This window comes from Aeromicrobium endophyticum (genome assembly GCF_003586285.1).
GTDB classification, from domain to species: Bacteria; Actinomycetota; Actinomycetes; order Propionibacteriales; family Nocardioidaceae; genus Aeromicrobium; species Aeromicrobium endophyticum.
In genome coordinates this window covers 955,325-1,181,015 of the sequence record NZ_QUBR01000002.1, presented here as the reverse complement: position 1 = coordinate 1,181,015, position 225,691 = coordinate 955,325, and the positions used below count along the sequence as shown (strand labels likewise).

Below are 225,691 nucleotides of genomic sequence, written 5' to 3'. Positions count from 1 at the left end.
GTGCTCGGCGTAGTACACCAGCGCCGTCGCCATCAGCAGCGGGTAGACCAGCAGGAGCCAGCGCCACGCGCCGCGCAGGCGGGTGATGCCGTAAAGGGCGATCAGCATCGCCAGGCCGGCGTGCAGGGACGGCATCGCGGCCACCGGGTTGCCGACCTTCGCGAGCGCGACGTGGAAGCCGCCGAGGCCGAGGTCGTCCCATCCGCGCCCCGTCAGGCGGGGGAGCGGCCGGCCGACGTAGCCCTCCTTGGACGCCAGCCACGGCGGCGCCATCGGGTAGAGCACGTAGACGACCAGCGCGGCGAAGTTGATCACGATGTAGCGGCGCATCCACGGCAGCCAGGTGACCCGGTCGCGCAGCCACAGCACCACGGCGAGAGTCAGCCCGGCGACGAAGTGCGTGAAGTACACCGTCGTGAAGACCTCGTCGTACCAGCGGGGCGGGCTGGAGGCCGAGCACGGCGAGGCGCACAGGGCGTCCTGCAGACGGGCCGTCGGCAGCTCGCCGCCGCCGATCCACTCGTCGAAGCGGATCGGCATCGTCCAGTGGATCGGCATCGAGACGATCTCGTCGGACAGCCCGCGGCTGTACAGGTACAGCACCAGCAGCGCGAACGCCGGCCACCAGTCCCGCGGGAACCGCAGGTGCGAGCGCAGCGGCGCCTTGACGTCGTACGCGATCGTCGCGAGCCAGAGCCAGAAGAACAGCTGGAACGGATCGGTCGGCACGCCGATCAGCACGACGCCGGCGGCGAAGGCGATCGCGAACACCGCCAGCGCGGGCCCGCGCCAGCTCCACGGGGTCGACCGCTCGCGGTCGGCGGACGTCGTCACGAGCAGCTCCTCGCGGGTGCCAGCGATCGCGGGTGCGAGCGGTCGAGCCACACCGTGCGGCCGCACACCTCGGCCACGACGCGATAGCGCTTGGCGAGCACGGGCCGCAGCGCGGTGGGGTCGATGCCCCACGAGTCGATGCCCGACCAGTCGACGAACCACACGGGTCTCGACGGGCCCGACATGACGGCGGTGAGCTCGGCGAGATCGGGGTCGAGGGTGCGCACGGGCAGGCTCCACAGGTACGGGTACGGACTGGACATGCGCGCCGCGGCGAGGACGTTCGGCTGGCCGTAGGCGACCACGGCGGTGTCGCCGGTGATGCTCGACGCCTTGAGCCAGCGCCCCACCTCCTGCGCCTCGACGCCGTCGGTGGACGGGGATACCAGCGACCACATCAGGTTGCCCGCGGTGACCGCGACCACGAACACCACGAGCGCGCGCAGCAGCCTCGGCCCGATGCGCTCGGCCAGCAGGCCGACCGCGAGCGCCGAGGCCGGCACGAGCTGCAGCAGGTAGTGGCTCCAGTAGCTGCCGCCGAGAACGGCAGCCGCGGAGACGACGAGGATGACGGCCCACGTGGCCAGCAGCACCGGCTCGCGCCGGCGCAGCGCGTGGCCGGTCGTGAGCACCGCGACGAACGCCAGCCCGCTGACGGCCCACGTGGCCACGAGCACCACCAGGCGATCGGTCGTCGCCGAGGACGCCGACGTGCGGATGACCTCGCCGGCATCGGCCCGGAAGGTCACCAGGGCGTCGAACAGCTCGCTCGGCGAGGTGCCCCGCGCCTGGGCGGCGACCAGGCCGACGACGATCGTGAGGGCGAAGCCCGCCGCACCGGCCAGCAGCACCCGGACGGCCGTGCTGCGACGGCGCTTGTCCGAGCCGACCAGCACGGCCAGCACCACGGCGAACACGAGGCCGTCGACGATGGTCTGCTTGACCAGCATCGCCGCGGCCGCCAGGGCGCCAGCCCCGGCTGCGTAGCACCACGACCGGCGCGACGGCCGCAGCAGCGCCTGGGCCGTGAGGGCGAAGCCCCACGCGGCGAACGCCCCCGCGAGCATCTCGCCGTTGGTGCGCGGGACGCCGAACCAGTGCGCAGCGCTGAACAGGGCGGCCGCGCCGGTCGCCCACCGGGCGGCCCGGTCGCCGGCCGCGACCTGGGCGGCTCGGCCGACGCCGAGCACCATGAGCACCGATGCCGCGAGCCCGATGAGGCGCAGACCGGTGAGCGAGCCGGCCAGCTGCATGATCCAGATCAGCAGGGGCGGACGATCGACCCAGTACGAGCCGTAGAGCGAGCTGCCGTGGTCCCAGCCGGCCCCCACGAGGAGGAAGCCGGCCTCGTCGCGACCGGCGGCCTCGCCGAGGAACAGCAGCCGGACGACGACCAGAGCCACCAGGACGCCCGCGACGTAGGCCGGCAGAGGTGTGCGCGGCTCGCGGGCGCGGGGCCGGCGAGTGCGAGGTGCCGCCATCAAGGACCCGTGGCGCCGGTGGCGCGTCGTGCGGCCCACTCGCGGTCGCGCAGCAGCATGGCGTCGCGGCAGGCCTCGATGAACCGGCGGGTCGCCACGCCCGGCGCCGGATCGCCCAGGTAGTGCTCGACGAGCGCCGCGCGTGCCGCCGCGGTGGGATCGCTCGACAGGTGCGTGGCCACGATCTCGGCGAACGGGTCGCCGGGGGCGAGCTGCGGGACGACGTCCATCAGCGTGCTCGGGGGGTAGGGGACGGCCGGGGTCGTCACGAGCAGCGGCTTGCCGGTCGGCAGCCAGGTGAGGGCGACCGCCGAGACGTCGGTGACCAGCAGGTCGGCGTCGGCGAACGACTGCTCGAGGGGGACGTCGGTGTCGACCCGGTCGGCCAGCCGGCGGACGGCGTCGTCGGCGACGGCGTACGACGGACGGATGACGCCGTTGAGCGGGTGGGGACGGTAGACGACGCGGTAGCGCCCCGACAGCGCCCGTACGAGCGCGGCGCCGTGGGTCTCGAGCGAGCCGTACGACACCGAGGGCTGCGACGCCTCCCAGGTCGGGGCGTACAGCACCGTGGGGCGGGTGGCGTCGGGGTGCGCCTCGACCGGCGGGGCGCCGTCGAGCTGGGGCTGGCCGATCAGGACGCTGCGCGCCGCGGCGTCGTAGAGCATGACGGCCGAGGCCGTGCGGTCGACGGCCGCCTGCCCGGCCAGGAAGCACAGGTCGTACGCCTTGACCTGGTTCGACACCGAGACGCCCTTGTCGCTGTCGCCGTGTCCGAGGTAGACGTGCACCATCGACGTGAACCGCAGGCTCTCGAAGTTGATGGGGTCGTGGTTGACGTACAGGGCGAGCTTGACGTCGGACAGCGACAGGATCTCGTCGAGCTGGCCGTAGCGGGCCAGGGTCACGCAGTCGAGACCGGTCTCGGCGCGGACGACGCGGGCGGTGCGGGAGTCCTTGAAGACGCACACGACGGGGTGCTCGACGTCGAGCGCCGTGAGGGCGTGGAACCACGGCCGGAGCTGGTAGAGGCTGTCGAGGGTCGTCGGGAAGTACAGCATCACCGGCTGCTCGAACCGCTGCCCCAGACGCGACTCGTCGGTCTGCTTGTCGGGCATGCCGGTGGGCAGCAGGCGCGAGCGCCGGAGGCGGCCGATCGCCCACACGCGGAGCCGGTGGACCAGACCGACGCGTGCCTCAGCCGCCATGGCCGTCGTGGCGGACGCCGGCCAGCGGCGTGCCGCTGGTGAAGTGCGGCGCGACCAGGTTGTCGAACATGCTGAGTGCCGAGCCGATCGCCATGTGCATGTCGAGGTACTGGTACGTGCCGAGACGCCCGCCGAACAGCACGTCGGTCTCGCCCTTGGCCAGCTCGCGGTAGGCCAGCAGCCGCTCGCGGTCCTGCGGCGTGTTGACGGGGTAGTACGGCTCGTCGTCGGCCTCCGCGAAGCGGCTGAACTCTCGCATGACGACGGTGCGGTCGGCGGGGTAGTCGCGCTCGGGGTGGAAGTGCCGGAACTCGTGCACCCGCGTGTGCGGCACGTCGGTGTCGGCGTAGTTCATGACGGTGGTGCCCTGGAAGTCCCCGGTGGGCAGCACCTCGGTCTCGAAGTCGAGGGTGCGCCACGACAGGTCGCCGTGGGCGCCGTCGAAGTAGCGGTCGACGGGGCCGGTGTAGACGACGGGGGTCACCCCCACGCATGCCTTCTTGTTGAACGGCTGGGTCTCGTCGAAGAAGTCGGTGTCGAGGGTGACGGTGATGTTGGGGTGGTCAGCCATCCGCTCGATCCAGGCCGTGTACCCGTCGACGGGGAGTCCCTCGTAGGTGTCGGAGAAGTAGCGGTTGTCGTAGGTGTAGCGCACGGGCAGGCGGCTGATGATGTCGGCGCCGAGCTCGCGGGGGTCGGTCTGCCACTGCTTGGCGGTGTAGCCCTTGATGAAGGCCTCGTAGAGGGGTTCGCCGATCAGCGAGATCGCCTTCTCCTCGAGGTTGGCCGGCTCGTGCGTGAGTCGTGAGGCCTGCTCGGCGACCCAGGCGCGGGCCTCGTCGGGGCTGTACGCGGCGCGCTGGAACTGGTTGATCGTGCCGAGGTTGATCGGCAGGGGGTACACCTCGCCGCGGTACGTCGTGTAGACCCGGTGCTGGTAGGGGGTGAAGTCGGTGAAGCGGTTGACGTAGTCCCACACCCGCTGGTTGGACGTGTGGAACAGGTGGGCGCCGTACCGGTGCACCTCGATGCCGGTCTCGGGGTCGGCCTCGCTGTAGGCGTTGCCGCCGATGTGGGGGCGGCGGTCGATGACCTGCACCGTCAGGTCGAGCTCGGTGGCGCAGCGCTCGGCGATCGTCAGGCCGAAGAAGCCGGACCCGACGACGAGCAGATCGGCCGTCACGACGGTCCGCCGGAGGAGTGGCCCAGTGCCGGCACGTCGGCGGGGTCCATCGGGCGCCACGAGTCGTCGCGCCAGAGCGCGCGGTTGGCGCGGAAGCCGCGCGCGAGGTCGCCGAGGCCCTTGAGGGTGTGCTGCACGACCACGAGGCGGAAGACCTCCTTGGCCAGCGTCAGCGCCGTCCCGAGCCCGAAGCCGACACGGTTCAGCTTGCCGTACTCGGCGAAGTACTTGCCGACGTACGCACGGTTGCGGATGACGTGGAAGCGGAACAGCGGGCTGCCGTCGTTGAGGTGACGGATGCCGAGGTTGACCTGCTTCTGCTCTCGCTTGCGCTTGAGCACGAAGGCGTCGACGTAGACCACCTCGGTGTGCTGGGCGGCCAGCCAGGCGTAGGCGGCGTCGTCCCACGAGATGAAGAAGCGCGGATCGGGCAGGCCGATCGTGCGGACGACGTCGGCGTGGATCAGCATGCCCTCGAAGGTGCCGGAGTTGGTGACCGCGTAGCCCTCGCGACCGAACTGCTTGCCGCTGTAGGGCAGGGGGACGCCGAGGAACTCGTTGAACTTGGCCTGCCAGTAGAACGGGGTGCCGTCGAAGTCGTAGCGGCGTCCGTGGATGACCTTGAACCGCTGCATCCACGGCGTGAAGCTGGCGATCGCGTCGGGCAGGATCTCGACGTCGTCGTCCATCAGCCAGACCCAGTCGGCGCCCAGCTCGAGCGCGACGCGGGTGCCCTCGCTGAAGCCGCCGGACCCGCCGGTGTTGGTCGTCAAGCGGTGGTTGACCAGGACGCCGTCGGGGAAGTCGGCGGTCGCGGCGGCGATGACGTCCTGCGTGTCGTCGGTGCTGGCGTTGTCGACCACGACGATGCGGAACGGCTGCGTGTCCATCGCGGCGGCGCTGGCGAGCAGCTCCTTGAGGAAGGTCGACCGGTTGTACGTCACGATCGCGATGGCGATGTTGCCGGCAGCCCAAGTCACCGGATCACCTTATCTGGTCGTCATCGGCGGCCCGGCCATGCGCGCCGCAGCGCGCTAGAGCAGGTCGCTCTCGTCGGTCACGGGCATCTCGCTGGTCGACGTGCCGTCGCGGTAGGCCGCCCGATCGGTCTCCGAGCGCGCGATCATCGCGTCGATCGCGGCCTGGAACGACTCGAGCGACCGGTGCTGCGGCGGCCCGAGCAGGTACGTAGCCAGCTCGGCGCGGCGCTCGGCGTGCAGGTCGGGGGCGGCGCGGGTGACGACGTCGATGAACTCGGCGATGCCGTGGCCGTCGCGCCCGATCGTCGTGCCGGCCCCGGTCGACGGGAACTCGGCCCGGAACGCCTCGTCGTCGAGATCGGTGTGGTTGAACACCGCGTACGGCTTCTCGCTGGCCAGGAAGTCGCTGACGACGCTCGAGATGTCCGTCACCAGCGCGGTGGCGCGGTTGAACCACTCGTTGATCGAGCCGCCCTTGACCACGCGGTGGTCGATGCCGGTGCGGGCCGCCGCGTCGTCGATCAGCCCGGCGATGCGCGCCAGGACGAAGCGGTACTTGGCATCGCGCTGGCCCGTGAACGGGTGCGACTTGAAGACGACCCGCACGGGCGGGTCGGCGGCCAGCAGGGCCTCGACGACCCGCACGCCGATGGCCGAGACCGACGAGTACTCCTGCTCGAGGTTGACCCCCTCCCAGGTGGGGGCGTAGAGCACCGTCGGGACCTCGTCGACGCCCAGGGCCGGCTCGCGCGAGATGGCGTGCACCTGCGGACGTCCGACGTAGCGGTACTGGCCCTCGTGGGTGCCGAGCCCCGACCGGCGGTAGCGGTCGGCGCCGGCCTCGCCGGCGACCCACAGCTCGTCGTACGCCCGTGAGAACGGGTTGTTCGAGGCGCTCTTGTCGCTGTCGCCGTGACCGATGAACGCGCTCATGAGGGTGGGCAGGCGCAGCAGGTGGATGTTGTTGCCGGTGTTGGACGGGTAGAGCGCGATGCGGGCGGCGCTGAAGTCGAGCATCAGGAGCTCGCCGGGATCGCGAAGCTCGAGCGTCGGGATCGACGTGGCACCCATGCGGCCGAACAGGGGAGGGTCGCGCAGCACGATGAAGACCCGCCGGTCGAGCGACTCGAGGGCCTCGAGCCAGGTGTTGATCTGGTAGGCCGCCGTGTCGGGACCGCTGAGGTGCACGACCACCTCGGGGCGGTACTCGTCGAGGAAGTCCTGCACCTGACGCAGTGGTCCGGTGAAGCCGGTGGCGCGCTTCTGCTGCCGCATGCGCCACGATGCCAGCATGTCGGGCACGGACGTCCGCACCAGCACGGCGACGCCGGCGGCGGCGAGCGGCAGCACGAGCCACCAGGCCGCGCCGAGCAGCGCGGGCGCCAGCACCAGCACCTGGCTGGCGACGACCTCGACGACGCGGGCCGGGGGAGTCTCGTGGATGCGCGTCTCGCCGGGGATGTTGCGGGTGCGCATGGGCTTGAGCGGCCCGATCTCGCGGTAGGTGCCGTGCAGCGCCCGGGCGCACAGCACCAGGGTCTCGACGACGCCGACGGCCGCCAGCGTCCGCCACGCGCCGATCGAGTCGATGTGCTCGGTGGCCACGAGCCCGACGACGAGCCTCAGCACGAAGCGCATCGGGACGCCGAACGCGGCGTGCCGCAGCAGCAGCCCGGCCGCGGTGGGCCTCTTCTCGAAGAACAGCTCGCCGGCGACGGACACGAGCAGCAGCACCAGCGTCGCGATCTCGAGGCCGGCGACGGCGCACACCACGGCGAGCGCGAGACCTCCCACGGTGGCGGCGAAGGCCGGCAGCTCGTTCGATCTGCCCAGTCGGGAGGCGGCCACCTGGGCGGCGCGGACGGGCGAGAGCATATCGACGAAATTATCACGGCGGTCTCGGCCCGCCCCTGGGGTAACGTCGTGCCGTGCTCCGACCTCGGAGGCTCTCGCTCCCGGCCTCGATCGCCCACCCGGTGCGTCTGCTGCCGCTGACGTTCTTCGCGTTGATCGTCGTCGGCACCCTGCTCCTGCTGCTGCCGTGGGCCCGGTCGGGCGAGTACTCGCCGGGGTTCATGCCGGCGTTCTTCACGTCCACCTCGGCCGTCACGGTGACGGGGCTCGCGACCGTCGACACGTCGACGTACTGGTCGCCGGCCGGCCAGGGCATCATCCTGGTCCTGGTCGAGATCGGTGGCCTCGGCATCATCGCGCTCGCCACGGTGCTGGGCCTGTTCATCGGCGGGCGGCTGGGCCTGCGCACGCGACTGGTCGCCCAGGCCGACATGCACGTCGTCAACATCGGCGAGGTCCGGCCGCTGTTCAAGCGCGTCGCCCTGACAATGATCTTCTTCCAGACCGTCACCGCGCTCGTGCTGACGGCCCGCTACCGCGCCTCGTACTTCGACGACCTGCCGACGGCCCTGTGGCACGGCGTGTTCGACGCCGTGATGGCCTTCAACAACGCCGGGTTCTCGCTCAACGGCGACAGCATCGTGCGCTACGCGGGCGACGGGCTGATCATCATCCCGATCTCGATGGCGGTGTTCTTCGGGGCCGTGGGGTTCCCGGTGCTGGCCGAGCTGTTCAGCGGCTGGCGCACCCCTGCGCGGTGGACGATCCACACGCGGCTGACGGTGTGGGGCTCGATCGGCCTGCTCGTGTTCGGCGCGGTGACGTTCCTGCTGCTCGAGTGGAACAACCCGGCGACGCTCGGCGGCAACGGGTTCGGGCACAAGCTGGTCACGGGCATCGAGGGCGGCATCATGCCCCGGTCCGGCGGGCTCAACAGCTTCGACTGGGGCCAGGTGCGACCCGAGACCCTCAACATCGGCGTCATCTTGATGTTCATCGGCGGCGGCAGCGCCAGCACGGCCGGCGGCATCAAGATCACCACCTTCCTGCTGCTCGCCTACGTCATCTGGGCCGAGCTGCGGGGCGACCCGGACGTCACGATCGGGGCCCGCCGCGTCGGCCCGCGGGTCGTCCGCACGGCCATCGCGATCGCGCTGCTGGCCGTGATGCTCGTGACGGTCACGACCTTCCTCGTGATGCTCATGACCGACTTCGACTTCGACGAGGTGCTGTTCGAGTGCACCTCTGCCTTCGCAACGGTCGGCCTCAGCACGGGCATCACGCCGAAGCTGCCGGTGGACGCCCAGTGCGTCATCATCGTGCTGATGTTCCTCGGACGCGTCGGCACGATCGCCGCGGCGGGGGCCCTGGTCCTGCGGCGTAGGATGCCGCGGTACCACCTTCCCGAGGAGCAACCGATCATTGGCTAAGGACCGCAACACCTCTCCGACCGCCCCGGTCATCGTGCTCGGGCTGGGTCGCTTCGGCACGGCGGTCGCCCGCTCGCTCGTGCAGCTGGGCCACGACGTCCTGGCGGTCGACGAGCGTGCCGACATCGTGCAGAAGTACGCCAGCGACTTCACCCACGTCGTCGCCGCCGACACCACCGACACCGAGGCGCTGCGCCAGATCGGCGCCGAGCAGTTCCAGGTCGCCGTCGTGGGCATCGGCACCGACATCGAGGCCAGCGTCCTGACGGTGCTGGGGCTGCTCGACCTGGGCGTCAAGGAGGTCTGGGCCAAGGCCATCAGCGGCAAGCACGCCGCGATCCTCGAGCGGGTCGGCGCCACCCACGTCATCCGGCCCGAGTCGCAGATGGGCAAGCGCGTCGCGCACATGGTCACCGGCACGATGACCGACTTCATCGAGTTCGACGAGAGCTTCGCGATCGCGCGCACGCGCTCTCCCTCGCGCGCCTGCGGCAAGACGCTGCAGGAGGCTCGCCTGCGCGCCGACTACGGCGTGACGATCGTGGCGGTCAAGTCGCGCGGCCACGACTTCACGTACGCCCAGGCCGACACCCAGGTCTTCGACGGCGACGAGCTGGTGGTCTCCGGTCCGACCAGCAAGGTCGAGGCCTTCTGCGCGCTGTCGTGACGGCGCCGGCACCAAGGACAGGCTGTGCTGCCAAGCCTTAGGTCAGCCTGCTCTTCGTTGAAACGGCAACCGATTGTGGGCAGGGTGGAGGCATGACCTCCACACACATCCAGGCCCCGTCCGAGCTCGCCACGACGTCCGAGATCGCTGCCGGCGTCGCCCAGTTCCTCAGCCCCGTCGTCCGCGACCTCGAGGCGCTCGTCGTCAACGGCAAGCAGGCCCACTGGCACGTGCGCGGCGGCAGCTTCGTCGGCGTCCACGAGACCCTCGACCAGGTCGTCGAGCACGCGCAGGACTACGCCGACACCGCCGCCGAGCGCGTCGTCGCCCTCGGCCTGCCGCTGGACTCCCGCATCCAGACCGTCGCCGCCCAGTCGACGCTGCCCACCCTGCCCGACGGCTTCCAGTCGTGGCAGGACACCTGCGCCACCGTCGTCGGCCAGATCGACGCAGCGCTCGTGACGGTGCGCGCCGCGGTCAACGGCCTCGACGACATCGACCTCAGCAGCCAGGACGTCGCGATCGAGATCGAGCGCGGCCTGACCAAGGACCGCTGGTTCCTCCAGGCGCACCTCGCCTCCTGATCCGGGTGCGAGATGGGTCACCCTGCTTGAAGTGAGGTTAGGCATACCTCTACTCTGAGCAGGTGAGATCCCACCGACGCCGCATGCCGACCGAGCACGTGCTCCTGGCCGGCGACATCGGTGACCTTCCTGGCATCGTGGCCGCCCTCGCGTGGCTCCCGGCCGACGCGTACGGCCAGGTGCTGGTCGAGGTCGGTATCGACGACGAGCTGCCGCTGCTCGCGGCGCCGCTGCGCGTGACGGTGCATCGCGTCGAGCGCTCGCCGTTGGGTGAGGGCATCGCCGCGGGTCGCGCCGTCGCCGCGTGGGTCGAGGAGTGGATCCCCGACGAGATCGACGAGCGGCGCACCGTCAGCATCTGGGTCGGCCAGCGGGTCGCCCCGGCGTGCCCCCAGATCAGCGGCCTGGTCGAGCTGCTCTGACCCGGGCCCCGCGGCGGCCTCAGTCGTCGTCGGCGGTGCTGCGGACGGCGTCGACCAGCTCGCGCCACGGTCCGTCGAGCTCGCGCTCGGCCACGACCGCCGTGTGGTCGGCGACGCGCAGGTCGTAGACGAAGCCGTCGGGCGTCGCCGAGGTGTCGTCCGTCGCGTCCCACGGGCACGCCTCGACGATGGGTCGCCATCGCTCGGCGTCCTGCGGCGCGGACACCTCGACCGTCCACTCGCGGCGCATCCCCGCGAAGCCACCCGTCCGGGCGACCGTGATGACGAAGGGAAGCTCGTCCATCTCGACCTCCAGCCCGACGGCCGCGGGTCAGCCGTCGCTGCCAGTGTCGCCGATCGGCAGGCCGACCGTCGACCACGCGTCGACCACGGCCCGCTGCTCGCGCGACTGGCGTCCGAAGCGTGCGGCAGCCGCGGCCGACGTCGCCGCGGCGAAGTCGGAGAACGTCGCGGCCGGTGGCAGGTCGCCGGTGATGGTGTCGTACCAGATCGGGCCGGCGGCGTCCCAGGCGTTGCCGCCGAGCGCCGTGGCCACGAGGTGGAACGCGCGGTTGGGGATGCCGGAGTTGAGGTGGACGCCGCCGTTGTCGTCGGTGGTGTCGACGTAGTCGGCCATCGTGGCGGGCTGCGGGTCCTTGCCGAGCACGTCGTCGTCGTAGGCCGTGCCGGGTGCGCTCATCGACCTGAGCGCACGGCCCTCGACCTGGTCGGTGAACAGTCCCTCGCCGATGAGCCAGCTGGCCTCGGCGGCCGACTGCCCGCGCGAGTACTGCTCGACGAGCGCGCCGAAGACGTCCGAGACCGACTCGTTGAGCGCGCCCGACTGGCCGGCGTAGACGAGGTCGGCGGTGTACTGGGTGACGCCGTGCGACAGCTCGTGCCCGATGACGGACAGCGAGGCCGTGAAGCGCCCGAAGACCTGCCCGTCGCCGTCGCCGAACACCATCTGGGTGCCGTCCCAGAACGCGTTGTCGTACTGGCGCCCGTAGTGGACGGTCGCGCGCAGGGGGAGGCCGGCGCCGTCGATCGAGGCGCGGCCGAAGACGTCGGCGAACAGCGCGTACGTCGCGCCGAGCCCGTCGTAGGCCTCGTCGGCCGCGACGTCGCCGGTGCTGTCGTCGCCCTCGCGACGGACCACGTCGCCGGGCAGCGTCTCGGCCCCCGCGGCGTCGCTGATGGTGCGATCGGGCCCGCTCGGTGGCACGGGCGCCGGCACCCGCTCGGCCAGGACGCCCGGACCCGCCGGCCGGGGACGCAGGTCTGACCGCAGGGAGCGCTGCGCGGCCTCAGCGGCGGGCCGCAGGTCGTCGCGGTCGAGCTGGGCGAGGTGGCTCAGCAGGTAGGGCGGGACGATGCCGTGGCGCATCCCTCCACGGTAGGCGTCCGGTGCGACAGGCGCGAGACCCTTCGGCGTCTCACGGCCGCCAGGGCGGCAGGCTGCCCAGCCAGCACTCCGCCGAGCACGAGCGTCACGCCCAGCGCCTGGGTCGGACCGAAGGCCTCGTGCATCACGAGGACGCCGAGCAGCGTGCCGACCACGGGATTGACGAGGCCGACGAGGGCCGTGGCGCCGGCGGTCATCCGCGTGAGTCCGTGGAACCAGCAGACGTAGGCCAGACCGGTGCCGACCACGCCGATCCACGCGTAGCCGACGACGTTCCTCGTTCCGAGGGCCGGAGGTGCGCCCTCGACCACCAGCGCCACGGGTGCCAGGACGAGGCCGGCGGCCGTGAGCTGCCAGCCGGTCAGCGTCAGCAGGTCGGTGGGCGGGTCCCAGCGCTTCAGCAGGACGAAGCCGAGCGCCGACGTGCCGACCGCGCCGGCCGCCGCCAGCACTCCGACGAGGTCGACCGCGGCGTCGGACCTCAGGACGAGCAGAGCCACGCCCAGAACGCCGACGACCGCCCCGACGACGCCCGCGCGGGTGGGGGGCTCGCCGGCCAGCACCGCGGCGAGCGCCATGACCACCAGCGGAGACATCGCGGTCATGGTGGAGGCGAGCCCGCCCGGCAACCGGTAGGCGGCGAGGAACAGCAGGCAGAAGAACAGCCCCATCGTGCACGTCCCGAGCACGAGCGACCTCCACCACCACACGCCGCGGGGGAGTCGCCGACGCAGCGCGACGATCGCGAGGCCGACCGGGAGGGCGCGGACGGCTGCCGAGAACAGCGGCCTGTCGTCGGGCAGGAGACCCTCGGTCGTGACGTACGTCGTGCCCCAGGCCACGGGGGCGACGAGCGTGATCACGACGGTGCGCCAGGTCCACGTATCTTCCATGGAAGACATCATACCTTCCGTGGAAGATATGATGTGGCGATGGACGACATCGGGACCGATCATGTCGACGAGATCGTCGAGCAGTGGGCCGTCGAGCGGCCCGAGCTCGACAGCACGCCGCTGCACGTCATCGGACGCATCTCGCGCCTGTCGGACGTCATCGACGAGCAGCTTCGCCCCGTGTTCGCGGCCTTCGGGCTGGGTGACGGCGACTTCGACGTGCTGGCGACGCTGCGACGCAACGGCCCGCCGTTCGAGCTCACGCCCACCGAGCTCGCCGCCCGCACGATGGTCACGTCCGGAGCGGTCTCCAAGCGGGTCGACCGCCTGGTCGGGGCAGGTCTCGTCGATCGGCGGGTCAGCGACGCGGACGGACGGGGCCGGCACGTCCGGCTGACCGGACGCGGGCAGGCCCTCATCGACGAGGCCTACCCGGTGCACCTGCGCAACGAGGCGCGCCTGCTGGCCGGTCTGAGCGCTGTGGAGCGCGACCAGCTCGCCGCTCTCCTGCGCAAGGCCGGGGCCTCCGTCGACGAGGCCCGGGTGCCTGACATGCGCACATGACCCGGCGGGAGTAACGTCCGTCGATGGGTCCGGCCGGGGGGTCGTGACCTGGACAGACGGGAGTCCCGATGCTTCGGGCAGCAGACGACACGTTCAGGCTCAACGCCGACTTCTTCGACTACACGATCATCGCGCTGTACTTCGCCGTCGTGATCGGCATCGGGGTGCTGGCCCGCAGGCAGGTGTCGTCCAGCCTCGACTTCTTCCTGTCGGGACGCTCGCTGCCCGCATGGGTCACGGGGCTCGCCTTCATCTCGGCCAACCTCGGCGCCGTCGAGATCATGGGCATGTCGGCCAACGGCGCCGAGTTCGGCGTCGCGACGTTCCACTACTTCTGGATCGGCGCCGTCCCGGCGATGCTGTTCCTCGGCATCGTGATGATGCCCTTCTACTACGGGTCGGGCGTGCGCAGCGTCCCGGAGTTCATGCGGCGACGCTTCGGCACCGGCGCCCACCTGGTCAACGCGCTGAGCTTCTCGATCGCCCAGCTGCTGATCGCCGGCATCAACCTCTACCTGCTGGCCACGATCGTCAACCGGCTGCTGGGCTGGCCGCTGTGGGTCTCGCTGATCGTCGCGGCGCTGGTCGTGCTCAGCTACATCACCCTCGGCGGACTGTCGGCCGCGATCTACAACGAGGTGCTGCAGTTCTTCGTGATCGTGGCCGCGCTGACCCCGCTGACGATCATCGCCCTGCACAAGGTCGGCGGCTGGCAGGGCATCAAGGACAAGGTGCAGCCCGGGCCCGAGCAGCTGTCGTCGTGGCCCGGCACCGACCTGACCGGCATCGACAACCCCCTGCTGTCGACGATCGGCATCGTCTTCGGCCTCGGCTTCGTGCTGTCGTTCGGCTACTGGACGACCAACTTCGTCGAGGTGCAGCGCGCGATGGCCTCCGACTCGCTGTCGTCGGCCCGTCGCGCCCCCATCATCGGCGCGTTCCCGAAGATGTTCATCCCGTTCATCGTGATCATCCCGGGCATGGCGGCGGCGATCATCATCCCCGAGATCTCCAACCTCAAGTCGGGCCAGGGCGACTCGGGGGGAGCCACGTACAACGACGCCATCTTGCTGCTGATGCGCGACCTGCTGCCCAACGGCATGCTCGGCATCGCGATCGCCGGCCTGCTGGCGTCGTTCATGGCCGGCATGGCCGCCAACATCTCGGCCTTCAACACGGTGTTCTCGTACGACCTGTGGCAGCAGTACGTGCAGAAGGACAAGCCCGACGGCTACTACACGGGCGTCGGACGCATCGCGACCGTCGCAGCGACGGTCATCGCGATCGGCACGGCCTACTTCGCGTCCAACTACGACAACCTGATGAACTACCTGCAGACGCTGTTCGGCTTCTTCAACGCACCGCTGTTCGCGACGTTCATCCTCGGCATGTTCTGGAAGCGGATGACCGCCACCGCCGGCTGGACGGGCCTGGTCTCGGGCACCGCGGCCGCCGTCGCGGTCGCCTTCCTCAGCGAGGACGCCTTCGGCGGCGCCAGCACGGGCGTCCTGTCGCTGTCGGGCCAGGGCGCGAGCTTCGCCGCGGCGGGCGCCGCCTTCGTGGTCGACATCGTGGTCAGCGTGGTCGTGACCTCGATGACCAAGCCGCGCGACCCCAAGGAGCTCGAGGGCCTCGTGTACTCGCTGACGCCCAAGGAGTCGCTGGTCGACCCCGACGAGGGCTCCCTGCCCTGGTACCAGTCACCGACCAAGCTCGCGGGCATCGGTCTGGTGCTGGTGATCATCCTCAACCTGCTGTTCCGATAGGGGAGTGCCATGAGTGAGAAGAAGCAGAAAGCCGGCATCTTCGACATCCGCTTCGTCATCGGCGGTCTGCTGGGTGTCTACGGCGTCATCCTGATCCTGCTGGGCCTGTTCAACGCGACCGACGAGGAGCTGGCCCGCGGCGACGGGCTCAACATCAACCTGTGGGGCGGCCTCGGCATGCTCGCCGTGGCGATCGCCTTCGGCGTGTGGGCCAGGCTGCGGCCCGTCGTGGTGCCGGTCGAGCAGGAGCCCGTCGATCAGGAGTAGGTGCTCACACCGGTAGCATTGGGCGGTGACCACGCATGACGAGACGCCCGCCTCCTACCGCTACACCAGTGAGCTGGCCGGTGACATCGAGCGCCGCTGGCAGGACCGGTGGGACGCCGAGGGCACGTTCGAAGCCCCCAACCCCACGGGCGACCTGGCGGTCGACGGGGCGGACGGTCAGCCGCTCGGCGACAAGTACTTCATCATGGACATGTTCCCGTACCCCTCCGGGGCGGGGCTCCACGTCGGGCACCCCCTGGGCTACATCGCCACCGACGTCGTCGGGCGCTACCGCCGCATGCAGGGCGACAACGTGCTGCACTCGCTCGGGTACGACGCCTTCGGGCTGCCGGCCGAGATCCACGCCGTGCAAACCGGTGAGCACCCGCGCACCAACACCTTGGCCAACATCGCCAACATGCGCCGTCAGCTGCGCCGTCTGGGCCTCGCGCACGACCCACGCCGCAGCTTCGCCACGATCGACCCCGACTTCGTCCGCTGGACGCAGTGGATCTTCATCCAGATCTTCGAGTCCTGGTACGACGACGAGCAGCAGCGCGCCCGGCCCATCAGCGAGCTGCGGGCCGAGTACGAGTCGGGTGCGCGCACGGCGCCCGACGGTGCCGGCTGGGCCGATCTCGAGCCGCTCGAGCGTCGCCTGCTGATCGACTCGCGACGTCTCGCGTACGTCGACGAGTCGCCGGTCAACTGGTGCCCCGGCCTGGGCACGGTGCTGGCCAACGAGGAGGTCACCGCCGACGGACGCAGCGAGCGCGGCAACTTCCCGGTGTTCACGCGCAACCTGCGCCAGTGGAAGATGCGCATCACGGCCTACTCCGACCGCCTGATCGACGACCTCGAGCGGGTCGACTGGCCCGAGTCGGTCAAGAACATGCAGCGCAACTGGATCGGACGCTCGCACGGCGCGAGGGTCCGGTTCCAGGTCGAGGCCGCCTCGACGTCGTTCGACGTGTTCACGACCCGCCCCGACACCCTGTTCGGTGCCACCTACGCCGTGCTGGCGCCCGAGCACGAGCTGGTCCCAGCACTCGTGACCGACGCGTGGCCCGCCGGCACCCCCCGCAGCTGGACCAACGGACTCGAGACCCCGGCCGAGGCGGTCGCGGCCTACCGCGCCGTCGCCGCCGCCAAGACCGACCTCGAACGCCAGGAGAACAAGGACAAGACGGGCGTCTTCACCGGCTCGTACGCGACCAACCCCGTCAACGGCGAGCAGGTCCCCGTCTTCATCGCCGACTACGTGCTGACGGGCTACGGCACCGGCGCGATCATGGCCGTCCCCGGCGGCGACCAGCGCGACTTCGAGTTCGCCGAGGCGTACGGGCTGCCGATCGTGCACACGGTCCAGCCGCCCGAGGGGCACGAGGGTGCCTACGTGGGCGACGGGCCGGCGGTCAACTCCGCCCAGACGGGCGAAGGCGCGACGCTCGACGTCAACGGCCTGAACATCGCCGAGGCCAAGGAGGCCGTCGTCGCGTGGCTCGAGGCGCACGGCGCGGGCGAGGGCACCACGACGTACCGCCTGCGCGACTGGCTGTTCAGCCGCCAGCGCTACTGGGGCGAGCCGTTCCCGATCGTCTACGACGAGTCCGACCAGCCGATCGCCGTGCCCGACCACCTGCTGCCGGTCGAGCTGCCCGAGGTGCCCGACTACTCGCCCAAGACCTACGAGCCCGACGACGCCGACAGCACGCCCGAGCCGCCGCTGGCGCGCGCCGACGACTGGGTGCACGTGACGCTCGACCTGGGCGACGGCCCCCGGCCCTACCGCCGCGAGACCAACACGATGCCCAACTGGGCCGGTTCGTCCTGGTACGAGCTGCGCTACACCGACCCGCACAACCCCGACGCGGTCACCGATCCCGCCAACGAGCGCTACTGGCTGGGCCCCAAGACGCCCGGCGGCACCGGCGGCGTCGACCTGTACGTCGGCGGCGTCGAGCACGCCGTGCTGCACCTGCTCTACGCCCGCTTCTGGCACAAGGTGCTGTTCGACCTCGGCCACGTGTCGAGCGAGGAGCCCTTCCACCGCCTGTTCAACCAGGGCTACATCCAGGCCTACGCCTTCGTCGACGAGCGGGGCGTCTACGTCGAGGCCTCGCAGGTCGAGGAACGCGACGGCGGGTTCTGGTACGACGGCCGCCCCGTCACCCGCGAGTACGGGAAGATGGGCAAGAGCCTCAAGAACGTCGTCACCCCCGACGAGATGTACGAGGCCTACGGCGCCGACACCTTCCGCGTCTACGAGATGTCGATGGGCCCGCTCGACGTCTCCCGTCCGTGGGAGACCCGTGCCGTCGTCGGCGCACAGCGGTTCCTGCAGCGGGTGTGGCGCCTGCTGGTCGACGAGCACACGGGCGAGTCGCTGATCGACGACGCCGAGCTCGACGTCGCGACCCTCCACGCGCTGCACACCACGATCGACGGCGTCCGCGGCGACATGGAGAACCTGCGCTTCAACACCGCCGTCGCCAAGCTGATCGAGCTGACCAACCACCTGACCAAGGTCGGCGTCAGCAGCCGCGCCGCCGTCGAGCCCCTGGTGCTCATGCTGGCACCGCTCGCGCCGCACCTGGCCGAAGAGCTGTGGTCGCGCCTCGGGCACGACGACTCGCTGACGCACGCGCCGTTCCCCGTCGCCGATCCCGCGCACCTGACATCGGCGTCCGTGACGTGCGTCGTGCAGGTGCTCGGCAAGGTGCGCGGCAAGATCGAGGTCTCGCCCGACATCTCCGACGACGACCTGACGGCGCTCGCGCTGGCCGAGCCCAACGTGGTCAAGACGATCGACGGCCGCGAGGTGCGCAAGGTCATCGTCAAGGCGCCCAAGCTGGTCAGCATCGTCGTCTGAACCGCCGGGCTCGCTCGGCCTGTGGTCGCGACGTGACGTGGCGCACACAGCGATAGGCTTCGGGCATGCAGATCGGCATCGTCACGGACTCGACGTCCTCCCTCGACCCGGACGACGCGCTCCGCGAGCACATCGAGGTCGTGCCGTTGCAGGTCATCATCGGCGCCGAGACGTACACCGAGGGCGATGACGTCACGGCCGACATGATCGCCGAGGCGCTCGCCGCCTTCGTGCCGGTCAGCACGTCACGACCGACCCCCGACGACTTCCTGGCCGTGTACGAGCGGCTCGCGGCCGACGGTGCCGAGGCGATCGTCTCGGTCCACCTCAGTGCGCGCATGTCGGGCACGCTCGAGTCGGCGCAGCTGGCGTCCAAGCAGGCGTCGGTGCCCGTCACGTGCATCGACTCGGCCCAGGTCGGCCTCGCCACGGGATTCGCGGCCGGCCGGGCCGCGCTCGCCAGGGACGCGGGCGAGGACGCCGCCGGGGTGGCCGATGCCGCTCGTCAGGCGGGCGAGAGCTCGTCGGTGCTGATCTACGTCGACACGCTCGAGTACCTGCGCCGGGGCGGACGGGTCGGTGCGGCCGCCGCCCTGATCGGCTCGGCTCTCGCCGTCAAGCCCATCCTCACGATCGAGGACGGTGCGGTCGTCCCGCTCGAGCGCGTCCGCACCAAGGCCAAGGCCCTGGCACGGCTCGAGGCGCTCGCGGTCGAGAAGGCCGAGGCGTGCGACGACGGGTTCGACATCGGCGTGCAGCACCTGGCCAGCCTCGACACCGCGACGGCCGTGGCCGGCCGCCTGGCGACGGCGCTGGGCCGCGAGGAGGTCTCGGTCGACGAGGTGGGTGCCGCGATCGGCGCCCACGTCGGTCCCGGCATGATCTCGGTGACGATCACCCCCCGCTGACCGAGGCGGTGCACCAGCGTCCACCTGGCGTCCGGTCTTGGACGCCAGCGCACCGCTCACGCGCGGCCATCCACGGGTCGGTCGACGGGTGCGGTTGTCCACAGGCCGTGACCCGCTGCCTGTCGGACGCCGACCCGCGTGCCTAGGTTCGGCGTGTGAAGCCGCTGCACCGAGACGATCCGCTCGACGAGACCCGCGCCGACATCGCGCGACGTCGTCTCGCGCGGCTGGCGGCGTCGTTCGACGCCGAGCTGCCGCCGGCCGACGAGCCCGAGCCGGCAGCTGCGCGACGCCGGCTCGACATCCCGCATGCCCGGGCGCTGGCCGCGGTCGCCGTCGCGGCGTCGGTGCTGCTCGTGTGGTGGCTGCTGGCCGGCCGGCCCCAGACCAGCGAGCCGGTGGAGCCGCTCGCCCTCGCGTCGACGTCCTCGCCGTCGGTGCCGGGAGCCCCCGCGTCCGCGGCGCCCCTGATCGTCGACGTGGTGGGCAAGGTGCGTCAGCCCGGCATCGTCACCCTGCCGAAGGGATCGCGGGTCTACGAGGCGATCCAGGCCGCCGGCGGGCTCAAGGGGCGGGTCGACACGACGAGCCTCAACATGGCGCGCGAGCTCACCGACGGCGAGCAGGTCCTGGTGGGGCTGGAGCCGGCAGACCCTGCCGTGTCGCCGGGGGCCGCGCCCGGAGCCGCGGCGCCAGCAGGCACGAAGGTCAACCTCAACACCGCGACGCTCGAGCAGCTCGACACCCTGCCCGGCGTCGGACCGGTCACGGCGCAGGCGATCGTCACCTGGCGCGAGTCGCACGGCCGGTTCGGCTCCGTCGACGACCTGCTCGACGTCAAGGGCATCGGCGACGCGACCCTCGCCGAGCTGCGCGACCTCGTGGTGGTGTGAACCACGACGCCAGGATGGTGCCGGCCGCGGCCGCCACCTGGGTCGTGGGCGCCTGGCTGGTGACGGCCGGCTCGACCACGGCGGCGGTCGTCGCCGCCGTCGCCGTGGTCGTGGCCGGGGCCCTGTGGCGCCGGGGCCGGGTCGTCCCGGTGCTGCTGGCCACCGTGTGCGTCGCCGCGGTGGCCACGTCGTGCGCCTGGCGGCTGGCGACGGTCGAGCGATCGCCGCTGCTCGACGTGGCGCAGAGCGGTCGTCGGGTCACGCTCGACGTGCAGGTCAGCCGCGACGCCCGGATCTTCGAGCGGCGCGGCACCGAGTCGACCCTCGTCCAGGTGATCGTCCGCCGAGCCGTCACGAGCCGCGTCGACATCCGTCTGCGCGACCACGCGACGGCCTTCTTCGACGGCCGGGTCGACGACCTGGTGGTCGGTCGCCGTCTCGTGCTCCAGGGGCGGCTCGCGCCGTCCGAGACGTCCGACGAGAGCGTCACGATCAGTGTCGACCGCCATTCCCCCTTGGCCGGCGCGGCGTGGTGGTGGGCCGCCTCCGAGCGCGTCCGCGAAGGAGTGCGCCGCTCGGTCGCCCATCTGGGCGACGAGCCCCGTGGTCTGGTGCCGGCCCTCGTCGACGGCGACGAGACGGGCATCACCGATGACATCGACGACGACTTCCGGCGCAGCGGCCTCACGCACCTCATGGCCGTCTCGGGTACCAACCTGACGATCGTGCTGGCGGTGACGATGGCCGTCGCACGCTCCGCCGGCGTCCGCCGCCGCGGCCTGTGGGCGGTGGGTGTCGTGTCGATCCTCGCCTTCGTCCTGCTGGCGCGGCCCGAGCCCAGCGTCGTCCGGGCGGCCGCCATGGGAGCCGTGGGCGTCGCGGCGCTCGGATTCGGATCGCGAGGCGGGCTGCGCGCCCTCTGCTGGGCGGTCGTCGTGCTGCTGTTCCTCGACCCGTGGCTGGCCCGCTCGCCGGGATTCGTCCTGTCGGCCAGTGCCACCGGCGGCATCCTGCTGCTGGCTCCGCCGTTCGCGCGGCGGCTCGAGACCTGGATGCCACGGTGGTGCGCGCTCGCGGTCGCGGTGCCCCTCGCGGCCCAGCTGGTGTGCACGCCGGCGCTCGCCGCGCTGTCGGGCGAGGTCTCGCTCGTCGCGGTGTTCGCCAACCTGCTGGCGGCGCCCGCCGTCGCGCCGGCGACGGTCGCCGGCCTCGTCGGCGGTGTGCTCGCGATGGTGTGGGCGCCGCTCGGCCAGGTGCTCGGCACGCTCGCGGGGGCGTGCGCGAGCTGGATCCTGACGGTCGGCCACACCGCGGCGGGGCTCGACGCCGCGTCGTTCGAGTGGCGAGCGCCGTGGCAGGTGCTCGTGGTGCTGGTGCCCGTCGTGACCTGGACGATGCTTCGTCTGTCGGCCCGACCCGCGGTGTTCGTCGGCCTGGTGCTCGGGGTGGCCGTGGCGGTCTGGCGTCCACCCCAGACCGGATGGCCGCCGCCCGGCTGGGTGATGGTCAGCTGCGACGTGGGCCAGGGCGACGCCTCGGTGCTGCCCGTCGCCGACGGCGAGGCGATCGTGGTCGACGTGGGCGAGGAGGACGCGCCGGTCGACCGGTGCCTCACCTCGCTGGGCGTCGACGTCATCCGGGTGCTGGTGCTGACCCACGGCGACGCCGACCACGTCGACGGCTGGCGCGGTGCCACCGAGGGTCGTCGCGTCGACCAGGTCGTGGTCGGCACGTCGGGCGGCCCCGAGGTGCCGGGCGTGCCGCGTCACGTGGCCGAGGCGGGCGAGTCGTTCTCGGTCGGCGACACGTCGGCCGACGTGCTGTGGCCGCCTGCCGACGAGGCACCTGCCGGCGACCGCAACGCGGTGAGCGTCGTGCTGAGGGCATCGGTCCGCGGGGTGCGCGTCCTGCTCACCGGTGACGTCGGGGCCGAGGCCCAGCAGCGCATCCTGCGCTCGGACGTCGACGTGTCCGCGGACGTCCTGAAGGTGCCCCACCACGGGAGCGCCGACCAGGACCCGCGCTTCGTCGAGCAGGTCGGTGCCCGCGTCGCGACGGTCAGCGCCGGCGAGGACAACGACTACGGCCACCCCACGGCATCGCTGCTCTCGCTGCTGCGCGAGCGCGGCACGAAGTGGTGGCGCACCGACCTCGACGGTGACATCGCGGTCGTGCTGCGCGACGGACGTCTCCACGTCGTGAGTCGCGGCTAGGATCGTCGCGTGGCCTCGGCATTCGGCAAGATCCTGCTCATCACCGGCAACGCCGAGTTCCTCGCCGAGCGCACCCGTGCCAAGGCCGTCAAGGTCGTCACGTCCGAGCAGCCCGACTGCGAGGTCGCCACGACCACGGCGTCAGGCCTCCAGCCGGGCGAGCTCGCCGGCCTGACCAGCCCGTCGCTGTTCAGCGACGCGAGCGCGCTGGTGCTCACCGAGCTGCAGGACCTGCCCGACGTGGCCCAGGCCGAGCTGCTGGCCTACGTCGCCGCGCCGTCGCCCGACATCGCGGTCGTCCTCGTGCACAGCGGGGGCCAGAAGGGCAAGGGCCTGCTCGACAAGCTGCGCAAGGCGGCGGTCGTCAGCGAGGTCAAGGTCGAGCAGCCCAAGTACGAGCGCGACTACGCCCGGTGGGTGTTCACCGAGGTGCGCGAGCTGGGAGCCCGCATCGACGAGCAGGCCGCCGCCTACCTGGTCGCCGCGGTCGGCCAGGACCTGCGGGCCTTGGCAGGAGCCGCCGACCAGCTGGTCGCCAACCTCGAGCAGGGCGCCCACATCAGCACGTCGCTGGTGCAGCAGTACTTCGGCGGGCGCGCCGACGTCCGCGGCTACGAGATCGCCGACGCGACGATCGACGGACGCATCGACGTCGCCCTCGAGCAGGCCCGATGGGCCGAGTCGGCCAAGGTGGCACCGGTGCTCATCACGACGGCGCTGGCCACGGGCCTGCGCTCGCTGGCCAAGCTGTCGGGTGCTCCCGACGGGTTGCGCGACAACGAGCTCGCGGCGCACATCGGGGCGCCTCCGTTCAAGATCCGGGCCATGCGCCAGCAGCTGCGCAGCTGGGACGCCGCGGGGCTCGCAGCGGCCATCTCGGCGGTCGCCCAGGCCGATCTCGACGTCAAGGGGGGCGCGGCCGATCCGGCGTTCGCCGTCGAGCGGATGGTGCTGGCCGTCGCCGCCCGACGTCGCCGCTAGATGAGCCGCCCGACGTTCAGCCGGGTCGATGCGATCGACCTGGCGCGGGGCATCGCCCTCGTCGGGATGATGTTCGTGCACCTGGGCCCGCAGTGGGTCGGCGCCAGCCCACCGGTCGGCCAGATGATCGCCAGCGGTCGAGCGGCACCGCTGTTCGCGATGCTCGCCGGTGTGGCCCTGTCGCTGGTGCACCGCCGCGATCCTGGCGGCGCCGGCTCGGTGCGTGCCACCGGGATCCGGGCCGTCGTGCTGATCGCGCTGGGGTTGGCGCTGGGCTCGCTCGACCGGGTGCCGGTCTACGTCATCCTCGCGTTCTACGGGGTGCTGATCGTCATGGCGCTGCCGTTCCGCGCCCTGTCGGCCCGCACGCTCGTGGTGCTCGGCCTGGTCTGGGCGGTGCTCGCCCCGGTGCTGCTGCTGTGGCTGGAGATCGAGCACGGCCCCGTGATCTCCGACCAGGCCGAGTGGTCCGACCTCGCGCCGCCGTGGTCGCTGGCGACGGAGCTGCTGGTGTGGGGCGCGTACCCGGCTGGGGTGTGGTTCGCGTACGTGCTCGTCGGGCTCGGCGTGGGACGTCTCGACCTCGGACGCGTACGGGTGGCGCTGTCGCTGCTGGGCGGGGGAGTCGTGCTGCTCGGCATCTCGTTCGGTGCGGGAGCCGTCGCGATCTCGCGCGGGGTGTTCGACGACTGGTCGGTGCAGGGGTGGCAGCAGCTGTTCGTGCGCGCCTCGTACCCGTACGAGCCGGCCACCTGGCGCGAGCTGTGGCTGGTCGGCGAGCACACGTCGCGACCGCTCAACGTCATCGGGGCGATCGGCTCGGCCCTGGTCGTCATCGCGCTGTGCGCGCTGGTGATGCACGTCCCGTGGTCTCGGGTCGTCCTGCGACCGCTCAGCGCGGCCGGGGCGATGACGCTGTCGCTCTACACGGTGCACGTGCTCTGGAGCTGGCGCCTGACGCTGCGGGCGGCCGAGAGCGCCGATCCGGCCGCGCAGCTCGACAGCTACGGCGACTGGGCGCTGCAGGCCGTCGTGCTGTGCGCCGCCGCGACGGTGTGGCTCGGCTTCGCGCGCCGCGGGCCGCTCGAGTCGGTCGTCCGTCTGGTGTCGACCACCCGGTTGCCCCGCAGACGCGACGACGCCCCGGCGTGATGCCGGGGCGTCGGGGTGCTGTCGTCGACAGCGGAGCCTGCGTCAGGCGGACGTCGTCAGAGCGACGCGGCCTTCTTGGCGATGGCCGACTTGCGGTTGGCCGCCTGGTTCTTGTGGATGACCTTCTTCGAGGCCGCCTTGTCGAGCTTCTGCGTCGCGACGTTGGCGAGCTTCTTGGCGTCGTCGGTGTTGCCGGAGGCGATGGCCTCCTCGAAGCGGCGGACAGCCGTCTTCAGCGCGGAGCGCACGGACTTGTTGCGCTCGCGAGCCAGCTCGTTCTGGCGGTTGCGCTTGATCTGCGACTTGATGTTCGCCACGGGGGAGACCTACTTCTCTTGGTGTGATGTTCCGACGATCGGGCGGCACGCAGACCGTGCCCAAAAGGTGTGTGGACGTGCCGGAGCACGCGACCGCCAACTCTAGCAGTCAGCGGCCCGCCGCCTCAAATCGACGACAGTGGTCGTTCCGTGGACGGCGACCACCGGGTGCCCTATGGTGAGGCTTGCCTTACTTAGGCGATCCTCAGTTTCGAGAAAGAAGCCACCGTGAAGCGGTCATCCTTGCTGCTGTCCTTGACCCTCGCGCTCGGGGTGCTGAGCGCCCCTGCGCAGGCCGAGCCGACGTCCCCGCAGGGCCGTCCTGCCGAGCTGCTGCGGTACGTGGGAGATCCGGGCAGCGCGCTCGGCAGCGCGATCAGCAACGGCCCGTGCGACGTCGACGGCGACGGTCACGACGACGCGGTCGTCGGAGCCTGGTTCTGGACCAAGGGCGACGTGGCGCGCGCGGGGGCGGCCTACGTCCTGCTTGGAGGGGACCACGTCTCCGGAGGCGCGCTCGCCGACCCGTCCGAGGCCGGGGCCGTCCGCATCGACGGCCCGGTCGAGAACCCCAAGGTCGGCTCCACCGGGACGAAGTCGGGCTACGCGGTCGCCTTCTCGGTGGGCTGCGTCGGCGACGTCAACGGCGACGGGCTCGACGACATCGCGATCGGCGACTACCAGCAGCAGCGCGCGTACGTGATCTTCGGCGCGAAGAAGTTCACGGGCCTGTCGCTCGACGCGATCGGCGACCGCGGGTTCGTCGTGAAGGGCGACGCCTCGAGCGGCAACCTGTCGTTCTCGCTCGCGGGCGTCGGTGACCTCGACGGCGACGGCCTGGACGAGCTCGCCGTCGCCGAGGTCGGGGCGAGCACGCGCGGACGCTCGACGAACGGGCGCGTGTGGGTCGTCGCAGGGCGCGACGACATCACCGACGTCGATGTGACGGCACCGCAGCCCGGTCAGATCCTCCAGACCGTCGATGGCGAGCTCTCCGGCGCACGCCTCGGCGTCATGGCCCGGGCGGGCGACGTGAACGGCGACGGCAAGGACGACTTCGTGCTGGGCTCGTACACGTCCACGCCGTGGGGCAGCGGCGTCGCGGCCCCCGGTGCCGCCTATGTCGTCTTCGGCGGCACGACCGGCGATGTCGACCTCGCCGCCCTGGGTGCGAGGGGGTTCAAGATCTACGGGCCGCAGCGCGCTCGCGACCGCCTCGGCTACGCCGTCTCTCCGGCCGGCGACGTCGACGGTGACGGCCTCGACGACGTGCTGATCGGCGCCGACGGCGTCACCAACGCGGCGACGGGGCCGCGCAACGGAGGCGCGGCCGTCGTGTTCGGCTCGACGTCGACCGCGACGGTCTACACGGACCCGTCGGCGACCGGGGGTCAGTCGGTGTTCACCTGCCCCGTGGCCGGTGAGTCGGTCCCGTCGTGCGTGACCCCCTCGCGTCGCGGCTACTGGCTCAACGGCGTCGCGAGCGGCGATGCGACGGGCTTCTCGGTCGCCGGGATCGGCGACGTCACCGGCGACGACGTCCCCGACCTCGCGCTGGGCGCCTACGGCCACGACCCGGTCGACCCGGCGGCGCCGACCACCACGATGAACGGCGCCGGCGCGGTGTTCGTCGTCGCGGGCGACCCGACGCAGACGGTCCAGCAGCTGTCGGGCCTGGCCGCGACGGCCGGCTACCGCATCGACGGCACCCGGGCCGGCGACCGACTCGGTCGTCAGGTGGGCCTGGCAGGTGACCTCGACGGCAACGGTGTCAGGGACCTCGTCGCGGGTGCCGACTTCGCCAGCAGGGTCACGAGCGGATCGGACGGCGAGCTCGTCGTCGCGCTCATGGGCCTCCTGCGGACGGGCGTGGGCCTGGACGCGCCCGCGACGATCGAACCGTCGCGGACCGCGACGTTCACGGCGTCGGTCACCAAGCCGGCGGGCAGCAGGACGGCCGTGGCCGGGGGCACCGTCACCTTCGCCAGCGACGGCGTCCCCGTCGCAGGATGCGCGGAGGTCGCCGTCTCGTCGGGCAGCGTCGTCTGCACGACGTCCTGGCAGGGCCGCGGCACGCACGAGATCACGGCGGTCTTCAGCGGCACGGATGCGCTGGCGACCTCGACATCCGACGCCCGGTCCGTCTCGGTCGGCTCCGACGCGGTGCTCGAACCCTCGGCGGCCCCGTCGATGACTTACGGCACGTCCTCGGCGGCGCTCACCGGGTCCGTGCGCGGCGGTGACGGTCCGGCGACCGGCACGGTCGAGGTGCGCGAGGGAGGTTCGGTGCTGGGCCGTGGCGCGGTGCAGGACGGGACGTTCGCGGTCGGCCTCGGCGCGACGGCGCTCACCCCCGGCCGGCACACGCTCACCCTCGCGTACGGCGGCGACGAGCGCGTCCGTCCGGTCGAGCGCACCGTCTCGGTCGACGTGGCCAAGGCGTCGCCCCGCATCGCCTTCGCCCGGTCGCGCGGCACGTTGAAGGGCAAGCGGCGACTGACCGTCACGGTCGACGCCACCGCGCGCGGCGTCACGCCGACGGGCAGGGTGCAGGTGCGTGTCGGCTCGAAGGTCGTCAGGACCGTCACCCTGAAGAACGGACGGGTCCGCACCACGTTGCCGAGGCTCGGCCGGAAGGGTCTGCGCAAGATCTCGGTGACGTACGTCGGGTCACCGCTGGTCGGGCCGGGCGCGTCGCGCGTCAAGACCGTGAGGCAGAAGTGAGGCGCCTCCTCGCCGTCGCCCTGCTGACGGGAGTGCTCTCGGTCCCGGTGGCGGCGCAGGCCGACCACGATCACGTGGCCACAGCGAAGAAGGCGTCCCCGGTGCTGACCGTGACCACCAGGAGCGTCACGGCCTCGGAGGCGCGCACCGCCTCCGTGACGGTCCGGTGCCGATCGTCCAAGACGTGCCGGGGTGCCCTGCGCGTGCGCGTCGGCGGCATGGACGGCACGCCACGGTCCTACCGGGTGAAGGCGCGCGCGTCCGCGAGGTACACGCTGCGGCTGACGTCCGCCCAGCTCGCGACGGTGCCGCAGGGCGGTGCGGCCAGGGCCGCGGTCCGCGTGCGCGAGACCGGGCCGAAGAAGGTCTCGACCCGGTCGGTGACGATCACGCTGCGGCGTGCCGCGCCGGCCACGCCCCCCGGGCCGTCCGCACCGGCCCCCACGGTCCCGGTGCCGAGCGAGCCGCCGGTCGTGGAGTCGCGGGCGTACCGCGAGAAGAACTGGACGCCGACGTCCGTCGACACGTGCCCGGCCTCGCTTCACGCGTCGTACTCCGTCGTGGGCGCCGACGGCAAGCTGTACCCGACGTGGCACCCGCCGACCGACGTCGACCCGGCGACCGGGAAGGCCTGCACCTACGGGCACGAGCACGGCGACGACCCGTCGACGTCCGACATCTACGGCTGGACGACCGACTTCCTCGACGCCGACGGCACGAGCCGTCGCGGGGTGCCGTTCGGCTATGTCAGCGAGGCGCTCGACACGTACGCCGCCGGGCACGACCACGTGACCCGGCACGAGGACAACGTGGGGCACAAGATCATCGTCGCGAACGACGTGAAGATGGTCGCGGCGTCACCGCGGGAGTACGTCCGCGACGAGGCCGGCGCACCGATCGCCTGCGACTTCCTGATCAAGGTGCACCAGGGATCGCACAGCGGCGACGGACTGATCAACAACGCCCACGAGCTGCTGTACTCGGCCCGCTGCTCGGACGGCACCGAGATCATCTCGTCGACGCTCACGCGGTTCGGCGACGCCAACCAGTTCTCCCGCTCGTGCGACGCCCAGAAGGTGCTGACCAGCGGGAGCGACCTGCCGGACGGTTTCGGCGGGCGCCGCGTCATCCCCGACCGGTTCTGCGTCGACCGGGACGTCCTGGTGCCCGACGGGCGGACGAGCTCGATCTGGGCGCTGTACGAGGTGTGGGAGTCGGCCAACCGCATCCGGACGCCCGACGGCACGGTGCTCGCGAGCTTCGATCCGTGGTTCGGGGTCCGCAACCCGTCCCGTGCGCACGCCGGCGGCTTCGTCAGCTCGATCATCGCGATGGTCGACACGCTGTGGATGGTCGACACGGCCGATGGCGGGACGGCCCACGGCTACCCGTGGGACGAGCATGCCGGCCAGCACCTCGCGAAGGGCGACCCGGAGTCGCCGTTCGACGGTGCGCAACGCGACTACTACCTGCACTCCACGACGGTCGACAACCCGACCGCGACCCGCATCTGGTGGACCGATCCCTACGGCGACGGTGCCGTCACGGAGCCGGCCCCCGGCATGATGCGGCAGTGGGTCTCGACGGGCGGCAACACCGACTGGCCCGAGCTGGAGCGACGCACGTTCAACCTGCAGACCGACTATGGCAACGGCAACGGGGTGCACGCCCCGAACTGAGCGTGACGCCGGTGGGCGACCCGGGAGCCGGGGGATGGGATGATGGGAGCACTATGACTTCCCGCCCCGTTCCCCAGCCGGGGGCCACCGACCCGAAGTTCCTGCGCAACTTCTGCATCATCGCGCACATCGACCACGGCAAGTCGACCCTGGCCGACCGCATGCTGCAGCACACCGGTGTCGTTGACGGCCGCGACATGAAGGCGCAGTACCTCGACCGCATGGACATCGAGCGCGAGCGCGGCATCACGATCAAGAGCCAGGCCGTGCGCATGCCGTTCGTCAAGAGCAGCGGCGACGATGCCGGCGAGGTCTACGTGCTCAACATGATCGACACGCCGGGTCACGTCGACTTCACCTACGAGGTCAGCCGCAGCCTCGAGGCGTGCGAGGGAGCGGTGCTGCTGGTCGACGCCGCGCAGGGCATCGAGGCGCAGACGCTGGCCAACCTGTACCTGGCGATCGACGCCGACCTCGACATCATCCCCGTGCTCAACAAGATCGACCTGCCGGGCGCCCAACCCGAGAAGTACGCCGAGGAGATCGCCGGCATCATCGGCGGCAACCCCGACGACGTCCTGCGCGTCTCGGCCAAGACCGGCCAGGGCGTCGAGGAGCTGCTCAACCTGATCGTCGACGAGGTGCCGCCGCCCAAGGGCGACCCCGACGCGCCGCCGCGCGCCCTGATCTTCGACTCGGTCTACGACACGTACCGCGGCGTCGTCACCTACGTCCGCGTCGTCGACGGCAAGCTCAGCCACCGCGACAAGATCAAGATGATGTCGACCGGTGCGGTGCACGAGATGCTCGAGGTCGGCGTCATCTCGCCCGAGCCCGTCAAGGCACCCGACCTCGGGGTCGGCGAGGTCGGCTACCTCATCACGGGCGTCAAGGAGGTGCGCCAGTCGCGCGTCGGCGACACCGTGACGTCCAACATCCGGGGCGCCACCGAGCCGCTCGGCGGCTACAAGACCCCCAACCCGATGGTTTACTCGGGCCTCTACCCGCTCGACGGCGACGACTACCCGACGCTGCGCGACGCCCTCGAGAAGCTGCAGCTCAACGACGCGGCCCTCGTGTACGAGCCCGAGTCGTCCGGCGCGCTGGGGTTCGGCTTCCGCATCGGCTTCCTCGGTCTGCTGCACCTCGAGATCGTGCGAGAGCGCCTCGAGCGCGAGTTCAACCTCGAGCTCATCTCGACGGCCCCCAACGTCGTCTACCGGGTCGAGATGGAGGACGGCAAGGAGATCGTCGTCACCAACCCGTCCGAGTACCCGTCCGACGGCAAGATCGACAAGGTCCTCGAGCCCGTCGTGCGGGCCACGGTGCTCAGCCCGTCCGACTACATCGGCGTCATCATGGAGCTGTGCCAGGCGCGGCGCGGTGTGCTGATCGGCATGGACTACCTGTCCGAGGACCGCGTCGAGATCAAGTACACGCTGCCCATGGGCGAGATCATGTTCGACTTCTTCGACGCGCTCAAGAGCCGCACCAAGGGCTACGCCTCGCTCGACTACGAGCCTACCGGCGAGCAGGCGGCCGACCTGGTCAAGGTCGACGTGCTGCTGCAGGGCGAGGTCGTCGACGCGTTCAGCGCGATCGTCCACCGCGACAACGCCTACGGCTACGGCGTCTCCCTGGCGGGCAAGCTCAAGGAGCTCATCCCGCGGCAGCAGTTCGAGGTGCCGATCCAGGCCGCGATCGGCGCCCGCGTCATCGCCCGCGAGAACATCCGCGCGATCCGCAAGGACGTGCTCGCCAAGTGCTACGGCGGCGACATCAGTCGCAAGCGCAAGCTGCTCGAGAAGCAGAAGGAGGGCAAGAAGCGCATGAAGATGGTCGGCCGCGTCGAGGTCCCCCAAGAGGCGTTCATCGCCGCGCTCTCGACCGGCGACGTCGACAAGAAGTAGGGCCGTGGTCGACGCACAGGTGCCGGTGGTCGTGCGGGGTGCATCGACTCACGAGCTGGCGCAGGTGCTGGCCGGGCTCGGCCTGGTCGGGTCGGTCGTCGACGGGGCGGCGCTGGGACTCGACGGCATGACCGTGGCACGGGTCGTCGGTGACGACGACGTCGCGCTGGTCGTCGCCGAGGACGGGACGTCCGACGATGTCGAGGCCGAGGCGGTGCTCGAGCGTCTCGAGGCGCAGTGGCCGGGCGCGCTGTGGGGCACTGCGGCGGCCGAGGCCCACGACCTGCAGTGGCCCGTCATGGGCGCCCGGCCCGCGCGGACGGTCGCCGTCACCCCGCCGGCCGACCTGATGCTCGGGGTCGTGGCGCGCGACGACGCCTTCGTCCTGCACGAGGCCCGGGTCGGCGACCGCTTGCTGGTGGGGATCGCTCACGACCACGACCTGGCCGCTGACGTGCTGGTCCACGTGCTGGTCAACGCGAGGGGACGGTCGGTCGTGCTCTGGCGGTCCGGTGGACACGTGGGTCTCGAGGTGCTGAAGCGGGGCAGCCGCCGAGCCTCGCACGTGTGGGAGCCGGGCTGGACGCCGTTCGGCGTGGCCGACGACGGGCTGCGCGACCCCGGCGTGACGGGAGACGCGGCCGCCATCGGCTCGCTGCTGGGCCTGGCCGATGACGACGTGGTGTCCTTGAGGGCTCTGATGCGGCGCGAACCCGATCTCGACGCGCTGGCCGGGCTTCTCGGCCTCCCGCCGGCGGCGGTGGCGGTGCTCGAGGGACGCACGACCGTGGCCAAGCTGCCGGGTGGGAGGGTCGTCGAGCCCGCGACCGGCCGCGATCTCGTGCGGCAGGCCGTCAGACCATCGGAGCACGACCCGGCGTGGATGCGGTGGTTCGACCGCGGTGCTCGCGAGCTGCGACCCTGGTACGTCCTGTCGAGTCTCGTGTCGGTGGCGATCGGCGTCTTCTTCGTGGCCAGCTGGGCGGCGGATGGGTCCGCCTTCTTCGGTGTCGTCGGCCTGGTCATGGCAGCGGGCACGGTGGTCGACCTGGCAGTGCGCTGGTGGCGTCGGAGAGCGCGCCGGGTCTCGTGACCGCACGGCCGCGCTGTCAGCGAGCTCCGAGCGCACAAGCCACGTCGGCGGCCGCACGCTGACCTGAGCTCAGCGCGCCCTGGATCGACGGTGTGCCGCGGTGGTCGCCGCAGACGAAGACCCCACCGCCGACGTCGGACGGGCGACGCAGGTCGAGGGGTGGGACGGCTCGCGGCAGCGCCCGGACGACGTCGTGGCGCACCAAGAGGTCCCAGCTGGCGGTGTCGGTGCGCCAGAGACGGCCCGCCTCGGCCAGTGCCGCGGCGTCGGAGAGGCCTGCGCCGGCGAGCGTCGTCACCTGCACGAGGTCGCGTCCGGGCGGGGCGTAGCTGGGTGCCGCGGCCGAGACGACCGCCGTGTTGACGACCGGCCCACGGTCGCCGTCCACGACGAGCAGGCGGTCCTGCGGCATGCCGGCCGGCGTGCTGAACCACCACGTCACCAGCCCGCCGGTGGGCGGGGCACCGGGCACCACGCCCAGCCTCGTCGCATCGTCGGCGTCGGTGGCGACGACGACGGCGCGTGCGTCGATCGCCCCTGCCGCGGTGCGCACCGTGACGCCCTCCGGCGTCCGGTCGACCCCCGTCACCCGCACACCGGTCTCGGCCGGTCGCGTCAGCGACGTGGCGAGCTGGGCCGGCAGGGCCTGCATGCCGTCGCGGGGGAGCGCCGGTGTGCCGAGCAGGAACCACCGGATCAGCAGGCGCGCGTAACGCGCCGAGGTGGCTCCGGTGTCATCGGCCAGGACGCCGGCGAGGAACGGCTCCAGCACCTGCTCGCGCAGGGGACCCCGGACGCCGGCCCGGTCGAGCGACACCGCCAGCGTGGCGTCGTCTCGCCGCGAGATGGCTCGGTCGCCGCCGACGATCGGTGCTGCCCAGCGCGCCAGGCCCGCGAGCTCCTTCGGTCGCAGCAGGCCGCTGCGCAGCGTCGACGCCAGCAGCCTCGGCTCGCGACGTGGGTCACCGAGCGTCACCGCGCCCTCGCCTCGTCGCACCCTGACCCCGGCGGCGAACGGCTGGAGCTGCAGGGCGTCGACGTCCACCATCTCCTGCACCGCCGGGTACGCGGGGTTGAGCAGCTGGAAGCCGACGTCGCACAGGTGCCCGTCGACGGCGTCGGTGCGGACCCGGCCGCCGACGACCTCGGAGGCCTCCAGCAGCCGTGTGTCGATGCCGCGCTGCTGGAGGAGCGCGGTGCAGGCAAGCCCGGCGAGTCCGGCGCCGACCACGACCACGTCTACGTCCGCACGATTCGTCATGCGTCCACGATGACACCTTCGCGAGAACCCGCCTCTCGATAACCTCGTCCCCGTGAGCGCGCGCGTGGAGTCCGTCAACGTCGGTCGGACGGTCGACGTCCCGTGGGGCATGCTCAGGCGCAGCGCGATCGACAAGCGTCCGGTCGACGGGCCCGTGCACGTCCGCACGCTCGGCCTGGACGGCGACGAGATCGCCGACCAGGTCAACCACGCCGGCCCCGACCAGGCCGTCTACGCCTACGCCGCCGAGGACCTGCAGGCGTGGAGCGACGTGCTCGGACGTCCTTTGTCGCCGGGCCAGTTCGGCGAGAACCTGACGACCACCGGCATCGACCTGAACGATGCCCGCGCGGGCGACCGGTGGCGGGTCGGGGGAGCGCTGCTCGAGATCGCCGGCGTCCGCATCCCGTGCTCGGTCTTCCAGGGCTTCCTCGACGAGCCGCGCTGGGTCAAGCGGTTCACGCAGGGCCGCATGCCCGGGCCGTACCTGCGGGTGCTCGAGCAGGGAACCGTCCAGGCGGGCGACGTGATCGAGGTCGTCGAGCGCCGCGACCACGACGTCACCGTCGAGCTGCTGTTCCGCGCGCTGACGACCGAGCGCGAGCTGATCCCGCTGCTGGCCGCCGAGCCGCGCATCGACTCGTTCGTCGCGCGCCGACTGGGTGAACGACGCAACGATCCGGCCAGGTGACCGGCGGGTAGGTTAGGGTGATCGGCACCACATTCCCTCAGTACGCACCTGTGAAGGATCACCGAATGCCTGCTCCTGTCGTCACCCCCGAACAGCTCGCAGTGATCGAAGGTCGCCCGACCAGCGTGTCCGCGATGTTCTTCGACCGAGTGAAGAGCAGCGGCTCCCGCGAGGCCTATCGGTACCCCGACGCCGACGAGACGTGGCAGTCGCTGACGTGGGCCCAGACCGGTGATCGCGTCACCCGTCTGGCGGCCGGACTCGTGTCGCTCGGCATCCAGTCCGAGGAGCGCGTCGCGATCGCCTCGGGCACCCGCATCGAGTGGATCCTGTCAGACCTCGCGATCAACGCCGCGGGCGCCGCGACGACCACGGTGTACCCCACGACGATGGCCGACGACGTCGCCTACATCCTGGCCGACTCCGACAGCAAGGTCGTGTTCGCCGAGGACGACGAGCAGGTCGCCAAGCTGCGCGCCAAGCACTCCGAGCTCCCGTCCGTCGGCAAGGTCGTCGTCTTCGACGGCGCGACCGACGGCGACTGGGTCATCAGCTTCGACGACCTCGAGGCCCTCGGCGAGAAGTACCTGGCCGAGCACCCGACCGTCATCGACGACCGGGTCGCGGCCCTGACCGGCGACTCGCTCGCGACGCTGATCTACACCTCCGGCACGACGGGACGACCCAAGGGTGTCCGTCTCGCGCACGACGGCTGGGTCTACGAGGGCTACGTCATGGTCGCCGCCGGCATCCTCAGCGAGGACGACCTGCAGTTCCTGTGGCTGCCGATGGCCCACTCGTTCGGCAAGGTGCTGCTGTCGACCCAGCTCGCGATCGGCTTCCCGACGGCGATCGACGGTCGCGTCCCGCGCATCGTCGACAACCTGGCGGTCGTCCGGCCCACGTTCATGGGCGCCGCGCCCCGCATCTTCGAGAAGGCCTACGGCCGCATCATCGGCATGACCGAGGCCGAGGGCGGCGCCAAGCTCAAGATCTTCCGCTGGGCCGAGAAGGTCGGCCTGGCGCACTCGCGCGCCGTCCGCTCGGGCCAGCCCGTCTCGCCGGTGCTCAAGGCGCAGTTCGCGGTCGCCGACAAGCTGGTGTTCTCCAAGGTGCGAGCCCGCTTCGGCGGACGCGTGCGGTTCTTCATCTCCGGCGCGGCAGCGCTCTCGCCCGACATCGCCGAGTGGTTCCACGCCTCGGGCGTCCTGATCCTCGAGGGCTACGGCCTCACCGAGAACTCGGCCGGAGCCTTCGTCAACCAGCCCGACAACTTCAAGATCGGCTCGGTCGGCATGGCGTTCCCCGGCAGCGAGGCCAAGATCGCCGAGGACGGCGAGATCCTCATCAAGGGTCCGCACGTCATGCGTGGCTACCACAACCTCGACACCGAGAGCGCGTCGACGCTGACCGACGAGGGCTGGCTGCACACCGGCGACGAGGGGCGCATCGACGAGGACGGCTTCTTGTTCATCACCGGGCGCAAGAAGGAGCTGTTCAAGACCTCCGGCGGCAAGTACGTGGCCCCGCCGCACATCGAGGGCATGTTCAAGGGCATCAGCGCCCTCACGAGCCAGATCCTGTTGCACGGCAACGAGCGCAACTTCTGCTCGGCGCTCATCACGCTCGATCCCGACGCCGTCGCCGAGTGGGCCGGCACGCACGGCATGGCGGGCAAGTCGTACACCGAGGTCGTCAGCTCGCCGCAGATGCGTGAGGTCATCCAGGGCCAGATCGACGAGCTCAACGCCAAGGTCAACCGCTGGGAGACCATCAAGAAGTTCGCGATCCTCGACCACGACCTGTCGATCGAGTCCGGTGAGATCACGCCCAGCATGAAGGTCAAGCGCAACGTCGTCGAAGCCAACAACAAGGCGATCCTCGACGGCTTCTACGCTTAGCGGGTGCCAGACGCCGAGAGCCCGACCCCGATGACGCGGGGCCGGGCTCTCGGCGTCTACGTGCACGTGCCGTTCTGCTCGGTGCGCTGCGGCTACTGCGACTTCAACACCTACACCGCCGACGAGCTCGGCGAGGGTGCGACGAGGGCCTCGTACGCCGACACCGCGATCGCCGAGATCGTCCGATCGGCCCCGGCGGCGGGCGGGCGCACCGTCGAGACGGTGTTCTTCGGCGGCGGGACGCCTACCCAGCTGCCGGCCGACGACCTGGTGAGGATGCTCGGTGCCGTCGACGACGTGCTCGGCCTGGCGGCCGGCGCGGAGGTCACGACCGAGGCGAATCCAGACTCGGTCACGCCGGAGTCGCTCGCCACCTTGCGCCGCGGCGGCTTCAACCGCATCTCGTTCGGCGTCCAGTCGGCCGTCCCGCACGTGCTGGCGACCCTCGAGCGCACGCACGATCCCGCCCGTGTCCCGCAGGCCGTGCGGTGGGCCCGTGAGGCCGGCTTCGAGCAGGTCAGCGTCGACCTGATCTACGGCACCCCGGGCGAGTCGATGGACGACTGGCGCGCCAGCCTCGACCAGGCTGTCGCCCTCGAGCCCGATCACGTCAGCGCGTACGCGCTGATCGTCGAGCAGGGCACAGCCTTCGCCCGCAAGGTCCGCCGCGGAGAGGTCGTGATGCCCGACGACGACCAGACCGCCGACAAGTACCTGCTGGCCGACGAGCTGCTGACGTCCGCGGGCCTGGGCTGGTACGAGCTGTCCAACTGGGCACGGGACGAGGGCGCCCAGTGCCGCCACAACGTCCTGTACTGGCACAGCGACGACTGGTTCGGCTTCGGCCCTGGAGCGCACTCGCACCTGGCCGGCGAGCGCTGGTGGAACGTCAAGCACCCCGCCGCCTATGCGCAACGGCTGGCAGCGGACGAGAGCCCACGCCACGACGGCGAGACGATCGACGCCGCCACCGCGGAGATCGAGCGCATCATGCTGCAGACCCGTCTGCGGACGGGCCTCGAGCTGGCCTCGCTCTCGCCGGACGCACGAGCGCAGGTCGCCGACCTGGCCGCTCGCGACCTCGTCACGGTCTTCGACGACCGGCTCGTGCTCACCCTGACAGGACGTCTCCTCGCCGACGCCGTGGTCCGACAGCTCGTCGACTGACAGCTCGCTCCGAGATCCGCCGGCGTCACTGCGGGTTACACCTTATGGTCTGTCCTGGGAGCGGGTCCGTGGGAGTGGACCCGGCACGTGAAGGACGTACCAGGGGAGCGGGGAGCGATGTGCAGCGCGCATCGGCTGGCTCGAGCGGCGGGAGCGCTCGTGCTGGCCATCATCATCATGGTGGCGGGGGTCGTCGCGGCGCCCGCTGAGGCGGCGTCCAGCTCGACGACGCTGTGCAAGGGGTTCGCGCAGTGTGCCGCGAAGGGCCGTGGCGACGCCGGCTACGCGCCGGTGTACCGCGGCTCGTACTGGAACATGCGCCCGGGACACAACTGCACCAACTACGTGGCGTACCGCCTGACGAACGGCCGCACCGTGCCGCGTCCGCCGGGCGCCGACGGCTCGGGCACGTGGGGCGCCGCCGCGCGCAAGGCCGGCACGCCGGTCTCCCGCACGCCGAGGGTCGGCTCGGTCGCGTGGTGGAAGCCGCGCTACCACGGCGCGTCGGCCGGCGGGCACGTCGCGTACGTCGAGGCGGTCCGCAAGGACGGCTCGATCGTCATCTCCGAGGACCACCTCGGCGGGACGTTCATGTGGCGCGTCCTCAAGCGCAAGGGCGGCGCCTGGCCGTCCGGCTTCATCCACTTCAAGGACTCGGACGGGTCGCCGTCCGGGAAGGTCCTGTGGGCGCGCGGCGAGGGACGCGGAGCCGTGCGGCTGTCGGCGACGGCCAACGAGCCGGACGTCCCGGCAGGCCAGCGTGACTACCTCGTGACCGTCGGCGGACCCCGTGAGACCCCGGGTGTCGAGTCGTTCCGGTTCAGCACCGAGTTCTTCCGCTTCGAACGTCTTGCGACGCTCCGCTCCCGCGGCGCGACCGTCCTGTACGTCTACGCCCTCAACACCCCAGGCACCCGAGGATCCGACACGCTGCTGGGCAGCATGGCGGTGTCGGTCGGCGGGTAGGGCCTCACTCGGTCGGGGCGGTCACGAAGTCGATGAGCTCCTCGACCCGGCCGAGGAACTCCGGCTCGAGGTCGGCGTAGGAGTCGACCCGGCTCAGGATGTGCTTCCAGGCTCGGGCGATGTCGGCCTGGTCGGTGTGCGGCCAGCCGAGCTCGCGGCAGATGCCGTGCTTCCAGTCCTGCCCGCGCGGGATGACCGGCCACTGCTCGATGCCGAGGCGCGCCGGCTTGACCGACTGCCAGACGTCGACGTACGGGTGGCCCACCACGAGCACGTGCGGACGGCCGGAGACCTGCTCGGCGATGCGCGTCTCCTTGGAGCCCGGCACGAGATGGTCGACCAGCACGCCGAGGCGACGCTGATCGGTCGGCGCGAACTCGTCGACGACGGCGGAGAGGTCGTCGATGCCGCCGAGGTACTCGACCGCGACGCCCTCGATGCGCAGGTCGTCGCCCCACACGCGCTCGACCAGCTCGGCGTCGTGGCGCCCCTCGACGAAGATGCGGCTGGGCAGGGCCACGCGGGCCTTGGCGCCGTGGACCGCACGCGAGCCGGACGCGGTGCGCGTCGCGGTGTGCTTGGTCGCGGCCGACGGCGGACGCAGGACGACCGGCTTGCCGTCGAGCAGGTAGCCGGGTCCGAGCGGGAACGAGCGTCGCTTCAGGCGACGGTCCTCGAGGATCATCATGCCGAGGTCCTTCTCGACGGCCATCACCTCGCCGCAGAAGCCGCTGGTGGCGTCCTCGATTACCATGCCGCGCTCGACGACGACCTCCTCGGAGCGTCCTCGTGGGGGCTTCTTCCAGTCGCCCGACAGCACGTCGGAGCCGTAGCGGTCAACCATGGATCACTCCGAGCAGTCGTTGGTGCAGGTCCTCGACGTCGGCCTTGGTCAGCGGGCCGTGGTCGGTCGTGGTGCCGACGAGGCGGACGTCGCCGTCGAGCAGGCCCAGCGCCAGGTCGACGGCGACCGGCCAGCTGGGCGACACCTGGGCGGGCAGGTCGGCGGCCCACAGGTCGCCCAGCGCCACGAATCTCAGGGTCTCGTCGACGCCGATGTGCGAGACGGTCATGACGAGCTCGCCGCCGACGGGTCCGTCGCCGAGGTAGGCCACCTCGACGAAGACCGGACCGCCAAGATCGGCGGCCCACACCGACGACATCTCGCCGCCCTGCGACTCGTGGGCGACGACGGTGCCGTCGTCGAGGACGATCCTGCGGGGTGAGTATGTGAGGGATCGCTCATCGCCGGTCACGACGACGAGGCCGTCAGGGGTCTCGCTGATTCCCTCCACGTCGTTAGACTGGCACTTGACCGGTGAGAGTGCCAAAGCGACGCGCTGGGCGCCGCGCGACCAAGACGATCGAACCGTCCCGACCCCGGTCGGCGGCGGCCGGGCCAGACGAGAGGGACACGATGTCAGACGACCGCCGACTCGACGTGCTGCGTGCCATCGTCGAGGACTACGTCGCGACCCAGGAGCCGGTCGGCTCCAAGTCGTTGCTCGACCGGCACCAGCTGGGCGTCTCGCCCGCGACGGTCCGCAACGACATGGCCGTCCTCGAGGACGAGGGCTACATCACCCAGCCGCACACCAGCGCCGGACGCATCCCCACCGACAAGGGGTACCGGTTGTTCGTCGACCGGTTGTCGACCGTCAAGGCGCTGTCGCCGGCCGAGCGTCGCGCCATCGAGACCTTCCTGACCGGTGCCGTCGACGTCGACGACGTCGTGCAGCGCAGCGTCAAGGTGCTGGCGCAGCTGACCAACCAGGTCGCGATCGTGCAGTACCCGTCACTGACCCGCTCGACGGTCCGCCACATCGAGCTCGTGGCCCTCGAGGGGTCGCGGGTGCTGCTCGTGGTCATCACGAGCAGCGGCCGGGTCGAGCAGCGCATCATCGAGCTGGTCGAGACGCTCGGCGACGACCTCGTGGCCGACCTGCGCACGCGCATCACCCGCGCCACGGTGGGCGAGCGGCTGCCCGAGGCGTCCCTCAAGCTCGCCGAGATGATCGAGACGTTCTCGCCCAACGACCGTCCGGTCGTCACCTCGATCGTCACGACGCTCACGCAGACGTTCACCAACGAGCGCTCGGACGAGCGCATCGCCGTGGGCGGCACCGCCAACCTGGCGCGGTTCGGCAGCGACTTCGACACCGCCATCAAGCCCGTGCTCGAGGCGATGGAGGAGCAGGTCGTGCTGCTGCGCCTGCTCGGCGAGGCCACCCAGGGCCTGTCGGTGCGCATCGGCACCGAGACGGGGCACGAGGGGCTGTCGAGCACGGCGATCGTCTCGTCCGCCTACGGCACCGACGACCTCGCGCTCGCGACGCTCGGCACCGTCGGACCCACCCGCATGGACTATCCCGCGACGATGGCCGCCGTTGGCGCCGTCGCCCGCTACGTCGGCCGCACGCTGGCCGACAACTGACCCACCCCACGACTGACCCACCACACGTAAGGGCACTTCGGTACTCATGGCACAGGACTACTACGCAACGCTCGGCGTCGGTCGCGAGGCGACCCCCGAGGAGATCAAGAAGGCGTACCGCAAGCTCGCGCGCCAGCTGCACCCCGACGTCAACGACGCGCCCGACGCCTCCGACCGCTTCAAGGAGGTGACGGTCGCCTACGAGGTGCTGTCCGACCCGCAGAAGCGGTCGATCCTCGACCGCGGCGGCGACCCCATGGGCGGCGGACGCGGCGGCGGCTTCGGCGGCGGCGCGCAGGGCTTCAACTTCGACGACATCATGGACGCGTTCTTCGGCCAGAACGGGCAGCGCGGTCCGCGTCCGCGTCAGCAGCGGGGTCAGGACGCCCTGCTGCGTCTCGACGTCGACCTGGCCGAGGCGGCCTTCGGCGTCACGCACGAGATCAAGGTCGACACCGCGGTCACCTGCACCACGTGCGACGGCAGCGGCGCCGCCAACGGCTCGCAGCCCGAGACGTGCCGCACGTGCCACGGGCACGGCGACGTCCAGCACGTGCAGCGCTCCCTGCTCGGCGACATCCGCACGTCGCGGCCGTGCCCGACGTGCCACGGCTTCGGCACCGTCATCCCCGACCCGTGCCCCGAGTGCGCCGGCGAGGGCCGCGTGCGGTCGCGCCGCTCGATCTCGGTCACGATCCCGGCCGGGGTCGACCAGGGCACGCGCATCCAGCTCGGCGGCGAGGGCGAGGTCGGCCCCGGTGGGGGACCGGCTGGCGACCTCTACCTCGAGATCAACGTGGCCCGTCACCCGGTCTTCCAGCGCAAGGGCGACCAGCTGTTCTGCCAGGTCAGCGTGCCCATGACAGCCGCCGCGCTCGGCACGCACCTCGACCTGCCGACGCTCGAGGCCGACGTGGCCGGCACGGCCGAGGGCGAGCGCACCGTCGGGCTCGACGTGCCCTCGGGCACCCAGTCGGGCGAGACCATGACGATCAAGGGCTTCGGCGTGCCCCGCCTGCGCGGCTCGGGTCGCGGAGACCTGAAGGTGCAGGTCGTCGTCGAGACGCCGTCGCGCATCGACGACGAGCAGCGTGCCCTGCTCGAGCAGCTCGCGAAGCTGCGCGAGGAGGAGCGTCCCGAGGCGCTCATGGGCACCCACCACAAGGGCGTCTTCCACAAGATCAAGGACGCCTTCAAGTGAGCGGCACCGACAGCACCAACGGCCTCGAGGCCGTGCCCGACTGCCTGTTCTGCAAGATCGTGGCCGGTGACGTCCCGGCCGAGATCGTCTCGACGACCGACCACACCGTGGCGTTCCGCGACATCAACCCGCAGGCGCCCACGCACGTCCTGGTGATCCCGCGCCTGCACGCGCCCGACGCCGCCAGCCTGGCGCTGGCCTCGCCCGAGGCCGCCGTCGCGCTGCTGGTCGAGACCCGGCGCATCGCGATGGCCGAGGGGCACGACTCCTATCGACTGGTCTTCAACACCGGCGAGGGTGCCGGGCAGACGGTCTTCCACGCGCACGGGCACGTCCTCGCCGGCCGCGACCTCACCTGGCCCCCGGGCTGAGGCGACCCGACGATTCGCACGGTGTCGCAGGGGTTGCGTACGATTGGCATCACATGACTGACGACATCCAACCCGCGCACACGTTCACGATCCCGTCGAGCGTCCCGGCCGTCGCCCTGCTGGGGCCGGCCGACGAGTTCCTCCGCCTGATCGAGGACTCCTTCGCCTCGACCATCCACGCCCGCGGCAACACCATCACGGTCACCGGGCCGCCGTCCGAGGCCGCTCTCGTCGAGCGGCTCCTCGACGAGCTCGTGACGATCCTGCGCACGGGCCAGAACCTGACGCGCGAGACCGTCGAGCGCAGCCTCTCGATGCTGCGCACCGAGACGCGCGAGAAGCCGGCCGAGGTGCTGAGCCTCAACATCCTGTCCAACCGCGGACGCACCATCCGGCCCAAGACGGTCAACCAGAAGCGCTACGTCGACGCCATCGACAAGCACACGATCGTGTTCGGCATCGGCCCGGCCGGCACCGGCAAGACCTACCTGGCCGTGGCCAAGGCCGTCCAGGCGCTGCAGGCCAAGCAGGTCAACCGCATCATCTTGACCCGTCCCGCGGTCGAGGCGGGCGAGCGCCTGGGCTTCCTGCCCGGTTCGCTCAGCGAGAAGATCGACCCGTACCTGCGTCCGCTGTACGACGCGCTGCACGACATGGTCGACCCCGAGACCATCCCCAAGCTGCTCACGGGCGGCGTCATCGAGGTCGCCCCGCTGGCCTACATGCGCGGCCGCTCGCTCAACGACGCGTTCATCATCCTCGACGAGGCGCAGAACACCACGCCCGAGCAGATGAAGATGTTCCTGACCCGGCTGGGCTTCGGCTCCAAGATGGTCGTGACCGGCGACGTCACCCAGGTCGACCTGCCGAGCGGCAACAAGAGCGGCCTGCGCGTCGTCCAGGACATCCTCGACGACGTCAGCGACATCCACTTCGCCCACCTGAGCGCCACCGACGTGGTCCGCCACAAGCTGGTCGGCCAGATCGTCGCCGCCTACGGCGAGTTCGAGTCCGAGACGCACGAGGCAGGTGCTGACTCCCGTGAACGTCGACGTTCTCAATGAGTCCGGTGCCGACGTCGACGTCGTCGGTCTCACCAGGCTCTGCCGCTTCGCCATGCGCCGCATGCGGCTGCACCCCGCCACCGAGCTGACGGTGCGGCTCGTCGAGCCCGACACCATCGCGGTGCTCAACGAGCAGTGGATGGGCAAGAAGGGACCGACCGACGTCCTGTCGTTCCCCATGGACGAGCTCACGCCGGGCAAGGACGACGAGGAGAGCCCCGAGGGCTACCTCGGCGACATCGCGCTGTGCCCCCAGGTCGCCGAGCAGCAGGCGCCCGCCGCGGGCCACTCGACGCAGGACGAGGTCGAGCTGCTCACGGTGCACGGCATCTTGCACCTGCTCGGCTACGACCACGCCGAGCCCGACGAGCATCGCGAGATGTTCGGCATCCAGGGCCGCCTGCTGCTCGAGTGGCAGCAGTCCGCCGCGGGCGTCGACCCCGAGGACGCATGAGGTCGTCGCGATGACGTGGTTGCCCATCGTGCTGTCCGTCGTCCTGGCGGTCGTGGCCGGCATGCTCGCCAGCGTCGACGCCGCGATCTCGGCGTTCTCGAAGGCTCGCGCCGAAGAGCTCGAGACCGAGGGACGCTCGGGTGCTGCCGGCCTCGTGCGGATCCTCGACGACCCGGCGGCCTTCCTCAACTCGGTGCTGCTGATGCGCGTGCTCACCGAGACCGCCAGCATCGTGCTGGTCGCGCTGGTGGTGGCCGACCACCTCGACGGTCTCTGGCCGCGCTTCGGCGTCGCCGTGGCGATCATGGTCGTCGTGAGCTTCGTGCTCATCGGCGTCGGGCCGCGCACGCTCGGCCGCCAGCACGCCGAGTCGATCGCCCTGGCCTCGACCGTGCCGGTCATCGTCCTGACCCGTCTGCTCGGGCCGCTGCCGCAGCTGCTGATCCTGCTGGGCAACGCCGTCACGCCCGGCAAGGGCTTCCGCGAGGGTCCGTTCGCGTCCGAGGTCGAGGTGCGCGAGCTCGTCGACCTCGCGGCCGCCAGCTCGATCATCGAGACCGACGAGGGCCGCATGCTGCAGTCGGTGTTCGAGCTCGGCGACACCATCGTCCGCGAGGTCATGGTGCCGCGCACCGACCTGGTGTTCGTCGAACGTCACAAGACCCTCCGCCAGGCGATGTCGTTGGCCCTGCGCAGCGGCTACTCGCGCATGCCGGTGGTCGGCGAGAACCTCGACGACGTCGTCGGCATGGCCTACCTCAAGGACGTCACCAAGCGGGTCTTCGACAACCACACCGCCGAGACGACCGAGCGCATCGAGTCGATCATGCGTCCGTGCCTGTTCGTGCCCGACACCAAGCCGGCCGACGACCTCCTCAAGGAGATGCAGGCGCAGCGCATGCACGTCGCGATCGTCGTCGACGAGTTCGGCGGCACGGCCGGCATGATCACGATCGAGGACATCCTCGAGGAGATCGTCGGCGAGATCACCGACGAGTACGACACCGAGCCCGACGCCAGCCAGAAGCTGTCCGACGGCTCGTGGCGGGTCAGCTCGCGCTTCGAGGTCGACGACCTCGAGGACCTGTTCGACATCCCGATCGAGGACGAGGACGTCGACTCCGTCGGCGGCCTGATGGCCAAGCACCTGGGCAAGGTGCCGATCCGCGGCAGCGTCGTCGAGGTCGAGGGGCTTCGCTTCGAGGCCGAGGGCCCGTCCGGGCGACGCAACCGCATCGGGCACGTCGTCGTGAGCCGGCTGACGCCCGACGAAGACACCGACCTTCTGGAACGACGACCGAAAGGGTCCGATCATGGATCTCAGTCCTGAGGACTCCAAGCTGGTGACGCTGGCCCGCAGCTCGCGCGCCCGCACGCAGGCCGAGCACGGCGCGGCGGTGCGCGACCAGGACGGTCGCACCTACGTCGCCTCCACGGTGCACCTGCCGTCGCTGCACGTCGACGCGCTCGACCTGGCCGTCGCGATGGCGGTCTCGTCCGGCGCCACGGGCGTCGAGGCGGCTGCGCTGGTCGGTGAGATGGTGCCCGAGCCGGTCGTCGACGGCACGGCCGTGCGCGACGTCTCGGGGCACGGTGTCGCGGTGTACCTGGCCGATCCGCAGGGCACGGTCGTGAAGGTGCGCACCACATGAGCGCCGAGGGCTCGCCGGCGCACCGGTCCGGCTTCGCGTGCTTCGTCGGACGTCCCAACGCCGGCAAGTCGACCCTGACCAACGCCCTGGTCGGCGGCAAGATCGCGATCACTTCGTCCAAGCCGCAGACCACGCGGCACGCGATCCGCGGGCTGGTCAACCGCGACGACGCCCAGCTGATCCTGATCGACACCCCCGGCCTGCACAAGCCGCACACGCTGCTGGGTGAGCGGCTCAACGCCCTGGTGCGCTCGACGTGGTCGGAGGTCGACACGATCGGCATGTGCCTGCCAGCGAACGAGAGCGTCGGCGAGGGCGACAAGTTCCTGATGCGCGAGCTCGCCGAGCTGCAGAAGACGGGCCAGGGTCGCAAGAAGCCGATCTTCGCCATCTCGACGAAGATCGACCTCGTCAAGCCCGACCGCCTTCGCGACCACCTCCTGTCGATCCAGCAGGCGAGCGCCGACCTGGGGCTGCAGTTCCAGGAGATCATCCCCGTCTCGGCCGTCGCCGACGACCAGGTCGAACTGCTGGCCGACCTGCTGATCGCCACCCTGCCCGAGGGCCCCGCGCTGTACCCCGAGGGCCAGCTCACCGACGAGCCCGAGGAGACGCTGATCGCCGAGATCATCCGCGAGGCGGCCCTCGAGGGCGTCCGCGACGAGCTGCCTCACTCGATCGCCGTCGTGGTCGACGAGATGGTGCCGCGCCCCGACCGTCCCGAGCACAAGCCGCTGATCGACGTCCGCGTCAACGTGTACGTCGAGCGCGACAGCCAGAAGGGCATCATCATCGGCAAGCAGGGTGCCCGCCTGCGTCAGATCGGCAGCGACTCGCGCTCGCAGATCGAGAAGATCCTCGGCACGCCGGTCTACCTCGACCTGCACGTCAAGGTGGCCAAGGAGTGGCAGCGCGATCCCAAGCAGCTGCGCAAGCTCGGCTTCTGAGGCTCGCGCGCTACTTCCAGATGCCGCGGTGGGCCTTCTTGGCGGATCGCTCGGCGCGCAGGTACGACTGCTTCGTGGTGAGCGGTGCGCAGGTCCGCGCGTCGTAGAAGCGCGCCCATCCCTTCGCCAGCTGCAGCTTGTTGGCGTCCTTCGAGCCACGCTTCACGAAGCGCAGCAGGCGGCCGTACTGGTCGGTGTACGGCTGGGTCGGGTCGCTCGTCAGCGTGACGGTCCTCTTCGGCGGTGTGAGCTTCTTGAGCGCCTTGGTGGCTTCTCCGTAGCCCTTCTTCCTGCGCTCGGGCGAGTTGATGCCGAGCAGCCGGACTTTCGTGCGCCGGCCGTCGACACGGACCCGCAGGGTGTCGCCGTCGATCACCGACTCCACGACGGCTCGCTGCGTGACCTTCGGGTTCGCGGCGCACCGCGCCACGAGAGGTGCCGGCGGCGCCGGTTGCGGCGACGAGTAGCTGCACGGGCACGGGAGCGTCTCGCAGGCCAGACCGTCATGCTCACGGTCGAGGGCGTGAGGGTCGAGGGCCGGGCCACCGTTCTCGATGAAGAAGGCCTGTGCCTCGGCCTGGGTGGCGAAGTCTCCGCAGTCCTTGTCGATGAACGCCCGCGCCGGTGTCGCAGCGAGCAGCGAGGCGCCGACGAGGACGATGCCGAGGATGGTCGCAAGAGTGCCGCGCACACGAGTCATCGCCAGAACGTAACAGCCGTGCGTCCGATTCGCGGTGGAATCGGAGGGAAAATCAGACCTCCGGCGGCGGCGCGGAGCGCGGTGAAGCTATCCGGCTCGTGGTTGTTGTCGTGTGAAGCGGGAGTGGCGTTGTGGTGTTCGGGTGGGGTCGATGTCGGGCGGGGGGATGATCTCGACGATGCCGTCGGGGGCCATCCGTGCGGTCCATCGGCCTTCGTGGACGAGGTGGTGGTGGGGCGCACGGTTCGTTCCTCGCCGCACCAGCGGCTCGTGCCTCGCCGCTGCGGGCTTCGCCCGTGCGCCTGCCTCCCTTCGGTCGGTCATGGTGAGGACGCGGGGGAAGACGCAGCCGCCGTCGCGGGTGGCCAGGATGAGGCGTTGGTGACGGTCGTAGAGGCGTTTGGTGGTGCCGTGGTCGATGACCTTCGAGTCGCCGTCGAGCAGCAGGGCCACGAGGTGGGCGTTGCAGGCCATCCGTTGGGCGCGGGCGGACATGGTGGTGCCTGAGGTGTTGGTGGCGGTGCCTGCCTCGGTGCGCAGGTCGTCGACGTCGATCACCACCCCCGCAGACCGTGACTAGAACACCTGTTCGACTAGTTCCAGACCAAAGCCTGCCACCGACACGAACCAGAGACCGTCCACACGCGGTAAGCGCACCTCGAAACCACTCTCGCCCTGCGGCATTTCGACCGTCACCTCGACATCCGTCACGACAGCTCGCGGGGGACCGGAGCGGCACCACTGCACCAGGTGCTCCACGACGTCGTCCGAGCCCTCGAACACCGCCTCGACCGATCCGTCGGGACGGTTCGCGACCCACCCGGCAGCCCCGACGCGGACCGCCTCCTGCTGGCAGGAGGCGCGGAAGAACACGCCTTGGACGGTTCCGCGGACGATGACGTGGCGCCGGCTCATGCGCACCACCGTAATAGGGTCACCGGGTGGATCGACTCGCGCTCGTCGCCGACTGCGGCAGCTGCTTCGGCCTGTGCTGCGTGGCCCTGGCCTTCGAGCGGTCGGCCGACTTCCCGGTCGACAAGGACGCTGGCGACCCGTGCCAGCACCTCGACAGCGGCTTCGGCTGCTCGATCCACGCCGACCTGCGCAGCGAGGGCTACCGCGGCTGCACGGTCTACGACTGCTTCGGCGCCGGGCAGCACGTGTCGCAGGTGACCTTCGGCGGTGTCAGTTGGCGTGACGACCCGACGACGTCCGGCGCGATGTTCGCTGCCCTGCCGGTGATGCGGCAGCTCCACGAGATGCTCTGGTACCTCGTCGAGGCGGCCGAGCGGCCCGAGGCGACCGTGCTGCACGACGAGTTGTCCCGAGTCCGGCAGATGACCCTCGAGCTGACGCGGACCGATGCCGCACGGCTCGATGACATCGACCTGCCGGCGCACCGCGATCTCGTGTCGCCGCTCCTGCAGCAGGTCAGCGCCCTCGTGCGGGCGCCGTTCGCCGGCCCCGACCACCGCGGCGCAGCGCTGCTCGGCGCGAAGCTGCGACGCGCCCGCCTCCGCGGTGCCGACCTCCGCGGCTCGCTGCTGATCGCCGCCGACCTGCGCGGGGCGGATCTGCGCTCCTGCGACCTGCTCGGTGCCGACCTGCGCGACGCGCGGCTCGACGGCGCCGACCTGACGGACTGCCTCTTCCTGACCCAGACGCAGGTGGCGTCCGCCCGCGGCGACGCGAGCACACGGCTGCCGGTAGCACTGGCCGCGCTGCGGCGTCCGGCGCACTGGGTCGGTGCGCCGTAGCATCGGTGGGGTGGAGCAGGTCGGAGCCGTCGAGGCGCTGAAGGAGATCGCGTTCTGGCTCGAGCGGGCGCGGGCGACGTCGTACCGCGTCGAGGCCTTCCGTCACGCCGCCGCCGCGATCGAGCACCTTTCACCCGACGACATCGCCGACCGCACCCGCACCGGACAGCTCAAGCGGGTCAAGGGCATCGGCGACCGGACGTTCGGCGTGATCCGCCAGGCCGTCGACGGTGACGTCCCCGGCTACCTGGCCGAGCTGCGCGCGGACGGCGGGGCTCCGCTGGCGTCGGGTGGCACCCGGCTGCGCGCGCAGCTGCGGGGCGACCTGCACAGCCACTCCGACTGGTCGGACGGTGGTACGTCGATCGACGAGATGGCGCGGGTCGCCCGGTGGCGTGGCCGCGAGTACCAGGTGCTGACCGACCACTCGCCACGGCTGACGATCGCCAACGGGCTCACGTCCGAGCGCCTCGCCGAGCAGCTCGACGTCGTCGCCGAGGTCGATGCGACCTACGACGACTTCCGGCTGCTGAGCGGCATCGAGGTCGACATCCACGACGACGGCAGCCTCGACCAGACCGACGAGATGCTCGAGCGGCTCGACGTCGTGGTGGCCAGCGTCCACTCCAAGCTGAAGATGGAGCGGCGTGCCATGACGCGCCGGATGATGACGGCCGTCGCCGACCCGCACACCAACGTCCTCGGCCACTGCACCGGACGCCTGGTCGAGGGTGGACGCGGTCAGCGTCCGCAGTCGGACTTCAACGCCAAGGCTGTGTTCGCGGCGTGCGCCGAGTTCGACGTCGCGGTCGAGATCAACTCGCGCCCCGAGCGCCAGGACCCGCCCGATCCGCTCATCCAGCTGGCCCTCGACGCGGGCTGCCTGTTCGCGATCGACACCGACGCCCACGCGCCGGGCCAGCTGGACTTCCTCGACCTCGGGGCCGAGCGCGCGGACGCGGCAGGCGTGCCCGCCGACCGCATCGTCACGACGTGGCCCGTCGAGCGGCTGCTGGAGTGGTCGCACGCCAAGCGCTGAGCTCGCCCGTGCCGGACGGTCAGGTGGGCGCGCCGCCCGGCCGTACCATCCATCGCTCGGGGCTGGGCAGCACCTCGAACCCCACGGCGGCGTAGAGGCCGTGGGCGTCGCCGGTGGTGAGGACCATGCGCTTCAGGCCGAAGGTGTCGAGATCGGCCGTGAGCCCCTCGACGAGCATCCGGCCCACGCCTCGGCCCCGCTCGGACGCATCGACGAACACGTCGCATACCCACGCGAAGGTCACGCAGTCGGTGACCGCGCGGGCGTAGGCGACCTGGCGCCCTGACCGGTACACGCCGTAGTTGCGTGAGCCGTCGATCGCGGCGTCCTGCGTGGCCCGGCTGCGACCGATCGCCCAGTACGCCTCGCGGCTCAGCCAGGCATGCACCTGGGCTCGGTCGAGGCGGTCGGCGTCGGCCGAGAACTCGGCACCCGGGACGAGGTGGGGCACGCTCAGACGGGGGCCGCGGACGGCTGCGCGTCGGCCAGCTCGCTCCACACGTCGGCGGTGAGGTCGGTCGCCGTGCGGCCCGTCACCTGGTCGTAGACGTCGATGAGGCCGCCGAGGTCCTTGACCATCCGGCGGGCGCGTGCCGGCCCGTTGGCGCAGTCGGCGCGGCACTCGCCGGCGGCCACCCGGTGGGCGACGACGAGGGCAGCCAGGCCGTAGGCCTCGGCCGCCTCGAGCTCGGGCGACAGCGCGAACGGGAACATCCGCGACATGCCGGCGTGGAAGTCGACGTGCTCGGGGTCGAGGTCGCCGGTGGACAGGGGAGCGGTCATCGCCGACGAGAAGGCGTCGCGGACGTCGTCGTCGGTGCCGTCGCGCCCGATCCACGACTCGGCCAGCTCGATCGCGACCAAGGCCCGCGACCGGGCGGACGGCTCGACCAGGGCGACGACCTGCCGGGCCTGGGCGATCCGGAGTCGTGCCCGCAACCCGGGGGAGTCGTCGGTGGTGCCGAACAGGCGTCCGATCAGCGGCACGAGGCGGGGGCGGTCCCCGTCGCGCAGCAGGTCGTTGGTGGTGCGCGCCTCGTGCGCGAGCAGCGGGTGCGTGCACTCGGGGCGGTCGCTCCACTCCTCGCCGGCGAGCATCGAGACGTACTCCATCACGCAGGCCTCGCCCTGCTCGGCGTCGTGCGAGCCGGAGGAGAGCGTGGGCAGGAAGTCGGGCGTGGTCATGACTCCATTGTCCCGTGCCGGGTCAACCGTTGCTCGCGACGAAGACGTTCGCCGCGCGACATGCCTCGGGCACCTTGTCGTAGAAGGGGCTGGACGGCTCGAGCGGCCCGACCTCACCGCCGCCGATCCGGATGGTGTCGCCGATGCCGTACGTCGTGCCGTCGACGGTGACCCGGAGCGGGTCCGGCGTCTTGATCGTCGTGCCGTGGGGCCAGATCACGACCGTGCCCGGACCGCCGTCAGGATCTCCGAGACCGAGGCATCCTCCGACGTCGGCGAGCGGGGCGCGCGCCAGCGCCTGCATGCCGTCGCCCGTCTGCCGGTCGACCAGGACCAACGTGTCGCCGTTCTCGTTGAGGACCTTCTCGCCGGCGCTGCGCACCACGACGATCGCGATCAGCACGGCGGCGAACGCGACGACCAGCCCACCGACGACGAGCCGGCGGCGGCGTGCGGACCGGTCGAGATCGCGATCAGCCATGACGCCGGAACAGTCGCGAGAAGAGCGTGGGACGCCCGACCGGCATAGGGTCGGCCAGGTCGTCGAGATCGATGCCCTCGGCATCGGCACGATCGAGCAGGCTCGCCATGCGCTCCGGCTCCAGCACATATGGCTCGAGCAGCACGCGGGCGCGATCCAGCGACGAGATCTCGCCGTACGCGCAGAACATGTCGGCCTCCGAGTCGAGCTCGAGGCTGTCCGCGAGCAGGGGGTCGAGCAAAGTCAGCACGCCTTCCCAGAAGTAGCCGTTGGGCTCGGTCTGGCGGCTGAGCACGAGGTCGTCCACCGGCGTGCCGCCGCAGTCCAGCACGAGCGACGGTGCGTCGTCGCCGGTCCATAGTCGGAAGGGGGCGGCGTCAGTCATGGCACCAGTGTCTCAAGGTGCTCGGGGGCTCAGCGCATCAGCGTGGCGGCGACCGTCGCACCCAGCTCGGTCGCCGCGGCGAGGTGGGCGTCGTCGGGGTCGCCGAGGAAGCAGAGGGGGTCGGCGACCCGGCGCCAGCCGATGCCCGTCGTGATCGACTCCATCGCCCGCTCGGCACCGCTGGTGTCGCTGCGGCCGTGCACGTAGTAGCCGAACGGACGTCTGCCGGTCTGCTCGCTGGCGGCGTCGAACGTGACGTCGAAGAAGTGCTTGACGGCCCCGGACAGGTAGCCGATGTTGGCGCTCGTGCCGATGACGTAGCCGTCGGCGGCCAGCACGTCGTCGACCGAAGCAGACAGCGCCTCCTGCACCTCGACGTCGACGTCCTCGATCTCGTCGTGGCGCGCGCCCGCCACGACCGCCTCGAGGACGGCCTGCAGGTTGGGGGTGGGGGAGTGGTGGACGATCAGCAGGCGTGCCATGGCCTCACCGTAGCGATGGCCGTCGCACCTGGGCCCGCGGACGGGCGTCCGAGTTCACCGGAACGAGCCTGCGCGTTTGCGCCGATGTGTCTAACATCGCGTATGGAGTTCGAGACCGTAGCGCGCGCCATCCTCGGCAACATCGAGCGGGTCATCGACGGCAAGCCCGAGGCGGCCGAGGCCGCGCTGGTCGTCTTCCTCGCCGAGGGGCACCTGCTCATCGAGGACGTGCCGGGCGTCGGCAAGACCGTGCTCGCCAAGGCGCTCGCCCGCTCCGTCAGCTGCTCGGTCCGCCGCATCCAGTTCACGCCCGACCTGCTGCCGTCCGACATCACGGGCGTCTCGGTCTACAACCAGGTCGACCGCGAGTTCGAGTTCAAGCCCGGCGCGGTGTTCGCCAACATCGTCATCGGCGACGAGATCAACCGTGCCTCGCCCAAGACCCAGTCGGCGCTGCTCGAGGCGATGGAGGAGCGACAGGTCACCGTCGACGGCACGACCTACGCGCTCGCGACCCCGTTCACGGTCGTCGCGACGCAGAACCCCTTCGAGATGGAGGGCACGTACGCCCTGCCCGAGGCGCAGCGGGACCGCTTCATGGCGCGCATCTCGATGGGCTACCCCGACGCCGCCGCCGAGCTCGCCATGGTGCAGCAGCGCGACGCCTACAACCCCTTCGACGGTCTCTCGCCGGTCGCGACGGTCGACGACATCTCGGCGATGATCGCGACGGCCCGGGCCATCCACGTGTCGTCGGCGGTCGAGCAGTACGTCGTCGACCTCGTGCAGGCCACCCGCACCGACACCGAGCTGCGCCTCGGCGCGAGCCCACGGGCCACGCTCCAGCTCATCCGGGCAGCCAAGGCGCGGGCGGCCGTCCACGGGCGCGACTTCGTGCTGCCCGACGACATCGACGTGCTGGCGGGGGTGGTGCTGCCCCACCGCCTGATCGCGATGCGCGGGGTGTCGTCGGTCGAGGAGGTCGTCGCACGCATCGTGGCCGAGACGCCGGTCCCGGCCGGCGCGGTCCAGCAGCGCTGACATGGCCCCGCTCCGCGTCCGTGCCCTGCGTCGGGCGGTGACGTCCGTCGTCGTGACACGTCGCGGCATCGGCTTCGCCGCGGCAGCCGTGGCCACCTTCGCGGCAGCTCCCTTGCTGTCGCTGCCCGCGCTGCTGTACGTCACCGGCCTGCTCGTCGCGATGATCGTCCTGTCCGCGGGCTTCGTGCTCGTGGGCCACTCCCGGGTGCGGGTCGAGCGGACGTTCGCGCCGCGGGTCGTGCCGCTCGGGGCGCCGTCGCGGGTCACGGTCCGGCTCGTCAACCAGTCGCCCCTGCCGTGCCTCGAGGCCGACTGGGACGATCACCTCCCGCACGGCCTGTCCGGCACCAGCAGCGGGGCCCTTCCCGCGCTCGGAGGCAGCCGCAGCGCCGACGCGACGACCACGGTCACGTACGACCTGCACGGCATGCGGCGCGGGCAGCACGACGTCGGGCCGCTGCACGTCGACGTGCACGACCCCTTCGGCCTGGTGAGCCGGCGACACTCCTTCGGAGGGGTGCAGCCGTTGATGGTGCTGCCGGGCCGCGTCGACCTGCCGCCCATCACGCCTCGCGGTGCCAGCGACCAGGGCGCCACCCGGCCCGCCCCGCAGAACGTCGGTGTCGGCGACGACGACATCATCGCCCGCGCCTACCTGCCGGGGGACGCGCTCAAGCGCATCCACTGGAAGGCCACGGCGCGCCGGGCCGAGCTCATGGTGCGGCAGGAGGAGCAGCAGGTCACCCCGCGCGCCGCGGTCATCGTCGACGCCGACCCGCGCAGCCAGGGCACGGCGCTCGACCGCAAGGACGCGTGGGAGTTCTCGCCGGCGCTGGAGTGGTCGGTCGTGGCAGCCGCCTCGATCACGGCCCACCTCGTGCGGGCCGGGTACGTCGTGGGGCTCCAGTCCAACGGCACGCAGGTCGACCGCGTCGTCGCCGAGGGGCACGACACGCTCGAGGACGCGATGGTCGACCTGGCCCTCCTGCAGCCCGAGCCCGTCGACCGTCCGGGCCGCCACGACGCCGAGGGCGCGGTCTTCGTCGTCCTCGGACGTCTGACGGTCGAGCGCGCCCGGCACTGGGTCGCGTCGCTGTCGACCGCGCGGACGATCTTGGCTCTCGTGGCGCACGGCACGCCGGCACCGGCGCTCGACGTGCTCGACGGTGCCCGCTGGAACGTGGTCACCTGGTCGCCGCAGGACGATCTCGCCGAGACGTGGGCGTCCTTCGACGCCGAGCCCGCAGGGGCTGCCGGAGGGGGACGCGGTGCGGGACGCTGAGACGGTGACCAGGTCGCCGGTGCGCACGGCCCGCGAGACCTGGTTCGACCACGGCGTCATCGCCCTCGCGCTGGTGCTGCTGCTGTCGGGGTTCGGCACGATCGTCGAGGGACGCGACTGGTGGGTCACCACGATCCTGGTGGCCACCATGACCGGCCTGACGTGCGCGGTGCTGCGCGGACTCGGCACCCGGTTCGTAGCGCCCGTCGCGATCCTGGTCGAGCTGCTCGTCATCGTGTGGATCTTCGTGCCCGAGACGTTGCTGGCGATCGTCCCGACGCCACAGACCGTCACCGCCCTGGCCGACATGGCCTCGGTCGCCCAGCAGACGATCGTGCAGGAGAAGGCGCCGGTCGCGGCGTCCCGGCCCATCGTGCTGGTCGTCGCGAGCGCGTTCGGCCTGATCGTGGTGGTGGCCGACCTGATGCTGCAGCGGCGCCGCGCCGCGCCGCTGATCGGGGTGCTCCTGCTCGCCGTCTTCGCGACGCCGGCGCTGGTCTCGGGGGAGACGCCACCGGCCTGGCTGTTCCTGGCGGTCGCCGCGCTGTGGCTCGTGCTGCTGCGCTCGCGCACCGCCACGGCCACGCGCGGTGGCACGTCGCGCCTCGGCGCCGTCCCGGCACTGGCGCTCGGTGTCACGGCCCTCGCCGGAGCCGTCGCCTTCCCGTCGGTCGCTCCGGACGTCGGCGCCGCTGCGGCGTCGTGGGGCAAGCCGCCGCCCCAGGTCTTCGGGCGCGGCATCAACCCCATGATCGAGCTGGGCCAGAACCTGCGGCGCAACAGCACCGCGACGGCCCTGACCTACACGACGACCTTCGACGAGCCGCAGTACCTGAAGGTCGCGACGTTGCGCGACTTCACGGGTCGCACCTGGAAGCCCACCGAGACGGTGCGCGCCGACCTGTTCGAGGGCGAGCGGTTGATCGACAGCGACATCGAGGTCGAGCCCGGCCGGACTCGCATCCGCATCGACCAGCTGCGCAGCACCATGCTGCCCGTGCCGTACCCGTCGACGGGCACCGTGACGGGGCTCGACGGCGAGTGGACCTTCCGCCGGGCCGGCCAGACCCTGACCTCGCGCACCGACGACTCACGGGGCAAGACCTACACCGTGTCGAGCCTCGACGTCCGGCCCACCGCCGAGCAGATGCGACAGCTGCGCACCTCGATCGGCCCCGGCCTGGAGTCGTACGTCGAGCTGCCTCCCACGATGCCCTCGATCATCGAGCGCACGGCCCGCGAGGTCACCGCCGATGCCGACAACGACTACGACCGTGCCCTGGCACTGCAGAAGTTCTTCCGCGACGGCGACTTCCGCTACTCCGAGACGGCCCCGGTCGCCGGCGACTACGACGGCAACGGCGTCGAGGTCATCGCCGAGTTCCTGCGCAAGAAGGCGGGCTACTGCGTGCACTTCTCGTCCGCCATGGCGGTCATGGCGCGCACGCTCGACATGCCGTCCCGCATCGCGGTCGGCTACGCGCCCGGCACCTCGAACATCCGTGACGGCGAGTCGGTGTTCACCAACACGTCCGACGACCTGCACGCCTGGACCGAGATCTACTTCCAAGGCGCCGGCTGGGTGCGCTTCGACCCCACGACGAGCGTGGGCGACGCCACCTCGTTCGTCGAGCCGGCGGTCGACACCCCGGACGCCGAGCCGGCCCCGACGCCCGAGCCCACGCAGGCGGCTCCGCAGCGCGGTGCCGACACCCCCGAACAGCCGGTCGCCGCCCCGTCCGAGCAGGGCTCGACCGCTCCGCGCAGCGCGATCGTCACGCTGGCCGCCCTCCTCGTCGTCGGTGCCGTGCCGTGGGTGGTGCGGTCGGTGCGACGGCGCTGGCGGACGTCTCGGGGTCGCACCGACGTCGAGCCGCTGTGGCGCGAGCTCGAGGACGTCGCCCGCGACCTGCGCATCCCGGCGTCCGCCGCCGACACGCCTCGCGGCTTCGCGGCACGCCTCACGGCGCAGCCCGGTGTCGACGACGACGCGCTGCAAGCGCTCCTGAGGCGCGTCGAGCACGCCCGCTTCTCCCGAGGCGAGCAACCACCGGGCGACGGCGTCGCCGACCTGCAGGCCGTCACGGCGTCGCTGCGGGCCGGTGCGTCCACACGTCGCCGCCTCCTGGCCACGCTCCTGCCGCAGTCGCTGGCCGGGCGGACCCCCGTGGCCAGGGTCGCCGCATCCGGCAGACTGGCGACATGAGTGCGTCACCCGATCCGCTCGACGGCGTCCTGATCGGCGGCCGCGAGAAGCGCGACATCGTCATCGTCGACCACGACCCCCGCTGGGCCGAGCGGTACGAGCACGAGCGCTCGCGCATCGTCGCCGCCCTGGGCGACCGGGTGCTGGGCCTCGAGCACATCGGCTCGACCAGCGTCCCGGGGCTCGCGGCCAAGCCCATCATCGACATCGACCTCAGCGTCGTCGACGTCGAGGACGAGGACGCGTTCGTCCCCGACCTGGTCGCGGCCGGCTACGTGCTGCGCGTGCGCGAGCCCGAGCACCGCATGCTGCGCACTCCGGAGCGCGACGTCAACCTGCACGTGTGCACGGTCGGCAGCGACTGGGAGCGCCGCCACCTCGTGTTCCGCGACTGGCTGCGCACGCACCCCGACGACCGTGACCGCTACAAGGCGGTCAAGCGCGAGCTGTCGCTGCGCGACTGGGACGACACGAACGACTATGCCGACGCCAAGAGCGACGTCGTCGCCGACATCATGTCGCGCGCCACGGCCCCACCCCGCGACGTGTGACGCCCACGGCGTCACCCGAACGGAATGAGGCCGTAGGCGTCACACTTCGGGGTCGGGCGGGGTGCCGTCGCCGAAGGGGCGTCCGCCGAGCGACTCGCGACCGTGCGGCGTCAGCCACGCCTCGGGATCGGGGCCCTTCGGCACGATCTTCGTCGGATTGATGTCGGTCTGGACGATGTAGTAGTGCTTCTTGATCTGGTCGAAGTCGATCGTCTCGCCGAAGCCGGGCGTCTGGAACAGGTCGCGGGCGTACGCCCACAGCACCGGCATCTCCGTCAGCTTCTGACGGTTGCACTTGAAGTGCCCGTGGTAGACGGCGTCGAAGCGGGCCAGTGTCGTGAACAGCCGGACGTCGGCCTCGGTGATGCTGTCGCCCATCAGGAAGCGGCGCGTCGCGAGACGCTCCTCGAGCCAGTCCATCGCGGTCCACAGCCGGTCGTAGGCGGCCTCGTACGTCTCCTGCGACCCGGCGAAGCCGCAGCGGTACACACCGTTGTTGACCTCGGTGAAGATCCGCTTCATGACGGTCTCCATCTCGTCGCGGACGTCGGCCGGCCACAGGTCGGGCGCGCCCTCGCGGTGGTGCTCGGTCCACTCGGCCGCGAAGTCGTGCGTGATCCACGGGAAGTCGTTGGTGACGACCTGGCCCGACGACACCTCGACCATCGCCGGCACCGTGATGCCGCGCGGGTAGTCGGGGTAGCGCTTGAGGTACGCCTCCTGGATGCGCTCGATGCCGAGCACGGGGTCGACGCCACCCGGGTCGAGGTCGAACGTCCAGCTGCGCTTGTCGTGCGTGGGGCCGCAGTAGCCGATCGAGATCGCGTCCTCGAGGCCCAGCAGGCGACGGACGATGATCGCGCGGTTGGCCCACGGGCACGCCCGCGCGACGATCAGTCGGTAGCGTCCGGCCTCGACGGGCCAGGCGGGACGGCCCTCGGCGTCGGTGCCCTCGCGGACGATGCGGTCGGGGATGTAGTTCATGTCGCGGTCGAACTCCTGGCCGGCGTGCACGTACGCGCCGGAGGTCGAGTGGTCGGAGTCCGCAGAGTCGTGGGAAGGCATGCTGCTAGCCTATTCGGGTGCTGCAGATCCGCTCGCTTCTTCTCTGCCGCGTCGAGGTCCTCTAGGTCGGACCCCTCGGCGCGGAGTTTGTCACGTCCCGGCCACCAGCAGCCCCGACAAACACCCCGGAGAGTTCGATGACCAGCTACGCCAACAGCCCCCAGCGTCCGAGCGGCATGCCGTTCCAGCGCTACCAGCCCTTCACGCCGATCGACTTGCCCGATCGCACCTGGCCCGCGAAGACGATCACGCAGGCCCCGCGCTGGTGCGCGGTCGACCTGCGCGACGGCAACCAGGCCCTGATCGACCCCATGACCGCGCCCCGCAAGCTGGCGATGTTCCAGCTGCTCGTGCGCATGGGCTACAAGGAGATCGAGGTCGGCTTCCCGAGCGCCAGCCAGACCGACTTCGACTTCGTCCGCCAGCTCATCGAGGGCGGGCACATCCCCGACGACGTCGTCATCCAGGTGCTGACGCAGTGCCGAGAGCCCCTGATCGACCGCACCTTCGAGTCGCTGGTGGGCGCCAAGCAGGCGATCGTCCACTTCTACAACTCCACCTCGACGCTGCAGCGCCGCGTGGTGTTCGGCCTCGACAAGGACGGCATCACCGACATTGCGACCCAGGGCGCCCGGCTGTGCATGAAGTACGCCGAGATCCACACCCCTGACACCAAGATCTTCTACGAGTACTCGCCCGAGTCGTACACGGGCACCGAGCTCGACTACGCGCTCGAGGTGTGCAGCCGCGTCATCGACGTCATCGACCCGACGCCCGACTGGCCGCTGATCATCAACCTGCCGGCGACCGTCGAGATGGCGGTGCCCAACGTCTACGCCGACTCGATCGAGTGGATGCACCGCAACCTGCCGCGCCGCGACAGCATCGTGCTGTCGCTGCACCCTCACAACGACCGCGGCACGGGCGTGGCGGCGGCCGAGCTGGGCTACATGGCCGGGGCCGACCGCATCGAGGGCTGCCTGTTCGGCAACGGCGAGCGCACCGGCAACGTGTGCCTGGTGACGCTGGGCCTCAACATGTTCAGCCAGGGCATCGACCCGCAGATCGACTTCCACGACATCGACGAGATCCGCCGCACGGTCGAGTACTGCAACGAGCTGCCGGTGCCCGAGCGTCACCCCTACGGCGGCGACCTGGTCTACACCGCGTTCAGCGGCTCGCACCAGGACGCCATCAAGAAGGGCTTCGAGCACATGGCGATCGACGCTGCCGCCGCCGGCGTCGAGGTCGACGACGCCCCGTGGGCGGTGCCGTACCTGCCGATCGACCCCAAGGACGTCGGCCGGTCGTACGAGGCGGTCATCCGCGTCAACAGCCAGTCGGGCAAGGGCGGGGTCGCCTACATCCTCAAGAACGACCACCAGCTCGACCTGCCGCGTCGCCTGCAGATCGAGTTCAGCCAGATCGTGCAGCAGCTCACCGAGGGCGAGGCCGGCGAGATCGAGCCGGCGTCGATCTGGGCCGCGTTCCGGAGCGAGTACCTCGAGCGCGAGGAGCCCTACCGTCTCGAGAGCTTCAGCTCGGTCACCGCGAACGACGGCAGCGACCAGCAGGTCGTCGAGCTGCGGGTGCGCGGTGAGGTGCAGGAGTTCAAGGGCGAGGGCAACGGTCCCGTCGCGGCGTTCATCGACGGCATGCGCCAGGCCGGTGCCGACATCCGCCTGCTCGACTACTCCGAGCACGCGCTGTCGTCGGGCGGTGACGCCTTCGCCGCCTCGTACATCGAGTGCGAGGTCGCGGGCGAGACCGTGTGGGGCGTCGGCATCCACGAGAACATCGTGACGGCGTCGCTGCGGGCCGTCGTGTCGGCGGCCAACCGGGCCGTCGCCCAGACCATCCCCGCCTGACCGACCCTGCGCCCCTCCGGACGTCATCACGGATGTGCTGTCGTAGGTACTGATGTGATGACGTCCGCGGAGGTGGCTCGCGGGAGCCGGGTCAGGCGGTGGGCGTCCGGCGCTGGTCGATCACGAGCGTGACCAGCGCCAGGGCGGCCAGGGCAGCGGCGGCCAGCGAGAACGCGATGCCCGCCGGGTCGAGCCCCCAGTGGTCGGAGGCGATGCCGCTGCCGATGACCGGCACGGAGATCGCGACGTAGGCCACGACGAAGAACGCCGACGTCGTGCCGGCGCGCTCGTGGGCGCCGACGCGCTGCAGCACCGCCGACAGCCCCTTGCTGAACGAGATGCCCTGGCCGGCGCCCGCGACGACCGCGGCGGCGAGCATCAGCCACAGCCACTCCTGTGACAGCGAGACCGTGAACATCAGCATGCCGGCCGTCAGCAGCACGCAGCCGAGGTCGACGCCCGTGTCGGTCGGCAGCCGGTGCCACACCACCTGGGCCAGCACCGAGGCGGCGAACAGGGCGAACACCACCGACACCGACACGAGGGGGTGCGGGTCGTCGACGGCCTCGCCGACGAAGCGGGGTGACACCGCCGTGAACAGGCCGCAGACGGCGAAGCCCGCGAACCCGGCGATGCCGGCCCCCACGAAGGTCGTCCGGGCCGAGGCGGGGACGCTCGGTCGCTGCAGCTGCGGACGGGCCCCGGGCGTCACGTCGACGGTCTCGGGCACCTGGCTCAGCAGCACCAGGACGAGCAGAGCCGCCACGGCGTGCACCACGAACGTCAGGTGCACCGGCCACGGGAAGGCGGCGACGAGCGCAGCGGCGATGACGGGGCCGAGACCCAGTCCGCCGATGTTGGCGGCGGTGGCCACCAGGGGTGCGCGCGAGCGCCACCGCTCGGGCGCGGCCTCGATGACCGCGGCGGTGGCCGTCCCGACGTAGATGCCGGCCGACACGCCCGAGACGACGCGCGCCACCAGCAGCACCCACGTGGCGTCGGCCAGCAGGAAGACCACGTCGCTGGCCAGCGACGTGGCCAGCCCGGCGAGCAGCAGGGGTCGCCGGCCCAGGGCGTCGGACCAGCGGCCGAACACGAGCAGGGCCGCCAGCACGCCGAACGCGTACATCGCGAAGACCACCGTGATCGTCGTCAGCGAGAAGCCGAGACGCTGCTGGTAGACGCCGTACATGGGCGTCGGCAGCGTCGTGCCGATCATCGTGACGAGGAAGGCGAGGACCACGACGACGAAGGCGCGCGTTCCGGTAAGACGGGTCATGCGAGCCTCAACCCCGTCCTCGGCCGGACGCATCCCGCAACCCCTGTGAGCCCTGACACGGGGCTACGGGACCGCGGGCTGCGCCGGGTGGCTCACCCAGCCCAGCGCGTGCTCGACGGCCCGGTTCCACTGCGACGACTCATGGGCCCGCACGGCGGGGTCCATCCTCGGTCGCCACACCGCCGCCCGGTGCCGGTGGTGGGCCAGCGTGCTGAGATCGGCCCAGTAGCCGACCGTCAGGCCGGCGACGTACGCCGCGCCCAGGCACACGGTCTCCGACACCAGCGGACGCTCGACCGGCACGTCGAGCACGTCGGCGACGTGCTGCATCAGCAGGTGGTTGGACGTCATGCCGCCGTCGACGCGCAGGGACTGCAGGTCGAGCCCGACGTCGTGGCGGATGGCCTCGACGACCTCCCACGTCTGCCACGCCGTCGCCTCGAGGGCCGCCCGGGCGATGTGCCCCTTGCGGATGTACGACGTCAGGCCGACGATGGTGCCGCGGGCGTCAGGGTCCCACCTCGGTGCGAACAGGCCCGAGAACGCCGGCACGATGTAGCAGCCTCCGTTGTCGTCGACGGATCGGGCGAGGGTCTCGACCTGCGGCGCCGTCTCGATGATCTCGAGCGAGTCGCGCAGCCACTGCACGAGCGAGCCGGTCATCGCGATCGAGCCCTCGACGGCGTACACCGGCGCGTCGTCGCCGAGCGCGAAGGCGACGGTGGGCAGGACGGTGCGCTCCGGCCGCGGCCGCTCGGTGCCGGCGTTGACGAGCAGGAAGGCGCCCGTGCCGTAGGTGCACTTGGCGTCGCCGGGGGTGAAGCAGGTCTGGCCGAAGAGGGCGGCCTGCTGGTCGCCGATCGCGCCCGCGATCGGCACGCCTGCGAGGTCGCCGACGCACGTGCCGTAGACCTCGCCGCTGGGCCGGATCGTGGGCAGCACGGCGCGCGGGACGTCGAGCAGGTCGAGCATCGTCTCGCTCCACGTGCACGTCGTCAGGTCCATGAGCATGGTGCGGCTCGCGTTGGTGACGTCGGTGACGTGCACGCCGCCGTCGACCCCTCCGGTGAGGTTCCAGATCAGCCAGGACTCCATCGTCCCGAACAGCACCTCGCCGTCGGCCGCCCGCTCGCGCAGGCCGGGTCGTCGGTCGAGCAGCCAGCGCAGCCGCGGCCCGGCGAAGTACGTGTGCGGGGGCAGGCCGGTGATCTCGACGATGCGCTCGTCCTCGCCACGTGCCACCAGCTCGGCGACGATGTCGGCCGTGCGCGTGTCCTGCCAGGTGATCGCGGGGCCGAGCGAGCGACCGCTCGTGCGGTCCCAGACGACGGTGGTCTCGCGCTGGTTGGCGATGCCGAGGGCCGCGACGTCGCGGACCCCCACCCCGGCCTGGTCGAGGGCCTCGGGGACGAGGCGGCGCACGTGACGCCAGATCTCGTCGGCGTCGTGCTGCACCCAGCCCGGACGTGGGAAGGTCTGCTGGTGCTCGCGCTGCGCGAGCGACAGCGTGCGCCCCTGCCGGTCGAACAGCATGCACCGCGACGACGTCGTGCCCTGGTCGATCGCCGCGATGACGGTGCTCATGCGTGCACGCCCAACGACCGGGAGATCGCCGCGGCGGTCGAGGCGGTGGCGGCCACGATGCCGTCCCGCGGCGCCCCGACGGTGTGGAAGACCCGCTCGAGCGGCCCCGACACGGCGACGGCGCCCACGCCGAGCCCGCCGAAGCCGCGCAGCGGCACCGAGACGGCGCCCACCCCGGGGGTGAGCTCGCCGTGCTCGTCGGCCCAGCCACGTTCGCGGACGCGGCTCATCTCGACGTCGAACGCCGCACGCTGGGTCAGCGTGCGGCGGGTGTAGCGCTCGAGGTCGGGGCTGGGCGAGGCGATACCGGCCGAGAACGCCAGCACGACCTTGCCCAGCGCCGTGGCGTGGAACGGCAGCACCTCGTCGATGCGCAGCTCCTGCTCGGAGTCGTCGGGACGGAACACGTGGTGGACGATCCGGGCACCGTCGCGCTCGGGCACCGCGATGAGCACCTCGAGCCGCGTGCGCGAGGCCAGCGCGTCGGCCCAGTTCGTGGCCAGCGACCGCAGGTCGTGCGGGTCGATGCCAGAGCGGTGGAGGTGCCGCACCCCGTCGCCGAGCGAGTAGTCGGACGTCAGCTGGTCCTGGTGGACGAAGCCGGCGTCGCGCAGGGTGCGGATGATGCCGAACGCCGTCGGCTTCGCCAGGCCCAAGGTGCCGGCGACCTCCGACAGCCGCAAGGGGCCCGCCGCACCGGCCAGCAGGCGCAGGATCGCCGTCGCGCGCTCGACCGACTGGATGGATCGCGTCATGGCTCAACCGTACCCGCGTTCGACGATGCCGAACGGTGGGGCTTGGCGTGGGTCACACCCGTGCCTAACGTGCGATGAGGCGGCAACGACGCCGCCGACGCACCAGGAGGCATGCATGAAGAAGTCGACGTTGTGGGGTGAGCTGACGGCCGAGATGTTCGGCACGATGATCATCATCCTGTTCGGGGCGGGCGTGGTGGCCCAGGTCGTGACCGGCGACGGAGCGGCAGGCGACCACGACTCGATCGCCTGGGCGTGGGGCATCGGCGTGACGCTGGGCGTTTACGTCGCGGCCCGTCTGTCGGGGGCGCACCTCAACCCCGCCGTCACGATCGCGCTCGCGGCGTTCAAGGGATTCGAGTGGCGCAAGGTCGCGCCCTACATCGGCGCCCAGGTCGTCGGCGCCTTCGTCGGCGCGCTGATCATCCGCGCCACCTACGCCGACCTCATCGCCAAGATCGACCCCGGTCACACGTACGACACCCAGGGCATCTTCTCGACCTCGCCGACGGCCGGCGTCTCGATCCCGACCGCGTTCCTCGACCAGGTGGTCGGCACCGCGATCCTCGTCTTCGTGATCTTCGCCCTGACGACGGCGACCAACAACCCGCCGATGGCCAACATCGGCCCTGTCGTGGTGGGCCTGCTGGTCGTCGGCATCGGCATGGCACTGGGCGGCAACGCCGGCTACGCGATCAACCCGGCCCGCGACTTCGGTCCCCGCCTGGCCTCGTGGATCACGGGCTACGGAGATGCGTGGTTCAGCACGTCGGGCGACCACCCGCTGTACTTCTGGCTCCCGATCGTCGCGCCGATCGTCGGCGGCCTGATCGGCGGCGGCCTGTTCAGGTACCTCATCGAGGCCCACCTGCCGGACGAGCCCGAGGAGATCACCGTCTCCGAGCCGGCCACGCAGAGCTAGACCACATCCACCCTTCACGAGAACGTCACGAGAGGCAGCACCATGGCTGAGTACATCGGATCGATCGACCAAGGCACCACCAGCACGCGCTTCATGATCTTCGACCACGGCGGCAACGAGATCGCCCGCCACCAGCTCGAGCACGAGCAGGTGCTCCCGCAGGCCGGCTGGGTCGAGCACGACCCGACCGAGATCTGGGAGCGCACGTCGTCGGTCATCCAGTCGACGCTCAACAAGGCCGGGCTCGACGCCAGCGACCTCGCGGCGCTGGGCATCACCAACCAGCGCGAGACCACCGTCGTGTGGAACAAGAACACCGGCCGGCCGTACTACAACGCGATCGTCTGGCAGGACACCCGCACCGACCGCATCGCCAGCGCCCTCGATCGCGACGAGCGCGGCGACATCATCCGCCGCAAGGCCGGTCTGCCGCCCGCGACCTACTTCTCCGGCGGCAAGATCCAGTGGATCCTGGAGAACGTCGACGGCGTCCGCGAAGCGGCCGAGAAGGGCGACGCGATCTTCGGCAACACCGACAGCTGGATCATCTGGAACCTCACCGGCGGTCGCAACGGCGGCGTGCACGTCACCGATCCCACCAATGCCAGCCGCACGATGCTGATGGACCTCGAGACGCTGCAGTGGGACGACGAGCTGCTCGGCTTCTTCGACATCCCGCGCTCGATGCTGCCCGAGATCAAGCCGTCCTCGACGAGCGAGCCGTACGGCGTCACGCTGGCCGACGGTCCGTTCAGCGGCGAGGTGCCGATCACCGGCATCCTCGGCGACCAGCAGGCCGCCACGGTGGGCCAGGTCTGCTTCGCACCCGGCGAGGCCAAGAACACCTACGGCACCGGCAACTTCATGCTGCTCAACACCGGCACCGAGCTGGTCCGCAGCAACGCCGGCCTGCTGTCGACCGTCTGCTACCAGTTCGGCGACGACGCCCCGGTCTACGCGCTCGAGGGCTCGATCGCGGTCACCGGTTCGGCCGTGCAGTGGCTGCGCGACCAGCTGGGCATCATCTCGGGCGCCTCGCAGTCGGAGTCGCTGGCCCGCCAGGTCGACGACAACGGCGGCGTGTACTTCGTCCCGGCCTTCTCGGGGCTCTTCGCGCCGTACTGGCGCTCGGACGCGCGCGGGGCGATCGTCGGCCTGTCGCGCTTCAACAACAACGCGCACCTGGCCCGCGCCACGCTCGAGTCGATCTGCTACCAGTCGCGCGACGTCGCCGAGGCGATGGAGAAGGACTCCGGCGTCGTCCTCGAGGTGCTCAAGGTCGACGGGGGAGTGACGGCGAACGAGCTGTGCATGCAGATCCAGTCCGACATCCTCGGCGTGCCGGTCAGCCGTCCGGTCGTGGCCGAGACGACCGCGCTGGGCGCGGCCTACGCGGCCGGTCTCGCGGTGGGCTTCTGGGCCAACACCGACGAGCTGCGCGAGAACTGGAACGAGTCGAAGCGCTGGGAGCCGCAGTGGGACGACGAGCAGCGTGAGGTCGGGTACGCGCAGTGGAAGAAGGCCGTCACCCGCACGCTCGACTGGGTCGACGTCGACTGATGAGCACCTCAGCAGTCCTCTCGCCCGACACGCGCCAGGCGGCGCTCGACGCGATGAGCACCACGACCCTCGACGTGCTCGTGATCGGTGGTGGCGTCGTGGGTGCGGGCTCGGCCCTCGACGCCGCCACCCGCGGGCTGACGGTCGGCCTGGTCGAAGCGCGTGACTTCGCCTCGGGCACGTCGAGCCGCTCCAGCAAGCTGATGCACGGCGGCCTGCGCTACCTCGAGATGCTCGACTTCCGCCTGGTCGCCGAGGCGCTCAAGGAGCGCGGGCTCAACCTCAACCGGCTGGCGCCGCACCTGGTGAAGGAGGTGTCGTTCGTCTACCCGCTCAAGCACCGGGTGTGGGAGCGGTTCTACGCCGGCTCCGGGGTGGCCCTGTACGACGCGATGAGCAAGGCGTCCGGCTACGGCCAGAACGTCCCCCTGCACCAGCACCTCACCCGTCGCGGGGCCCGTCGTCTCGTGCCGGCGCTGCGCAAGGACGCCCTCGTGGGCGCGCTGCGCTACTACGACGCGCAGGTCGACGACGCCCGTCACACGATGTTCCTGTCGCGCACGGCCGCGGCCTACGGCGCCCACGTCGCGTCACGGGCGCGCGTGACGTCGCTGGTCAAGGAGGGGGAGCGGGTCGTCGGCGCCGAGGTGCACGACCTCGAGTCGGGCCGGACCCTGCGCGTCATGGCGCGGCAGGTCGTCAACGCGACCGGCGTGTGGACCGACGAGACCCAGGCCTTCGCCGGTGAGCGGGGCAAGTTCCACGTCCGCTCGAGCAAGGGCGTGCACCTCGTGGTGCCGCGCGACCGCATCCGCAGCGAGTCGGGCCTGATCCTGCGCACCGAGAAGTCGGTGCTGTTCGTGATCCCCTGGGGACGGCACTGGATCATCGGCACGACCGACACCGACTGGTCGCTGTCGAAGGACCACCCGGCCGCCAGCCGCAGCGACATCGACTACCTGCTCGACCACGTCAACGCCGTGCTCGAGCAGCCCTTGACGCACGAGGACGTCGAGGGCGTCTACGCCGGGCTGCGTCCGCTGCTGCACGGCGAGGACGAGGCCACCAGCAAGCTCTCGCGCGAGCACGCCGTGGCCCACGCCGCGCCGGGCCTCGTGGTGGTGGCCGGCGGCAAGTACACGACCTACCGGGTCATGGCCAAGGACGTCGTCGACGAGGCGGTGCACGCGCTCGAGACCCAGCTCGACCGTCGGGTGGCGCCGTGCGTCACCGAGAACGTCCCGCTGCTGGGCGCCGAGGGATATCACGCGCGCTGGAACCAGCGGCACCAGCTGGCCGCCGACCACGGGCTGCACGTCGTGCGCATCGAGCACCTGCTCGGGCGGTACGGCTCGCTCGTCGACGAGGTGCTCGAGCTGGTGACGGGACGCCCCGACCTGGGCGAGCCGCTCGGCGGCGCGCCGGACTACCTGCGCGCCGAGATCGTCTACGCGGTGTCGCACGAGGGGGCCCGGCACGTCGACGACGTGCTCACCCGTCGCACCCGGGTCTCGTTCGAGGAGTTCGACCGCGGCGTCGGCGCGGTGCACGAGGTCGCCGAGCTCATGGCCGGCGTGCTCGGGTGGGACGACGAGCAGCGGGCCAACGAGGTCGACCACTACCTCAAGCGCGTCGAGGCCGAGCGCGAGAGCCAGACCATGCCCGACGACGAGACGGCCGACGCAGCCCGCATGGGCGCGGCCGACGTCGTCCCGGTCACGACGGGCTGACGGTCGCGAACCGCCTCGGGTGTGTACCGGCCAGCCGGTACACACCCGACGGTCGGGGGACGCTATCCTCCTCGTGACACCGGTCACACGCCGGTGCACCGAGGTGCCGTGGCGCGATCCGCCCGGCAGGAGGAGGAACCATGGCACGCATCATCAACCAGGTCGCCGTGTTCGGGCTGGGCAAGGTCGGCGAGCTCGTGGCCGACCTGCTGGGCGAGTCCGGCTTCAAGGTCGTGGGCTACGACGCGGCCGCTCGTCCCGATCTCCGCTTCGAGACCAAGCTGCTCGACGTGCAGGACGCCGAGGGTCTGCGCGAGTCGCTGCGCGGCGTCGACGCCGTCGTGTCGTGCCTGCCGTTCCACCTGAACATCGCGGTCGCCGAGGCCGCGTACGACGCCCACGTGCACTACTTCGACCTCACCGAGGACGTGCCCACGACCAACCGCGTCATCGAGCTGGCCGCCGACCGTCCGGGCGCCGCGTTCGCACCCCAGTGCGGCCTCGCGCCCGGCCTCATCGGCATCATCGGGGCCTCGATCGCCAAGACCTTCGACGACATCCGATCCATCGAGCTCAAGGTCGGCGCCCTGCCCCAGAACCCGACGGGCCTGCTCGGCTACGCGATCAACTGGTCGCCCGAGGGCGTCGTCAACGAGTACCTCAACGACTGCGAGGTGCTGCGCCAGGGCCACCGCCAGATGGTGCCCGCGATGACCGAGAAGGAGCGCGTCTTCATCGGCGGCATCGAGCTCGAGGCCGCGCTGACGTCCGGCGGGCTCGGCACGATGTGCGAGACGTACGAGGGCTCGGTGCACCGCCTCGACTACAAGACGCTGCGCTACCCCGGGCACTTCGACCAGATGCACTTCTTGTTCGACGAGCTCAACCTGCGCGACGAGCGCGAGCTGGTGGGCCGGATGCTGGTCGACTCCAAGCCGCCCGTCAACGACGACGTCGTGTACATCCACGCCGCGGTGGAGGGTCGCAAGAACGGGCACCCGTTCCGCGAGAACCACGTCCGCGCCTACAAGCCGCTCGACATCTCCGGACGCACGTGGCGCGCCATCTCGTGGACGACGGCGGCCTCGGCCGTCAGCGTCGTCGAGCTCGTCGCCGACGGCGTGCTGCCGTCGACGGGCTTCATCAAGCAGGAGGACATCACCCTCGAGGCGCTGTTCTCGACCCAGGCCGGCCGCCACTTCGCAGAGCAGGGCCAGGTCTGACCCGCCCCCTTGAGCGCGAGTGGTGCGGACTGGACGTTCTGGGACGGCGTGTCTGTCCAGGACGCACCACTCGGGCACGGGAACGCACCACTCGGCAACGTCCGTCTCAGGTCCAGATGGCCGGATGCGGCCGGTCGCGGGGCTCGGGCGGCAGCCGCTCGGCGATGCCTTCGGCCACGCGTCGCGCGGTCCACGCCGTCGCGGCGGCGTCGAGCACGTCGTCGACCGCGACCCCTCGACGCCGCTCGGCCACGACGTCGAGCCCGTGCGCGGCCAGCAGCGACCGGCGCAGGCTCTCGCCGGGCGCCGTCGTCTTGCCGTCGACGAGCACCCCGCCGTTCATGGCGGCGAAGCACACCTCCGGGTGCGCCTCGACGACCGGCACCGACGGCGACGTCGTGAGCCAGTCGTGCACGTCGCGGATCTTGGGCACCAGGTACCACGTCTGCTTGCTCAGGCCCAGGCCGAGGGCGGCCCGGTTGGCGGCGTTGGCGGCCGGGTAGTCGACCGCCTCGAGCACCGCAGCGGCCGGCGCGTTGAAGACCGTCGAGGCTCTGCCGGGCAGTCGACCTCGAGCCAGCCGCTCGGCCACGCGCGGCACGTCGGCGGGCAGGTCGATCGGGATGTCGATGGCGACGGCGTCGACCGGCCCGGCGGCCGCGACCAGCTCGGCGATCGTCGGTGCGACGAGCACGTCGGTGTCTCCGTCCCACCGGACACCGACCCAGCCGAGCCTGCACCCGTCGACCCCCAGAACGGCTCCCATCCCTCGATCCTGCCACCCGCGCGATGGGCTGACACGTGTCGGTGGCTCGCGGCATGATCGCGCCATGGCCAAGGACATCCAGATCACGTTCGACTGCTCTGATCCCGCCGCGCTCGCGGCCTTCTGGGCCGAGGCGCTCGACTACGAGGTGCAGCCCCCGCCGCAGGGCTTCGACACGTGGGACGACGCCCTGCGCGCCTTCGGCGTGCCCGAGAGCGAGTGGAGCTCGCGGTCGGCGATCGTCGCCGACGGCGCCCCACGTGTCTTCTTCCAACGGGTTCCCGAGGGCAAGCAGGTCAAGAACTGTGTGCACCTCGACGTCCGCGTCGCTCCTGGCCTGACGGGTGACGAGCGCATGCAGGCGCTCGAGGCCGAGGCCGCCCGGCTGGAGGCGCTGGGAGCCACGCGGGCGTACCGCGTCGAGCCCCGGCCGCCGATGGAGCACGGGTTCATCACGATGCTCGACCCCGAGGGCAACGAGCTCTGCCTCGACTGACCAGCGCGCCGTGATCGTCGAACGTCCCCGCCGCACGGCACAATGGACGGGTGAGTCTCTACCGCGACACCGGCATCGTGCTGCGGGTCCACAAGCTGGGTGAAGCCGATCGCATCATCACGCTGCTGACCCGTCAGCGCGGCATCGTGCGTGCCGTCGGCAAGGGCGTGCGCAAGACGACGTCGCGCTTCGGCGGCCGGCTCGAGCCGTTCATGCACGTCGACGTGCAGCTCGCCGAGGGTCGCTCGCTCGACATCATCACGCAGGTCGAGACCGTCAACGCCTTCGCGAAGGACCTCGGGCTCGACTACGAGGCCTACACGGCCGGCACCGCGATGCTCGAGACCGCCGAGCGGCTCGTGCAGGAGGACGGCGAGCCGGCCATCGCGCAGTTCCAGCTGCTGGTCGGCGCGCTGCGGGCGCTCCGCGAACGACGCATGACGCCGAGCCTGATCCTCGACTCCTACCAGCTGAGGGCCCTGTCGATCGCCGGCTACGCCCCGACGTTCGACGGCTGCGCGCGCTGCGGCGAGGAGGGGCCGCACCGCAACTTCCACGCCGCCTCGGGAGGCATGCTGTGCGACGACTGCCGCGTGGCCGGCTCGGCCGCCCCGTCGCCGTTCACCGTCACGCTGCTCGCGGGTCTGCTCAGCGGCGACTGGCCCACGGTCGGCGCGTCCGACGAGCGCTCGCGTCGCGAGGCCAGCGGCATCGTCAGCGCCTACCTGTCGTGGCACCTCGAGCGGGGGCTGCGCTCGCTCAGCCACGTGGACCGATGACGGCGAGCGACCGATGAAGCGTCAGGTCAGGCGCCCGGTGCCGCACCCGTCCGGCGCGACGCCGCCCGCGATCCCGCGCGAGCAGGTGCCGCGGCACGTCGCGATCGTCATGGACGGCAACGGTCGCTGGGCCAAGCAGCGCGGGCTGCCGCGCACGGCCGGTCACGAGATGGGCGAGGCGGCGCTGTTCGACGTCGTCGAGGGGGCGATCGAGATCGGCGTCAAGGCCGTGTCGGCCTACGCCTTCTCCACCGAGAACTGGAAGCGGTCGCCCGACGAGGTGCGCTTCCTGATGGGCTTCAACCGCGACGTCATCCGTCGCCGGCGCGACGAGATGCACGAGCTGGGCGTGCGGGTGCGCTGGGCCGGACGCCGTCCGCGCCTGTGGCGCAGCGTCATCAACGAGCTCGAGACCGCCGAGCAGCTCACCCGCGACAACGACGTGCTGACGCTGACGATGTGCGTCAACTACGGCGGGCGCGCCGAGATCGCCGACGCCGCGGCGGCCCTGGCCCGCGACGTCGCCGCCGGCCGGGTCAACCCCGACAAGGTCACCGAGAAGACCTTCGCCCGCTACCTCGACGAGCCCGACATGCAGGACGTCGACCTGTTCTGGCGCACGTCGGGCGAGCAGCGCACCAGCAACTTCCTGCTGTGGCAGTCGGCCTACGCCGAGATGGTGTTCAGCGACATCGCCTGGCCCGACGTCGACCGGCGGGCGCTGTGGGCGGCCGTCGAGGAGTACGCGGCGCGCAACCGTCGCTACGGCAGCGCCTGAGTCCCCGGCCACGCGGCCGTCCCGTCGAGGACGTCCTGGATGGTCGACCGGAAGCCCGGGCAGCGGGTCACGTCGTGCGCCTCGCACTCGAAGGCGTGCACCGTCATCGCGCGTGACAGCTGCATCTCGGCCATGCGGCGGTCGAGCTCGGCGATGTGCTCCTGCAGCACGGCATGGCGTCTCGGACCGTGGTCGTCGTCGAGCAGCACGGCGATCTGGTCGAGCGTCATGCCGGCGGCCTTGCTGCGCAGGATGACGGCGATCCGCACGAGGTCGTCGTCGCCGTAGCGGCGGCGGTCGGCGCCGTCGCGCTCCGGCTGCAGCAGACCCTTGTCCTCCCAGTGGCGCAGCACGTGGGTGTCGAGGCCGAACCGGGTCGCGGTGTCGCCGATGGACCGAAGACTTGACTTCATGTCGACATGAACTCACATGCTGGTGCTTCAGCGCAACCACCACGAACCCCCAGGAGATCACCATGTACGACGCCATCGTCATCGGCGGAGGTCCCGCCGGCCTGCAGGCCGCCCTCACCCTCGGACGCATGCACCGCTCGGTGCTGCTGCTCGACTCCGGCGAGTACCGCAACGGCACCGTCGAGCACGCCCACAACTACGTGACCCACGACGGCATCGCGCCGGCGGAGTTCCGACGCCAGGCCCGCGCCGACCTCGCGGCGTACGACACCGTCGAGGTGCGCAAGGCGTCGGCCGACCGGGTCGAGCAGGACGGCGACGAGCTCGTCGTCCACCTGGCCGGCAGCACCGAGCGGGCAGCGGCCCTCGTCCTGGCGACCGGCGTCCGCGACGCCCTCCCGGACGTGCCGGGACTGGCCGAGGCGTGGGGCAAGGAGATCGCGGCCTGCCCGTTCTGCCACGGGCACGAGCTGGCCGGACGGACCGTCGCGCTGGATGTCGAGGGGCCGCACTTCGAGCGGCTCTCAGCCATGCTGGGCCGTCTCGACTCCGAGCTGGTCGACGTCCACGGACGCGTCCGGACCATCGTCCGTGCAGACGGCGGCCTCGACCTGGCGATGGACGACGGCTCGATCGTGCACGTCGACGGGATGTTCATCGCGCCGACGTTCAGCCAGTCGGCCCCCTTCGCCGAGCAGCTGGGGCTCGAGCTGAACGAGTCGGGCTGCGTCCGCGTCAACGCCTTCCAGGCGACGTCGGTGCCAGGGGTGTTCGCGGCGGGCGACGCGGCGCACCACCCCGAGCTGCCGATGCCGATGTCGTCGATCGTCACGTCCCAGGCCGCAGGCATGGTCGCGGGCGCGACGGCCGTCCACCACCTGCTCGTCCGCGAGTCGACCCCGGTCGGCTAGGCGTCGAGGGGCCCCGGTCATGACCGATAGGCTGGGGTCCTATGCGTATCGCCAGGTTTGCCGGGGACGACGATCCTCGTTTCGGAGTCATCGGGGACGACAACGGCGTCCCCACCATCGCCGTGCTGAACGGGGACCCGCTCTACGCGGGTCTCAACCTCAGCGGCCAGAAGATCCCGCTCGCGGACGTGCGTCTGCTGGCGCCGGTCATCCCGCGCAGCAAGGTCGTGTGCGTCGGCAAGAACTACGCCAAGCACGCGGCCGAGATGGGTGGTGAGGTGCCGAAGGAGCCGCTGATCTTCCTCAAGCCCAACACCAGCGTCATCGGGCCGGGCGAGCCGATCTTCTACCCCGAGCAGAGCAGCGACGTGCACTTCGAAGGCGAGCTCGCGGTCGTCATCGGACGCATCTGCCGCGACGTCCCGGCCGAGGACGCCAAGAAGGTCATCTTCGGCTACACCGTCGCCAACGACGTCACGGCACGCGACCTGCAGGCGACGGACGGCCAGTGGGCGCGGGCCAAGGGCTTCGACACGTTCTGCCCGCTCGGGCCGTGGATCGAGACCGACTTCGACCCGTCCGCGGTCCAGGTCACGACGCGGCTCGGTGACGACGTCAAGCAGGACGGCAACACGTCCGACATGGTCTTCACGGTGCCCGACGTCATCGCCTACGTCTCGTCCTTCATGACGCTGCTGCCCGGCGACGTCATCCTCACCGGAACGCCCGACGGCGTCGGCCCCATGCAGGTCGGCGACTCCGTCAGCGTGACGGTCGAGGGCATCGGCACCCTCACGAACCAGGTGGTCTCTCGCAATGACTGACGTCTCCAACGCTCCCGTCCGACCCGTCGTCGCCCGCTTCTGCCCGTCCCCGACCGGCAACCCGCACGTCGGCATGGCGCGCACGGCCCTGTTCAGCTGGGCCTTCGCCCGCCACCACGGCGGAAAGTTCGTCTTCCGCATCGAGGACACCGACACGTCGCGCGACAACGAGGAGTCGTACGCGCTGCTCGTCGAGGTCATGCACTGGCTCGGGCTCGACTGGGACGAGGGCCCCGAGGTCGGCGGCCCGCACGGCCCCTACCGCCAGTCCGAGCGCATGGACATCTACGCCGACGTCGCGCAGCGACTGCTCGACGCGGGCTTCGCCTACAAGGCCTACGACACCGCCGACGAGCTCGAGGCCCGTCGCAACGCCGCTCGCGCCGCCGGCAAGCCCAGCGGCTACGACGGTCTGCACCGCGACCTCACCGACGAGCAGCGCGCGGCCTACGAGGCCGAGGGACGTCAGCCCGTCATCCGCTTCAAGATGCCCGAGCGCACCTACACGTTCAACGACCTCGTCCGCGGCGAGATCACCTTCGACTCGGCCAACGTGCAGGACTACGTGCTGGTCCGCGCCAACGGCCAGCCGCTCTACACGCTGACCAACCCCACCGACGACGCCATGATGGGCGTCACCCACGTGCTGCGCGGCGAGGACCTGCTGAGCTCGACGCCCCGGCAGATCGCGCTGTACGAGGCGTTCGCCGAGATCGGCATCGGCGGAGGCTTCACGCCCGAGTTCGGCCACCTGCCGTTCGTGATGGGCGAGGGCAACCGCAAGCTGTCCAAGCGCGACCCCGAGTCGAACCTCCTCGACTACAAGCCCAAGGGCTTCCTGCCCGAGGGCCTGCTCAACTACATGGCGCTGCTGGGCTGGTCGATCGCCGACGACCGCGACGTCTTCAGCATCCCCGAGATGGTCGAGGCCTTCGAGATCGGCCGGGTCAACCCCAACCCCGCCCGGTTCGACATCAAGAAGGCCGAGGCCATCAACGGCTCGCACGTGCGGCTGCTGCCCGAGGCCGAGCTGCGCGACCGGCTGGTGCCCTACTTCCAGGACGCCGGCCTGATCGACGCGGCGCCCACCGAGACGCAGCTCGGCACGCTGGCAGCCGCGACGCCGCTGGTGCACGAGCGCATGACCCTGCTCACCGAGGCCGTCGACATGCTGCGGTTCCTGTTCGTCTCCGACGAGGCGTTCACGGTCGACGAGGCCGATGCGGCCAAGAACCTCGACGAGAAGGGCCTCGAGGTCGTGCGCGCCGCCCGCGACGCGCTCGACGCGATCCCGGGCACCGCGGAGTGGACCACGGGCACGATCGAGGGCGCCCTGCGCGTCACCCTGATCGACGGCATGGGCCTCAAGCCGCGACTGGCGTTCGGACCCGTCCGCGTCGCGGTGACGGGCAGCCGCATCTCCCCGCCGTTGTTCGAGTCGCTCGAGCTGCTGGGCCACCGCAAGACCATCGCGCGCCTCGACGCCGCCCTGGGATCGGACGCCCAGGGGTAACCCGGTTTGGGTTGCGGACGCACCGTCGGGTAAAGTTTGACCTCGGTTCGGACAGCGTCCGCAGCCATTGGGATATGGTGTAATTGGCAACACAGCGGTTTCTGGTACCGCCATTCTAGGTTCGAGTCCTAGTATCCCAGCGAAACCCGCTGAACGGCCTGCGAAGGTCCTTTGGTAGGGTTCTCGAGGTCGCAAGACCACCCATGGCCCCGTTGTGTAGCGGCCTAGCACGTCGCCCTCTCAAGGCGGTAGCGCGGGTTCGAATCCCGTCGGGGCTACCATGGACAAGACCCCTGACCTGCGGAAACGCAAGGTCAGGGGTCTTCTTGCGTCCGGGCTCGGGCCGCAGGCACGGATGTCGCTGGCGGCAACGCCGACGTAACATCCGGTGACCTCTGGATCGCTATGGTCGGCGGACCCGTTCGTCCGCGGGCGGGGGCCGGGACGGCATGACATCCAGGAGGGGCGCATGGCGCTCGCAGCACGACACCACCTCGCACGGCTCGCATCGCTGGCTCTGGTCAGCGGGATGCTCGTCGTCACCACCGGCACCGGCCCGGCCCAGGCCGCCGAGCCCGTCGCAGGTGGCCTCAGCGCCGGCGACAGCCTCTTCCCGAACCAGGGCAACAGCGGCTACGACGCGCTGCACTACGACATCGACCTGACGGTCGACGTCGCGGTGTCGAGCACGAACAACGCCGTGGCAAACACGACCTTCTCCGCAGCGAGGACGGCGGTGACGGCCAAGACCACCGGTGCGCCTCTCTCGTCGTTCGCCTTCGACTTCCAGGGCACGACCAGCACGCTGGAGGCGACCTCGCTGGTCGTTGACGCCGTGACCGTCGATGGTGCTCCCGCAGCCTTCGAGCGCATCGAGACCACCACGGTCTCCGACGCAACGACCGATGTCCACAAAATCGTCGTGACGCCCGCGACCCCAGTCGACGGCGAGTTCACGACCGTCGTGACCTACCACGGCAAGCCCGTCCGGCACACCGACACCGACACCTCGTGGGAGGGATGGAACAACACGCGCGACGGGGCCACGTTCCTCAACCAGCCGGTCGGCTCGATGACGGTCTTCCCGAACAACAACACCCCGCGCGACAAGGCGACCTACTCGATCAGCGTCGACGCGCCCAGCAAGCTCACGACGTCGTCGACCTCGTTATCGGCCAACCCCGGCCTGCGCGAAGCCGCCGTGGTGAGCAACGGCGAGCTGATGTCGAAGACGCCCAGCGAGGACGGCACGCGCACCACGTGGGTCTGGAACCAGAAGAAGCAGATGGCCAGCGAGCTGACGCTCATATCGATCGGTCGCTACGACATGTACGAGTCCGACATCACCCTCGCGAGCGGGCGCACGCTCCACGAGTGGTCGTTCATCGACCCTTCGATCCCCACCGACGCCCAGGCGACGACGCAGGCGAGCCGCGGCCAGCTGAAGTCGATCGTCGATTTTCTCGAGAAGCGCTACGGCCCTTACCCGGGCAACAGCATCGGTCTCGTGACCGACGTCGTGCCCGGAAAGATCAGCTACGCGCTCGAGACGCAGGACCGCTCGTTCTTCCCGGGCGCCGCCGATCTCGACACCACGATCCACGAGGTCATGCACCAGTGGTTCGGCGACAACGTCTCGCCCGTCGACTGGAACGACATCTGGCTCAACGAAGGTCCCGCGACCTACGCCGAGTACCAGGTGCCGTTCGAGGGACTCGGCACGGCGTCGACCAGCACCGAGCAGGCGATCTTCAGCACCTGGGACGGAACACCGGCCGATGACGAGCTGTGGACCGTCCCGACCGCCAAGATGTCCGAGGCGTCCGAGCTCTTCGGCGCCCAGGTCTACGACCGCGGAGCCATGACGCTCGAAGCCCTCCGCACCTCGATCGGCGCGGCGCCCTTCGCCGAGCTGATGAAGCAGTGGCAGGCGCGCCACGGCGGCACCAGCCAGCGGACGAGCGACTTCATCGCCCTGGCCGAGGAGGTGGCGGGGCGAGACCTCGACGCCTTCTTCGAGACGTGGATCTACACGACCGGCAAGCCGGCCTGGCCGGCGAAGTTCGACCTCGCCCTGAAGGGACCCGAGGGGTCGCTGCTGCCCGGCGCGTCCTCGGCGTTCACGCTGTCGAGCACCAACACCGGCAAGGTCCAGCAGACGGGCAGCGTCGTGACGCTCGACCTGTCGGCGATCCTGCCCGCCGTGGCGCTGGGAGACCTGCCGGCCGGCGTCGACATCGACGGCACGACCCTGACGTGGACCGTGCCGTCCACCGCGGTGGGGACGTCGTCGGACGTCTCGATCCCCTTCACGGTCCGCTCCGGCACCGCCGGCACGAGCGGCCGGGTCGTGGCCCGGGCCAGCACGCTGGGCTCGACGTGCGCCGAGTGCACCACGGACGTCGTCGTGAAGGCCCAGCAGATCGGCTCGTCGCCGGTGCCCACGATCAGCGGCACGCCTCGCGTGGGCGAGACCCTGACGGCAGTCCCCGGCGCGTGGGACGGCGGCACGACCCTGTCGTACCAGTGGCTGAGGGACGGATCACCGATCGCCGGCGCGACCGCACCGAGCTACGCCCTGGTCGCCACCGACTGGCGCACCCGCATCTCGGTCGCGGTGACGGGCTCGAAGCCCGACCACGAGTCGCTCCGCCGCACCAGCACGACGACGAGCGTCCGTCCGGGGGTGCAGGTGCGCCGGCCGACGCCGGCCGTCAAGGGCACGCCCAAGGTCGGTCGCCGCCTCACGGTCAAGCGGGCGGCGTACGACCCGGGCGTCTCGCTGACGTACACCTGGTACGTCGGCGGCCACCGGGTCGGCAGCAGCACGCCGAGGCTCAGGGTCGCGAAGTCGTACCGGGGCCACCGCATCTCGGTGCGGGTGTCCGCGCGCAAGCCCGGCTACACGACGTGGACGAGCCGGAGCAGCACGACCGGCAAGGCGCGCTAGCGGCTGCGCGACGGGTCAGTCGTCGACACGGCTCAGTCGTCGATACGGCTCAGTCGTAGATGACGTCCGTCCCCTGGCGGCGCAGCTCGGCCAGCCCGTCGCGCATCGCCTGCACCTGCTCGGGCGTGTGCCCGACCCAGTCGTCGAGCTCGCCGACGATCCTGATCGCCTCGCGCGAGCGGAACGACCGGGTCGGGTTGCCGGGCATCTTCTTGTCGGTGACGTTGGGATCGTCCTCGATCTCGCCCAGCGGCACGACCACGTAGATGCGGGGACGGCCGTCGCCGGGTGCCATCTCTGCGCCCCAGGCCGCGGCGTCCAGCGTCTCGGTCATGTAGACGTGGTTCATGATCCGGCCCTCCTCGTAGTTGGAGGGCCGGCCGGGGACGAGGAGATCGCCGATCTCGAGCTGGGCCTTGGTGCCGTGGAGCATGGCTCCGGACTCGTGGATCTCGAACGGGACGGGTGGGTGGGCGGCGCTCATGCAGGTGCTCCTTCGTCGGTGTCTGCGGGGTCGGGACCTGCGGTCCGGCGGACGATTCTGGTGCCTGCCGGGGGGCTTGTGGCAAGCCCCCCGCTGGGCTATACCTTGGAGAGGGACGAGGCGACCGCGGCGCGCGGACGGGTCTTCGTTCACCGGTCGTTCACCGGCCTGGTGCATGCTGACGGCGTGCCCGTCGAGACCTCGTCGCTGCTGCAGTCGCAGCGTGCCCCGGCCGTCCGCACCCTGGTCGACATCGTGCGTCAGAGCGCCCTCGAGGCGCCCGATGCGCCGGCACTCGACAACGGCTCGGCGGTGCTGACGTACGTCGAGTTCTGCGAGGCGGCCGACGCCTTCGCCGCCGAGCTGCACGAGCGCGGGGTCGGTCGCGGCGACCGCGTGGGCGTGCGCATCGACTCCGGGACGATCGACCTGTACGTCGCGATCATGGGCGTCATGGTCGCCGGCGCCGCCTACGTGCCGGTCGACGTCGACGACCCCGACTCCCGCGCGCGCACCGTGTTCGAGGAGGCCGACGTCGCCGCCGTGGTCGGCAACCAGCTGGTCGTCACCACGCGCCGGACGTCCGCCCCGATCACCGACGACGGTGCCCCGTCGCCCGCCGACGACGCGTGGATCATCTTCACGTCGGGCTCGACCGGCAAGCCCAAGGGCGTCGCGGTGACGCACCGGTCCGCCGCGGCCTTCGTCGACGCCGAGGCAGCGCTGTTCCTGCGCGAGCGACCGCTGGCCCCCGGGGACCGGGTCATGGCGGGGCTGTCGGTCGCCTTCGACGCCTCCTGCGAGGAGATGTGGCTCGCCTGGCGCCACGGTGCCTGCCTGGTGCCGGCGCCGCGGTCGCTGGTCAAGAGCGGGGGAGACCTCGGCCCGTGGATGATCGCCAACGGCATCACGGTGGTGTCGACCGTCCCGACCCTCGTCTCGCTGTGGCCCGCGGGCGTGCTCGACGACGTCCGGCTGCTGATCGTCGGGGGCGAGGCGTGCCCGCCCGAGATCGGCGAGCGCCTGGCCGGCCCCGACCGCGAGGTCTGGAACACGTACGGCCCCACCGAGGCGACCGTCGTGGCCTGCGCGGCGCAGCTGAGCCCCGGCGAGCCGGTGCGCATCGGGCTGCCGCTCGCCGGCTGGGACCTCGCCGTCGTCGACGCCCACGGTGCGCACGTGGCGCCGGGGGAGACCGGCGAGCTCATCATCGGCGGCGTCGGCCTCGCGCGCTACCTCGACCCGGCCAAGGACGCCGAGAAGTACGCGCCGATGCCGAGCCTGGGGTGGGACCGCGCCTACCGCAGCGGCGACCTCGTCGTCCTCGACCCCGACGGGCTGGTGTTCGCGGGCCGCGCCGACGAGCAGATCAAGCTCGGCGGCCGCCGCATCGAGCTGGGCGAGATCGACAGCGCCCTGCTCGGGCTGCCCGGTGTGGTGTCGGCCGCAGCGGCGATCCGCACGACCGAGGCGGGCAACAAGATCCTCGTCGGCTACGTCACCACCGACGAGACCTTCGACCAGCGGGCGTCCCTTGACATCCTGCGCCGCCAGATGCCCGAGGCGCTGGTGCCCCGCCTCGGACGCCTCGAGTCGATGCCCACGCGCACGTCGGGCAAGGTCGACCGCGACGCGCTGCCGTGGCCGCTGCCGAGCATCGGCTCGTCCGGCCAGGCCGCCGAGCTGACGGGCACCAGCGCCTGGCTCAAGGACATCTGGCTCGACCTGCTCGGCGCCGTCGTCACGAGCCGCGCCGACGACTTCTTCGTCCTGGGCGGCGGCAGCCTCAGCGCGGCCCAGCTGGTCGGTCGCCTGCGCGAGCAGTTCCCCGAGGTGACGGTCGCCGACGTCTACGAGCATCCGAGCATCGCCGAGCTGTCGGCGACGCTCGACGCGATGTCGACCGACCAGGCGCCCCGCAACGACTCCGTGCGTCCGGTGGCGCTCCGCACGCAGGCGGCGCAGGTGCTGCTGACCGTCCCGCTGCGCACCATCACCGGCCTGCGGTGGCTCACGTGGACCGCGGCCGGGTCACGCCTCGCGGCCGACGTGCTGGGCTGGACGTGGCTGCCGCAGGTCTCGTGGTGGTGGATCGCGGTGGGGTGGCTGCTGCTCGTCACGCCGCCGGGACGGATGGCGGCCGCGGCACTGGCTGCCCGGCTGCTGCTGCGCGGCGTCGAGCCGGGGGCGCACCCCCGCGGCGGTCGGGTGCACCTGCGGCTCTGGCTCGCCGAGCACGTCGCCGACGAGCTGCGGGCCGGCTCGTTGTCGGGCGCCTCGCTGCTCGGCGTGTACGCGCGCGCGCTCGGCGCCCAGGTGGCCCGTGACGTCGACCTGCACTCGCTGCCGCCGATCACGGGCCTGCTCTCGGTCGCCTCAGGCGCCTCGGTCGAGCCGGAGGTCGACCTCACGGGGCACTGGGTCGACGGCGACACCCTGCACATTGGGGCCGTCAGCATCGGCGCCGACGCCCGCATCGGCGTGCGCAGCCTGCTGGGGCCGGGTGCCACGGTCGGCGCCCGGGCCGAGATCGGCGCGGGATCTGCCGTGTTCGGCGACGTGCCCGAGGGCGAGTACTGGTCGGGCGCTCCGGCGCGGCGCAACGGACCGGCACGAGGACCTCAGACCAGCGAGCGGGCGGCACGGCACCTGCGCTGGACCGTCGCCTACGGCGTCGCGGCGGTCGTGCTCTCCGTGCTGCCGGTCGTGGCGGTGGTGGTAGGAGGCCTCGCCGTCGCCGCCCTCGTCGAGCCCGCCGACTCGCTGGGCGACGCCGCGCTGCGGCTGGGCCTGGCTGCGCCGCTGGGTGCCGTCGTGGCCTTCGTGACCCTCGCGCTGAGCATCGTCGTGGTGGTCCGCCTGCAGTCGGCGGGGCTGACCAGCGGGACGTACCCCGTCCACAGTCGTGCGGCCTGGCAGGCGTGGTCGGTGTTCCGGCTGCTCGACGACGCCCGCACCTGGCTGTTCCCGCTGTACTCCAGCACGCTGACGCCGCGGTGGCTCCGCGCCCTCGGGGCGCGCATCGGCGACGACGTCGAGGCCTCGACCGTGCTGATGCTGCCGGCGCTCACCACGGTCAACGACGGCGCGTTCCTGGCCGACGACACGATGCTCGGCATGTACGAGCTCGGAGGCGGCTGGCTGCGCGTCGAGCAGGTCAAGATCGGCCGCCACGCCTTCGTCGGCAACTCGGGCATGACGGCCCCCGGACGCAAGGTGCCCAAGGGTGGCCTCGTGGCCGTGCTGTCGGCGGCGCCGCGCCGCACCAAGGCCAAGGCCGGCACGTCGTGGTTGGGCAGCCCGCCGCAGAAGCTGCGCCGCACCGCGGGGGACGCCGATCTGTCGCGCACCCTCGAGCCGGCCCGGCGACTGCGGGTCGCGCGTGCCGCCATCGAGCTCGCCCGGGTCGTGCCGCTCGTCTGCGTGGCGCTGCTCGCGCTGGCGGCGGTCGCCGGCCTCGTGCTCGTGGCCGACCGGCTCGGCTGGTGGCAGGCGGCCCTGCTGTCGGGCGTCGTGATGATCGTGGTGGGCGCGGTGGCCGCTGCCGTCACCGCAGGTGCGAAGTGGGTGCTGGTCGGACGCGTCCGAGCCGAGGAGCATCCGCTGTGGAGCTCCTTCGTGTGGCGCAACGAGCTCGCCGACTCCTTCGTCGAGATGCTCGGGGCGCCGTGGGTGGCCCGCAGCGCGTCCGGCACGCCGGTGCTCAACCTGTGGCTGCGCACGCTGGGTGCCCGCGTGGGGCGCGGCGTGTGGTGCGAGACGTACTGGCTGCCCGAGGCCGACTTGATCGTCCTGGGCGACGGCAGCACCGTCAACCGGGGCTGCGTGGTGCAGACCCACCTGTTCCATGATCGGATACTCAGCATGGACTCCGTGACCCTCGAGAAGGGATCGACCCTCGGACCCCACGGGGTGATCCTCCCGGCGGCGACCCTCGGCTCGCACGCCACCATCGGTCCGGTGTCGCTGGTCATGCGCGGCGAGTCGGTGCCGCGCAAGACCCGCTGGATCGGCAACCCCATCGGCCCGTGGGCCGAGGACGCCACCTCGTGAAGTCGACCGCGGACGACGACCAGACGATCGACCCCTACGTCCCGGGTCACGGCGACCACTCGTTCGACGTCGACCACTACGCGCTCGAGCTGGCCTACGCCGTCGAGTCCAACGCGCTCAGCGGCCGGGCCGTCATCACGGCGACGGCACTGGGCGACCTCGAGCGCTTCGAGCTCGACCTCTACCACCTGCGCGTCTCGAAGGTGACCGTCGACGGCGCCGCGGCCGCCAAGTACACCCACCACAAGAACCGTCTCGTGGTCCGTCCGAAGACCCCGATCGCCGAGGGGTCCTCGTTCACGGTCGTCGTGGCCTACGCGGGCTCGCCGCGGCCCATGCCGGGGCTCGACGGCGACGCGGGCTGGGAGGAGCTCGCCGACGGCGTCATCGTCGCGTCCCAGCCGCACGGTGCGCCGTCGTGGTTCCCGTGCAACGACCGCCCGTCCAACAAGGCGACCTACGAGATCGAGCTGACCGCCCCCGTCGGCTACGTCGTCGTCGCCAACGGGGTGCTCGAGAGCCAGCGGCGTCGGGCCGGCTCCGTCGTGTGGCGCCACGCCGAGAGCAGCCCCATGGCGACGTACCTGGCGACGGTCCAGATCGGCCGCTACGAGTCCGTCGACGACGGGGGAGACGTGCCGATCCGCACCGTGTTCCCCGCCGGCACCAGGTCCGAGAGTGTCGAGGCATTCGGGTCGCAGCGCGAGATGATGGAGCTGTTCGTCCGGCTGTTCGGGCCGTATCCGTTCGCCTCGTACGCGGCCGTCGTCACCGAGGACGAGCTGGAGATCCCGCTCGAGGCGCAAGGACTGTCGGTCTTCGGCGCCAACTTCATGACCCGCGACTGGGAGCACCAGCGGCTCGTCGCGCACGAGCTGTCGCACCAGTGGTTCGGCAACAGCCTGACGCTGGCGCACTGGCGCGACATCTGGCTGCACGAGGGATTCGCGTGCTACGCCGAGTGGCTGTGGTCGGAGGAGTCGGGCGGTCCCACCGCCGATGAGCAGGCCGAGGAGCACTGGGAGCGGCTGGACCAGCTGCCGCAGGACCTCGTGCTGGGAGATCCGGGCCCCGAGCTGATGTTCGACGACCGCGTCTACAAGCGCGGGGCCCTGCTGCTGCACGCCCTGCGCCAGACGGTCGGTGACGACCCCTTCTTCGACCTCGTGCGCACCTGGACCAAGCGCTACGCGGGCGGCTCGGTGACCACCGAGGAGTTCGTGGCCGTCGCAGCCGAGGTCTGCGGCGCGGATGTCGGACGCCTGTTCGACCCGTGGCTGCGTGACACGGTCCTGCCCGAGCTGCCTGCTCGGCGCGACTAGTCCGTCGCGCCTGCTTCGTCAGGCTGGCCCCGTCAGGACGGTGACGGCAGCGACGAAGCCGTCGGGGGCGTCCAGGTCGAGCGTCCGGTGCGGGACGTCGAGGGTGGTCGGGTCGATCGTGAGCCCGTGGCCGGTGGCCTTGACGAGCGACTCTGCGCGCACCCAGGCCACCAGGTCGTCCGACGTGTCGGCGTGCAGGCGCTCGAGGTCGACGCCGACGGGGCCGGCATCCGTCACGGCGACGACGGTTCGTCCGCCCGACCTGCTCAGGCTGAGGTGCACCCCGGGCGATCCCGGCGGTACCACGACCTGCGGCTTGCCGTGCCGGTCGCTGCCGCAGCCGCGGCACGCCCGCACGATGCTGACGCCGTCGGTGGATCCGGTCAGCTCGCCGACCAGCCGCACGAGCGTGGCGGCGGGGACGTCCTCGCTGGGCAACCACGTGATGCGCACGACCACGGTCTACCACAGCGCCCGCGAGGGCCCGCACCCTTCATGTCCGATACCCGCCAGTGCCTGTCGGTGGCGCCGGTCATGATGGAGTCATGCACACCGACCACGAGCGCTGCTTCCGTGCCGTGCAGGCGCGCGACGCCCGCTTCGACGGGGTGTTCTACACCGCTGTCGCCACCACCGGCATCTACTGCCGTCCGTCGTGCCCGGCGGTCACGCCCAAGGCCGGCAACGTCACGTTCCACCCCACCGCCGCCTCGGCGCAGGAGGCGGGCTACCGCGCCTGCCGGCGCTGCCGGCCCGACACCACGCCCGGCTCGCCGGAGTGGGACGTGCGGGCCGATGCCGTGGGGCGCGCGATGCAGCTCATCGGCGACGGGGTGGTCGAGCGCGAGGGGGTGGACGGCCTGGCCGATCGGCTGGGCTACAGCTCGCGGCACGTCACCCGCCTGCTCACCGACGAGCTCGGTGCCGGCCCCCTCGCGATCGCCCGCAGCAACCGCGCGCACGCCGCCCGAGTGCTGATCGAGACCACCGACATGCCGATGTCCGACATCGCCTTCGCCGCGGGCTTCGCGTCCGTCCGACAGTTCAACGACTCGGTGCGCCAGACGTACGCCCTCACGCCGACGCAGATGCGCGGACGCCGGCGCACCACGCCCACCGGACGCATCACGGTGCGGCTGGCCGTGCGGCAGCCCTTCCACGCCACCTCTCTGCTCGACTTCCTCGCCGCGCACGTCCTGCCCGGCGTCGAGACCGTCGAGGGCACGACGTACGCCCGCGTGCTGCGCCTGCCGCACGGCCTCGGCGTCGCGGCCCTGGTGCTGCACGACGACCACGTCGACTGCGAGCTCGAGCTGGCCGACCTGCGCGACACCGCGGTCGCCATCGGACGCGTGCGCCGCATGCTCGACCTCGATGCCGATCCGGTCGCCATCGACGCGGTGCTGGCCGCCGATCCCGAGCTGCGCGACCTCGTGGCGGCGGCCCCCGGCCTGCGCGTCCCGTCGCACGTCGACGGCTTCGAGGTGGCCGTGCGCACGATCGTCGGTCAGCAGGTGTCGGTGGCCGGGGCCAACACGGTGCTGGGCCGGCAGGTCCCGCTGCGGGGCACGCGCGTCGACTTCGAGCTGGCGGCGGCCTTCGGGCTCACGCACGCCTTCCCGACCGCCGAGTCCTTCGCCGGTGCCGATCCCACCGACATGGGCATGCCCCACGCCCGCGCGCGCACGATCGTGGGCCTGGCGACGGCCGTCGCCGACGGCACCGTCGACCTGTCGCCCGGCGGCGACCGCGACGCCGTCCGCGCCCAGCTGCTGGCCATGCGCGGCATCGGGCCGTGGACCGCCGACTACGTCGTGATGCGGGCCCTCGCGCACCCCGACGTCCTCCTCACGACCGATCTCGTGCTGCGACGCGAGCTCGACCGTCGTGGCCTCCACGACGACGACACCGCCCGGTGGCGCCCCTGGCGCTCCTACGCGGGCATGCACCTGTGGCGGGCCACCGCCGCCTTCGAAAGGACACCGTCATGACCACACGCTGGCTCGACTCGCCCATCGGCGGGCTCCGCATCCACGTCTCGGCGGGGCTCGTCACCGCGATCGGCTTCGGGGCCTCCTCGCCCCGCGGGTCGCGGACGCCCGATCCTGTCCTCGACCGCACCGAGCAGCAGCTCGTCGAGTATTTCGCGGGCGACCGCACCGCCTTCGACCTCCCACTGGCCAGCGATGGCACCGAGTTCCAGAAGAAGGTGTGGTCCGAGCTGCTGCGGATCCCGTACGGCGAGACGGCGAGCTACGGCGACATCGCCCGCCGCCTCGGCTACGAGCCCGGTATCTCTCGGGCCGTCGGGGCCGCCAACGGAGCCAACCCCATCCCGATCGTCGTGCCGTGCCACCGCGTCATCGGGGCCGACGGCTCGCTCACGGGGTACGCCGGCGGCATCGATCGCAAGCGGACGCTGCTCGAGCTCGAGCGGCCCGGGCTGTTCTGATCGTCCCGGATGCCGTCGAACCCCGGCAGGGTTCATCTCGATCCGCCATGATGCTGCCACCAGCACAGCAGACGGAGGACACGATGGTCGACATCCACCCGCGCCCGACCGCGCCGGTCTCTGGCGGCAAGGGCAAGGGCTCGGGCAGGGGCTCGGGCGCCAAGCTCGAGAAGCAGCTCGCGGCCGCCACGGCGACGGTCGACGAGCTCGAAGCCCAGGTGACGGCCCTTCGAGCCAGGGTCGAGATGCTCGAGGGCCAGGTCGACCACTGGAAGCGCCGCGCCGCCAAGCACAAGTCGCGCGTCAAGAAGGTCACCGAGCGCGCCGAGCGGGCGCTCGTCGAGGCCACGGAGGCGGCGCGCCAGCGGGCGTCGGCCAAGGCCGAGAAGAAGATCCGCCAGGCGATCGCCGACCACGGCACCGACGACCGCCCGCGTGCCGAGCCGATGGCGCTCAAGGACGCTCCCGAGCTGCCCGAGGCGTCGTGGAACGTCACCCGACTGCGGTCGGCAGCACGGGAGCAGGGCGTGTCGGGCTACTCGCGGATGAGCAAGCAGCAGCTGCTCGACGTGCTGATCTGAACCTGCTGTTCACTTTGGGGTGGCACCATCTGCTCCTATCCGTCCGAGCCGAGGAGCCTCATGGCCAGCAAGAACAAGTCCGCGAGCAAGACCACGTCCTCCCGCAAGGGCGCGTCCGCTCCCAAGATCAAGCCGCCCAAGGCACCGAAGGCGCTGAAGAACGTCAAGCCCGCGGTCGACAGCGAGCTGGTCGCGGCTCGCGCGACGATCAAGAAGCTCGAGAAGAACGTCGCCAAGCTCGAGGAGAAGCTCGAGAAGAGGACGTCCGAGCTGAAGGCCGAGATCAAGAAGGCCGCCAAGGCCGCGAAGGGCTCCAAGGGCAGCAAGGGCAGCAAGGGCAGCAAGGGTGCCAAGACCACGAAGGCCACCGCTGCCGTCGCAGCGCCGCCCGAGCCGGTGGCCGCGGCCGAGGTGCCCGCCCCGGTCGAGACCGCCGCTCCGGCCGACTCGGCCGTGCCGGCCGATGCTGCGGCACCCGCCGAGCAGACCGTGGCCCAGCTGCGGGCCGCGGCGCGCCAGCAGGGCGTGCCCGGCTACTCGCGCATGCGCAAGGACCAGCTCATCGCCGCCCTGGCCTGACCGACGCAGCCTGTGGACGGCCGTTCGACGGCCGTGCCGCCGGGCGCCAGGCTCGGAGCATGACCGACGACGTCCCTCCGCTCCTGCCGCCCGACGAGCTGCCGCCGACCCGCGCCGTCTCCGACCTCGACCGCTTCTGGCGGTCGTTGAAGGGCCGGTGGGGCTTCAGCCGTCCACAGCTGTGGTGCGTGGTGTTCGGCCCGCTGGGCGAGTGGACCTCGATCTTCCTGAAGATCGAGGACTGCCCCGAGCAGCCCGACGCCGCCACGGTCGTCAACCTGGTCGACGTGCTCACCACCGTCGTGGTCGACAGCGTGCCCGGCGGCTCGGTCGCGATGATGTACGCGCGTCCGGGCCCCGACGACCGTCGCGCGGACGATCGAGAGTGGGCCCGCGAGCTCGATGGTGCCGGCCGTCGGGCGCCGATCGACGTCTGGCCGGTATTCCTTGCCAATGACGAGCGGGTCCGCATCGCGGCTCCCGACGACCTCGCCGCCTAGCGGCATCCGGCCGGCCGGATCAGGACGAGCGGCGCAGGCTCTGCGACAGCCGCTCGGCGGCGGCGACCACGGCCGGGGCGTGCATGCGTCCGGGCTGGCGGGTCAGCCGCTCGAGCGGGCCCGACACCGACACCGCGGCGACGACCTTGCCGGAGGGGGAGCGCACCGGTGCAGACACCGAGCCGACGCCGTTCTCGCGCTCACCGACGCTCTGGGCCCATCCGCGCCGCCGCACGGCCGACAGCTCGGCGGCCGAGAACGTCGCCTTGAGCAGTCCCTTGTTCATGCGCTCGGGGTCCTCCCACGACAGCAGGATCTGGGCGGCCGAGCCGGCTGCCATGGTCAGCTGCCCGCCGACGGGGATCGAGTCGCGCAGACCCGTCGGACGATCGGCGGCCGCGACGCACACGCGGAAGTCGCCCTGGCGCCGGAACAGCTGGGCCGACTCGCCCGTGATGTCGCGCAGGCGGGCCAGCACCGGGCCGGCGGCGGCCAGCAGCCGGTCCTCGCCGGCGGCCGCGGCGAGCTCGCCGAGGCGGGGGCCGAGGATGAAGCGTCCCTGCATGTCGCGCGCGACGAGTCGGTGGTGCTCGAGCGCCACCGCGAGGCGGTGCGCGGTCGGGCGGGCCAGGCCCGTGCTGGCCACCAGACCGGCCAGCGTCGCCGGGCCGGGCTCGAGCGCTGCCAGCACCATCGCCGCTTTGTCGAGAACGCCGACTCCGCTAGAGTTGTCCATGAGTTGATACTGCCGTATCGCATTGTGAGACGCAAGTGAGCGCGAGGAGAGCACCATGGGCAGGACACTGGCCGAGAAGGTCTGGGACGAGCACGTCGTCCGGAGCCACGAGGGTGAGCCCGACCTGCTCTACATCGATCTTCACCTCATCCACGAGGTCACCAGCCCTCAGGCCTTCGACGGCCTCCGCCTCGCGGGGCGCTCCGTGCGCCGTCCCGACCTGACGATCGCGACCGAGGACCACAACATCCCGACGACCGATCTCGACAAGCCGATCGCCGACCTGGTGTCGCGCACGCAGGTCGAGACGCTGCGCCGCAACTGCGAGGAGTTCGGCGTCCGCCTGCACCCCATGGGCGACATCGACCAGGGCATCGTCCACGTCGTCGGCCCGCAGCTCGGCCTGACGCAGCCCGGCATGACGATCGTGTGCGGCGACTCGCACACCGCCACGCACGGTGCCTTCGGCTCGATCGCCTTCGGCATCGGCACCTCCGAGGTCGAGCACGTGCTCGCCACGCAGTCGCTGTCGCAGGCGCGTCCCAAGATGATGGCCGTCGAGGTCGTCGGCGACCTCCCCGCGGGATCGACCGCCAAGGACCTCATCCTCGCGCTCATCACGCAGGAGACCACGGGTGGCGGCCAGGGCTACATCGTGGAATACCGCGGCGACGCGATCCGGGCGCTCTCGATGGAGGCCCGCATGACGATCTGCAACATGTCGATCGAGTGGGGCGCCAAGGCCGGACTCATCGCCCCCGACCAGGTCACCTACGACTACCTCAGGGGGCGTCCGTCCGCGCCGACCGGTGCCGACTGGGACGCCGCCGTGGCGCACTGGGACAGCCTCGTGACCGACGATGACGCCGAGTTCGACAAGGTCATCACGATCGACGCCTCGACCATCACGCCGTTCGTCACGTGGGGCACCAACCCCGGCCAGGGCGTGCCGCTGTCGGGCAACGTCCCCGACCCGGCCTCGTTCGAGGACGACAACGAGCGCATCGCCGCCGAGAACGCCCTGACGTACATGGGGCTCACCGCCGGCACGCCGATGAAGGACATCAAGGTCGACACGGTCTTCATCGGCTCGTGCACCAACGGACGCATCGAGGACCTGCGCGTCGCCGCCTCGCTCATGAAGGGCCACAAGGTGGCCGACGACACCCGCATCCTGGTGGTGCCGGGTTCGGTGCGCGTGCGCCTGCAGGCCGAGCAGGAGGGCCTCGACGTCATCTTCAAGGAGGCCGGAGCCGAGTGGCGCGGGGCGGGCTGCTCGATGTGCCTCGGCATGAACCCCGACCAGCTCATGGTCGGCGAGCGGGCCGCGTCGACGTCCAACCGCAACTTCGAGGGACGCCAGGGCAAGGGCGGTCGCACGCACCTGGTGTCGCCGGACGTCGCGGTGGCGACGGGCATCCTCGGCCACCTCGCCGGGCCCGCCGACCTCGTGCAGCTCGAGAAGGCAGGAGCCTGACCATGGAGAAGTTCACGACCCACACCGGCGTCGCCGTGCCGCTGCGCCGCAGCAACGTCGACACCGACCAGATCATCCCGGCGCACTGGCTCAAGAAGGTCACCCGCGACGGCTTCGAGGACGGGCTCTTCGAGGCCTGGCGCAAGGACCCCGAGTTCGTCCTCAACCGTCCCGTGTACGCCGACGCGACCGTGCTGGTCGCCGGCCCCGACTTCGGCACCGGCTCGTCGCGCGAGCACGCCGTGTGGGCGCTGCAGAACTTCGGCTTCAAGGTCGTCGTCTCGCCGCGCTTCGCCGACATCTTCCGCGGCAACTCCGGCAAGTCGGGCCTGCTGGCGGCCCAGGTCGACGACAAGGTCGTGCAGCGCCTGTGGGACCACCTCGATGCCAACCCGGGCGCCACGGTCTCGCTCGACCTGGTCAACCGCACGGTGCGTGCCGGCGAGGGCGTCGACGCGATCGAGGACTCGTTCACGATCGACGACTACACGCGCTGGCGCCTGCTCGAGGGCCTCGACGACGTCGGCATCACCCTCAGCCACGAAGAGGACATCGTCACGTACGAGGCTGCGCGTCCGGCCTACAAGCCCGTCACCCTCTGACCCAGGCGTCAGCGGGGGGAGTCGTGCCAGATGGCGATGCGGGTGACGGCGTGCGTCGCGGGGTCGGTCTCGACGAAGACGCGCTGGCCGACCCGCAGCAGGCGGACGTGGTCGGCGAGCGCCTCGGCGGAGTAGTCGAGACGGCGCCCGTCGTCGGTCAGCAGGTCGCCGGTGCGCGAGGTCTCGTCGAAGGTCGCCACGGTGCCCTGCATGGTCCGAGCCTAGCCGCGCCCCTCACCGTCTAGGCTCGACGCCATGGAGCGACGCCCCTTCCCGAGGACCATGCGCCTCATCGTGCTGTTCATCAGGCCGTTGCTGATGGTGCTGACCAAGCGCGACTGGCAGGGCCAGGAGAAGCTGCCCGCGGGCGGCTTCGTGCTGGCGCCCAACCACATCTCGCACCTCGACCCGTTCCTGATCTCGCACTTCATGGTCGACCAGGGCATCTCGCCGCGCTTCCTCGCCAAGGACACGCTGATGACGCTGCCGGTCGGCGGGCGGATCCTGCGCAACGCCGAGCAGATCCCGGTCTACCGCAGCACCGCCGGCGCGGCGGAGTCGCTGCGGGCCGCGATCGACGCCGTCGAGGGCGGCAGCGTCGTCACGATCTACCCCGAGGGCACCATCACGCGCGATCCCGCCGCGTGGCCCATGACCGGACGCACGGGGGCGGTGCGCGTCGCGCTGGCGACGGGCCGACCGCTCGTGCCCGTCATGCAGTGGGGGCCGCAGCAGATCCTGTGGCCATACAGCAAGAAGCCGCGGCTGTTCCCGCGCACGACGATCCACGTGCGGGTCGGCGACCCGGTCGACCTGTCCGACCTCGAGGGTCAGGAGCTCACCGAGCAGCTCCTCGACACGGCCACCACCCGGCTGATGGACGCCCTGACTGCCATGATGGCCGAGGTGCGCGGCGAGCTGCCGACGACGCCGAGGATCGACGTGCACTCGCTGAGCAGGCCCAAGAGCAACTACAAGCCCTGACGGCAGACTCCGAGCACACGCAGACAGATGGGAAGCCAATGGCGCAGATCGCTGTGATGGGAGCCGGTTCCTGGGGGACCGCCTTCGCCCTGGTGCTGGCCGACGCCGGCAACGACGTCCGCCTCTGGGGACGCCGGCCCGAGCTGTGCGACGCGATCAACGCCACCCACCAGAACGCCGACTACCTCGAGGGCGTCGTGCTGCCCGACGCCGTCTCGGCCACGCCCGACGCCCACGAGGCGCTGGCGGGGGCCGAGGTCGTGGTGCTGGCGGTGCCGTCGCAGCAGCTGCGGTCCAACCTCGAGTCGTGGGGGCCCCACATCCCGGGCGACGCCGTCATGGTGAGCCTCATGAAGGGCATCGAGCTGGGCACGCACCTGCGCATGAGCGAGGTCATCGCCGAGGTCACGGGGGCCGGCCCCGAGCGCATCGCCGTGGTGTCGGGCCCCAACCTGGCGCGTGAGATCGCCGATCGCGAGCCGGCCGCCAGCGTCGTGGCCTGTGCCGACCAGGCGGTTGCCGAGCGTCTGCAGAAGCTGTGCCACTCGGCGGCCTTCCGCCCCTACTCGATGACCGACGTCGTGGGCTGCGAGCTGGCCGGCACGGCCAAGAACATCATCGGCCTGGCCGTCGGCGTGTGCGTCGGCCTGGGCTTCGGCGACAACACCAAGGCCTCGGTCATCACGCGCGGCCTCGCCGAGACCGCGCGCCTGGGTGCGGCGATCGGCGCCGACCCCGTGACGTTCATGGGCCTGGCCGGCATGGGCGACCTCGTCGCGACGTGCTCGTCGCCCCTGTCGCGCAACCGGACCTTCGGCGAGAAGCTGGGCGCCGGCATGAGCGTCGAGCAGGTGACGGCGCAGACCCGGCAGGTGGCCGAGGGCGTCAAGTCGTGCCGGTCGGTCAGCGAGCTGGCCAAGCTCAACGGCATCGAGATGCCCATCGTCGAGCACGTCGCGGCCCTCATCGCCGGCGAGATGACCCCCGACGAGCTCGTGCAGCGGCTGATCTCGCGCACGGCGAAGCCCGAGACCGTCTGACGTCAGACGACGGCGGCCAGCACGTTCTGGATGTCGATCCAGAGGTCCTCGACGTCCTCGATGCCCACCGAGAGGCGGATGAGGCCTTCGGGCACCGACTCCGGCTCGCCGGGGTGGCGTCGTCGGCGCTCCCACGTCGACTCGACGCCGCCGAGGCTCGTGGCGTAGGTGATGACGTCGCTCTGCTCGGTCATCTTCTGCGCGGCGGCGGCACCGCCCGTGACCTCGAAGGAGATGATCGTGCCGAAGCCGGGGTAGCGGCTGTAGGCGACGTGGCGGGACGCCGAGAGCCGGCGGTGCAGCTCGGTGGCATTGGCCTCGGCGCGGTCGAGGCGGACGTGCAGCGTGCGCATGCCGCGCACGGCCAGCCAGGTCTCCATGGCCCCCGGGATGGCCCCGAGCACCGTGCGACGCTTCTCGAGCGCCGCGTGGGCCCGGTCGTCGGCCGTGACGATCGCACCGAGGATGACGTCGCTGTGCCCCGACAGCAGCTTGGACGCCGAGTGCACGGAGAAGTCGGCGCCCAGCTCGAGCGGCTTCTGGCGCAGGGGAGTGGCGAAGGTGTTGTCGACCGCGACCGCTGCACCGGCCTGGGTGGCGGCGTGGGCGATGGTCTCGATGTCGGCGATCTCGAGGGCCGGGTTGGTCGGCGACTCGATCCACAGCAGGGCGGCGCCCTCGCACGCGGCGATCACCTGGGCGGTGTCGTCGATGTCGACGAGACGGAGCTGGATCTGGCCGCGACGGTCGCGCTCGACCAGCTGCACGACGGTGCCGTAGTAGGCCCCCCGTGGGGCGACCACGACCGCGCCCGTCGGCACCAGGTCGAACAGCGCGGCCGAGGCCGCGACGCCCGACGAGAACGCCAGGGCGCGTCCGCCCTCGAGTGCGCCCAGCACGGTCTCGAACGGCGCCCAGGTCGGGTTTCCCTGGCGTCCGTACTCGGAGCCGCCGCCGGGCACGAGGGCGCTCGCCAGCGTGATGGGAGCGTTGAGTGGACCCCCCGGAACGCGGTCCGGACGGCCGGCTGCGACCGCGATGGTCGAGGGCGACAGTTCGTGTCCATGCATCAGGCCATTGTGCCCTGACCGATATCGTTCACGACCATGAGCCTCGTCACCCGTGCCTCCGGCAAGCCCCGCATCGCCGTCGTCTTCGGCGGACGCTCGAGCGAGCACGGCGTGTCGTGCCTGACCGCCCGCGAGGTGCTGGCGGCCATCGACACCGAGCGCTACGACGTGCAGCCCGTCGGCATCACCCGCGACGGCGAGTGGGTCGAGGAGACCGCCGTGTGGGACGACGTCGCCCCCGGCACGCTGCCGTCGGTGCGCCCCGACCTGCCTCCGTTCGTGTGGGAGCGTCTGCGCGACGTCGACGCGGTGCTGCCGCTGCTGCACGGCCCGTGGGGCGAGGACGGCACGGTGCAGGGGCTGCTCGAGATGGCCGACGTCCGCTACGTCGGCGCCGGGGTGCTCGCCAGCGCCGTCAGCATGGACAAGCCGTTCACCAAGACGGTCTTCTCTGCGGCCGGGCTCCCGCAGCTGCCGTACGTCACGATCCGCCCGTGGGAGTGGAACGACGATCGTGCCCGCGTCGAGGATCGCATCCGGGCGCTCGGCCTGCCGGTGTTCGTCAAGCCGGCCCGTGCCGGCTCCAGCTCGGGCGTCATGATGGTGCAGACCTGGGACGAGCTCGCCGGCGCCGTCGAGAAGGCCCGCGAGTTCGACCCCAAGGTCATGGTCGAGTCGGCCGCGCGGGGCAAGCGCGAGCTCGAGTGCGCCGTGATCCAGCAGCCCGACGGCAAGCCGCTGGCGAGCGTCGTCGGCGAGATCACGGTGGCGGGCGACGCGGGCCACGACTTCTACGACTTCGAGGCCAAGTACCTCGACGGCACCAGCGTCAACGTCGTCCCGGCCGACGTCCCGGTCACGTTGAGCGAGCGCATCCGCACGTATGCCGTGCAGGCGTTCGAGGCGGTCGGCTGCGAGGGGCTCGCACGGGTCGACTTCTTCTGGACCGACGAGGGCCTGGTGATCAACGAGATCAACACGATGCCGGGGTTCACGCCGTACTCGATGTTCCCGGTGCTGTGGCAGGCCAGCGGCATCCCGTACGCCGAGCTGGTCGACCGGCTGCTCCAGCTGGCGCTGCGACGCGACACGGGGCTGCGCTAGGCGCCTGGCCTAGGCGGGCGGCTTGGGCGGGTCGTGCTTCTTGACGGCGTCGCCGACGTCGCCCAGCGCGTCCGAGTACGGCTGGTAGTCCTCGGGCACCTCGAGGCTGACGAACAGCTCACGGTCGGTGACGGTGAACAGGTAGCCGTCGTTGGTCTTCTGCGGGTACCAGCACAGATCGTCGACGGGGTAGCACTCCGACGTCGGCGTGTAGCCGTCGGGCACCTCGACCCCGCAGCGCATGATGATGGGCGGCGCGCCCCAGGCGACGGCGTTGTCGTCCTTGACCAGGATGCTGTCCTGACCGCCGACCTTGCGCGGCGAGTCGGCGAACAGGGCCTTGCAGTCGACCTCGCTGCCGGGCTTGGTGGGGTAGGCGTCGACGCCGAGGCCCGGGCTGCACGCCGCGAGCAGCAGGAGCGGCGCCAGGACCAGCCTGAGCGTCAGATGCGGACGACGGGGCACGTCAGCGTGCGGGTGATGCCCTCGACGGACTGGATGCGCGAGACCACCAGGGTGCCGAGCTCGTCCATGCTGGGGCCCTCGGCCCTCACGATGACGTCGTAGGGCCCGGTGACGTCCTCGGCGAGCGTGACGCCCTCGATGGCACCGATCGCCGAGGCGACGTCGGCAGCCTTGCCGACCTCGGTCTGGACGAGGATGTAAGCCTGAACGGCCATCTGCTGGGCTCCTTCACGAACTGATGGGACTGTGCCACGCTACCGGATCCCGGCGACGGCCCTGTCCGGGGCTGCGAGAAGATGACGCCATGACTTCTCAGGCCTCGGACGGACCAACGATCGGCGACCTCGGGGAGTTCGGGCTGATCGACCAGGTGCGCGCACAGATCGGCGACAACCGGCACGTCCTGCTGGGCCCCGGCGACGACGCGGCGCACGTCTCGACCAACGACGGGACGTTCGTGGTCTCCACCGATCTGCTGATCGAGGGACGGCACTTCCGGCGCGACTGGTCGTCGGCGCGCGAGGTGGGTCGCAAGGCAGCGGCCTCGAACCTGTCGGACATCAACGCGATGGGCGGGGTCGCGACGGCCCTGACGGTGGGCTTCGGCGCACCGGCCGACCTGCCGGTCGAGTGGGCGCTCGAGATGGTGCGCGGCTTCGAGACCGAGTGCGCGCACGTCGGGGCGCACATCGTCGGCGGCGACGTGACGGCGTCCGACGAGATCGTGATCGCCGTGACGGCCATGGGTGACGCCGCCCGTCCGGTGCGGCGATCGGGGGCGAAGCCGGGCGACGTCGTGGCCTACGCCGGAGACCTCGGCCTCGCAGCAGCCGGATTCGCGGCGCTCAGCCGCGGCTTCCGCTCACCCAAGGCCGCCGTCGAGGCGCACAAGGTGCCGCACCCGCCGTACGCCGCCGGGCCCCAGGCAGCCGGCGCCGGCGCGACGGCGATGACCGACGTCAGCGACGGATTCCTCGCCGACCTCGGTCACGTGGCCGAGGCGAGCGGTGTCGCGATCGATCTCGACTCGACGGCCTTCGCGGTGCCCGAGGCCGTCGCGACGGTGGGCGAGGCCCTCGGCCGGCGCGCCCTCGACTTCGTCCTGACGGGCGGCGACTCGTACGCGCTGGTGGCCACCTTCGGCTCCGAGACGGCCGTGCCGTCGGGCTGGACCACGGTGGGCCGCGTCGGGCACGGCACGGGCGTCACGGTCGACGGCCAGACGTACGACGGCCCCGAGGGCCACCAGCACTTCCGCTGAGACCGAGCGAGCGCAGCGAGCGAGCGTCGAAGCGCGCCAGCGGAGCGTGAGCGGTTCGCGGCGAAGCCGCCGTCCAGCGAGGCGTGGTGGGCGATCGGACCTGACCGGGGGACCGCAAGTCTCACCCGATCCAGTACCGGCGCTTCGGGACGTCTCCGACGCCGGAGACGACCGACTCGAGCACGCCGCCGTTGCGCTCGATGACCGTCGCGGACGCCACGTTGTCGTCGTCGCACGTGACGAGCACGGGCTCGGGGTGACCGTGCTCGCGCAGGAAGACCAGCGACTGGCGCAGCATCTCGGTCGCGTGGCCGCGTCCGCGGTGCGCGGGCAGCACGAGGTAGCCGATCTGGCCCCCCAGCGTGCGGAAGAAGTCGTCGAGCTCGAGCCGGACGGTCGCGCGTCCGACGACCGTCCCGTCGACGTCGGCGACCAGCTCGGCGTGCGCGACGTCGGAGGGGCCGGCCGACGTCTCTCGCTCGCCCACCAGCGCCACGTAGTCGGCCCAGGGGAGGTCGGGGTCGAAGCGCAGCGACCAGCGCCCGCCGTCGGCGGCCATCGTCGCGGCCGCCGCCCGGATCTGCGCCTCGTCGCGAAGGCCGATGCGGCGAAGGACCAGGGGCACGGCGCGGCTCAGTCCTGGATGCGGGCGAACGGGCGGTCGGCCTCGAGCTCGTAGGCGAGCTCGAGCAGGGTCTGCTCGTCGCCGTGCACCGCCGAGAAGTGGACGCCGACCGGACGTCCGTCGGGCGTCTGCTCGAGTGGCAGCGAGATCGCCGGGCCGCCCGAGGCGTTGTTGAGCGGGGTGAAGGCCGCGTACTGCACCAAGCGCTCGAAGAGCACGTCGAAGTCGACCGCCGGCGAGAGGTGGCCGAGCCGGGGCGTGACGTAGCCGAGGGTCGGCGAGAGGATGAGGTCGACGTCGTCGAAGGCCTGCTGGTAGAGGTGCTCGGACCGCTTGAGCGTACGGATGGCCGCGGGCGTGCGCCAGGCGTTGCGCACGAACCGGCGGGCCAGCCCCTGCGTGAGCGGGTCGGTGAGCCGCCGGTCGAAGTCGGGGCTGTGCATGACGTGCCTGCCGAAGTGCTGCGTGCTGAAGGCGAGCAGCGACCAGTAGTGCTTGAAGGCGTGCATGAACCGCACCGCGTCGCCGGGGACCGGCACCTCGACGACGTCGTGCCCCAGGGCCGTCAGCCGCTCGACCGTGGCGAGCACCGCGGCACGGCAGCCGTCGTCGGTGGGGTGGCCGGTGACGGAGTCGAGCACCAGTCCGATGCGCAGCCGGCGGTCGGACGGGCCCTCGACCAGGCCGAGCGGCCTGAGGGCGGCCGGCGCGCGGAACCGCTGGGTGCCGGCGAGGAAGTGGGCCGTGTCGCGGACCGTGCGGGTGACGACGCCGTTGGACACGACGTCGACGGGCATCGACGCGGCCTCGGCGGCCGGGACGACGCGGTCGCGGGTGGGCTTGAGCCCGACGAGCCCGCACGCCGCCGCCGGGATGCGGATCGAGCCGCCGCCGTCGTTGGCGTGGGCGATCGTGACGACGCCGGACGCCACCAGGGCCGCTGCACCGCCCGACGACCCGCCGGCGGAGTGCTCGGTGTGCCACGGGTTGCGGGTGGGCGGCAGGGTGGCCCACTCGGCCGACGCGTTCCAGCCGAACTCGGGCATCGCGGTCTTGCCGAGCACGCCGAGGCCCACCGCGCGCAGCTGCTCGGTGAACGGGGCGTCGGAGGTCGCCGGTCGCGACCTGACGGCCAGGGAGCCCTGGTCGGTCGGCAGCCCGGCGACCGCGGTGTTGTCCTTCACGAACGACGGGACGCCGCCGAGGATGCCGTGCGCGGGATGCTCGGACGCCGCCAGTGCGCGGTCGAAGTCGCGCGTCTGGATCGCGTCGAGCACGGGGTCGAGCGCCTCGGCCCGGGCGATCACCGCCTCGGTGGCCTCGCGGGCACTGATCGTCCCAGCGGCAACAGCAGCGGCGACCCCGACAGAGTCGAGGTCGCCGATGGCGTCGTCACGAAACGCGTGGACGCGGGTGGTCATGGGATGACCGGGTGCTGACTAGCGCGAGACCTTGCCGGCCTTGAGGCACGAGGTGCACACGTTGACACGCTGCGGGGTGCCGTTGATGACGGCGCGCACGCGCTGGATGTTGGGATCGAAACGACGCTTCGTGCGTCGGTGCGAGTGGGAGACGTTGTGGCCGAAACCAGGTCCCTTGGCACACACATCACAGACCGCAGCCATGGCGAACTCCTGAAAGCTTGAGACTTCTCGAGACGGTGCTCGAACGAAAGTGGGCGCCCACCGGCCGAACGGCCAGCAGACAACCGCTCAAGGATAGCCGACGAGCCGGTGCTGACGCGAATCAGGCCGTCGGGTCCCTCGTCGTGGGGGACCCGACCGATAGCCTCGCCCCATGGGCCTCACCCTCAACGTCGCGGCTTTCCGCGCGTGGACGCAGCTGTGCGCGGCCGCGCTGTCGTCGGCCCGGTCCGAGATCGACGCGCTCAACGTCTTCCCGGTGCCCGACAGCGACACCGGCACCAACGCCTACCTGACGTTCATGTCGGGTGCCGACGCCGTCGAGGCGCAGCCCGACGACGCCGGCTTCGGGCGGGTCGTCAAGGCGCACGTCGACGGCCTGCTCACGGGCGCCAAGGGCAACACGGGCGTCATCTTGTCCCAGCTGGTGCGCGCGTGCTTCCGCGACCTGCCGATCGATCGCGAGGTCGGCGCCGCCGACGTCGCCCATGCCTTCGCGGCCGCCTCCGACGCGGCCTGGGCCGCGGTGGGCGCACCCGTCGAGGGCACGATCCTGTCGGTGGCCAAGGCGGCCGCGGCGGGAGCCACCGAGGCGGCCGAGGCCGGTGTCGACGCGCGCACCGCGTTCGCCGAGGCGGCCCGTGCGGCCCGTGCGGCGCTGGCCCGCACCCCCGAGCAGATGCCGCTGCTCGAGCGCGCCGGGGTCGTCGACGCCGGGGGGCGCGCGCTCGTGGTCGTGCTCGACGCCACCGAGCAGGCGCTCACGGGCCGGGTGCCGGCCCAGGTGCTGGCGCACGTGCCCCAGCCGGCGCAGGTCGCGGGCGACGACCTCAGCGCCGACGGCCCGTCCTACGAGGTCATGTACCTGCTCGAGGCCGACGACGACCGGGTCCCGGCCTTGCGCGCCGAGCTGATGCGGCTGGGCGACTCGCTGGTGGTCGTGGGCGGCGAGCGCCTCTGGAACGTCCACGTCCACGTCGACGACGTCGGAGCGGCGATCGAGGCCGGCATCGCCGCCGGGCGTCCCTACCGCATCGCGGTCACGCACTTCGCCGACCAGATGGCCAAGGGGCCGCGTGAGGGGCGCGTCATCATCGCCGCCACCACGGGTGCGGGGCTCACGGCGCTGTGCCAGGACGCCGGCGCCCAGACGCTCGAGTTCACGCGGGCCCGTCCGCTCACGGTCGCCGAGATGAGCGCGTCGCTGCACGACGTCGACGCCGGCGAGATCATCGTGCTGCCCAACAACAACCGCTACATCGGCCAGTTCGTCGCGGCGGCCCAGGCAGCCCGGCAGGACGGCGTCCGCGTCGCGGTCATCCCCACCCACGCACAGGTGCAGGGCCTGGCGGCCCTGGCGGTGCACGACCCGGGCCTCGGCTTCGACGAGGTCGTCGTGGCCATGTCGAGCGCCGCGGCCCACACGCAGCACGGTGCCGTCACGCTCGCCACCGAGCCGGGCATGACGATGGTCGGTCCGGTCGGCCCCGGCGACGTCCTGGGCGCCATCACCGGAGACTTCGCGGTCATCGGCGACGACGTGCTGTCGGTCGCCCTCGAGATCATCGACCGCATCCTGTCGCCGTCCGGCGAGATGGTCACGGTGGTGCTCGGCGAGGGGGCCGATCCCGGCCACGGCGACGCCATCACGCAGCACCTGCGCGAGGCGCGACCCGATGTCGACGTGGTCGTCTACGAGGGCGGGCAGGAGAACTACCCGCTGTTCATCGCGGTGGAGTGATGGCCGACCTCGACACCAAGATCGTCAACGTCCTCGGCGACAAGACGGCCAAGCCGCTGGCCAAGCACCTCGACATGCACGTCGTGGGCGACCTGCTGCGGCACTACCCGCGCCGCTACGTCGAGCTGGGCAGGGCCAGCAACCTGTCGAGCCTGCAGGTGGGGCAGCACGCGACGGTGCTCGCCCGGGTCGTCGAGGCCAAGAACTACTCGTTCGGGCCGGGCGGCAAGCGCACCCGCACCGAGGTCGTCGTCACCGACGACACCGGTGCGCGGCTGTCGCTCACGTTCTTCCAGCAGAAGTGGCTCGCCGAGAGGATGAAGCCCGGCTCGATGTGCCTGTTCTCGGGGCAGGTCGGCGCGTTCAACGGCAAGCTCCAGCTGACGCACCCCGACTACGACCTGTTCGACGCCGATGGCGACACCGCCGAGTCACGCCTCTCCCGGGGCGTCCTGCCCATCTACCGGGCCACGGCGGCGGTCCCCACCTGGAAGCTCGAGACGTGCGTCGGCCTGTGCCTCGACGCGCTCGACCAGCTCGACGACCCGTTGCCGGACGACGTCCGCGCGGCACGTGGCTTCCCCGACCTGCGCGCCGGGCTCGAGAGCATCCACCGGCCGCACGGCATGGGCGAGGCCGTCAACGCCCAGAAGCGGTTCAGGTTCGAGGAGGCGTTCGTCGTCCAGACGGTGTTCGCGCAGCGCCGACGCGCCCTCGAGCACGAGCGCGCGTCGGCCCGGGCGCCGATCGACGGAGGGCTGCGCGACCGGTTCGAGCAGCAGCTGCCGTTCACGCTCACCGACGGGCAGCGCACCGTGGTCGACGAGATCTCGACCGACCTGGCCCGCACCCACCCGATGCACCGGCTGCTGCAGGGCGAGGTCGGCTCGGGCAAGACGATCGTCGCGCTGATGTCGATGCTGCAGGTCGTCGACGCCGGCGCGCAGACGGCCCTGCTGGCGCCCACCGAGGTGCTGGCCGCCCAGCACTTCCGCGGCATCACGGCCCTGCTCGGCGATCTGGCGCGCAGCGGCATGCTGGGCTCGGCCGACGTCGCCACGCGCGTGCGCCTGCTCACCGGCTCGATGGGCGCCAAGGCCCGCAACGCGTCTCTGCTCGAGGCCGCGTCGGGCGAGGCCGGCATCGTCATCGGCACCCATGCGCTGATCCAGGATCACGTGCAGTTCGCCGAGCTGGGCCTGCTCGTGGTCGACGAGCAGCACCGCTTCGGCGTCGAGCAGCGCGCGGCCCTGGTCGACCGGGCCGCGGTGAAGCCCCACGTGCTGGTCATGACGGCGACGCCCATCCCGCGCACGATCGCCATGACGGTCTTCGGCGATCTCGAGGTCTCGACGCTGCGCGAGCTGCCGGCGGGGCGCCAGCCCATCCAGACCACCGTCGTCCCGGCTGCCGAGCGCCCGGCCTGGCTCGAGCGCGGGTGGCAGCGGGTGCGCGAGGAGGTCGCCAAGGGGCGGCAGGCCTACGTCGTGGTGTCCCGCATCGGTGGGCCTGACGACGACGGCACCAACGAGACGCACTCGCTCGTCGAGCTGCACGACGAGCTCGTCGGCGGCCAGCTGCACGGCCTGCGGGTCGGGGCGCTGCACGGGCGCATGACGCCCGACGAGAAGGACGCCACGATGAACGCCTTCGCCGCCGGCGACATCGAGGTGCTCGTGGCCACGACCGTCGTCGAGGTCGGCGTCGACGTGCCCAACGCCACGGTCATGGTGATCATGGACGCCGACCGGTTCGGCATGTCACAGCTGCACCAGCTGCGCGGGCGCGTGGGGCGAGGGTCCGAGGCCGGCCTGTGCCTGCTGGTCACCGGTAGCGATGCCGACTCGCCGGCGCGCGAGCGGCTCGACGCCGTCGCCTCGACCACCGACGGCTTCGAGCTGTCGCGCCTCGACGTCGAGCTGCGGCGCGAGGGCGACGTGCTGGGCGCGGCTCAGTCGGGCGTCCGGTCGAGCCTGCGGCTGCTGTCGGTGGTCAAGGACGGCGAGGTCATCGACGACGCCCGGTCGGCCGCCGACGCGGTCGTCGACGCCGATCCGTCGCTCGCCGGTCATCCCACCCTCGCCGCCGCGGTGCACGACCTCGAGCACTCCGAGCAGGCCGACTACCTGGAGCGAACATGACCCGCATCATCGCCGGAGCCTACGGCGGACGCCGCATCCAGACGCCCAAGGGCGACGGCACCCGGCCGACGTCCGACCGGGTCCGCGAGGCGATGTTCTCGTCCCTCGAGTCCGAGCTGGGCGGCTTCGACGGCCTGCGGGTGCTCGACCTGTTCGCCGGATCGGGCGCCCTGGGGCTCGAGGCGCTGTCGCGCGGCGCCGACTACGCGGTCTTCGTCGAGGCCGGCACCGCGGCGGCGGCCGTCGTCAAGCGCAATCTGGCCGACCTGGGCGGTCGGGGCTCCGTCACACGCGTCAAGGCCGAGCGCTGGGTCGAGGACGGCGACCGCGACGTGTTCGACCTCGTGTTCGTCGACCCGCCGTACGCCGTCCCCACGCCCGTCCTCGCGAGCCTGGTCGCAGCGGTCGGGCGATCGTTCGCCGAGCCGGACGCCTTGTTCGTCGTCGAGCGCTCGACGCGCGACCCCTTCGCGTGGCCGGACGGGTTCGAGCCGTTGCGCAGCAAGAAGTACGGCGAGACGACGCTCTGGTACGGGCGCTGCGGTACCGTCTCGGCATGACGAAGGTCGTGTGCCCCGGATCATTCGACCCCGTGACCAACGGTCACCTCGACATCGTGGAGCGGTCGGCGCGACTGTTCGACGAGGTCGTCGTCGCCGTGCTGGTCAACCAGAACAAGCAGGGCCTGTTCACGATCGACGAGCGCCTCGAGCTGCTCGACCGGGCCACGGCGCACCTGCCCAACGTCACGACCGCCTCGTTCACGGGCCTGCTGGTCGACTTCTGCACCAATCACGGCGTCGACGCGATCGTCAAGGGGCTGCGGGCCGTCACCGACTTCGACTACGAGCTGCAGATGGCGCAGATGAACGGCAGCCTCACCGAGGTCGACACGGTGTTCATCCCGACGTCGCCGGAGTACTCGTTCCTCGCGTCCAGCCTCGTCAAGGAGGTCGCCAAGCACGGCGGCGACGTCTCAGGCCTCATCCCCGGCTTCGTCAACGACGAGCTGAAGAAGAAGTACGCGTAGGCGGTCACGTCCGTCCCGCGACCGGCGTCAGACAGACATGGACCCCACCGCTGCCTTCGAGGCCGAACGACCCCGTCTGACCGCGATCGCGAGCCGCGTGCTGGGCGACTCCGCCGAGGCGCACGACGTCGTGCAGCAGGCGTGGCTCCGGCTCGACCGCAACCGGGCGACGATCGAGAGCCTGCCGGCCTGGCTGACCACGGTCACGACCCGGCTGTGCCTCGACCGCCTGCGGCAGCGCGTGCCCGTGCCCGTCGAGGGTGCTCCGGCCGTCGAGGCAGGCGGCGACCCCGCCGACGACATCGCGCTGGCCGACTCGGTGGGCGCGGCGCTCCACGTCGTGCTCGAGCGGCTCTCGCCCGCCGAACGGGTCTCGTTCGTGCTGCACGACAGCTTCGGCGTCGACTTCGCGACGATCGCTGCGGTGCTCGACACCACGCCGGCGGCCGCGCGCAAGCTGGCCTCGCGGGCCCGGGCCCGCATCGCGCAGCCCGCCCCCGACGACGGCCTGGCCGACTGGGAGGTCGTCGACGCCTTCATGGCCGCGGCCCGTGGCGGCGACCTCGGTCGCCTGCTCGCGCTGCTGGCTCCCGAGGCCGGCGTCACGGCTGACGCGGCCGCCGTGGCGGCAGGCACCCCGACGTCGATCGAGGGTCGTGAGGCGATCGCCGGTTTCTTCGACGGCAGCGCCACCGCGGCGCTGCCGGTCTTCGTGGACGACCGACCGGCCTTCGCCTGGTTCCACCGAGGCGACGCGAAGGTGGTGTTCGACTTCGAGGTCGTCGACGGTGCCGTGGCGGCCATCGTCTTCCGCGCCGATCCCGACCTGCTCCAGCGGGTGATCAGGCGCGACGGTGGTCTTCGTCGGGCGTGATGTGAGCGCACCCGTCACATCGTCCCGGCCGCCGTCGTCAGAGGGTTGACAGCACACCGCGCACCAGACATCGCGCACCACGAAAGGTGACCACCATGAAGACCATGACCTGCAGGCAGCTCGGAGGTCCGTGCGACGTCGAGCACCGCGGCGAGACCGCAGACGACGTCATCAACGCCCAGGACCGGCACCTCAAGGAGGCCGAGAAGGCCGGCGACGCTGCGCACCAGCCGGCGCGGGACGACATGAAGAGCCGTTGGCGCCACCCGAAGAAGTCGCTCGGCTGGTACAACGCCGCGAAGAAGACCTTCGCCGACCTCCCGGAGAGCTGACCCCGCCGGGGCGGCTCAGTCGGGCAGGTGGGGCGCCGCGCCCGGGTCGGTCTCCCCGAGCTGGACGGCCCGGCGCACGGCCGCGCCGCCGAACTTGTTGCGCACCGCGTCGATGACGTCGTCGAGCTCGGCCCCGCTCGTGACGTCGAGCGGCAGGGCCAGCTGGGCGGGCTGGTCGTCGAGCGAGCCCAGGGAGACGCCGATCAGCGTGATGCCCTTCTCCTTGATGGCGCCTGACCGCGAGGCGAGCAGGCGGCGGGCGACGTCGAGGACCGTGACGGTGTGAGCGGTCGGCCGCGCCAGCGTGTGGGACGACGTGGAGCGGGTGAAGTCGCCGAACCGCAGCCGGATCGTGATGGTGCTGCCGGTGCGCCGGCTCTCGCGCATGCGCCGGGTGACCCGGTCGACGAGGGTCAGCAGCACGAGGTCGAGCTCGGCGGGGGAGTGCTCGCCGCGACCGAGGGCGTGCTGGGCGCCCATCGAGCTGCGCCGCTGCCCGGTCTGCACCGGCCGCGGGTCGCGGTTGTGCGCCAGCGCGTGCAGGTGGCGTCCGGCCCCCGACCCGAGCAGCTGGACGAGCTCGCTCTCGAACATCTCGGCCACGTCACCGACGGTGACGATGCGGGCGTCGCGCAGCTTGGCCGAGGTGACCTTGCCGACGCCCCACAGACGCTCGACCGGCAGAGCGTGCAGGAACGCGAGCTCGCGCTCGACCGGCACGACGAGCATGCCCTCGGGCTTGGAGACGGCCGAGGCGACCTTGGCGAGGTACTTGGTGCGCGCGACACCCACCGAGATGGGCAGGCCGACCCGCGCGCGGACGTCGGCGCGCAGCTGCGTGGCGATCGTGGACGGCAGGCCCCGGATGCGGCGCAGCCCGCCGACCTCGAGGAAGGCCTCGTCGATCGAGATGCCCTCGACCATGGGCGTCGTGTCGTGGAACACCTCGAACACCGCGCGGCTCGCCTCGGTGTAGGCGGCGAACCGTGCCGGGACGACGACGGCCTCGGGGCAGGCCTGCAACGCCTGCCGACCACCCATCGCCGTGCGGACGCCGCGTGCCTTGGCCTCGTAGCTCGCCGCCAGCACCACCCCGCCGCCGACGATGACCGGGCGGCCCCGCAGCGACGGGTCGTCGCGCTGTTCGACCGAGGCGTAGAAGGCATCGAGGTCGGCGTGCAGCACGGTGCCCTCGGTCAGGGTGCCATCGGCCATGCGCCCACTGTCGCACCCGCCACCGACACGTGCCGGCCGATTGGCTTCGGCACGGCCCGGCGGGTTACGATTCTCTTCGGCCTGCTCGCAGGTCGATCTCTTGTCGTGCTCTTGAATTGGATGAGTGAGCGTGCTTACCGGACCCCTGGTCTTCGACACCCACGAGATGGGTCGCAAGCCGGGTGCCGAACGCAACTTCACCCGTACGGTCGAGGCGCCGGCAGAGATGGGTTACGACGTCTACGCCGTGCCCGAGGGCTCCACGATCGAGCTCGAGCTCCGGCTCGAGGCGATCATGGAGGGGATCCTGGCGACAGGGACCTTCTCGGCACCGGCCGCAGGCGAGTGTGTGCGGTGCCTGGACCCGATCGACGAGGCTGTCGTGGTGGGATTCCAGGAGCTCTACCTCTACGACGCACCCTCCAGCCAGGAGGAGACGGACGAAGAGGATCATGTCCTCGAGGACGAGCTGCTCGACCTCGAGCCCGTCCTGCGGGACGCGGTGGTGCTCGCACTGCCGCAGAACCCGTTGTGCGCTCCGGACTGTCCGGGACTGTGCCCCGAGTGTGGGGCACGACTCGCGGATGATCCAGGGCACACACACGGTGAGGCGATCGACCCGAGGTGGGCGTCGTTGAGCCAGCTGGTGGAGCAACCGGTCCCACCAGCCGACCAGTCAGAGTCGGACATCTCGTCCGACGACAGCAAGGAGTAGATCGTGGCCGTTCCGAAGAGGAAGATGTCGCGCAGCAACACGCGTCACCGTCGTTCGCAGTGGAAGACCACCGCGACGGCGATCGTCGACTGCGCCAACCCCGCGTGCGACTCCAAGGTGCAGCCGCACCACGCATGCACCAAGTGCGGTCAGTACGGAGCTCGCGGCGAGCGCCGCCAGGTCCTCTGATCTCTGCGTCACCCCACGCTGAGGAGCTGCGGGAGGTCCTGGGAGTCCAGGACCTCGATCCGCAGCTCCTTCAGCATGCCCTGACGCACCGCTCGTTCGCGTACGAGAACGGCGGGGTGCCCAACAACGAGCGTCTCGAGTTCCTCGGCGACTCGGTGCTGGGCCTGGTCGTGACCGACACGCTGTTCACGACCCATCCCGAGCTGCCCGAGGGCCAGCTGGCCAAGCTGCGCGCCGCCGTCGTCAGCGCCAAGGCGCTGGCCGAGGTGGCGCGCACGCTCGGCATCGGCGAGCACGTGCGACTCGGCCGGGGCGAGGAGTCCACGGGTGGCCGCGACAAGGCCTCGATCCTGTCCGACACGGTCGAGGCGATCCTCGGCGCGATCTACGTGCAGTTCGGCATCGAGCGTGCCGCCGAGGTCATCCACCGGGTGTTCGACCCGGTCATCGCGGTGGCGGCCGAGCTCGGCGCCGGCCTCGACTGGAAGACGTCGTTGCAGGAGATCGCGGCCAACAACGGCCTGGGCGTGCCGCACTACGTGCTGGTGGGCACGGGGCCCGACCACGACAAGAGCTTCACCGCCGAGGTCGTGGTCGGCGAGCGCACGTACCCCGGGGGGCACGGTCGCTCCAAGAAGGAGGCCGAGCAGATGGTCGCCGAGATCGCCTGGCGGCAGATCAGCGCCGACCTCGAGACCCCCGGCACCTGACGGTGCCCGAGCTGCCCGAGGTCGAGGTCGTCCGCCTCGGCATCGTCGACCACGTGGTCGGTCGCACCGTCGTGGGCGTCACGGTGCACGACGTCCGGTCGCTGCGGCGGCACCTCGCGGGCCCGGCCGACTTCGTCCACCGGCTCGAGGGCCAGACGGTCGTCGGTGCCGCCCGCCGCGGCAAGTACCTGTGGATGCAGCTGGCCGGCGACGACGCCGTGCTGTGCCACCTCGGCATGAGCGGCCAGTTCCTCGTGTCGTCGCCGGACGCCCCGGCGCCGCGTCACCTGCGCATCACCCTGACGCTCGACGACGGCAACGAGCTGCGTTTCGTCGACCAGCGCATCTTCGGCGGCATGTCGTACAGCGAGGACGGCGGCGAGCTGCCGCCCGAGATCGCGCACATCGCCCGCGACCCGCTCGACCCGCTGTTCGACCCCACCGAGTTCGCGGCCCGCATCCGCCGGCGGCAGACGGGCGTCAAGCGCGCGATCCTCGACCAGACGCTCATCTCGGGCGTCGGCAACATCTACGCCGACGAGTCGCTGTGGCGCACACCCCTGCACTACGCGCGCAACACGCGTCACCTGCGCACGAAGGAGATCGAGTCGCTCCTCGGCCACATCGGCGAGGTCATGGCCGAGGCGTTGGCGCAGGGCGGCACGTCGTTCGACGCCCTGTACGTCAACGTCAACGGCAACAGCGGCTACTTCGACCGGTCGCTCAAGGCGTACGGCCAGGAGGGACGGCCTTGCGAGCGGTGCGGCACGCCGATCCGCCGCGACGCCTTCATGAACCGCTCGTCGTTCTGGTGCCCCGTGTGCCAGCCCCGCCCGCGCAACGGTCGCTTCTGACCCCGGTAGCCTTCCGCGCATGAGCCTGACGCTGGAACCGATGAGCGCCGAGCGGTTCATCCTCTGGAACGAGCACCTGGTCGCGAGCTTCGCCCAGGACAAGATCGACGCCGGCACCTGGCCCGAGGAGGGCGCGCTCGAACGTTCTGCCCGGGAGAACGCCGAGCTGCTGCCGCAGGGGGTGGCCACTCCGGGGCACGACCTCTTCGTCGCGCTGGTGGACGGCGACGAGGTCGGGTTCTTGTGGCTGTTCACCGATCCCATCGCGGCGACGCCCGAGACGTTCGTCTACGACATCGAGATCGTGGAGGGACGCCGCGGCGAGGGCCTCGGTCGAGCGCTGCTGGAGGCGGCCGAGGGATGGTGCGCCGATCACAGCATCGCGACCCTGCGCTTGCACGTGTTCGGCCACAACGAGACTGCGATCAGCCTGTACGAGTCGTCTGGTTTCGAGACCACCGACCTCACGATGGCCAAGCAGATCCGATGAGCGACCAGGTCTACGGGGACGAGGCGTCGGAGCGGTTCGTCGACGAGCCACCGAAGCGCTCGGGGCGGACGCCGTTCGAGCGCGACCGCGGCCGGATCGTCCACTCGGCGGCGCTGCGCCGCCTGTCGGCCAAGACGCAGGTCATGGGCCCCGGCTTCGACGACTTCGTGCGCAACCGGCTGACGCACTCCCTCGAGGTCGCACAGGTGGCCCGCGAGCTCGGCAAGGCGCTGGGCTGCGACCCCGACATCGTCGACTCCGCCGCCCTGGCGCACGACCTCGGGCACCCGCCGTTCGGGCACAACGGCGAGGTGGCGCTCGACCAGGCCGCCCAGGCGTGCGGCGGCTTCGAGGGCAACGCCCAGACGCTGCGCATCCTCAGCCGGCTCGAGTCCAAGACGTTCACCCCGGACGGTCGCAGCGTCGGCCTCAACCTGACCCGGGCGACGTTGTCGGCGTGCGTCAAGTACCCCTGGGCGCGGGGGGAGGCGCCCGACGGCTCGGCCAAGTTCGGCGTCTACGCCGACGACCTGCCCGTGTTCGCGTGGCTGCGCGACGGGGCACCGGCGCTGCGTCGTCCGATCGAGGCGCAGGTCATGGACCTGTCCGACGACATCGCCTACTCGGTGCACGACGTCGAGGACGGCGTCGTGGGGGGCTGGTTCGGTCTGCGCGACGGTGAGCTCGACATCGCCGCGATCCATGCGGTCGCCCGCGACTGGTACGACGTCACCGCCGACGACGCCCGGCTCGACGCCGCCCTTGGTCGTCTGCAGCAGATGCCCGAGTGGCCCACCACGTCGTTCGACGGCAGTCGTGCCGCGCGTGCCGTGCTCAAGAGCCTCACCAGCGCGCTGATCGGCCGCTTCGCGCGCGCCGCCGAGCGGGCGACCGTCGAGGCGTGGGGAGGCGGCCCGCTCACCCGCTTCGCCGCCGACCTCGAGGTGCCGCTCGACACCCGTGACGAGATCACGGTGCTCAAGAGCATCGCCGCACACTACGTGATGATGGCCGACGACCGGGCCGGCCTGCTCGGACGTCAGCGCGAGCTGCTGCTGGCCCTGGTCGACGTCCTCGACCGCTCTGACGGACGCGAGCTGGAGGCGGAGTTCGCCGCCGACTTCGCCGCAGCGTCCGACGACGCCGCCCGCCGACGCGTCGTCATCGACCAGGTCGCGAGCCTCACGGACGTCTCCGCCCGGGCGTGGGCCGCCCGCTTGCTCACCTGAGCGCGGCCCGCACGGCGTCACCGCGCGCAGCGGTGCGCATGCCACCGCAAGACCGCGAAAATCGCTTCATACGGTGGCGTGCTCACCGCGCCACGGCGGACGGTGGCACACGCACCGCCCGGGCGGGGGACGTGGGCGGGGCGGACTACGATTCACCTCATGGCCGGGCGCATCAAGGACGAGGACATCCAGCTCGTCCGCGAACGCACCCGCATCGACGAGGTCATCGAGCAGTACGTGACGCTCAAGAACGCCGGCGGCGGCTCCCGCAAGGGGCTGTGCCCGTTCCACGACGAGAAGTCCCCGTCGTTCAACGTCCGTCCGTCGGTCGGCTCGTACCACTGCTTCGGCTGCGGGGCCGGCGGTGACGTGTTCAAGTTCGTGATGGAGATCGAGGGGCTCAGCTTCGTCGAGACCATCGAGCGCCTCGCGGCCAAGGCCGGCATCACGCTGCGCTACGAGGACGGCGGCACGCCGGGCCCGCGGCGCGACCCCAACCAGCGGCCCCGGCTGCTGGCAGCTCACCGCGAGGCCGGCGAGTTCTACGCCACGACGCTGCAGTCGTCGCCTGACGCCCAGGCCGGTCGCCAGTTCGTGAAGGACCGCGGCTTCGACCAGGCCGCCGCCGAGACCTTCGGCATGGGCTTCGCGCCCCGCGGCGGCGAGCAGCTCGTCGCCCACCTCAAGGGCAAGGGGTTCACCGACGACGAGCTCGTCGTGGGCGGTCTGGCCTCGCGCGGCAGCCGCGGCCTGTACGACCGGTTCCGCGGACGCCTGCTGTGGCCCATCCGCGAGATGACCGGCGAGATCATCGGCTTCGGCGCCCGGCGCATGTTCGACGACGACCGGGTCGAGGCCAAGTACCTCAACACGTCCGAGACGCCGATCTACAAGAAGAGCCAGGTGCTCTACGGGCTCGACCTCGCCCGGCGGTCGATCTCGTCGTCCGGGCAGGCGGTCATCGTCGAGGGCTACACCGACGTGATGGCGTGCCACGAGGCCGGCGTCAAGACCGCCGTCGCCACGTGCGGCACCGCCTTCGGCGAGGACCACGCGCGCGTCATGCGGCGCCTGATGCTCGACGACCAGGCCTTCCACGGCGAGGTCATCTTCACCTTCGACGGCGACGAGGCCGGTCAGCGGGCGGCCCTCAAGACGTTCAACGGCGACCAGCAGTTCGTCGCGCAGACGTACGTCGCGGTCGAGCCGCGCGGCATGGACCCGTGCGACCTGCGCCTCGCCGACGGCGACGCGGCGGTGCGCGAGCTCGTCGCCTCGCGCATCCCGCTCTACCGCTTCGTGCTCGACAACATGCTGGGCAAGTACGACCTCGACCGCGGCGACCAGCGCGTCGACGCCATCCGCGAGGCCGTCGGGCTGGCGTCGGCGATCCGCGACCGCTCGAAGGTCGACGAGCTGCTGCGCGAGATCGCCGGTCGGGTCGGCACGGACGTCGACCAGGTGCGCAGCGAGCACCGGCGCCGGGTCGCCATCGCCGCCAAGACGGCGTCCAGCGCGGCCAGCGCCCCGGCGCAGGGCACTGGTCCGGGGGCACCGCACGGGCCCACCGACGAGGCGCCGCTGCCGTCGCCGGCCGTCAACTTCGGCCAGCCGCAGTTCGCCGACGAGCGCGAGGCGCTCAAGGCCATCGTGCAGCACCCGCACCTCGTGGCGGTGCACGCCGACGACCTGGACGACAACGACTTCACCCACCCGATCTCCAAGGTGATCTGGAAGCACGTCGAGGCCATGGCGTGGCCCAGCGGCCCCGACACCACGTGGCTGCCCAAGCTGGCCGACTCGATCACCGACGACGACGCCAAGCGCATCCTGTCGATCGCCGCGGTCGAGCCGATGCGGGCGCGCGAGGGCAACACCGGCGCGGTGGTCACGGCGGTCATCCTGCGGCTGCAGATGCTGACGCTCGGCCGGCGCATCGGTGAGATCAAGTCGAAGCTGCAACGCACCAACCCCATCGAGCAGGCCGATCCCTACAACCAGATGTTCGGCGAGCTGATCGCGCTCGAGCAGCAGCTGCGCGGGCTGCGCGACCGTCTGCTGAGCGGCGACGTCCCCAGCTGACGGGGTCGGCGGCGGCGATCCACAGGTCGCTCGACGGACCTGCCGCCGGCGCGCGACCTCGCCGAGGCTGGCGGCATGGATCCGTTCGTCCGCAGCCTCCTGTCGTCCACGCCCCTCACGTCCGAGCAGGAGCTCGCCCTGGCCCGACGGGCGCGCGACGGCGACGCGCGGGCCCGCCACGACCTGATCACGTCCGGGCTGCGCTCGGTGGCGCTGCGAGCCCGTCTGCTCGGCATCCGCGACGACGACCTGGCCGATGCCGTGCAGTCGGGCGCCGTCGGCCTGATCCGTGCCGTCGACCGCTTCGACCCCGAGCGGGGCGTGCGCCTGGCCACCTACGCGTGGCACTGGGTGGGCGCCGAGATGGTCGGCCGGCACCGCCCCGAGGTGCCGCTGGACGACGTCGACCCGGCCGTCGACGACGAGCCTCGCGACGACTCGTCCGCGCTCGACGAGCTGCTCCACAGCCTGCCGCCCGACGAGCTCGAGCTGCTCCGTCTGCGCTTCGGGGTGGGGTGTCCGGGCGCGATTCGCCTGTCACGCCAGTCCGTGGGGGAGCGTCTCGGCCTGACGATCTCGCAGGTGCGCACGGTCGAGGCCAAGGCGATGCGACAACTGCGCCGGGGGCTTGCTAATGTTGTCCACCGTGCTCCTCATCAGTGAGGCGCCGATCCCCCATAGCTCAATTGGCAGAGCATTCGACTGTTAATCGGAGGGTTCTTGGTTCGAGTCCAAGTGGGGGAGCATCACCCACGAGCCCCCGCTTCGGCGGGGGTTTCGTCGTTCTGAGGGCAGGCGCCTGGCCGTCCGACATTCGTCGAGAGTGACGAACCTGACCCGCGTCAATTCGTCGGTGACGACGAACACGGTCCGCGGTGGGAGTCCTACGTTCGACGTGTGAGCAAACTCATCTCGACCAAGACCTGGCTCGATCGCGAGCTGCCCGACCTCCTGAGCAAGCACGGCGTGCCGGGGGCCGCCTGGGCGGTGCTCCACGACGGGGAGGTCGTCGACGGTGCCGCCGGACTGCTGAACCTGTCCACGGGCGTCGAGGCGACGCCTGACTCGGTGTTCCAGATCGGGTCGATCACCAAGCTGTGGACCAGCACCCTCGTGATGCAGCTGGTCGACGAGGGCCTGGTCGACCTGGACGAGCCGGTCCGCACCTACCTGCCCGAGTTCCGCATCGCCGACGAGTCGGCCGCGGCGGTCATCACGACCCGGCAGCTGCTGAACCACACCGCTGGCTTCGAGGGCGACATCTTCACCGACACCGGTGTCGGTGACGACTGCCTCGAGAAGTACGTGGCACTGCTGGCCGACGTGCCGCAGCTGTTCACGCCGGGCGAGCAGTTCTCGTACAACAACGCAGGCTTCTGCGTGCTGGGGCGCCTGGTCGAGGTGCTGCGCGACAAGCCGTTCGACGTCGCGCTGCGCGAGCACGTCATCGCGCCGCTCGGCCTCACCCACACCGCGACCTCGCCCTACGAGGCGATCACGTTCCGCGCGGCCATGGGGCACGTCGAGGGCGCCTCGGGTTACGAGCCCGCTCCTGTCTGGGCGATGGCACGGTCGAACGCCCCGGCCGGCTCGATGCTTTCGATGCGGCCCCGCGACCTGCTCGCGTTCGCGCAGATGCAGCTCGCGGACGGCGAGGCGTCCGACGGCACGCAGGTGCTGGCGCCGGGCACCGCGGCCGCGATGCAGGCCCGGGCGGTCGGGGTGCCGTACACCGGCATCATGGGGACGTCGTGGGGCCTCGGCTTCGAGCGCTTCGACGTCGACGCAGGCGACATCATCGGCCACGACGGCAGCACCATCGGCCAGAACGCCTTCCTGCGGATGGTGCCGGGCACCGGCCTCGCGGTCGCCCTGCTGACCAACGGCGGCGACGTCATGTCGCTCTACTACGACGTGGTCGGCCGGGTCATCGACGAGCTGACCGCCACGAGCCTGCCCGAGCTGCCCGTCCCACCGTCGGACCCCGAGCGCATCGACGCCTCGCGCTACGTGGGCACCTACTCGGCCGACGTCATGGACCTGGTCGTCAGCCAGGAGGACGACGGACGCATCTGGGTCGACCTCGTCATGAAGGGGATGTTCGCCGACATGGGCGAGGAGCCCGAGCGGCTGGAGCTCGTCGCCTTCGGCCACGACAGCCTCATCCCCCTGAAGGCCGACCGCGGCATGCACCTTCCCCACACGTTCCTCGGTGAGGACCAGCACGGCAACGCCCAGTACCTCTTTATCGGCCGTGCCATCCGGCGCGCCTGAACCGGCCAGACAGGATCTTCGATGAAGCGTCTCGCAGCTGCACTCAGCCTGGGCCTCACGGCCGCCGCCCTCTCGGCCTGCGGGGGAGGTGGATCGTCGTCGGGCGACGCCAAGGTCGTCGACGGCGGGACGTTCAGCATGGCGCTGAGCACCGACCCGGGCAACCTCGACCCGCAGTCGTCGGTGTCGAGCTCGCTGTTCAGCATCAGCCAGCTGGCCTACGACCGCCTGGTCAACATCGACCCCAAGGACGGCTCGATCGTCTCGGGCATCGCCTCGAAGTGGACGGTCGACGGCACGACCGTCACCGCGACCATCGGCGAGGGGATCACGTGCTCCGACGGCTCGACGCTGACCGCGTCCGACGTGGCGGCCAACCTCGACTACATCTCCGACCCGAAGAACGAGAACCAGATGCTGGGCACGTTCCTGCCGGCCGGAGCCACGACGAAGGCCGACGACGCCTCACGCACCGTGACGATCACCCTCGCGGAGCCGGCCCCGTTCGTGATGGAGGGGCTGGCCAGCGTCCCGATCATCTGCGGCAAGGGACTCAAGGACCGCGCCTCGCTGGCCAAGACCAGCAGCGGCACCGGGCCCTACGAGCTGACGGCGGCCGCACCCGGCAACCAGTACACCTACGCCATCCGGGACGGCTACACGTGGGGCCCGGGCGGCGCGACCACCGCGACGAAGGGCATGCCCGACACGATCGTCATGAAGATCATCGAGAACGAGTCGACCGCCGCCAACCTGCTGCTGTCGAAGGAGCTCAACGGAGCGCTGGTCATCGGTTCCGACCAGAAGCGGCTCGACAAGGCGGGGCTGACGACGTCGGACACCGGGGCCGTGGCCGGTGAGCAGTGGTACAACCAGACGCCGGGCCGCGCGACGGCCGACCCGAAGGTCCGTCTGGCCCTCACCCAGGCGCTCGACTTCGACAAGCTGCGCAAGGTGCTCACGGCGGGCAAGGGAACTCCTCCCACCACGTTCGCGGCCCTCGACCCCGTGGCGTGCAAGGGCGACTCGGTGACCGACGCGATGCCGAAGCAGGACGTCGCGGCCGCGAAGAAGGTGCTGTCAGGCCTTCCCGAGATGACGATGATCTACAGCGGCGCCGGCGGCGGTGGCATCAGTGCCGCGGTCGAGCTCGCGGTCGAGCAGTGGAAGGCCGCCGGTCTGAAGGTCACCGCGAAGAGCCAGAGCAGCACCGCGATCGACGAGACGATCTTCGGGACCAAGAACTGGGACATCGCGTGGCTGGCGTTCAACGTCAGCAGCCCCGACCAGATCGTCCCGTTCCTGTCGGGTCCGCCCGCGCCCGACGGCACCAACTTCGCCGAGATCTCGAACGACGCGTACGAGGCCGGCGTGGCCAAGGCCACCACGATGACGGGCCAGGAGGGCTGCGCGACGTGGCTCGAGGCCGAGTCCGCGCTCGTGAAGGACGCCGACGTCATCCCCTTCGCCAACAGCGTCGGCAAGGCGTACCGGGCGGGTGCCACGTTCGAGTACCCGGGCCAGATGGTGCCCACCAGCATCCGGATGCTGGCGAACTGACCGATGGCGACGACCGAGGCCCTCCGGGCCGCCCCGACGCGCACCCGCGGGGCGTGGACCGCCAACCCCTGGGTGCGGTTCGGAGCACGGCGCGCGGGTCGTCTGCTGGTGTCGCTGTGGGTGCTGGTGACGGCGGCGTTCCTGATGATCCACCTGATCCCGGGCGATCCCGTGCGCGGCGCCCTCGGTCGCACCGCCTCGGCCGAGGTCGTCGCGGCGCGCCGCGCCAGCCTCGGCCTCGACGACCCGCTGTGGCAGCAGTACCTGCACTACCTGAAGGGGCTGCTCACCGGAGACTTCGGCACCTCGCTGATCTCGCAGGTGCCCACCTCCGAGATCATCTCCCAACGGCTCCCGGCGACGTTGTGGCTCGCGCTGCTCGGATTCCTGCTCGCGGTCCTCATCGCCGTGCCGGCGGGTGTCGCCGCCGGGGTGCTGACCAGGCGCGGCCACGGCCGTCGCACCGAGCTCGGCTTCACGACCACCAGCGTCGTGCTGGGCACGATCCCCGACTTCATGCTGGGCGTCGCCCTGGTCTACGTGTTCGGGGTCCAGCTCGACCTGCTGCCGGTCGCCGGGAACTCCTCGGCCGCTGCGTACGTCCTCCCGGTGGCCTGCCTCGCGATCGGCCCCGCCGCGATCCTGGCCCGCGTCATCCGCGTCGAGATGGTGGCGGTGCTGCAGGCCGACTTCGTCCGCACCGCCCGCGCCAAGAGGCTGCCGTCCGCCCGCGTGTACCTGGGCCACGCGCTGCCGAACGCGCTCACCGCGGCCCTGACCCTGTCGGGACTGCTGCTCACCGGCATGGTGGCCGGGACCGTGCTGGTCGAGAACGTCTTCGCGTGGCCGGGCCTCGGCAGCACGATCACGTCGTCGATCCTCAACAAGGACTATCCCGTGGTCCAGGCGATCATCCTGATGTACGGCCTCGGGGTGCTGGTGATCAACTCGATCGTCGACGTCAGCCTGGCCCTTCTCGATCCGCGCTCGATGATCCTGGAGGACTGAGCCATGACAGGTACTCCGTCACGCCGTCGCCACCTCTCCGCGCTGCGCACGCCGCTGGGCGTCGTCACCGCGCTGCTCGCGATCACGGTGCTCGTGCTCGCGGTCGTCGCACCGATCCTGTGGACCGACTCGGCCAAGGCGGTCGACACCGACGACATCCTGGCCGGGCCGAGCGCCGAGCACTGGGCGGGCACCGACAACCTGGGCCGCGACATCGTGTTCCGGACGCTCGTGGCCACGCGCCTGTCGATCGAGCTCGCCCTCAGCGCGACGCTCATCGCCGTCGTCGTCGGGCTGGTGCTCGGCGTGGCGCCCCAGCTGCTCGGACGACGGGCGGGACGGCTCGTGACGGCGAGCATCAACATCGCCGTCGCCTTCCCGGGGCTGCTGCTCGCGCTGTTCTTCGCCGTCGTCTTCGGCATCGGTGCGACCGGCGCGGTGCTGGCGATCGGGCTGGCCGGCGCACCCTCGTTCGCGCGCCTGGTGCAGACGATGGTGGCAGGCGTCGTGTCCCTCGACTACGTCGCGGCGGCCCGCACCGCCGGTGTGGGGCGCTTCCGCATCCTGGTGCGCCACGTGCTGCCCAACGTCGCCGAGCCCCTCGTCGTGAACGCGACGATCGGCGCGGGAGGAGCGCTGCTGGCCTTCGCCGGGCTGTCGTTCCTCGGCCTCGGCGTGCAGGCACCGGCCTACGACTGGGGACGGCTGCTGTTCGACGGGGTGTCCGCCCTGTACGTCAACCCCGGTGCCGCCCTGGTGCCCGGGCTCGCGGTGCTCGTGACGGGCCTGAGCTTCAACCTGTTCGGCGAGTCGATCGCCAAGGCCGTGGGCGTCCCGACGCAGGGCACCGCCCTCGCGCCTCGGACGGTCGTGGCCCCCCGCCGCAGCACGGACCACGCGGGGCCCGCGACCGAGGCGCCCGTCGGCGGCACGGACGACGTGGTGCTCGACGTGCGCGACCTCGAGGTGGCCTTCCCGGGCGCGGACGGGCCGGTGCAGGTCGTGCGCGGCGTGACGTTCGCCGTGCGCCGGGGCGAGGCCGTCGGCATCGTCGGGGAGTCGGGGTCGGGCAAGTCGCTGACCGCCCTGGCGGTGTCGCAGCTCGTCGACGACCTGGGACAGGTCGATGCCGAGCGGCTGCGCTTCCTCGGCGAGGACCTCCTGACGTCCGACACCGCCGCCCGGCGCAAGATGCTCGGCACCTCGATGGCGATGGTCTTCCAGGACCCCATGACGTCGTTCAACCCGACGCGTCGCATCGGCGGCCAGCTGGCCGAGGTCTCGCGCCACCACCACGGTCTCGACCGCAAGCAGGCCATGGCGCGAGCCGTCGACCGTCTCGGTGCCGTGCGCATCCCCGCACCGGAGCGCCGAGCGCGGCAGTACCCGCACGAGTTCTCGGGCGGCATGCGCCAGCGGGCGATGATCGGCATGGGCATCATGGGCAGCCCGTCGCTGATCATCGCCGACGAGCCGACCACCGCCCTCGACGTCACCGTGCAGCAGCAGGTGCTCGACCTGCTCGCCGCGATCCGCCGCGAGGACGACGTGGCCCTGGTGCTGATCAGCCATGACGTCACGGTGGTGGGGGAGGTCTGCGACCGGGTGCTGGTGATGTACGCCGGACGCATCGTCGAGGACCTGCCGGCCGCCGACCTGGCCACCGCAGGACGTCACCCGTACACGCAGGCGCTCGTGGCTGCCGTGCCGTCGATGGACACCGCGCTCGACGAGCCGCTGGCGGTCATCCCCGGGCGCCCCGTCGACCCCGCCGACGTGCCGCCCGGCTGCGCGTACGCGGCCCGCTGCCCCCTCGCGACGGAACGCTGCCGTGTCGAGGACCCGCCCCTGGCCGGCGACGAGCGCGGACGGGTCGCGTGCTGGCACGCCGGCGAGCCCATCGAGCCGATGCAGCTCTCGACGACCAGGACGGACGTGCCATGAGCGAGCTGCGCTTCGAGGACCTGACGGTTCGTTACGGCGCCACCACGGCGGTCGACGACGTGAGCCTGGTCGTGCCGACCGGGCGGATCGTCGGCCTGGTGGGCGAGTCAGGCTCGGGCAAGTCGACGATGGCACGCGCCGCCGTCGGTCTGGCCCCGGTCGAGAGTGGTCGCATCCTGCTCGACGGCGAGCCCGTCCCGCTGCGAGGGCACCGGCGTCCGGTCCAGATGGTCTTCCAGGACCCGTTCTCGTCGCTCGACCCCCGCATGAGCATCGGCGAGAGCGTGGCCGAGCCGATCCCGCGGGACGTCCGGCGGGCAGCGCGCCGCGCCGAGGTGGCCCGGCTGCTCGACCTGGTGCACATCGGCTCGGCCCGCGCGGACGCCCGACCGTCCGAGATGTCGGGCGGGCAGCGGCAGCGCGTCGCCCTGGCTCGGGCCCTCGCGGCCCAGCCGGCCGTCGTCGTCGCGGACGAGATCACGTCCGCGCTCGACGTGTCGATCCAGGGCACGGTGCTCAACCTCGTGCGGGAGCTGCAGGCCGAGCTCGGCCTGTCGATCCTGTTCATCTCGCACAACCTCGCGGTCGTCCGGTACGTCGCCTCCGACGTCGCCGTCATGCACCGCGGTCGCATCGTCGAGCAGGGCCCCACGGCCCAGGTGCTCGCGACCCCCTCCCACGACTACACGCGCGACCTCCTGGCCGCCGTCCCCGGCACCACCCGACGAAGGAGTCCCCGATGACCCGACGCATGCAGCTGGACGACCTGACCCGCCTGGCGGTGCCGTCGCAGCCGGCGCTGTCACCCGACGGCACCCAGGTGGTGTACGTCCTGCGCACCCTCGACACCGAGCACGACCGCAGCCACGACGAGCTGTGGTCCGTCCCCGTCGCGGGCGGCGCCGCTCGACGTCTGACGTCGGGCCCGCACGACTCGGCACCGACGTGGTCGCCCGACGGGGCGCGCCTGGCGTTCCTGCGGGACGGACAGGTGCACGTGGTCGTCCGGGACGGCGGGGAGCCGCAGCGGCTGACCGACCTCCCGCGCGGTGCGGGCACGCCGGTGTGGAGTCCCGACGGCAGCCGCCTGGCGCTCACGGCCCCGGTCGACCCGACGGACGGCACCGGGCCGCTCGTGGCGACGCGGCTCGACTACCAGACCGACGGCGTCGGGATGTTCGGCAGCGTGCGCAACCAGGTGCACGTCGTCGACCTCGCGTCGGGAGCCTGCCGCCAGGTGACGGACGGACGTGACCACGCCGGACAGCCGGTCTGGGCACCCGACGGCAGGACCATCGCCTTCACCCGCCGGGTCGGCGACGACAGCGACCTGACGCTCCGCGCCGCGGTGCACCTGCTGGACGTCGACGACCCGAAGAGCCGCCCCCGGCTGGTCGGCTCGGCCGACGGCGTGGCCGGCACGGTCGTGCTCGACGCCGACGGCGAGCACCTGCTCGTCGTGGGGCACCCCGGCGATCCCGTGGGCCACCAGCACCTGCAGCGCGTGCCGCTGGCCGGCGGCGAGACGGTCACCCTCACGGGCCACCTCGACCGCAACGTCATGCCCGGCGCCGCGGCGTACCCCGGAGGTCGCCCGCAGCGCGACGGCCAGGGTCGCCTGCTGTTCTGCGTCCGCGACCGCGGGTGCACGCACCTGTGGGCGCTCGACGACCCGTCCACCCCGGAGGGCCTGCCGCTGCTGGCCGGCGAGGACCGGGTCGTGTCGGGCCTGTCGGTCGTGGGCTCGACGGCTGTCGTGGCGCTGACGACCGCGACCTCGTACGGCGAGATCGTCGCGCTCGACCTGACGACCGGGACGGAGTCGGTGCTGACCGACCACGGCTCGAGCGTGGCGGACGTCGAGCTGTTCCGTCCCGAGAGCCGGACGTTCACGATCTCGGACGGCACCGAGGTGCAGGGCTGGCTGCTGCGCGACCCCGAGCGTCAGGGCCCGCGGCCGCTGCTGCTCGACGTGCACGGCGGGCCGCACAACGCCTGGAACGGCGCGGCCGACGAGATGCACTTCTATCACCAGGAGCTCGTGTCGCGGGGCTGGGCGGTGCTGCTGGTCAACCCGCGCGGCAGCGACGGCTACGGCGAGGCGTTCTTCGACGGCGTCAACGGCGCCTGGGGCGTGGCCGACGCCGGCGACTTCCTCGAGCCGATCGACGCGCTGGTCGCCGACGGCATCGCCGATCCCGACCGGCTCGCGGTCACGGGCTACAGCTACGGCGGCTTCATGACGGCCTGGCTGACGGGGCACGACCAGCGCTTCAAGGCCGGCGTGGCCGGCGGCATCGTCAGCGACATGGTGAGCATGTACGGCACCGCCGACGACGGGGTGTGCCTCAGCTCGTTCGAGCTCGGCGGCGCGCCCTGGGACGAGCCTGAGCAGTACGCCGCGATGTCGCCGCTGACCACGGTCACCGACGTCACCACGCCGACCCTCGTCCTGCACGGCCTGTCCGACCTGACCTGCCCCGTCGGCCAGGCGCAGCAGTGGCACAGCGCCCTGCGGTCGCGCGGCGTGCCGACCGAGCTGGTCCTCTACCCGGACGCCTCGCACGTCTTCATCCTGGCCGGCCCGCCGTCGCAGCGCATCGACTACGGCCGCCGGGTCGTCGACTGGGTCGAGCAGCACACCGTGCGCGAGGGGCGTGCGCCGATCGACGCGGCCCACTGGGAGCGCCGCCTGCACCGGCTCGCCGAGCGCTACGGCGTGCCGGGGGCCCAGCTCGGCATCCTGCGGCTCGGCGACGGCGGGGCGGTCGAGGACGACGAGGTCGTCGTCGCGTCGCACGGCGTGCTCAGCATCGACACCGGCGCGCCCGTGACCGCCGAGTCGATCTTCCAGATCGGCTCGATCACCAAGGTCTGGACGGCGACGGTAGTGATGCAGCTGATCGACGAGGGGCTGACCGAGCTCGACACCCCGGTCGTCGAGATCGTGCCCGACCTGCGGCTGTCCGATCCCGACGTCACCAAGCGGGTGACCCTGCGCCACCTGCTCAACCACACCAGCGGCATCGACGGCGACGTCTTCACCGACACCGGCCGCGGCGACGACTGCTTGGAGAAGTACGTCGGGCTGCTCGGCGACCAGACGCAGAACCACCCCCTGGGCGCCACGTGGTCGTACTGCAACGCGGGCTTCTCGGTGCTGGGCCTGGTCATCGAGCGCCTCACCGGCACGACGTGGGACCAGGCGCTGCGCGACCGCCTGTTCACGCCGCTCGGCATGGAGCACGCCGTGACCCTGCCCGAGGACGCCCTGCTGCACGCCGCCGCGGTCGGCCACGTCACGGACGCGGGTGAGCGACGCGTCGCCCCCGTCTGGCAGCTGCCGCGGTCGATCGGACCGGCGGGACTCGTCACGGCCAACGCCGCCGACGTCCTGTCGTTCGCGCGCATGCACCTGACCGGCGGCACGGGCGCCGACGGCGTGCGTGTCCTCAGCGAGGAGTCGGCAGGGGCCATGCCGGCGCACGAGGTCGACCTCCCCGACCAGCACTCGCTGGGCGACTCGTGGGGGTTGGGCTGGATCCGCTTCGGCTGGGACGGACGGCGCGTGTACGGGCACGACGGCAACACGATCGGTCAGGCGGCCTTCCTGCGGGTGCTGCCCGAGGCGGGCCTCGCGGTCACGCTGCTGACCAACGGCGAGGGCAGCCGCGACCTGTACGAGGCCCTGTACCGCGAGATCTTCGCCGAGCTGGCCGACGTCGAGATGCCCCGACCGATCGCTCCGCCCGAGCCGGCGGTCGACGTCGACATCGCGCCGTACGTCGGGCGCTACGAGCGGTCGTCGGTGCTGATGGACGTCTTCGTCGAGGACGGGGAGCCGCGCCTGCGGACGACGTTGGTCGGGCCGCTCGCCGAGCTGTTGCCCGACCCCGTCGAGGAGCACGCCCTCGTGCCGTACTCGTCGACCATCTTCCTCACCAAGCCGCCGGAGGCCGAGAACTGGTCGCCGGTGACGTTCTTCGAGCTGCCCACCGGCGAGCGCTACCTGCACTTCGGCGTCCGGGCGACGCCCAAGGTCGACTGATGGACCTCGACGCCTTGATCGCCGACGCGCGCGACATGATCGAGTGCGAGTCGCCGTCGTCCGACCTCGCGGCGGTCGCCCGCTCGGCCGACGTCGTCGCCCGGGTGGGGGAGCGGTGGCTCGGCTCGGCGCCCGAGCGGATCGTGATCGACGGGCGGACGCACCTGCGGTGGCGCACGGGCGACCAGTCCTCCGGCGTGCTGCTGGTCGGTCACCACGACACCGTGTGGCCGATCGGGTCGCTCAAGCGCCACCCGTTCTCGGTCGACGGCGGCGTGCTGCGCGGTCCCGGGTGCTTCGACATGAAGACCGGGCTCGCGATGGCCTTCCAGGCCGCGGCCGGTCTCGACGGCGTCACGGTGCTGGTGACCGGCGACGAAGAGCTCGGCTCACCGTCGTCGCGGGCCCTGATCGAGGACGAGGCGCGTGCCGTCGGCGCGGCCCTCGTGCTGGAGGGTGCTGCCCCCGGGGGTGCGCTCAAGTCCGAGCGCAAGGGCGTGTCGCTCTACGACGTGGCCGTCGAGGGACGCGCGGCGCACGCGGGCCTCGAGCCCGAGCGCGGCGTCAACGCGACGCTGGAGCTGGCCCACCTGGCCCTCGCGGTCGCCGACCTGTCGGACGCGACCGCCGGCACGACGTCCACGCCGACGACGGCACGGTCGGGCCAGACCACCAACACGGTGCCGTCCGAGGGCTCCTTCGCGGTCGACGTGCGCGTGCGGACGCTGGCCGAGCAGGATCGGGTCGACGCGGCCATCCGGTCGCTCCGTCCGGTCATCGACGGCGCCTCGTCCGTCGTGACGGGCGGCCCCAACCGTCCGCCCATGGAGGCATGGACCTCGACCCAGCTGCTCGAGCGCGTCGCGGCGATCGCCGAACGTCTCGGCCTGGCGTGTCCGGAGGCCGTCGCGGTCGGCGGTGCGTCCGACGGCAACTTCACGGCCGGCGTCGGGACCCCGACCCTCGACGGTCTCGGTGCTGTCGGCGGTGGCGCTCACGCGGACGACGAGCACGTGCTCGTCGACGCCCTCGGGCCCCGCCTGTCGCTGGTGCGTGCCCTCGTCGTCGACGTGTTGGCGACCTCGACCAACCAGGCCCTCCAGAGTCGTGCGGTCCGACCATGACGGGGCCCGAGGATCCGCGCAGGATGGATGTCGTGACCGATACCGCGCTGCCCCCGCAGCTGGACGCCGTCCGCGACGCCGAGAGCGCCGCCGCGGCGTCCGGAGTCGTCGTCCGCGAGCTCACCGAGCTGGCCGACCTCGAACAGGTGCTGCGCCTCTACGTGCGGGTGTGGGGTCGCAGCGACAACCCGCCCATGACCCTCGAGCTGCTCAGGGCGCTGACCAAGGCCGGCAACTACGTCGGCGGCGCGTTCGTGCCCGACGGACGCCTGGTCGGCGCCTGCGTCGGCTTCTTCCATGCACCGGCCGACGATGCGATGCACAGCCACATCGCCGCCGTCGACCCCGCCATGACGGGCCGTAGCGTGGGCTTCGCCGTCAAGCTGCACCAGCGTGCGTGGGCGCTGCAGCGCAACGTGTCCGACGTGGCCTGGACGTTCGACCCGCTCGTCAGCCGCAACGCGCACTTCAACCTGGTCAAGCTGGCCGCGCGTCCGGTCGAGTACCTGCCCAACTTCTACGGCCCCATGGTTGACCTCATCAACGGCGCCGACGACACGGACCGTCTGCTGGTGCGCTGGAACCTGGTCTCGCCGGCCGTCGAGCGTGCCTGTTCCGCCGGCGCCAGCGGCACTGCCGAGCCCGTCCCGCCAGGAGCCGTGACGGCCGTCGGCATGGGGTCCGACGGATCACCCGTCCCGGGTCGGATGGGCGCGGACGTCTCGCTGGTCGCGGTGCCCGACGACATCAGCGCGCTGCGGACGTCCGACCCCGACCTGGCCCATCGGTGGCGGACGACCGTGCGGGACGCGCTGTCGGAGCTGCTCGCCGACGGGGCCCGCATCACGAGCTTCGACCGATCTGCCGGCTACGTCGTACGGAGGACCCCATGAAGTTGCACGGTGTCGAGCTGATGCACGTGTCCATGCCGCTCGTCAGCCCGTTCCGGACCTCGTTCGGCACGCAGACGACGCGCGACCTGCTGGTGCTGCGCGTCGTCGCGGCCGACGGCACCGAGGGGTGGGGCGAGTGCGTCACGATGGCCGACCCCGTGTACTCGTCGGAGTACGTCGAGGGTGCCGCCGACGTGCTGCGCCGCTACCTGGTGCCCGCGCTGGCGGCAGGAGGAGACGTCGACGCGTCCCGGGTCGCGACCACGCTGTCGCGCTTCAAGGGGCATCGCATGGCCAAGGGCGCGCTCGAGATGGGCGTGCTCGATGCCGAGCTGCGCGTCGAGGGACGGTCGTTCGCGCGAGAGCTGGGCGCCGTGCACGACACGGTGCCGTGCGGCGTCTCGGTCGGCATCATGGACAGCATCCCCGCCCTGCTGGACGCCGTCGGCGGCTACCTCGACGAGGGATACGTCCGCATCAAGCTGAAGATCGAGCCGGGCTGGGACGTCGACCCGGTGCGGGAGGTGCGCGAGCGCTTCGGCGACGACGTCCTGCTGCAGGTCGACGCGAACACCGCCTACACGCTGGCCGACGCGCGTCACCTGGCCCGGCTCGACCCCTTCGACCTGCTGCTCATCGAGCAGCCGCTCGAGGAGGAGGACATCCTCGGGCACGCCGACCTCGCGCGGCTGATCCGCACGCCGGTCTGCCTCGACGAGTCGATCGTGTCGGCGCAGTCGGCCGCTGCCGCGATCCGGCTCGGGGCCTGCCAGGTCGTCAACATCAAGCCCGGACGCGTCGGGGGATACCTCGAGTCGCGCCGCATCCACGACGTGTGCGTCGCGAACGGGGTGCCGGTGTGGTGCGGCGGGATGCTCGAGACCGGCATCGGCCGGGCTGCCAACGTGGCCCTCGCGGCGCTGCCGGGGTTCACGATGCCGGGCGACACGTCGGCGTCCGATCGCTACTACCGCACCGACATCACCGAGCCGTTCGTGCTCGACCACGGCACGCTCCCCGTGCCGACCGGGCCGGGCATCGGGGTGCTTCCCGACCCGGACCGGCTGGCCGAGGTGACGACCCGTCGCGAGTGGATACCGGCCTGACCCGGACCGATATCGTGACCCGCATGACGCTGGCCTCCACCCCGCGACCGCGCGCGAGCCTGGCGCGGGTGCTCGACGACCTCGGGGCGACACTGCTCGACCTGGTCGACGGCGACACGAGCGGCGGTGGCGAGATCTCGGGCGTCGCGATCCACGACCCCGTCGACGCGCCGGTGCTGCCGCGGCACGCCCTGGTGCTGGGGGTCGGCGTCGACGACGCCGACGAGGTGGCCCGGATGCTCGTCGACCTCGGGCAGCAGCAGGCAGCTGCCCTCGTGGTGCGGGCCCCGGTGCCGTTCACCGCCGAGGTCCGCGCTGCCGTCGCGACCTCGGGCGTCCCGCTGCTCGGCCTCAGCCGGGGTGTCCCGTGGGCGCACCTCGCGACGATGCTGCGGTCGGTGCTGGCCGAGGACGACCTGCGCGGAGCCGCTCACGAGTCCATCGGCGGACTGCCGTCGGGTGACCTGTTCGCCGTCGCCAACGCGATCTCGTCGCTGCTCGACGCGCCCGTCACGATCGAGGACCGCAGCTCGCGCGTGATCGCCTTCTCGAGCCGGCAGGACGAAGCCGATCCGTCCCGCGTCGAGACGATCCTCGGCCGGCAGGTGCCGGAGCGGTACTCGCGCATCCTCAGCGAGCGCGGCGTCTTCCGCGAGCTGCACCGGTCCGACCAGCCGGTGTTCGTCGAGGCCTTAGCCGATGAGACCGAGGCGTTCGCCATGCCGAGGGTGGCGGTGGCGGTGCGGGCCGGCGACGAGGTGCTGGGGTCGATCTGGGCGGCGGTCCCGGCGGCCTTGAGCGACGAGCGCTCGGCGGCGCTGCGCGACTCCGCGCAGCTCGTGGCCCTGCACCTGCTGCGGATGAGGGCGGGTGCCGACGTCGAGCGCCGCGTGCGGGCCGACCTGGTCGGATCGGTGCTCGAGGGCGGCTCCGGCGCACGTGAGGCGCTGGAGCGTCTCGGGCTGGCCGACTGCCAGATCGTGGTGCTGGGATTCACCGTCGCGGACACCGACGCCGACCGGCACGACGACCCCTCGGCCGCCCACGAGCGGCAACGCCTGGCCGATGCCTTCGCGATGCACCTGAGCGCCGTCAACCCGCGGTCGGCGTCGGCGCTGTTCGACGGCGTCGCCTACGCGCTGGTGGCCGTGCACGGCTCGTCCGACGACGCCGAGACACGGGTCGTCGGCATGGCCACCGACTTCCTCGGACGCATCGGCGGCCGCCTGCGTCCGGTGGTGGCGATCGGGCCGGTGACCGACGGGCTCTCCGACATCGTGCGGGCCCGCTCGACCACCGACCGCATCCTGCGGGTGCTGCGCGAGGGGCTCGGCGGTCGGTCGGTCGCCCGCCTGGTCGACGTCCAGACCGAGTCGCTGCTGATGGAGCTGCGCGACCGCGCCATCACCCGCGGCGAGCAGCTGACCGGGCCGCTCGCGCTGCTGGTCGAGTACGACCGGCAGCACGACGGACAGCTCGTCCCCACGCTGAAGGCCTGGCTCGACGCGTTCGGCGACGTCGGCAAGGCGTCGGAGGCGGTGTTCGTGCACCCCAACACGTTCCGGTACCGGCTGCGCCGCGTCCGCGAGGTGGGCGACGTCGACCTTCTCGACCCCGAGCAACGGTTCGCCCTCACGCTGCAGCTGCGGCTGTGGCCGCTCTGACGGTCCGCACGGCCGGCACCAGGGTCGCGGTGACCGCGAGCCCGACGACCGCCGCGCTGAGCGCGAGGTAGGCGGTCACGTCGAGGTGGGGCACTCCGAGCCCCAGCAGCCCGGCGCTCGTGCCGATGACGCCAGGCACGACGGCGACGGTGCCGATCGCCCACGCCGCGAACCCCGTCAGCACCGACTCGATGCCGGCCATCGCCACGAGCTGGCGCGAGGTCGCACCGCCCAGGTGGAGCAGCCGCAGCTCCTGGCGACGTCCGGCCGTGAGCAGCACGAGCGCGTTGACCGAGCCCAGCCCGACGAACACCAGCAGCATCAGCGTCAGCAGGGTCGAGAGGTGCTGCATCGCCGCGTCGGGACTCGTGGCGGAGTCGACGTAGGCGGCGGTCGTCGTCGCGTCGACCTGCGCGGACGAGAGGCGGGCGAGGACGTCCGCGGCCCGGCCGGCGCCGCCGCGCACGTCGACCAGGGCCGTGCTCACCACCGGATCGGCCCGCAGGGTCGTGACCGTCCGAGGACCAATCAGCTGGTCGCCGACGCCCAGGCCGCGGTCGAACACGGCGACGACCCGCAGGGTGGCCTCGCGACCGTCGACCCGCACGCGGATCCGGTCGCCGGTCGACCTGCCGGTCCCGAACGCGGCGTCGGAGCTGATGGCGATCGTGCCGGGAGCCGCCAGGTCGGCCAGGTCTCCGCGCGTCACGTCGGGGTCGAACGTGGAGGGATCGACGGCCGGCGGCACGACCCGCAGGGCGGTTGCCTCCCACACGAGGCTGTCGGGGAGGTCCTCGTCGTCGGTGCGCACCTCGGCCGGCACGTCGGCGAGCGGGACGACCTCGGAGACGCCCGGCACGTCGCGCAGCGCCGCGACCTGTCGCGGGGTGAGCCCCCGCTCGGAGGTCGCGACGACGTCGGTGCCGATAGCGGCGCGCAGCTGCGCCGTCGCGCCGTCGCGGACGACCCGGTCGACGGTCGTCTGGGTGGTGCCCACCGACAGCAGCAGGGCGAGGGGCACGACCACCGTGGTCAGGCGGCGAGAGAACCCGCGCAGGTTGCCCAGCGCCAGGCGGGTCGGGGCGCCGGCTGCGCCGGCACCCATCCGGGCCGTCCGGCCGAAGGTCCACTCGACGAGCAGGGGCCCGGCCAGCGCGGCCGACCCGATCAGCAGGAAGGCCGAGCTGGCGGCCAGCGCGCTGCCGGCGACGCCGGGCAGGAACAGCGGGGTGAACGCCGTCGTCAGTCCGCCGACGGCCGTGAGCAGGGCCGACACGCGCCGTGCCGTCCCGATCGGGGTCGACTCGGTGGCGCTGTCGCGGATCGCGGCGGTCGGGGGCACGCGGACGGTCTCGCGGGCGGCCAGCCGGCTCGCCAGCAGCGCGGTCGGCACCACGACGAGCACGGCGGCCAGGACCGGCAGGGGGGAGAGGGTCGAGACGAACTCCGCCGGCACGACGCCGGAGCGCCGCAGGGCCGGGTCGAGCGCGCGGGCCAGCAGCAGCCCGGGGAGGGCTCCGAGAGGCGCCGCCACGGCACTGATCATCAGCACCTCGATCGAGATCGCCCGACGCACCTGGCCCCGGGTGGCACCGACGGCGACGAGCAGGGCGAGCTCACGGCGACGGCGTCGCAGCGCGAGCGTGGTGGTGGCCGCGACGACCAGCACCACCAGGACGAGGGCGGTGCCGGCGAACGAGGACGCCAGGGTGACCAGCATGCCGCCGGTGCCGGCGGGCTCCCGCAGGCCCGACTCGACCAGGACGCCGTTGAGCGCCACGAGCGTCGAGGCGAGCGCGATGACCACGCCGGTGCCGCTCATGGCCGGCCAGTGCGCCCGCAGCGCGGACGTCGCGAGCGTGCGTGCGGCGCTCATCGGGCCACCGCCAGCAGGCGCTCGTTGACGTGCTCGGCCGTCGGTGCGGTCAGCTCGTCGACCACGAGGCCGTCGGCCAGCACCAGCACCCGCTCGGCCGCCGATGCGACCCGGCTGTCGTGCGTCACGATCACGACGGTCTGGCCGAGCCGCTGGGCGGTCGAGCGCAGGAGGTCGAGCACCGCCGCACCCGTGCGCGAGTCGAGCGCCCCGGTGGGCTCGTCGGCGAACACGACGGTGGGCCGCGCGATGAGCGCCCGTGCGATGGCCACGCGCTGCGCCTGCCCGCCCGAGAGCTGGGACGGCAGCCGGTCGAGCAGGTCGCCGAGTCCCGTCTCGGTGACGAGGTGGGCCAGCCACTCCTGGTCGGTCCGCCGTCCCGCCAGCACGGCGGGCAGCTCGATGTTGTCGCGGACGCTGAGGTGGCCGATCAGGTTGTAGGCCTGGAAGACGAAGCCGATGTGGTCGCGGCGGAAGCGCGTCAGGTCGTCGGGGGAGAGGCCGCTGATGTCGCGCTCGCCGACCACCACGCGTCCGCTCGTGGGCAGCTCGAGCCCGGCGGCGCAGTTCAGCAGCGTCGACTTGCCCGATCCTGACTGGCCCACGATCGCGGTGACGGACCCGGTGGGCAGGGTGAGCGAGACACCGCGCAGGGCATGGGCGGGCTCGGGCCCGCTGCGGTAGGTCTTGTGGACGTCCAGCAACCGGATGGCGGTCGCGGTCGGCGTCGCGGTGGTGACGGTCATGAGGTGCTCCGTAGCGTTGCGAGGTTGGTACCGGCAACGCTATGGATCAGCGCGGACGCGCTCCAGCCGCTCAGGATGCAACCGCAGCAGTTGCATCGTTCGATGCAACCGTCAGCGCTCGACGCGCACGAGCCCGTTCTGGTAGGCCCACACGACGGCCTGCAGCCGCGACTTCACGCCCAGCTTGGGCAGCATGCGCGCCAGGTGTGACTTGACGGTGGACACCTCGAGGAACAGCGACTGCGCGACCTCGTCGTTGGACATGCCCTGCGCCAGCAGCAGCAGGATGTCGACCTCGCGCGGCGTCAGCACGTCCACGCCGCGCGTGGCCACGACCGGCTGGGTGCGACGCCGCGACACCATCTCCTGCAGCACCCGCCGGGTGAGCGAGTTGTCGAGGGTGCCGTCGCCGCGGGCCACCGAGCGCACCGCGTCGACGAGCACCTCGGGCTCGGCGTCCTTGAGCAGGAATCCGGAGGCCCCGGCCTCGAGCGCGCCGAACAGGTACTCGTCGATGTCGAAGGTCGTGATGATCAGCACCGGGACGGGGTCGCTCACGCCCGGACCGCACAGCTGAGCGGTGGCGGCGATTCCGTCGGTGCCGGGCATGCGGATGTCCATGCAGACGACGTCGGCGTCGAGCGACCGGGCGGCCGCGACAGCCTCGCTGCCGTCGGCGGCGGTGCCCACGACCTCGATGTCGTCCTCGGCCCCGAGCATCGTGGCCAGCCCCGCACGGACCATGGGCTGGTCGTCGGCGATCACGACCCTGATCATGCGGCCGACGAGCAGAGCGTAGCGAGCCTCGAGGTCGTGTCGTGGTCGTCGGCCGGGTGGTACATGACCAGGACGAGGTCATCGGCTCCCTCCACGACGAGGCGCTCCTTGAAGAGCCTGAGCTCGCCCACCTCAGGATGCTGCGCGACGGTCATGGCGCCCTCGCGTGTGTGGACGTCGTGACGTGCCCAGAGCCGCCGGAACCGGTCGCTGACCAGGGAGAGCTCGCCGACGATCTGCACGAACCGCGGATCGTCGGTGTCGGTGCCGACCGACTGGCGGAAGCTCGCGACCATGAAGGCCATCGCCTGCTCGAAGTCCGGGCAGAGGGCTCGCTCCGCCGGGTCGAGGAACATCGCCAGCATGCGGTTCTCGCCCACGCGCAGGTTCGGGTTGACGGCCCGCGCCAGATCGTTGGCGACCAGCACGTCGAAGTGCCGACTCTCGACGAAGGCCGGCAGCGCGATGGACGACACCAGGCGGGCAATGCTGTCGGGCACGGTGGACGGTCGGTGCCGACGGGCGGCCCGACGAGGCCTCGGGGCGATCAGGCCGAGCAGGTAGCCCGTGGCCGTGTCGTCCAGCTGCAGGACCCGCGCCAGCGACTCGAGCACCTGGGCCGACGGGTTGCGGTCACGACCCTGCTCGAGGCGGAGGTAGTAGTCCGAGCTGATCCCGGCCAGCATCGCCACCTCCTCGCGACGCAGACCGGCGACGCGCCGCTGCCCCACGGCCGGCAGGCCGACGTCGTCGGGGCGCACCAGCTCGCGCCTGGCCCGCAGGTACTCGCCGAGGTGGTTGTCGGACGTCACATGACCACGGTACCGAAGCGGCCTCCTTCGTGACTGTCCCTGTGGCTCCTAGGAAGACCGGGGCACTGGTGCCGCGCACCGCCGGTCGTCACCGTGGAGGCATGACTACCTCACCTCTTCCGGGCGGATCGTTCACCCTCGCCGACGACCTCGCCGTCCACCGGTTCGGCTACGGCGCGATGCAGCTCGCCGGACCCGGCGTGATGGGCCCGCCGGCGGACCACGACGAAGCGGTCCGCGTGCTGCGCGCCGCCGTCGACCTGGGCATCGACCACATCGACACCAGCGACGCCTACGGGCCCTTCGCGACCAACCGGCTGATCAAGGAGGCTCTCCACCCCTACGCCGACGACCTGCGCATCGTGACGAAGGTCGGAGCGCTGCGCGACGCGGCCGGCGGCTGGCCGGCGGCCCGGTCACCGCAGCAGATCCGCGACAGCGTCCACTCGAACCTGACGAACCTCGGTGTCGACGTGCTGGACCTCGTGAACCTGCGCGTCGGCAACGCCATGGGCACCGAGGACGGCTCGCTCGAGGAGCCCTTCTCAGCGCTCGTGCAGCTTCAGCAGGAGGGGGTGATCCGGCATCTGGGCGTCAGCAACGCGACGTCCGAGCAGGTCGCGGAAGCCCGCTCGATCGCCCCGATCGTCAGCGTCCAGAACTTCTACAACCTGGCCAACCGGTGGGACGACGCGCTGATCGACGCGCTGAACGCCGACGGCATCGCCTACGTGCCGTTCTTCCCGCTCGGCGGGTTCAGCCCCCTGCAGTCCGACGCCCTGGGTGCCGTCGCCGCGCGTCACGAGTCGAGTCCGATGGCGGTGGCGCTGGCGTGGCTGCTGCGCCGCTCGCCGAACATCCTGCTGATCCCCGGCACGTCCTCGTCGGCGCACCTGCGTGAGAACGTCACCGGAGCCGGGCTGGTGCTGTCGGACGCCGACTGCTCCGAGCTCGACGCGATCACGGGGACGTGAGCTCCTGTGCACCTGGAGCTCCGCCCGACCTACTGAGGCCGCCAGCCACTCTCGTCGCGGATCGCCGCCGTGATGCGTCGACTGATCTGCCTGAGCTGCTTGGCCTGCGCGGCCGTCAGGGCGTCGAAGACCACGGCGTCGACCATCTGCGCATGGCCCGGCGTCGCCTCCGACGCGTGGGTCGCCCCGTCGTCGGTGAGGGTGGCCAAGGTGTATCGGCCGTCGGCCGGATCGGGGGAGCGCTCGACCCATCCCTTGCGCTCCAACCGCGACACCGCTCGGGACAGCCGGGACAGCGAGCTGTTGGAGTAGCTCGCGAGCGTGCTCATGCGCAGGGTGCGGTCGGGGGCCTTGAGCAGCGCGAACAGGATGCCGTACTCGAAGTGGGTGAGGCCGGAATCGCGCTGGAGCTGCGCGTCGAGCGCGGCAGGCAGCCACTCGAGCATCGTGGCCAGGGCCGACCAGGTCTCGAGGGCCTCGTCGTCCAGCTCGGTCGGTCGGTCGGCACGAGTCATGCCGACATCGTACTGACTTGACTGAGCAAGTCACAACACGCAGGATTGACTTGACTGAGCAAGTAACTACGTACCGGGAGAACATCACCACCATGGATCTACAGCTGGACGGGCAGACGGCGTTCGTGAGCGGTTCGACGCAGGGGATCGGCTACGCGATCGCGGAGGATCTCGTGCGGGAGGGTGCGCACGTCGTCGTCAACGGCCGCGAGCAGCACCGCGTCGACGACGCGGTGAGCAGGCTCCGGTCCATCCGCCCCGAGGCACGGGTCAGCGGGTTGGTCGCCGACCTCGGTGCCGCCGACGAGCTCGGGGCGCTGACCGCGTCGCTGGGCGAGATCGACATCCTCGTCAACAACGTCGGGATCTTCGGCATCGCCGCGTTCCAGGACGTCCCGGACGCCGAGTGGCAGCGCTACATCGACGTCAACCTCATGAGCGGCGTGCGGCTGTCCCGGCACGTGCTTCCCGGGATGCTCGCGAGGAACCGCGGCCGCATCATCTTCGTCAACAGCGAGTCGGGCGTGAACGTCCCCAGCGACATGCTGCCGTACGGCGTCAGCAAGGCGGCGTCGCTCGCGCTCGCCAACGGGCTGGCGAAGCTGACGCGCGGCACGGCGGTCACCGTCAACACGATCCTGGGCGGGCCGACCTACTCGGACGGCGTGGCGGGCAGCATCGCCCAGATCGCGGAGAGCCAGTCGATGTCGAGCGACGACCTGAAGGCGATGATCATGGGCGGGCACGCGACGACGCTGCTCCAACGATTCATCGATCCCCGAGAGATCAGCAGCCTGGCGCTCTACCTCGCGAGCCCTCTGTCGTCCGCCACGAACGGTGCGGCGCTGCGCGCCGACGGCGGCGCGCTGACCTCGCTCACCTGAGGGCACTACGTCGCGTCGAGCGGGACGGTGAGCCGGACGGTCCAGCCGCCGTCGGCATCGAGCCCGACCGACAGCCGGGCGTCGGTCAGCTCGGCGCGCTCCCGCATGCCCACGATGCCGAAGCCGCCGCCGGGCACGGACGGCGTCGCCGTCGCGGTGGGTGCGAGGGGTGCGGCGTTGTGCACGACGATGACCACCGCATCGGCCGCCCGGGCGTCGACGACCACCTCGCACGGCGCACCGGGCGCGTGCCGGGCCGCGTTGGTCAGCGACTCCTGGACGGTGCGGTAGGCGGCCAGCTGGGCGAGCGGCCCGATCGGGAGGGTGGCGAGGTCGTCCGCGGCGACGCCCAGCACCGAGAGCGTCACGTCGCGCCCGGCGACGCGTGCGGCGGAGACCAGGGCGGGGACGCCCTCGAGCGTCTCGGGCTCGGTGCCGTGGCCGGGCTCGGCGTCGCGCAGCAGGGCCACCAGGCTGCGCAGGTCCTTGAGCATCGCGGTGCTCTGCTGGCGCACCTGGCGCACCGCCTCCTTGGCGCCGGCGGGGTCGGTGTCGATCTGCCGGTCGAGCGCGCCGGTCATGACGGTGATGCCCGAGAGGTGGTGGGCGGCGATGTCGTGCAGCTCGCGGGCCATCGCCATCCGCTCGCGGGCCACCGCGGCCTGGGCGAGGGCCGTCTGCTCGCCGGCGAGGGCGAGGTCCCGACCGGCCCGGGCCTGCACCGTGTCGCGCCGGGTCCGCACCACGGCGCCGACGAGCACGGCGAGCGAGACGGTCCCCAGACCCTGCAGCGCGGCCGTGCCGATCGCCCCGGACGTCCACCCGTCGACGGTGAGGCCCCTCACCACCTCGCCCAGCCCGACGAGCAGCGCGGCGCCGGCCAGCGGCCCGGCCGACTCGCGCCACGAGGTCGTCAGCACGACCGTGCCGGCGGCGATCAGGACCGCCACCGACGTGACGCCCGTGGCGACACCGAGCCCGGCTGCCGCCGCGACGGGAGCGACCGCCGCCACAGCCAGCAGGGCCAGGCGCGGTGACGCGGCGACCCGCAGCAGCACGAGGGCCTGCACCGAGACGGCGACCAGGCCGGCGACGAGCTGCGACGCCCCGAAGCCCGCGGCGTCGGGCAGCTCGCCGGGCGCCACCGACGCGACGACGCCCACGCCCGCGAGCAGCAGCACGGACACGCCCCAGCCCGTCAACGCGGCGGCGGTTCGCATCGTGCTCATCGGGCCCACGGTATCCACTACCGTGAGCCGATGTCCGACGAGACGCCCGACCCGCGGTCCGAGCCCGTCCGCACCGCCGAGGTGACGGTCGCCGCCTACCAGTGGGACCAGTGGCGCGCGTCGGCCGTCTCGGCCGTCGAGCGAGCGCGGCGGGTGGCAGCTGTGGCGGCGATCGGCGTCGGCCTCGTGGTGGGTGTCGTCGGACTCGTGTGGCTGCCCGGCACCGCCAAGTTCTCGGTGGCGCTCTACACGCCGCTGGTGGCCTGGGCGGCCTGGACGGTGACGCGCACCTGGATGGCCGGCAGGCGCCTCGGGTCGGCTGTCCATGGCCTCCGGACGCTCGTGGTGCCGCCGCTGCTCGACACCGTCGACACCGCGAACCTCGTCTCGCTGCTGCGCAACGGGGGCACCCTCGTGACGGCCCGCTCGACCGTGATCGTCGCCGAGCGCCGCGAGTCGCTGGTCGCGCTCGTCGCCTCCCAGTACGACGTCAGCCACGTTCCGCTCAACATCCCGACGGGTGGTTTCGGCCCCTGACGGCGGATGCCTGTAGGTTCTTGCCCACCGCGGGGAGGTAGCTCAGCCGGTTAGAGCAGGGGACTCATAATCCCTGGGTCGCGGGTTCGAGCCCCGCCCTCCCTACTGACCGTGTCGCTACCGATCCCAGGGGCCAGCCATGCGCGAAGCAGTGATCTTCGACCTCGACGGCACGCTGTGCGACACGTCCGAGATCGTCCACCTCATCGAAGGCGACGACAAGGACTTCGCGGCGTTCCACGCGGCGTCCGCCGACTGCCCGGCGCACGTCGACGTCGTGGCCGCCGCGCAGCGGCAGGCCGCGCTCGGCCGGGCGGTGCTCGTGGTCACCTCGCGGGAGTTCGTCTGGCGCGACGTCTCGCTCGACTGGCTGGCGGCCCACGACGTCCCGCACGACGCCCTGCACATGCGCATCGTCGGCGACTACCGCAAGGACGTCGTGGTCAAGCAGGAGATCCTGCAGCAGATCGCCGACGACGGCTACACGGTCGTCGAGGCCTGGGACGACGCACCCGCGGTGGTCGACCTGTGGCGCGAGAACGGCATCACGGTGCACGTCGTCGGCTGACGCACGCCGACGTCAGAGGTCGAAGGTGCCGCGCTGGGCCTCGGGGACGAGCTCGAGGTACTCAGGGTGGTCGCGGATGACCTTGGGCACGAACGGGCAGTACGGCAGCACCGTGCCGCCACGCGCGGCGATCTCGTCGAGCGTCCCGACGATGAGCTGCGTGCCGATGCCGCGCCCGCCGAACTCCGGCAGCACGCGGGTGTGGGGGAGGGCGTACTCGTCGCCGTCCTTGCGGTAGTCGACGTAGCCGGCGAGCCGTTGGTCGACCAGGATCTCGAAGCGCGACTCGGCTGCGTTGTCCTGCACGGTGGTCGTCATCCGACGCTCCTTGGGGGTTGAGGTTGTCCGCACCCGCCAACGTACGTCACAATGTCCTCAGGTGCTCTCAAGACGCTGGGGAAGGCGAACTAGGGAGGCACCATGAACATGTCTTTGCCGACGACCCCCACCCGGGGAGTGCTCTTCATCCACTCCTCGGTCTCTGCGCTGTGCCCGCACGTCGAGTGGGCCGTGGCAGGCGTGCTCGGCGGCACTCCCGATCTGGCCTGGGTGGCGCAGCCCGCCGAGCCCGGCACCTACCGCGCCGAGCTGTCGTGGCAGGCGCCCGCCGGCACGTCCGCCAAGCTCGCCTCGGCCCTGCGTGGCTGGGAGCAGCTGCGCTTCGAGGTCACCGAGGAGCCGACGGCGTCCAGCGAGGGCGCGCGCTACTCGTACACCCCGAAGCTCGGCATCTTCCACGCGCTGACCGGCCTGCACGGCGACGTGCTGATCCCCGAGGACCGGATCAAGGCCTTCCGCGTCAAGGCCTCGCTCGGCGAGGTCGACCTCGAGACCGCCCTCGACGGCCTGCTGGGCCTGGAGTGGGACGCCGAGCTCGAGCCGTTCCGCCACGCAGGCGAGGGCGCTCCGGTGCGCTGGCTTCACCAGGTGATCTGAGCGGCGTCAGCCGATCTCGACCTTGATCGACGGGGTCTTCTGGCCCGAGGCCTTGTTGACCACGCGGAACTCGCGCACGCCGGTGCGCGAGGTGTAGAGCTCGGTGCGGAAGATGCCGCCGTCGCGCACCTTGGTCTGGATCGGGAACACGTCCCACGATCCCGATCCGCCGTCCTTGACCTCGACCTGCAGGTCCTGGCCGTCGGTGCTGCCCGGGAACGCGCCGCTCAGCAGGAAGCGCTCGCCGGGTGAGACCCGCTCGCTGGACGTCGTGATGGTGGGCTTGGGGTCCTCGGTGGGGCTGGCCGGCGCCGGTGTCGTCTCCTCGACGGCCTCGGGGGTCGGTGTGGGCGTGGGGCTCGCGCCGATCGGTGGCAGGTCGACGTCGGCGATGCCCGAGGCGCTGACCAGTGCCGCCCCGCCGAGACCGAGCACGCCTCCGATGATGAGGCCGAAGAAGATGAAGGTCGCCGCAAAGCTGCCGAGGCGGCGCTTGCGCACCTCGGGTGCTGCAGTCACGATCGGCGCGGGCTTGGCCGACGGAGCAGGAGCCGGCGCCGGACGATCGGCGGCGGACTGGGCGATGACGGCGTCGATCGCGTCCTGGACGGTCGTCATCGAGTCGATCGCCGCATCGGACAGACGCACGCCGAACCGGCGTCCGAGCTCTTCGCCGACCTCGACGATCGTGAGGGAGTCGGTGCCCAGCTCGGCCAGGATCGCGGTGGGCACGACGGCGTCGGCGGGGCAGCTGACCACCCGCACGAGGATGTCGGTCAGTTGCTCATGGACCGAGGATGGAGAAGGCACCCTTGCAGTCTAGCGACGCGGCAGCGTGATCCGGCCCTAGACTGGCGCGATGGAGAGCATCGAGGACGTCCAGTACGTCGTGGTGCACGGCTATCGCAGGGCCTTTCGCATCGCGGGGTCCGGGCCGGCGCTGCTGATGCTGCACGGGCTCGCCTGCGACTCGTCCACGTGGGTCGACGTCATGCCGCGGCTCGCCGAGCACTACACCGTCATCGCTCCCGATCTGCTGGGCCACGGCGAGTCCGACAAGCCGGATGCCGACTACTCGCTCGGCGGCTACGCCAACGGCATGCGCGACCTGCTGACGGTGCTGGGCATCGACAAGGTCACGGTGGTCGGTCACAGCTTCGGCGGTGGCGTGGCGATGCAGTTCGCCTACCAGTTCCCCGACCGCACCGAGCGGGTCGTGCTGGTGTCCACGGGCGGGCTCGGCAAGGAGGTCACGCCCCTCATCCGGTTCCTGACCGTCCCGGGCAGCGGGCTCGCGATCGCCGCCGCGACACTCCGCCCGTGGCGGCCCCTGGTCAGCGGTGCGCTCACCTCGATGTCGAAGCTGCCCATCAGCGCCACGCGCGACCTCGGCGAGGTTGCCCGCATCTACGAGGCGCTGGCCGATCCCGCCCAGCGCACCGCGGTGCAGCGCGTCACCAGCCACGTGCTCAACTGGCGCGGCCAGTACGTCACCATGACCGATCGCAGCTACCTGGCCCGTCTGATGCCGGTGCTGGTCATCTGGGGCCGCGACGACATGGTCATCCCCGCCTCGCACGCCGACTCGGCGCCCACCCAGGTCTCGGACGTCCACGTGCTCGAGGACTCAGGGCACTTCCCGCACCGCGACCACCCGGAGGAGTTCGCCCGCATCGTGGTCGAGTTCGTCGAGTCGAACCCTCCGGCGACCTACCACCGCGGACGGTGGAGGGCCCTGCTGCGCCGCGGCGACCAGTACCAGCTCGAGAGCGTCGATCCGGCGGCGGCGGTCCCCGTGGCCGCCGCCGAGCCGGCGATCAGCTGACGGGCTCTGCCTGCTCCTGCTCGGCAGCCTCGAGACGTCGACGCTTCTGGCGTCTGGTGTTGCCGGTGGCCCAGGCGCCGACCGCCACGGCGATCCAGCCGATGAGCACGCCGCCGATGTCGTCGGCGACGTAGTGCCAGCCGAGGTACAGGGTCGCCGTGACCGTGAAGGCCAGGTAGACCCACGCGGTGTAGCGGATGGCGCGGGCGATGCCTGCGTAGTGCAGGAAGAGCGCGAGCGTGAAGACGACCGAGACGTGCAGGGACGCGAAGCCTGCGATGCCGAAGATCTTGTCGCCCTGCGGGTCCTCCTTGAAGCCGAACGCACCACGCAGCAGTGACATCTGCAGCTGCGTCGCACCGTTCTCGGGCAGGTCGGCGAACCGTTGGGGCTCGTAGAACGCGGGGCCGAGGGTCGGCAGGCTGTAGTAGCTGACGACGCCGAGCACCCAGTTCAGGCTCACGGCCGTCGCGTACCAGGCACCGACGGTGACGTCGCGGTGCAGGACGAGCACCGCGGCGACCGTGATGGGGACGACGGGCAGGTAGAGCACGTACAGCACGGCCAGCACCTGGGCGGCGATCGTGGTGCCGAGCAGCGAGTGGAGCACCTCGGCGGGGTTGTTGCCGAAGAACAAGAAGTGGTCGAGCTCGAGCAGCGCTCGGTCGTGGACGGTGTCGCCGCCGATCAGCGGTAGATAGCTCTTGAGGTTCCGGTAGCTGACGTAGCAGATGTAGAACGAGACCATGCCGGTCGCGGCGTAGCCGACCCGTTTGAGCGTCCACTCGTCACGAACGATCGTGCGCATGCCCGAGAGCATGTGCTTGACCCCGTAGCGGTGGATCGCCTGAGGTGCGAGACCTGCCGCGAACAGCAGCAGGCCGAGCATCGGCAGACGGATGTAGGCCGGGCCGAGAAAGCCCTCGGGGTCTTTCAGGCCGACGTTGAGGTCTTGCGAGAAGTAGATCGCGGTGGCGCCGACGCCCATCGACAGGCAGAACGCGAAGGCGTACGGCCAGGAGAGGAACGCGCGGAACCAGCGGGGCATGGACGCCATCCTAGGCGCCCATGCCCAACCTCTGCGATGAGGTGTCTGTCAAGCGTCGCCGCCTACTTGCTCGACACCTGCGACCGCAGTGGGATCGTCGATGCGGAACCGCGAGAAGGCCTCGCGTGCCGTCTCGGGCGGCACCGAGCCGCGCTGGGCGAGCGTCTGCAGCACCGAGACGACGATCGACTCGGCGTCGATCTGGAACACGCGACGGGCCGCCGCGCGCGTGTCGGCGAAGCCGAAGCCGTCGGCACCCAGCGACTGCCAGGGACCGGGCACCCAGCGGGCGATCTGGTCGGGCACGGCGCGCATGTAGTCGCTGACGGCGACCGTGACGGCGCTGCTGTCCATGAGCCTCGACGTGATGTACGGCATCTTGCTGTACTCGCCGGGGTTGTTGAGGTTCCACTTCTCGGCCGCGATGGCGTCGCGAGCCAGCTCGTTCCACGACGTCACCGACCAGACGTCGGCAGCGACGCCGTAGTCGTCGGCCAGGATCTGCTGGGCCTGGAGAGCCCACGGCACGGCCACGCCGGACGCCATGATGCGTGCCGGGACACCGTCGCCGGACGCCTTCTTGTAGATGTAGGCGCCCTTGAGCAGGCCCTCGACGTCGACGTCCTCGGGCTCGGCCGGCTGGTTGAAGGCCTCGTTGTAGACCGTCAGGTAGTAGATGATGTCCTCGCCGTGCGGGTGCGTGTCGGTGGTGCCGTACATCCGCTCGATGCCCTGCTTGACGATGTGGCTGATCTCGAAGCTGAACGCGGGGTCGTAGTGCACGACCGCCGGGTTGGTCTGCGCGATGAGCGGCGAGTGGCCGTCGGCGTGCTGCAGGCCCTCGCCCGTCAGCGTCGTGCGACCGGCCGTCGCGCCGATCAGGAACCCGCGGGCGAGCTGGTCGGCCATGGCCCAGATCGAGTCGGCGGTCCGCTGGAAGCCGAACATCGAGTAGAACATGTAGACCGGGATCATCGGCTCGCCGTGCGTCGAGTACGAGCTGCCCGCCGCGATCGCCGACGCCATGGCGCCGGCCTCGCTGATGCCCTCGTGCAGCAGCTGGCCCTGGGCCGACTCCTTGTAGGCCAGCAGCAGCTTGCGGTCGACCGACTCGTACGTCTGGCCGGCCGGGTTGTAGATCTTGGCGGACGGGAACATCGAGTCCATGCCGAAGGTGCGGTACTCGTCGGGCGCGATCGGGACGATGCGGCGTCCGATCTCGGGATCCTTCATGAGGTCGCGCAGCAGGCGGACGAAGGCCATGGTTGTCGCGATCTGCTGCTTGCCGGAGCCCTTCTTGAGCTCTTCGTAGACCTTCGGGTCGGGCAGCTTGACCGGCGTCGGGTCGACGACGCGCTTGGGCAGCGAGCCGCCGAGCGCCTCGCGGCGCGCCTTCATGTACTTGATCTCTTCGCTGTCCGGGCCCGGGTGGTAGAACGGCGCGATGTCGCTGCCGTCGATCTGCTCGTCGGTGACCGGGATGTTCAGGCGGTCGCGGAAGCCCTTGAGGTCGTCCTTGGTGAGCTTCTTCATCTGGTGCGTCGCGTTGCGACCGGCGAACGACTCGAGCAGCCAGCCCTTGACGGTGTGCGCCAGGATGACGGTCGGCTGGCCCGTGTGCTTCTGGGCGGCCTCGAACGCGGCGTAGACCTTGCGGTAGTCGTGACCGCCGCGGGGGAGACGCTCGATGTCCTCGTCGCTCAGGTGCTCGACCATCTTCTGAAGCCGCGGGTCGGGGCCGAAGAACTTCTCGCGGTTGTACGCGCCGGTCTCGACCGAGAGGGTCTGGAACTCGCCGTCGGGCGTGCGGTTCATCTGGTTGACGAGCGTGCCGTCGGTGTCGCGGGCGAGAAGGTCGTCCCACTCGCGTCCCCAGACGACCTTGATGACGTTCCAGCCCGCACCGCGGAAGGTGGACTCGAGCTCCTGGATGATCTTGCCGTTGCCGCGCACGGGTCCGTCGAGCTGCTGCAGGTTGCAGTTGATGACCCAGGTGAGGTTGTCGAGCTCTTCGCGAGCCGCGACGCCGATCGCGCCGAGCGACTCGACCTCGCCCATCTCGCCGTCGCCCAGGAACGTCCAGACGTGCTGCTGGCTGGTGTCCTTGATGCCGCGGTTGTGCAGGTAGCGGTTGAAGCGCGCCTGGTAGATCGAGTTGATGCCGCCGAGGCCCATCGAGACCGTGGGGAACTCCCAGTAGTCCTGCATGAGGCGGGGGTGGGGGTACGACGACAGGCCGTTGCCGGCGCCGTGGGAGTGCTCCTGGCGGAAGCGGTCCATCTGCTGCTCGTCGAAGCCGCCCTCGAGGAACGAGCGGGCGTAGATGCCGGGCGCGGCGTGGCCCTGGAAGTAGATGTGGTCGCCGCCGCCCGGGTGGTCCTTGCCGCGGAAGAAGTGGTTGAAGCCGACCTCGTAGAGGCTGGCCGCCGACTGGTACGACGCGATGTGACCGCCGACGCCGAGGCCGGGACGGTTCGCGCGCGACACCATCACGGCGGCGTTCCAGCGGATGTACGAGCGGATGCGACGCTCGATGGCCTCGTTGCCCGGGAACCACGGCTCGCGCTCGGGCGGGATGGTGTTGATGAAGTCGGTGCTGCGCAGCGCCGGCACGCCGACGTTCTGCTCGCGGGCCCGCTCGAGGAGCTTGAGCATGACGTAGCGAGCACGGCTGCGTCCGCGGCTGTCGACCATGTCGTCGAGCGAGGCGAGCCACTCCGCCGTCTCGTCGGGGTCGATGTCAGGCAGTTGGGTCGGGAGACCCTCGTGGATGACGGGCGGACGTTCCTGGCCGGATTGCGGCATGTTCACTCCCAATTGTCTTGTGGACGTGTCCATCATTCCACCCCGGGTTCGCTACTGTGAGACCGGCAACCATGCCGATGAACCTACTTTTCAGTAGGTTTCCGACGAACGCGAGGAGATATACCGGTGGACGCGGGCAAGCTGGGCTTCGGTCCTGACACCGTCATCCAGGAGCTTGGCTGGGATGAGGACGTCGACGAAGAGCTTCGGGTCGAGATCGAGCGTCACACCGGCAACAACCTGGTGGACGGCGACTTCGGCGAAGATGTTGAGGGAGTCATCCTCTGGTGGCGTGACGGCGATGGTGACCTCACCGATGCGCTGGTCGACGCGCAGCAAGACCTCGTCGAGGGCGGCTCCGTGTGGCTCATGACCCCGAAGGTGGGCCGCGACAACTACGTCCCCGGCGCCGACGTGGTCGAGGCCGCCGAGGTGGCCGGCCTGTCGGTCACCACGACGTCGTCCGCCACGGCCGACTGGGCTGCCACTCGCCTCACCGCTCACAAACGCTAGCGCGCGGCTCGTCCCTCGCCGCTCCAGCCGTTCGTTCCTCACGGCTGCCAGGCTTCGCCTGGGCGCTTGTCTACGCTCGCTGCGCTCGCTCGACCTGTGGTCACCACGCGTCCGGCTTCGTCGGATTAGGCTGCGAGCATGACTCTCTCGATCGGCGACGCCGCACCCGACTTCACCCTCAAGAACCAGCACGGCGAGGACATCACGCTCTCGTCGCTGCGTGGCAAGAACGTCGTCCTCGTCTTCTTCCCGTTCGCGTTCAGCGGTATCTGCACCGGCGAGCTGTGCGAGATCCGCGACAACCTCGACGCCTTCGCGACCGACGACGCCGAGGTGCTCGCCATCTCGTGCGACCACTTCTTCTCCAACCGCGCCTTCGCCGACCGCGACGGCTACACGTTCTCGATCCTGAGCGACTTCTGGCCGCACGGCGAGGTCTCGCGCGCCTACGGCACCTTCAACGAGGACGCCGGCGCACCGAACCGCGGCGCGTTCGTGATCGACGGCGAAGGAGTGCTGCGCTGGCAGGTCGTCAACGGCATCGGAGAGGCTCGTGACCTGGCCGACTACCGGGCCGCGCTGGCCGATCTGAGCTGACGACTGGGACCTTCGTCCGAATTGTGCGAATTCGCTGCGGCTGCCCCTGCAGATGCGCTTTGATATGGATGCGGCGGCTGCCAGGGACCCGAGACCTTGGCAGCCGCCGTCTCACGTCCTCGGGGCAGCCTGCGGTAGTGTGCCGCTGATCCTGAGGGCGAATAGCTCAGTTGGTTAGAGCATCCGGTTTACACCCGGAAGGTCGGGGGTTCGAGTCCCTCTTCGCCCACCGCTGGCTCGCACGTGCGAACAAGACCGCCTCACCGGCAGCGACGCAGGTCATCGCTGATCGTCTCGCTCAGCTCCGTGGGATCAGGAGCCGTCGAGAGCCGTGACGGTGCGAGGCCGGATGGGGACCACGCGCCAACGGATCCAGGCCACGCCGAGCGCCACGGCGATGAGAGCCACGTTGAGCGCGAGCTCGCCGGAGTCTCCCTCGAGGACGTGGAATACGACGGCAGCACCCTGGAGGAGCGCGCAGCCCAGGGCTGCCAGGACCGTCACGGCCGGGAGGACGCGTGTCAGGCTCGGCAGGAGGACTCCCAGACCGCCGACCATCTCGAAGATGCTCGCGGTGATCAGGAGGCCGTGCGGGATGTCGCCGAACTGTTCGACGGCTTCGGCATAGGGCGTGACCAGCTTGTACAGGCCGCCGCCCGCGAAGACGACGGTGAGGAGTCCCTGCAGGGTCCACGCGAATGTGCTGAGTGATCGTCGGTACGGTGCGGTGCGGTTCATGGGTGTCCTTTCGAGCGCGTGATGCGGTGGGGAGGGTGAGTCAGTCGACGTCTGCCACTGCCGTCTTCGGGAGGAGCGGTACGGCCAGTAGGCACAGGCCGATGAGCGCGAGGAGTCCGGCCAACGTCGCGGTGACCGCGGTGAGATCGCCGCTCGGCAACAGCGTGAGGAAGACGCTGGTGACCAGAGCTGAACCGACCCCGTTGGCGACCTGCTGGACGGCGCTGAGCGATCCGCTCGCAGATCCTGCTTCTTCGGGACTCACGTCTCCGAGGGCGGTGTTGAAGATCGAGCTGAAGCAGATGCCCGCACCGATACCCATCAGCAGCGTCGCGATGGCCAGCTGCCACCACGTCAGATCGAGCCCCGTGGTGTGCAGGAGCAGGATCATGACGACGATGCCCGCCATGATCGCGAGCAGGCCGGCGGCCACCAGGCGGCGTGCGAGCTTGACGATGAGCGCGGCGGCGATCCCGGAGCCGGCCATGATGCCGACGGTCAGGGGGATCAGGTTCAGCGCGGTCTGGGTGGGTGTGTACTCGAGGGTGAGCTGGAGGAACAGCGAGAGCACGTACATGAGGCCGCTGAAACCTGCGAAGACCAGCAGGCCGACGGCGAGGCCGGCGGTGAAGCCTCGGTTGGCGAGCAGCGTGCGGGGCAGCAGCGGGTCGGCGGTCCGGGTCTGCCGCCGCACGAATCCCGCGAAGACCGATGCGCCGACGACGATCGCCGCGACGGAGATGGCAGACCATCCGCTGCCGGACCCGTCGATGAGACCGAAGAGCACACCGAACAACGCGACGACGAGCAGCCCGCTGCTCAGCGCGTCGATGCGCGCTGCCGGGTGCGGAGGAACGGTGGGCAGGAAGGCAATCGCCATCACGAGCGCCACGCCGCCGAGCAGGACGTTGATGAGGAAGATCGGGCGCCACTCGAGCCCGAAGAGGTTCGCGTCGATAAGCACGCCTCCGAGGATGGGACCGGCCACGGCGAACACTCCGAGCATGGGTGCGAACACCGCGAAGGCCTTCTGCAGCATCGGCTTGGGGAAGGTGGCGGCCATGATCGCCATGCCCTGGGGGATCAGCAGCGCGCCGAAGATGCCTTGAGCGGCTCGTGAGCCGATGAGCACCGCTGACGATGGAGCCAGGCCGGCCACCGCTGAAGCCAGCACGAACCCGGCCATGCCGATGAGGAAGGTGCGCTTCTGCCCCCACCGGTCTCCGAGGCGTCCTCCCAGCACGAGGAGCGAACCCAACGCCAGGGCATAGGCCGCGCCGAGCCACTTGATGACGCCGTCCCCTGCACCGAGATCGGCGGCGATCGAGGGAGAGGCGATGTTGGTGATCGTGGAGTCGATGAGGTCCATCGCATCGGCGAGGAGCACGACGATCAGCGTCAACCAGACCGCCCTGGCTGTCAGCGGGGGAGTGTGCGTCGTTGACATGTGGATCCTCTCGGTGACGAATGTGATCGTGACGAACATGTTCGTCACGATCAAGAGTAGCGTGTTCCAGGTGAACCGACCCGAACCTGTCAGCCGTCGAGATCGTCCGGCGAAGCCGCCGCTGTCACGTGCGGCGATCATCGATGCCGCGATGGCGGTGATCGACCAGGAAGGGGCCGAGAAGCTCACGATGCGCCGCCTGGCCCACCATCTCGACACGGGCCCTGCATCGCTCTACGTCTACGTGCGGAACATCACCGAGCTCAACGCACTCCTCATCGACCGGCACCTCGCGGGCCTCGACCTGCGCTGGGACGACCCCGACGAGAGCGCACGTCAGCGTGTCCACCGCACGCTCGAGGACTATGCGCAGCTCCTCGCCAGCCGCCCCGCTCTCGCTCAGGCCGCGCTGATCACCTGGCCGCAGGGACCGCACTACCTGGACCTGCTCGAGCTCCTGCTACGTGCCCTGCACGACCTGGGGCTCGACACCCCGACGGCGGGCCGGGCGGTCGACCTGCTCCTGCAGGTAGCGACGGCATCTGCGGCCGAACAGGCCGCACACGCGTCCGTCAACGCCCAGGATCTCGCCGAGCTCGAGGCGACGCTCGGGTCTGCAGACCCGGAGCGTCACCCCCTGTTGGTCGAAGCAGGACCGTCCGTCTTTACCGGCGGATCGCCGGCCGAACGCAATGCGTGGGCGGTCGACGTCCTCATCAACGGGCTCCTGCGCACTCACGTGGCCGCGGCACCTCTCACCGACGACACGCATGACACGGACGGAACATGTTCCGTCGGTCGTTGATGTCACACCAGCCCCAGGCGTAACTTCATCGGGCACCCGAGTGGGTGCCTGTCACCAAAGGGGACCCCATGAAGACACCCACCATCGTCCGCGCGGGCGCGGCGCTCACGGCTGCTGGAGCGCTCGTGCTCGCGGGCCTGATGTCGCCGGCCTCCGCCGCGTCGAGCACCGCGAACCTCAAGGGCACCGTCACGCTCGGCGGTCAGCCGGTCGACTTCGCCAAGGTGCAGCTGTACCCGCTCGTGCTCGACCGGAGCAACGACGAGTACGAGGTCGGCCAGCGGCTGAAGACCGACAACACCGACAGCAGGGGTCGTTACTCGTTCTCCGGGCTGACGGCGACGTCCAGCACCACCAACAGATACGTCGTCCTCGTCACCGACCGCACGTCCAAGGGCGTCAAGACGTACCGCACGATCGTCGCCAAGAAGGGCAAGACGCTGACGCAGAACGTCAACCTGAAGGCCGCGTCGGCTCTCGTCGGCACCGTGAAGCGGTCGGACGGACGTCCGGCGACCGGGCTGACCGTCAGCGTCAACCCCGGCCAGTACAACGACCAGGGCGAGTCGTACGAGAAGCTCTACCCGGAGTGGAGCGCCCCGGTGAACGCCGACGGCACGTACGCGCTGCGGGGCATCCCGGGTGGGAACTACGACGAGGTCATCGTCTCCGACGGCCTCTACGCGAAGCAGTGCATCGACTTCGTCGCCAGCGCACTGGGCGACTGCGTGACCGGCACGGACGGCGCGGCCTACGCCAAGCAGCGCGTGACCCTCGCGCCGGGCGACCGCGCCCTGCCCGCCGTCACGATGACCAAGTCGGCGCCTGCCGTCACCACCCTCAAGGGCAAGGTCACCGACTCGTCGGGTCGGCCGCTCAAGGGCATCGGCGTCCGCATCTACACCGGTCAGTTCAACCGCGTGGTCACGACCCGATCGAGCGGTCGCTACACGCTCAAGGACAGCTTTCCGGCCGGCGCCTACTCGATCCGCTTCGACGACCACAACGACGTCTGGGCGTCGCAGTTCTTCGGCGGCGGCACCGACCGCAAGACGCGTCAGCGAGTCACGGTCGTCCCGGGCACGCCGATCAGCGGTCTCGACACCAAGCTGAAGTCCAGGGTCTCCGTCAAGACCGCGACCAAGGGCGGCACCGGCACGGCGAAGGTGGCGGTGCGCATCACCCGTGCGGCGTCGAGCAAGGCGCCCGGCGGCACACTGACGCTCTCGTTCGAGGGACGCTCCAAGAGTGTCGACGTCGTCAAGGGCCGCGCCGTCGTGACCCTGAGCGGCCTGCCGTCCGGAAGTCAGCCGCTGACCGCCACCTACTCCGGCACCAGCAGCACAGCCGGCGCCACCAAGGCGCTGCGCGTGACCGTCAAGTAGTGGTCCCGTGACGACGGACGCGGCCGAGCTGACGCGACGACTGCGCGCAGCCGGCTGCGTCTTCGCCGAGGACGAGGCACGTGTGCTCTCGTCCTCGGCGACGTCGGCCGACGAGCTCGAGTCGATGGTGCTGCGGCGCCTGGCGGGCGAGCCGCTCGAGGTCGTCGTCGGCTGGGCCGAGTTCTGCGGCCTGCGCGTAGCGGTCGAGCCGGGCGTCTTCGTGCCCCGGACCAGGTCCGCCGTGCTGGTCGAGCACGGCGAGCGGCTCGTGGCACCGGGATCGGTCGTCGTCGACCTGTGCTGCGGGACGGGCGCGGTCGGCGTCGCCCTGCACAACCTTCAGCCGGAGATCGAGCTGTACGCGAGCGACGTCGACCCCGCCGCCGTGCGGTGCGCCCGGCGCAACGTCGAGCCGGTCGGCGGGCGGGTCTTCATCGGCGACCTCTTCGAGGCGCTGCCGGACGACCTGCGAGGTCGTGTCGACCTGCTCGTCGTCAACGCGCCGTACGTGCCCACCGACGCGATCGCCCTGATGCCACCCGAGGCGCGCGACCACGAGCCGCTCACGGCGCTCGACGGGGGAGTGGACGGCGTCGACCTCCACCGCCGCGTCGCCGCCGACGCCCCGCACTGGCTGGCACCGGGCGGTCACCTGATCGTCGAGACGAGCCCGCGTCAGTCGGGTCTGACCGTCGCTGCCCTCGAGCGCGCCGGTCTGACCACCGAGATCGTGCGCTCGGAGGACGTCGACGGCACGGCGGTGCGCGCCACGTCCACAGGCTGACGGCCTCGCACGGCTCGATGTCGCCGGCTCCTGACACGATGCTCGTATGCCTTCCTCGACCAGCACCGCGTCCGATGCCACGACCGCGCTGCGACGGCTGACCGCCCGCGACGACGCCGTCTTCCACGACGGCCAGCTCGAGGCGATCGAGGCATTGGTCGACGGTCATCGCCGGGCCTTGGTCGTGCAGCGCACCGGCTGGGGCAAGTCGGCCGTCTACTTCATCTCGACCCTGCTGCTGCGCCAGCGCGGCGCCGGGCCGACGCTGCTCGTCTCGCCGCTGCTGGCACTCATGCGCGATCAGGTCGCCGCCGCGGCCCGCGCGGGGGTGCGGGCGGTCGCGATCAACTCGGCCAACCCGCACGAGTGGGACGAGACCCGCGCCAAGCTGGCCGCCGACGAGATCGACATCCTGCTGGTCTCGCCCGAGCGCCTCAACAACCCGCGCTTCCGCGACGAGCAGCTGCCCGCCCTGATCGAGCGCATGGGCATGCTGGTCGTCGACGAGGCGCACTGCATCTCCGACTGGGGCCACGACTTCCGTCCTGACTACCGCCGTCTGGCCGAGCTCATCGGTCAGCTGCCGTCCGACCTGCCGGTGCTGGCCACCACGGCCACGGCCAACGCCCGTGTGGTCACCGACGTCGCCGAGCAGCTGGGCGCGGAGGGTGACGTGCTGACCATCCGCGGGTCGCTGGCGCGCACGTCGCTGCGCCTCGGCGTGCTCGAGCTGCCGGGGGCACGCGATCGCCTGGGCTGGCTGCTCAGCCACCTGGCCGAGCTGCCTGGCAGCGGCATCATCTACGCCCTCACGGTCTCCGCCGCCGAGGACACCGCACGCCTGCTGCGCGAGGGCGGCCACGCGGTGCGCGCCTACACCGGCCGTACCGACCCCGAGGAGCGTGAGCAGCTCGAGGGTCAGCTCAAGGGCAACGAGCTCAAGGCGCTCGTCGCCACCAGCGCGCTCGGCATGGGCTTCGACAAGCCCGACCTGGGCTTCGTCATCCACCTCGGCGCGCCGTCGTCGCCGGTGGCCTACTACCAGCAGGTCGGACGCGCCGGCCGTGCCACCGACAACGCCGACGTCCTGCTGCTGCCCGGCCGCGAGGACAAGGACATCTGGACGTACTTCGCCACGTCGTCGATGCCGAGCCAGGAGCGGGCGGCGGCGGTCATCGGCGAGCTGAACGACGTGCCGCTGTCGACGCCCGCCCTCGAGGCGCGGGTCAACCTGCGCCGCACACCGCTCGAGCTGCTGCTCAAGGTGCTCGACGTCGACGGAGCGGTGCGTCGCGTGCAGGGCGGATGGGTCGCGACCGGGCAGCCGTGGACGTACGACCGCGAGCGATACGAGCGCATCGCCGCGGCGCGCGAGGCCGAGCAGCGCTCGATGCTGACCTACCAGCACGACTCGACGTGCCGCATGGAGATGCTGCAGCGTGACCTCGACGACGCCACGGCGGCGCCCTGCGGCCGGTGCGACAACTGTGCCGGCCCGTGGTTCCCCACCGGGGTCGACTCGGCCGCCACCCAGACGGCGTCCGGCACCCTCGACAAGGTCGGCGTCGAGATCGAGCCGCGCGCTCAGTGGCCCACGGGTGCCGAGCGGCTCGGTGTCGAGGCCAAGGGCAAGATCGCCGTCGACGACCGCGCCGAGGCCGGTCGCGCCGTCGCTCGCCTCACCGACCTCGGCTGGGGCGGCGTCCTGCGCGAGCTGTTCGCCGCCGGGGCACCCGATGCGCCGATCTCCGACGAGCTGCTGGGCGCCTGCGTGCGCGTGCTCAAGGACTGGGGGTGGGCCGAGCGTCCGGCCGCGGTCGTCAGCATCCCGTCTCGGTCCCGGCCGCAGCTGGTCGACTCGATGGCCCGCGGCATCGCCCGCATCGGCCGGCTGACCGATCTCGGCTCGCTCGACCTGGTCGGCGAGGGAGCGCGCAGCGGGCCCGGCGGCAACAGCGCCTACCGCCTGGCCGACGTGTGGGGGCAGCTCGCCGTCGGTCCGGCCCTGGCCGATGGCCTGCAGTCGCTCGGAGGCAAGCCGGTCCTGCTGATCGACGACCGCGTCGACAGCCGGTGGACGCTCACCACCGCCGCACGCGAGCTGCGCCGCAGCGGTGCCGGCTCGGTGCTGCCGCTCGTGCTCGCACAGGTCGGCTGACGCTCGACCGCGTCCGTGGGTACGTTGGACGACATGGAGCACAGATATCTCGGCAACAGCGGTCTCAAGATCTCGGAGATCGCCTACGGCAACTGGCTGACCCACGGCTCGCAGGTCGAGGAGGACGCCGCCACGGCATGCGTCCGTCAGGCCCTCGACGTCGGCATCACGACCTTCGACACCGCCGACGTGTACGCCAACACCAAGGCCGAGTCGGTGCTCGGACGCGCCCTGGCCGGCGAGCGTCGTGAGTCGCTCGAGATCTTCACCAAGGTCTACTGGACCACTGGCCCCGGCGGACCCAACGACTCCGGCCTGTCGCGCAAGCACATCATGGAGTCGATCAACGCATCGCTCACGCGTCTGCAGACCGACTACGTCGATCTCTATCAGGCCCACCGGTTCGACATCGAGACGCCGCTCGAAGAGACGATGCAGGCGTTCGCCGACGTCGTCCGCTCGGGCAAGGCCCTCTACATCGGCGTCTCGGAGTGGACCGCCGACCAGATCCGCGAGGGTCAGGCGCTGGCCCGCGAGCTGGGCTTCTCTCTCATCTCCAGTCAGCCGCAGTACTCGATGCTGTGGCGCGTCATCGAGGACGAGGTCGTGCCCGCCAGCGAAGAGCTGGGGCTCGGCCAGATCGTCTGGTCGCCGATCGCCCAGGGCGTGCTCACCGGCAAGTACAAGCCCGGCCAGGCGGTCCCCGAGGGATCGCGCGCGACCGACGAGTCGGGCGGCTCCCAGAACATCAGCCGCTGGCTGCGCGACGACGTGCTCGAGGCCGTCGCACGGCTCGAGCCGGTCGCGGCCGACGCCGGTCTGTCGATGGCCCAGCTCGCGGTTGCGTGGGTGCTCAACCGCCCCAACATCTCGGCCGCGATCATCGGTGCCTCGCGCCCCGAGCAGGTCACCGACAACGTCAAGGCCTCGGGCGTCACGCTCGACGACGACGTGATGGCAGCGATCGACGACGCCCTCGGCGACGTGGTGGTGCGCGATGCGTCGCTGACAGCCAAGCAGACGCCTGGCACCCGTCCGACATGACCGTCCTGAGCGACGTCGTCTCGGTCCTCGACCGCCTGTACGACCCGAGCTGGGCCGATGACTGGGACGCCGTCGGAACGGTCGTGGGCGATCCCGACGCGCCGGTCGCCAAGGTGCTGCTGGCCGTCGACCCGGTGGCCGCGGTCGTCGACGAGGCCGTCGAGTGGGGGGCCGACCTCGTGGTCGTCCACCACCCGCTGTGGCTGAAGGGCGTCACCTCGGTCGCGGCCGACTCGCCCAAGGGCCGGGTCGTCCACCGGCTGATCAGCCACGGCATCGGCCTGCACACGTGCCACACCAATGCCGACAGCCCGCCGCGGGGCGTCTCGGAGTCCATGGCGCTCGCCCTGGGGGTGCAGGACGTCCGCCCGCTCGAGCCCGACGACTCGCCCGAGCGGGGCAGCGGACGCATCGGCACGCTGGCCTCCCCGGTCACCCTCGAGGAGTTCGCCCAGCAGGTCGCCACCAACCTGCCGTCGCACCACAGCGCCGTGCGCATCGCCGGCGACCCGAGCCGGACGGTCCAGACGGTCGCGCTGTGCGGGGGATCGGGCGACTTCCTGCTGCCCGAGGCCCAGGCCCAGGGCGCCGACGTCTACGTGACGTCCGACCTGCGCCACCACCCGGTCAGCGAGCACCTCGAGCAGCCTGATCCGTGCGCCGTCATCGACGTCCCGCACTGGTCGGCGGAGTGGACGTGGCTGCCCGTCGCGGCGGCGGCCCTGCGCGAGGCGCTGCCCGGTCTCGAGACGAGGGTGTCGACGGTCGTGACCGATCCCTGGACCGCATACCTGCCCGGTACGGTGTGACTGTGAAAGCCGACCCCACCGCCCAAGCCGCGCTGCTCGAGCTGCAGGCCCAGGACTCGATCCTCGCCCAGCTGCAGCACCGCAAGAACACCCTTCCCGAGCTGGCCGAGATCGTCGAGCTCGAGGCCCGGGCCAAGGAGCTCGACGGCCAGCGCATCGAGCACGACACCGCGGTGTCCGACCTGACGCGCGCCCAGAAGAAGGCCGACGCCGAGGTCGAGCAGGTCAAGGCTCGTCGCACGCGCGACGAGGAGCGTCTGAGCTCCGGCGCCGTCAGCAACCCGAAGGACCTCGCCAGCCTGCAGCACGAGCTGGTCGCCCTCGAGCGCCGCATCGGCACCCTCGAGGACGACGAGCTCGAGATCATGGAGTCGCTCGAGGAGGCGCAGGCCCGGCTGACCAACGTCCAGGGCGACCTGGCCGACGTCACCGCCGAGCTCGAGCAGAAGATCGCCGCCCGTGACGCCGCGATCGCCGTCCTCGACCAGCAGGCCGCCGAGGCCCAAGCCGAGCGCGGCACCGTCGTCGGCGGCGTGCCGGCCGATCTGATCGGCCTCTACGACAAGCTGCGGTCGCAGTACGGCACCGGCGCGGCGGCCCTGCGCGCCCGTCGCTGCGAGGGCTGCCGGCTCGAGATCAACGGCGCCGACCTGCGCGAGCTCGCTGCGCAGCCGGACGACGAGGTGCTGCGGTGCCCCGAGTGCAGCCGCATCCTGATCCGCACCCCTGAGTCCGGTCTGTGACCTCGCGGGTCATCGTCGAGGCCGACGGCGGCTCGCGCGGCAATCCCGGACCGGCTGCCTACGGCGCGCTGGTCCGCGACGCCGACACCGGTCGCGTCATCGCTGAACGCGGCGAGACGATCGGCGTCGCGACCAACAACGTCGCCGAGTACGGCGGTCTCATCGCGGGCCTCGAGCTCTACGCCGAGCACACCCCCGACGCCGAGCTCGAGGTGCGGATGGACTCCAAGCTCGTCATCGAGCAGATGGCGGGACGCTGGAAGGTCAAGCACCCCAGCATGGTGCCGCTGGCGCAGAAGGCGCGCAGCCTGGCGCCGGCAGGCACCACGTGGACGTGGGTGCCGCGGGCCGAGAACGGAGCCGCCGACGCGCTCGTCAACGCGGCGCTCGACGGTCGCGCGGCACCGGCGCCTGCCAAGGCCCCGGCGACCGGGTGGGGCGGTGCCTCGGGCGCGGCGACGACGCTCGTGATGCTGCGGCACGGTGTCACGGCGGCCACCGAGCGCAAGGCGTTCAGCGGCAGCGGGGGAGACAACGATTACGAGCTGACCGAGACCGGCCGCGACCAGGCACGCCGTGCGGCCGCCTGGCTGGCCGAGCGGACGTCGATCGACGCGATCGTCGCCTCGCCCATGCTTCGCACGCGCGAGACCGCCGCGGCCGCAGCAGAGGCCCTGGGTCTGCCGGTCGAGATCGACGAAGGGCTTATCGAGACCGCGTTCGGCGACTGGGACGGCCACACCTTCGCCGAGATCCAGGAGCGGTGGGGCGACGAGCTCACAGCCTGGCTGGCCGACAGCTCGATCGCTCCGCCCGGCGGCGAGTCGATGGACGCCGTCTTCGAGCGCGTCGCAGAGGCTCGCGACCGGCTGCTGACGGCCTACGCCGGACGGACGGTTCTGGTGGTCAGCCACGTCACGCCGATCAAGATGCTGGTGCGACTCGCCCTCGATGCGCCCATGAGCGTGATCTACAAGATGGAGCTGTCACCCGCGTCGATCACGACGGCCGCATGGTGGCCCGACGGGCCCGCGTCCCTGCGCAGCTTCAACATCGTCCCGTAGGCGACTAGCTGGTCGCGACCTCGTCGACGACGACGTCGAGCCGGGTGCCGACCCGCTCGACCGTCCAGCCGAGGTCGGCCAGCGTCGACTGCAGCTCGTCGACGGTGCGAGGGTCGGCACCGGCTTCCAGCAGCCCCCGGACGATGCGTCCCTTGGTGGCCTTGTTGAAGTGGCTGACGACCTTGCGCTGGCCGTTGTGCTCGTGCAGCACCCGCATCGTGGCGGTGCGGTCGGCCAGCTGCGCCGGGGGCTTTCCGAGCGCGGTGTAGGTGCCTGACCGGAGGTCGATCAGCAGGCCGTCGCCGGCGGCCTCAGTCATGACCTCCGGCAGCGTCGTGCGCCAGCGTCCCGCCACGGGGCCGAGCCGGGGGAGCGTGACGGTGCCCGACAGGCGATAGGCAGGGATGCGGTCGGACGGCCGGAGCAGTCCGAACAGTGCGCTGGCGACGGCGAGCGACTCGTCGGCCCGGCGGCGGGCGTCAGGCGCCAGGCTCGGCAGGTCGAGCGCGGTGAAGAGCACGCCGGTGTAGACCTCGTCGGCGCGGGCGGCCGGCTCGTCGGCGAGTGCGGCGTTGACCGTGATGGCGGAGGCCTGTGTGGGGCCGAGGCCGAGCACCTCTGCCGCGCGCTTCGGGTTGCCCGACGACAGCTTGACGAGGGTGCGCAGCAGCAGCTCGCGGACGGGCGTCAGGCTCGCGAACGACAGCGTGTCGAGGTCGAGCGGTGCCCCCTCCGTGGGCCGGGTCTTGCCTTCGGACGGGGGGAGCAGGATCAGCACGGGTCGACCCTATCCGTCACCAGATGAGCGACGTCCAGGCCCACAGCACCACCGTGCAGACGACCACCAGCACGGGCGTCGTCGCGATGCCGATCGCGTGGAACTCGCGCACCGACGACACCGCCTTGCCGCCGGACTTGCGCCACAGGATGTTGGCGACCGAGCCGATCAGCGTCAGGTTGGCGCCGACGTTGACGCCGATCAGCAGCGCCAGCACGGCGGCCGGCCCAGCAGCCTCCGCGGCGGGAAGCAGCAGCAAGGTAGCGGGCAGGTTGTTGACGACGTTGGCGGCGACCATCGCGATCAGCGCCACCGCGACGAGCGAGCCGAGCCCGTGCCCGGACGGCAGGGCGTCCGTCAGGCGGTCGCCAAGGCTGGTCGAGCCGATCCAGCCGACCGCGAACGCCCACGCCATGATCACGGCGGCCAGGGGCAGGTTGGCGGCGTCGAGCAGCTCGCGCCAGGTGGAGATCCGGCGTGCGAGGGCCCGCACGCCGAGAACGATCGCGCCCACGGTCGCGGGGATCCACGGGGTGAGCCCGCTGCCCAGGGCGACCAGCACGAGGACGACGACGGTGACGGGCACGAGCGGCACGGGCTGCGCCTCGTCCGGGACGGGGGAGGCCTCCCGCAGCTCGTCCCTGAACCAGAGGCGCAGCACGAGGTACTCGGCGACCACGGCCACGATCCACACCGGCAGCATCGCCCACGTGAAGCCGAAGAACGTCAGACCGGTCGAGGCGAACGCCAGCAGGTTGGTCAGGTTCGACACCGGCAGCAACGTCGAGCCGGAGTTGGCCAGCCGCACCGAGGCGAAGGCGTACGACCGCCGTGCCGAGGCGGCGAGCAGCACCGGCGTCAGCAGCACGACGGTGGCGTCGAGGCTCAACGTCGCGGTCACGATCGCGGCGACGCCGACGGCGTAGGCCAGCAGCCGCCGGCTCGAGCCGCGGGCCCCGCGGGCGACGCGAGCGCCGAGGGACGTGAACAGGCCTTCGTCCGCGCAGGCCTGCGCGAGCACCGTCATGGCCACCAGGAAGCCGATGATCTCCGCGAGGGATCCAAGGTCGTGCGTCACGCGCAGAACCTACCCGACCGGTGGGAGGTAGGATCGGCGACGCGAATGAGTCGGCCGGGCGGCCGCGGCGTCCCTCGCGGGGCGTCGAGGAAAGTCCGGACTCCACAGAGCGACGGTGGTGGCTAACGGCCACCCACGGCGACGTGCGGGACAGTGCCACAGAAATCAGACCGCCAGCGGCCACCGCTCCTCGGAGCAGTGGTGCGGGTAAGGGTGAAACGGTGAGGTAAGAGCTCACCAGCGCTCCGGGTGACCGGGGCGGCTAGGTAAACCCCACCGGGAGCAAGACCAAGAGAGCCGCATGCCGCTTCGGCGGCGCGCGGCTTGCGCTGACGGGCTGCTCGTCCGATGTCAGCGGGTAGGTTGCACGAGGCGTCCAGCAATGGGCGTCCCAGATGGATGGTCGCCCACGACAGGATCCGGCTTACAGGCCGGCTCATTCGCCCCGCCCCTCGAGCGGCTCCCGCCCCTTGAGCTTGTCGAAAGGGACGTCACGCAGCCACGGGTCTCGTCGTCCAGTGCAGGATGCCGTGGCCTTTGTAGGTGTGGTGTCTTCGACACAAGGGGCCGAGGTTGTCGCCCCGGGTGGGGCCTTCGGGGAATGGTGTCCGGTGGTCGATGTCGCACCGTTCGGCCGGCACCATGCATCCGGGGCCTTGACACGTTCCGTACAAGAATCTGAGGGCGATGTTGAGGACGTCGGGCGCGAATCGGCCGACGTATTCGTGGGCGAGGACGTCATCGTCGACCGGGTCGACCACGATCCGGTGCCAGAACGTGCTGCCGGAGCCGACGACGTCGGCGATCCACTGGGCCGGCACGCCCCAGCGTCCGTCCGAGGACTCCGCGAACCCGGGGTTGGTGCCCGCGAGGACGTCCGCGTCGACGGTGACGGCGATGTTGGCGTCGGTCACGGCCTCGGCGGCGTCTGAGTCGAGGCACCAGGCCATCAGCAGGTCGGCCTCACGCTGGGCGACCGTGCGCTGGTCATCGGCGTCGACAGGCCGCCGTGCGGCCTTGCGGATGCGGTCCTCGACCGCAGCGATCTCGTGCGAAGGCGCGTAGGCGCCCATGAACCCCATCGAGTCATCACCATGCTGGAACGACACATGACGTTTGGCCCGCTCATCGTCGGCCCGCTCGACCGCCAGGTCGGCCTCGACCCGGCGGACGAATCGCTTCAACCAGGCACGCAGCTCAGCGACCGTGTGGGTTTCGGCATACTCGACCACTCGACGATCGAGGCGGTGGACGGACTCGGCCCGCTTGAGCTGGCTGATCGTGTGCCCGATCTCGCGCACCCGCGCCAGATCGACACGTCCCTCACCGAACGCGGCCCACGTAGTCGGTGACTGATCGCGCACCGTGTCGGCGAACGACAACCGGTGCTGCACCTGACCCTCGCTGAACCCCATGGCCTCACCGACCGCCAGTGCAATCGCACCCCGCTCGAAGAACCGCCTCGCCGGCGACTCCCCCTCGGCCTCGATGCGCTCCAGCTCGGCATCACGGAACTCCAACATCGCAGCCAGCTCACGAAACTCACCCCGAGCACGAGCCCGCGCGACGTCAGTCAAGACGTCGATCGGATCGGGTGTCGAGGTGTCCATACATCCAACTTAGAGGCCACCACCGACACTTATCCGTAGCGAACCAGACTCTGATCACAGTTCGTTCGCGCCGCCGATCTCACATAGTTGGGCAGGCAACTGCGGTGGACTGACGCTAGGCGTGAGGCGGAAGCGGCAGTGGGTCGCCTCGATTCTGAGGTCCACGCGTGACCCGCAGCTCGTCCAACACCGCACCTGAGTTTGCCCCGCACACCTCATGGGTACTGTCGACGACGGCCCCTCTTCGGAGGCGTGGCCAACCCCCATCAGACGTCAAGCCAGGAGGCTTCATGAGCGTGCCCACCATCGACCTCAACAACGGTGTTTCGATCCCGCAGCTGGGATTCGGCGTCTTCCAGATCGACCCCGACGAGACCAGGGATGCGACGCTGCAGGCCTTCGAGGTCGGCTACCGCCACATCGACACCGCTCAGATGTACGGCAACGAGAAGGGCGTCGGCGAGGCCATCGCCGAGTCGGGCATCGCGCGCGACCAGATCTTCGTGACGAGCAAGCTCAACAACGGCTTCCACGCCCACGACGACGCGCTGAAGGCGTTCGACGGGACGCTCGAGAAGCTGGGCCTCGACCAGGTCGACCTGTTCCTGATCCACTGGCCGCTGCCCGGCATCGACGTCGACTTCGTCGAGACCTGGGAGGCGTTCGAGGAGATCTACGCCTCGGGCCGCGCCCGCTCGATCGGCGTCTCGAACTTCCAGCCCACGCACATCCGTCGCCTGCTGCAGGAGACCGACGTCGTGCCGGCCGTCAACCAGATCGAGGTGCACCCGTTCCTGACCAATGACGAGGCGCGCGCCACGAACGCCGAGCACGGCATCGCCACCGAGGCCTGGTCGCCCATCGCCCAGGGCCTCGTGCTCGACAACCCCGTCATCGGCGGCATCGCGACCGAGCACGGCAAGACGCCGGCCCAGGTCGTGCTGCGCTGGCACGTGCAACGCGGCGACATCGTGTTCCCGAAGTCGGTCACGCGCAGCCGTGTCGAGGAGAACTTCGACATCTTCGACTTCGAGCTGTCCGACTCCGAGGTCGGTTTCATCAGCGCGCTGAACAAGGACGAGCGCACGGGCCCCAACCCCGACGAGTTCAACTACATCCCCGACTGACTCAGCCGGTGCGCGTCAGCCGGCGAGGGTGAGGACCTCCGCGCCCTCGCCGGTGACGAGCACCGTGTGCTCGAACTGGGCCGTCCTCGACCTGTCACGGGTCGTGGCGGTCCAGCCGTCGTCCCAGAGGTCGTAGTCGGCGCTGCCGAGCGTCAGCATCGGCTCGATCGTGAAGGTCATGCCCGGCTGGATGACCGTGTCGGCCGAGGGATCGTCGTAGTGGGGGACGACCAGGCCGTCGTGGAAGGCCGGCCCCACGCCGTGACCCGTGAACGCGCGCACGACGCCGTAGCCGAACCGCTTGGCGTAGGTCTCGATGACGCGCCCGATGACGTTGATCTCGCGGCCCGGCTTGACCGCCCGGATCGCCCGCATCGTCGCCTCGTGGGTGCGCTCGACCAGCAGCCGCGACTGCTGGTCGACGTCGCCGACCAGGTACGTCTTGTTGGTGTCGCCGTGCACCTCGCCGATGTAGGCCGTGATGTCGATGTTGACGATGTCGCCGTCCTCGAGCGGACGGTCGTCGGGGATGCCGTGGCAGATAACCTCGTTGACGCTGCTGCACAGCGACTTGGGGTAGCCGCGGTAGCCCAGCGTGGACGGGTACGCGCCGTGCGCGAGGAGGAATTCGTGACCGACGCGGTCGAGCTCGTCGGTGGTGACGCCCGGCGCGATGGCGGCCTCGACCGCGTCGAGGGCCTGCGCCGCGAGACGTCCGGCGACTCGCATCGCGGCGATGATCTCGGGGGAGCGCACCGCCGGCCCGCGGTAGGGCAGCGGCGCGATCTGACCGACGTACTCGGGACGGTCGATCGACGAGGGCACGGCACGTCGGGGGGACACCCGGCCGGCGGTCAGCACAGTCACCGGGCGAGTCTATGCGGGGCGCCCGACGGCGACCTGGTGCAGGATGAGGGCATGGCCGATCAGAAGTTCTACTACTGCACCAAGCACCACACGGTCGAGGGTGAGGAGGGCTGCCGCGCAGCCGACCGCCTCGGGCCGTACGACACCGCCGAGGAGGCCTCGCACGCGCTCGAGATCGCGGCCGAGCGCACCAAGTCGTGGGACAACGACCCCGACTGGAACGACGAGGCGCCGAAGGAGCCGTGATCGGTTCGACCCGGCGGCGTCGTCGTCGCAGCAGGCGCGGCGGTCTGCAGCTCGACCGCTCGGGCCCGTGGATCGGCGTCGTGGGCCTGCTCGTGCTGCTGTGGCTGGCCCTCTCGACCGCGATCTACGCGCCGTGGTGGGGCGTCGTCCTCCACCTGCTGGTGCTGGTGCCGATCGCCGTCTGGACGTCCCGCTGGGCGCGCACCCGGCCAGCAGCATCGACGTTCGTGCCGCTGGCCGGGCTGCCCGCGCTGGCGGTCGTCACGGCGCTCGGCGTCGGCCTCGGAGGCTGGAGCGCGTGACGACCGCCCGCGCCGTCAGCTCTCGAAGGAGTGCTCGGCCGCCGGGAACGCGCCGCCCTTGACGTCGGAGACGTACTCCTGCGCTGCGCCGAGCATGATGCTGTGCAGGTCGGCGTACTTCTTGACGAAGCGCGGCACGCGTCCGGTGTTGATGCCGAGCATGTCGGTCCAGACCAGCACCTGGGCGTCGCAGTCGACACCCGCGCCGATGCCGACGGTCGGGATGCGCAGCGCCTCGGTGACGGCCTTGGCCGCCGGCGCGGGCACCATCTCCATGACGATCGCGAACGCCCCCGCGGCCTCGAGCGCCTTCGCCTCCTCGATCAGCCGCGCGGCGCCGTCACCGCGGCCCTGCACGCGGTAGCCGCCGAGGTTGTGCTCGGCCTGCGGCGTGAAGCCGATGTGCGCGCACACCGGGATGCCGGCATCGGTCAGCAGCTTGACCTGCGGGGCCATCGCGACGCCCCCCTCGAGCTTGACGGCGTGGGCGCCGGCCTCCTTCATGAACCGGACGGCGGTGTGGAACGCCTGCTCGGGCGAGGCCTGGTACGAGCCGAACGGCAGATCGGCGAGCACGAGCGCGTGCGGCGCCGACCGCGCCACCGCCCGCACCAGCGGGATGAGCTCGTCGACCGTGACCGGCAGCGACGTCTCGTTGCCGAAGACGTTGTTGGACGCCGAGTCGCCGACCAGCAGCACCTCGACGCCGGCCGCGTCGAAGATGCCGGCGGTGAACTGCTCGTAGGCCGTCAGCATCGTCCACTTCTCGCCGCGGTCCTTCATCTGCTGCAGCGTGTGGGTGCGGATGCGCTTGCGGGGCGCCGCGGCGGTGGCGGCGGGTCCGCCGCCGTAGGGCGCGGTCTCTTCGGGGGTGGCGTCAGCCATGGTGGTTCTCCTGTTCGTCTCACGGCCCCGTGCGGGGTCCATGGATGCCTCCAGCCTGCCAGATCCCGCCGCCTGCGCCACGAGGTGTGAATCAACTCATAGGCGGGCGATCCACAGCTGGCGCTCGGCGCCGACGCGAAGGTCGGGGCGGTGGCGGACGTCGTCGGGTCCGCCGTCGAGGAGGGCGTCGAGCGCCGCGGCGTCCTCCGGCTCGAGCCGCTCGGCGACGGCTCCGGCTACGCGGGTCAACGTGGCGGCCGCGTAGCGTCCGACCACCTCGGGCAGGGGAGCCGTGAGCTGAAGGACGACCGACCGGTGCTGCTCGACGTCGAGGCCGGCCTTCGTGAGCCTCGCGCCCCAGTCGCTGCCCATCGACGGCATGTCGACGGCCCGGTCGGCGTCGATGAGGGCGTGGGCACGTGCCTCGGCGGCTCCGCCCGGTGCGTCGTCGGGGACGAACCGCGGGAACCCGTCCAGCTCGAGGACCGCCATGAGGCCGCCGGGCCTCACGAGCCGGACGACCTCGGCCAGCGTGCGGTCGGGGTCGGCGAGGTGGTGCAGCGAGGCCGAGGCCCAGACCAGGTCGACCGGCTCGACGTCGGGGACCTGCTGGTCGAGGTCGGCGACCAAGGTGGTCGCCCGGTCGCCGAGCCCGAGACGCGCGGCCTCGCGCCCCAGGTGTGCCAGCATCTCGGGTGACGCGTCGACGGCGGTGGCGCGCGCGTCCTCGAAGTGCCGCAGCAGGCCGAACGTGCCCGTGCCGGTACCGGCACCCAGGTCGAGGATCGTCCGGATCGGGCCGTCAGCGGCCAGCGCGATGTCTGCGTAGACGGTGTCGAGCGCTGGGGCGAACACCTCGGCGTCGAGGTCGAGGATCTGGGCGAGGTCATCGTGGTGAGCATGGCGAGCGTGATCGTGGGTCATGTCTCTACCGTAGGCAGGCTTGCTCTCAGAGCATAGGATCTTGCGTATGACGCAAAGCGACGAGATCGAGACCTTGGTGCGGCAGCGCATCCGAGCCCTGCGCATCGCTCGCGGATGGTCGCTCGACGACCTGGCGGACCGGTGCTTCTTCAGCGCCTCGACGCTCAGCCGGATGGAGACGGGTCACCGCCGCATCGGGCTCGACCAGCTGATGGTGCTCGCGCGTGAGCTCGGCACCTCGATCGACCAGCTCGTGGAGCCCGAGGACGACGAGGACGTCGTGATCCGGCCCGTTCGCGACGAGTCGCAGGGCCGCACCACGTGGTCGCTGACCCGCGACCAGGGGCAGCACGGCCTCAAGGTCGTGCGGATGCGCCTGACGCAGCCGCCGGCGCGAGCCGAGGACGGCGACCTGCCCGTGCATCCCGGACGCGACTGGCTGACGGTGCTGTCGGGCACCCTGCTGCTCGTGCTGGGTGACCGGACGATCCGCATCGAGGCCGGCCAGGCGGCGGAGTTCTCGACCATGGTGCCGCACTCGTTCGGCTCGGAGGGGGGTCCGGCCGAGGTCATCATGATGCTCGACCAGGAGGGCGAGCGCACCCACCGCCGCGACCTGTGACGCCCACGGCGTCATCCCGGGGGAGTGACGCCGTAGGCGTCACAGATCGCGATGCGTGGCGCTAGAGCTTCTCGCGCCAGCGGTGGGTGATCGGCACGCGACGGTCGCGGCCGAAGTTGCGGCGCGAGACCTTGGGTCCCGGCGGGTACTGACGGCGCTTGTACTCGGCCCTGTCGACCAGGCCGATGACCCGCTCGACGAGTGCGGGGTCGAAGCCCTCGGCGATGACGTCGGCCGAGCCGAGGTCGCGCTCGACGTAGGCGTCGAGCACCGCGTCGAGCAGGTCGTACGGCGGCAGCGAGTCGGAGTCGAGCTGGCCGGGGCGCAGCTCGGCCGACGGCGGCTTGCTGATCGTGTTCTCGGGGATCGGGGGAGTCTCGCCCCGCTCGACCGCGGCTGCGTTGCGCCACGTGGCGAGCTCCCACACGAGCGTCTTGGGGACGTCCTTGATGGGCGCGTAGCCGCCGACCGCGTCGCCGTAGATCGTCGAGTAGCCGGTCGCGAGCTCGGACTTGTTGCCGCAGGCCAGCACCAGGTGCCCGTGCTGGTTGGATAGGCCCATCCAGATGACGGCGCGGATGCGCGCCTGCAGGTTCTCCTCGGCGAGCCCGTCGAGGTGCAGCGCCTGCTGGTACTGGTCGAAGATCGGCGCGATCGGCACGGTCTGCAGCGTCAGGCCCGTGCGGCGGGCCTGCTCGGCCGCGTCGGACGTCGAGTGCTCGGTCGACCAGGCGCTCGGGTTGGAGACGCCGAACACCCGGTCGGCACCGAGCGCGTCGACCGCGATCGCGGCGACGAGCGTCGAGTCGATGCCGCCGGACATGCCGAACAGCACCGACGAGAACCCGTTCTTGCGCACGTAGTCGCGCAGGCCCGTGACGAGCGCCGTCCAGATCTCCTCGTGCCGCGGCAGCCGCTCCTTCTGGACGGTCGGCAGCGGCTGGTACGCCGCGAAGGGCTCGGACGTGATGATGGTGCGCTTGATGGCCAGGCCGCCGAAGCGCTCGTCGGCGCCCGGCATCGACGGCGTGGCGGCCGGCAGGTCGAGGTCGACGACGAGCAGCTCGGGGTCGAACTGCCCCGACCGTCCGAGCACGGTGCCGCTGGCGTCGACGACGATCGAGTCGCCGTCGAAGACCAGCTCGTCCTGCCCACCGACGAGGTTGACGTAGGCCAGCACGCAGTCGCCCTCGGCGGCACGGCGCGAGCACAGCTCGAGCCGGACGTCGTCCTTGTCAGCCTCGTAGGGCGAGCCGTTGGGGACGATGAGCAGCGCGGCCTCGGCGGCCTTCGCCGCCGCCGACGGGCCGTCGCGCCAGAGGTCCTCGCAGATGGCGAGCGCGACGTCGATGCCGCCGATCTGGACGATGTTGATCGTGTGGCCCGGCACGAAGTTGCGGATCTCGTCGCCGACGCCGTAGTTCCAGAGGTGGTGCTTGGCCTGGCGGGCCACGACGCGTCCGCCGTGGATGACCGCGACACAGTTGGTCGGAGCGTTCTTGGGGATGCCGAGGCCCTCGGGCAGTCCTTCCGCCTGGTCGAGGTAGCCGACGACGGCCACCAGGTCGCCGCAGCCCTCGTCGTGCAGGCGCACCGCGAGCGTCTCGACCGCGGCCTGAGAGGCCTTGATGAGCGAGGCCCGCATCGCGAGGTCCTCGATGGGGTAGCCGGTCAGCATCATCTCGGGGAAGACCACGAGGTGGACGTCCTGCTCGGCGGCCTGGCGGCAGTAGTCGACGACGAGGTCGGAGTTGCCGGCGAGGTCGCCGACGGTCGCGTTGACCTGGGCCAGGGCGAGGCGGAGCTGAGGCATGTCTCGACCCTAGCGGCCGCGGAATCGGCCTCACCGCGGTAACACTCCCGTAACACGATGCGTGCGAGACTTGCGCCATGGGAAAACAGGAAGACTTCGTGCTGCGCGCTCTCGAGGAGCGTGACGTCCGATTCGTGCGTCTGTGGTTCACGGACGTGCTCGGATCGCTGAAGTCGGTCGCCATCGCCCCGGCCGAGCTCGAGGGTGCGTTCGCCGAGGGCATCGGCTTCGACGGCTCGGCGATCGAGGGCTTCGCGCGCGTGCACGAGGCCGACATGCTGGCGATGCCCGATCCGTCGACCTTCCAGATCCTGCCCTGGCGCGGCGAGACGCCGGCCACGGCGCGCATGTTCTGCGACATCCTGCTGCCCGACGGCACCCCGTCGTACGCCGACCCGCGCCACGTCCTCAAGCGGGCGCTGCAGAAGGCCGCCGAGGCCGGGTTCACGTTCTACACGCACCCCGAGATCGAGTTCTTCCTGTTCAAGGGCAAGCCCGACAAGGGCGATCGCCCCGTGCCGGTCGACGACAGCGGCTACTTCGACCACACGGCCCAGGGTGGTGGCCAGGACTTCCGCCGCGAGGTCATCACGATGCTCGAGAACATGGGCATCTCGGTCGAGTTCAGCCACCACGAGGGCGGCCCAGGCCAGCAGGAGATCGACCTGCGCTACGCCGACGCGCTCTCGACGGCCGACAACATCATGACGTTCCGCACCGTCGTGCGCGAGGTCGCGCTCAGCCAGGGCAAGTGGGCCTCGTTCATGCCCAAGCCGTTCACCGAGCACCCCGGCTCGGGCATGCACACGCACGTCTCGCTGTTCGAGGGCGACGAGAACGCCTTCTACGAGGCGGGGGCCGAGTACCAGCTGTCGCAGACCGGACGCGCGTTCATCGCCGGCGTCCTGCACCACACGCCCGAGATCACCGCCGTCACCAACCAGTGGGTCAACTCCTACAAGCGGCTGGCCGGCGGGGGAGAGGCCCCCAACTACGTCTGCTGGGGCCACAACAACCGCTCCGCGCTGATCCGCGTGCCGATGTACAAGCCGCACAAGGGCAACTCCGCCCGCGTCGAGAACCGCGCGATCGACGCCGCCTGCAACCCGTACCTGGCCTTCGCGCTGGTGCTGGCCGCAGGGCTCAAGGGCATCGAGGAGAAGTACGAGCTGCCGCCCGAGGCCGAGGACGACGTGTGGTCGCTGACCGAGAACGAGCGCAAGGCCATGGGCATCGCCCCGCTGCCGCGCAACCTCGACGAGGCCATCCGCACGATGGAGACCAGCGAGCTGGTGGCCGAGACCCTCGGCGAGCACGTGTTCGACTTCTTCCTGCGCAACAAGCGCGCGGAGTGGCAGGACTACCGCTCGCAGGTCACGCAGTTCGAGATCGACCGCCTCATGCCGATGGTGTGAGCCGGTCGACGACCCACCGCCGGACGGTAGCCTGACCCGGTGGCCACCGATGCACGTGAACTCGCTGTCGCACTCGCTCGCAAGGGCTTCCGGGACGGCGACGGCGCACTGAACCTGCTCTCGGCGCTCGGCGAGGTGCCCGGCGAGCTCGTCGACCAGATCGCGTCGGTCGCGAGCCCCGACACCGCGCTGTCGTCGCTGGTCGGCATCGCCGAGCGGATGGGCACGGCAGAGCTGTTCGCGCTGATCGAGGCCGATGCCGAGCTGTGCCAGCGCCTGCTGGTGGTGCTCGGCACCAGCGAGGCTCTCGGCGACTTCCTGGTGCGCCACCCCGAGCACGTGCGCGACCTCGCGGCCGACGAGCTCTCGACCGTGCCGATCACGCTCGAGCAGCGCCGCCGCCAGATGGAGGAGGCGACCACCGCCGACGAGCTGCGCGTCGGCTACTACCGCAAGCTGCTGCACATCGCGGCGCGCGACCTGACGGCCCTGACGACCTTCGAGCAGTCGTCGGCCGAGCTGTCCGACCTGGCGATCTCGACCCTGGGCGCGGCGCTGGCGATCGCGCGCGCCAACGAGCCGGGCGCCGACCAGTGCCGGCTGACCATCATGGCGATGGGCAAGACCGGCGGCCACGAGCTCAACTACCTCAGCGACGTCGACGTCATCTTCGTCCACGAGCCGGTCGAGGGCGCCGACGACCACGAGGCCGCGACCGCCGCGACGCGCCTGGCGTCCGCGGTGATGAAGCTGTGCCGCGAGCACACCGGCGAGGGCACGATCTGGGAGGTCGACGCCGACCTGCGCCCTGAGGGCAAGAACGGCTCGCTCGTGCGCACGCTCGGCAGTCACGTCGCCTACTACGAGAAGTGGGCCAGCACGTGGGAGTTCCAGGCCCTGCTGAAGGCTCGCTTCGCCGCCGGCGACGAGGCCCTCGGACAGGCCTACCTCGACGCGCTCTCGCCGATGATCTGGTTCGCCAGCACGCGCCCCAACTTCGTCCCCGACGTCCGTGCGATGCGGCGCCGCGTGATCGAGCACATCCCCTCGGCGCACCGCGACCGCCAGCTCAAGCTCGGCGCGGGCGGGCTGCGCGACGTCGAGTTCGCGGTGCAGCTGCTGCAGCTCGTGCACGGACGCGCCGACGAGAGCCTGCGCAGCCCCACGACGCTCTCGGCGCTCACCGCGCTGATCGACGGCGGCTACGTCGGACGCCGCGACGGCGCCGCGATGGAGGAGGCGTACGTCTTCCTGCGCACGCTCGAGCACCGCATCCAGCTGTACAAGCTGCGCCGGAGCCACATCGTGCCCGACGACATGGAAGATCTGCGGCGCATCGGTCGCAGCATGGGATTTCGCTCCAACCCGGCCGACAGCCTCGTGAAGGAGTGGCAGGCGCACCGCCGCATCGTGCGGCGCCTGCACGAGAAGCTGTTCTACCAGCCGCTGCTCGAGGCGGTGGCGTCCCTGCCCACCGACGGGTTGCGTCTCACGCCGTTGGCGGCCGAGCAGCGCCTGACGGCTCTCGGGTTCGTCGATCCGAAGGGCGCGCTGACGCACATCCAGGCCCTGACGTCTGGGCTCTCGCGCCGGGCGTCGATCCAGAAGTCGCTGCTGCCGGCGATGCTGGCGTGGTTCGCGGCATCGCCCGACCCGGACGCCGGCCTGCTGGCGTTCCGCAAGATCTCGGAGGGGCTCGGCGAGACCCACTGGTACCTGCGCAAGCTGCGCGACGAGGGCGAGGGTGCCGAGCAGCTGGCGCACGTGCTGTCGTCCAGCCGCTACGTCACCGACCTCATCCTGCGGGCCCCCGACTCGGTGGCGCTGCTCGGCGACGACGCCGAGCTGCGTCCGCTCGAGCGCGAGCGGCTGCGCACCGAGGTCCAGCTGGCCGCCGACCGCCACAGCAGCTCGGCCGACGCCATCCGCGCGGTCCGCCGGGTGCGACGCCGCGAGCTCTCACGCGTGGGCATCGCCGACGTGCTCGGACGCCTCGACATCACCGAGGTCGGCGAGGCGCTCACCGACATCTCGACGGCGACCCTCGCCGGTGCCCTGACGGCCTCGACCGCCGCGGTCGAGGCCGATCGCGGCCCCCTGCCGACCCGCATGTCCATCATCTTGATGGGCCGCCTCGGCGGTGGCGAGGCCGGCTACGGCTCCGACGCCGACGTCATGTTCGTCCACGACCCCGTCGAGGGTGCCGACGAGACCGAGGCGGCGTCGGCCGCGATGGCCGTCGCGCAAGGGCTGCGCAAGATGCTGGCCGCACCCGGCGACGACCCGGCGCTCGAGGTCGACGCCGAGCTGCGTCCCGAGGGCAAGAACGGCCCGCTCGTGCGATCGTTCGCGTCGTACCGCGCCTACTACGAGAAGTGGTCGGCGGTGTGGGAGGCGCAGGCGCTGCTGCGCGCCAGTGCCACGATCGGCGACGCCGACCTCAGCGCCCGCTTCACCGACCTCATCGACCCCCTCCGCTGGCCCGAGGGCGGCGCGACCGCCGCCGAGGTGCGCGAGATCCGCCGCATCAAGGCCCGGGTCGACTCCGAGCGGCTGCCCCGCGGAGCGAACGCCAAGACGCATCTCAAGCTCGGCCGCGGTGGCCTGGCCGATGTCGAGTGGACCGTCCAGCTGCTGCAGATGCAGCACGCCCACGAGGTGCCGGCGATGCGCACGACGCGCACCCTCGACGCGCTGCACGCCGCCGTCGAGGCCGACCTGGTCTCGACCGATGACGCCGAGACGCTCGAGGCCGCCTGGCGCCTGGTCAGCCGCATCCGCAACGCTGTCGTGCTGATGCGTGGCAAGTCGGCCGAGTCGATGGTCGAGCACGCCGGCGAGCGAGCCGGCGTCGCCCACCTGCTGGGTTATGGCATGGAGCACAGCGAGCGCATGATGGACGACTACCTGCGCACCACGCGGCACGCCCGCCAGGTCGTCGAGCGCATCTTCTACGAATGAGCACCAGGGGGAGTCACCGATCATGAGCGCCATCACCACCAGGGTCACCCGAGGCCTGGCCGTCGTCGCCGCGAGCATCGCGATGGCGTCGTCGTTGCTGGTCGCCTCGCCGGCGACCGCCGACGAAGCCGTCGTCAACGTCTCGCCGCCCACGATCGCCGGCACGGCCCAGCTCGAGCAGACGCTGACCGCTCAGCCCGGCACGTGGACCCCGTCCGACGTCACCTACTCGTACCAGTGGCTGCGTGACGGCGTCCCGGTCGGTGGCGACTCGCCGGCCAACGCCACGCGCGCGCTGTCGGACGTCGCCGACGTCGGCCGCACCTACGTGGTGCGCGTGACCGCGTCCCGTCCCGGCGCGGCGTCCGTCGCCGCCCTCAGCGCACCGACGGCGGCGGTCGCACCTGGCACATTCACGGCCACGCGCCGCCCGACCGTCCTGGGCAGCGCCAAGTACGGCAGGAAGCTGACGGGCCGGGTCGGCGCGTTCTCGCGCAAGGCGGAGCTCGACTACCGGTGGCTGCGTGACGGCCGCGCCATCCGCGGCGCCGGCGGACGTCACTACCGTGTGCGGTCGGCCGACGTCGGCCACCGCATCGCGTTCCGCGTGCGGGCCAGTCGCCTGGGCTTCGCGACCGTGACGGCGGTGTCGCGCGACAAGCGGGTCACCAATGCGCGCAGCGTCCGCAGGACCGTGACCTACTCGGTGGCCACCCGCGGCTCGGTGCGGGCCAGCCTGTCGACCTTCAAGCGGCTGGCCCAGCAGACCTACGACGACCCGCGCGGGTGGCGCGCGATGGGCGTGCGGTTCAAGCGAGTGTCGTCAGGTGGCGACTTCACGCTCGTGCTGAGCCAGGCCTCGAAGGTGCCGAGCTTCTCGTCGGCGTGCAGCACGACGTACAGCTGTCGTGTCGGGCGCCACGTCATCATCAACGAGACGCGCTGGCAGCAGGCGACCCCGACGTGGGACGACAAGCGAGGCTCGCTGCGCGACTACCGCCACATGGTGATCAACCACGAGACCGGGCACTGGCTGGGCCGCGGCCACGCGCGATGCGGCGGCAAGGGGCAGCTGGCACCCGTGATGCAGCAGCAGTCGAAGGGACTGAGCGGGTGCAAGATCAACCCGTGGCCCAAGAAGAACGAGCTGCACTCGTCCCGCTTCGGCTTCTGACGTCGAGCCGCGGTGGGGTGGGGGACGGGTCAGGCGGTCTCGCGGAGCAGCTGGTCGCGCTCGTTGATCGTCAAGCCGCCCCACGTGCCGTACGGCTCACGGACGGTGAGGGCGTGGTCGCGGCACTGCTGGATGACCGGGCAGACGGCGCACAGCGCCTTGGCCGCGGCCTCGCGGGCCCGGCGACGCGGGCCCCGCTCGGCGTCGGGCGAGAAGAAGATCTCGGGGTCGACGCCGCGGCAGGCACCGTCGTACTGCCACTCGTAGGTCTCCTGGATCGGCATCGGCAGGCGGGAGATGGCAGCCATGTCATGCCTCCTGCGGGCGCTGCATCTGCAGCTGATAGACGTCGATGTAGCCGACGCGGAACCCCGCCTCGCAGTACGCCAGGTAGAACTCCCACATGCGGCGGAAGGTCTCGTCGAAGCCCTGGGCGTTGATCGTCTCCCAGTTGCGGTTGAACGAGTCTCGCCACTCGTGCAGCGTGCGGGCGTAGTCCTGACCGAGCGACCGGCGGTCGGAGACGGCCAGCGACGTGTGCGCGGCGAGCGTCTGGTCGATCGCGGTGAGCGAGGGGATCAGGCCGCCCGGGAAGATGTACTTCTGGATCCACCCGAAGGAGTTGCGGGTCTTCAGGTAGCGGTGGTGCTCCATCGTGATGGCCTGGATCGACACCTTGCCGCCCGGGGCGAGCAACCGGTCGATCGTCGCGAAGTACGTGGGCCAGTACTCCTCGCCGACGGCCTCGATCATCTCGACGCTCACGATCGCGTCGTACTGACCCGTGACGTCGCGGTAGTCGACCAGCTGCAGGTCGACGTCGACGCCGGCCTCGGCGAACCGCTGCTCGGCGAGAGCGGCCTGCTCGTTCGAGATCGTGATGGTCGTGACCTTGGCACCGCGCTGGGCGGCACGGATGGCCAGCGCGCCCCAGCCGCTGCCGATCTCGAGCACGCGCGAGCCCTCGGTGACACCGGCCTGGTCGAGGATGCCGTCGATCTTGCGCAGCTGCGCCGACTCGAGGTCCTGCTCGGCGCTCTCGAACCAGGCGGCCGAGTAGCTCATCGACGGGTCGAGGAACTGGGCGAACAGATCGTTCGAGAGGTCGTAGTGCGCCTCGATGTTCTTCTTGGAGCCCTCGACGGAGTTGCGGTGCGCGTGCGGCAGCTTCTTGTCGACGAACACCCGGAACCGCTGCAGCGACTCGGGCACGATCGTGGTCAACCGCTCGGCGAACGGCGCCAGCAGGTCGGCCAGGTCGGTGCCCTCGCCGGTCGTCCAGTCGCCGGCCATGTACGCCTCGCCGAACCCGATCTTGGTGTCGGCGCCGAGGCGCGAGAAGAAGGCCTTCGGACGGACGACCTGCATCTCGGGGGCCTGAGGGCCGCCAGCACCCCACCGGGTGCCGTCGGCGAACGTGAGGCGGACCGGCACGCTGTTGACGGTGGGCCGCAGGATCGCCTTGGCGGCACGGGCCTTGACAGGCGTGCGAGGGGTGTGGGCGATGCCGGGCCAACGAGCGGTGGCGAGCTGCGTCATCGGGTGCCTTCCTGCGGTTCGTGGGCCGGGCGTCGAACGACCGGCAGCCTTCTCATCCAGAGACGTACACCCTGTATTCGGATCAGCAGGCTGGTGCGATGGGTCATGAGCGGCAGTTTGACGAGAAGTTTCACCAGCAGCCGCGCGCTGGCTGGTCGGGGAGTACCCCTGAACGTCGCGCTGAACACCGCCTCGCCGCCCTGGCGCAGGATGATCGTCGACGACACCTGGTCGGGCGTCAGGCCGAACTGCAGGTCGTACGCGCCGTCGACGGTGAAGAACGGCGAGACGTAGAACGCCTTGTCGACCTGGGTGCGTCCGTCCTCGTCAGGACGCAGCAGGTACGCATGGCGCTCACCGTAGGTGTTGTGCACCTCGGCGACGAGGCAGGTCAGCGATCCGTCCGGTGCGACCGCCCAGAAGACGCTGAGCGGGTCGAAGGTGTGGCCGAGCACCCGGGCGTTGGCGAGCATCAGCAGTCGGTGACCGGAGATGTCGACGCCCTGGGCCGCGCAGAAGCGCTCGATGTTCGCGTGGATCGTGTCGTGCGGGTCGCCGATGTGGTCGGCGGCGGCGAAGGTCGAGAACGGTCGCAGCAGGCGCGGCATGCGTGGCAGGTCGTCGACGTCGACGAGCCACTGGTACACGCGGTACGAGAACCGGTGGCGCAGGGGAGTGCGGCGCGTGTGGCCCACCGTGCCCTCGACCAGGGCCGGCAGCACGGGCAGAGCCGGCGTCACCACGCGGTGCCCAGCGCGGCGGCCGCGTCGACGCCGGAGCGGCAGCCGTCCTCGTGGAAGCCCCATCCGTGGTAGGCCCCGGCGTAGACCGTGCGGTCGGTGAACAGGCGCTTGAGCTCGCCCTGCGCCGCGACGGACGTCGGCGTGTAGATGGGGTGGGTGTAGGCCATCGTCGCCACGACGGACGACTGGTCGATGCGCTCGGACGCGTTGAGGGTGACCAGGAAGGGTTCGCGGCTCTCGATGCCCTGCAGGCGGTTCATCCAGTACGTCACGGCCGAGTGGTCGCTGCGATCGGTGCAGCCGTCCATGCGGTAGTTCCAGGCCGAGCGGGCGGCGGTCGCGTCGGGCAGCAGCGACGGGTCGCGGTGCAGCTGCACCTCGTTGTCGGAGTACTCGAACGAGCCGAGCACTCGGCGCTCGTCGTCGCTGGGATCGGCGAGCAGCGCGAGCGCGTCGTCGGCGTGGGTCGCGATGACCACGGCGTCAGCGCGGTGCGTGCGTCCGGACGCGTCGACGAGCTCGACGCCGTCGGCAGTGCGGGTGATCGAGCGGATGCCCGTGGACGCCTGCACGCTGCTGGCCGGGTCGGAGGCGATGACCTCGCGCACGCGGTCGATGTAGGTCGCCGACCCGCCCACGACGGTGTACCACTGCGGCGAGCCCTTGATGGACAGGAAGCCGTGGTGCTTGAGGAACTCGAAGAGGTACCTCGCGGGGTACGACAGCGCGGTCTCGTGCCCGGACGACCACACGCACGAGACGACCGGGATCGCGTAGTGCGACACGAAGTAGTCGGAGAAGCCGTGCGCCTCGAGGAAGTCGCCGTACGTCTGGGGCTCGGTGGGCGACTCGGCCGAGTCGAGCAGCGCCTGGGCGAGCCGGCCGAAGCGCTTGACCGACACGAGCATCGCCAAGTAGCGAGGGTCGAGCAGACGGCGCCGCTGCGCGAACACGCCCTTGCCGCCGCGACCGCCGGCGTACTCGAGGCCGCAGCCGTCGCAGTGGATGCTCATGCTCATCTCGGTCGGGTGCACCTCGACGTCGAGCTCGCCGAACAACCTGCGCAGGTACGGGTAGGTGCGGTCGTTGTGGACGATGAATCCGCTGTCGACCCGGTGGGTGGCATCGGCGTCGGCGACCGTGTGGGTGTGCGCGTGGCCGCCCACGCGGTCGTCGGACTCGAACACCGTGACGTCCCAGTCGTGCCGCAGGACGTAGGCGGCAGTCAGTCCGGAGACCCCTGATCCGACCACCGCGACGGACCGACGACGACTCTCACTCTGCATGTGGGTGATTCGTCACGGGCGCGGGACCGGATTGGTGTCTGCGGCGTCCTGGCCGGCGCGCTTGCTGGCCTCGGTGATCTCGAAGATCTCGGTGCCGAATGCGCCGACCTCGGCCGTGATCTTGCGCGCGGTCTCGAACAGGATGGCCACGACGTGGCCCGCGCTGCCGATAGCGGCCTCGGTCGACTGCTGCACGACGTCCTTGACGATCTCTCGCCGGCTCAACGCCATCGGTGTGCCTCCCTCGCCGTGGACTAGGAGGTCAATTGTGTCCCACGCAAGGCCTCGGCGCGACGCGTGGCCTCCTCGCGCTTGGCGCGGCGCAGCGCCTTGCTCTCGGGGCTGTTGCCGATCTTGTACGGGTCGCTGGGCTTGCGTCCGTAGACCGCGAGCTGGCGGGCCACGCTGGCGAGCTGCTTGGACAGCCGGCCGGTGTTGTAGGTCAGGCCGTACTGCTCGACGAGACGCTTGACGTCCTCGGCGACCTCGGGGTAGCGACGGGCCGGGATGTCGGGGAACAGGTGGTGCTCGATCTGGTAGCTCAGGTTGCCCGTCAGCACGTGGAACGGCGCGTGGCCGGAGATGTTGGCCGAGCCGAGCAGCTGGCGCAGGTACCACTGACCGCGCGACTCGTTCTGGGCGTCCTCCTCGGCGAAGGTCTGCACCTCGGCCGGGAAGTGGCCGCAGAAGATGACCAGGAAGGTCCAGATGTTGCGGATGATGTTGGCCACGACGTTGGCGCCGAGGATCGCCAGGGGAGCCCACCAGCCGACGAACGGCACGAGGGCCAGGCCGACCAGCGGCCAGGCGATGTAGTCCTTGAACACCTGGCGACGGATCTTCTGCATCGCGCGCTTCTTGCGTCCCTGGAAGTCAGCCTTGCTGATCTTGCCCTGCAGGTACTGGTCGAGCTCGATCCCGTGGTACATCACGCCCCACTCGAAGACGATCATCAGCACGAAGGCGAGCGGCAGGTTGAAGCGGTGCGTGCCGTACCAGGGCTGGTCGTCGTCGATGCGCAGCAGGTTGTAGCCGATGTCGCGGTCCATGCCGTGGATGTTGGTGTACGTGTGGTGGATGTAGTTGTGCCCGTGCTTCCAGTCCTGGGCCGGCGCCATGTTGTCCCACTCGTAGCGCGCCCCATTGACCATCGGGTCGTTCATCCAGTCGTACTGGCCGTGCATGACGTTGTGGCCGATCTCCATGTTGTCGAGGATCTTGGCCAGGCCGAGGAACACGATGCCGGCGATGAACGCGGGCGGGAAGAACGGCATGAAGATGCCGATGCGTCCCAGCACCTCGCTGGCACGCTGGGCGCGGATGACTCGGCGGATGTAGTCGGCGTCCTTCTGGCCCAGGTCGTCGAGCACGCGCTGGCGGACGGCGTCGAGCTCACGGCCGAACTCGTCGAGCTGTTCATACGTCATGTGCTCGAGGCCGATCGTGGCCGGCTTCTCGGAGTACGGATTGATGAGGGTGAGCGGCGCGGCGTTGTGGCTGCTGGCGCTGCGGGGCTTGATGGGTGCCTTCTTGGACCGGCGGAGCGTGATGGGCATATGAGCTTCCTTGGGTGAGGACGGCGGTGAGTCGGGTGGAGTGGGGTCAGAGGGCGATGTTGACGTCGCCCACGGGCACCTGGACGCAGATCTTGATGGTCTCGTCGGTGTCGGCGCTGATCTCGCCGGTCACGACGTGGCGGACGGCGCCGCTGTTCTTCTTGACGGCGCAGGTGTTGCACACGCCCATGCGGCAGCCGAAGTCGGGCTGGAGCCCGGCGGCCTCGGCCTGCTCGAGGATCGTGGCCCCGGTGTTGGGGGCCTCGACGAGCGTGGTGTCGAAGGCGAGGGTGCCGGTGGCGTCGGCCGCGTCGACGTCGACGCTGGGCACCTTGAAGTACTCCTGGCGCAGCTGCTCGGCAGCACCCAGCTCGTCGTACGTGTCGCGGACCGTGGCGATGAGACCGGCAGGGCCGCAGACGTAGGTCAGCGTGTCGACCGGGTCGATGCCGAGGTGCTTGAGGTGGTCGACGTGGAAACGTCCCTGCAGCTCGGCGTCGGGAGCGGGCTGACGCGTGTAGACGCGGACCACCCTGAAGCTCGGCACCTCCGTCAGCTCGTCCAGCTCGGACGTGAACATCTCGTCGTCGCGGCTGCGGGCGTAGTGCAGGAAGGTGACGTCGCCGGTGTGCCCGCTCGCGCTGAGGGTGCGGAGCATCGACATGACGGGCGTGACGCCCGAGCCGCCGCTGACCAGCAGCAGGCTGGACGGCACCTCGCGGGGGAGCACGAACTCGCCCTCGGCCTGCGAGAGGTAGACGATCGTGCCGGGCGTGAGCTCCTTGTGCAGGAACTGCGACACGTAGCCGTCGGGGTGGGCCTTGACCGAGACGCTGAACGTCCGCGAGCGTCCCTTGGGGGGACGGGCGCTCGACACCGAGAACACGCGGATGCGGCGGGTGCCGTCGACCTCGACGCCGAACTGCACGTGCTGGCCGGGCTGGAAGCCCTTCCAGGCGCCGTTGGCGCGCATCACGACGGTGCTGGCCTCGCCGGTCTCGCGGCGGACCTCCACCACGCGGGCGCGGACGTTTTCCGCCGCCAGCATGGGGTGCACCTGCTCGAGGTAGTCGTCGATCGAGTTGGGCGACACGAGCGAGCGGACGGGCCGGGAGGTCAGGGCCGAGCGGATGATGCCCATGCGTGGCCTCCGAAAACTCAGTGAACGTGCGTACACTCAAAGTCTGCCCGAAGAGTGCTCCTGAGGCAACCGACGCGCCGGGTGACCTCGCGCACGATGAACACACGTGTGCACCCAACGCCCCGCGATACCCTGTCGTCCATGACCGAGTCCGCACAGGCTGCCTCGCGCCAGGAGCAGAAGGGGCGCACGCGTCAGGCGATCCTCGCCGCCGCGCTCGAGCTGGCTCAGCACCAGGGATTCGCGCAGATCAGCCTGCGTCAGGTCGCCCGTGCGGCCGGCATCGTGCCGACGGCGTTCTACCGCCACTTCGAGTCGATGGACGAGCTGGGGCTGGCTCTCGTCGAGCAGTCGTTCTCGACGCTGCGTCGCATGATCCGCGAGGCGCAGCGCGATCCGAAGGTGTTCGACAACATCATCGACGCCGCGGCCGACGTGCTGGTCGAGGCCGTCAAGCAGAGCAAGGCGCACTTCGCCTTCGTCGCCCGCGAGCGGGTCGGCGGCTCGGAGGCCGTGCGGCGCGCCATCCGGCACGAGCTCGACCTGTTCGTCAGCGAGCTGGCCGTCGTGCTGGCTCGGCTGCCCAACATCGAGAGCTGGGCGACCGAGGACGTCCAGATGGTCTCGCGGCTGTTCGTGCGCAACATGGTCTCGAACGCCGAGGAGGTCGTCGAGATGCCCGACGGGCGTCCCGACCTCGAGGAGAGCATCAAGGAGGGCGCCCGCCGCCAGATGCGCCTGATCGTGGTCGGCTTCCGCGACTGGCGCAGCTGAGGCAGAACGCCCCTCGAGCTTGTCGAAAGGGCCTTCGACAAGCTCAAGGGGCGGTGCCCGCTCAAGGGGCGGTGGGTGGTTCGGGGCGCGCGTCAGCTGGCGCTGGCGACCTGCTGCGCTCCGTAGGAGTCCTGCGCGGCGGTCGCTAGCTGGTCGAGGGCCCGGGCGAACACGTCGTCGCCGATCGTGTCCTCGAGATCCTGCAGCAGCGCCTCGTCGGCGGTGAACTCGGCGTACCACGTGACGTACGACGTTCCCTCGTGCGCGGCCTGCTCGACCAGGATCGTGGCGCGGTGGTCCTTGATCGGGAACGGCGGGTCGGGCATCGAGTACGACAGCGTGCGGGACTCGTCGTCCTTCGACACGATCGTCACGACGAGCTCGGCCGAAGCCTCCGGCCCGTTGCTGTAGATGCGGAGCTTGGGGTGCCACTCGGCGAAGTCGCCGGCGAGGGACCACACGACGTCGGCCGGGGCGGCGACGAACGTACGACGAGAGATGCGGGGCATGGATGTCCTCTGGTGCGGTGGTTCGGGTATCCGCACATTGAACCTCGTCCAGGACGTAGATGCCGCATTTGCCCGTGAGGGATACCTCACTCGGTGCAGGTCTTCACACCCCACCGAGGTCGTGCCACAGCCGTGAGACGACGCTGTCGAAGTAGGTCTCGTGGTCGCTCACCGAGCCGACGAGGTGGCCCCAGAGCTCGAACGAGATGGTGCCGAACACGGTGCTCCAGGCCATCAGCGTGCGCCCCACGAGCTCCGGTGGCACGTCGGTGTCGAGGCCGGCGACCTCGCGCAGCGCGGCGGTGGCGTCGCCCACCGACGGCTCGAACGAGGGCCCGGGGCCCTCGGGGAGGGGGCGCGCGGCCCCGCCGATCTCGTGCGCGCTGCTGATGATGCCGACCAGCCGGACGATGACGCGCGTGGCCGGCCCGACGGTGTCGCGAGGCGCGGCGTAGCCGATGACGGGGGAGCCGTAGAGCAGTGCGTAGTCGTGGGGGTGCCCGACCGACCACGACCGGACGGCGCGGCACGTCGCCGTCCAGCGTGCGCGCACGTCGGTGCGGTCGCTCACGCCGTCGTCGGCCGCCTCGGCGGCGGCTCCCAGCTCGTCGTAGGCCTCGACCAGCAGGGCCGTGAGCAGATCGTCGCGGCTCGGCACGTAGCGGTAGACCGCCGACGAGACCATGCCGACGTCGCGGGCGACCGCGCGCAGCGAGAGGTTGGCGGGTCCGTCGGACGCCAGGCGCCGGCGGGCGGCCTCGAGGATCTCGGTGGTGATCTCCTCGCGGGCCCGCTCGCGGGCGGTGCGCGTGTGTTCCATGTGCTCACCTTGGCCGATGGCGAGAGCACGTGCAACATTCGAGAGCAGTGCTCTTGTTTTGTCCTCGACCACGTGCCAGGCTGGGACCGAGAGCGGTGCTCTCGGCTACCGAAGGAGCTCGTCATGTCCGATCGTCATCTCGTCGTCGGGGCAGGTCCCGTGGGGCGTCACGTGGCCCAGCTGCTCGCCGCCCGTGGGTCGGAGGTCGTGGTGGCGACGCGCTCGGGCACCGACACCGGCCTCCCGGGCGTCGTCCACGTGTCCCTCGACGCCGCGGACCCCGACGCGCTCGCCGCCGCGGCCGACGGGGCGTCCGTCATCTACAACTGCGTCAACCCGGGGGACTACACCCGGTGGGAGACGGTCTGGCCACCGGTGGCGTCGTCGCTGCTGGCGGCCGCCGAGCGGTCCGGCGCGGTCTACGCCATCACCGGCACCCTGTACCCGTACGGCCCGGTCGACGGGTCGATGCGTGAGGGCATGCCGGACGCCGCCACCGATCACAAGGGCGTGCTGCGGGCCGCGATGTGGGCCGATGCCCTCGCGCTGCACGAGCAGGGTCGCATCCGTGCGGTCGAGGTGCGCGGCTCCGACTACGTCGGTCCTGGCGTCGGCGCCAACGGGCACGTCACCCGGCAGCTGCCCGGCCTGCGCGCCGGCAAGCGCGCGTGGGTGATCGGGCGTGCCGACGTGCCGCACAGCTTCACCGACGTGCTGGACGTCGCCCGGCTCCTCGTCGCCGCCGCCGAGGACGCATCGGCCCACGGACGGGTGTGGCACGTGCCCAGCAATCCCGCCCGGACCCAGCGGCAGGTGCTGACCGACATGACCGACCTGATGGGACTGCCGGCCCCGAAGGTGTCGGCGATACCTCGCCCGACGCTCGCGACGCTGGGCCTGGCGGTGCCGCTCATGCGCGAGATCAACCAGCTGTCGTACCAGTGGACTCGCCCCTACGTGCTGGACGACGCCGCGACGCGGGCGCACTTCTCGCTGCAGCCGACGCCGTGGGACGACATCTGCCGCCGTACCGTCGAGGGCTGAGTCAGCAGCCCATCACCGAGAGCATCTCGAGCCGCGCGTCCCAGCCGATCGCCGAGTACAGCTGACGCCCCGGGGCGCTGGCAGCGAGCACGCCGTGGGTCGCCCCGCGTCCCATGGCCTGGGCCGTGAGCGTCGCCATGACGTGACGTCCGAGACCGCGGCGCTGGAAGGCGGGCATGGTCTCGACACCGTCGAACGTCGCCACCTGGCCGAGCACGCCGACCGTGCCGACCGCCGCCACCGAGTCGTCCGACTCGAGCGTGTAGGTGGCCCGGTGCGGGGCGACGTCCCACCGGAAGGTCAGGTCGACCGGCAGGGCGGGGATCTCGTCGTCGATTAGAACGGCGGACATCAGCGTCTCGTCGTCGCGATCGACACGGGTCGCGGACGGGCGAGGCGCCGTCAGGTACCGGCCGACGTCGTCGGCGACGACGGTCAGCATGGCGCCGGGGTCGCCGGCGACGTGGCGCAGCAGGTCGGGCCACGCGTCGATGCCCGGGGCGAGGCACACCAGCTCGGTCTCGCGCGTGGCCGACCCGACGTGCACCAGCGGCCAGCCGTCGGTCGTCGACGAGCTGATGCCGCGGATGTGCACCCAGGTGGCGAGCCACTGGTCGACCAGCTGCTGCGACGTGTCCAGGACCATGGCTCGATCTTCGCAGCATCTGGCGGATAGGATCGGGGCGGTTGTGCAGCAGCCACGTGCTGGGCCGTGCCTGTCCGGCGAATAGACATCGGGGGTGCGCATGACGCAGCAGCTGACGGTAGACGTCCGACAGGACGATCCGTTCACCGTGATCACGGTGAGTGGCGAGATCGACATCGACACCGCGCCCCAGCTGCGCGAGGTCGTCGCCGAGGTCGCCGACGCCGGCGCCGACCGGCTGGTCTTCGAGCTGTCCGACGTCGGCTTCGTCGACTCGATCGGTCTCGGCGTGTTCGTGCTGGCCCGCAAGAAGATGCTGCTGCGCCGGGGCACGGTCGACATCGTGGCGTCCACGCGCCGTGTCGTGGCGATCTTCAGGATCGCCGGCCTCGACGAGCTGTTCAGGCTGCGGCCGACACTGGCCGCGGTGTTCGCGGACGAGGATCCGGCCGAGCCTGCCTGAGACACCCCAGAGCGCACCGGCCACGACGAAGGTGTCCCCGCGCCGTTGGTGCGGCCGGGGACGTCGAGCCCGTGGCCGCTAGATAGGGCGGCTCGGTGCTGGCTCCAGCATACCCTGACCCGATGAGTGACCTGTGACTCGTCAAGGTCGGGACTTCAGTCCTTACTGATCAGTAGTAATGGGCGATAGCATCGTCATGCCCGCGCGACAGCAGCGCTCAGATGTGACGATGGTCATGTGGGCAATCAGCGTCTTCCCCCGCTGCGAATCGTTGGTGTTGAGAACGATCCACGACGTTGTCCCGTCGGGGGGCAGACGACTTCAAAGGAACCAGACATGCTTGGGAGTACGGCGCACGCCCACGTCTACGACGACGCGGAGGCCGAGGTCGACGATGTAATGCTGATCCGGCGCACGCGGGCCGGCGACGAGCACGCCTACTCCGAGCTGTACCGCCGCTACGAGTACAGCGCCTACCGTCTGGCGCGCCACCTCGGTCGCCGTGAAGAGGCCGACGACGTCGTCAACGAGGCGTTCGCGCGCGTCCTCGACCTGCTGCAGCGCGGCAAGGGCCCGACGGAGTCGTTCCGTGCCTACCTGTTCACCACCATCCGTCACGAGTGCGGTGCCCGCGCCAAGCAGGAGAAGCGGGTTCGTCCGACCGACGACGACTCGCAGATCGACTCGACGGTCGAGTTCGGCGCGGGCACGCTCGACGCCTTCGAGCGCGAGACGGTCCGCGCCGCCTACGCGTCCCTCCCCGAGCGGTGGCGCGAGGTGCTGTGGGCGCTCGACGTCGACGGCCGCAAGCCGCAAGAGATCGCGGCGCTGCTCGACCTGAGCCCCAACAGCGTCTCCGCCCTGGTCTACCGGGCGCGGGCCGGTCTGCGCGAGGCGTACCTGCGCCAGCACGTCAAGGCCGAGGCTCCCGAGGGCGACGCCCACACCGAGATCCGCGGCATGTTCGTGCGCGTGCTGCGACGCACGGCGACGGCTCGCGACCAGGAGCGCGTGCACTCGCACCTCGCCACGTGCTCGGCGTGCATGAAGGTCTACCTCGAGCTGGCCGAGGACGCCGCCTCCGTCGCCTGACGCCTACCGGCGCGGTCCGGTGGTGCGCACGTCGTCGGCGGCGAGCGGCCGCGCGAAGAGGTAGCCCTGCGCGGAGTCGTAGCGCAGGTCGCGCAGGTCGTCCAGCCGTTGCTGCTGCTCGACGCCCTCCGCCACGACGAGCAGGCCGTGCGCATGCCCGGCCTGGACGATCAGCGCCAAGAGCTCGGTCGCCCCGGGGCCGGTCGACATCACGAGGCTGCGGTCGATCTTGAGGATGTCGGCGGGCAGGGCGCCGAGGTGGCCGATCGAGGTGTACCCGGTGCCGAAGTCGTCGATGCTGATGCTGACGCCCAACCGGCGGAGCGCGCTCATCTGCAGGCTGGCACGCGGCACGTCGACGAGAACGGTCTCGGTGACCTCGACCGTCAGCCGCTCGGGCCGCAGTCCCGAGCTGTGCAGGGCGGCGGCGACGTCGGCCACGATCGTCGCGGAGGCGAGGTGGCGGCCCGAGACGTTGACCGCGACGGTGAGGTCGGCGGCGCCGATCGGATCCTCCTCGGTCCAGGCGACCAGCTGGCGGGCCGCCTCGTGCAGCACCCAGCGGTCAAGCGCGCAGATGAGGTCGGACTTCTCGGCGACGGGCACGAACGCGTCGGGCTGCAGGAGCCCGTGACCAGGGCGGTTCCAGCGCACGAGGGCCTCGTAGCCGTCGAGGACGCCGGTCCCGACGGCGACCACCGGCTGGTAGTGCACCTCCAGCTCGTCGTGGGCGATCGCGTCCACGAGCGCTGCCTCGAGGGCGATCCGGTCGTCCTGCTCGCGGCGCAGGGAGGGGGCGAAGAACTCGACGGGCTCGTCGCCGCGATCGCCACGCTCGACGGCCGCGCCGGCGGCGACCCGCGCCTCGTGCAGGAGCGCGTCGGCGTCGGTGCTGCCATCCAGGCTCACCGAGATGCCGACGGCGGCCGTCACGCCGACCGGACGGCCGCCGAGATGCAACGGCGCGGCGATCGCGTCGAGCAGCTCGCGCGCGACACCGGCGAGGTTGGCGTCGGGTCCGAGCCGGTCGATCAGCACGACGAACTCATCGGGTCCGAGCCGGGCCACGCAGTCGTCGCTCTGGACGACGTGGCCGATGCGGTCGGCGACGGCTCGCAGGGCCTCGTCGCGGTGCCTGAACCCGGTCTCGCGCAGGAGCTCGTCGACGCCGCCGACCCGGACGTCGATCAGGGCCGACGGCGTGCCGTCGCGCAGCCCCCGCTCGAGCGCGGCGGTGATCTGCTCGAGGATGTAGGGGCGGTTGGCGACGCCCGTGACGTGGTCGTGCGTGGCGCGGTGGAAGAGATCTGCTCGAAGGGTGTCGCGCTGGTGTGCCGTTGCCCTGATCTCGTCGATGTCGCACGCCATCCGTGCCATCACCAGCAGCGACATCACGACGGATGCGACCACGAGCGTGAGGTGGTCGATCTCGAGGTCGAGCAGGGGCTGGAGCGCGAGCAGCACGACGGGCAGCACCACCGCGACCCCGAGCAGCGCCAGCCGGCCCGCTGTGAACGGTGTGCGTCCCCGCGGGGCGGGCCGGGTCAGCACGGCCATGTCGGGGTGCAGGGCGGCCGTGCCCCACAGCACGTAGGACGCGAGCCACAGCACGTCGAGCCCGATCGAGGAGACGCCGCCCGTCGGACCGGTCGCGTAGAGGGCGTCGGCCGTCAGGGACGTCGCCATCGCGGCGATCAGCATCAGGAAGGACGGGCTCCACGCGTACTGGCCGGTGACCAGTCGCAGGAGCAGCGCTATCAGCACGAGGTCGACGGCAGGATAGGCCAGCGACACGGCCAGTCCGAGATCGGTGCCGGACCGGTCGTCGAGCAACGGGCCCGCGATGAACGCCCAGTAGAGCAGGACGAAGCCTGTCGTCACGATCGCGGTGTCGACCAGGCCCGCGACGTCGCGCGAGCGGCGCTGCGCACGCATCAGCAGCGCGACGCCGGCTGCCAGCAACGGGTACGAGCCCAGGTACAGGGCATCGGCGGCCGAGGGATGGGTGAGGGAGTCGGTCGCCTCGAGCCAGGAGTAGACCGCGTCAGCGCCCACCCAGGTTGCCTGGCCGGCGGCGAGCACGAGCCACGGCGCGACGCTGGAGGGACGCTGCACGCGCGTGCCGACGACGATGGCGACGACGCACGACACGCCGATGGCCACGTACAGCGCATCGGCGACGCGTCCCGACGGCATCGCGAAGTACGCGACGACGGCCAGGGAGGCCGCTGTCGCGTAGACGCGCCACGGGGTTCGCACCGTGTGTCCACCTCTCGAGACGTCGGCACGAGATGCGCAGACGGCAACATTGTGCAGCAACGAGGCCTCCACGTGACGCAGAACGGCCCGCCGGGGCGTAGGACTCCTGTCACTGCGGCAGACTGTCCGGATGCTGCTGACCATCTCCGCCGGACGCTCGGCGGTCCTCGAGGACCCGACCGATCTCGGTTTCCTGCTCCACAAGCACCCCGGCCGGGCGCAGCGCTTCGACGTGTACGGCGGCACGGCGCACGTGTTCTACCCCGAGGTCGATGTCGACCGGTGCACCGCGGCGCTGCTGCTCGAGGTCGATCCGGTCGCTCTCGTGCGGGGCAGGTCGGGGACGAACGACGGCTTCGCGCTCGGGCAGTACGTCAACGACCGTCCCTACGTCGCGTCGTCGCTGCTGTCGGTCGCGATGGGCAAGGTGTTCCGGTCGGCGCTCAACGGCCAGTGCCGGGGGCACGAGGAGCTCGCCGGCGCCGCCCTGGAGCTGTCCCTGCACCTGCCGGCCGTCCCGGGCGACCCCGATCTCCTGCGGCGGCTGTTCGAGCCGATGGGCTGGGAGGTCTCCGCAGGGCCCATCGCGCTCGACGACACCAGGCCGGAGTGGGGCGACGCGCCGTTGGTGTCGCTCGGCCTGACCGGCACGATGCGCCTGGCCGAGGCTCTCAACCACCTCTACGTGCTGCTACCCGTGCTCGACGACGCCAAGCACTACTGGGTCGGTGACGACGAGGTCGACAAGCTGGTGCGCGCCGGATCGGGCTGGCTCGCGCACCACCCCGAGCGCGAGCTCGTGACGCACCGCTACCTCGCGCACCAGCGCGCGTTGAAGGATGCCGCGATGCAACGGCTGGTCGAGCTGGACGACCGGCCCGTCGACGAGGCCCTCGACGACGAGGCCGTCGTGGCTCGTCCGCTGGTGCGTGAGCGGCACGACGCCGTCCTCGACGCCGTGGCACGAATGAGGCCCTCGACGATCGTCGACCTCGGGTGCGGCGCGGGCGCCCTGCTCGGCAGCCTGCTGGAGATGCAGGGCGTCGCCCGCGTGATCGGTACCGAGGTGTCGGCCCTCGCGCTGACCAAGGCGGCCAAGCGCCTGCACGTCGACCGGATGACCGAGCGCCAGTCCGATCGCCTGACGCTGCTGCTGTCGTCGCTGCAGTACGAGGACGACCGGCTCGCCGACATCGACGTGGCGATCCTGATGGAGGTCGTCGAGCACGTCGACCCCGACCGGCTTCCGGCGGTCACCGCCAACGTCTTCGGGACCATGAGGCCGCGACACGTGGTGGTCACGACCCCGAACGCCGAGCACAACGTCCGCTACCCGGCCCTGGCCGATGGAGGGTTCCGCCACCCCGACCACCGCTTCGAGTGGACGCGTGCCGAGCTGGCCGACTGGGCCACGTCGGTGGGGCAGCGGTACGGCTACGAGGTCGAGGTCCGTCCCGTCGGCGAGGCCGATCCTGAGGTGGGGCCCCCGACCCACATGGCCGTGTTCACCCTGGGCGCGACTGAGGTGCCCGCATGACCACGCTGAGCATCCCCGAGCTGTGTCTCGTCGTCCTGATCGGCACCAGCGGATCGGGCAAGTCGACCTTCGCTGCCACGCACTTCGCTCCCACGGAGGTGGTGTCGAGCGACGAGTGCCGAGCGATCGTCTCCGACGACGCCAACGACCAGGGCGCGACCTCCGACGCCTTCGAGGTGCTTGAGTTCATCGCCGGCAAGCGTCTCGAGCGCGGGCGCCTCACGGTGATCGACGCGACGAACGTGCAGGCGTCGGCGCGCCGCTCGCTGCTGGCGCTGGCCAAGGAGCACGACGTGCTGTCGGTGGCGATCGTCCTGGACGTCCCGACCGGCGTGGCCGTGGAGCGCAACGAGGCGCGTCCCGATCGCGACTTCGGCGCCCGGGTGGTCAAGCGTCAGCACGATCAGCTCAGACGGTCCCTGCGGGGGCTCAAGCGCGAGGGCTTCCGGACCGTGCACGTCCTGGAGTCGGTCGAGGCCGTCGCCGCGGTGTCGATCGAGCGCACCCGCCTGTTCAACGACCGTCGCGACGACCACGGGCCGTTCGACGTGATCGGCGACGTCCACGGCTGCCGGGTCGAGCTCGAGGACCTGCTGCAGCGCCTCGGCTACGCCACCGTCCGCGACGAGCAGGGACGCGCCGTCGACGCGACCCACCCCGACGGGCGCCGCGCGGCCTTCGTCGGCGACCTCGTCGACCGCGGCCCCGACTCGCCGGGCGTGCTGCGTCTCGTGATGGGCATGGTGGCAGGCGGGCACGCGGTGTGCGTCTCGGGCAACCACGAGGCCAAGCTCGTGCGGGCGCTCAGGCGGCGGAGCGTCACGACGTCCCACGGCCTGCAGGAGACGCTCGACCAGCTGGCGCTCGAGGACGAGGCGTTCGTCGTCGCGGCCCGCGAGTTCTGCGACGCGCTGGTCGCGCACTACGTGCTCGACGACGGCAGGCTCGTCATCGCCCACGCCGGGCTCAAGGAGAAGTATCACGGTCGGGCTTCCGGCCGGGTGCGGTCGTTCGCCCTCTACGGCGACACCAGCGGCGAGACCGACGAGTTCGGGCTGCCGGTGAGGTACCCGTGGGCGGACGACTACCGCGGCGCGGCCACGGTGCTCTACGGGCACACCCCCGTGCCCGAGGCCGAGTGGGTCAACAACACGATGTGCCTCGACACCGGCTGCGTGTTCGGCGGCAGCCTGACCGCGCTGCGCTATCCCGAGCGCGAGGTGGTCTCGGTAGCGGCGCGCCAGACCTACTACGAGCCCGTCCGGCCGCTCGCTCCGCCGGAGCGCGACCCGCAGGTGCTGGCGCTCGATGACGTGCTCGGCCACCGCGTGATCGACACCGAGCACATGGGACGGGTGTCGCTGCGTGAGGACGACGCCGCCGGTGCGCTCGAGGTCATGAGTCGCTTCGCGGTCGCTCCGGCCGAGCTGCTCTACCTGCCACCCACGATGTCGCCCGTCGACACCTCGTCGCGCGAGGGGCTGCTCGAGCACCCCGACGAGGCCTTCGAGCACTATGCGAAGCGCTCGGTCGACCGCGTGATCTGCGAGGAGAAGCACATGGGGTCGCGGGCGGTCGTCCGAGTGCGGGCGGACGGCACGGGCGTCGTGCACTCGCGCACGGGCCGGGCCTTCTTCGACACGACCACTCAGGACATCGTGCTCGGGCGCGTCGCGCGTGCCGTGGACGCGGTCGGGCTGTGGGACGAGCTGGGCGCCTCCTGGCTGCTGCTCGACACCGAGATCCTCCCGTGGACGGCCAAGGCCGAGGCGATGGTGCGTCGTCAGTACGCCCGGGTCGGGGCCGCGGCTACCACGGCGCTGCCGTCCGCGGCCACCGTTCTCGAGGCAGCCGCGGCACGAGGCGCCGACGTCGGCGAGCTGCTCGACCGCACGCAATCACGGGCGGAGAACGCGCGACGCTTCGTCGACGCGTACCGCCGCTACGTGCAGCCCGTCGACAACGATCTCGGCGTGCAGGTCGCGCCGTTCCAGGTGCTCGCCAGCGATAAGGGCACCTACGAGTTGCGCGACCACTCGTGGCACCTCGACATGGCCGATCGGCTGGTGCAGGTCGACCCCGATCTGTTCCGCACCACGCGCAGGCATCTCGTCGACACCCGTGACGAGGCCTCGCGGGCCGATGGCGCCCGGTGGTGGGACGTGCTGACCTCCGCAGGGGGCGAGGGGATGGTCGTCAAGCCGCTCGACAACCTCGTGCGGGGGCCCAAGGGGCTGGTGCAGCCCGGGCTCAAGGTCCGGGGACGCGAGTACCTGCGCATCATCTACGGAGCCGACTACACCGATCCGACGACGCTCGAGCGGCTGAAGCAGCGCAACGTCGGCCAGAAGCGGTCGATGGCGCTGCGCGAGTACGCCCTCGGGCTGGAGGCCGTGCGTCGCGCGGTGGCCGGCGAGCCCGTGTGGCGGGTGCACCAGTGCGTCTTCGGGGTGCTGGCGATGGAGTCGGAGCCGGTCGACCCACGGCTGTGAGCGAGCTCCCCGCTGCCGGCCACTAGGGTCGACGGCGTGACCGGGGTGTTCGAGGGATTCGCGACGATCGGCATCCTGATCGCCCTCGGCATCCTGCTCGCGCACCTGAAGGTCATCGACGCCAACGGTCAGCGGACGCTCTCGACGCTGGCGTTCTTCGTCGCGAGCCCGGCCCTGCTCGTCACGGTGCTCGAGTCGAGCGACGTGGACGAGGTGTTCTCCGGAGCCTTGCTCGCCACGGCAGCGGCCGTGGTGGTCACCGCAGCGGTCTTCGCCGTCGTGGCCGCCGTGCGCCACGAGCCGTTGGGCCCGTCGGTCGTCGGGACCCTGTGCTCGGCCTACGTCAACGCGGGCAACCTGGGTCTGCCCATCGCGGCGTACGTGCTGGGCGACCCGGCACTCGTGGCACCGGTCATCCTGATGCAGCTGTTGCTGCTGCAGCCGTTGGCGCTCGTGCTGCTGGACGCCGACGCGAGCTCCACGCGGCTCTCGTGGCGCGCGGTGGTGGCGCGTCCGCTGACGAATCCGATCACGATCGGCTCGTTCATCGGCCTCGTGCTGGCCGTGACCGGCGCGCGCCTGCCGAGTGCCGTGCACGACCCGCTCGAGCTGGTCGGCGGGATGGCGGTCCCGTCGATGCTGCTGGCGTACGGCGTCTCGCTGCGGCTCGGACCGCTGCCGGGGCGCGGCGTCTCGGCCGGACGTCTCGGCTTCGTCGTCGGGCTCAAGATGGTCGTGCAACCCTCCGTGGCCTACCTGGTGGGCCGTTTCGCGCTGGGTCTCGACACGCCCGCCCTGTTGGCGGTCACGGTCCTGTCGGCGCTGCCGACCGCGCAAAACGTCTTCATCATCGCCTCACGGTACGAACGGGCCCAGCTGCTCGCCCGCGACGCGATCTTCGTCAGCACCCTTGCCTCGGTACCGGTCGTCATGGTCATCACGGCGCTCGTCGCCTGACCGGGGGCGTCAGGTCAGCATGAGCGCCAGGACGACCAGGACCGCCGAGCCGATGGCCACGCCGAGGTAGAGGTTGAGCCACGACGGGAGCCGGTCGATGGGCAGCAGCGCGCCCAGCGCGAGCAACACCAGCACGATGCCGAGGTGGACGACCAGCATGGGGCAGACTCAGCTGCCGCCGGCGGGAAGCTCTTCGAGCAGCACGTCGGGCATCTCGCGCGCGGCGTTGTTGGCCCGCCACTTGTCGACGAACAGGGCCAGGTAGGTGCCGTCGGTGCGCTGCAGCACCTCGGCACCGCGGAAGCCGCTGAGCTGCTGCGCGCCGTCGGCGTCGGTGCGGCGGGCGACCTGGTAGTCGAGACGCGTGAGCCGGATCGGCGAGGTGAACTCGTTGGTCATCCGCTCCTCGACGACCTCGAACTGCAGCGGCCCGACGGCGGCCAGCACCGGGCTCTGGTCTCCGCGCAGGTCGGACCGCAGCACCTGCACGACGCCCTCCTGGTCGAGCTGCTCGATGCCGCGGCGGAACTGCTTGTAGCGGCCGATGTCGCGGGCGCTCGCGGTGACGAAGTGCTCGGGCGCGAAGCTCGGCACCGGCGGGTAGTCGATGCGATCGCCCTCGTAGACGGTGTCGCCGACCCGCAGCGCCTGGGCGTTGACGAAGCCGATGATGTCGCCGGGCGACGCCTGCTCGACGACGTTGGTCTCGCGGCCGAACATCGACTGCGCGTACTTGGTGGCGAACGGACGACCCGTCGATGCGTGCGTCACGACCATGCCGCGCTCGAACGTCCCCGACACGACCCGGGCGTAGGCCATGCGGTCGCGGTGCGAGCTGTTCATGCCGGACTGCACCTTGAACACGAAGGCGCTGAAGTCGTCCTCGACCTGGCGGAGCGTGCCGTCGACGCCGGCGGTCGCGCTGGGGGCGGGGGCCAGGTCGAGCAGCAGGTCGAGCAGCTGGGCCACGCCGAAGTTCTGCAGGGCCGAGGCGAACATGACCGGTGTCGTCTCGCCGGCGAGGAAGCGCTGCTGGTCGTGGTCGGCGTCGTCGAGGGTGAGCAGCTCGTGCTCGTCGCGCGCCGTGGCCCACGAGTCGACGTCAGCCTCGTCGACCTCGGACGCCGACATGCGCCGCTCGGGCGCGCGGGTGGCACCACCCGCGGTGCGCGTGTACTTGACGAACTCGCCGGTGCGGCGGTCGAGCACGCCGCGGAAGTCGCCCGCCTCGCCCACGGGCCAGGTCAGCGGGGTGGGACGCAGCTTGATCTGCTGCTCGATCTCGTCCATCAGGCCGAGCGGCGACAGGCCGGGGCGGTCCCACTTGTTGATGACCGTGATGACGGGGATGCCGCGCAGCGCGCACACCCGGAACAGCTTGAGGGTCTGCGGCTCGAGGCCCTTTCCGGCGTCGACCAGCATGACGGCCGAGTCGACGGCCGACAGGACGCGGTAGGTGTCCTCGGAGAAGTCGCTGTGGCCGGGGGTGTCGACGAGGTTGACGACGTGGTCGCGGTAGACGAACTGCAGCGCGGCGGACGTGATCGAGATGCCGCGGGCCTTCTCCATCGCCATCCAGTCCGAGACCGTGGCCCGCCGGTCGCCCTTGCCGTGCACGGCACCGGCCTCGGTGATGACGCGAGCGTGCAGCGCGAGGGCCTCGGTCAGCGTCGACTTGCCGGCGTCGGGGTGGCTGATGACGGCGAAGGTACGGCGGGGGCGCTTGTCGGACACCTGCCGAATTTACCCGTCGAGGCGAGCCGCGGCCGACGCCGGGTCGGTGCTGAGCACCCGGATGGCGAGCGAGGTCGTCGCCTCGACGCCGAGGAAGCCCACGACACGGTTGATCCGCTCGGCGTCGAGCGGCAGCAGGCCCGGTGTGCCGGACACGTCCGGCGTGAGGCCCAGGTCGAGGTCGTCGCGCCCGGACATGATGCGGACGTTGAAGTCGAAGCGCTCGCGCGCGCCCTCGGCGGTGAGCCGCCGCACGACCGTGGCACCCAGGCGGCGTGCCCCGGTCTCGGCGGCCCACGAGTCGAGGGTGGCCGAGACGACGCGGCCCTCGTTCTGGTCGACGTCGGCCCAGACCGTCGCCATCGGGCCGACCTGGGTGAGCAGCGTCGCGGCGGTCTTCTCGCCGATGCCGGTCACGCCCGGCAGGTTGTCGCTGGCGTCGCCGCGCAGGGCCGCGAACTCGAGGTAGCGGTCGGCCGCGACCCCGTACATCGCGACGAGACGCGACGGCGTGAGCAGGGGAGAGGCGCTGACCCCGCCGTTGATCAGCCGCAGCACGCGCGTGTGGTCGCTGATGTGCGCGAACGCGTCGCGGTCGGAGGTGACGATGACGCAGTCCCAGCCGTGGTCACCGGCCCACCGGGCGCCGGTGGCGCTGACGTCGTCCGCCTCGAGGCCCGGGGGAGTCAGCGTCGCCAGGCCCAGCGCGTCGAGCATCGCCCCGGCCCGGTCGAGCTGCTCGACGAGCGACGCGTCCTTCTCGGCGCGGCCCGCCTTGTACGCGGGGTAGAAGTCGGCGCGGACGGACGCGCGGCGGTCGTCGAGACCGAAGATCACCGCATCGGGCGCGAAGCCGTCGATCACCTCGAGGATCTGTCCGAGCATGCCGTGCAGGGCCCACGTCGGGCGACCGGCGCGATCGGTGATGCCGGTGTGCGCCTTGGCGTGATGGCTGCGGTGCAGCAGCGACGGGGCGTCGACCACCAGCAGCAGCCTGCGGGAGCGGTCGTCGGGTGCGGGCATGGGGATCGTGCTCATGGTACGGGGCTCAGATCGGCAGCAGCCCCGGCCGCTTCGGCTGCACGCCGTCGCCCGACGACCGCCCGGTGAAGCGGCGGTACGCCCACGGCCCGACGAACGTGCGCGCCCACTCGAGGTCGGTGCGCAGGCGGTCGCGTCGCGAGAGAGCGTCGGCGTCGGTGAGCTCGAAGCGCGGGTGCTCGTGGGGCACTCCGAGCACCTCGAGCACCTCGAGGGCTGCGCGGTGGTGGCCCAGGGGTGAGAGGTGCACGCGGTCGACGTCCCAGAGGCGGCTGTCGAGCGCCTCGCGGACGCGCCAGTTGTCGACCAGCACCGCGTCGCGGGTGTCGGCTACCTCGCGGAGCAGCTCGTTGAAGATCGCCATGCGTCCGCGCAGCGCCGCGAACGGCCCGGACGCCGGGGCGCCGTGCGTGAACAGCACCACCGTCGCGCCGATCTCGTTCGCGCGCCCCACGGCGGCGTCCATGCTGGCGACCAGGCCGTCGAGGTCGACCCGGGTGCGCAGGATGTCGTTGCCCGAGCCCTGGAACGTCAGCAGGTCGGGCGCCAGGGCGAGCGCGGGATCGAGCTGCTGCTCGATGATCTCGTGGACGCGGTGGCCGCGGATCGCGAAGTTGGCGTAGCCGAAGTCGTCGGTCCGGGCCGCCAGCGCCTCGGCGACGCGGTCGGCCCAGCCCCGCAGGCCGTTGGGCCGGGACGCGTCGGGGTCGCCGACCCCCTCGGTCCAGGAGTCGCCGATGGCCACGAAGCGCCGATATTCCGTCATGATTCAACTATCTCACTGCACCCCCCACCCCCGTCCCGCGAGTGGTGCGGTGTGGTCATGGTGAGACGGCGTGTCTGTCCATTCCGCACCACTCGGGGCCCGGTTCGCACCACTCGCGCCTTGGTCCTGTCGGCCAGACTCGATGGATGAGGCTCATCGGACTGGGACTGGCGGCGGCGCTCCTGGCGGGTTGCTCGGCCGACACCGAACGGCGGGACGACCCTGCGGAGTCGTCGACGTCCACCCCGACGAAGGTCGGCGACAGCGGACGCCCTTTCGCCGTCGAGGAGGTCGGCAACTTCGACGATCCCTGGGCGATGACCTTCCTGCCCGGCAGCGGCGACCTGCTCGTCACCGAGCGCAGCGGCACGCTGCACCTGCGTGATGCCGACAGCGGCGAGACCGTTCAGGTGTCCGGCGTCCCGGACGTCACCGTGGCCGGCCAGGGTGGTCTCGGCGACGTCGTGACCGGGCCGACGTTCGAGGACGACGGCACGGTCTACCTCAGCTGGGTGGAGGGTGGCGGGGGAGTCTCTGGTGCCGCGGTGGGACGCGCCCGCCTCGAGACGACGGCCAGCGGGGCCTCGCTCGAAGGTCTCGAGGTCATCTGGCGACAGCCGAAGGTCTCTGGCACCGGGCACTTCTCGCACCGTCTCGCGGTCGCCCCCGACGGCGAGCACCTGTTCGTCTCGTCCGGCGAGCGGCAGAAGAAGACTCCGGCGCAGGACACGTCCAGCACGCTCGGCAAGATCGTCCGGCTGACCCTCGACGGCGATCCTGCCCCCGGCAACCCGCTGGCCGACGAGAGCGGAGCTGCCCCGGAGATCTGGAGCCTGGGCCACCGCAACGTCCTCGGCCTGGAGTTCGCGGCCGACGGCACGCTCTGGGCCAGCGAGATGGGTCCTGAGGGCGGCGACGAGCTCAACCGCGTCGAGGCGGGCGGCAACTACGGCTGGCCCGAGGCGTCCAACGGCAGCGACTACGGGGGAGGCGACATCCCCGATTACGCCGAGGGCGACGGCTTCGTGGCACCGGCCGCGTCGTGGACGCCGTCGATCTCCCCGGGCAGCCTGATGATCTACACCGGCGACCTGTTCCCCGACTGGACGGGCGACGCCTTCCTGGGCGCTCTGTCGGGCGAGGGCCTCGTCCACGTCGACCTCGATGGGACGACGACCGGCGACGACCAGATCTTCGACCTCGGCGAGCGCATCCGCGCCGTCGAGCAGGGTCCCGACGGCGCCATCTGGCTGCTCGAGGACGAGGGCTCGGGGCGTCTGCTGCGTTTGACCCCTGCCTGAGCTCAGATGGAGGTGAGTGCGGGCAGCGGAGCGAGGAGCGTCGACAGAGCCGCGCACAGCCGGGTGACATCGGGTCCGGAGGCGATCACCGACCGGTCCGGGCGCACGAGCGCCGCCGTGGCGCGACCGCGTCCCAACCAGGTCGCCAGCTCGTCACCGGCAGCGGTCTCCACGACCGCGCAGTCGAGGGCGTCGAGCGTCGATTCCGCACTGGGAGCCACCGCTCGGGTCGTGATCAGGGCCCATCCGGTGCCGACGACGTCGTCGAGGCGCCGCCCGTCGATCACCGGGTTGGGACACAGGTGCCCGGCCAGGCGGTCTCCTCGCGTCGCGTCGATCCACGGCGAACCGGCCAGCGGAGGGGTGGTGCTGTCCGTGACCTGCTGCCCGACGACGGGGACGACGTCCAGCAACGGCACCACGGACCGACGGAGCACGTCTCCCATACGGCCGCCGCGGGTCATGACGACGCCCACGCGCCGCGCCAGGACGATCATGGCTCGTGCGTGGGCTGCGCGTTCGGGCTCGTACGAGTCGAGCACGTCGGCAGCGAGTCGTCCGGTGAGGAATCCCGCGATCTTCCAGGCCAGGTTGGACGCGTCGCGGAGCCCGGCGCCCATGCCCTGACCGATGAACGGTGGCGTGAGGTGCGCCGCGTCGCCCAGCAGGAAGATGCGCCCCGATCGCCACCGGTCGGCGATGGCGGCCCGAAACGTGTACTCGGCGGTGCGCTGCACCTGCAGCTCGCCCATCCCGACGTCGCCGAGCCACGGACGCAGCAGCGGTTCCAGGCGGTGGGTGTCGGTGAAGTCGGCTGCGGTCTCGTCGTCGTGCAGCTGGAACTCCCAGCGGTAACGGGTCTCGCCGATCCGCATGTAGGTGGCCGCGCGGGTGGTGTCGCACACCTGGTGCACGCCCTCCCACTGCCGCAGGTCGGCGTTGGTCGCGACGTCGACGACGAGCCAGCGCTGCTCGAAGCCGAGATCGAGCATGGACGAGCCGATGGCCGCGCGCACGGCGCTGTTGGCGCCGTCGCACCCCAGCACGAATTCCGCGTCGATCGTGTGCTCGGCCATGGTCTCGACGTCGTGGAAGCGGACGATGGTCCGTGACGGTGCGACCTGCTCGACGCCGTCGACGACGACGCCGCCGCGGAACGAGACGCTCGCCTGCTCGCGCATCCGGGCGCGCAGCAGGGCCTCGAGGTCGGGCTGGTCGAACATGTTGGCGCGAGGATGCCCGTTGGCGCCGGAGACGCCGTCCCGGGCGAACTCGCCGAGCACGCGCATCGTCCGGTCGACGAGACGCAGGCCGCCTCCGGGGCGCGAGATCGCGGAGAACTGCTCGCCGACGCCGAGCCGGTCGAGGATGCGGTGCACCTCGTCGTCGAGGTGGACGGCCCGAGGCTGCGGGTAGACGTCCTCCCAGCGGTCGAGCACGAGGCACTCGATGCCGCGGAGGCCCAGCTCGATCGCGGCCGCCGTCCCGGTGGGGCCGGCCCCGACGATGACGACCGGGACGGCGCGGACGTCCGTGCTCATGCCGCCGTCATCGCGTCCACCGCACCGACGCGCGCTGCTGGCCGAGGTCGATCGCACCATCAGCAGTGGCGATGCGCGCCTCGACCAGGTCGCCGTCCTGCAGGTACTTGGGGTTCTTGGCCTGCTTGCCGAAGAAGATCCTCCACTTCGTGGCGGCCGGCAGCAGCGAGCCGATGATCTCGATCGCCTTGGGCGGAGCGCTGAGGGCCGTGCCGATGGGGGTGCCGGTGAGCAGCAGGTCGCCGACCTCGAGGCGCTGGAAGCGGCTGAGTGCCTGTAGCGCCTCGAGCGGACCGTAGATGATGTCGTCGGCCGTCTGGTCCTGGCGCAGCTCGCCGTTGACCCAGAGCTGGAGCCGCAGGTCGGCGAAGCGGTCGAGCTCACCGGGCTCCAGGATCACGAGGGCCGGACCCACGGGCGTGAACGTGGGGTACGACTTGCCCTCGTAGAACTGCGTCTTGGGCAGCTGCACGTCGCGCGCCGAGACGTCGTTGGTGACCACGAGCGCGGCGACGAGCTCGGGCAGGTCTGCGGCAGCCACGGACGTGCCGACGGGCAGCTCGCGTCCGAGCACCACGCCGATCTCGACCTCGTAGTCGAGCAGCGTCACGTGGGCGGGCCGGACGATGTCGTCGTGCGGGCCGACGACCGAGCCGGACGCCTTGCGGAAGAACGTCAGCGGGACGGCCTCCGGGTCCATGTTGGCATCCTTCGCGTGCGAGGCGAAGTTCGTCATCTGGGCGACGACGCGGCACGGCGTCGTGACGGGGGAGACCAGTGCGAGGTCGTCGACGGGCACGGGATCCCCACCGTCGCGGGCCGCCTCGACCGCGGCGCGGTCGGCGAGCAGCTCGCGGGTCGTGGTGGCGGCGGTGTGGATGCGCACGGCTCCGTCCGCTTGCTGCAGCCACCAGGCGTCGTCGGTGCGGAGGACGGACAGGGTCATGAGCGGGCAACTTTCAGCAGGCCGAGGAGGCGGTGGAGGTCGAACTCGTTGTCGGAGCGCAGCGAGGAGGCCATGGCGAGGGCTTCACGCGCCGACTCCTTGCCCGGCGCGATGCCGAGGAAGTCGGGCGTGGCCGGTGGGCCCCACTGGTTGAGGCCCGATGCCGTCATCGGTGCCCAGCCGGGCTCGAGGGATGCGTCGAAGAGATCGCCGTCGCTGAAGTGCTCGACCAGGAATCCGTCGGGATCGCGCCAGTAGTCGAAGATCTGGCTGCCCTGGACGTGCCGGCCGATGCCCCACGAGTGCTGGTAGCCGAGCTCTTTCAGGTGCTCGCCGCCGGCGGCGAGGGCGTCGAGATCGGCGACCTGATAGGCCGAGTGGACGTAGCGGTTGCTCGGCCCCAGCGTCATCGCGAGGGTGTGGTGATCGGCAGGGGTGTCGCCGCGGTCGCACCGGATGAAGCTCATGGTGGGTCCGCGCTCGCGCTGGCCGGGGAAGAACAAGAAGTCGCTCACGATCATGCCGAGGTGCTGCAGGTACCAGTCGAGCGATGCGCGGTAGCGGTCGGTCTGCAGCACGACGTGTCCGAGCCGCTCCACCCGGGCCGGCTCGCGCGGGGGACGCTGTGCGGCGTTGGTCCGGTGCGTCGCGTCGGCACCGAAGTTGAAGGTGTGGACGGGCTGTCCGGGCAGCGCGGGGTGGTCGATGACGTCGGCGACGACCCGCACGAGCGCTCCGGCCGGCTCGCGCACGTCGACGACGACACCTCCGAGGTGCTCGGGGAGCGCGCGGACGCTCGTGCCGGTGGCCGACGAGAGTCGCAGCAGGTCGCGGGCGTCCGCGGCGCGGAACGTCGGTCCGAGGAAGCGCGAGCGCCGTCCCTTGCGGATGATGACGCACGGGGGACCGGGCAACGTGCCGCGCAGGGCCAGCTCGCCGGCGCTGCGGTAGGCCGTCGAGAAGCCGAAGGCGTGGGCGAACACCTCGGCGGCGGCGAGATCGGGCTTCTCGAACTCGAGCCAGGCGATGTCGTGCACCTTGATCACGGGGTCCGGAGCGCGTCCGACGTGCTCGCCGGGCCGTGCACCCTGCTCGCTGTGCAGGTCGCGATGACTGTCGTCCAGGACATCCGTGCCCATGTGAACACCTCTTCTATAACTGAAGATATCTTCAGTTATAGAAGAGGTGGGTGTCAAGGGTGACGAGGAGCGCGCGTCACATCGGCAACGGCGGCACGTCCGGGAGCGGTTGGTCGCACAGCGTCGAGGCCCTGTCGTGCGTCATCCCGAGGCTCAGCAGCACGTGCTTCGTCACGCCGTCAGTCGTCGTGGCGGCGTCTCGCCCGGGCTCGTCGAGCAGCAGGCGGCCGAGCTCGACCATCGCGCCGGTCACCACGACCATCGCGAGGTCGACGTCGGGAACCGAGAACTGTCCGGCGTCGTGAGCCGCAGCGATGTCGCGACGAGCGTGGGCCGCGATGCCCGACGACGAGCGCGAGATCTCCTCCGCGTGAGCCAGCAGCACCCGGCTGGTCTGCGGGTGCACGCGCTGGAGCCGACCGGTCAGGCGAAAGCTGCGGGCGAAGTTCGCAGCAGCGTCGGACGTGTCGTCGGCGAACGAGTCGAGGACGACGGCGTAGGTCTCGACGGCTTCGCGCACGGCGACCTCGAACAGCTCTTCCTTCGAGGCGAAGTGGTTGTAGAAGGTGCCGATGCCGACGTCCGCGCGCTCGGTGACCTTCTGGATCGGCGCGCCCGTCTGGCCCTCGGCGAGGAAGGCCTGCGCCGCCGACACGAGCGCCGCCCGCGTCTTGGCGCGACGCCGGTCGAACCTGTTCGTCTGGCCGGGGTCGCTCGTCATGGGCTCAGCCTACGAGCCGCGGCCGTAGAGTTCTGCCCACACCGATCGTCGGCGCGACCGAGCACCCGACGCCTGCAGGAGATCCGATGAAGCACAGGACGAAGGACGCGCCGAGCAAGCCCTATCTCGCTCTCGTCGCCGTGCTCGGGATCGTGGGACTCTTCGGCAGCGTGTTCGTCGTCCGGTGGACAGCGGGCGAGCTCACGCCCGCGTTCCTGCGGGCGGCCGGACGGCTCGAGCCGGACGCGTTCTACACCGGCCGCAGCCAGGACCCTCTCGTCGGCATCTGGGCGTACTGGGCCGTGGCCCTTGCGTACACCGCGCCGGCTCTTCTGGTCGCCTGCTTCTCGCCGCTCTGGAGTCCTCCGAACGGCCTGGTCGCGCGGTGGGCCAACTACGCCGCGCTCGGCTTCACCATCCTGTACTCGTGCGGCGTGATGTCGTTCGCCTTCGATCCGTCGCGCGCCGGCCTTCACCGCCCCCTCATCCGCCGGTACGAGGAGTTCTCCTACGAGGCGGCGGACCTGGTCATGGCTGCGACCTGGACCATGCTCGTGACCGTCGGCGTCGTCATGACCGTCGCCGCGCCGCTGGGCCGGGCGGCACGCATCGTGCTGGCGGCCCTCACCTTCGTCGGCTCGGGGTGCCTCTTCGCCGCCGCGTTCACCTGACGGCTCGGCGCGCGATCGCGTGCGTCAGGTCGTGTTCAGCCGCTCGCCTCAGGCGTCGTGGTTCGGCTCGGGTGCCGGCTCACTCCCTCCTCGACGGGTGGGGTGTCGCGCCTGGCGGCATGCGGCGGGTGGGCGCCTTCGACATCCGAGTGGGTCACGGCGAGGTACGCGACCAGCAGGGCGAAGAGCACGAGGCCGAGGCCCGCGACGACTCCGCTTCCCCAGCCCAGGCCGCCCGCATGGTGCGAGGCCCCGAGCCAGTCGGCCACCGACGCACCGAGCGGCCGGGTGAGGACGTAGGCAGCCCAGAACGTGAGCGTCGCATCGACCCCGGCGCGCCAGAGTGCGAGGGGCACGAGGATGAGGACGCCGAACAGCACGACGGACCAGGCGAACCCGATGCCCATCTCGATCGCGGTGGCGTCGCCGACCGCCGTCCCGAGACCGAAGGTCAGCAGCACGGCGCCCCAGTAGAAGCGCTCGCGTCTGGCCGTCGTGATCGAGTGCACTGACAGCGTCCCCTCGCTGCGTCGCCACCAGGCGAGCAGCCCGCACAGGAGCAGCAGGTAGATACCGGAATCGACGGCGTACGGGGTGCCGAGGACCACGTGCGGGCCGTCGGCGATCATCGTGCCGAACAGTGCCACGCTGAGGACCGTGAGCCAGTAGCGGGCCGGGTGGTACCGGTCGGCGCGCAGCTGCAGCCACAGGACGACGAAGAACCCTCCGATGCCGATGACGGCCGCCAGAGGGATGCTGACGGTGCCGAGGAAGTCGGCCCCGGCCTCTCCCATGCCGGTGGTGAGCAGCTTGACGATCCAGAACAGGAGGAAGACCTCGGGGACCTTGGACGCACGGAAGGTTCGTGTGGGCATGGCGGGGACGCTACGAACGATCACCTGACTGCCACCTGATCGCCGGTCGGTCGTGGGTGGTGTGCGCGGCGCCGACGGATCACCTCGACGGTTGCGGGGACGAGCGAGACGCTGGCCATCGCGATCGTGATGAGCTCGATGTGGGCGGCGACGAAGTCGATCCCGCCGAACAGGTACCCCGCGGCGACGACACCGACGGCCCAGAGCAGGGCGCCGACGAGGTTGTAGGCCGTGAACCGCCGGCGGGACATGCTGCCGACGCCGGCGACGACGGGTACGAACGTCCTCACCACGGGCACGAACCGGGCGGCGATCACCGCGACCTGGCCGTGCTGGGTGAAGAAGGCCTGGGCACGCTCGGCGTGCTCCTGCTTGAACAATCGTGAGTCGGGACGGGAGAAGACCGTGGGGCCGAACCGTCGTCCGATGAGGTAGCCCACCTGGTCGCCGGCCGCGGCAGCGACGAACACGCCGATCGCGACGAGCCAGATCGGGACGTGGATGACATGCGAAGCGACCAGGGCCCCCGCGAGGAACAACAGCGAGTCGCCCGGCAGGAAGAACCCGAGCAGCAGCCCCGTCTCGGCGAAGACGACAGCCATCACGAGCAGGAGCGCGACAGGTCCTAGGCTGAGCAGCAGCGGGGTGAGCAGAGCGATCATGTCCTGATGATCGAGTCAGAGACCTGACTGCCACCTGAACGTTCCTGAGGCCGATCGGACAGCTGTCCGGCGCAGACCGAGCCAGGCGCCAACACATGTGCGTGATCACGCACGTATGCTGAGGTCGTGTCGAACGATCGAGCACCGTTGCGCCATACGGCCTACCGCCGGCTGTTCGCAGCCCAGGTCGTCGCACTGCTCGGCACGGGTCTGCTCACCGTCGCGCTCAGCCTGTTGGCCTACGAGGTCGCACCTGGCTCGGCCGGTGTGGTCGTCGGGACGGCGCTGAGCATCAAGATGATCGCCTACGTGGCCATGGCCCCGGCCCTGACGGCCCTGACCGCAGGGATGCCACCGCGGGTGGTCCTGGTCGGCTCGGACGTGGTGCGCGTGTTGGTCGCGGCGACCCTGCCGTGGGTCGACCAGGTGTGGCAGGTTTACGTCCTGATCTTCATCCTCCAAGCGGCATCGGCCACGTTCAACCCGACCTATCAGGCGCTGCTGCCGACGGTTCTGCCCCGCATGGCCGACTACACGCGGGCGTTGTCGTACTCGCGGCTGGCGTACGACCTGGAGGCGGTGGCGAGCCCGCTGGTCGCTGCGGCAGCCCTGCTGGTCGTCTCGTACCACGGACTGTTCGCTGGAACGGCGGTCGGCTTCTTCCTGTCGGCCGTCCTGGTGCTGCGGTCGCGGCAGGGGCTGACGTCCGACGCCGCGGCGACGGCATCGTTCCGGCAGCGGATGACCGCCGGCGTGCGCATGTTCGCGGCGCGGCGACAGCTGCGCGCCCTGCTGGCGCTCGACCTGGCCGCCGCCGGCGGCACCGCGATGGTGCTGGTGAACACGGTGGTCGTCACCCGACAGACCTTGGGCCGCGAGGGGGACTCCGTCGCCGTGGTACTGGGTGTGTTCGGTGCCGGCTCCATGGTGGCCGCGCTCGCCCTGCCGCGCGTCCTCGCGCACCGGACCGAGCGGCAGGTGATGCTGTCAGGTGCCATCGGCACGACGGTGGCGATGGTGGGCGCGGCGTTCGTGACGTCCGGATCCAGCTCGTGGCCGGGCCTGCTGGTCGTGTGGTTCCTGCTGGGCGCCGCCGGGTCCGTCGCGCTCACCCCGGGCGGCCAGGTCATCAACCGTTGCGTCAGCGAAGCCGAGCGACCCCCTGCGTTCGCCGCCCACTTCTCGCTCTCGCACGCCTGCTACCTGCTGGCCTACCCGGTCGCCGGGTGGGTGGGCAGTCAGGCGGGGCTGCCCGTCGCCGCCGCGGTGCTGGCGGTCATCTCTGCCGCAGCGACTATCGTCGCTGCCATCACCTGGTCCGACCAGCAGGTCGCGGACGCCAGCCCAGACAGGAGCGCCAGTGAACCCAGCCGCCACGACGACTGCGAGCCTTGACCACCCGGCACGCCCTGACGGTGAGCGGCTGCGGCACGGTGCGGAGATCTTCGCGATGCTCGGCGAACCGACCCGACTCGAGCTGTTGTGGCTGATGACCCGAGGACCCCAAACGGTCACCGAGCTCGTCAACGCTGTCGGTGCCTCGCGGACGTCGGTCAGCCAGCACCTGGCCAAGCTCCGCCACGCGGGCGTGGTGGACGTGCTGCGGGAGGGCCGAACGGCTCACTACTCGCTCCGCGGAGGACACGTCGAACGCCTGGTGCGCGAGGGTCTGAACCATGCCGACCACGTCGTCAGCGGCGAGCAACCCCACCAGTAGACCGGTGACGAGCTAGACCGGTGACGAGCGGCGGAGCAAGGAGTCGATGTGGGGCAGGGCCCCGATCACCAGGGCTACCCACACGGTCGCGAGCGCCCACGACCCGGCCACGTCCGTGAACCAGTGGTAGCCGAGGTAGATGCGGCTCGCACCGATGCCGACGGCCAGGACGGTCACGACCGACCACGCCGCGAGGCGTGTCGAGCGTCTGGCGATGAGCGGGACGACGATCACCGCCACCATCGCCAGCAGCACGGTCGAGTTCAGGGTGTGGCCCGACGGGAACGAGTACGAGCGGTCCGCCGGTCCCAGCCGCAGCCCGGCGTCCGGGCGAGGGCGCCCGACGGCGAGCTTGGCACCGACGGTCAGGGCGGCCGATCCGGCCATCGCGACACCCACCGCCACGGCGCTGGGGACGCGTCGTCGTCCGAGCAGCCAGATGACGACCAGCAGCGTGGCGATCGACAGCACCGCTTCGCTGCCCAAGAAGGTCAGGAGCCGGGCGACCGTAGTGCCGGCGGACGAGCGGTCCTGCACGACGGTGTGGGCGATGCGCGGGTCCATGGTCGTGGGTCCGTCGTTCTCGGAGGCGGCGTCGGCGAGGAAGAGGAAGGCAGCGGTGCCGGCCACGACGACGCCGGGCAGCAGGAGGCGGTGGCGCACGGAGGTCCTTTCATGGGCTCTGCCCGGTCGGCGCCGGGGGACGGGCGACCGGGCAGAGCGTCCGGGGGAGGGTCAGGCGCCTGCGTGCTCGTCGAGGGCAGCGCGGTCGGCCGTGCGATCCTGGACGGTGAACCAGCCGACGACTCCGATGATGACGATCAGGAAGATCGCGCTGGTTGCGTTGGTGCCGAGGCCGAGCCCGCCGTCCTTCGGCGTCGCGGTGAGGTAGTCGCCCATGGAGGCGCCGAAGGGGCGGGTCAAGATGTACGCGGCCCAGAAGGCGACGACGGCGTCGAGCCCGAGCATCGTGTGGGCGACGAGGATCAGCGCGATGATGCCGCCGAACACGAGGGCCGACGGGACGTACCCGAACGCCAGCTTCTCGGCGATGAGGTCGCCGGCCGACGTGCCGAGGGCGAACGTGAAGAGGATCGCCAGCCAGTAGAACGCCTCGCGGCGACGCGTGACGATCGAGTGGATCGAGAGCGTGTGCTCGCTGCGGTACCAGGCGACGAACGACAGCACCAGGCACGTTCCGAAGATCGCGGTGGTGGTCCACAGGCTGACACCGAGGTTGTCGACCAGGTTGTCGGAGAACAAGGTGCCGACGACGCTGATGAGCACCACGGCGAGCCAGTACACGGCCGGGACGTACCGGCGGACGGAGAACTGCGCGATCAGGATGGCGGCGAGCAGGATGCTCATGATCGCCGTCGTGGCAGGCAGTCCCAGCCCGAGGTTCTCGGAGAGGAAGTCGGCGGCGGTCTCGCCGACCGTCGTCGACAGGATCTTGATGACCCAGAAGAGGAGGACGACCTCCGGGACCTTGTTGAGCAAGGTCTTGGTCCAGGCGCTGTCCTGGACGTGGTGGGGGGACCTGTCAGAGGTGGGCGCGGTCTCGCGCTGGGGTGCCGGTGGAGTCATGCGGACCACTGTCACGGTGCGGACCTGCACACAACCTGACTGTGTTCAGGGGCGCGGGAGCGTGATGGTGAATGTCGTGGGCGACCGGCCGGACGTGAGGGTCGCGTCGCCGCCCAAGGTCCTGGCGACCCGGCGCGACAGCGAGAGGCCCAGGCCCGCGCCCAGGCTCGTCGAGCTGCGACGACCCGCATCGAAGATGGCCTCGGTGTCCGCGTCCTGCAGCCCCGGACCGTCGTCCGAGACGGCGATCTCGACCGTCCTGTCGTCGGCAGTGGTCGTGATCGTGACGACGGACGTGGCATGGCTGAGGGCGTTGTCGACGAGGGGTGCCAGCGCTCGCGCCGCCAACGTCAGCGGAGCGGCGACGTCGACGTCCTCGGTCACGTGCACGCGGCACCTGGCCAGGTCGTCGGCGGTGTGGTCGGCCAGGACGGACGCGATGATGGCTTCGGGCCGGCTGGACGTCCCGCGCTCGGCATCGCCTCGTGCGACGGCCAGCAGGGTGGTGATGGTGGAGTTCATCCGTTCGACGAGGTCCACCACTTCGGTCAGACGGCGCTTCGCCGATTCGTCATCCGTCGTGATGAGCCCGAGCTCGGCCTCGCCCCTGATGGCGGTCAGCGGTGTCCGCAGCTCGTGGGCGAGCTCGGCCGTCAAGCGCTGCTCGTTGCGCAGCGCGCCCGTGACGCGGTCCAGCAGGTGGTTGAGGGTGTGGCCCAGGGCCCCGATCTCGTCGCTGCCTCGTGCGTCGGCGGTGAAGCGCGACTCGAGGTCGTGCTCGCTCCACTCCTCGGCGCGGGCCGCCATCGACTCCACGGGGGCGAGGGCGCGGCGCACGGTCCACGCGGCGATCGCCGTCGAGCCGGCGGTGACGACCAGCCCCAGCACCCCGAACAGGGCAACGACCTGGGTGCGGGTCGACTCGTAGGGTTCCAGGGACTCGCTGACCACGACCACTGCGTTGGGCGCTCCGGAGCCGCTGGCCGCGATCGGTTCTGCGAGGTAGACGCGCTCGCGGCGTTCGGTGTTCGTCCTCCGGGTGACTCTGGAGAGCGACTCGGCCGCTGCCTGCACCCGTCGTCCGGCGTCCGGGCCCTGCAGCTGCTTGCCGTTGGTATCGAAGATCCACGTGGATTCGTCGACGGAGTCGTCGGGGATCCGGAGGGGCCGGATCGATCCGTCCGGGCCGGTCTCGACCGCTGACGTGACCAGGGCGATGCGGTCGTCCAGGGCCGAGTCGACGCTGTTGCGGGTCAAGGCGGACAGGATCAGCACGACGGTGCCGGTGACCGCGGCCATCGCGATGGCGGTGACGATGGCCGTGGACCACACGATCCGCCGCCGGAGGCTGGGGCTGCGCGACCTCATTGCAGGACGAACCCGACACCGCGCACCGTCTCCAGGGCAAGCGGGGACTCGATGGCTGCGAGCTTGACCCGCAGGCGCCGGACGTACGAGTCGATGGTGTTCTCGTTGACCATCGCGCCGTCGGGCCAGGCCGCAGCCACTGCGGCCCGCCGGCGGACGACGACACCCGGCTGCGCGGCCAGTGATGCGAGGAAGCGGAACTCGGTCGGCGTCAGGCGTTCCTCGCGCTGGCCGTGGCGTACCGCGTAGCGCGACGGGTCGAGCTCCAGGCCTCTGCCGGTCTGCGGCAGCGGCCGACGACGACGGGCGAGTGCCTCGATGCGGACCAGGATCTCGGCGATCGCGAACGGCTTGGCGACGTAGTCGTCACCGCCGGCGTTGAAGCCGGCGACCCGGTCGTGCACGGCATCGAGGGCGGTGAGGAAGAGTACGGGCGCCTGCTGGCCGCCGGCTCGAAGTGCCTGGCAGACATCGCGACCGTCGGCGTCGGGAAGCCCGATGTCGATGATCAGCACCTCCACCTCGGACGCCGTTCCGAGGTTGGTGATCGCCTCGTGGCCGTTGCGCGCGATGACCACCTCGTGACCGTGGAGCTTGAGGGCCTCGGTGAGCACACGTCGGACGGCGGGATCGTCCTCACAGATGCCGACGCGGGTCACGGGACCCATCGTGCACCCTGCGGGGGCCTCATGGCCGGGTGACGGAGCTCATGTCGGTGTCGTCCCACGCGGCCTTCGCCCCGCTGTGCCCGATGCGAGCGACCTGGACGGTCGTCCCGACCACCGCGACGACGGCGAGCACCGCCACGACGACGGTGACCGCCTTCTGCATCGAGTGGCCGTGCTGAGAGCGCCAGTGGATCGCGTACCCGATGACGGAGACGGCGAACAGCCCGATCATCCACGGCAGCAGGCCGTCAGCGAGCTGTGTGTGCTTCTCGAGCAGCGCGGAGGGAGCCACGTGCTTCTCGAGCGTCTCGCCCGTCGACGTCGACAAGGGGACGAGGACCAGGCCGATCAGGCTGATGCCGACCGGCAGGGGACCGGCCCATGCGCGGAACAGGGGCCAGAGAGCCGACAGCAGCACCGTGAGAGCAGCGAGCGGGATCATCACCACGGTCGCGTGGACGATCAGCGGGTGGAGAGGGAGTCCGTAGAAGTCGTTCGGCATCGGGGTGCCTTCCGTGAGGAGTTCGTCGAGGTAGCCGGTTCATCCGCCGGCGTGCAGCAAGAGCCTCGTTCGCCGCGCCTGACTAGAACCTGACCGGACGCCCCCAGGAGTACGCAGAAGGACGCCCCCGATCAGTCGATCGGGGGCGTCCTGGTGACGACGTCGCTTGCGGTACGTCAGCGCGTGATCGGTTCAGGAGACGGTGGGCTCGTGCCTCGTCCTGAGCTGACCACGTCGCTGGGTCCGGTCAGATGTCGTAGTAGTGACCGCCTTACCCGTGCTGACCTGCGGAAACTCCGTGCATCGCTGTGCTGGCGACACATCGGTGACACCGTGCTTCACGGTTTCCTCTGTCACGTCGTGCTGCGACGCAGTTCCCCGGAAACTCAAGGTTGGTCGAGGAAGTTTCGTTTGAGCCTGCCGCGCTATTACTTAGTAGGTGCGTACACGACTCGCGGCCAGATCCTATTGGGTGTCCAGAGCTGAGTCGGTGATCCGACCTACAGTATTGGTGTGCCGGACAGCCCCGACCTAGAAGCGGAACTGCGGAAGTTTGAGGGTCAGCTGGACGGGTTCGACCCCACTGGCTGGGAGATCGTTTCCCAGCACCGCAACCCGTGGGGGCAGATCCCGATGACCGGTGGCGGGAAATCTCTCGGAGGCAGGTCGCGGGAGTACATGGACCGTCTGCTCGCGACGCAGCAGCAACCTGATCCGAAGAGCCGCCGGCACCATTACGTCCCGCGGACGTACTTGAAGCGTTGGGGATTCGGTAAGCAGAACCGGCGCATCTGGAACCTGGATACCGTGACCGGAGAGGCGCGGGCTTTCTCGGTGAACGACGTGTGTGTGGAGGAGAACTTCTACCGGGTCATCGGCCCGGACGGGGAAGCGCACAACCGGGTCGAGGCTATGTTCGGTGTTGTCGATACGGAACTCGGCCGCATCCAATCGCTGTTCGAGCGGCTCACGGACCCTGAGGATCTGGAGTTCGATGACCTCATCGGTCTCGGCGTGACAATCGCGGTCCAGCGAATGCGGACTGCGCAGCAGCGCCGGCTGCGCCTACAGCACGACGCGTGGCTTGTCGCGCAGAACCCTGAGGAGTTCAAGTCCATCAAGGACCCCCTGAACCCGTTCCGGCTTGCCGGCATCCACACGGAGTTGCTATTCACGAGCATGTGGGAGGCGGCCGACGTGATGACGACCAGGTCCATCGAGGTCTGGGACGACCCCGAGGGCAGGTTCTGGACGTGCGATGCCCCGGTGTTGGTGCCGTTCCGTAAGAACAAGGGCCCGTCCCTGTTGGCGGCGCCGCACATCTTGTGGCCGGTGAACCCACACCGAGTTATTGCGTTGACGAATGAGCCGTCGGGGGAGAAGGCGGTCATCCGGCTGGCGACTCCGAAGGAGCGTGGTCTCGTGCGGCACGCGATCGAGCAGGGCCGAGAGCGGTGGATCTTTGCCTCACCGGAACAGAAGGACCGGCTGCCGAAGACGAAGAAGTTCGGTCGCCGGACGCAGATGCGAATGCGGTGCTCGCAGTGGACTCCACGCGGCCGGTACGTCGAACCGCCGGGTTGCTGTGTCGAGCAGTCTGACGGGTTCTCTGTAGGTCCAGACGTTGCTCTTTGCGAACAGGGGCTGCACGTGGACGCGCCGGCGATGTGGGAGCACGCCTGATGGCGGTCCATCTGGGCGACTTCGAGGATCTGTCGGAGCGGTGTCGAGGATTCGGCGGTGGCGGAATGGCCGGTTTCCTTGCGGATGAGCGCATTGGTGCCCTCGGTTGGCCCGAGGACGTGGTCGAGCAGTGGCTTTACTGGTTCGCCGGATGGAGTTCCTTCCAGGCCGACTATGGTCACGTGGACCTGACCTCCATCGAGTGGCACGACGAACTCATTCCGTCAGAGGCGTTTTTGACGATGCCGACCGGCCCTTCGGACGGCGACCTGCTAGACGAAAACGCAGAGAACGCCGAGCACCGATTGGAGTCCCGCAAGCATCTGGGAATCCCTGCGTACTGGGATTCTCATGGGACGTGGATGCGACGGCCGCTCCTGATCGACCGCGCGGCGCTGTACCCGGCTGGGAATGGGCTCCAGGTCATCGAGGGCCGCACCCGGGTGGGGATCCTTCGGGGCCTCGTCCAGCGCGGCCGGTCGGTTGCCCCGGAGCACGCTGCTTGGGTCGCGCAAACTCGCTGAGGCAGAACCTCAGGTGCCTCGATTCGGCATCGCGTACAGGGGCCTGCGAGTTGCGATAGGAAGACATGGTGGCGACGTCCCTAGACGCCGGCGAGCCCGAATCGTCTGGCGCTCGGTGGGTAGCTACTTCGGGAAGGGCTCACCGACCGGCCACGGGTCTCCCAGATTGAACCACTCGGCCTGCGGTCGCTCGGGGTCGACGAACGTCATGCGTCCGTCCTCAACGATGGATCGCCTCCAGATCGGGAACCCGTCCACAGCGAATTCCGGATCGGGGTGCTCCCAGATCGTGTGCTGCTGCGTGCCCACGAAGGCGGGGTGGAGGTTCTTGACCATTAGAACGGCCGAAACGCCGCGGTGGTCCCAGCGGTCACCCCTGTACCAGTAGCCGTCGGGCTGTCGGGCCGTGGCGGTCTCCTCCGTGCCGTCGGCGTGGGTGCGGAACTCCACGACCTCTGAGCCGTACAGGGCGTTGAGCATGTCGTGGTCGTCGAGAGAGATGCTGCTTGAGGCGACAGCAACGACGAATGGCGCGTTGAGGGAACCGTAGGCCGAGCCCTTGTCAGTCAAAGCGCCCCGGATGCCGTCCTCGTCCTGGACCCAGTGGGCTTCGCCGCCTCCGAAGATGCCGAGCGGACGTGCGCCCTTCCTGCCACGTGCCTCGGGTGATCTCGGCACGGCCCGGAAGCCGATCTTCCAGCCTGCGTCCTCATGGACGTAGCCGGGAAGGTCGTCGCGACGCTTGCCCTCGGCGAGTGTGTGTTGGTCGGGGTCCAACCCCGTGAGCCACCTCTCCAATTGGCTTCGCAGGGGCCTTGCGCGTAGCGGAGCCTCGCCTTGCTTGAGGACGTCGATCCAGAGGAAGAAGTTCGGGCTGTCCATCTTGTCGAGCGATTCGTAGACCGCGTTCACCCGGGCAGACTTGCCGACCGCGACGTCGCTGGATGAGGCTGATCGTGCTTCGACATAGATCGACCGCCCGTCCTTTTCGGCAAGGAAGTCCGGTCGCCGACTCGTCCCTTCGAGTTCCGGGTGGCAGGTCACGGCGTAGCCCATCCGAAGCAGGCATTCGTGTACGTATAGCTCGAAGAACGCCCCCTTGGACTGCCGGTCATCCTTGGACCGCAGACGTCCCCGAACGTCGGCTTGTGCGTCGGGGCAGAGCCGAGAGAACCAGTCCTCGATTAGGGCACGAACCTGATCCCAGTACGGCCCGGAGACGCGGTCGAGGAACTGCGCATGGCTGTCCCCGTGCGACGCCGGGGAAGGATCCGTGCGATTCACTGCTGAGAAGATTGTCATCTTCCCTATCCCACCACGCTCAGGGAACAACCGAGGGCATACGAGGTAGGGCCGAGTATCGACGTCAGCTACGAACCGCTCCGGGACCCCATCGCCATGCAGTTTCCTTTGAGCAAACGCATTGCAAGACAACGTCGTTCAACCACGACTGCCCCTTCGTTGCGGGATAGTGGAGCTGTCGGTCTAGCCGAGCAGCATGAGTCAGAGGGTGTCCTCGTGCTGCCGACATCGCGCACGTACCAGGAGCAACAATGACGAAAGCCAAGGCGCCCGCCAAGGGCCAGGCGGCAACCGCTCTCGCTGCGCTGACGGCCGCGCAGTCCGAAGAGTACGCCCGAACCCACCAGCGGCTGAGCATCCACGACTACCTCCCGGTGACCTTCCACGACGGCGCCTCCAAGGCAAGCAAATGCGAGTGGAGCTCGCACATTGCCGCCAACCTCACCCCCGAGGAGGCGGGCGCGCTCGCCTGGGTGCTCATCGACACGATGATGCAGGTCCGCTTCGGCCCCGCCACCCCCCTGTATGACACGTGGCGCGGACACACTCTCGCAGGGACCAAGATCCCGCCAACACACGACAAGACCATCGCCTCGTTCATCGAGCCGGTCTTCGGGCTGCCGGCCGCGCCGAAGAGCAAGGACCACCTCCACGGCCACGTCGGCGAGTGGCTCTGGCACCTTCTCACCAAGGACAAGACGGCCGTCCGCGTCCAACCCGACCCTAAGGGCGACGTCACCGACGCCGGCGCCGACGGGTTCTCCATCTACGAGAACGCCGCTGGCGCGCTGCGGTTCCGGCTGTGGGAAAGCAAGAAGAACACAGGGACCGGGCCGCTATCGACCAGCCTCAGCAAGGCGTACAAGCAGATCGCGGACAACGGCCAACGGTACGTCGCCAAGATCGTCGGCACATTCACGCCAGGTTCCTACGACGACGAGACGCTCGCGTTCATAGCCGAGGTCCCCGCCGCGTGGACTCAAGGCGACGAGCTTGTCGGCGCCGGAGTGACGCTCGCGACCCACCAGCCGCTGCCCGACAAGCCGTTCAAGAAGATGAGCAAGAAGCTGCCGCTCCTCGACAAACCCGGCCAACTGCGCGGCCTCGCCACCAGCATCGGCTGCTACGACGAGCTCGCTAAGACAGTGCGGAGGTACGCGTGGACCGCGCTCTAGCCGCCGAGCACCTCAACGCCGCCTTCGGCGAGGACCAGCTCACTGGGCTCCCCACCGTCGCCGAGCTCACCGACCTCATCGCCGAACTCGAGATCGAACTCGTTCGCGGCCTCACCAACAGCGGCTTCCGCGCCGACCTCACACCGCTGCGACGCACCGCCTGGTACCTGCACGGAATTGCCTCCACCGCCGAAGGGTTCCGGTACCCGCTCGAACAGCGTCGTCGCGCATTCGCCGTTAGCGCCCACGTCCTCGATCTCCTCCTCGAAGACCCAGCCGAAACCGACCGAGAGCGACTCGCCACCGCGTTCGCCGCCCAGGTCGGCTACCACCGCGCCGACGAGAGCCCCAACGCCGGCGCCATCCACCGCAAGATGCGCGACATCGTGAACGAAGCAGCCGAGTTCACCGACAGCGCAGACGTTGCACTTCAAGCCGGAATCCTGTTCCTCGGCCTCGACATGGCCACCCTCAACCGGCGGCTACGCACGTGGGCAGCCTCCGCCACGGCACTGACCCGCGGGACCGATCTCGACAGCCTCGACGGCACAATGTTCGGTCCGACCCAGCGGCTCCTGCGCGGCGTCGCCGACCTCGTCCACTACCTACGCGAAGGCAGCACCGACGCGCTCGAAGCAGCCCGCGGACACCTGCGCCTCGTCGTCAACGACGAAGTCGGCCTCAGCGACCTCGACACCCGCTGGGTGGCGGGACATCTGCTCCTCCTCGCCGACGGGCTCGCCGACAACAGCATCTGGGCAGTCCTTCCACCCGACCTCCCCGCAGCCGTCAAGCAGGCGTTCACTCTCGACCAACAGCCCATCTTGACACTGTGGCCGCCCCAGCGCGCCCTCGTCGCCCACCCGACCCTCAGCCCCCTCGACCCCGCCACCACCCGGCTGCTCGTATCCGTCCCGACCAGCGCCGGCAAGACGCTACTCGCACAGCTCATCATCTGCGCTCACACCGCACTCGACGACCGCGACGTCTGCTACGTCACCCCACTGCGAAGCCTCGGCCGGGAGATGCGACAAGGACTCCGATCCCGGCTGCGCTACCTCGACCGACGAATCGGCGCAGACCTCCCCGACGGCTTCGGCGCCAAAGTCCTGTTCGGCGACGACACCATCGATGACGAAGAAGGCACTGGGCAGCTGCCGCAGGTCGAGGTCATGACGCCCGAACGCCTCATGAACGCGCTGCGGCAGAACCCACAGGAAATCCTGAGCCGGTTCAGTCTGTTCATCATCGACGAAGTCCACCTCATAGCCGAGACCGGCGGGCGCGGACTGCTGCTCGAAGGACTGCTTTCCCTGCTCGACGCCAGCGGCGCACGACTCATCCTCCTCTCCGGCGTGATGGGCAACGCCGCATCCCTCGCCGCATGGACTTCCGCCGGACAATCCGAAGTGTTGTTCACCGACGAGTGGAGAGCGCCACGACGGTTGCACGTCCTCATGGGCACCGACAAAATCGAGGAGAGTCGCACCGACACCCCTGCTAGCCGCCGCGGTGTTAAGGACAAGACCCGCTACGACCTACGGGCCCACCTAGCGGTTCGCCCCACCAACGCCACCGAGCGGCACCTGGCCACCAGCAAGAAAACCCCCATCGGGCAGCTCGTCCTCGGCCCCGACAACAAGCGCATCACCGGGAGCGGCAACACCTCCACCGCCTACTCGACAACCGCCAAGACCGCCACACTCCTGCTCCGCGCCGGCAGCCTCCTCATGGTCGTCTCTCAGCGAGCCACCGCACGCGATGCAGCGAAGGTCATGGCCGACCAACTCGATGAAGACCCGCGCTCCCAAGGCCTTGCCGACGCCCTCGCCGCACGCCTCGGCGAGGACCACCCCCTCGTCGGCACGGTCCGCAAGGGTGTGGCCTACCACCATGCCGGGCTGCCGGTTGAGGTACAAGAAGCCGTCGAAGACGCGATCCGCAGCGAGACCATCAAGGCCGTCGTCGCAACCAGCACCCTGACCGACGGCGTGAACCTGCCCGTCCGCACCGTTGTCATCGCCACCACCGAGTACGACGGCCAGGACCCCGCGTTCCGAATGACGGCCGCCCAACTTCTCAACGCCGTCGGCCGCGCCGGCCGCGCCGGCAAGGAGTCCGAAGGCTGGATCGTCCTGGCGTTGCAGAAGGCGCTGAGCGGCAGCGACTTCGACCGGCTCACCCCTGGCCCCGACGAGCTGGAGGTCCGCTCGACCGTCGCCAAGCCGTCTGCTCTTGAAGCTCTTGCCGAAGCCGAAGCGTTGGTTGCGCAGACACAGGGCGCGATCCTGCAGCTGACCCCGGACAAGGAGGCCGGAGGCTTCGTCAACTACGTCTGGTTCATCCTCCACGTCCTGGACCACGTGCCCGATCTCGCAAGCACCCGGACCTGGCGTGACGTTGTAAAGCGTCTTTTCGCGTTCACCCAGCTTCCCGAAAACCTCAAGGACCGGTGGATGGCACTCGCAGAACTCGTCGTGGGCGAGTACGAGCAGACGCCACCCGCGTCACGTCAACGTTGGGCGCAAGCCGGAACCAGCTTGGCCTCGGCTGCCGTGATCGAGGCGATCGCCGAGGAGCTTGCCGACCATGTGCAACAGCTCGGAGGCCTTGATGAGCAAACGCTCGCGGAAACTCTCGACGTGCTCACCAGCCAAGGCGTGTACACCCGGCTGCTGAATCTGCCCGAGGCGAAGACGTACTGGCGCTTCCGAAAGTCACCCAGAGGCGCGGACATCGACGTCGATACCGACGCCGTGATTCGTGACTGGATCGCGGGACGAACACTCACCGAACTAGCCAACACCCACCTGAACACTGCGGTGCAGGACTCGGCCTTTCGACTCGAGCAGATGGTCGACGTCATCAGTGAAGGTGTCCAGCACTACCTGGCGTGGACCGTCGGTCTGGTCGTCGTCCAGGCCAACGACATCCTGCTGTCCCGGTTGAGCCCCGTGCAGCTCTTCTCTAACACCGCTGCCCACTTGCGATACGGCGTCGACACCCCTCTCGCGATCGATCTCCTCGTCAGAGACGTAAAGTCCCGGACCCTGGCGCAGCACCTAGGGCGCATCGCTGAAGATGCCGGACTGGACGAGGAAGGCTTACGCGACTACTTGAGCAACCGGCACATCCAAGGATGGCGCACTGATCTCGGAGCGACCCCGACCGATGTTCTCGACCTGCTCCAGTACGTCCAGGGCACAGACCGACACAAGCTGGCCGAGATGATGGCAACCGGCGCCGTCACCGCTCAGTCTCGGCTTGAGGGTGACGAGCACGTCGACCCGACATCGGTGACCGTGGCCGCGTCGGACGACGGCGATGAGCTCAAGATCGTGGCCGAAGACCGCTCGATTCTTGGGGTTATCGTTGCGCGTGATCACGCAGGCGTCTTAGCGGTGCTCGACAGCGGCCTGCTCCTCGACTTCACCCTAGAAGGAACCACCGTGACGATTACACGCGCGGCGGCCGGTCAACTCAGTTTCCTGTAGCCCCGCGCGGTTGCCCGCATTCGGTCGCGCTGAGCGTTCAATAGCTAGACGATCGCTGCGAGTAGTCTCAGCCTGTCGGCGTCGACGAACAGACCGGTTGGCGGTACGGATGCACCGAACTCGCGCCGCTCGAGCTCTCGGCGTGCTCTTCCAGTTGACAGTTCGCTGGTCAACTGATTACTTCGCGGGCGTCGGGGCCGGATGGAGGGCTGTAGAGGACAGGTTGTGGGTGCGCTGGGTCACCCAGACGAGTGTCTTGCATTGGGCTCGCGGAATCTCGTTGAGCAGACTCATAATCGCGGGACCTGTCGTCGCACGACCGGCGGTTGCGCCTGCTGATCGGTCGTGGGCAGCGGGCGTTTCGAAGTCCGGCGGTGAGGGGAGAAGCCTTCAACAGAGTTTCCTGCCGGGCTTTCGGCCAGTGGCCGGCTCAGCGCGGTGTCGATCGCGTTGCGGGTTCGTTCACCAGACGTGGGCATCAGGTGGGTGTAGGTCCGCAGGGTGAAGCCGGGATCGGCGTGGCCGAGGTATTCGCTCAGCGCTTTGATCGACTCGCCTGCGTCGAGCAGCGTGCTGGCGTAGAAGTGGCGGAGCGGGTGAGTGCCGTTCTCACGCTTGGTTTCGATGCCCGCCTTCTCCAGGGCCGGACGCCAGAGGTAGGTGTTGAAGTAGTTGCGGTTGAGTGCGCCTCGCTCCCGCGTCGTCAGAAACAAAGTGAAGGTACGTTCCGATCCGTCGAGTCGGTCCCACGGAAGTGTCACCTCACGAGGCGGGTAGCGAGTCATGTGCTCGTTGATCGCGTCGAGCACGGAGTCGGGCAGGGGCACGCGCCGCGTCTTGCGTCCCTTGGGCAGGCCGAAGAGCTGCCTGTTGCTGGCACGGAGTTTGACCTGGCGGACGATCTCGATCTCGCCCTTCTCGATGTCGATGTCGTCGGGGGAGAGGCCAAATATCTCGCCCTGCCGCAAGCCGAGGCCGGCGCCGAGTTGAGCGACCAGTTGGTAGCGGTCGGGGAGGGCGCTTCGGACGTTCGTGACTTGTCCGGCCGTCCACGGCGTGAGCTTGCGCTGCTCGGGCTTGGGCTGACGCACCGAGGAGGCCTTGCACGGGTTCTTCTGGATCAGCGCGTCCTCCACGGCCGCGGTGAAGACGGTGGAGACGTTCGCGAAGATGACCTGTTGATAGGTGGGGGCCAACTCGGACAGGCCACGAAGCCAGGTCTGGATGGTGGACGGCTTGACGTCGCTCAGCAGTTTCGCGCCGAGGCCCGGATAGGCGTGCAACCGTAGACGCAGTTCGACGGCCTCTCGAGTGCCTTCGTCGAACGTCTGAGCTTCCAGCCACTCCGAGTGTAGTCCTTGAAGCTGACCTTGCCGGCGTCTGGATCGAAGTATTGGCCTCGCACGATGTCGGCAGACACCGTGGCCGCGAAGCGGTTGGCGTCCGTCTTGCGGGTGAAGGTCTTTGAGCGAGCCCCGCCGCCAGGCTCGCGCCACCGGACGATGTACCTGAGCTGTCGTTCGCCGTCTCGGCTGCGACGTACGCGACGGTCAATGGACGCCATGACCTGTCCCGCTGTTGTCGCGTAGCCAGGAGCGCACGTCGCTCGGGTCGTAGCGGAGGTAGCGCCCGACACGGAAGGCTGTCGGACCAGTTCCCTTGTGCCGCCACTGGTAGAGCGTGTTGACGGGGACGCACAGGTATTTGGCGACCTCCTCGACCGTCATCAGGCGGTCGAGGTTGGAGCGCTCGTCCATGTCGAGTCCGTCGGCGCCGCTGGTTCCTTTGGCCCCGGTTCGGCTGTTCATGTGACTTCGCCGGTCTCGGGGTCGAAGTGGCGGTAGAACTCGTCCTCGGCCTCGCGTCGGCGTTGTACGTCGGCGAGGACGAACTCCACGAACTCGGCGTCGCGGTTGAGGATGGGTGTGTCCTCGACAGGCTCGCTGGGTGCTTCACCGGGCCAGACGGTCTGGCGGGTGGGGCGGTCGCGGTCGAGTTTGGTGCCGGAGGCGGCGACCCAATCGCGCAGGCGCTGGCGTGCGTCGGCGAAGTCGCGATGCCAGCCGAGCGGGGCGGACCCGTTCTGGTCGGGGTCGTAGGCGCAGAGCCAGTGCAGGTGCAGGGCGGAAAGTTCCCAGACCAGCTCGGGGTGGTTGTACCAGGCGGGCGGAATCACCGAGACAGGGAGCCCGTAGGTGCGGCGGCGCCAGTTGACCCATGCGTTGAGCTCCAGCCATTCGACCTCCGCCTCGTCAGCTGTGAGGAGGTTCCAGTTGATCGGGTGCGGCGGTTCGGCCATCTCCGGGTCGCCGTAGCTGGTCTGGTCGTAGGTGGCGTTGTTCTCCAGGTCGGCCGGGTCGGGCTCGGGCACGTACTCGCTCATCGTGGGTGCCTCACATGCCTATCGCCGGCGCGGTGCTGGACCGCTGCGGCTGAGCGGGAGCGTCGAAGCCGTTCGCGTCCCGCTGCGCTGCGGTGTGCTCGACGGCCTGTCGGGGTGTGCGGTCGATGTCGTACTGGGTCCGGGCCATGTCGTGCCCGAAGCGGCTGACGATGAACTCCTCGGCCTCGACGGTCTGGCCGTCCTTCTCGTAGGTGTAGGCGTGGACCTGTCCGATCGCGATGAGCTTGTCGCCCTTGCATAGCCGGCCGATGCCCTCCTCGGCGGCCTTGCGGAACGCGGTCATGTCGTGGAACGTCGGGTCGAGTCGGGTGAACGATCCGTCCGGCTCCTGACGGGAGTGCTCGATGCCGATCCGGCAGTAGAGCCGGGCGACGCCTTCGCTGGTGTGGGTCAGGCGGGGATCGGTGGCGATGAACCCGGTCACGGCCTGCTGGGTCTCGATGCTCATCAGCGTGTTCCTGTCTGCTCACGCAGCCGATCGACGACTGCTACGACAGGCAGGTGCGCCGGCTACCCCTCGGGGCTGGATCAGGAGGACGCGGGACGTCGCAGGAGGGCTTCGATCTCGACGCGGTCGGCGCGGAGCTGTTTCGCGTCGGGCCGGTCCGGCCAGGCGCGCAGGTCGGTGACGATGGGTGGCGCGGAACGAAGCAGGGTGACGCCGGTCCCGAAGGGGAGCGTCCTGACGCGGTCGGGCGGGAGGATCGGGACGCGACGGATGGAGCGTTGGTTGGAACGTGAGCCGTGGTCACCGAGGGTCACGCTGTCGGTGTATTCGTCGCGTTCGCCGATGAGTGTGGAGAGGTCTTGGATGCAGCGGTGTTGATACGCCGTCGTAGGTGAAGCCGCTGTTGTCCTTTGTCAGGATTACTAGCGGTTGTCCTCCGCTCCAGCCGATCCCGACTCGCACGTCGTACTCGTCGTTGCCGGTCGCTGCGGCCGTGACCCGGATCAACGCCATGAAGTCGGCGATAGCGCACTCGATGGCCGCCGACTCAACCTGGGAGCCCTCGAAGTAGCCATCGCTGCTCATTCGATGCCCGCCGACCGCAGCAGGCCTTCTGTGACTCGCGCACGCCGTAGACGATGAGACCGCCAGCACTGTTCGCCATCGCGGCCACGTCCTTGGGAAAGTCCGTCTGCGAGAGCCCTTTCGCGGGCGGTAGATCGGACTTCCAGTCCAGGTCGTTCGTCTCCGCCCGGTGGAGTGCTGTAAAACTCATGGCCCAAGACTAGGGACGACGTGCAGATCGGGTCGTCTCACTCGAATGTTCACCGACCAGGGTGCATGCCGTCTGACTACCCGTGAGGGCTTCACCTGTCCGCAATCAGGCGTATCGTCGATATCGAGGTTGGATATCCAACATGACGCGCCGCTTGCGGCAGACCCTCCGGGTCACTCTCTAACGCACCACCTCGCCGGTCACATCCGTGCGAAAGAGAGGAACGCCATCATGATCCGGCTTCTTTGGGCGGCGAGCGTAGGCACTCGTGATTACCTGCGCTTCTACATGCCCACCAACATCGCTCTCGACGCGATCCGCACCCGCCGGGGCCGCAGGTGGGGTGTCCCAGCCATGCTCATCGCGGTCCCGTATGTGTTCGCCGCGAGCATCTGCACCGCGCTCCTGGCTGACGGCGGGCCAGGCTGGCTCAACATACTTGTGCTGCTGTTTATCTGGAACGCGATGAAGTTCGCCTTCATGGGGCCAGTCAGCCTCGTCTTGTTGATACGAACCAAGGTCCACGAGTACGCCGAACAGCGCGACACGGCCCGATCCGCGTTGTCTGGAGTGGCGCCGAGACTCGTCGGCCGCTGCCGGAGCAGAATCGGATGGTCAGATGGTCCGCTGAGCTCTGAAAGGTTGCGGCACGTGCCCTCAGCATCCCGGCGGTGAAGTCGCTGTGGACGCGTGCTCGCAATCAGTGTGCTTGGCCTACGTGCGTACAGGACCGAAGATGCCGTAGATGCATCCACCGGCGAGTCGTGAAGCGCCCCAGGTTTGATGCCGCTCCTGTTTGAGTCCAGGAGGATGAGCAGCATGCCGAAGAAGATCGATCCGCAGGTCAAGGAGCGGTGCGTGCGGCAGGTGCTGGAGCACTTGCCGGAGTACTCGTCGTTGACAGCGGCCGCTGAGGTCGTGGCCCGTCGTGAGGGTCTGGGGAAGGAGACTGTGCGTCGGTGGGTCGTCCAGGCGCAGGTCGATGGCGGTCTGCGTCAGGGAGCCACCAGTGAGGAATTGGCTGAGATCAAGGACCTGAAGGCGAGGGTCCGACGGCTCGAGGAGGACAACGAGATCCTGCGCCGGGCCTCGATTTTCTTCGCCGGGGAGCTCGACCCCCGCAACCGTTGATCGTCGCGTTCATCGACGAGCTGCGGTCCGAGGGCCATGCGGTCGAGTCGGTCTGTCGGGTCTTGCGCGAGCAGGGCTGCCAGATCGCCGCACGGACCTACCGAGCCTGGGCCAGCACCAAGCACCCGATCGCTGCGCGCACGATCAGCGACGCCGCTGTGATCGACCAGGTCCGCGAGCTGGCCTGGCGCATCGACCACGAGGGGACGCGACGCATGACGCCCGAAGGGCTCTATGGGCGCCGGAAGATGACCGCGCTGGTGGGCCGCACCCGCCCCGGAGCTTCACCCGGATCGGTCGACCGAGCGATGCGATCCCTAGGCCTGCAAGGGATCCGACGCGCCAAAGGTGTGCGAACCACGATCCCCGGTAAGGACGGCAGGCGGGCCAGGGACCTGCTCGATCGCGACTTCACCGCCGCCGCGCCGAACCAGACCTGGGTCATGGACTTCACCTACGTCCGCACCTGGGCCGGGTTCGTCTACGTCGCGTTCGTCCTCGACGTCTTCGCGCAGCGAATCGTGGCGTGGAACGTCGCTGCGACCAAGGCCGTCGAGCTGGTCGACGTGCCTGTGCGGATGGCGCTGTGGCAGCGCGGCCGCGAGGGCCACCCGGTGGTCCGGGGCGAGCTGATCGGTCACGCGGACGCCGGGTCGCAATACACCTCGATCGTGTTCACCGATCACCTCGCTGACGAAGGAATCAAGCCGTCGATCGGATCAGTCGGCGATGCCTACGACAACGCGCTGATGGAGTGCATCATCGGGCTCTACAAGACCGAGTGCGTCCGCACCGCGATCTTCCACGCCGGGCCCTACCGGACCATCGCCGACGTCGAGTACGCCACCGCCGGCTGGGTCGATTGGTACAACAACCGCAGGCTCCACAGCACCATTGAGATGATGAGCCCAGTGGAGTACGAGCAAGCCCACTACGCAGCCCTCAACCGAGAGCTGCACCCCGTATAGGAACGGCCGAGAACCTGGGGCGCTTCAGTCGTTCGTTTAGGTGACAGTTGTGACCTATGCGTGCGGCAGTTCCGTGCGTGGGTGCGTGGCGATGGTGGCACACCATGAGAGTGTGGGTTTGATCATGGAGGAAAGGCATAGATGAGCAGGATCTCTATCGGTTCGCGCACCGTGACGACATCGGAGGTGCTGCGGAGCTACTGGACGGTGGCCACCGAACGTCAGCGGGTGTACCACGCTCGATTGGCTGGCCTGCCAGCACCTTGGACCGATGACGAGATCATCTCTCGGTACAGGTTCACCAATGCTTACCGCGCCGCCGATCGTGTGTCGCAGGATCTGATCCGTGCGCAATACGTTGGGTCGCAGCAGCCGGAGGATCTGTTGCTTCGCACCCTCCTGTATCGGTTCTTCAACAAGCCCTCCACCTGGGCCGCGCTCGAAGCAGCCCACGGTGACGCCACTTGGGCCTCGTTCGACGTCGAAGACCTCGCCGAAACGCTCGACAGCATGCTGGCGCGTGGCCAGCGCGTCTACTCGGCGGCTTATATCGTCCCGCCGCCGCCCTTCGGGGCGGCCCGAAAGCACCGCAACCACTTGCTTTTGGTTGACCACATGATGCGCGATGGTCTGGCAGGAAAGTTGGCGCGAGTCGGATCCCTGCGGGAGGTATTCGAGACCATCAGTTCCTATCCTTCGCTCGGCCCGTTTCTCGCTTATCAGTTGACGGTCGACCTGAACTACTCCACGCTCATTGATTTCGACGAAGACGACTTCGTCGTAGCCGGTCCCGGTGCTCGCAGTGGGATCGCCAAGTGCTTCCCCGACACGGCCGGCCTTTCGCCCGAAGCGATGATCCGATGGATGGCTGACACCCAGACCGACCAACTAGCGTCCCTGGGCTTCGACTTCCAAGACCTGTTCGGACGACCGCTGAAGCTGATTGACTGCCAGAACCTGTTCTGCGAAACCGACAAGTACGCTCGAGTGGCTCACCCCGCGCAACGCGGTGTCGGGAACCGCACCCGAATCAAGCAGCAGTTCGCCGCCGCGGGAGCCTTGAATGCGCCATTCTTTCCGCCCAAGTGGGGTCTCGACACCACCTGCAATTCCGGTGCAGCCCTCGCTCACGCCATCGCCTGACCTCTGACTTGCTCGCGGAGTCCTCTGCTGGGTCATCCGACCGGGTTTCGCTACTGGTGGTGGACCGTGGCCAGACCGGCATCTCTCAGAGCCTCGAGGATGAAGTCGTGCGTTTCCTCGGGGCTGTGCGCGGGCACGTATGCGACGTTGCCCGTGTGGCGGGCGGCGAGGGTGCGGTAGCCGTCGGCTACGCCGTCGACGTTGTTTAGGTCGGCCTCGCGTGGGGTGAGGAAGAGGAACACGATTGATGCGGTGACGGGGGCCCAGATGCAGTCGATCAGGTCGCGGAACGCGGATTCCGAGAGCCCGGTATTGGGGACGTCGCCGCCGTACCAGCCGTAGGCCATGGTCGACCACCACCAGCGGTCTAGGACCAACGAGCCGGTGCGTGCTGCGTCGATGATCTTGGAGATGTTCTCGCTGTGACTGGCGAGATGGGTGAGCTGTCGGGCGAGTCCCGACTCGGGACAGTTCGTTTCCAGCAGCGCGTAGAGCTGGCGTGAGAAGTCGGTGAGTCCGGACGGCATGTGTGTGAAGAGCGTGGTTTCGGTCGAGACCCGAGCACGGAGGAGCTCAAGCTGTGTCGACTTGCCTGCCTTGTCGAGGCCCTCGAACACGATTACCGAGCCGCGAGTCAGATTGATCTGCGATGGACTCATGGTGGGCGGCTGCCTTTCTAGTGATTCGGTGACTTGGGTCTGTGGTTGAGGGCTGTGGCCCGAGATCGGTAGCTGGGCTTTGGTTGGACTCTGCGGACGTGATCGCTAGCTCCTCGGTGCGGTGAAGGTCAGTGATCGGTCGTTGAGGTCGACGTGGACGGTACCGCCGTGGTGGTGTTGCAGTTCGCGGAAGACGCGGTAGCCGGCGAGGATCGCGTATTCCCAGTCCATAGCAGAGCGCCGGGAGACTTCGAGATGAGCGGTCATCTTCTGGCAGGCTTTGATCACATCGATCGGAACGCGGTCGCTGGTGGCGAAGAGGCTGTGCGAAACGGCGACGGAGAAGACGTAGGCGGTGAGACCTTCCTCGACCACGGCGGAGCGGCCTCCGTCCTGGACTCGGTCGAGGTCTCGGTCGCTGGAGCGTTTGACGTCGAGCAGGCCGCGCATCGTGGGTGACCAGCCCAGCACGGCGAGGTGTCCGAGGTGCAGGGCGTCGTGGTAGCGGTAGTCGTCACTGTCGTCGCTGTTGTCATCGAGGGGATCGCCCACAGCGTTGGTTCCGCGGTAGATCCGCACAACCGGCACGGGCTCGCGTCCGCGGTCGTGCTCGATGGTTTCGACGAAGGTGATGTCGAAGCTGCGGGGGATCTGCTCGGAAGGGTCGCGTCCTTCGTCGAAGAGCGGGTGCGGTGGGGGAGTGTCGGGGCGGAGGAATCGTTCCTTGGTTTTGCGGAGGTTGTCGGCTAGTACCTCGTCTAGGTCGAGATCGCAGCGTCGGGCCAGGGCGGCTGCGTACCAGATGAGGTCGCCGAGTTCTTCGTGGACTTCCTCGCTGAACGCGCGGTATCCAGCCTGGTCTCGTTGCCGCTTCTTGTACTCGGCCGAGAGGTTGCCCACCTCGCCGGCCAGCCCCAGGAGTGGGAGCCCGAGATCGGTGGGGTCCAGGACGTCTGTTTCGGCGGTGAGGCGCTGGTACTCGCCAATGTTCATGGTGTGGTTCTCCTGCTCAGATCACGACGACGGCGGCTTGGACGGCATGGGCGATCAGATAGTTGGTGGGGAGCCAGCCGTAGCCTCCGGCGCCCCAGTACTTGCTCCAGCTGTTGCGGATCAGGAGCAGGCGGCCGTGGTCCGGATCAGTGGTGGCCCCAACGATGAGGACGGCGTGATAGTCGCCCGCGGGGCTGCGGATGTCAGGGATCTCGATCAGCCCTTCGGCGGACGCGTTCTCGAACTCGGTGGTGACCTCGACCACCAAGATGACCGGACTCCCGGCCGCGAGAGCATCCTCGAGATCGTCCTCAACTCCGTCGTGAGCAAGGGCCAGCTCCTCCATCGTGGCGGTTCGC

Annotated in this window: 217 protein-coding genes, 5 tRNA genes and 1 other RNA gene (2 of these 223 cut by a window edge); 131 read left to right on the top strand and 92 right to left on the bottom strand. The window is 70.6% G+C overall.

Going from position 1 to position 225,691, the window contains the following annotated elements; genetic code table 11:
- The 6 genes in view from DX116_RS16290 to DX116_RS16265 are tightly spaced (at most 54 nt apart) and all read right to left on the bottom strand, a layout consistent with a single transcriptional unit that may run on beyond the window.
- Positions 1–834, bottom strand: the 5' portion of a protein-coding gene (locus DX116_RS16290; RefSeq protein ID WP_147393692.1) for a phosphatase PAP2 family protein. Its footprint begins 120 nt before the window's first position; only the first 834 of its 954 coding nucleotides appear in the window; the start codon lies at positions 832–834; its stop codon lies off the left edge, out of view.
- Positions 831–2,315, bottom strand: a complete 1,485-nt coding sequence (locus DX116_RS16285) for a hypothetical protein (protein WP_119705254.1) — start codon at positions 2,313–2,315, stop codon at positions 831–833. Before DX116_RS16285 ends, DX116_RS16290 begins: the two co-directional genes overlap by 4 nt.
- A complete protein-coding gene (locus DX116_RS16280) occupies positions 2,315–3,523 on the bottom strand; it encodes a CDP-glycerol glycerophosphotransferase family protein (protein ID WP_119705253.1) in 1,209 nt (402 codons plus the stop codon). Before DX116_RS16280 ends, DX116_RS16285 begins: the two co-directional genes overlap by 1 nt.
- Positions 3,513–4,706 carry a UDP-galactopyranose mutase gene (gene glf / locus DX116_RS16275; protein ID WP_119705252.1) on the bottom strand — a complete coding sequence of 398 codons (1,194 nt, stop codon included), beginning with the start codon at positions 4,704–4,706 and terminating at the stop codon, positions 3,513–3,515. The genes DX116_RS16280 and glf overlap by 11 nt, the downstream gene beginning before the upstream one ends.
- Positions 4,703–5,686, bottom strand: a complete 984-nt coding sequence (locus tag DX116_RS16270) for a glycosyltransferase (RefSeq protein WP_119705251.1) — start codon at positions 5,684–5,686, stop codon at positions 4,703–4,705. The genes glf and DX116_RS16270 overlap by 4 nt, the downstream gene beginning before the upstream one ends.
- A gap of 54 nt (positions 5,687–5,740) precedes the next feature.
- Entirely contained in the window at positions 5,741–7,561 is a 1,821-nt protein-coding gene (locus tag DX116_RS16265) for a CDP-glycerol glycerophosphotransferase family protein (RefSeq protein ID WP_119705250.1), read from the bottom strand.
- A gap of 53 nt (positions 7,562–7,614) precedes the next feature.
- Between DX116_RS16265 and DX116_RS16260 the strand changes: the two genes are divergently transcribed.
- From DX116_RS16260 to DX116_RS16245, 4 genes are all read left to right on the top strand, one after another.
- Positions 7,615–8,970: a TrkH family potassium uptake protein gene (locus tag DX116_RS16260; protein WP_199716103.1), complete on the top strand. Its 1,356-nt coding sequence runs from the start codon at positions 7,615–7,617 to the stop codon at positions 8,968–8,970.
- Positions 8,963–9,637: a potassium channel family protein gene (locus DX116_RS16255; protein WP_233556834.1), complete on the top strand. Its 675-nt coding sequence runs from the start codon at positions 8,963–8,965 to the stop codon at positions 9,635–9,637. Before DX116_RS16260 ends, DX116_RS16255 begins: the two co-directional genes overlap by 8 nt.
- Before the next feature lie 92 nt (positions 9,638–9,729).
- Positions 9,730–10,221, top strand: coding sequence for a Dps family protein (locus DX116_RS16250; protein ID WP_119705248.1), 492 nt, complete (start codon positions 9,730–9,732; stop codon positions 10,219–10,221).
- A gap of 62 nt (positions 10,222–10,283) precedes the next feature.
- Positions 10,284–10,643 (top strand): SIP domain-containing protein, encoded by a 360-nt coding sequence (locus DX116_RS16245; protein WP_147393691.1) that lies wholly within the window; start codon positions 10,284–10,286, stop codon positions 10,641–10,643.
- A 19-nt stretch (positions 10,644–10,662) separates the two neighbouring features.
- Here the strand turns inward: DX116_RS16245 and DX116_RS16240 are convergent, their stop codons facing one another.
- Genes DX116_RS16240 through DX116_RS16230 form a run of 3 tightly spaced genes read right to left on the bottom strand, consistent with a single transcriptional unit; the run spans position 10,663 to position 12,941 of the window.
- Entirely contained in the window at positions 10,663–10,947 is a 285-nt protein-coding gene (locus DX116_RS16240) for a protealysin inhibitor emfourin (protein WP_119705246.1), read from the bottom strand.
- 27 nt (positions 10,948–10,974) lie between these two features.
- Entirely contained in the window at positions 10,975–12,030 is a 1,056-nt protein-coding gene (locus tag DX116_RS16235) for a M4 family metallopeptidase (RefSeq protein ID WP_119705245.1), read from the bottom strand.
- Positions 11,997–12,941 (bottom strand): EamA family transporter, encoded by a 945-nt coding sequence (locus tag DX116_RS16230; protein ID WP_233556832.1) that lies wholly within the window; start codon positions 12,939–12,941, stop codon positions 11,997–11,999. Before DX116_RS16230 ends, DX116_RS16235 begins: the two co-directional genes overlap by 34 nt.
- A gap of 39 nt (positions 12,942–12,980) precedes the next feature.
- On the opposite strand from DX116_RS16230, the gene DX116_RS16225 reads away from it, so the two are divergent.
- From DX116_RS16225 to DX116_RS16185, 9 genes are all read left to right on the top strand, one after another.
- Positions 12,981–13,505, top strand: coding sequence for a MarR family winged helix-turn-helix transcriptional regulator (locus DX116_RS16225; RefSeq protein WP_119705244.1), 525 nt, complete (start codon positions 12,981–12,983; stop codon positions 13,503–13,505).
- 68 nt (positions 13,506–13,573) lie between these two features.
- Complete coding sequence (locus DX116_RS16220) at positions 13,574–15,271, top strand: sodium:solute symporter family protein (RefSeq protein WP_119705243.1); 1,698 nt, start codon at positions 13,574–13,576, stop codon at positions 15,269–15,271.
- A 9-nt stretch (positions 15,272–15,280) separates the two neighbouring features.
- A complete protein-coding gene (locus tag DX116_RS16215; RefSeq protein WP_119705242.1) occupies positions 15,281–15,538 on the top strand; it encodes a hypothetical protein in 258 nt (85 codons plus the stop codon).
- Between the two features lie 25 nt (positions 15,539–15,563).
- The gene (gene leuS / locus DX116_RS16210) at positions 15,564–18,410 is read left to right on the top strand and encodes a leucine--tRNA ligase (protein ID WP_119705241.1); all 2,847 of its coding nucleotides are present in this window, start codon (positions 15,564–15,566) and stop codon (positions 18,408–18,410) included.
- A 65-nt stretch (positions 18,411–18,475) separates the two neighbouring features.
- Positions 18,476–19,318: a DegV family protein gene (locus DX116_RS16205; protein WP_119705240.1), complete on the top strand. Its 843-nt coding sequence runs from the start codon at positions 18,476–18,478 to the stop codon at positions 19,316–19,318.
- Positions 19,319–19,473: 155 nt separating this feature from the next.
- Positions 19,474–20,211 (top strand): ComEA family DNA-binding protein, encoded by a 738-nt coding sequence (locus DX116_RS16200; RefSeq protein ID WP_119705239.1) that lies wholly within the window; start codon positions 19,474–19,476, stop codon positions 20,209–20,211.
- Positions 20,208–22,424, top strand: coding sequence for a DNA internalization-related competence protein ComEC/Rec2 (locus DX116_RS16195; RefSeq protein ID WP_147393690.1), 2,217 nt, complete (start codon positions 20,208–20,210; stop codon positions 22,422–22,424). The genes DX116_RS16200 and DX116_RS16195 overlap by 4 nt, the downstream gene beginning before the upstream one ends.
- Positions 22,425–22,433: 9 nt before the next feature.
- Positions 22,434–23,405: a DNA polymerase III subunit delta gene (gene holA, locus DX116_RS16190; protein ID WP_119705237.1), complete on the top strand. Its 972-nt coding sequence runs from the start codon at positions 22,434–22,436 to the stop codon at positions 23,403–23,405.
- Positions 23,406–24,557, top strand: coding sequence for a DUF418 domain-containing protein (locus tag DX116_RS16185; protein ID WP_119705236.1), 1,152 nt, complete (start codon positions 23,406–23,408; stop codon positions 24,555–24,557).
- Positions 24,558–24,613: 56 nt separating this feature from the next.
- Here the strand turns inward: DX116_RS16185 and rpsT are convergent, their stop codons facing one another.
- Entirely contained in the window at positions 24,614–24,874 is a 261-nt protein-coding gene (rpsT, locus tag DX116_RS16180) for a 30S ribosomal protein S20 (RefSeq protein ID WP_119705235.1), read from the bottom strand.
- Between the two features lie 228 nt (positions 24,875–25,102).
- Between rpsT and DX116_RS16175 the strand changes: the two genes are divergently transcribed.
- Genes DX116_RS16175 through DX116_RS16160 form a run of 4 tightly spaced genes read left to right on the top strand, consistent with a single transcriptional unit; the run spans position 25,103 to position 32,280 of the window.
- Positions 25,103–27,598, top strand: a complete 2,496-nt coding sequence (locus DX116_RS16175; protein WP_119705234.1) for an Ig-like domain repeat protein — start codon at positions 25,103–25,105, stop codon at positions 27,596–27,598.
- Positions 27,595–29,277, top strand: coding sequence for a hypothetical protein (locus DX116_RS16170; RefSeq protein ID WP_119705233.1), 1,683 nt, complete (start codon positions 27,595–27,597; stop codon positions 29,275–29,277). Before DX116_RS16175 ends, DX116_RS16170 begins: the two co-directional genes overlap by 4 nt.
- A gap of 53 nt (positions 29,278–29,330) precedes the next feature.
- Positions 29,331–31,187: a translation elongation factor 4 gene (lepA, locus tag DX116_RS16165; RefSeq protein ID WP_119705232.1), complete on the top strand. Its 1,857-nt coding sequence runs from the start codon at positions 29,331–29,333 to the stop codon at positions 31,185–31,187.
- Between the two features lie 4 nt (positions 31,188–31,191).
- Complete coding sequence (locus tag DX116_RS16160) at positions 31,192–32,280, top strand: hypothetical protein (RefSeq protein ID WP_119705231.1); 1,089 nt, start codon at positions 31,192–31,194, stop codon at positions 32,278–32,280.
- 16 nt (positions 32,281–32,296) lie between these two features.
- Here DX116_RS16160 and DX116_RS16155 read toward each other — a convergent pair whose 3' ends face one another.
- Positions 32,297–33,541, bottom strand: a complete 1,245-nt coding sequence (locus DX116_RS16155; protein ID WP_119705230.1) for an NAD(P)/FAD-dependent oxidoreductase — start codon at positions 33,539–33,541, stop codon at positions 32,297–32,299.
- A gap of 52 nt (positions 33,542–33,593) precedes the next feature.
- Between DX116_RS16155 and DX116_RS16150 the strand changes: the two genes are divergently transcribed.
- From DX116_RS16150 to DX116_RS16135, 4 genes are all read left to right on the top strand, one after another.
- Positions 33,594–34,232, top strand: a complete 639-nt coding sequence (locus DX116_RS16150) for an MOSC domain-containing protein (protein ID WP_233556830.1) — start codon at positions 33,594–33,596, stop codon at positions 34,230–34,232.
- Positions 34,233–34,297: 65 nt separating this feature from the next.
- Positions 34,298–36,133, top strand: coding sequence for an AMP-dependent synthetase/ligase (locus DX116_RS16145; protein ID WP_119705229.1), 1,836 nt, complete (start codon positions 34,298–34,300; stop codon positions 36,131–36,133).
- Positions 36,134–36,163: 30 nt separating this feature from the next.
- Positions 36,164–37,300 (top strand): radical SAM family heme chaperone HemW, encoded by a 1,137-nt coding sequence (gene hemW / locus DX116_RS16140; RefSeq protein ID WP_119705228.1) that lies wholly within the window; start codon positions 36,164–36,166, stop codon positions 37,298–37,300.
- 117 nt (positions 37,301–37,417) lie between these two features.
- Positions 37,418–38,266 (top strand): CHAP domain-containing protein, encoded by an 849-nt coding sequence (locus DX116_RS16135; protein ID WP_119705227.1) that lies wholly within the window; start codon positions 37,418–37,420, stop codon positions 38,264–38,266.
- Between the two features lie 4 nt (positions 38,267–38,270).
- Here DX116_RS16135 and DX116_RS16130 read toward each other — a convergent pair whose 3' ends face one another.
- Both DX116_RS16130 and DX116_RS16125 read right to left on the bottom strand, forming a co-directional pair.
- Entirely contained in the window at positions 38,271–39,110 is an 840-nt protein-coding gene (locus DX116_RS16130; RefSeq protein WP_119705226.1) for a DUF3097 domain-containing protein, read from the bottom strand.
- Positions 39,103–39,561 carry a hypothetical protein gene (locus tag DX116_RS16125; protein ID WP_119705225.1) on the bottom strand — a complete coding sequence of 153 codons (459 nt, stop codon included), beginning with the start codon at positions 39,559–39,561 and terminating at the stop codon, positions 39,103–39,105. The genes DX116_RS16130 and DX116_RS16125 overlap by 8 nt, the downstream gene beginning before the upstream one ends.
- A 122-nt stretch (positions 39,562–39,683) precedes the next feature.
- Here DX116_RS16125 and hrcA point away from each other — a divergent pair, with 122 nt between their 5' ends.
- From hrcA to era, 8 genes are read left to right on the top strand one after another with little or no spacing between them, the layout of a single operon-like run.
- Positions 39,684–40,700: a heat-inducible transcriptional repressor HrcA gene (hrcA, locus tag DX116_RS16120; protein ID WP_119705224.1), complete on the top strand. Its 1,017-nt coding sequence runs from the start codon at positions 39,684–39,686 to the stop codon at positions 40,698–40,700.
- Positions 40,701–40,746: 46 nt separating this feature from the next.
- Positions 40,747–41,901: a molecular chaperone DnaJ gene (gene dnaJ / locus DX116_RS16115; protein ID WP_119705223.1), complete on the top strand. Its 1,155-nt coding sequence runs from the start codon at positions 40,747–40,749 to the stop codon at positions 41,899–41,901.
- Positions 41,898–42,272: a histidine triad nucleotide-binding protein gene (locus tag DX116_RS16110; protein WP_233556828.1), complete on the top strand. Its 375-nt coding sequence runs from the start codon at positions 41,898–41,900 to the stop codon at positions 42,270–42,272. The genes dnaJ and DX116_RS16110 overlap by 4 nt, the downstream gene beginning before the upstream one ends.
- A gap of 53 nt (positions 42,273–42,325) precedes the next feature.
- On the top strand, positions 42,326–43,336 hold the full coding sequence (locus tag DX116_RS16105; RefSeq protein ID WP_119705222.1) for a PhoH family protein: 1,011 nt from the start codon (positions 42,326–42,328) through the stop codon (positions 43,334–43,336).
- Positions 43,314–43,790 carry an rRNA maturation RNase YbeY gene (ybeY, locus tag DX116_RS16100; protein ID WP_119705221.1) on the top strand — a complete coding sequence of 159 codons (477 nt, stop codon included), beginning with the start codon at positions 43,314–43,316 and terminating at the stop codon, positions 43,788–43,790. The genes DX116_RS16105 and ybeY overlap by 23 nt, the downstream gene beginning before the upstream one ends.
- A gap of 10 nt (positions 43,791–43,800) precedes the next feature.
- Positions 43,801–45,120: a hemolysin family protein gene (locus tag DX116_RS16095; protein WP_119705220.1), complete on the top strand. Its 1,320-nt coding sequence runs from the start codon at positions 43,801–43,803 to the stop codon at positions 45,118–45,120.
- Positions 45,104–45,442 carry a cytidine/deoxycytidylate deaminase family protein gene (locus tag DX116_RS16090; RefSeq protein ID WP_199716102.1) on the top strand — a complete coding sequence of 113 codons (339 nt, stop codon included), beginning with the start codon at positions 45,104–45,106 and terminating at the stop codon, positions 45,440–45,442. The genes DX116_RS16095 and DX116_RS16090 overlap by 17 nt, the downstream gene beginning before the upstream one ends.
- Positions 45,439–46,389, top strand: coding sequence for a GTPase Era (gene era, locus DX116_RS16085; protein WP_119705218.1), 951 nt, complete (start codon positions 45,439–45,441; stop codon positions 46,387–46,389). The genes DX116_RS16090 and era overlap by 4 nt, the downstream gene beginning before the upstream one ends.
- Before the next feature lie 10 nt (positions 46,390–46,399).
- Here the strand turns inward: era and DX116_RS19990 are convergent, their stop codons facing one another.
- The 3 genes from DX116_RS19990 to DX116_RS16070 form a co-directional block, all read right to left on the bottom strand.
- Positions 46,400–47,089 carry a thermonuclease family protein gene (locus DX116_RS19990; RefSeq protein WP_158592018.1) on the bottom strand — a complete coding sequence of 230 codons (690 nt, stop codon included), beginning with the start codon at positions 47,087–47,089 and terminating at the stop codon, positions 46,400–46,402.
- Positions 47,090–47,176: 87 nt separating this feature from the next.
- A complete protein-coding gene (locus tag DX116_RS16075; protein ID WP_119705217.1) occupies positions 47,177–47,650 on the bottom strand; it encodes a DUF222 domain-containing protein in 474 nt (157 codons plus the stop codon).
- A 15-nt stretch (positions 47,651–47,665) separates the two neighbouring features.
- The gene (locus tag DX116_RS16070; RefSeq protein ID WP_199716148.1) at positions 47,666–48,004 is read right to left on the bottom strand and encodes an acylphosphatase; all 339 of its coding nucleotides are present in this window, start codon (positions 48,002–48,004) and stop codon (positions 47,666–47,668) included.
- A gap of 26 nt (positions 48,005–48,030) precedes the next feature.
- Here DX116_RS16070 and DX116_RS16065 point away from each other — a divergent pair, with 26 nt between their 5' ends.
- Together DX116_RS16065 and DX116_RS16060 are read left to right on the top strand one after the other, a co-directional pair.
- Complete coding sequence (locus tag DX116_RS16065) at positions 48,031–48,846, top strand: pentapeptide repeat-containing protein (protein ID WP_119705215.1); 816 nt, start codon at positions 48,031–48,033, stop codon at positions 48,844–48,846.
- A 10-nt stretch (positions 48,847–48,856) separates the two neighbouring features.
- Positions 48,857–49,885 carry a PHP domain-containing protein gene (locus tag DX116_RS16060; protein ID WP_119705214.1) on the top strand — a complete coding sequence of 343 codons (1,029 nt, stop codon included), beginning with the start codon at positions 48,857–48,859 and terminating at the stop codon, positions 49,883–49,885.
- A 19-nt stretch (positions 49,886–49,904) separates the two neighbouring features.
- Here DX116_RS16060 and DX116_RS16055 read toward each other — a convergent pair whose 3' ends face one another.
- The 5 genes from DX116_RS16055 to DX116_RS16035 are packed head-to-tail and all read right to left on the bottom strand — an operon-like array spanning position 49,905 to position 52,418.
- Positions 49,905–50,336, bottom strand: coding sequence for a GNAT family N-acetyltransferase (locus DX116_RS16055; RefSeq protein ID WP_199716101.1), 432 nt, complete (start codon positions 50,334–50,336; stop codon positions 49,905–49,907).
- Between the two features lie 2 nt (positions 50,337–50,338).
- A complete protein-coding gene (locus DX116_RS16050) occupies positions 50,339–51,070 on the bottom strand; it encodes a hypothetical protein (RefSeq protein ID WP_119705213.1) in 732 nt (243 codons plus the stop codon).
- A gap of 22 nt (positions 51,071–51,092) precedes the next feature.
- Positions 51,093–51,551: a hypothetical protein gene (locus DX116_RS16045; protein ID WP_119705212.1), complete on the bottom strand. Its 459-nt coding sequence runs from the start codon at positions 51,549–51,551 to the stop codon at positions 51,093–51,095.
- Positions 51,544–51,936 (bottom strand): Imm51 family immunity protein, encoded by a 393-nt coding sequence (locus DX116_RS16040; RefSeq protein ID WP_119705211.1) that lies wholly within the window; start codon positions 51,934–51,936, stop codon positions 51,544–51,546. Before DX116_RS16040 ends, DX116_RS16045 begins: the two co-directional genes overlap by 8 nt.
- 29 nt (positions 51,937–51,965) lie before the next feature.
- Positions 51,966–52,418 (bottom strand): flavodoxin family protein, encoded by a 453-nt coding sequence (locus DX116_RS16035; RefSeq protein WP_119705210.1) that lies wholly within the window; start codon positions 52,416–52,418, stop codon positions 51,966–51,968.
- Positions 52,419–52,520: 102 nt separating this feature from the next.
- Between DX116_RS16035 and DX116_RS16030 the strand changes: the two genes are divergently transcribed.
- From DX116_RS16030 to DX116_RS16015, 4 genes are read left to right on the top strand one after another with little or no spacing between them, the layout of a single operon-like run.
- Positions 52,521–53,459 carry an AAA family ATPase gene (locus tag DX116_RS16030; protein WP_119705209.1) on the top strand — a complete coding sequence of 313 codons (939 nt, stop codon included), beginning with the start codon at positions 52,521–52,523 and terminating at the stop codon, positions 53,457–53,459.
- 1 nt (position 53,460) lies between these two features.
- Positions 53,461–54,741 carry a DUF58 domain-containing protein gene (locus tag DX116_RS16025; RefSeq protein WP_119705208.1) on the top strand — a complete coding sequence of 427 codons (1,281 nt, stop codon included), beginning with the start codon at positions 53,461–53,463 and terminating at the stop codon, positions 54,739–54,741.
- A 4-nt stretch (positions 54,742–54,745) separates the two neighbouring features.
- On the top strand, positions 54,746–56,947 hold the full coding sequence (locus tag DX116_RS16020) for a transglutaminase TgpA family protein (protein ID WP_147393689.1): 2,202 nt from the start codon (positions 54,746–54,748) through the stop codon (positions 56,945–56,947).
- Positions 56,944–57,498: a GrpB family protein gene (locus DX116_RS16015; RefSeq protein WP_119705206.1), complete on the top strand. Its 555-nt coding sequence runs from the start codon at positions 56,944–56,946 to the stop codon at positions 57,496–57,498. Before DX116_RS16020 ends, DX116_RS16015 begins: the two co-directional genes overlap by 4 nt.
- A 39-nt stretch (positions 57,499–57,537) precedes the next feature.
- Here DX116_RS16015 and DX116_RS16010 read toward each other — a convergent pair whose 3' ends face one another.
- Positions 57,538–58,563, bottom strand: a complete 1,026-nt coding sequence (locus DX116_RS16010) for a glutathione S-transferase family protein (RefSeq protein WP_119705205.1) — start codon at positions 58,561–58,563, stop codon at positions 57,538–57,540.
- Between the two features lie 137 nt (positions 58,564–58,700).
- Here DX116_RS16010 and leuA point away from each other — a divergent pair, with 137 nt between their 5' ends.
- Entirely contained in the window at positions 58,701–60,431 is a 1,731-nt protein-coding gene (gene leuA, locus DX116_RS16005) for a 2-isopropylmalate synthase (RefSeq protein WP_119705204.1), read from the top strand.
- A gap of 91 nt (positions 60,432–60,522) precedes the next feature.
- Here the strand turns inward: leuA and DX116_RS16000 are convergent, their stop codons facing one another.
- The 3 genes from DX116_RS16000 to DX116_RS15990 all read right to left on the bottom strand — a co-directional run bounded on the left by DX116_RS16000 (position 60,523) and on the right by DX116_RS15990 (position 64,049).
- The gene (locus tag DX116_RS16000; RefSeq protein WP_119705203.1) at positions 60,523–61,710 is read right to left on the bottom strand and encodes an MFS transporter; all 1,188 of its coding nucleotides are present in this window, start codon (positions 61,708–61,710) and stop codon (positions 60,523–60,525) included.
- 63 nt (positions 61,711–61,773) lie between these two features.
- The gene (gene glpK, locus DX116_RS15995) at positions 61,774–63,294 is read right to left on the bottom strand and encodes a glycerol kinase GlpK (RefSeq protein WP_119705202.1); all 1,521 of its coding nucleotides are present in this window, start codon (positions 63,292–63,294) and stop codon (positions 61,774–61,776) included.
- On the bottom strand, positions 63,291–64,049 hold the full coding sequence (locus DX116_RS15990; protein WP_119705201.1) for an IclR family transcriptional regulator: 759 nt from the start codon (positions 64,047–64,049) through the stop codon (positions 63,291–63,293). Before DX116_RS15990 ends, glpK (DX116_RS15995) begins: the two co-directional genes overlap by 4 nt.
- A gap of 115 nt (positions 64,050–64,164) precedes the next feature.
- Here DX116_RS15990 and DX116_RS15985 point away from each other — a divergent pair, with 115 nt between their 5' ends.
- The 4 genes from DX116_RS15985 (at position 64,165) to DX116_RS15970 (ending at position 69,484) form a co-directional block, all read left to right on the top strand.
- The gene (locus tag DX116_RS15985; protein WP_119705200.1) at positions 64,165–64,971 is read left to right on the top strand and encodes an MIP/aquaporin family protein; all 807 of its coding nucleotides are present in this window, start codon (positions 64,165–64,167) and stop codon (positions 64,969–64,971) included.
- 42 nt (positions 64,972–65,013) lie between these two features.
- Positions 65,014–66,531 (top strand): glycerol kinase GlpK, encoded by a 1,518-nt coding sequence (gene glpK, locus DX116_RS15980; protein WP_119705199.1) that lies wholly within the window; start codon positions 65,014–65,016, stop codon positions 66,529–66,531.
- A complete protein-coding gene (locus DX116_RS15975; RefSeq protein WP_199716100.1) occupies positions 66,531–68,261 on the top strand; it encodes a glycerol-3-phosphate dehydrogenase/oxidase in 1,731 nt (576 codons plus the stop codon). Before glpK (DX116_RS15980) ends, DX116_RS15975 begins: the two co-directional genes overlap by 1 nt.
- Before the next feature lie 140 nt (positions 68,262–68,401).
- A complete protein-coding gene (locus DX116_RS15970; RefSeq protein ID WP_119705198.1) occupies positions 68,402–69,484 on the top strand; it encodes a saccharopine dehydrogenase family protein in 1,083 nt (360 codons plus the stop codon).
- Between the two features lie 106 nt (positions 69,485–69,590).
- Here DX116_RS15970 and DX116_RS15965 read toward each other — a convergent pair whose 3' ends face one another.
- The gene (locus DX116_RS15965) at positions 69,591–70,250 is read right to left on the bottom strand and encodes a DUF429 domain-containing protein (protein WP_158592017.1); all 660 of its coding nucleotides are present in this window, start codon (positions 70,248–70,250) and stop codon (positions 69,591–69,593) included.
- A 64-nt stretch (positions 70,251–70,314) separates the two neighbouring features.
- Here DX116_RS15965 and DX116_RS15960 point away from each other — a divergent pair, with 64 nt between their 5' ends.
- From DX116_RS15960 to DX116_RS15950, 3 genes are read left to right on the top strand one after another with little or no spacing between them, the layout of a single operon-like run.
- Positions 70,315–70,746, top strand: coding sequence for a VOC family protein (locus DX116_RS15960; protein WP_119705196.1), 432 nt, complete (start codon positions 70,315–70,317; stop codon positions 70,744–70,746).
- Positions 70,747–70,796: 50 nt separating this feature from the next.
- Complete coding sequence (gene recO / locus DX116_RS15955; RefSeq protein ID WP_119705195.1) at positions 70,797–71,525, top strand: DNA repair protein RecO; 729 nt, start codon at positions 70,797–70,799, stop codon at positions 71,523–71,525.
- A 13-nt stretch (positions 71,526–71,538) separates the two neighbouring features.
- On the top strand, positions 71,539–72,303 hold the full coding sequence (locus DX116_RS15950; protein ID WP_119705194.1) for an isoprenyl transferase: 765 nt from the start codon (positions 71,539–71,541) through the stop codon (positions 72,301–72,303).
- Here DX116_RS15950 and DX116_RS15945 read toward each other — a convergent pair.
- Positions 72,288–72,716 carry a MerR family transcriptional regulator gene (locus DX116_RS15945; protein ID WP_119705193.1) on the bottom strand — a complete coding sequence of 143 codons (429 nt, stop codon included), beginning with the start codon at positions 72,714–72,716 and terminating at the stop codon, positions 72,288–72,290. The genes DX116_RS15950 and DX116_RS15945 overlap by 16 nt on opposite strands.
- 62 nt (positions 72,717–72,778) lie before the next feature.
- On the opposite strand from DX116_RS15945, the gene DX116_RS15940 reads away from it, so the two are divergent.
- The 6 genes from DX116_RS15940 to DX116_RS15915 all read left to right on the top strand — a co-directional run bounded on the left by DX116_RS15940 (position 72,779) and on the right by DX116_RS15915 (position 78,914).
- The gene (locus DX116_RS15940) at positions 72,779–73,627 is read left to right on the top strand and encodes an NAD(P)/FAD-dependent oxidoreductase (protein WP_119705192.1); all 849 of its coding nucleotides are present in this window, start codon (positions 72,779–72,781) and stop codon (positions 73,625–73,627) included.
- 41 nt (positions 73,628–73,668) lie between these two features.
- Complete coding sequence (locus tag DX116_RS15935; protein ID WP_119705191.1) at positions 73,669–74,451, top strand: fumarylacetoacetate hydrolase family protein; 783 nt, start codon at positions 73,669–73,671, stop codon at positions 74,449–74,451.
- Complete coding sequence (gene gltX / locus DX116_RS15930; protein WP_119705190.1) at positions 74,444–75,964, top strand: glutamate--tRNA ligase; 1,521 nt, start codon at positions 74,444–74,446, stop codon at positions 75,962–75,964. The genes DX116_RS15935 and gltX overlap by 8 nt, the downstream gene beginning before the upstream one ends.
- 68 nt (positions 75,965–76,032) lie before the next feature.
- A tRNA-Gln gene (locus tag DX116_RS15925) sits at positions 76,033–76,104 on the top strand.
- A gap of 65 nt (positions 76,105–76,169) precedes the next feature.
- Positions 76,170–76,245: transfer RNA gene (locus tag DX116_RS15920), tRNA-Glu, on the top strand.
- 188 nt (positions 76,246–76,433) lie between these two features.
- Positions 76,434–78,914, top strand: a complete 2,481-nt coding sequence (locus DX116_RS15915) for a M1 family aminopeptidase (protein ID WP_119705189.1) — start codon at positions 76,434–76,436, stop codon at positions 78,912–78,914.
- A gap of 49 nt (positions 78,915–78,963) precedes the next feature.
- Here the strand turns inward: DX116_RS15915 and arr are convergent, their stop codons facing one another.
- The gene (gene arr, locus DX116_RS15910; protein ID WP_119705188.1) at positions 78,964–79,398 is read right to left on the bottom strand and encodes an NAD(+)--rifampin ADP-ribosyltransferase; all 435 of its coding nucleotides are present in this window, start codon (positions 79,396–79,398) and stop codon (positions 78,964–78,966) included.
- Between the two features lie 186 nt (positions 79,399–79,584).
- Here arr and DX116_RS15905 point away from each other — a divergent pair, with 186 nt between their 5' ends.
- Both DX116_RS15905 and DX116_RS15900 read left to right on the top strand, forming a co-directional pair.
- On the top strand, positions 79,585–83,451 hold the full coding sequence (locus DX116_RS15905; RefSeq protein ID WP_119705682.1) for a Pls/PosA family non-ribosomal peptide synthetase: 3,867 nt from the start codon (positions 79,585–79,587) through the stop codon (positions 83,449–83,451).
- Positions 83,448–84,773 carry a M1 family metallopeptidase gene (locus tag DX116_RS15900; protein WP_119705681.1) on the top strand — a complete coding sequence of 442 codons (1,326 nt, stop codon included), beginning with the start codon at positions 83,448–83,450 and terminating at the stop codon, positions 84,771–84,773. Before DX116_RS15905 ends, DX116_RS15900 begins: the two co-directional genes overlap by 4 nt.
- Before the next feature lie 18 nt (positions 84,774–84,791).
- Here the strand turns inward: DX116_RS15900 and DX116_RS15895 are convergent, their stop codons facing one another.
- Positions 84,792–85,226, bottom strand: coding sequence for a 4'-phosphopantetheinyl transferase family protein (locus DX116_RS15895; RefSeq protein ID WP_147393688.1), 435 nt, complete (start codon positions 85,224–85,226; stop codon positions 84,792–84,794).
- Positions 85,227–85,318: 92 nt separating this feature from the next.
- On the opposite strand from DX116_RS15895, the gene DX116_RS15890 reads away from it, so the two are divergent.
- The 5 genes from DX116_RS15890 (at position 85,319) to DX116_RS15870 (ending at position 88,885) form a co-directional block, all read left to right on the top strand.
- Positions 85,319–86,764, top strand: coding sequence for an AlkA N-terminal domain-containing protein (locus DX116_RS15890; RefSeq protein WP_119705186.1), 1,446 nt, complete (start codon positions 85,319–85,321; stop codon positions 86,762–86,764).
- Positions 86,761–87,225, top strand: a complete 465-nt coding sequence (locus DX116_RS15885; protein ID WP_119705185.1) for a methylated-DNA--[protein]-cysteine S-methyltransferase — start codon at positions 86,761–86,763, stop codon at positions 87,223–87,225. Before DX116_RS15890 ends, DX116_RS15885 begins: the two co-directional genes overlap by 4 nt.
- Positions 87,226–87,308: 83 nt before the next feature.
- Positions 87,309–87,806 carry a hypothetical protein gene (locus DX116_RS15880; protein WP_147393687.1) on the top strand — a complete coding sequence of 166 codons (498 nt, stop codon included), beginning with the start codon at positions 87,309–87,311 and terminating at the stop codon, positions 87,804–87,806.
- 60 nt (positions 87,807–87,866) lie between these two features.
- Positions 87,867–88,385 (top strand): Rho termination factor N-terminal domain-containing protein, encoded by a 519-nt coding sequence (locus DX116_RS15875; RefSeq protein ID WP_119705183.1) that lies wholly within the window; start codon positions 87,867–87,869, stop codon positions 88,383–88,385.
- A 59-nt stretch (positions 88,386–88,444) separates the two neighbouring features.
- Entirely contained in the window at positions 88,445–88,885 is a 441-nt protein-coding gene (locus DX116_RS15870) for a hypothetical protein (RefSeq protein WP_119705182.1), read from the top strand.
- A gap of 19 nt (positions 88,886–88,904) precedes the next feature.
- Here the strand turns inward: DX116_RS15870 and DX116_RS15865 are convergent, their stop codons facing one another.
- Positions 88,905–89,621 (bottom strand): IclR family transcriptional regulator, encoded by a 717-nt coding sequence (locus tag DX116_RS15865; protein ID WP_056607493.1) that lies wholly within the window; start codon positions 89,619–89,621, stop codon positions 88,905–88,907.
- 55 nt (positions 89,622–89,676) lie between these two features.
- Between DX116_RS15865 and leuC the strand changes: the two genes are divergently transcribed.
- Together leuC and leuD are read left to right on the top strand one after the other, a co-directional pair.
- A complete protein-coding gene (gene leuC, locus DX116_RS15860; protein WP_119705181.1) occupies positions 89,677–91,098 on the top strand; it encodes a 3-isopropylmalate dehydratase large subunit in 1,422 nt (473 codons plus the stop codon).
- A 2-nt stretch (positions 91,099–91,100) separates the two neighbouring features.
- Positions 91,101–91,700, top strand: a complete 600-nt coding sequence (leuD, locus tag DX116_RS15855) for a 3-isopropylmalate dehydratase small subunit (RefSeq protein WP_119705180.1) — start codon at positions 91,101–91,103, stop codon at positions 91,698–91,700.
- Between the two features lie 8 nt (positions 91,701–91,708).
- On the opposite strand, the gene DX116_RS15850 is transcribed toward leuD, so the two are convergent.
- The gene (locus tag DX116_RS15850; protein WP_119705179.1) at positions 91,709–91,912 is read right to left on the bottom strand and encodes a cold-shock protein; all 204 of its coding nucleotides are present in this window, start codon (positions 91,910–91,912) and stop codon (positions 91,709–91,711) included.
- Between the two features lie 43 nt (positions 91,913–91,955).
- Between DX116_RS15850 and DX116_RS15845 the strand changes: the two genes are divergently transcribed.
- Both DX116_RS15845 and DX116_RS15840 read left to right on the top strand, forming a co-directional pair.
- Positions 91,956–92,684, top strand: coding sequence for a lysophospholipid acyltransferase family protein (locus DX116_RS15845; RefSeq protein WP_119705178.1), 729 nt, complete (start codon positions 91,956–91,958; stop codon positions 92,682–92,684).
- 38 nt (positions 92,685–92,722) lie between these two features.
- The gene (locus tag DX116_RS15840; RefSeq protein WP_119705177.1) at positions 92,723–93,724 is read left to right on the top strand and encodes an NAD(P)H-dependent glycerol-3-phosphate dehydrogenase; all 1,002 of its coding nucleotides are present in this window, start codon (positions 92,723–92,725) and stop codon (positions 93,722–93,724) included.
- A 2-nt stretch (positions 93,725–93,726) separates the two neighbouring features.
- Here DX116_RS15840 and DX116_RS15835 read toward each other — a convergent pair whose 3' ends face one another.
- Entirely contained in the window at positions 93,727–94,794 is a 1,068-nt protein-coding gene (locus tag DX116_RS15835; protein WP_119705176.1) for a trans-sulfuration enzyme family protein, read from the bottom strand.
- Positions 94,795–94,830: 36 nt separating this feature from the next.
- Here DX116_RS15835 and DX116_RS15830 point away from each other — a divergent pair, with 36 nt between their 5' ends.
- On the top strand, positions 94,831–95,898 hold the full coding sequence (locus DX116_RS15830) for a D-alanine--D-alanine ligase family protein (protein ID WP_119705175.1): 1,068 nt from the start codon (positions 94,831–94,833) through the stop codon (positions 95,896–95,898).
- A 9-nt stretch (positions 95,899–95,907) separates the two neighbouring features.
- On the opposite strand, the gene DX116_RS15825 is transcribed toward DX116_RS15830, so the two are convergent.
- Positions 95,908–96,363 carry a DUF3515 domain-containing protein gene (locus DX116_RS15825; protein WP_119705174.1) on the bottom strand — a complete coding sequence of 152 codons (456 nt, stop codon included), beginning with the start codon at positions 96,361–96,363 and terminating at the stop codon, positions 95,908–95,910.
- Positions 96,342–96,578, bottom strand: a complete 237-nt coding sequence (locus DX116_RS15820; protein ID WP_119705173.1) for an Lrp/AsnC family transcriptional regulator — start codon at positions 96,576–96,578, stop codon at positions 96,342–96,344. The genes DX116_RS15825 and DX116_RS15820 overlap by 22 nt, the downstream gene beginning before the upstream one ends.
- A gap of 89 nt (positions 96,579–96,667) precedes the next feature.
- On the opposite strand from DX116_RS15820, the gene DX116_RS15815 reads away from it, so the two are divergent.
- Positions 96,668–97,624, top strand: coding sequence for a thiamine-phosphate kinase (locus DX116_RS15815; RefSeq protein ID WP_119705172.1), 957 nt, complete (start codon positions 96,668–96,670; stop codon positions 97,622–97,624).
- A 121-nt stretch (positions 97,625–97,745) separates the two neighbouring features.
- Here the strand turns inward: DX116_RS15815 and DX116_RS15810 are convergent, their stop codons facing one another.
- From DX116_RS15810 to rpmB, 3 genes are read right to left on the bottom strand one after another with little or no spacing between them, the layout of a single operon-like run.
- The gene (locus DX116_RS15810) at positions 97,746–98,249 is read right to left on the bottom strand and encodes a GNAT family N-acetyltransferase (protein WP_199716099.1); all 504 of its coding nucleotides are present in this window, start codon (positions 98,247–98,249) and stop codon (positions 97,746–97,748) included.
- Between the two features lie 8 nt (positions 98,250–98,257).
- A complete protein-coding gene (locus DX116_RS15805) occupies positions 98,258–99,670 on the bottom strand; it encodes an amidase (protein WP_119705171.1) in 1,413 nt (470 codons plus the stop codon).
- Between the two features lie 18 nt (positions 99,671–99,688).
- Positions 99,689–99,874 carry a 50S ribosomal protein L28 gene (rpmB, locus tag DX116_RS15800; RefSeq protein ID WP_108577479.1) on the bottom strand — a complete coding sequence of 62 codons (186 nt, stop codon included), beginning with the start codon at positions 99,872–99,874 and terminating at the stop codon, positions 99,689–99,691.
- Between the two features lie 172 nt (positions 99,875–100,046).
- Between rpmB and DX116_RS15795 the strand changes: the two genes are divergently transcribed.
- From DX116_RS15795 to DX116_RS15770, 6 genes are all read left to right on the top strand, one after another.
- Entirely contained in the window at positions 100,047–101,633 is a 1,587-nt protein-coding gene (locus tag DX116_RS15795; RefSeq protein WP_119705170.1) for a DAK2 domain-containing protein, read from the top strand.
- Positions 101,633–103,774 (top strand): ATP-dependent DNA helicase RecG, encoded by a 2,142-nt coding sequence (gene recG / locus DX116_RS15790; protein ID WP_119705169.1) that lies wholly within the window; start codon positions 101,633–101,635, stop codon positions 103,772–103,774. Before DX116_RS15795 ends, recG begins: the two co-directional genes overlap by 1 nt.
- Positions 103,771–104,334, top strand: a complete 564-nt coding sequence (rsmD, locus tag DX116_RS15785; RefSeq protein ID WP_119705168.1) for a 16S rRNA (guanine(966)-N(2))-methyltransferase RsmD — start codon at positions 103,771–103,773, stop codon at positions 104,332–104,334. The genes recG and rsmD overlap by 4 nt, the downstream gene beginning before the upstream one ends.
- Complete coding sequence (coaD, locus tag DX116_RS15780; protein WP_119705167.1) at positions 104,331–104,804, top strand: pantetheine-phosphate adenylyltransferase; 474 nt, start codon at positions 104,331–104,333, stop codon at positions 104,802–104,804. Before rsmD ends, coaD begins: the two co-directional genes overlap by 4 nt.
- 37 nt (positions 104,805–104,841) lie before the next feature.
- A complete protein-coding gene (locus DX116_RS15775; protein WP_119705166.1) occupies positions 104,842–105,678 on the top strand; it encodes a sigma-70 family RNA polymerase sigma factor in 837 nt (278 codons plus the stop codon).
- Positions 105,679–105,773: 95 nt separating this feature from the next.
- Positions 105,774–106,010 (top strand): DUF1059 domain-containing protein, encoded by a 237-nt coding sequence (locus DX116_RS15770; RefSeq protein ID WP_119705165.1) that lies wholly within the window; start codon positions 105,774–105,776, stop codon positions 106,008–106,010.
- A 15-nt stretch (positions 106,011–106,025) separates the two neighbouring features.
- Here the strand turns inward: DX116_RS15770 and dinB are convergent, their stop codons facing one another.
- Entirely contained in the window at positions 106,026–107,225 is a 1,200-nt protein-coding gene (gene dinB, locus DX116_RS15765; RefSeq protein ID WP_119705164.1) for a DNA polymerase IV, read from the bottom strand.
- Between the two features lie 124 nt (positions 107,226–107,349).
- On the opposite strand from dinB, the gene DX116_RS15760 reads away from it, so the two are divergent.
- The 19 genes from DX116_RS15760 (at position 107,350) to DX116_RS15670 (ending at position 129,115) form a co-directional block, all read left to right on the top strand.
- On the top strand, positions 107,350–107,940 hold the full coding sequence (locus DX116_RS15760) for a YceD family protein (protein WP_325048622.1): 591 nt from the start codon (positions 107,350–107,352) through the stop codon (positions 107,938–107,940).
- Positions 107,941–107,943: 3 nt separating this feature from the next.
- Positions 107,944–108,129, top strand: a complete 186-nt coding sequence (gene rpmF / locus DX116_RS15755; protein ID WP_056607529.1) for a 50S ribosomal protein L32 — start codon at positions 107,944–107,946, stop codon at positions 108,127–108,129.
- Positions 108,075–108,839 carry a ribonuclease III gene (rnc, locus tag DX116_RS15750; RefSeq protein WP_119705163.1) on the top strand — a complete coding sequence of 255 codons (765 nt, stop codon included), beginning with the start codon at positions 108,075–108,077 and terminating at the stop codon, positions 108,837–108,839. The genes rpmF and rnc overlap by 55 nt, the downstream gene beginning before the upstream one ends.
- Positions 108,840–108,841: 2 nt before the next feature.
- The gene (gene mutM / locus DX116_RS15745) at positions 108,842–109,693 is read left to right on the top strand and encodes a bifunctional DNA-formamidopyrimidine glycosylase/DNA-(apurinic or apyrimidinic site) lyase (protein ID WP_119705162.1); all 852 of its coding nucleotides are present in this window, start codon (positions 108,842–108,844) and stop codon (positions 109,691–109,693) included.
- Positions 109,694–109,712: 19 nt separating this feature from the next.
- Positions 109,713–110,183, top strand: coding sequence for a GNAT family N-acetyltransferase (locus DX116_RS15740; protein ID WP_119705161.1), 471 nt, complete (start codon positions 109,713–109,715; stop codon positions 110,181–110,183).
- Positions 110,180–111,412, top strand: a complete 1,233-nt coding sequence (locus tag DX116_RS15735; protein ID WP_119705160.1) for a deoxyguanosinetriphosphate triphosphohydrolase — start codon at positions 110,180–110,182, stop codon at positions 111,410–111,412. Before DX116_RS15740 ends, DX116_RS15735 begins: the two co-directional genes overlap by 4 nt.
- Before the next feature lie 159 nt (positions 111,413–111,571).
- Positions 111,572–113,494: a DNA primase gene (gene dnaG, locus DX116_RS15730; RefSeq protein ID WP_119705159.1), complete on the top strand. Its 1,923-nt coding sequence runs from the start codon at positions 111,572–111,574 to the stop codon at positions 113,492–113,494.
- 75 nt (positions 113,495–113,569) lie between these two features.
- On the top strand, positions 113,570–114,157 hold the full coding sequence (locus DX116_RS15725) for a sigma-70 family RNA polymerase sigma factor (RefSeq protein ID WP_119705158.1): 588 nt from the start codon (positions 113,570–113,572) through the stop codon (positions 114,155–114,157).
- Positions 114,158–114,165: 8 nt separating this feature from the next.
- Positions 114,166–114,238, top strand: a tRNA-Asn gene (locus DX116_RS15720).
- Positions 114,239–114,391: 153 nt separating this feature from the next.
- Entirely contained in the window at positions 114,392–115,768 is a 1,377-nt protein-coding gene (locus DX116_RS15715; RefSeq protein ID WP_119705157.1) for a serine hydrolase domain-containing protein, read from the top strand.
- A gap of 21 nt (positions 115,769–115,789) precedes the next feature.
- Positions 115,790–117,328, top strand: a complete 1,539-nt coding sequence (locus DX116_RS15710; RefSeq protein WP_119705156.1) for an ABC transporter substrate-binding protein — start codon at positions 115,790–115,792, stop codon at positions 117,326–117,328.
- A 3-nt stretch (positions 117,329–117,331) separates the two neighbouring features.
- Positions 117,332–118,336, top strand: coding sequence for an ABC transporter permease (locus DX116_RS15705; RefSeq protein ID WP_119705155.1), 1,005 nt, complete (start codon positions 117,332–117,334; stop codon positions 118,334–118,336).
- 3 nt (positions 118,337–118,339) lie between these two features.
- The gene (locus tag DX116_RS15700) at positions 118,340–120,280 is read left to right on the top strand and encodes a dipeptide/oligopeptide/nickel ABC transporter permease/ATP-binding protein (protein WP_119705154.1); all 1,941 of its coding nucleotides are present in this window, start codon (positions 118,340–118,342) and stop codon (positions 120,278–120,280) included.
- Positions 120,277–121,023 (top strand): ABC transporter ATP-binding protein, encoded by a 747-nt coding sequence (locus DX116_RS15695; RefSeq protein WP_119705153.1) that lies wholly within the window; start codon positions 120,277–120,279, stop codon positions 121,021–121,023. Before DX116_RS15700 ends, DX116_RS15695 begins: the two co-directional genes overlap by 4 nt.
- On the top strand, positions 121,020–124,328 hold the full coding sequence (locus tag DX116_RS15690; protein ID WP_119705152.1) for a serine hydrolase: 3,309 nt from the start codon (positions 121,020–121,022) through the stop codon (positions 124,326–124,328). Before DX116_RS15695 ends, DX116_RS15690 begins: the two co-directional genes overlap by 4 nt.
- The gene (locus DX116_RS15685; RefSeq protein ID WP_119705151.1) at positions 124,328–125,452 is read left to right on the top strand and encodes a M20 family metallopeptidase; all 1,125 of its coding nucleotides are present in this window, start codon (positions 124,328–124,330) and stop codon (positions 125,450–125,452) included. Before DX116_RS15690 ends, DX116_RS15685 begins: the two co-directional genes overlap by 1 nt.
- 23 nt (positions 125,453–125,475) lie before the next feature.
- On the top strand, positions 125,476–126,345 hold the full coding sequence (locus DX116_RS15680; RefSeq protein WP_119705150.1) for a GNAT family N-acetyltransferase: 870 nt from the start codon (positions 125,476–125,478) through the stop codon (positions 126,343–126,345).
- Positions 126,342–127,451, top strand: a complete 1,110-nt coding sequence (gene menC / locus DX116_RS15675) for an o-succinylbenzoate synthase (protein ID WP_119705149.1) — start codon at positions 126,342–126,344, stop codon at positions 127,449–127,451. Before DX116_RS15680 ends, menC begins: the two co-directional genes overlap by 4 nt.
- A gap of 23 nt (positions 127,452–127,474) precedes the next feature.
- Entirely contained in the window at positions 127,475–129,115 is a 1,641-nt protein-coding gene (locus DX116_RS15670; RefSeq protein ID WP_119705148.1) for a PucR family transcriptional regulator, read from the top strand.
- Here DX116_RS15670 and DX116_RS15665 read toward each other — a convergent pair.
- The 4 genes from DX116_RS15665 to DX116_RS15650 form a co-directional block, all read right to left on the bottom strand.
- The gene (locus DX116_RS15665) at positions 129,084–130,991 is read right to left on the bottom strand and encodes an FtsX-like permease family protein (protein WP_119705147.1); all 1,908 of its coding nucleotides are present in this window, start codon (positions 130,989–130,991) and stop codon (positions 129,084–129,086) included. The two genes, DX116_RS15670 and DX116_RS15665, sit on opposite strands and share 32 nt — an antisense overlap.
- A complete protein-coding gene (locus DX116_RS15660; RefSeq protein ID WP_119705146.1) occupies positions 130,988–131,737 on the bottom strand; it encodes an ABC transporter ATP-binding protein in 750 nt (249 codons plus the stop codon). The genes DX116_RS15665 and DX116_RS15660 overlap by 4 nt, the downstream gene beginning before the upstream one ends.
- Before the next feature lie 111 nt (positions 131,738–131,848).
- Positions 131,849–132,502 (bottom strand): response regulator, encoded by a 654-nt coding sequence (locus tag DX116_RS15655; RefSeq protein WP_378018844.1) that lies wholly within the window; start codon positions 132,500–132,502, stop codon positions 131,849–131,851.
- 8 nt (positions 132,503–132,510) lie between these two features.
- Positions 132,511–133,326: a helix-turn-helix transcriptional regulator gene (locus DX116_RS15650; RefSeq protein ID WP_119705144.1), complete on the bottom strand. Its 816-nt coding sequence runs from the start codon at positions 133,324–133,326 to the stop codon at positions 132,511–132,513.
- Between the two features lie 101 nt (positions 133,327–133,427).
- Here DX116_RS15650 and DX116_RS15645 point away from each other — a divergent pair, with 101 nt between their 5' ends.
- Positions 133,428–134,300, top strand: a complete 873-nt coding sequence (locus DX116_RS15645) for an oxidoreductase (RefSeq protein ID WP_119705143.1) — start codon at positions 133,428–133,430, stop codon at positions 134,298–134,300.
- A gap of 29 nt (positions 134,301–134,329) precedes the next feature.
- On the opposite strand, the gene DX116_RS15640 is transcribed toward DX116_RS15645, so the two are convergent.
- Complete coding sequence (locus tag DX116_RS15640) at positions 134,330–134,815, bottom strand: MarR family winged helix-turn-helix transcriptional regulator (protein WP_199716098.1); 486 nt, start codon at positions 134,813–134,815, stop codon at positions 134,330–134,332.
- Between the two features lie 92 nt (positions 134,816–134,907).
- On the opposite strand from DX116_RS15640, the gene DX116_RS15635 reads away from it, so the two are divergent.
- A complete protein-coding gene (locus DX116_RS15635) occupies positions 134,908–135,699 on the top strand; it encodes an SDR family NAD(P)-dependent oxidoreductase (protein WP_119705142.1) in 792 nt (263 codons plus the stop codon).
- 5 nt (positions 135,700–135,704) lie between these two features.
- Here DX116_RS15635 and DX116_RS15630 read toward each other — a convergent pair whose 3' ends face one another.
- The gene (locus DX116_RS15630) at positions 135,705–136,928 is read right to left on the bottom strand and encodes a sensor histidine kinase (protein WP_119705141.1); all 1,224 of its coding nucleotides are present in this window, start codon (positions 136,926–136,928) and stop codon (positions 135,705–135,707) included.
- Between the two features lie 30 nt (positions 136,929–136,958).
- On the opposite strand from DX116_RS15630, the gene DX116_RS15625 reads away from it, so the two are divergent.
- The 3 genes from DX116_RS15625 to DX116_RS15615 all read left to right on the top strand — a co-directional run bounded on the left by DX116_RS15625 (position 136,959) and on the right by DX116_RS15615 (position 138,033).
- Positions 136,959–137,465 carry a hypothetical protein gene (locus DX116_RS15625; RefSeq protein ID WP_119705140.1) on the top strand — a complete coding sequence of 169 codons (507 nt, stop codon included), beginning with the start codon at positions 136,959–136,961 and terminating at the stop codon, positions 137,463–137,465.
- 31 nt (positions 137,466–137,496) lie between these two features.
- A tRNA-Met gene (locus DX116_RS15620) sits at positions 137,497–137,570 on the top strand.
- A gap of 34 nt (positions 137,571–137,604) precedes the next feature.
- A complete protein-coding gene (locus tag DX116_RS15615; RefSeq protein ID WP_119705139.1) occupies positions 137,605–138,033 on the top strand; it encodes a phosphatase domain-containing protein in 429 nt (142 codons plus the stop codon).
- Positions 138,034–138,045: 12 nt separating this feature from the next.
- Here DX116_RS15615 and DX116_RS15610 read toward each other — a convergent pair whose 3' ends face one another.
- Complete coding sequence (locus DX116_RS15610; RefSeq protein ID WP_267897697.1) at positions 138,046–138,384, bottom strand: GNAT family N-acetyltransferase; 339 nt, start codon at positions 138,382–138,384, stop codon at positions 138,046–138,048.
- Positions 138,385–138,453: 69 nt separating this feature from the next.
- Between DX116_RS15610 and DX116_RS15605 the strand changes: the two genes are divergently transcribed.
- Positions 138,454–138,969 (top strand): DUF3145 domain-containing protein, encoded by a 516-nt coding sequence (locus tag DX116_RS15605; protein ID WP_456047851.1) that lies wholly within the window; start codon positions 138,454–138,456, stop codon positions 138,967–138,969.
- 6 nt (positions 138,970–138,975) lie between these two features.
- Here DX116_RS15605 and DX116_RS15600 read toward each other — a convergent pair whose 3' ends face one another.
- Entirely contained in the window at positions 138,976–139,779 is an 804-nt protein-coding gene (locus DX116_RS15600) for an acyl carrier protein (RefSeq protein ID WP_119705137.1), read from the bottom strand.
- A 49-nt stretch (positions 139,780–139,828) separates the two neighbouring features.
- Between DX116_RS15600 and DX116_RS15595 the strand changes: the two genes are divergently transcribed.
- A complete protein-coding gene (locus tag DX116_RS15595; RefSeq protein ID WP_119705136.1) occupies positions 139,829–140,794 on the top strand; it encodes an alpha/beta fold hydrolase in 966 nt (321 codons plus the stop codon).
- Here the strand turns inward: DX116_RS15595 and DX116_RS15590 are convergent.
- Both DX116_RS15590 and aceE read right to left on the bottom strand, forming a co-directional pair.
- The gene (locus DX116_RS15590; RefSeq protein ID WP_158592016.1) at positions 140,787–141,842 is read right to left on the bottom strand and encodes a phosphatase PAP2 family protein; all 1,056 of its coding nucleotides are present in this window, start codon (positions 141,840–141,842) and stop codon (positions 140,787–140,789) included. The two genes, DX116_RS15595 and DX116_RS15590, sit on opposite strands and share 8 nt — an antisense overlap.
- A gap of 48 nt (positions 141,843–141,890) precedes the next feature.
- On the bottom strand, positions 141,891–144,647 hold the full coding sequence (aceE, locus tag DX116_RS15585; protein WP_119705676.1) for a pyruvate dehydrogenase (acetyl-transferring), homodimeric type: 2,757 nt from the start codon (positions 144,645–144,647) through the stop codon (positions 141,891–141,893).
- Between the two features lie 126 nt (positions 144,648–144,773).
- Here aceE and DX116_RS15580 point away from each other — a divergent pair, with 126 nt between their 5' ends.
- The 3 genes from DX116_RS15580 to DX116_RS15570 all read left to right on the top strand — a co-directional run bounded on the left by DX116_RS15580 (position 144,774) and on the right by DX116_RS15570 (position 145,986).
- Positions 144,774–145,160: a DUF3052 domain-containing protein gene (locus tag DX116_RS15580; RefSeq protein ID WP_119705134.1), complete on the top strand. Its 387-nt coding sequence runs from the start codon at positions 144,774–144,776 to the stop codon at positions 145,158–145,160.
- 138 nt (positions 145,161–145,298) lie between these two features.
- Positions 145,299–145,757, top strand: a complete 459-nt coding sequence (locus DX116_RS15575) for a peroxiredoxin (RefSeq protein ID WP_119705133.1) — start codon at positions 145,299–145,301, stop codon at positions 145,755–145,757.
- Positions 145,758–145,912: 155 nt separating this feature from the next.
- Positions 145,913–145,986 (top strand) — tRNA-Val (locus tag DX116_RS15570).
- Positions 145,987–146,069: 83 nt separating this feature from the next.
- Here the strand turns inward: DX116_RS15570 and DX116_RS15565 are convergent.
- Together DX116_RS15565 and DX116_RS15560 are read right to left on the bottom strand one after the other, a co-directional pair.
- Positions 146,070–146,495, bottom strand: coding sequence for a DoxX family protein (locus tag DX116_RS15565; RefSeq protein WP_119705132.1), 426 nt, complete (start codon positions 146,493–146,495; stop codon positions 146,070–146,072).
- A 40-nt stretch (positions 146,496–146,535) separates the two neighbouring features.
- On the bottom strand, positions 146,536–147,942 hold the full coding sequence (locus DX116_RS15560) for an MFS transporter (RefSeq protein WP_199716097.1): 1,407 nt from the start codon (positions 147,940–147,942) through the stop codon (positions 146,536–146,538).
- Positions 147,943–148,012: 70 nt separating this feature from the next.
- Here DX116_RS15560 and DX116_RS15555 point away from each other — a divergent pair, with 70 nt between their 5' ends.
- From DX116_RS15555 to DX116_RS15520, 8 genes are all read left to right on the top strand, one after another.
- The gene (locus DX116_RS15555; RefSeq protein ID WP_158592015.1) at positions 148,013–148,747 is read left to right on the top strand and encodes a TetR/AcrR family transcriptional regulator; all 735 of its coding nucleotides are present in this window, start codon (positions 148,013–148,015) and stop codon (positions 148,745–148,747) included.
- A 68-nt stretch (positions 148,748–148,815) separates the two neighbouring features.
- Entirely contained in the window at positions 148,816–150,132 is a 1,317-nt protein-coding gene (locus DX116_RS15550; protein WP_119705129.1) for a carboxypeptidase regulatory-like domain-containing protein, read from the top strand.
- A 7-nt stretch (positions 150,133–150,139) separates the two neighbouring features.
- Positions 150,140–150,916, top strand: a complete 777-nt coding sequence (locus tag DX116_RS15545; RefSeq protein WP_119705128.1) for a putative protein N(5)-glutamine methyltransferase — start codon at positions 150,140–150,142, stop codon at positions 150,914–150,916.
- A gap of 46 nt (positions 150,917–150,962) precedes the next feature.
- A complete protein-coding gene (locus DX116_RS15540; RefSeq protein ID WP_119705127.1) occupies positions 150,963–153,074 on the top strand; it encodes a RecQ family ATP-dependent DNA helicase in 2,112 nt (703 codons plus the stop codon).
- 33 nt (positions 153,075–153,107) lie between these two features.
- Complete coding sequence (locus DX116_RS15535) at positions 153,108–154,118, top strand: aldo/keto reductase family protein (RefSeq protein ID WP_119705126.1); 1,011 nt, start codon at positions 153,108–153,110, stop codon at positions 154,116–154,118.
- Positions 154,115–154,927 (top strand): Nif3-like dinuclear metal center hexameric protein, encoded by an 813-nt coding sequence (locus tag DX116_RS15530; protein WP_119705125.1) that lies wholly within the window; start codon positions 154,115–154,117, stop codon positions 154,925–154,927. Before DX116_RS15535 ends, DX116_RS15530 begins: the two co-directional genes overlap by 4 nt.
- Positions 154,928–154,929: 2 nt before the next feature.
- Entirely contained in the window at positions 154,930–155,670 is a 741-nt protein-coding gene (locus tag DX116_RS15525; RefSeq protein ID WP_233556823.1) for a zinc ribbon domain-containing protein, read from the top strand.
- Positions 155,667–156,734 carry a histidine phosphatase family protein gene (locus DX116_RS15520; RefSeq protein WP_119705124.1) on the top strand — a complete coding sequence of 356 codons (1,068 nt, stop codon included), beginning with the start codon at positions 155,667–155,669 and terminating at the stop codon, positions 156,732–156,734. Before DX116_RS15525 ends, DX116_RS15520 begins: the two co-directional genes overlap by 4 nt.
- A gap of 4 nt (positions 156,735–156,738) precedes the next feature.
- On the opposite strand, the gene DX116_RS15515 is transcribed toward DX116_RS15520, so the two are convergent.
- Both DX116_RS15515 and DX116_RS15510 read right to left on the bottom strand, forming a co-directional pair.
- The gene (locus DX116_RS15515) at positions 156,739–157,512 is read right to left on the bottom strand and encodes a YaaA family protein (protein WP_119705123.1); all 774 of its coding nucleotides are present in this window, start codon (positions 157,510–157,512) and stop codon (positions 156,739–156,741) included.
- A gap of 16 nt (positions 157,513–157,528) precedes the next feature.
- Positions 157,529–158,590 carry an SLC13 family permease gene (locus DX116_RS15510; RefSeq protein ID WP_119705122.1) on the bottom strand — a complete coding sequence of 354 codons (1,062 nt, stop codon included), beginning with the start codon at positions 158,588–158,590 and terminating at the stop codon, positions 157,529–157,531.
- Between the two features lie 46 nt (positions 158,591–158,636).
- Between DX116_RS15510 and rnpB the strand changes: the two genes are divergently transcribed.
- An RNA gene (gene rnpB, locus DX116_RS15505) (RNase P RNA component class A) lies at positions 158,637–159,033 on the top strand.
- A 48-nt stretch (positions 159,034–159,081) separates the two neighbouring features.
- Here rnpB and DX116_RS15500 read toward each other — a convergent pair.
- Positions 159,082–160,200 (bottom strand): HNH endonuclease signature motif containing protein, encoded by a 1,119-nt coding sequence (locus DX116_RS15500; RefSeq protein WP_119705121.1) that lies wholly within the window; start codon positions 160,198–160,200, stop codon positions 159,082–159,084.
- A gap of 290 nt (positions 160,201–160,490) precedes the next feature.
- Between DX116_RS15500 and DX116_RS15495 the strand changes: the two genes are divergently transcribed.
- Positions 160,491–161,327, top strand: coding sequence for an aldo/keto reductase (locus DX116_RS15495; RefSeq protein ID WP_119705120.1), 837 nt, complete (start codon positions 160,491–160,493; stop codon positions 161,325–161,327).
- A gap of 15 nt (positions 161,328–161,342) precedes the next feature.
- On the opposite strand, the gene map is transcribed toward DX116_RS15495, so the two are convergent.
- Positions 161,343–162,194, bottom strand: a complete 852-nt coding sequence (gene map, locus DX116_RS15490) for a type I methionyl aminopeptidase (RefSeq protein ID WP_119705119.1) — start codon at positions 162,192–162,194, stop codon at positions 161,343–161,345.
- 51 nt (positions 162,195–162,245) lie between these two features.
- Here map and DX116_RS15485 point away from each other — a divergent pair, with 51 nt between their 5' ends.
- Positions 162,246–162,440: a hypothetical protein gene (locus DX116_RS15485; RefSeq protein WP_119705118.1), complete on the top strand. Its 195-nt coding sequence runs from the start codon at positions 162,246–162,248 to the stop codon at positions 162,438–162,440.
- On the top strand, positions 162,437–162,742 hold the full coding sequence (locus DX116_RS15480; RefSeq protein WP_119705117.1) for a hypothetical protein: 306 nt from the start codon (positions 162,437–162,439) through the stop codon (positions 162,740–162,742). The genes DX116_RS15485 and DX116_RS15480 overlap by 4 nt, the downstream gene beginning before the upstream one ends.
- A 15-nt stretch (positions 162,743–162,757) precedes the next feature.
- Here the strand turns inward: DX116_RS15480 and panB are convergent, their stop codons facing one another.
- Positions 162,758–163,627 (bottom strand): 3-methyl-2-oxobutanoate hydroxymethyltransferase, encoded by an 870-nt coding sequence (gene panB / locus DX116_RS15475; protein ID WP_119705116.1) that lies wholly within the window; start codon positions 163,625–163,627, stop codon positions 162,758–162,760.
- Positions 163,628–163,723: 96 nt separating this feature from the next.
- Positions 163,724–164,551 carry a class I SAM-dependent methyltransferase gene (locus DX116_RS15470; protein WP_119705115.1) on the bottom strand — a complete coding sequence of 276 codons (828 nt, stop codon included), beginning with the start codon at positions 164,549–164,551 and terminating at the stop codon, positions 163,724–163,726.
- 46 nt (positions 164,552–164,597) lie between these two features.
- Here DX116_RS15470 and DX116_RS15465 point away from each other — a divergent pair, with 46 nt between their 5' ends.
- Complete coding sequence (locus DX116_RS15465) at positions 164,598–165,173, top strand: helix-turn-helix domain-containing protein (protein ID WP_119705114.1); 576 nt, start codon at positions 164,598–164,600, stop codon at positions 165,171–165,173.
- Positions 165,174–165,234: 61 nt separating this feature from the next.
- Here DX116_RS15465 and DX116_RS15460 read toward each other — a convergent pair whose 3' ends face one another.
- Positions 165,235–166,986, bottom strand: a complete 1,752-nt coding sequence (locus tag DX116_RS15460; protein ID WP_119705113.1) for an NAD+ synthase — start codon at positions 166,984–166,986, stop codon at positions 165,235–165,237.
- Positions 166,987–167,063: 77 nt separating this feature from the next.
- Here DX116_RS15460 and glnA point away from each other — a divergent pair, with 77 nt between their 5' ends.
- Genes glnA through DX116_RS15445 form a run of 3 tightly spaced genes read left to right on the top strand, consistent with a single transcriptional unit; the run spans position 167,064 to position 172,536 of the window.
- Positions 167,064–168,401, top strand: coding sequence for a type I glutamate--ammonia ligase (gene glnA / locus DX116_RS15455; RefSeq protein WP_119705112.1), 1,338 nt, complete (start codon positions 167,064–167,066; stop codon positions 168,399–168,401).
- 39 nt (positions 168,402–168,440) lie between these two features.
- Positions 168,441–171,362, top strand: coding sequence for a bifunctional [glutamine synthetase] adenylyltransferase/[glutamine synthetase]-adenylyl-L-tyrosine phosphorylase (locus tag DX116_RS15450; RefSeq protein ID WP_119705111.1), 2,922 nt, complete (start codon positions 168,441–168,443; stop codon positions 171,360–171,362).
- Positions 171,363–171,384: 22 nt separating this feature from the next.
- The gene (locus DX116_RS15445; protein WP_119705110.1) at positions 171,385–172,536 is read left to right on the top strand and encodes a DUF3152 domain-containing protein; all 1,152 of its coding nucleotides are present in this window, start codon (positions 171,385–171,387) and stop codon (positions 172,534–172,536) included.
- A 29-nt stretch (positions 172,537–172,565) separates the two neighbouring features.
- Here DX116_RS15445 and DX116_RS15440 read toward each other — a convergent pair whose 3' ends face one another.
- From DX116_RS15440 to DX116_RS15410, 7 genes are read right to left on the bottom strand one after another with little or no spacing between them, the layout of a single operon-like run.
- Positions 172,566–172,844 carry a WhiB family transcriptional regulator gene (locus tag DX116_RS15440; RefSeq protein ID WP_119705109.1) on the bottom strand — a complete coding sequence of 93 codons (279 nt, stop codon included), beginning with the start codon at positions 172,842–172,844 and terminating at the stop codon, positions 172,566–172,568.
- A 1-nt stretch (position 172,845) separates the two neighbouring features.
- Positions 172,846–174,075: an SAM-dependent methyltransferase gene (locus DX116_RS15435; protein ID WP_119705108.1), complete on the bottom strand. Its 1,230-nt coding sequence runs from the start codon at positions 174,073–174,075 to the stop codon at positions 172,846–172,848.
- Positions 174,072–174,818 (bottom strand): DUF1365 domain-containing protein, encoded by a 747-nt coding sequence (locus DX116_RS15430; protein ID WP_233556822.1) that lies wholly within the window; start codon positions 174,816–174,818, stop codon positions 174,072–174,074. The genes DX116_RS15435 and DX116_RS15430 overlap by 4 nt, the downstream gene beginning before the upstream one ends.
- Positions 174,812–176,104, bottom strand: coding sequence for an NAD(P)/FAD-dependent oxidoreductase (locus tag DX116_RS15425; protein ID WP_119705106.1), 1,293 nt, complete (start codon positions 176,102–176,104; stop codon positions 174,812–174,814). The genes DX116_RS15430 and DX116_RS15425 overlap by 7 nt, the downstream gene beginning before the upstream one ends.
- 12 nt (positions 176,105–176,116) lie before the next feature.
- A complete protein-coding gene (locus DX116_RS15420; protein WP_119705105.1) occupies positions 176,117–176,335 on the bottom strand; it encodes a hypothetical protein in 219 nt (72 codons plus the stop codon).
- A gap of 23 nt (positions 176,336–176,358) precedes the next feature.
- On the bottom strand, positions 176,359–177,660 hold the full coding sequence (locus tag DX116_RS15415; RefSeq protein ID WP_119705104.1) for a fatty acid desaturase family protein: 1,302 nt from the start codon (positions 177,658–177,660) through the stop codon (positions 176,359–176,361).
- Positions 177,661–177,706: 46 nt separating this feature from the next.
- Entirely contained in the window at positions 177,707–178,801 is a 1,095-nt protein-coding gene (locus tag DX116_RS15410; RefSeq protein WP_119705103.1) for a ferredoxin reductase, read from the bottom strand.
- 141 nt (positions 178,802–178,942) lie between these two features.
- Between DX116_RS15410 and DX116_RS15405 the strand changes: the two genes are divergently transcribed.
- Positions 178,943–179,575, top strand: coding sequence for a TetR family transcriptional regulator (locus DX116_RS15405; RefSeq protein WP_199716096.1), 633 nt, complete (start codon positions 178,943–178,945; stop codon positions 179,573–179,575).
- A 92-nt stretch (positions 179,576–179,667) separates the two neighbouring features.
- On the opposite strand, the gene DX116_RS15400 is transcribed toward DX116_RS15405, so the two are convergent.
- Positions 179,668–180,084 carry an SRPBCC family protein gene (locus DX116_RS15400; protein WP_119705102.1) on the bottom strand — a complete coding sequence of 139 codons (417 nt, stop codon included), beginning with the start codon at positions 180,082–180,084 and terminating at the stop codon, positions 179,668–179,670.
- Between the two features lie 103 nt (positions 180,085–180,187).
- Positions 180,188–180,904: a TetR/AcrR family transcriptional regulator gene (locus tag DX116_RS15395; protein ID WP_119705101.1), complete on the bottom strand. Its 717-nt coding sequence runs from the start codon at positions 180,902–180,904 to the stop codon at positions 180,188–180,190.
- A gap of 123 nt (positions 180,905–181,027) precedes the next feature.
- Between DX116_RS15395 and DX116_RS15390 the strand changes: the two genes are divergently transcribed.
- Positions 181,028–181,948, top strand: coding sequence for an NAD-dependent epimerase/dehydratase family protein (locus DX116_RS15390; protein WP_119705100.1), 921 nt, complete (start codon positions 181,028–181,030; stop codon positions 181,946–181,948).
- Between the two features lies 1 nt (position 181,949).
- Here DX116_RS15390 and DX116_RS15385 read toward each other — a convergent pair whose 3' ends face one another.
- The gene (locus DX116_RS15385) at positions 181,950–182,594 is read right to left on the bottom strand and encodes a GNAT family N-acetyltransferase (RefSeq protein ID WP_158592013.1); all 645 of its coding nucleotides are present in this window, start codon (positions 182,592–182,594) and stop codon (positions 181,950–181,952) included.
- Between the two features lie 100 nt (positions 182,595–182,694).
- Here DX116_RS15385 and DX116_RS19785 point away from each other — a divergent pair, with 100 nt between their 5' ends.
- Both DX116_RS19785 and DX116_RS15380 read left to right on the top strand, forming a co-directional pair.
- Complete coding sequence (locus DX116_RS19785) at positions 182,695–183,057, top strand: STAS domain-containing protein (protein ID WP_147393685.1); 363 nt, start codon at positions 182,695–182,697, stop codon at positions 183,055–183,057.
- A gap of 336 nt (positions 183,058–183,393) precedes the next feature.
- A complete protein-coding gene (locus DX116_RS15380; RefSeq protein ID WP_119705098.1) occupies positions 183,394–184,149 on the top strand; it encodes an RNA polymerase sigma factor in 756 nt (251 codons plus the stop codon).
- Between the two features lie 3 nt (positions 184,150–184,152).
- Here DX116_RS15380 and DX116_RS15375 read toward each other — a convergent pair whose 3' ends face one another.
- Entirely contained in the window at positions 184,153–186,408 is a 2,256-nt protein-coding gene (locus DX116_RS15375) for a putative bifunctional diguanylate cyclase/phosphodiesterase (protein WP_119705097.1), read from the bottom strand.
- A gap of 130 nt (positions 186,409–186,538) precedes the next feature.
- Here DX116_RS15375 and DX116_RS15370 point away from each other — a divergent pair, with 130 nt between their 5' ends.
- Genes DX116_RS15370 through DX116_RS15360 form a run of 3 tightly spaced genes read left to right on the top strand, consistent with a single transcriptional unit; the run spans position 186,539 to position 191,394 of the window.
- The gene (locus tag DX116_RS15370; protein WP_119705096.1) at positions 186,539–187,945 is read left to right on the top strand and encodes a 3' terminal RNA ribose 2'-O-methyltransferase Hen1; all 1,407 of its coding nucleotides are present in this window, start codon (positions 186,539–186,541) and stop codon (positions 187,943–187,945) included.
- A complete protein-coding gene (locus DX116_RS15365) occupies positions 187,942–190,437 on the top strand; it encodes a polynucleotide kinase-phosphatase (protein WP_119705095.1) in 2,496 nt (831 codons plus the stop codon). The genes DX116_RS15370 and DX116_RS15365 overlap by 4 nt, the downstream gene beginning before the upstream one ends.
- Positions 190,438–190,473: 36 nt before the next feature.
- Complete coding sequence (locus tag DX116_RS15360) at positions 190,474–191,394, top strand: AEC family transporter (protein ID WP_119705094.1); 921 nt, start codon at positions 190,474–190,476, stop codon at positions 191,392–191,394.
- 9 nt (positions 191,395–191,403) lie between these two features.
- Here DX116_RS15360 and DX116_RS19985 read toward each other — a convergent pair whose 3' ends face one another.
- Genes DX116_RS19985 through DX116_RS15345 form a run of 4 tightly spaced genes read right to left on the bottom strand, consistent with a single transcriptional unit; the run spans position 191,404 to position 194,935 of the window.
- A complete protein-coding gene (locus DX116_RS19985) occupies positions 191,404–191,553 on the bottom strand; it encodes a hypothetical protein (protein WP_158592012.1) in 150 nt (49 codons plus the stop codon).
- A 9-nt stretch (positions 191,554–191,562) separates the two neighbouring features.
- Complete coding sequence (locus DX116_RS15355) at positions 191,563–193,128, bottom strand: peptide chain release factor 3 (RefSeq protein WP_119705093.1); 1,566 nt, start codon at positions 193,126–193,128, stop codon at positions 191,563–191,565.
- Positions 193,129–193,137: 9 nt separating this feature from the next.
- Positions 193,138–194,166: a 5'-3' exonuclease gene (locus tag DX116_RS15350; protein WP_233556821.1), complete on the bottom strand. Its 1,029-nt coding sequence runs from the start codon at positions 194,164–194,166 to the stop codon at positions 193,138–193,140.
- A 10-nt stretch (positions 194,167–194,176) separates the two neighbouring features.
- Positions 194,177–194,935, bottom strand: a complete 759-nt coding sequence (locus DX116_RS15345) for an SGNH/GDSL hydrolase family protein (RefSeq protein WP_119705091.1) — start codon at positions 194,933–194,935, stop codon at positions 194,177–194,179.
- A gap of 146 nt (positions 194,936–195,081) precedes the next feature.
- Here DX116_RS15345 and DX116_RS15340 point away from each other — a divergent pair, with 146 nt between their 5' ends.
- A complete protein-coding gene (locus tag DX116_RS15340) occupies positions 195,082–196,236 on the top strand; it encodes a PQQ-dependent sugar dehydrogenase (protein ID WP_119705090.1) in 1,155 nt (384 codons plus the stop codon).
- Between the two features lie 2 nt (positions 196,237–196,238).
- On the opposite strand, the gene mhpA is transcribed toward DX116_RS15340, so the two are convergent.
- The 4 genes from mhpA to DX116_RS15320 form a co-directional block, all read right to left on the bottom strand.
- Entirely contained in the window at positions 196,239–197,777 is a 1,539-nt protein-coding gene (mhpA, locus tag DX116_RS15335) for a bifunctional 3-(3-hydroxy-phenyl)propionate/3-hydroxycinnamic acid hydroxylase MhpA (RefSeq protein WP_119705673.1), read from the bottom strand.
- A gap of 7 nt (positions 197,778–197,784) precedes the next feature.
- Positions 197,785–198,723, bottom strand: coding sequence for a fumarylacetoacetate hydrolase family protein (locus DX116_RS15330; RefSeq protein ID WP_119705089.1), 939 nt, complete (start codon positions 198,721–198,723; stop codon positions 197,785–197,787).
- Entirely contained in the window at positions 198,720–199,862 is a 1,143-nt protein-coding gene (locus DX116_RS15325; RefSeq protein ID WP_119705088.1) for a VOC family protein, read from the bottom strand. The genes DX116_RS15330 and DX116_RS15325 overlap by 4 nt, the downstream gene beginning before the upstream one ends.
- 76 nt (positions 199,863–199,938) lie before the next feature.
- Complete coding sequence (locus tag DX116_RS15320; RefSeq protein ID WP_119705087.1) at positions 199,939–200,583, bottom strand: TetR/AcrR family transcriptional regulator; 645 nt, start codon at positions 200,581–200,583, stop codon at positions 199,939–199,941.
- A gap of 86 nt (positions 200,584–200,669) precedes the next feature.
- Here DX116_RS15320 and DX116_RS15315 point away from each other — a divergent pair, with 86 nt between their 5' ends.
- On the top strand, positions 200,670–201,254 hold the full coding sequence (locus DX116_RS15315) for a hypothetical protein (RefSeq protein WP_119705086.1): 585 nt from the start codon (positions 200,670–200,672) through the stop codon (positions 201,252–201,254).
- Between the two features lie 35 nt (positions 201,255–201,289).
- On the opposite strand, the gene DX116_RS15310 is transcribed toward DX116_RS15315, so the two are convergent.
- Positions 201,290–202,129, bottom strand: coding sequence for a COG4705 family protein (locus DX116_RS15310; RefSeq protein ID WP_119705085.1), 840 nt, complete (start codon positions 202,127–202,129; stop codon positions 201,290–201,292).
- Positions 202,130–202,149: 20 nt separating this feature from the next.
- Positions 202,150–202,791 carry a VTT domain-containing protein gene (locus tag DX116_RS15305; protein WP_119705084.1) on the bottom strand — a complete coding sequence of 214 codons (642 nt, stop codon included), beginning with the start codon at positions 202,789–202,791 and terminating at the stop codon, positions 202,150–202,152.
- Positions 202,792–202,917: 126 nt separating this feature from the next.
- On the opposite strand from DX116_RS15305, the gene DX116_RS15300 reads away from it, so the two are divergent.
- Together DX116_RS15300 and DX116_RS15295 are read left to right on the top strand one after the other, a co-directional pair.
- The gene (locus DX116_RS15300) at positions 202,918–204,186 is read left to right on the top strand and encodes an MFS transporter (RefSeq protein ID WP_233556820.1); all 1,269 of its coding nucleotides are present in this window, start codon (positions 202,918–202,920) and stop codon (positions 204,184–204,186) included.
- The gene (locus DX116_RS15295; protein ID WP_233556818.1) at positions 204,152–204,508 is read left to right on the top strand and encodes an ArsR/SmtB family transcription factor; all 357 of its coding nucleotides are present in this window, start codon (positions 204,152–204,154) and stop codon (positions 204,506–204,508) included. Before DX116_RS15300 ends, DX116_RS15295 begins: the two co-directional genes overlap by 35 nt.
- Before the next feature lie 12 nt (positions 204,509–204,520).
- On the opposite strand, the gene DX116_RS15290 is transcribed toward DX116_RS15295, so the two are convergent.
- The 5 genes from DX116_RS15290 to DX116_RS15270 form a co-directional block, all read right to left on the bottom strand.
- On the bottom strand, positions 204,521–205,171 hold the full coding sequence (locus DX116_RS15290; protein WP_119705082.1) for a phosphatase PAP2 family protein: 651 nt from the start codon (positions 205,169–205,171) through the stop codon (positions 204,521–204,523).
- Between the two features lie 72 nt (positions 205,172–205,243).
- The gene (locus DX116_RS15285; RefSeq protein ID WP_119705081.1) at positions 205,244–206,095 is read right to left on the bottom strand and encodes a COG4705 family protein; all 852 of its coding nucleotides are present in this window, start codon (positions 206,093–206,095) and stop codon (positions 205,244–205,246) included.
- A 45-nt stretch (positions 206,096–206,140) separates the two neighbouring features.
- Positions 206,141–207,427 carry a sensor histidine kinase gene (locus DX116_RS15280; protein WP_199716095.1) on the bottom strand — a complete coding sequence of 429 codons (1,287 nt, stop codon included), beginning with the start codon at positions 207,425–207,427 and terminating at the stop codon, positions 206,141–206,143.
- A gap of 32 nt (positions 207,428–207,459) precedes the next feature.
- Complete coding sequence (locus DX116_RS15275) at positions 207,460–208,131, bottom strand: response regulator transcription factor (protein ID WP_233556816.1); 672 nt, start codon at positions 208,129–208,131, stop codon at positions 207,460–207,462.
- A 19-nt stretch (positions 208,132–208,150) separates the two neighbouring features.
- A complete protein-coding gene (locus DX116_RS15270; RefSeq protein WP_119705079.1) occupies positions 208,151–208,633 on the bottom strand; it encodes a DUF2231 domain-containing protein in 483 nt (160 codons plus the stop codon).
- Positions 208,634–209,146: 513 nt separating this feature from the next.
- On the opposite strand from DX116_RS15270, the gene DX116_RS15265 reads away from it, so the two are divergent.
- Both DX116_RS15265 and DX116_RS15260 read left to right on the top strand, forming a co-directional pair.
- Positions 209,147–210,316 carry a DUF4238 domain-containing protein gene (locus tag DX116_RS15265; protein ID WP_119705078.1) on the top strand — a complete coding sequence of 390 codons (1,170 nt, stop codon included), beginning with the start codon at positions 209,147–209,149 and terminating at the stop codon, positions 210,314–210,316.
- A complete protein-coding gene (locus DX116_RS15260; RefSeq protein ID WP_119705077.1) occupies positions 210,316–210,840 on the top strand; it encodes a hypothetical protein in 525 nt (174 codons plus the stop codon). The genes DX116_RS15265 and DX116_RS15260 overlap by 1 nt, the downstream gene beginning before the upstream one ends.
- 123 nt (positions 210,841–210,963) lie before the next feature.
- On the opposite strand, the gene DX116_RS15255 is transcribed toward DX116_RS15260, so the two are convergent.
- Positions 210,964–212,142 carry a hypothetical protein gene (locus DX116_RS15255; RefSeq protein ID WP_147393684.1) on the bottom strand — a complete coding sequence of 393 codons (1,179 nt, stop codon included), beginning with the start codon at positions 212,140–212,142 and terminating at the stop codon, positions 210,964–210,966.
- Positions 212,143–212,393: 251 nt separating this feature from the next.
- Here DX116_RS15255 and DX116_RS15250 point away from each other — a divergent pair, with 251 nt between their 5' ends.
- Together DX116_RS15250 and DX116_RS15245 are read left to right on the top strand one after the other, a co-directional pair.
- Positions 212,394–213,317, top strand: a complete 924-nt coding sequence (locus tag DX116_RS15250; protein WP_119705075.1) for a hypothetical protein — start codon at positions 212,394–212,396, stop codon at positions 213,315–213,317.
- On the top strand, positions 213,302–216,811 hold the full coding sequence (locus DX116_RS15245) for a DEAD/DEAH box helicase (protein WP_119705074.1): 3,510 nt from the start codon (positions 213,302–213,304) through the stop codon (positions 216,809–216,811). Before DX116_RS15250 ends, DX116_RS15245 begins: the two co-directional genes overlap by 16 nt.
- Before the next feature lie 290 nt (positions 216,812–217,101).
- Here the strand turns inward: DX116_RS15245 and DX116_RS15240 are convergent, their stop codons facing one another.
- From DX116_RS15240 to DX116_RS20520, 5 genes are all read right to left on the bottom strand, one after another.
- Positions 217,102–218,094 carry a tyrosine-type recombinase/integrase gene (locus tag DX116_RS15240; RefSeq protein WP_199716094.1) on the bottom strand — a complete coding sequence of 331 codons (993 nt, stop codon included), beginning with the start codon at positions 218,092–218,094 and terminating at the stop codon, positions 217,102–217,104.
- 267 nt (positions 218,095–218,361) lie between these two features.
- On the bottom strand, positions 218,362–218,619 hold the full coding sequence (locus DX116_RS15235) for a helix-turn-helix domain-containing protein (RefSeq protein WP_233556814.1): 258 nt from the start codon (positions 218,617–218,619) through the stop codon (positions 218,362–218,364).
- The gene (locus tag DX116_RS15230; protein ID WP_119705072.1) at positions 218,616–219,194 is read right to left on the bottom strand and encodes a hypothetical protein; all 579 of its coding nucleotides are present in this window, start codon (positions 219,192–219,194) and stop codon (positions 218,616–218,618) included. The genes DX116_RS15235 and DX116_RS15230 overlap by 4 nt, the downstream gene beginning before the upstream one ends.
- Positions 219,195–219,204: 10 nt before the next feature.
- A complete protein-coding gene (locus DX116_RS15225; RefSeq protein WP_119705071.1) occupies positions 219,205–219,663 on the bottom strand; it encodes a single-stranded DNA-binding protein in 459 nt (152 codons plus the stop codon).
- 547 nt (positions 219,664–220,210) lie between these two features.
- A complete protein-coding gene (locus DX116_RS20520; protein WP_199716093.1) occupies positions 220,211–220,438 on the bottom strand; it encodes an AlbA family DNA-binding domain-containing protein in 228 nt (75 codons plus the stop codon).
- Positions 220,439–220,669: 231 nt separating this feature from the next.
- Between DX116_RS20520 and DX116_RS15210 the strand changes: the two genes are divergently transcribed.
- The 3 genes from DX116_RS15210 (at position 220,670) to DX116_RS15200 (ending at position 223,680) form a co-directional block, all read left to right on the top strand.
- Positions 220,670–221,113, top strand: coding sequence for a sulfate permease (locus DX116_RS15210; RefSeq protein WP_199716092.1), 444 nt, complete (start codon positions 220,670–220,672; stop codon positions 221,111–221,113).
- 144 nt (positions 221,114–221,257) lie between these two features.
- A protein-coding gene (locus DX116_RS15205) for an IS3 family transposase (protein WP_119705670.1) occupies positions 221,258–222,537 on the top strand; the annotation gives its coding sequence in 2 pieces (ribosomal slippage) (positions 221,258–221,531 and positions 221,531–222,537; 1,281 coding nt in all).
- Positions 222,538–222,678: 141 nt separating this feature from the next.
- Positions 222,679–223,680, top strand: coding sequence for a nucleotide kinase domain-containing protein (locus DX116_RS15200; protein ID WP_119705070.1), 1,002 nt, complete (start codon positions 222,679–222,681; stop codon positions 223,678–223,680).
- Positions 223,681–223,730: 50 nt separating this feature from the next.
- Here the strand turns inward: DX116_RS15200 and DX116_RS15195 are convergent, their stop codons facing one another.
- The 3 genes from DX116_RS15195 to DX116_RS15185 all read right to left on the bottom strand — a co-directional run.
- Positions 223,731–224,339, bottom strand: a complete 609-nt coding sequence (locus DX116_RS15195) for a dTMP kinase (protein WP_119705069.1) — start codon at positions 224,337–224,339, stop codon at positions 223,731–223,733.
- Between the two features lie 105 nt (positions 224,340–224,444).
- On the bottom strand, positions 224,445–225,332 hold the full coding sequence (locus DX116_RS15190; RefSeq protein WP_119705068.1) for a nucleoside triphosphate pyrophosphohydrolase family protein: 888 nt from the start codon (positions 225,330–225,332) through the stop codon (positions 224,445–224,447).
- Positions 225,333–225,348: 16 nt separating this feature from the next.
- Positions 225,349–225,691, bottom strand: partial view of a C1 family peptidase gene (locus tag DX116_RS15185; protein ID WP_158592011.1) — the 3' portion only. Its footprint extends 188 nt past the window's final position; 343 of the gene's 531 nt are visible here — the last part of the coding sequence; its start codon lies off the right edge, out of view; the stop codon is at positions 225,349–225,351.

Coding starts and splice junctions, on each gene's coding strand:
- DX116_RS16285 (WP_119705254.1), bottom strand. CDS start 2,315: ATGGCGGCACCTCGCACTCGCCGGCCCCGCGCCCGCGAGCCGCGCACA.
- DX116_RS16280 (WP_119705253.1), bottom strand. CDS start 3,523: ATGGCGGCTGAGGCACGCGTCGGTCTGGTCCACCGGCTCCGCGTGTGG.
- DX116_RS16265 (WP_119705250.1), bottom strand. CDS start 7,561: ATGCTCTCGCCCGTCCGCGCCGCCCAGGTGGCCGCCTCCCGACTGGGC.
- DX116_RS16250 (WP_119705248.1), top strand. CDS start 9,730: ATGACCTCCACACACATCCAGGCCCCGTCCGAGCTCGCCACGACGTCC.
- DX116_RS16240 (WP_119705246.1), bottom strand. CDS start 10,947: ATGGACGAGCTTCCCTTCGTCATCACGGTCGCCCGGACGGGTGGCTTC.
- DX116_RS16235 (WP_119705245.1), bottom strand. CDS start 12,030: ATGCGCCACGGCATCGTCCCGCCCTACCTGCTGAGCCACCTCGCCCAG.
- DX116_RS16230 (WP_233556832.1), bottom strand. CDS start 12,941: ATGGAAGATACGTGGACCTGGCGCACCGTCGTGATCACGCTCGTCGCC.
- DX116_RS16225 (WP_119705244.1), top strand. CDS start 12,981: ATGGACGACATCGGGACCGATCATGTCGACGAGATCGTCGAGCAGTGG.
- DX116_RS16220 (WP_119705243.1), top strand. CDS start 13,574: ATGCTTCGGGCAGCAGACGACACGTTCAGGCTCAACGCCGACTTCTTC.
- DX116_RS16215 (WP_119705242.1), top strand. CDS start 15,281: ATGAGTGAGAAGAAGCAGAAAGCCGGCATCTTCGACATCCGCTTCGTC.
- DX116_RS16205 (WP_119705240.1), top strand. CDS start 18,476: ATGCAGATCGGCATCGTCACGGACTCGACGTCCTCCCTCGACCCGGAC.
- DX116_RS16185 (WP_119705236.1), top strand. CDS start 23,406: ATGAGCCGCCCGACGTTCAGCCGGGTCGATGCGATCGACCTGGCGCGG.
- lepA (WP_119705232.1), top strand. CDS start 29,331: ATGACTTCCCGCCCCGTTCCCCAGCCGGGGGCCACCGACCCGAAGTTC.
- DX116_RS16155 (WP_119705230.1), bottom strand. CDS start 33,541: ATGACGAATCGTGCGGACGTAGACGTGGTCGTGGTCGGCGCCGGACTC.
- DX116_RS16145 (WP_119705229.1), top strand. CDS start 34,298: ATGCCTGCTCCTGTCGTCACCCCCGAACAGCTCGCAGTGATCGAAGGT.
- hemW (WP_119705228.1), top strand. CDS start 36,164: ATGACGCGGGGCCGGGCTCTCGGCGTCTACGTGCACGTGCCGTTCTGC.
- DX116_RS16135 (WP_119705227.1), top strand. CDS start 37,418: ATGTGCAGCGCGCATCGGCTGGCTCGAGCGGCGGGAGCGCTCGTGCTG.
- DX116_RS16130 (WP_119705226.1), bottom strand. CDS start 39,110: ATGGTTGACCGCTACGGCTCCGACGTGCTGTCGGGCGACTGGAAGAAG.
- hrcA (WP_119705224.1), top strand. CDS start 39,684: ATGTCAGACGACCGCCGACTCGACGTGCTGCGTGCCATCGTCGAGGAC.
- dnaJ (WP_119705223.1), top strand. CDS start 40,747: ATGGCACAGGACTACTACGCAACGCTCGGCGTCGGTCGCGAGGCGACC.
- DX116_RS16105 (WP_119705222.1), top strand. CDS start 42,326: ATGACTGACGACATCCAACCCGCGCACACGTTCACGATCCCGTCGAGC.
- DX116_RS16095 (WP_119705220.1), top strand. CDS start 43,801: ATGACGTGGTTGCCCATCGTGCTGTCCGTCGTCCTGGCGGTCGTGGCC.
- DX116_RS16090 (WP_199716102.1), top strand. CDS start 45,104: ATGGATCTCAGTCCTGAGGACTCCAAGCTGGTGACGCTGGCCCGCAGC.
- era (WP_119705218.1), top strand. CDS start 45,439: ATGAGCGCCGAGGGCTCGCCGGCGCACCGGTCCGGCTTCGCGTGCTTC.
- DX116_RS19990 (WP_158592018.1), bottom strand. CDS start 47,089: ATGACTCGTGTGCGCGGCACTCTTGCGACCATCCTCGGCATCGTCCTC.
- DX116_RS16070 (WP_199716148.1), bottom strand. CDS start 48,004: ATGAGCCGGCGCCACGTCATCGTCCGCGGAACCGTCCAAGGCGTGTTC.
- DX116_RS16050 (WP_119705213.1), bottom strand. CDS start 51,070: ATGACCACGCCCGACTTCCTGCCCACGCTCTCCTCCGGCTCGCACGAC.
- DX116_RS16045 (WP_119705212.1), bottom strand. CDS start 51,551: ATGGCTGATCGCGATCTCGACCGGTCCGCACGCCGCCGCCGGCTCGTC.
- DX116_RS16040 (WP_119705211.1), bottom strand. CDS start 51,936: ATGACTGACGCCGCCCCCTTCCGACTATGGACCGGCGACGACGCACCG.
- DX116_RS16035 (WP_119705210.1), bottom strand. CDS start 52,418: ATGGCACGCCTGCTGATCGTCCACCACTCCCCCACCCCCAACCTGCAG.
- DX116_RS16030 (WP_119705209.1), top strand. CDS start 52,521: ATGGAGTTCGAGACCGTAGCGCGCGCCATCCTCGGCAACATCGAGCGG.
- DX116_RS16025 (WP_119705208.1), top strand. CDS start 53,461: ATGGCCCCGCTCCGCGTCCGTGCCCTGCGTCGGGCGGTGACGTCCGTC.
- DX116_RS16015 (WP_119705206.1), top strand. CDS start 56,944: ATGAGTGCGTCACCCGATCCGCTCGACGGCGTCCTGATCGGCGGCCGC.
- DX116_RS16010 (WP_119705205.1), bottom strand. CDS start 58,563: ATGCCTTCCCACGACTCTGCGGACTCCGACCACTCGACCTCCGGCGCG.
- leuA (WP_119705204.1), top strand. CDS start 58,701: ATGACCAGCTACGCCAACAGCCCCCAGCGTCCGAGCGGCATGCCGTTC.
- DX116_RS16000 (WP_119705203.1), bottom strand. CDS start 61,710: ATGACCCGTCTTACCGGAACGCGCGCCTTCGTCGTCGTGGTCCTCGCC.
- glpK (WP_119705202.1), bottom strand. CDS start 63,294: ATGAGCACCGTCATCGCGGCGATCGACCAGGGCACGACGTCGTCGCGG.
- DX116_RS15990 (WP_119705201.1), bottom strand. CDS start 64,049: ATGACGCGATCCATCCAGTCGGTCGAGCGCGCGACGGCGATCCTGCGC.
- DX116_RS15985 (WP_119705200.1), top strand. CDS start 64,165: ATGAAGAAGTCGACGTTGTGGGGTGAGCTGACGGCCGAGATGTTCGGC.
- glpK (WP_119705199.1), top strand. CDS start 65,014: ATGGCTGAGTACATCGGATCGATCGACCAAGGCACCACCAGCACGCGC.
- DX116_RS15975 (WP_199716100.1), top strand. CDS start 66,531: ATGAGCACCTCAGCAGTCCTCTCGCCCGACACGCGCCAGGCGGCGCTC.
- DX116_RS15970 (WP_119705198.1), top strand. CDS start 68,402: ATGGCACGCATCATCAACCAGGTCGCCGTGTTCGGGCTGGGCAAGGTC.
- DX116_RS15965 (WP_158592017.1), bottom strand. CDS start 70,250: ATGGGAGCCGTTCTGGGGGTCGACGGGTGCAGGCTCGGCTGGGTCGGT.
- DX116_RS15960 (WP_119705196.1), top strand. CDS start 70,315: ATGGCCAAGGACATCCAGATCACGTTCGACTGCTCTGATCCCGCCGCG.
- DX116_RS15950 (WP_119705194.1), top strand. CDS start 71,539: ATGAAGCGTCAGGTCAGGCGCCCGGTGCCGCACCCGTCCGGCGCGACG.
- DX116_RS15945 (WP_119705193.1), bottom strand. CDS start 72,716: ATGAAGTCAAGTCTTCGGTCCATCGGCGACACCGCGACCCGGTTCGGC.
- DX116_RS15940 (WP_119705192.1), top strand. CDS start 72,779: ATGTACGACGCCATCGTCATCGGCGGAGGTCCCGCCGGCCTGCAGGCC.
- DX116_RS15935 (WP_119705191.1), top strand. CDS start 73,669: ATGCGTATCGCCAGGTTTGCCGGGGACGACGATCCTCGTTTCGGAGTC.
- gltX (WP_119705190.1), top strand. CDS start 74,444: ATGACTGACGTCTCCAACGCTCCCGTCCGACCCGTCGTCGCCCGCTTC.
- DX116_RS15915 (WP_119705189.1), top strand. CDS start 76,434: ATGGCGCTCGCAGCACGACACCACCTCGCACGGCTCGCATCGCTGGCT.
- arr (WP_119705188.1), bottom strand. CDS start 79,398: ATGAGCGCCGCCCACCCACCCGTCCCGTTCGAGATCCACGAGTCCGGA.
- DX116_RS15890 (WP_119705186.1), top strand. CDS start 85,319: ATGCACACCGACCACGAGCGCTGCTTCCGTGCCGTGCAGGCGCGCGAC.
- DX116_RS15885 (WP_119705185.1), top strand. CDS start 86,761: ATGACCACACGCTGGCTCGACTCGCCCATCGGCGGGCTCCGCATCCAC.
- DX116_RS15880 (WP_147393687.1), top strand. CDS start 87,309: ATGGTCGACATCCACCCGCGCCCGACCGCGCCGGTCTCTGGCGGCAAG.
- DX116_RS15875 (WP_119705183.1), top strand. CDS start 87,867: ATGGCCAGCAAGAACAAGTCCGCGAGCAAGACCACGTCCTCCCGCAAG.
- DX116_RS15870 (WP_119705182.1), top strand. CDS start 88,445: ATGACCGACGACGTCCCTCCGCTCCTGCCGCCCGACGAGCTGCCGCCG.
- DX116_RS15865 (WP_056607493.1), bottom strand. CDS start 89,621: ATGGACAACTCTAGCGGAGTCGGCGTTCTCGACAAAGCGGCGATGGTG.
- leuC (WP_119705181.1), top strand. CDS start 89,677: ATGGGCAGGACACTGGCCGAGAAGGTCTGGGACGAGCACGTCGTCCGG.
- leuD (WP_119705180.1), top strand. CDS start 91,101: ATGGAGAAGTTCACGACCCACACCGGCGTCGCCGTGCCGCTGCGCCGC.
- DX116_RS15850 (WP_119705179.1), bottom strand. CDS start 91,912: ATGCAGGGCACCGTGGCGACCTTCGACGAGACCTCGCGCACCGGCGAC.
- DX116_RS15845 (WP_119705178.1), top strand. CDS start 91,956: ATGGAGCGACGCCCCTTCCCGAGGACCATGCGCCTCATCGTGCTGTTC.
- DX116_RS15840 (WP_119705177.1), top strand. CDS start 92,723: ATGGCGCAGATCGCTGTGATGGGAGCCGGTTCCTGGGGGACCGCCTTC.
- DX116_RS15835 (WP_119705176.1), bottom strand. CDS start 94,794: ATGCATGGACACGAACTGTCGCCCTCGACCATCGCGGTCGCAGCCGGC.
- DX116_RS15830 (WP_119705175.1), top strand. CDS start 94,831: ATGAGCCTCGTCACCCGTGCCTCCGGCAAGCCCCGCATCGCCGTCGTC.
- DX116_RS15820 (WP_119705173.1), bottom strand. CDS start 96,578: ATGGCCGTTCAGGCTTACATCCTCGTCCAGACCGAGGTCGGCAAGGCT.
- DX116_RS15815 (WP_119705172.1), top strand. CDS start 96,668: ATGACTTCTCAGGCCTCGGACGGACCAACGATCGGCGACCTCGGGGAG.
- DX116_RS15805 (WP_119705171.1), bottom strand. CDS start 99,670: ATGACCACCCGCGTCCACGCGTTTCGTGACGACGCCATCGGCGACCTC.
- rpmB (WP_108577479.1), bottom strand. CDS start 99,874: ATGGCTGCGGTCTGTGATGTGTGTGCCAAGGGACCTGGTTTCGGCCAC.
- DX116_RS15795 (WP_119705170.1), top strand. CDS start 100,047: ATGGGCCTCACCCTCAACGTCGCGGCTTTCCGCGCGTGGACGCAGCTG.
- recG (WP_119705169.1), top strand. CDS start 101,633: ATGGCCGACCTCGACACCAAGATCGTCAACGTCCTCGGCGACAAGACG.
- rsmD (WP_119705168.1), top strand. CDS start 103,771: ATGACCCGCATCATCGCCGGAGCCTACGGCGGACGCCGCATCCAGACG.
- coaD (WP_119705167.1), top strand. CDS start 104,331: ATGACGAAGGTCGTGTGCCCCGGATCATTCGACCCCGTGACCAACGGT.
- DX116_RS15775 (WP_119705166.1), top strand. CDS start 104,842: ATGGACCCCACCGCTGCCTTCGAGGCCGAACGACCCCGTCTGACCGCG.
- DX116_RS15770 (WP_119705165.1), top strand. CDS start 105,774: ATGAAGACCATGACCTGCAGGCAGCTCGGAGGTCCGTGCGACGTCGAG.
- dinB (WP_119705164.1), bottom strand. CDS start 107,225: ATGGCCGATGGCACCCTGACCGAGGGCACCGTGCTGCACGCCGACCTC.
- rnc (WP_119705163.1), top strand. CDS start 108,075: ATGCACCAAGTGCGGTCAGTACGGAGCTCGCGGCGAGCGCCGCCAGGT.
- DX116_RS15740 (WP_119705161.1), top strand. CDS start 109,713: ATGAGCCTGACGCTGGAACCGATGAGCGCCGAGCGGTTCATCCTCTGG.
- DX116_RS15735 (WP_119705160.1), top strand. CDS start 110,180: ATGAGCGACCAGGTCTACGGGGACGAGGCGTCGGAGCGGTTCGTCGAC.
- dnaG (WP_119705159.1), top strand. CDS start 111,572: ATGGCCGGGCGCATCAAGGACGAGGACATCCAGCTCGTCCGCGAACGC.
- DX116_RS15725 (WP_119705158.1), top strand. CDS start 113,570: ATGGATCCGTTCGTCCGCAGCCTCCTGTCGTCCACGCCCCTCACGTCC.
- DX116_RS15710 (WP_119705156.1), top strand. CDS start 115,790: ATGAAGCGTCTCGCAGCTGCACTCAGCCTGGGCCTCACGGCCGCCGCC.
- DX116_RS15705 (WP_119705155.1), top strand. CDS start 117,332: ATGGCGACGACCGAGGCCCTCCGGGCCGCCCCGACGCGCACCCGCGGG.
- DX116_RS15700 (WP_119705154.1), top strand. CDS start 118,340: ATGACAGGTACTCCGTCACGCCGTCGCCACCTCTCCGCGCTGCGCACG.
- DX116_RS15695 (WP_119705153.1), top strand. CDS start 120,277: ATGAGCGAGCTGCGCTTCGAGGACCTGACGGTTCGTTACGGCGCCACC.
- DX116_RS15690 (WP_119705152.1), top strand. CDS start 121,020: ATGACCCGACGCATGCAGCTGGACGACCTGACCCGCCTGGCGGTGCCG.
- DX116_RS15685 (WP_119705151.1), top strand. CDS start 124,328: ATGGACCTCGACGCCTTGATCGCCGACGCGCGCGACATGATCGAGTGC.
- DX116_RS15680 (WP_119705150.1), top strand. CDS start 125,476: ATGGATGTCGTGACCGATACCGCGCTGCCCCCGCAGCTGGACGCCGTC.
- menC (WP_119705149.1), top strand. CDS start 126,342: ATGAAGTTGCACGGTGTCGAGCTGATGCACGTGTCCATGCCGCTCGTC.
- DX116_RS15670 (WP_119705148.1), top strand. CDS start 127,475: ATGACGCTGGCCTCCACCCCGCGACCGCGCGCGAGCCTGGCGCGGGTG.
- DX116_RS15665 (WP_119705147.1), bottom strand. CDS start 130,991: ATGAGCGCCGCACGCACGCTCGCGACGTCCGCGCTGCGGGCGCACTGG.
- DX116_RS15660 (WP_119705146.1), bottom strand. CDS start 131,737: ATGACCGTCACCACCGCGACGCCGACCGCGACCGCCATCCGGTTGCTG.
- DX116_RS15645 (WP_119705143.1), top strand. CDS start 133,428: ATGACTACCTCACCTCTTCCGGGCGGATCGTTCACCCTCGCCGACGAC.
- DX116_RS15640 (WP_199716098.1), bottom strand. CDS start 134,815: ATGACTCGTGCCGACCGACCGACCGAGCTGGACGACGAGGCCCTCGAG.
- DX116_RS15635 (WP_119705142.1), top strand. CDS start 134,908: ATGGATCTACAGCTGGACGGGCAGACGGCGTTCGTGAGCGGTTCGACG.
- DX116_RS15630 (WP_119705141.1), bottom strand. CDS start 136,928: ATGAGCACGATGCGAACCGCCGCCGCGTTGACGGGCTGGGGCGTGTCC.
- DX116_RS15625 (WP_119705140.1), top strand. CDS start 136,959: ATGTCCGACGAGACGCCCGACCCGCGGTCCGAGCCCGTCCGCACCGCC.
- DX116_RS15615 (WP_119705139.1), top strand. CDS start 137,605: ATGCGCGAAGCAGTGATCTTCGACCTCGACGGCACGCTGTGCGACACG.
- DX116_RS15605 (WP_456047851.1), top strand. CDS start 138,454: ATGAACATGTCTTTGCCGACGACCCCCACCCGGGGAGTGCTCTTCATC.
- DX116_RS15595 (WP_119705136.1), top strand. CDS start 139,829: ATGGAGAGCATCGAGGACGTCCAGTACGTCGTGGTGCACGGCTATCGC.
- DX116_RS15590 (WP_158592016.1), bottom strand. CDS start 141,842: ATGCCCCGCTGGTTCCGCGCGTTCCTCTCCTGGCCGTACGCCTTCGCG.
- aceE (WP_119705676.1), bottom strand. CDS start 144,647: ATGCCGCAATCCGGCCAGGAACGTCCGCCCGTCATCCACGAGGGTCTC.
- DX116_RS15575 (WP_119705133.1), top strand. CDS start 145,299: ATGACTCTCTCGATCGGCGACGCCGCACCCGACTTCACCCTCAAGAAC.
- DX116_RS15565 (WP_119705132.1), bottom strand. CDS start 146,495: ATGAACCGCACCGCACCGTACCGACGATCACTCAGCACATTCGCGTGG.
- DX116_RS15560 (WP_199716097.1), bottom strand. CDS start 147,942: ATGTCAACGACGCACACTCCCCCGCTGACAGCCAGGGCGGTCTGGTTG.
- DX116_RS15550 (WP_119705129.1), top strand. CDS start 148,816: ATGAAGACACCCACCATCGTCCGCGCGGGCGCGGCGCTCACGGCTGCT.
- DX116_RS15540 (WP_119705127.1), top strand. CDS start 150,963: ATGCCTTCCTCGACCAGCACCGCGTCCGATGCCACGACCGCGCTGCGA.
- DX116_RS15535 (WP_119705126.1), top strand. CDS start 153,108: ATGGAGCACAGATATCTCGGCAACAGCGGTCTCAAGATCTCGGAGATC.
- DX116_RS15530 (WP_119705125.1), top strand. CDS start 154,115: ATGACCGTCCTGAGCGACGTCGTCTCGGTCCTCGACCGCCTGTACGAC.
- DX116_RS15500 (WP_119705121.1), bottom strand. CDS start 160,200: ATGGACACCTCGACACCCGATCCGATCGACGTCTTGACTGACGTCGCG.
- DX116_RS15495 (WP_119705120.1), top strand. CDS start 160,491: ATGAGCGTGCCCACCATCGACCTCAACAACGGTGTTTCGATCCCGCAG.
- DX116_RS15485 (WP_119705118.1), top strand. CDS start 162,246: ATGGCCGATCAGAAGTTCTACTACTGCACCAAGCACCACACGGTCGAG.
- panB (WP_119705116.1), bottom strand. CDS start 163,627: ATGGCTGACGCCACCCCCGAAGAGACCGCGCCCTACGGCGGCGGACCC.
- DX116_RS15470 (WP_119705115.1), bottom strand. CDS start 164,551: ATGACCCACGATCACGCTCGCCATGCTCACCACGATGACCTCGCCCAG.
- DX116_RS15465 (WP_119705114.1), top strand. CDS start 164,598: ATGACGCAAAGCGACGAGATCGAGACCTTGGTGCGGCAGCGCATCCGA.
- DX116_RS15460 (WP_119705113.1), bottom strand. CDS start 166,986: ATGCCTCAGCTCCGCCTCGCCCTGGCCCAGGTCAACGCGACCGTCGGC.
- glnA (WP_119705112.1), top strand. CDS start 167,064: ATGGGAAAACAGGAAGACTTCGTGCTGCGCGCTCTCGAGGAGCGTGAC.
- DX116_RS15445 (WP_119705110.1), top strand. CDS start 171,385: ATGAGCGCCATCACCACCAGGGTCACCCGAGGCCTGGCCGTCGTCGCC.
- DX116_RS15440 (WP_119705109.1), bottom strand. CDS start 172,844: ATGGCTGCCATCTCCCGCCTGCCGATGCCGATCCAGGAGACCTACGAG.
- DX116_RS15435 (WP_119705108.1), bottom strand. CDS start 174,075: ATGACGCAGCTCGCCACCGCTCGTTGGCCCGGCATCGCCCACACCCCT.
- DX116_RS15425 (WP_119705106.1), bottom strand. CDS start 176,104: ATGCAGAGTGAGAGTCGTCGTCGGTCCGTCGCGGTGGTCGGATCAGGG.
- DX116_RS15420 (WP_119705105.1), bottom strand. CDS start 176,335: ATGGCGTTGAGCCGGCGAGAGATCGTCAAGGACGTCGTGCAGCAGTCG.
- DX116_RS15415 (WP_119705104.1), bottom strand. CDS start 177,660: ATGCCCATCACGCTCCGCCGGTCCAAGAAGGCACCCATCAAGCCCCGC.
- DX116_RS15410 (WP_119705103.1), bottom strand. CDS start 178,801: ATGGGCATCATCCGCTCGGCCCTGACCTCCCGGCCCGTCCGCTCGCTC.
- DX116_RS15405 (WP_199716096.1), top strand. CDS start 178,943: ATGACCGAGTCCGCACAGGCTGCCTCGCGCCAGGAGCAGAAGGGGCGC.
- DX116_RS15400 (WP_119705102.1), bottom strand. CDS start 180,084: ATGCCCCGCATCTCTCGTCGTACGTTCGTCGCCGCCCCGGCCGACGTC.
- DX116_RS15395 (WP_119705101.1), bottom strand. CDS start 180,904: ATGGAACACACGCGCACCGCCCGCGAGCGGGCCCGCGAGGAGATCACC.
- DX116_RS15390 (WP_119705100.1), top strand. CDS start 181,028: ATGTCCGATCGTCATCTCGTCGTCGGGGCAGGTCCCGTGGGGCGTCAC.
- DX116_RS15385 (WP_158592013.1), bottom strand. CDS start 182,594: ATGGTCCTGGACACGTCGCAGCAGCTGGTCGACCAGTGGCTCGCCACC.
- DX116_RS19785 (WP_147393685.1), top strand. CDS start 182,695: ATGACGCAGCAGCTGACGGTAGACGTCCGACAGGACGATCCGTTCACC.
- DX116_RS15380 (WP_119705098.1), top strand. CDS start 183,394: ATGCTTGGGAGTACGGCGCACGCCCACGTCTACGACGACGCGGAGGCC.
- DX116_RS15370 (WP_119705096.1), top strand. CDS start 186,539: ATGCTGCTGACCATCTCCGCCGGACGCTCGGCGGTCCTCGAGGACCCG.
- DX116_RS15365 (WP_119705095.1), top strand. CDS start 187,942: ATGACCACGCTGAGCATCCCCGAGCTGTGTCTCGTCGTCCTGATCGGC.
- DX116_RS19985 (WP_158592012.1), bottom strand. CDS start 191,553: ATGCTGGTCGTCCACCTCGGCATCGTGCTGGTGTTGCTCGCGCTGGGC.
- DX116_RS15350 (WP_233556821.1), bottom strand. CDS start 194,166: ATGAGCACGATCCCCATGCCCGCACCCGACGACCGCTCCCGCAGGCTG.
- DX116_RS15345 (WP_119705091.1), bottom strand. CDS start 194,935: ATGACGGAATATCGGCGCTTCGTGGCCATCGGCGACTCCTGGACCGAG.
- DX116_RS15340 (WP_119705090.1), top strand. CDS start 195,082: ATGAGGCTCATCGGACTGGGACTGGCGGCGGCGCTCCTGGCGGGTTGC.
- mhpA (WP_119705673.1), bottom strand. CDS start 197,777: ATGAGCACGGACGTCCGCGCCGTCCCGGTCGTCATCGTCGGGGCCGGC.
- DX116_RS15330 (WP_119705089.1), bottom strand. CDS start 198,723: ATGACCCTGTCCGTCCTCCGCACCGACGACGCCTGGTGGCTGCAGCAA.
- DX116_RS15325 (WP_119705088.1), bottom strand. CDS start 199,862: ATGGGCACGGATGTCCTGGACGACAGTCATCGCGACCTGCACAGCGAG.
- DX116_RS15320 (WP_119705087.1), bottom strand. CDS start 200,583: ATGACGAGCGACCCCGGCCAGACGAACAGGTTCGACCGGCGTCGCGCC.
- DX116_RS15315 (WP_119705086.1), top strand. CDS start 200,670: ATGAAGCACAGGACGAAGGACGCGCCGAGCAAGCCCTATCTCGCTCTC.
- DX116_RS15310 (WP_119705085.1), bottom strand. CDS start 202,129: ATGCCCACACGAACCTTCCGTGCGTCCAAGGTCCCCGAGGTCTTCCTC.
- DX116_RS15305 (WP_119705084.1), bottom strand. CDS start 202,791: ATGATCGCTCTGCTCACCCCGCTGCTGCTCAGCCTAGGACCTGTCGCG.
- DX116_RS15285 (WP_119705081.1), bottom strand. CDS start 206,095: ATGACTCCACCGGCACCCCAGCGCGAGACCGCGCCCACCTCTGACAGG.
- DX116_RS15275 (WP_233556816.1), bottom strand. CDS start 208,131: ATGGGTCCCGTGACCCGCGTCGGCATCTGTGAGGACGATCCCGCCGTC.
- DX116_RS15270 (WP_119705079.1), bottom strand. CDS start 208,633: ATGCCGAACGACTTCTACGGACTCCCTCTCCACCCGCTGATCGTCCAC.
- DX116_RS15260 (WP_119705077.1), top strand. CDS start 210,316: ATGGCGGTCCATCTGGGCGACTTCGAGGATCTGTCGGAGCGGTGTCGA.
- DX116_RS15255 (WP_147393684.1), bottom strand. CDS start 212,142: ATGACAATCTTCTCAGCAGTGAATCGCACGGATCCTTCCCCGGCGTCG.
- DX116_RS15250 (WP_119705075.1), top strand. CDS start 212,394: ATGACGAAAGCCAAGGCGCCCGCCAAGGGCCAGGCGGCAACCGCTCTC.
- DX116_RS15235 (WP_233556814.1), bottom strand. CDS start 218,619: ATGAACAGCCGAACCGGGGCCAAAGGAACCAGCGGCGCCGACGGACTC.
- DX116_RS15230 (WP_119705072.1), bottom strand. CDS start 219,194: ATGAGCGAGTACGTGCCCGAGCCCGACCCGGCCGACCTGGAGAACAAC.
- DX116_RS15225 (WP_119705071.1), bottom strand. CDS start 219,663: ATGAGCATCGAGACCCAGCAGGCCGTGACCGGGTTCATCGCCACCGAT.
- DX116_RS20520 (WP_199716093.1), bottom strand. CDS start 220,438: ATGAGTTTTACAGCACTCCACCGGGCGGAGACGAACGACCTGGACTGG.
- DX116_RS15210 (WP_199716092.1), top strand. CDS start 220,670: ATGATCCGGCTTCTTTGGGCGGCGAGCGTAGGCACTCGTGATTACCTG.
- DX116_RS15200 (WP_119705070.1), top strand. CDS start 222,679: ATGAGCAGGATCTCTATCGGTTCGCGCACCGTGACGACATCGGAGGTG.
- DX116_RS15195 (WP_119705069.1), bottom strand. CDS start 224,339: ATGAGTCCATCGCAGATCAATCTGACTCGCGGCTCGGTAATCGTGTTC.
- DX116_RS15190 (WP_119705068.1), bottom strand. CDS start 225,332: ATGAACATTGGCGAGTACCAGCGCCTCACCGCCGAAACAGACGTCCTG.